The following is a 225,050-nucleotide window of genomic DNA, read 5'->3' on the forward strand; positions in this document are numbered from 1 at the left end:
TGAAAAACATGTGTTGACCGACTCAAAGGGTGTCCATATATGCCGCCTCACCGACGGGGACGACGCTTCAACGGCTCGCTTCTGACGGTCGCCAACATAGACGGACAGCAGCTCCTCCGAACGTTAAGATCGGGGCGGCTTAGTTGTCCGCCTTTAATTGTCTGGCGGTTCTTTGACATTGTAGGTTTTAGATGAAGGGACATGTGGGCGACGGCGCCCCGTCCGGGGAGCTTCAGGCTCCGTGTACGGGTTGATTAAGTCGATGCCACGTTCTGCCGGCCACCACGGCTGGTATGAATGATACATGTCCTTCGTATCCATTACGTTTGACAAGTGCAGGTATCGGCTCCTGAAGTTCGGTGCATTGGGCGGGTCAGCTTCGGCTGATGCTCATTGTGTCGTGACACAAACTTGAGAGTTTGATCCTGGCTCAGAACGAACGCTGGCGGCATGCCTAACACATGCAAGTCGAACGAAGGCTTCGGCCTTAGTGGCGCACGGGTGCGTAACGCGTGGGAATCTACCCTTAGGTTCGGAATAACTCAGAGAAATTTGAGCTAATACCGGATAATGTCTTCGGACCAAAGATTTATCGCCTTTGGATGAGCCCGCGTTAGATTAGGTAGTTGGTGAGGTAAGAGCTCACCAAGCCGACGATCTATAGCTGGTCTGAGAGGATGATCAGCCACACTGGGACTGAGACACGGCCCAGACTCCTACGGGAGGCAGCAGTGGGGAATATTGGACAATGGGCGCAAGCCTGATCCAGCAATGCCGCGTGAGTGATGAAGGCCTTCGGGTCGTAAAGCTCTTTTACCAGGGATGATAATGACAGTACCTGGAGAATAAGCTCCGGCTAACTCCGTGCCAGCAGCCGCGGTAATACGGAGGGAGCTAGCGTTGTTCGGAATTACTGGGCGTAAAGCGCGCGTAGGCGGCTTGCCAAGTCAGGGGTGAAATCCCGGGGCTCAACCCCGGAACTGCCCTTGAAACTAGCAGGCTAGAATCTTGGAGAGGTCAGTGGAATTCCGAGTGTAGAGGTGAAATTCGTAGATATTCGGAAGAACACCAGTGGCGAAGGCGACTGACTGGACAAGTATTGACGCTGAGGTGCGAAAGCGTGGGGAGCAAACAGGATTAGATACCCTGGTAGTCCACGCCGTAAACGATGATAACTAGCTGTTCGGGTTCACAGAACTTGGGTGGCGCAGCTAACGCATTAAGTTATCCGCCTGGGGAGTACGGTCGCAAGATTAAAACTCAAAGGAATTGACGGGGGCCTGCACAAGCGGTGGAGCATGTGGTTTAATTCGAAGCAACGCGCAGAACCTTACCAGCCTTTGACATCCTGGTCGCGGATTAGAGAGATCTTTTCCTTCAGTTCGGCTGGACCAGTGACAGGTGCTGCATGGCTGTCGTCAGCTCGTGTCGTGAGATGTTGGGTTAAGTCCCGCAACGAGCGCAACCCTCATCCTTAGTTGCCATCATTTAGTTGGGCACTTTAAGGAAACTGCCGGTGATAAGCCGGAGGAAGGTGGGGATGACGTCAAGTCCTCATGGCCCTTACAGGCTGGGCTACACACGTGCTACAATGGCGGTGACAGTGGGCAGCGAACTCGCAAGGGTGAGCTAATCTCCAAAAACCGTCTCAGTTCGGATTGTTCTCTGCAACTCGAGAGCATGAAGGCGGAATCGCTAGTAATCGCGGATCAGCATGCCGCGGTGAATACGTTCCCAGGCCTTGTACACACCGCCCGTCACACCATGGGAGTTGGGTTCACCCGAAGGCGTTGCGCTAACTCGCAAGAGAGGCAGGCGACCACGGTGGGCTTAGCGACTGGGGTGAAGTCGTAACAAGGTAGCCGTAGGGGAACCTGCGGCTGGATCACCTCCTTTCTAAGGATTGATGCGAAAGCGTCCGACGTCAGTTGGAAAGAGCTTCGCAGCTTCCAAAGAACATGCCGTCGTCCTCATGTCCCTTCATCACTGGAGATCAGCACCGCTGCTGCAAAGCGCGTGTGCTGTGTCGCCTGAGCTGGCCATTCTGGCTTCCACTGGCGCCCGCTGCGGCTGCCTTCTGCAAGGAAGGATTGAGCCGGCGGGCAAGTGGGCCTGTAGCTCAGTTGGTTAGAGCGCACCCCTGATAAGGGTGAGGTCGGAGGTTCGAATCCCCCCAGGCCCACCAATCGTTTTGCGTTTCTAAAGGGGCCTTAGCTCAGCTGGGAGAGCACCTGCTTTGCAAGCAGGGGGTCATCGGTTCGATCCCGATAGGCTCCACCAGAACGCAGATGGTGACGAACTACTCCAGGGATGAAGAGAAAGCTGATCCGGCTTATGCCGGTTAGGCGATCATATGGATCGCCGATCTTTGACATTGTGAATGGGTTTTTAAATCGATGCCGTGGCGGTATCGTGTGACGAGCAGGGAGACCTGCGCGTGCATGGTATCATCACAAGATCAATCAAAATTGATTATCTGGCTGAGATATCGTCCGCACCTAGTTAACAGCGCAGGCATTATGCAGGCCTGTCGTTGATGGTGTGGATTCTCAAGCGTGAGGTAAGAGCATTTGGTGGATGCCTTGGCATGTACAGGCGATGAAGGACGTGGCACGCTGCGATAAGCGTCGGGGAGTTGTGAGCAAACTTTGATCCGGCGATTTCCGAATGGGGAAACCCACCTTCACCATTTCTCTCGTTGTTCGAGCAATCGGGCAGTGAGTGAGGTGGATAAGGTATCCCGAGGTGAATAAAATAGCCTTGGTGAAGCGAACCCGGGGAACTGAAACATCTCAGTACCTGGAGGAAAAGACATCAACCGAGATTCCGTTAGTAGTGGCGAGCGAACGCGGACCAGGCCAGTGCCTGTATCTAAACTAGCAGAACACTTTGGAAAGAGTGGCCATAGCGGGTGACAGCCCCGTATGCGAAAATGAGGATACAGGACTTGAGTAGGGCGGGACACGTGAAATCCTGTCTGAACATGGGGGGACCACCCTCCAAGCCTAAATACTCGTACATGACCGATAGCGAACTAGTACCGTGAGGGAAAGGTGAAAAGCACCCCGATTAGGGGAGTGAAACAGTACCTGAAACCGAATGCTTACAAGCAGTTGGAGCCTCTTTAGGGGGTGACAGCGTACCTCTTGCATAATGGGTCAGTGACTTAATTTATCATGCGAGCTTAAGCCGTTAGGTGTAGGCGCAGCGAAAGCGAGTCTGAATAGGGCGACTGAGTATGATGAATTAGACCCGAAACCCGGCGATCTATGCATGACCAGGTTGAAGGTGCGGTAACACGCACTGGAGGACCGAACCGGTGAATGTTGAAAAATTCTCGGATGAGTTGTGTTTAGGGGTGAAAGGCCAATCAAGCCGGGAAATAGCTGGTTCTCCGCGAAATCTATTGAGGTAGAGCGTCAGATGTTTGCCGATGGGGGTAGAGCACTGGATGGGCTAGGGCGGCGCGAGCTGTACCAAACCTAACCAAACTCCGAATACCATCGAGTCTAGTCTGGCAGACAGACGGCGGGTGCTAAGGTCCGTCGTCAAAAGGGAAACAGCCCTAACCTACAGCTAAGGTCCCCAAGTCATCACTAAGTGGGAAAGCATGTGGGAATCCCAAAACAACCAGGAGGTTGGCTTAGAAGCAGCCATCCTTTAAAGAAAGCGTAACAGCTCACTGGTCTAAATAAGGGTTCCTGCGGCGAAGATGTAACGGGGCTAAAGTGATGCACCGAAGCTTAGGGTTCATAGTTTACTATGAGCGGTAGCGGAGCGTTCCGTAAGCGAGTGAAGCGATCTGGTAATGGGTCGTGGACGTATCGGAAGTGCGAATGCTGACATGAGTAGCGACAAACAGGGTGAGATGCCCTGTCGCCGAAAGACCAAGGGTTCCTACGCAATGCTAATCAGCGTAGGGTGAGCCGGCCCCTAAGACGAGCCCGAAGGGGGTAGTCGATGGGAACCACGTTAATATTCGTGGGCCTGGAGATGTGTGACGGATTGCGGAAGTTGTTCTCTCTTATCGGATTGAGAGGGCAGCCATGTTGTCCCAGGAAATAGCCTCTCCATATAGACCGTACCCGAAACCGACACAGGTGGTCAGGTAGAGTATACCAAGGCGCTTGAGAGAAGTATCCTGAAGGAACTCGGCAAATTGCCTCCGTACCTTCGGAAGAAGGAGGCCCTCTTTCTACGCAAGTAGTTGGAGGGGGCACAGGCCAGGGGGTAGCGACTGTTTAGCAAAAACACAGGACTCTGCTAAGTCGGCTTCAAGACGACGTATAGGGTCTGACGCCTGCCCGGTGCTGGAAGGTTAAGAGGAGGAGTGCAAGCTCCGAATTGAAGCCCCAGTAAACGGCGGCCGTAACTATAACGGTCCTAAGGTAGCGAAATTCCTTGTCGGGTAAGTTCCGACCTGCACGAATGGCGTAACGACTTCCCCACTGTCTCCAGGATATGCTCAGCGAAATTGAATTCTCCGTGAAGATGCGGAGTACCCGCGGTTAGACGGAAAGACCCCGTGCACCTTTACTGCAGCTTCAGAGTGGTATTAGGAAAGAGTTGTGTAGCATAGGTGGGAGGCTTTGAAACGTTGGCGCCAGCTGACGTGGAGCCATAGGTGAAATACCACCCTGCTGTTTTCTGATATCTAACCTCGCGCCGTTAGCCGGCGTAGGGACCCTCTGTGGCGGGTAGTTTGACTGGGGCGGTCGCCTCCTAAAGAGTAACGGAGGCGCGCGATGGTAGGCTCAGGCCGGTTGGAAACCGGCTGCAAGAGTGCAATGGCATAAGCCTGCCTGACTGCGAGACTGACGAGTCGAGCAGAGACGAAAGTCGGTCATAGTGATCCGGTGGTCCCTCGTGGAAGGGCCATCGCTCAACGGATAAAAGGTACGCCGGGGATAACAGGCTGATGATTCCCAAGAGCTCATATCGACGGAATCGTTTGGCACCTCGATGTCGGCTCATCACATCCTGGGGCTGGAGCAGGTCCCAAGGGTTTGGCTGTTCGCCAATTAAAGTGGTACGTGAGCTGGGTTCAGAACGTCGCGAGACAGTTTGGTCCCTATCTGCCGTGGGCGTCGATACTTGAAAGGAGTTGCCCCTAGTACGAGAGGACCGGGGTGAACATACCTCTGGTGTACCTGTCATCCTGCCAAGGGTGCCGCAGGGTAGCTATGTATGGACGGGATAACCGCTGAAAGCATCTAAGCGGGAAGCCTCCCTTAAGATTAGGTATCTTCGAACCGTCGTAGACCACGACGTTGATAGGCCGGGTGTGGAAGTGCGGTAACGCATGGAGCTAACCGGTCCTAATAGTTCTGTTCGCGCTTGAGAATTCCACATCATCAATGACAGTCCTGTCTTTGATGTGGACGATCCTCGACCAGATATTCACCCTCAAGGGTGCATCGATTTAAAAACGCTGCCACGCCTGCTTCATTGCTTGGTGACCATGGCGTCTGTGACCCACCCGATCCCATCTCGAACTCGGCCGTGAAACCAGACTGCGCCGATGGTACTAATGCTCAAGCATTGGAAGAGTAGGTCGTCGCCAGGCATTGAAGCCGGCGTGTCAGCGAAAAACCCATTCACATGACTTCCAAAAAGCCGCTGCCGGATATTACCGAGCGGCGGCTTTTTAGTCTCTACGCTGCCCAGCAGCACGGTGACGCGGGGTGGAGCAGTCCGGTAGCTCGTCAGGCTCATAACCTGAAGGTCGTTGGTTCAAATCCAACCCCCGCAACCACCGATATAGAACTCCTCATTGCACCTAGATCATGCGCCGGCGCCTTCGTGGCCGCCAGACCCACCACGTGTGCCGGGTCGAGTTCGACTTCCGCCTCGACATCATTGCTCTGCCACCTGAAACTTGGACCATTCAGCGTGTTGGTCTGAGCCCGAAGTTTCTACCAGTTACGAGTAGAGCCTTGGGCCGTTTTGATGCCCATCGCTGGGCGTGATGGCAACAACCGTATTGGGGGCATGCCCCCAATACGGTTTGCCGTTTGATCCGGCACCGATCTCGGCCGGAGTTCTGTTTCCGAGGCTCGAGTGGGGCCGGAAGTGGTTGTAGTCGTGTCGCCATGCCTCCAACTCCTGGCGGGCATGGGCGAGGCTGGTGAAGATCGTCTCGTTCAAGAACAGCCGCGCGTTGAAGCTCTCGATGAACCCATTCTGGTATGGCTTGCCCGGCGCAATGTAGTGCCATTCCACATTGCGCTCCTTGGACCAGCGCAGGATCGCCATGCTGGTGAGTTCTGTCCCATTGTCGCTGACAATCGTGTGGGGCCGCGCCATCCGATCAAAGACCGCTGCATCGAGCTCCCGCCCGACCCTGGCGCCGGAGATCGATGTGTCGGCGATCAGTCGGACGCACTCTCGGCTATAATCATCAACCACGGCGAAGATCCGGAACCTGCGCCCGCAGGCAAAGGCATCCGACACGAAGTCGAGGCTCCAGCGCTGATTGGGGTCGTGCGGGACCATCATCGGTGCCCGCGTGCCCAAGGCCCGCTTGCGACCACCGCGACGGCGCACCTGCAACCGTTCCTCGCGATAGAGCCGTCGGAACTTCTTGTGGTTCATCGCCCATCCTTCCCGGCACAACAGCCAGTGCAGTCGCCGATAGCCGAACCGACGGCGCTCGCAGGCCAGTTCCCTGATGCGGTCACGCGCCTTTGCATCGTCGGGGCGACGACTGACATAGCGCACCATTGTTCGGTCCACGCCCAGCACCGCGCAGGCACGACGCTGGCTCACCTCGAAGACCTCCTGGAGATGAGCCACCGCCCGCCGCCTGGCACCGGGCGCTAGAATTTTTTTGCGCTGATCTCCTTCAGCATGGCGTTATCAAGCATAGAGTCCGCCAGCAGCTTCTTCAGCCGCTCATTCTCCTGCTCCAATTGACGCAGCCGACGGGCATCGGACACTTCCAGCCCGCCATACTTCGACTTCCATTTGTAGAAGGTCGCTGAGCTGATCCCGTGACGACGGCATACGTCCGCCGTCGCCATCCCCGCTTCCTGCTCCTTCAACACAGCGATGATCTGCTCCTCGCTGAACCTGCTCCGCTTCATTCGTCCGTCTCCTTGTCAGGGCCGGACTCTACTTATCTTTGGAGGAAATCTAAGGGCTCAGACCAGTGTCATCGGCATTTCGGCCATCGACGAGCACATGCGGCAGCGCGGCGATCGGGATGGCGCAGACCGGATTTGTCGACGGGTACATGAAATGGTGCGGCCAGTGAGACCGACCGATCGGCGGGCCAGTGCCGCATTGACCCTGAGCGCATTATTGATATTCTACCTCTCATAGCGACAAGATTTCCATTGGGAGAGTTCACCAGCGCGCGCCGCACCCGGCGTGACGCAAGGAGACTCAGATGGATCGTATGCGCGTTTCAACCAGAAATTGTCTCGGGGCGTCAGCCTGTCAGGCGCAGCGGGTTTTTCGCTCCGCTTTTGCTGTCCTGGCGATATCGGCCGGTCTGGTTGCTTCTCCTGCCTTGGCAGCGGACAAGCATAAGACACGGCTCGTCGATTGCGGCATCGACAGCTGTCTGCAGGTGACTGGCTATCGTTCGGCCCCGGACACACGTGTCGTGATCAATGGGCGCAGGGTCGACGTCGAGGGTGAGACGAGCTGGAAATTGCGTCTGCCGCTGGACACGCTGCGAGCATGGGCGAAACCCAACGATCGTTCGATAGAGATAGTGCTCGAGGATCCCGTGACCAATCGCAGCAAGAGCGCGGAAGTCGCGCTTCCGATTGGATTGCTGGGCGACCAGACCATGCTGGATTCCATCGTCGTCACGGCACGATAAGAGGCAAATTGTGCTGGATTGCAGCACGCGCAGCATTACGCAACGATGCGACGGATGCGCGGCGAAGTAATAATCATTAACTGACAAGCATTTCCCGCAGTGCCGAAGGCGTAAAAATCGCCATTTTGTTGTCAGCCTGAAATCGCGACCCTATGTGTATGACCTACCGCCGAAGAGCGGTCTGGATAATACGCAGGAGAAGACGATGAAGAAGGGCCTGATGGTCACTGCCGCTTGCACCATGGCAAGCTCGGCATTTGCAGCTACACCCGAAACGACCGCAACCGATCCCTTTGTGCAGCAGAATGTCGTGCTGCACCTCGATGGGCTCGACCTCGCTACCGTCGATGGGCAAAAACGTCTTGCGATCCGCATGGACAATGCCGCTCGTGCCGTGTGTGGGGAAGGTCTCGACAAGGTGCATCTGGCCGCCGCCAGACAGGCGCGTGAGTGCGAAGTGGCGGTAAAGGCCGACATTCGCGACCAGATCGAACAGCGCATGGCCGCGAATGGCGGCTCGGCACGGCTAGCCTCGGCGCGATAGAACCGGCCGCACGGGCGGTGTGCACGATCGGCGGGGCAGATGTTCGGTTTGCCTCGCCGGACAGGTTTTCATATGCTGGCACCATGACTGATGTGCTGTGCCTACCGCTTGTTTCACCCTCGTTTACGTATCGCTTTGAGAGCCTGTACGGCGTGGGGCGCTGCTCTTGACGTCGTTCGGGGGGCAGGCCCGATCCGCGCTTGCGCGAGGGGATGTGCATGGCGCTACCGCTGCTGCGCGGACGCTCATCGATACAGAACCGAACAATCCCGAAGGTTATTTCCTGCTGGGCATAGCGGCTGCCGAGGCGGGGCAAGTCGCAAAGGCGCTGCCGCTTTTACAAGCAGCGATCGCGCGAGGCGAGACATCCGAACAATTCGCCCATCTGGCAAAATTGCTGATCATGATGCACCGCGACGGCGAAGCGGGCGATGCCGCGCGCAAGGCGTTGGCGTTGGGGCCGCCGGATGCGTTGACCAATGATACGATCGGCTGCGTGCTGGTGCGGCTGGGCGATCATCAGGGCGCGCAGCAGCCGTTCGAGGCTGCTGTGGCGGAGCGGCCCGACCGGCTCGATTATCGTTACAATCTGGCGGCGGCTTATGGCTTTACCGGCCGCGTCGACGATGCGCGCAGCCATTATGAGGCGATCCTTGCGGCCGACCCCGGCGATGCGCGGGTGCATTACGCGTTGGCGCTGCTGTCGCGGCAGACGCCGCAGGAAAACCATGTCGCCCGTCTCGAAACCGCATTGGGCGCGGCCCAGCGGCCCGGCGATGCGCTGCGCATCCGCTATGCGCTGGCCAAGGAACTGGAAGACCTGAGCGACCCGCGCGCCTTCGATCACCTGTCGCGGGCGAACGAAACGCACAAGCAGTCGCTGCGCTATGAATTCGCGCAGGATGAGGCGATCTTCGATGCGATCGAGGGGCTGTTTTCACATGGGCCCGCGCTGCAGGGAGAGGGCGTCAGCGGTAGTGCGCCGATATTCGTGGTGGGCATGCCGCGGACAGGCACGACATTGGTCGATCGCATCCTGTCGTCGCATCCCGATGTGATGTCGGCAGGCGAATTGCAGGCGATGCCGCTTGCCGTGAAGCGCCTTGCCGCAACGCGTTCGCGCACGATCATCGACCCCGAAACCATCGCGGCATCGCGTGACATCGACCCGGCGGCGCTGGGCGAAGCCTATCTGGCGCAGGCAAGCCATCACCGTCCAGCGGATGCGAAGCGCGTGATCGACAAGCTGCCGGCCAATTTCCTGTATGCAGGCCATATCGCGCGCGCCTTTCCCGATGCCGCCATCGTGTGCCTGAGGCGCGGGGCGATGGACACGATCTGGAGCAACTACAAGAACCTGTTTGCCAGCCAGTCGGCCTACTACGCCTATTCCTATGATCTGATGGACACGGCCCGCTATTACGCGCGGTTCGATCGCCTGATGCATTTCTGGGAGGAGCAGATTCCCGGCCGGGTGCTGCAGCTTTCCTATGAAGGTCTGGTCGCCGACCAGGAGGGGCAGACGCGCCGCCTGCTCGATCATTGCGGGCTGGAGTGGGATGAGGCCTGCTTGTCGTTCCACGAAAACAGCGCCGCCGTCGCAACGCCCAGCGCGGCGCAGGTGCGCAGGCCGATCAACGCCGATGGCGTGGGCAAATGGCGCACGCATGAAGCGAAGCTGGCGCCGGTGCGCGACTGGCTGGCGGGGCAGGGTTTCGACGTCACATAAGAAACGGGGCGCCTGCCGCATTGGCAGGCGCCCCGCTCATGTTCGGATCGGGTCCGATCAGTATTTGACGCGGGCTTCGATGCCGACAGTGCGCGGCGTCAGCACCACCTGACGATAGTAACGCAGCAGCGTGCCATCGTTCAGACCCGTACGCGAACGGTCGTTGGCGACCGAGACAACCGCGTATTTGTCGAAGATGTTGTCCGCAAACAGACCGACGCTGAACTTGTCGGTGTCATAGGACAGCGATGCGCGGTGCGTGACGAAGCTCGGCAGCTTGTCGCCATAGGCGCGATCATAGCCCAGACGCGTGACGACATTGCCGCGATAGACCGCAGTCCAGTTCGCAGTGATGTCCGCATCGGGGAGCTGATAGATATAGGTCGCACCCAGCGTGCCCGAATTCTTGGGCGAACCGGGCAGGCGGTCGCCCTTGAGCGCGTCCAGCTTGATCGGCGAGCTGGGATAGCTGCCGGCCGGATCGTTGACCGCGATGATGCCCGAAACGTCCTCGGTCAGCTTCGCGTCGGTGTACGAGTAGGTACCCTGGATCGAGAACTGCGGCACGGGGCGCAGCTGGAACGAACCTTCAAAGCCCTTCGATTCCGCAGCGCCTGCGTTAACGGTGATGCCGGTCACGCCATAGGTTGTGGCCGACGCGACCTGCAGGCCCTTCCAGTCGACCTTGAACACGTTGAAGTTCAGGGTCAGCTTGCGGTCGAACAGCTGGCTGCGAACGCCGATCTCGATGTTCTTGGTGGTGTCGGGGCCGTACTGGATCTCGCTCGGCAGCGCGCAGATGACCTGCGGGCCGTCGTACTGGGTCGGATCCTCGGGGATGTCGGCATCACACGGGGCAACGCGGTTTGGTCCGCCGATACGATAGCCCTTGGAGTAGGTGCCATAGACCATCAGATCATCGGTGAGGTCGATCGAGCTGTTGAACTTCCAGACCCAGCCGTCCTGGCCGCCCTTGCCGCCGCTGGCGGTGCGGTCATAGGGGCTGAGCGGCTGACCCAGAAGCGGCAGCGTCGCGGCACCGGCGATTTCCGAGGTGTAGTCGAAATAGCGGGCACCTGCGGTGACCTGCCAGAAATCGACAGGCTGCAGTGTTGCTTCGCCGAAGACGGCCTTTTCGATCACCTTGGAGGTGACGAAGCTGACATATTCCAGCGCTTCGGGGTTGCTCTCGGTATCGACCCAGGGGTGGTTGGGCGTGTGTTCGGCGTAATCGCTCTGGTACTTGTTGCGGTTGTAGAAACCGCCGAGCACCCAGCTGAACGGGCCGCCATGGGTCGAAACGAAGCGGACCTCGGCATTGACCTGCTTGCGCGAGGTTTCGGACTCGTTCCACGCGGCGAAGGCGGGATAGAGTTCGTAGCCATAGTCGAGGTCGAGCAGCAGGTCGGTGACGTCGCCTTCGGCCTCGGTCTTCACCTTGGTATAGGCGCCGGTGGCGACGATGTCGAAGATGCCGCCGACGCTGGCGTTCACTTCGGCGCTGGCAAGATGGGCCTGACGCGTGGCGGGTTCGACAAAGCGGCTGGCGTTTTCATACTTGCCGGTTTCCAGAACGCCCGCACTGTTCGACTGTGCGCCGCCAGTCTTGGTCCGCTGATAGGCGTAGGTCAGGATCAGCTGCAGGTCTTCGGTGGTCTGGAAGAGCAGCTGGTTGCGGCTGGTGAAGGTCTTCTCGTAGTTGAGATCCTTCGCGAAGGTGAGGTTGTCGGCGTAATCTTCCGCAGTGACGGTTTCGGTGCCGCTCGGCTGGGTCAGCGAGATGCCCGGTTCCTGCACCAGCAGCGGGTAATCCATGAAACCGGCTTCGGAATAATAGCCGGTCGCCGAGCGGAACGCGATGTGATCGCGCACGATCGGCAGGTTGATCATGCCATCGACCTGATAGCCGAAGTCATCCGAATGCGACATCGCATAGCCGCGCGCGTGGCCGGCCATCTCGATCGTGTCGGTGTTGGGACGGTTCGGGATATAGCGGATGGCGCCCGCCAGCGTGCCCAGACCATAGAGCGTGCCCTGGGGGCCGAGCAGCGTTTCGACGCGGTCGATGTCGATCAGCTTGAAGTCGTAATAGAGCGGCACTTCGCCCAGATACACGCCAAGCGAGTTATTGTAGTTCGAGCCGAAATCGCCCGTGTCGCTGGCGCTGAGGCCGCGCAGGATGATGTTGCCGGTCGAACCCGGGCCGGTGTCGAGCACGGTCATGCCCGGCGTGAAGTCGGCGATGTCGCGCACGTCCTCGATGCGCTGACTTGCCAGCTCTTCCGCGCCGATGGCCGAGATGTTGATCGGCGTGTCCTGGATCGTCGTGCTGCGGCGGGTGCCGGTCACGACGATGGTGCCGTCCAGCGACTGGGCCTCGGTGTCGGTGGTCGCGGCGTCCTGCGCCTGGGCCTGCGTTGCCAGCGTGCATCCTGCCAGCATCGTGGCCGAAAGCAGCCCCATCCTAAGTGTCGAGCATTTCGTCATTTACTACCCCCTATCTGGGTTCAAAACTTCCCCGTGCCGCGGCGCGCCATGCGCCGAAGCCCTTCGGTCCGATAATCTCTGGATCTTGCGCTGCACCTGCTGCCGGTTTCCGGCTTGTCGCATGTGCCCGCCTGCACTTGACGCTGTCCAAGACGCCGATCGTGCGATCCCGTGCTACTCCTGCGTTCCGCCCGTTCCCGATCCGGACAGGGTGGCAGCGCCTGTGCGCCGCGCCTTGATCGCATCGATTGCGGGTTGAAACGGAAACATGAATTGTTCGTAGATCGACAGCCGCTTGCGTTCGTCCTGTCCGACGACAGAGGATTCCCCTTCGCGATAGGTGCCGAAGATGCGGTCGATGAAGATCATCGAATTGGCATAATTACAGCGCGTATCTTCATAGCTGAGGGCCGTGTGATGCAGGCTGTGATGCCGGATGGTGGTGAAGAAGAACGAATAGAATTTCGGCGGATCCGACCGGACATTTGCATGCGCGAAGCCCGAAATCACGTTCAGCATGTTGAGCCCGCAGAAGATCGCCGGGACCGAGAAATCGAAAAGCGCGACGACGCTGAGGCTGATCAGGAACAGCTCGATCGGATTTCCGACCGCGCCCTTCAGCGCATTCAGCTGCGTCAGGTGATGATGCGGCGCGTGGGTCAGCCACAGCGGGTAGAAGTTATGCATCAGGCGATGCATCCAGTACTGCCCGAATTCGATGATGAAGAGGACCAGCACGGCCTGCACGATAAACGGCAGGTCCAGCATCCACGGCGTCGAGATACCGAGCATGCCCTTCAGCGAAAGCAGCGGTTCGTCTGCCAGCGTCACGACCGCCCAGGCGATCGCGGTGTAAAGCAGCACGACATAGAATACGTCGGTCGCCAGTTCGCGCAGGTTGATGCGCCAGGTCGCATGGCGCTCGAACAGAAGCTCCAGTCCCTGGATCCAGACCATGATCGCGATGCTGAAGATCAGCAGCGTTGTCGGATTTTCCGTGATGCTGGTCGGACCAAGGCCCCAGAACAGGCAGGTCGCCGCAAGCGTGACGGGTGCAAGCAGGTTTACAAGGGTGGCGGAGATCGCGCCGCGCCTGTCGTCGTGGACAGCGGCAGCAGTCGGGTTCGCCGGCATGTCCGCCGACATTGAGATATTCTCGCCCTGCGATTGCTCCATCGAAAACCTCCCTTTTGGGCCGTTCCCGACCCAATCGTGAAATTCCTTCTCAGCAATCCCCTCAAGCGCCGCTCTATGGCGACTGATCAATACGGTACAGATATTACCAAAAGCGTCAAGCGTATTAAACGCGCTTGCAGCGAATATCGTTAATTGCAGTCAACATACTGAAATATAATGATATTGTCTGGATTTTTCGGCAACCCAAAGAACCGCGAATTCGCCCTTGCGGCATCTTGAGCGTAGCAATCATGCAACAATTGTCGGCCAAGTGCGGCGTTTGCCCGATTCCATAATAGCGCCCGGCCGGAGGGTGGATTCGCCGACCGGGACGCGGTGCCCCGGCCGGCGCGCGCGCTTGGCGCTTATCCGTGGAGGCGCTTATTCCTCGGCCGCCGTCTCACGCGACCAGAAGGACAGGGTGTGATTGTCGTGCGCCGACGTCCAGATACCCGCAGGCGTATAGCGGATTGCGCCGCTGCCAGCCGCTTCGCCAAGCCGTTCGGACACTTCCATCGTTTCGGGATCGATGATCGCGAAGACCTGATCGTCGGTCGTGCGCAGCCAGACAGAGCCGCCGCCGGTGTCGATGTCGCCATATATCAGGTTTTCGCCAACCGGCACGCGGCCTGATACTTCCATCGTTTCGGGATCGACGCGCGCGACGGTCCCGTCGCCCTGTTCCTGCACCCAGACCGCGCCTTCGCCTGCTGTCAGGAAGCCCGGCTGCTTGCCAAGCGCTACCTTGCCGACGACGGCATTGCTCGCAGGGTCGATTTTTTGCAGCGACTGTTCGTCGCTGCTGACGGCCCAGAGCGCGCCAAGCCCATAGGACAGGTAGAAGGTGCCGGGATCGACCTCGACCGTGGTGATGACCTTGTCGGTGGCGGGATCGATGCGCGAAATCACGCCCTTGGCGTCGCTGGGCACCCAGATGGAGCCTGCGCCCGCGACCACATTGGTCTCGCCCTTGGGGTTGGCGATGCCGGTTTCGATGATCGTCTGGACCTTCGCGTCCTTGGTGCTGATGCGATACAGGTTCGCATCGGGGCAATTGGCGACCCACAGCGAATCCGCTGCCAGCGCCATGGTGCCGCACGGACGCGGCATCTCGGTCGCGGCGATCTTGCCGTCGACGCCCCATTGCTCGACCCGTCCATCATTGGTCGCCCACACCGTATCGCCATCCACCGTCAGGAAGTCGGCGAAACCGGGAACGTCCAGCACCTTTTCGACTAGCGGGGCAGGGGCCTGCTCGGGCTCTTCGGCAGGCTGGCTGCTGCATGCGGCCAGCGCCGCCGTGACCGCTGCCGATGCCAAAGCGATTGCCATTGTCTTCTTCATGCGACTTGCTCCTCTCAAAAGAACGTCAGCGATCAGCTGTAGCGGTAGGGATATTTGTCGATCGTGGTGGTGCTGCGCGTTTCGTTGCACAGGAACACGGTGCCGGTGAAATAGATGCCCGGCTCGGTCACGGTCTTGGCGAATTCAAACGTGTCGCGCAGCTGCTGGACTGTCATTTCCACCGGAGCCTCGTCCGGCTGGTAGGTAAGGCCATAGGGGTAATCGACATCGTCATTGCTGATCTCGACATGGCAGCCCATCACGTGGGTGACGGGGTGTGTGTCGACGAAATCGATCAGCCGCTTCATGCTGTCGAACCAGATGTCCCAGAAGCTGATGTAGCAGCGCCCGCGATAGAACATGTCGCCGGTGTAGAGGATCTGGGTGTAGCTGTCGTAATAGGCGAATTCCGAAACGACGTGTCCGGGTGATCCCCAGATCAGCACCTCGCGCCCGCCAAGATCGAGTGTGACGCGTTCTTCCGGGAAATTGGTCATGCCCCAGAAACCCACCATCTCTTCGTGGGTCAGCCCCATGTAGCGCGTGTTGGGCCGGTCGGCGAACTGGTTGACCGCGGCATAATGGTCGGCATGCAGATGGCTGAACGCGACCAGCAGCTCCATCGCAGCCGGGTTCTTGCCGTTGCGGGCGCACCACTCCTCGATCGTGGCGTCGACGATGCCGCGCAGGTCGCAATCATTGCGAAGCTGGACGAAGCCTTCGTCGAGGAGGAGGATGCGGTCATTGCCGAAATACAGCGGCGCGAACGGCGCCTCGTAGCTATACGCCTTGTTCTGGCGCAGGATCGCGGTGTGTTCGTTATACCAGTGGACCTGCCAGGGCGGGTCGGTGTTGTCCATGAGCGAGGAGGACCCGCAGATCCACTTGTCGGGAAAGCTGCCCTTGGCGGGCAAATTGCTCTTGAAATCGATGGTGGGTCCATTGCCCGCAGGGCCCGCTCCCAGCGTTTCGGCATAGGCGACGCCTGCGCCCGAAAGCGGAACGGCGGCAGCGGCGTTGTAGGCGAGGAAAGTACGACGATCCATGACTCTATCCTCTCAAGGTCAGAAGGGGCGGGGCGGGGCGATGTTGGGCACGCCCTCGGGCCACTCGCGCGTGCGCTGGTCGGGGCTGACCCCGTTCAGCAGCACGAAATCGGGGCGGATCAGGATCATGTCCTTGCCCTGCACCTCGCGCGCATAGGTGATGGCCTCGTCGATCAGGTAAGGCTCCATCTCCAGCAGCCGTTCGTATGGCTTGTAGGTGGCGAAGCGCGGGTAATATTTGCCCGGCACGAACATCATCTCGATATGGCCGCCCATGATCCACTTGACCGGATTGGCCGCGGCGAAAGCCTTCAGCCGTTCGAGTGATGTCACGAAGTCCCGGTCGTTCCCGATATTGATCTTGCCCGGGAACAGGATGTCGCCGGTGAACAGGAAATCGCAATAGGGATCGTAGAAGCTGACCCCGTCCTTATGCGCGCCGGGGGTGGGGATCACCGTGATCGCGCGGTCGCCCAGCTCGATCGTGGCCGTGCCATTGGGCCAGCTGCCCAGCAGGCCATAGAAATCCTTCATCGCGGCGAGCGGCGTGGGCACGATGGTCGTGTTGGGCCGCCCGGCGAACTGGGCAAGGCCCTGGTTCTGGGCAATGTCCTCGCCCGAAGTCATCGCCAGCGTCAGCGGCACACTCGTGCGGCCGCGCGCCTTGGCCCAGCGGGCAATGATCGCGTCGACCGTTTCGCGCAGCGGGTAATGCGCCGGATTGGCGGTGGCGCCATTGTCGATCAGCAGTGCGCCCTTGTTGCCGAACAATAGATAGGTGAACGGCGCTTCCCAATGGACGCACACGTTCTGGCGCAGAATGAAGGTGTCTTCGTTATACTGCATGACCTGCACGCGCGGATCATTGTTCTTGGCCGCCACGTTGGAGCCATAGGTCCAGCGGAAAGCTATGCGCCCCGGCGCCGGGCCGTCGCACGCATAATCATGCACCACGCGGGAGCGCGGCTGGGGCGGGACGGCGCTGTCGGTGTTCTTCACGCCCGGCGGGTTGAAGCCCGCGTCGGGATTGCCATTGGGGTAGGTGCGGCCGGCGGCCATCTGCGAATGGCCCACGACTTCGGTATTCGTGCTCTGGCTCTGAGGCATCGGTTTCCCTCGAGTGCGCCGCATAAGCGGCATGGAACGATCACCTGAAAAGCAAGCCTTCCCCCTCTTGGCGCCTTGCCGGCTGGCTTTGGTCCGGCGCGCCTGAGGGGGATCATATGGATATTACCAAACATATCAACAGTAATAATTTTGCATGGACAATGCGGCCGGAACCGGCGATGCTGCATCCGCGAAAGGAGTCGAATCATGCTCAACGGGTTCCGCACCGCCAAAAGAATTGCACTGATCGCTTGCGCCATGCTGGTCGCGTCCTGCTCATCCCCGAAGGAAGAAGCAGCGCAGCCGCGCAGCGAATTCGACATCGGCTGGTCGATCTACGCCGGCTGGATGCCATGGCCCTATGCCCAGCAGGCCGGCATCGTCGACAAATGGGCGAAGAAATACGACCTCAAGATCAATTTCGTTCAGGTCAACGACTATGTCGAATCCGTGAACCAGTACACCGCGGGCAAGCTGGATGGCGTGACCGTGGCGAACATGGACGCGCTCACCATCCCGGCCGCAGGCGGCAAGGATACCAGCGCGATCATCGTCGGCGATTATTCGAACGGCAATGACGGCATCCTCTTGAAAGGCACCGACCAGCTGTCGGCCATCAAGGGGCGGGACGTCTATCTGGTCGAGCTTTCGGTTTCCCATTACCTGCTCGCCCGCGGGCTGGAATCGGTGAACATGCCGCTTAGCGACGTGAACACCATCAACACCTCTGACGCTGATATCGCGGGCACTTTCTCCTCGCCCGACATCAGCGCCGTCGTGGCATGGAACCCCCAGCTTTCCACCATGGCGGAACAGCCCGATGCGAATCTGGTGTTCAGCTCGGCCGATATTCCCGGTGAGATCCTCGACCTGCTGGTCGTCGATACCGCAACGCTCGAAGCCAATCCGAACCTCGGCAAGGCGCTTGCGGGCATCTGGTACGAAACGATGGGCATCATCATGGAGGACAGCGAGCAGGGTCAGGAAGCGCGCGCTGCCATGGCCAAGCTTGCCGGCACCACGCCTGAACTGTTCGAGCAGCAGCTGAGCACGACCTATCTTTACGGCAAGCCTGCCGATGCGGTCGCGGCCACCACTTCGCCGGACCTGATCACGACCATGACCCGCGTGCGCGATTTCAGCTTTGCGCAGGGATTGTTCGGGCAGGGCGCGCGTTCGGCTGATGCCGTCGGCATGTCGTTCCCGGGCGGCAAGACGCTGGGTGATGAGCAGAACATCACGCTCCGCTTTGACGATACCTATATGCAGATGGCAGCCGATGGCGCCCTTTAAGGGCCCATCGGACCGAGGGGGAAAATTCCCATGCGCTGGGTAAATCGCAAGGTCGGGCGCACCAACGCTTTCATCATGGGCGCGATCCCCATCGTGCTCCTGATGATCGTCTATCTGGTGCTCGCGGGGGATCGCCATGCGATCAACCCGAACGACAAGATCCTGCCGCTTCCCTCCGGCATGGTCGCGGCGATGTCCGACCTTGTGACCCAGCCCGACCGCCTGTCGGGTGACTATCTCTTCTGGTCGGACACGCTGTCCAGCCTGACCCGACTATTCATCGGACTTGGCATCTCGACCCTCTCGGCATTGCTGGTGGGTCTGGTGCTGGGCGTTCTTCCCCCCGTCAGGGCCACCTTCGGACCGTTAGTCACAGGAATCGCGGTAATCCCCCCGATTGCACTGCTGCCGATCCTGTTCATCGCCTTCGGACTGGGCGAGACCGCGAAGGTGGCCCTGATTGTCATCGGCATTGCGCCATTCATGATGCGCGACATTGCCGCCCATATCGCGGCTTTGCCGCGCGAACAGATCATCAAGGCGCAGACATTGGGCGCGAGCAGCTGGCAGGTGATGATCCGCGTCGCCCTGCCGCAGGCGATGCCCCGGTTGATTCAGGCGCTGCGCCTGTCGCTCGGCCCGGCCTGGGTGTTCCTGATTTCGGCAGAGGCGATCGCGGCGGATAGCGGGCTTGGCTATCGCATCTTCCTCGTGCGGCGCTATCTGTCGATGGACATCATCATTCCCTATGTGGCGTGGATCGCACTGCTTGCCGTGGCGATCGACCTGCTGCTCACCTTCAGCAGCCGCCGCATGTTCCCCTGGGCGCATGGAGGCGATCGATGAGCGCGCTCCTTTCCCTTCGCAACATCTGGGTCGAGTATGGCGAGAAGGTCGTTCTCGAAAATGTCTCGCTCGATATCGAGGATCGGTCTTTCGTTTCGATCATCGGACCTTCGGGCGCGGGCAAGAGCAGCCTGCTGCGCGTCGTGTTGGGGCAGGAAGTCCCGACGCGCGGCAAGATCCTGCTCGACGACACGCCGCTGCCGCCCGAATGCGGGCCGGATCGCGGCGTGGTGTTCCAGCGCTATTCGGTGTTCTCGCATCTCTCGGTTCGAAAGAACGTGATGTTCGGTCTCGAATGCGCGCAGGCACCCTTTACCGCACGGCTTTTCGGCGCCCGCCGCAGGGCCGCGCAGGAAGAGGCCGAAGAGATGCTCCACGCCGTCGGGCTGGGCGATGCGATGGATTTGTATCCCTCGGAAATGTCGGGGGGCATGCAGCAGCGTCTCGCCATCGCGCAGGCATTGATAAAGCGCCCGCGCATCCTACTGCTCGACGAACCCTTCGGCGCGCTCGATCCCGGTATCCGGGCCGACATGCATGCCCTGATCACCCGGCTCTGGCATGACTATGCGCTGACTGTGATCATGGTCACGCACGACATCAACGAAGCGTTCTCTCTGGGCACGCGCGTCCTCACGCTCGACAAGCGGCGGCACGATCCGCACGCGCCGCACCGCTATGGCGCGACCGCGGTCTATGACCTGCCGCTCGACCGTAAGGAAAAGCCGGCGGACCTTGCCGCAGATGCGGCGCAAAGCCCCGGCGGAAATGTCGATGCTGCGACTGCGTCATCGCCATCCAGTATTACGATTGACAAAGATCATAATAATTGAGAAAGTCGTGACATGAGTTCCGAAGCCAACAGTCTTGCGCGTTTGAGCATGAGTTTGCCGGCCGAACTTTTCCGCCAGCTCGACGTCATGGTCGAGGAGCGGGGCCTGCCTTCGCGCTCGCAATTGATCGCGGAACTGATCCGCCATGCTCTTGCAGAGCACGAGGCGCATTTCCGCCCCGAGGACATGCTCGCGGGCACGATAACGCTGGTCTATCGCGGCAGCCGCGGGCGCGTGCGCCAGCAGCTTGCCGAGATGCAGGCGGATTATCTGAAGGAAGTCATCTCCTCGCAGCATGTCTTCCTCGAAGACGACCAGTCGCTCGAAGTCCTGTTGGTGCAGGGCCCTGCCATGCGGCTTGAGGAATTGTGCGATGCGCTTCGCGGCATTCGCGGCGTGCATCAACTTCAGCTTGTTACCACCACCGCCCTGCTTCCCCCGCTCCACGACGTGGAGGGCGAGCGCAATGCCGCCGCACGGGCGACGACGAAGAAGGAACCTGCCCAATGACGACGGCAAATCTCGCCGATCCGATGGCCGCGCGCGATCATGCGCGTTCGATGGCCGGGACCAAGGCCGACGCGATGCCGGTCTTGCCGCCCGTCGCCGACGACCTGCCCGATGGCGTGCCGGCTGACGATCTTGTCTGGGAAGAAACAATCGCACCGGGCGGCTATGCCACGCACCGGCTGGCACGCGGCACGCGCCTGCGCCTGATCGACCTTGAAGGCGACGCCTGCGCTTCGCTGCTGATCTATAACGCCGAAATGCCGACCGAGCGGCTCAACGTCGCTGACACGGTAAAGGTGCAGTGGAACGGCTATCTGGGCAAAGGCAAGCTGCTCCTGTCCGACATGGGCCGCGTGATGATGAGCATCGTCGAGGATGATGCGGGCACGCATGACGCGTTCTGCGGCACGTCGAATGCCGCCACCAATGCCGCGAAATATGGTGAAGGCCGCAACAGCGGCGCCTGCCCCAACGGGCGTGACCGCCTGCTGCTCGGTTCGGCCAAGCACGGATTGCAGCGCCGTGACGTGCACCCCTGCATCAACCTGTTCAAGGGCGCCAAGGTCGCAGCCGATGGCGCGATCACGGCCGAAGTCGGCCCGTACGAGGCTGGCCGCTCGCTGGTGCTGCGCGCCGAGATGGACGTGATCGTGGTGATCGCGAATTGCCCCCATGTTCTTGACCCGCGCGACGAATATGCCGTCACGCGTCTGCGCGCCACTGCATGGCGCGGCCCTGTCACGCCCGCCGATGATGCCGTGCGCAACGGCAGCCCCGAAGGGCTGCGCGCGTATGAGAACGTCGAAGATTATTACCGCCGGTAAGAAGGACGCAGTGCAGCTCATGAGCACCGACAAAGATCTCGCTGGCCTTTCCGGCCCGGTCATCCATGACGAGGTGGTGGCAGCGCGTGCGCCGTGGATCCACCATATCAAGGCGGGCCAGACCCTGCGCATCGTCGACATGGAAGGCAATCAGGCCGTCGACTTCCTGCTCTATAGCGAAGCCGACGATGTCGAACGCTATAGCGCGCAGGATACCGTGTCGGCGCAGGGCAATCTGTTCCTGCGCGAAGGGACCGTCCTGCGCTCGAACGAGGGCAATCCGATGATGACCATCGCGTCCACCTCGGTCGAGTATCACGACACCATCGGCGGCGCGTGTTCGTGCGAATCCAATACGCTGCGCTATGGGCACCACACGAAATCGCAGCACGCCTGCGTCGAGAATTTCCTTGAGGCGAACCTCACCGAAAAGCGCGGCAAGCGCGATATCGTGCCCAACATCAATTTCTTCATGAATGTGCCTGTTCTCGAAGATGGATCGCTGGGCATCGTCGATGGCATCTCCGCCCCCGGCCTTACCGTCGACCTGCATGCGGAGATGGACGTGATCGTGGTCGTGTCGAACTGCCCGCAGATCAATAATCCGTGCAACGCGTTCAACCCGACGCCCGTTCGCATGATTGTCGCCGCATGAGCTTCGACACCGTCCTGGTCGCGAACCGGGGAGCGATCGCGACCCGGATCATCCGCACCCTGCGCCGCATGGGTCTGCGCTCTGTCGCTGTCTATTCGGAAGCGGATGCGGGGTCGCTGCACGTGTCGCAGGCCGATGTCGCCATCTGCATCGGCGCCGCCCCTGCAGCGAAAAGCTATCTCAATATCGAGGCGATCCTTGCCGCAGCCAAGGAAACCGGCGCGGGCGCGATCCACCCCGGTTACGGCTTCCTTGCCGAGAATACCGAATTTGCCGAGGCCTGCGCGGCAGCCGGTATCGAATTCATCGGCCCCACCCCCGATAATATTCGCACTTTCGGTCTGAAGCACAGCGCCCGCGACCTTGCCGAAAGCCATGGCGTGCCGCTGGCACCGGGCACGGGCCTCCTCACCGACGCGGAAGAGGCGGCGAAGGCCGCCAACGAGATCGGCTTCCCGATCATCCTCAAGGCGACCGCCGGCGGCGGCGGCATCGGCATGCGCATTTGCGAAGACGAAGGCGCCGTGCGCGAAGGTTTTGCCGCGGTGAAGAGGCTGGGCGAGGGGAATTTCGGCGATGCCGGTGTCTTCCTCGAACGCTATATCGGCCGCGCCCGCCATATCGAGGTCCAGATCTTCGGCGATGGCAAGGGCCGTGTCATGCCCCTGGGCGAACGCGATTGTTCGCTCCAGCGCCGCAATCAGAAGGTCGTCGAGGAAGCTCCCGCCCCGCAGTTGAGCGACGCCAAGCGCGCCGAACTGATCGCGGCTGCCGTCCGTCTGGGCGAGGCGGCGAATTACCTGTCGGCCGGTACCGTCGAATTTCTGTTCGATGCCGACCGCGAGGAATTCTTTTTCCTTGAGATGAACACCCGGCTGCAGGTCGAGCACGGCGTTACCGAAGAGGTGATGGGTGTCGATCTCGTCGAATGGATGATCCGCGGCGCGGCGGGCGATTTCGCCTTCCTCGACATGGATGTGCCCAAGGCGAAGGGCCACTCGATCCAGGTACGCCTCTATGCCGAGGACCCTGCGCTCGATTACCGCCCGACCACCGGAACGCTGACCGCGGTCGATTTCCCCGAAGATATCCGTGCCGAGACATGGGTGATGGCGGGCAGCGAAGTCAGCGCCTTTTACGATCCCATGCTGGCCAAGCTGATCGTCCATGCCGATGACCGCGACGCTGCCATCGCGGCGATGCAGTCCGCGCTGGATGACAGCCGCATCGACGGGATCGAGACGAACCTGCGCTGGCTGCGCGACGTGGTGCGCGATGCGCGCTTCGGCGAAGGCAAGGTTTCGACCAAGCTGCTGGAGACGGTCGCCTACAACCCGCGCTGCATTCGCGTGGTCAGCGGCGGCACTGCGACTTCGGTGCAGGATTGGCCGGGCAGGCAGGGCCTGTGGGCGATCGGCGTTCCGCCTTCGGGTCCGATGGATGACCGTTCGTTCCGCATCGGCAATCTGATGCTGGGCAACCCGGAAGGCACTGCCGGTCTTGAAATGACCGCCAGCGGTCCGACCCTCAATTTCACCGCTGAGACGCAGATCTGCCTGACGGGCGCCGATTTCGGCGCGAAGCTGGATGGCGAACCCGTGGCGCGCAACATGGTGCTTTCGGTCAAGCCGGGGCAGACCCTGTCGACGGGCCGCGTCAGCGGCGGCGGCGTGCGCGGCTATATCCTGTTTGCGGGCGGGCTGGATATCGCGGCCTATCTGGGCAGCCGCTCCACCTTTGAACTGGGGCAGTTCGGCGGCCACGCCGCGCGCCGCCTGCTGGCGGGTGACACGCTGCATCTGTGCGCGCCGTCCGAAGCAGCAACCGCGTCGGCGGAGCAGGCCGTCCCCGAATTCGGCAAGAGCTGGACTTTGCGCGTGATGTACGGCCCGCATGGCGCGCCCGATTTCTTCACGCCCGGCGACATCGACCAGATTCTCGATGCCGATTGGCAGGTCCATTACAACTCCAACCGCACCGGCGTGCGGCTGGTCGGGCCCAAGCCCGAGTGGGCAAGAAAAGACGGCGGCGAAGCGGGGCTTCACCCCTCGAACATCCACGATAATCCCTATGCCGTGGGCGCTGTCGATTTCACCGGCGACATGCCGATCATCCTTGGCCCCGACGGCCCCTCGCTGGGCGGGTTCGTGTGCCCGTTCACGGTGATCGCCGCCGACCGGTGGAAGATCGGCCAGCTTGCGCCCGACGACAGGCTGAAGTTCATCCCCGTCAGCGCCGATGACGCAGCGGCGGCGCAAGGCTCCATGCTGGAACCGGCGCAGGCCGATCCGGTGGCGCGCGCAATCACCGATCTCTCGCCCGTGCTGGCCGAGACGCCCGCGCAGGGCAACCGCCCGCAGACGTTCTATCGCCAGCAGGGCGACCGCAACATCCTCGTCGAATACGGGCCCATCGTGCTCGACATCGAACTGCGCATCCGGGTCCATGCCCTGATGACGGAGCTTGAGCGGCTGGCGCTGCCCGGCGTGATCGACATCGTGCCCGGCATCCGCTCACTCCAACTGCATTTCGATGGCAGGACGCTGGACCAGCAGGGCGCGCTCGCTGCGCTGATGCAGGCGGAAGACGCGCTGGGCGATCTGGAGGACTTCACCGTCCCCTCGCGCATCGTGCACATGCCGCTTAGCTGGCGCGATCCGGCCACGATCGAAACGACCGAGAAATACATGGCCGCCGTTCGCGACGATGCGCCATGGTGCCCCGACAACATCGAATTCATCCGCCGCATCAACGGCCTGCCCGATGCCGACGCGGTGGAGCGGGTGATTTTCGACGCCAGCTATCTGGTGATGGGTCTGGGCGATGTTTACCTCGGCGCGCCGGTGGCCACCCCGGTTGATCCGCGGCACCGCCTGGTGACGACCAAATATAACCCGGCCCGCACCTGGACTCCGCCAAACGTGGTGGGCATCGGCGGCGCCTATATGTGCATCTATGGCATGGAAGGTCCGGGCGGTTACCAGCTGTTCGGGCGCACCATCCAGGTGTGGAACACGCACCGCCAGACCGACGCCTTCATCGAAGGCAAGCCATGGCTGCTGCGCTTCTTCGACCAGATCCGCTTTTTCGAAGTCAGCGCGGAAGAGCTGGCCGAATGGCGGCGCGATTTCCCCAATGGCCGCCGCTCGATCAAGGTCGAGGAATCCGAATTCCGCCTTGCCGATTACCGCGCCTTCCTGGCCGAACATGCGGAATCGATCTCAGCCTTTGAAGAAACGCGGCAGGCCGCCTTCGACGAAGAGCGGGCCGAGTGGGAGCGTTCCGGCGAATTCGACCGCGTCACCAATCTGATCGAGGAAGATCTTGGCCCGACCGAGGTCGCCACGGTCGAGGCGCCCGAGGGCACCGAGCTGATCGAGGCCCCCTTTGGCGGCAGCGTCTGGAAGCTGATGGTGAAGCCCGGCGATTTCATCAAGGCGGGTGACATCATCGCCGTGATCGAGGCCATGAAGATGGAAAGCCCCTTCGAAAGCCCCGCCAGCGGAACGGTCGAGGAACTCTATCTGCAGGAACGCCAGTCACTGCAACCGGGCACCCCCATGCTCGCGCTGAGGCCGGAGGCATGAGCGATATGAACATCCGCAGCGTCGCGGCCATCGCCGCCGCCGTCAATGCAGGCGACACCACTGCCGGACAGGTGATGGAAGCCACGCTTGCGCGCATTGCCGATTATGACGCGGTGCAGCCGCAGATCTGGATCAGCCGCGGCGATACCGCTGCCTTGATGACGGCTGCCGCCAAGGTGGATGCAAGGATCGCAGCGGGTGAGGCCCTTCCGCTCGCCGGTGTGCCCTTTGCGGTGAAGGACAATATCGACGTCGCCGGTTACGAGACGACCGCCGGCTGCCCGGCCTTCGCCTATGATCCCGATGGATCGTCGGGCGTGGTCGAACGGCTGGAAGCCGCCGGCGCGATCTGCGTTGGCAAGACCAATCTCGACCAGTTCGCCACGGGCCTTGTCGGCACGCGTTCGCCCTATGGCATTCCGCGCAACGCCTATAATCTCGATTATGTCAGCGGTGGGTCCAGCTCGGGATCTGCAGTCGCCGTGGCTGCCGGGCTGGTTCCTTTTTCGCTGGGCACCGATACTGCCGGATCGGGCCGCGTGCCCGCCGCGTTCAACCACCTCATCGGCTTCAAGCCGACGAAGGGCCGGTGGAGCACGCGCGGTCTGGTCCCTGCCTGCCGCAGCATCGATTGCATCACGACCTTTGCGCATGATGTTTCCGATGCGCGGCTGGTCGACAAGGTCGTCGCTGGCTTCGACGCGGGCGACCCGTGGTCGAAGCCGCTGGCGCAGCGCGCCATCACACCGCGCCGTATCGGCGTGCCGCGCCGCGATCAGCGCCAGTTCTTTGGCGATGCGCAATCCGAATATTTCTATGACCGCGCCTTGGACGTGCTGGCCCGCGATGCCGAGATCGTGGAGATCGACATCGCCCCGCTGCTCGAAGCCGCGCTGCTGCTGTATGGCGGTCCGTGGGTCGCCGAACGCACCGCTGCGATCGAAAACCTGCTGGACACCAACCCCGACGCGATCGACCCGACCGTGCGCGCAGTGGTCGAGCCGGGCAAGGACATCAGCGCGGTCACCCTGTGGAACGGCGTCTATCGTCTCGCTGAACTGAAGCGCCATGCCGATGGCATGTGGGACGATATCGACATGCTGGCGTTTCCCACCACGCCCACGACCTATCGCGTGGCGGAGCTTGCCGCAGCGCCGGTCGCGCTGAACAGCAACCTTGGCGTCTATACCAATTTCGTGAACCTGCTCGACATGGCTGCCGTCGCCGTGCCGGCGGGTGTGCGCGGCAATGGCACCGGTTTCGGCATCACGCTGATCGGCCCCGCCGATACCGACGGCGCGCTGCTGGATGCCTGCGAAACCTATCTGGCAGCTGCGGATCTGCCGCCTTTGCCGCAACTCGACATGGAGGGAAAAATGGAACGCGTGAAACTGGCCGTGGTCGGCGCTCATCTGAAAGACATGCCGCTGCACTGGCAGCTGACTTCGCGCGATGCGACGTTCGTCGGCGCATTCAACACCGCGCCCACCTATCGCCTCTACGCCATGGCCAACAGCACCCCGCCCAAGCCCGCGCTGACCTATAGCGAGGACGGCACCGGCATCCCGGTCGAGGTGTATGAGCTGGACGTCGCCGCGTTCGGCAGCTTCACCGCCGAGGTTCCCGCCCCGCTCGCCATCGGCACGGTTACGCTGGAAGACGGCAGCAGCGTCAAGGGCTTCGTCGCCGAGCCGCGAGCGCTGGATGGTGCGCGTGACATCACCGAGCTTGGCGGCTGGCGCAATTTCATCGCGCAGGGCTGATTGATGCAGGCCCCTGCCACCGAACCGGCGCAGGCCGTGTTCTCTCTGGTGACGGGGGCCGCTGTTCGTTCTGTCCGAAAGGATGGCGCGTGATGGCGGGGGCAGACGACCGCGCTGCGCTGCTGGAACGCATCGCCGCACTGGAAGGCGAGCGGGCCGGGCTGATCCGCGAACGCGACGCGGCGCAGGCCGCGAACGAGGCGAAAAGCCGCTTCCTCGCCAGTGTCAGCCACGAGATCCGCTCACCGCTCAATTCCATCTATGGCTATGCCCAGCTGCTGGAGCGCGGCGAGGGGCGCAATGCCCTGCGCGCCGCGCAGGTGATCCGCCGCAGCAGCGAACATCTCGCCAATCTGGTGGAGGGGCTGCTCGACCTCTCGCAGGTTGAAAGCGGGATGATGCGGCTGAGCCGCGATACGATCCGCTTGCCCGCCCTGCTGCAACAGATCGCCGACATGTTTGAGCCCGAGGCCCGCGCCAAGGGGCTTGAATTCCGGCTTGATCGGCCCGAACGCTTGCCCGAATTCGTGCGCGGCGACCTCAAACGCCTGCGGCAGGTGCTGATCAATCTGGTCGCCAATGCGGTGAAGTTCACCGATACGGGGCATGTCACGCTGAAACTGCGCTATCGCAGCGAGATGGCGATCTTCGAAATCGCGGACAGCGGTATCGGTATCGCGCCCGACCAGCTGGAGCATATCTTCGATCCTTTTGCGCGAACCGTCGAAGGCAAGGGGGGCGACCGCATAGGGGTGGGCCTCGGCCTTTCGATCACGCAGGCGCTGGTGCGCATCATGGGCGGTGAGATCGAGGTGTCGAGCGAGCCGGGCGAGGGGACTGTTTTCACGGTCCGCATGATGCTGTCACAGCCGATGACCCCGCCCGCCGATGCCACGCCTGCCGAAGTGGTGACAGGCTATACAGGGCCGCGGCGCACGATCCTTGTCGTCGATGACGATGCGGACCAGACGGCCATGGTCCGCAGCCTGCTCGAACCACTCGGCTTTGACGTGGCGACTGCCGCCAGCGGTGACGAAGCCATTGACGTGGCGGATGCAAACCGGCCCGATCTCGTTTTCCTCGACATTACCATGCCGGGCCGGTCGGGCTGGGAAACGGCGGTACTGCTGCGCGAACGGCACGGGGCGGATCTGCGCATCGTGATGCTTTCGGCAGATGCGCATGATTACACGAAGGGCGGCGACGGCGATGCCGCCAATGACATGTTCGTGATGAAGCCGTTCGAATTCACCAACCTGCTCGATGTGATTTCCACGCAGCTTCATCTCGAATGGATCGGCGCCTCACCGGCAGCCGCGACCAAGGCTGGCATGACCACGGATGCGGGTGCGACTGTCCACCCGCGCCTTGAAGAGATCGAGCCGCTGGCCCGGACCGGCAATGTGCGCGCGCTCGCGGCGCTGGTCGACGTGCTGGAGAGCGACGGTGTCGCCCCGCCGCTGATCGATGCCATGCGCGAGAAGCTGGATGCTTTCGATCTCAAGGGACTGGCCGCGCTGGCCCGGGGGGAGCGGTCCGGTGACTGATTCAGGCCTCGATGAAGCCGCCCAGCGGGACCGGATCCTTGTCGTCGACGACAAGCCGGATTCCCTGCGCTTCATCGTTGACACGCTGGAAGCGGAAGGAATGACCGCGCTGGTCGCGACCAGCGGCGAAGCCGCGCTCGAGCTGCTTGAGCACGCGACCCCGGACCTGATCCTGATGGACGCGGTGATGCCGGGCCTCGATGGGTTCGCGACGACGCGGCGGATCAAGGAGGACCCCGCTCTGGCGCATGTGCCGGTCATCTTCATGACCGGCCTGATCGGGCCGGAACACGCGGTCGAGGCGCTGAGGAGCGGGGGCGTCGATTACATCCGCAAGCCGATCATCATCGACGAACTTCTCGCACGTATCGGCGTCCACCTGACCAATGCGCGCCAGTCCTATCGATCACGCCTTGCACTGGACGTGGCCGGCGGCACCCTCGTCGCGTTGGACCGGGCGGGCCGCCTGCTGTGGTGCACGCCGCAGGCGGATACGATCCTCTCGCGCATAGATGCAGGCTGGAGCAAGGATTCCCGCCACCTACCGGCAGCTTTGCAAGACGCGGCGAAGAGCCTGCTGGCCGAAGATACCCGGCCGGGCCACAGCGTGCGCGAGACGCTGGACGATACCGAGATCGAACTCTCCGCCCTGCGCAGCGAGCGGCCCGGCGAAATGCTGATCCGCATCGCCGAAATCCGCGAAGGCGCCGACGTCGCCCTTTTGCAGAAGCACACCGGCCTGACCCAGCGCGAAGCAGAAGTGCTGCTGTGGGTAAGCTATGGCAAATCGAACCGCACGATCAGCGAAATCCTGGGCATCAGCCCGCGCACGGTGAACAAGCACCTGCAGCAGATCTTCACGAAACTGGGCGTCGAGACCCGTGCTGCGGCTACCGCGCTGGCTGTCAGAGTGATCGCGCAATGAGACAGGCTCGCAACATTGGCCTGACAGGGGCATATTTTGGGGGTATAAACCCGCCAAACTACGTCATTTGGACACTTACCGGAGGGCCGGTCGGCAGCCTAGTTTGTCAATCAGCCGTATTGGTCGCCAGGGATTGTGCGACCGATCGATTTTCACACATCACGTGAGTTGGGTGGGCAGTATGACCGGAACACTTGTTGGAAAGCGGATCATCGGTGCGGATGCACCAGTGACGATCGGCTGGGAAAACCTTCCGAAGGTGGAAGGCGGGCCGTTCAAGCGGGCCTTCTTCCGCTGGTTCCAGCCCGTCATGCTCGTCGCGCTGATCGCCTTCTGGTATTACGCGCCCAATGACTGGGCCGTCGCCTCGACCGCGATCACGCTGGGCATCGGGTTCAAGATCTTCCTGCTGGGCCTTGAATGGGTCAACCCGCGCTTCAAGAGCTGGCAGCTGACGTGGAAGGAGTTCGCCGTCGACCTGTTCTATGTCGGCATGGGCTACACGATCGTCCGCACCCTATCGAGCTATGTCGGCGACGACGTGATCATCGGGGCGGTGCAGAGCGCGTTCGCTTGGGAAAAATTCGCCTGGTTCATGACCATGCCGCTGCTGCTGCAGGCGTTCCTGATCTCGTTCATGTTCGATTTCGGGCAGTACTGGATGCACCGGGGCATGCATAACTGGTATCCCCTGTGGCTGACCCACGCGCCGCACCACTACATCACGCAGCTGAACATCAACAAGGGCGCGGTCGGCAATCCGATCGAGCTGTTCCTGATCGGCCTTGGCGTTGGCGGGTTCTTCGACTTCCTGCCGCGCGCCTTCCTGCTGGCCGGTTCGCTGGGTCTTGCGGTGTCGATCTATCAGCACATCAACGTGCGGTTCGATCCGCCGAACTGGTGGCGCACGATCTTCAACACGACTGAACATCATTCCGTGCACCACTCGCAGGACTATGAGGCCAGCCGCAGCAATTATTCCGCGACCTGGATCTTCATCGACCGCATGTTCGGCACGGCCGTCGACGGCGAAGCGGAAGCGCTGGGCATGGAAGGCGGTCGTTCGATGTCGATCAAGGAAACCATGCACTTCCCCTTCACCGAAGGGTGGAAGTCGATCAAGGAACGCTTCCAGCGCCGCAACCTGCCTGCCGTCCCGGCAGAATGATGCAGCGCCGCGTCGCGGAATGGCTCAAACTGAATTGATGGTGATCGTGTGAACACGCGTTTTTTCGACTGGATCTGGCATGTGCGCGACAGCATCGATCTGCCCGCGGGGCAATCGCATGACGAGGCGATGGCCCGGCTGGAGCCCCTGTTCCACGAACGCGGCACGACCTATGAACGTTTCGGCAATTCGCTGAGCTTCGGCAAGAAGGGGCAGCCCGCGCAGGACAAGATGTCGGTTTATGACCGCGGCGAACTGCTCGTGGAAACCCATGCCGGTGGATCGCGGCTTCGCTATCACCTAGTCAGCCGGGCGTTCCTCTATTGCTTCCTTGCGCCACTGCTGTTCCTGGCGCTGGCTCAGGTGAACAATGCGATCAGCCATTACGAACGCGCCAAGGCCGAGGCCGCCGGAGAGACCGAGACGGACAAGGACAAGGACGAAGCGATCGAGCTTCCGCAGAGTTCGATCGACAAGTTCCTGGGCGCGCCGACCCCGGAAATCCCGGGTGAGGACAAGGACGAGGACAAGCAGATCGGCCCTTCACCGACACCGGCCTATGTCTTTGCGGGCATTTTCGTCGTGCTGTTCATCGCCGGCCGCATTCTTGAGCCTTACCTGGTCAAGCGCCTGTTTCGCCGCCGCCTCTTCGGGCTGGATGAAGACGCGACGCCGGCATCCGCCACTCCGACCGCTGCCTGAGAGCGAGGCGGTCGGTCAGCCCGGCCGCACAGCCCTGCGATCCTGTAAGCGCATCGGCTTATCGCCGGTCAATCATCCTCGCCGATCCAGATCATGTGCGAATCGATCCTGAGCCGGGTCAGCGCGCGCATGGCTTCGGCGCGTGCTTCCGCTTCGCTGCGGATGGCATCATGGGCCTGTCTTTCGCCCAAAAGCTGATCCGACAGGTCGATCTCACCGGCGCGATAGCCGATCCGCAATTTCTCCAGCGCCGCGATTTGCGCATTGAGGCCGGTGCGCGCCGCCTGCCATGCGGCATAGGCATAGCGCGCGCGTTCGACATCCGTACTGGCCATTTCGGCGATGTCCCAGCGCACGGCGGCAAGCTCGGCGCTGGCGGCACTCGCTTCGGCGGCGGATTGTTCGGCCAGTGCCTTCCTGTGCCCGCCGCCAAGTGGGATCGAGAAAAGTACGCCAGCGCCGCGCTCATCGCCATCGCGTTCGGAAAACACCCTGAGCCCCACTGAAGGGTCGGCCATCCGGTCCTTGCGCGTGCGGGCCGCGAGCGCCCCCGCGCGCGAGGCATCGGCATCGGCTGCGGCAATCTCGTGACTGCGGCTGACGACCAGCCGGCCCAGTTGCTCAAGCCCTTCATCGGGGAGCACGGGCTCTGGTATGTCGGGCGCGCCCCCTGCTGGCAGCACGGCGGGGAAGCGGGTGCTGAGCCGACCGCGCGCCACGGCAGCTTCACCGGCAGAGCGTTCGGCCGCCAGCCTTGCCAGCGCCAGCGATGCCTCGGCCTGATCGACTTCCAGCCGCGATGCCTCGCGCAGCTCCTCCATGCGCCTGACGGCGGAACGGAGCTTTTCGTAATTCGCCACCGCATCCCGGTCGATTTGCGCCTGCCGCGCTGCCGAGAGCCAGTCCCACCAGCTTTCGGACAGGGCTATGGCCGACTGGTGGCGCATGTCTTCGGCCATGTTTTCGGCAGCGGTGATGCCATAGCTGCCGATTTCCCGGTCGAGCCGCGCCTTTCCGGGTAGGCGGATGGCGCGCGTCAGCTGCACGTCATATTCATTGAAAGTCTTTTCGCGCACCACATCGCGGCGGATATAGGTGCCGCTGGCCGTGATCTCATGCGGGCCGCGGGCAAGGGCGCGGGCTTGCGCCTCGGCCGCGTTCACCCGCGCCTGCGCCGCCAGCACCGTCGGCTGCGCGTCGAGGGCGAGGCCGACCTGCGCCGGATCGGGCATGCCGGGATCTTCCGGCCCGGTTTGCGCCTGTGCCGCGAAGGGGATGATGGCGCAGGCGGCGGCCATCGTCAGCATGAGATCACGCATGGGCTGCCTCCCCGTCCTCTACCACTGGATGCCCCTCGTCACCCGCCTCACGCTCGGCCCGGTTTTCGCCAAACCGTTCATACAGGATCGGCAGCAGCACCAGCGTAAGCAGGGTGGAGGAGAACAGCCCGCCGATGACCACGATGGCGAGCGGCTTCTGGATTTCCGATCCCGGCCCGCTGGCGAACAGCAGCGGGACAAGGCCGAAAGCGGCGATGGTCGCGGTCATCAGCACAGGGCGCAGGCGGCGTTCGGCGCCCATGCGCACGGCCTGCGACAGGGATACGCCTTCCTCTCGCAATTGCCGGAAATAGCTGACCATCACGAGGCCATTGAGGACCGCGATGCCAAGGAGGGCGATAAAGCCGACCGATGCCGGGACCGAGAGATATTCGCCCGAAAGGGCAAGCGAGATCATCCCGCCCACGACCGCAAAGGGGATCATGGCAAGGATCAAAAGGCTGGCCCGCATGGACCCCAGCGTCGCGAACAGCACCACGAATATCAGCGCAAGCGAGATCGGCAAAACCACCATCAGCCGCGCCGATGCGCGTTGCTGGTTTTCGAATTGCCCGCCCCAGACGATGCGATAGCCCTGCGGCAGGGTGACATTGGCGCCGATATCGGCCTTCGCTTCCCCGACATAGCCAACAAGGTCGCGGCCTGACACGAAGGCCTGCACCATGGCAAAGCGCGATCCGTTTTCATGCTCCAGCTTCACCGGCCCCTCGGTGCGCGAGACGCTGGCAACATCGCTGGCGCGGACCAGCTGTCCCGTTGGCGTGCGATAAAGCTGGTCGGCAAAGCCCTGCGGGGTAAGGTCGCTGCCCTGTCCGCGGATGACGATGGGCACGCGGCGGATGCCTTCGGCCACCACGCCTGCGTGCACGCCCTCGACGCTGGCGCGCATCGCGTCTTGCAGGTCCGCTACCGGCATGCCTGCGCGCCCCGCCGCCACCCGGTCGATGTCGAGCTGGAGGTAGTCGACATTGTCATTGGCGACAGTCATCGCCTCGCTGGTGCCGGGGATGGCTTCCAGCCTTGTCTGGATCTGCCCTGCGATGCTGGACAGCTGATCAAGGTCGGGGCCGAAGATCTTGATGGCGAGATCGCCGCGCGCGCCGGTCAGCATTTCGGAAATGCGCATCTCGATCGGCTGGGTGAAACTCGGCTCGATACCGGGTAGGGCAGAGAGCGCATCGCGCATCTTGTCGATCAACGCCTCCTTGGTCGGGACGCTCCATTCCTCGCGCGGTTTGAGACGCAGGAAACTGTCGGTCTCGTTCAGGCTCATGGGGTCGAGGCCAAGCTCGTCCGAGCCGACGCGGGCGATCACATCCTCCACTTCGGGCACCTTTCCGATCAGCGCCTTCTGCACTTTCATGTCGCCCTCGACGCTATGTTCGAGGGAGATCGAGGGCAGTTTCGTCAGCTGCACGATGACCGAGCCTTCATCCATGGTCGGAAGAAAGGTCTTGCCCGTCAGCGAATAGGCGATGGCCGCCAAAATCAGCGACAAGCCCGCCACGCCATAGACGAGCCCGCGCCGAGCGAACGCGCCGTTGAGCAGCGCGTGGTAGCGCGGGGCGATCTGGCGCATCAGCCACGGTTCGTGGTTGTGGCCTTCCTCGTCCGCCTGCACTTTCAGCACATAAAAGGCCAGCACCGGGATTAGCGTCAGCGACAGCACCAGCGCGGACAGCAGCGCCAGAACGATGGTCAGCGCGACCGGAGAGAACAGCTTGCCTTCCAGCCCCTCCAGCGTGAGCAGCGGCAGGAAGACGAGCGCGATGATCGCCATGCCCGATGCGACGGGTTTTGCCACTTCGGCGGCGGCGACAAAGACGGAATTGAGCTTCGACGATCTCGCGTGCTTCGGATCGGACAGGCGTTCCACCACGTTTTCGACCACCACGACCGCGCCATCGACCAATATGCCGACCGCGATGGCTATGCCGCCAAGGCTCATCAGATTTGCCGTCAGCCCGATTGATCGCATGAAGATGAAGGTGAGCAGCACCGCCATCGGCAGCGCCAGCGCGACGATCAGCGATGCACGCACATCGCCCAGGAACAACAGCAGCAGGATGACGACAAGGAATGTCGCTTCCAGCAGCGCCTTCTCAACCGTGCCGACGGCGCGAGTGATAAGGTCGGATCGGTCGTAGAAGACCGAGACTTCCATGCCTTCGGGCAGGCTCGGCTTCAGCTCCTCCAGCCGATCCTTCACCCCGGAAACGACCTGCGCGGCATCCGCGCCGCGCAGGCCGATGACAAGGCCTTCGACGGCCTCGCCCTCTCCATTCTTTGACACCGCGCCATAGCGGGTGAGGCTGCCGGTGCGCACCTGCGCCACGTCGGACACGCGCAGCACGCGCCCGTTTCCGGACCTGATGACGACCGCGCCCAGATCATCGAGCGTGCGGATCGCCCCGGTGGCGCGCACGATCAGCGCCTCCTCGCCCGTGGTCAGTCGGCCCGCGCCATCATTGCGGTTCGATGCCTCTATGGCGGCAGAAAGATCGCTGACCGCCAGCCCGGCGGCGGAAAGCGCCGCATTGTCGGGCACCACCTCGAACGTCTCGACATAGCCGCCCAGCGCGTTGACATCGGCCACGCCCGGCACGGTGCGCAGGGCCGGGCGAATGGTCCAGTCGAGGACCCGGCGTTTCTCCGCCAGCGATTGCGGCCCCTCCATCGTGAACATGTACATGTCGGAAAGCGGGGTGGAGATCGGCGCCATGCCGCCCGACACGCTGGCGGGCAGGTCGCCCATCACGCCGTTCAGCCGTTCGGCCACCTGCGTGCGCGCCCAATAGATGTCGGTCCCGTCGGCGAAATCGATCGTGATATCGGCGATGGCATATTTGGCGACCGAGCGCAGGACGCTCTGGTCAGGGATGCCCAGCATCTCCTGCTCGATGGGCGTGATGACGCGGCTTTCCACTTCTTCGGGCGTCATGCCGGGGGCTTTCAGGATGATCTTTACCTGCGTCGAGCTGATGTCGGGAAAGGCATCGATCGGCAGCTTGACGAAGGCATAGGCGCCAAGCCCGGCCAACGCGATGGCCAGCCCCAGCACGGCAAGGCGCATCGACAGCGCCCGTTCGACCAGTTTCCTGAGCATCGCCTATTCCCCGCCCAGCAGCGATTTAAGCTCGGCGACGCCGCTGATGGCGACAGGCTCTCCCGCCTTGAGCCCGCCGGAGATGATCGCGCGGCCCCCGGCATCGGCGGCGACGATGACCTTGCGCCGGGCGAAGGCGACGCCATCGCCCGATGCGCCGCGCACGAAGACATAATCCTGCCCGCCGATGCGGGTGACGGCGGCGCTCGGCACCGAAACGCCGGTCTGGTCGGATCCTGCGGGATCGGCGATCACCGCCATCACGCTTTGCCCCGGCACCAGTCCGGGCACGGCGGGAATGCTGGCGCGTGCCGGCACGGACCGGGTCTGCGGATCAAGCGATGCGCCGACCGAGAGGATGCGGCCCGCCACCTCGCTACTCCCCGGCAGGGTGAGCGTTACCGGCATGCCGGTCTTTACCTTGCCCGCCAGCCGTTCGGGGACCTGCAGGTCGAGCCGCAGGGCGGCGGTGTTCTCAATCACGAACGGCGCCATGTCGCCGCCGACCGCTTCGCCGGTTTCGATATTCACCTGCGCCACGCGCCCGCTGATCGGCGCGCGCAGGGTGGCGGTGCCGTCGCGCCCCGCGCCTGCCATGGCGAGCAGGCGGTTGTTTTCCGCAATGGTGGCGCGGGTGCGGCTGGCAGCGGCCTGCGCTTCGTCGGCGCGGACGCCAGCGACCACCCCTTCATCGGCCAGTTTTGCCAGCCGGTCGGCGCGGGCCTGTTCATAGGACAGGTCCGCCTGCGCGCGGGCAAGATCGCCGCTGAACTGCACCGGATCGGCAGAACGGACCTGCGCCAGCGCCTGACCGCGGCGCACGGCTTCACCCTCTATCGCAAGCACGCGCACCGCCACGCCAGGGAAGGGAGTGGTGACGGCGACGCGGGCCTGCGGGGGGAGGGATACAAGCGCGGGGACGGACCCCAGCGGCACCGCATCGGCGGCGACGGAATTCTCGACCGTAATGCCAAGCTGCGCGATCTGCTCGGCGCTCAGCGTCCCGTCGCCTTGCGGTTCGGCCTGCGCCACCTCTTCGGGGCCGGACGGGGTGAGCCACGCATAGCCGGCGGCGATGACGATCAGGGCGGCGGCTCCGCCAGCAAGGATTTTCCTGTCCATGCGGGCAAGGATTAACCGTGAAACTGACAGCAGCTTGTCAGTTTCGCCCCATATTGTCAGTTTCATGGGAACCGGACATCGGCCCATTGCCGCGCCATGGGGTGCTGGCGACAAAGGGATGGGGTTTAGCCAATTGCGACTTCTGCTTGTCGAAGACGACGAACAGCTGGCAACGCGCCTGTCCGACAGGTTGCGCACGGCGGGATTTGCCGTCGATGTCGCGCGCAGCCGCGAAGAAGGCGAGGCATGGCCCGACATGGACAAGATCGCTGCCGTCGTCCTCGATCTTGGCCTGCCCGATGGCAGCGGCATGGATCTGCTGGCCCATTGGCGCGACCGGCGCATCGCCAGCCCGATCCTGATCCTGACCGCGCGCGACAGCTGGCAGGACAAGGTGACGGGGCTCAACGCGGGCGCCGATGATTTCGTGGTGAAACCCGTCCGCTTCGAGGAACTGCTGGCCCGCCTCCACGCCCTGCTGCGCCGACCTGCCGACAATCGCGACCCGCGGCTGGTCGAAGGAGGCATCGCACTCGACCCGCTAACCCGCGAGGCGACGGTCGACGGGGAGCCGATCGCTCTGTCGAAACAGGAATTTCGCCTGCTGCACCTATTCATGCGCAAGCCCGGGCAGGTGCTCTCACAAGGCGATATCGTCGAGCATCTCTACGACCTTGAGAGCCAGCGGGACTTCAACGCGGTCGAAGTTCTGGTCTCGCGTCTGCGGCGCAAGGTCGGGAAGGGCAGGATCCGCACCTTGCGCGGGCAAGGTTACAGGTTCGAGCGATGACCCGCACCATCACGCCGCGCGGCGCTTTTCTGGGCTGGAACTCGCTGCGCCTGCGCATGCTGCTGGCCGCGCTGGCATGGACGGCGGTCGGTATCGCGGGGATCTGGTTCTCGGCCACCAGCCTATTCGCCAAGCATGTCGAGATGCAATATCACGAGGAGCTCGAAGTCCATATCGTCGAGCTTGCCGCGCTGGTCGAGATCGGGCCCGGCGGCGCGCTCACCATGGACAGGCCGCTGTCCGATCCGCGCTATCTCGTGCCGTTGTCGGGTTTCTATTGGGAGGTTGCGGTCCACGGCAGGCCGGGGCTGAAATCGCCGTCGATGACGCGCGGGTCGCTGGATCCCTCGACCGCGCATGACACCTCTATCCACCACCATGTCGAGGCGGGGCCGACCGGCCCGACCATCACCTATGGCACGATGCGGCAGGCCGGCGACGGAACCAATGTGCATTTCATGATCGCCACCGACGAGCGGCTCTTGAACGAGGCGATCGCGGAATTCACGCAGGAATTGACGCTCTGGCTTGCTGCGCTGGCCATGGCGCTCGCGCTGACGGGCATGGCGGTGGTCTCGTTCGGACTGCGCCCTCTCGATCGGCTGGCGCATGCCACGGCCCGGCTGCGTAGCGGCCACGCGACCAGCCTGGAAGGGAAGTACCCCAACGAGATCGCGCCGCTGGTCGATGATGTAAATGCCTATGTCGATCACAACAGCCGCATCGTCGAGCGCGCGCGGGTGGAGGCGGGCAATCTGGCCCATGCCCTGCGCACCCCGCTTGCCGTAATAACCGACGAGGCCGAGCGGCTGGCATCGCGTGAGGGCGCGAGCGATGCGGCCGAGGTGTTTCTGGGGCAGGGACAGGTGATGGTCCGGCAGATCGAATATCAGCTGGCGCGTGCCCGCTCGACCGTGGGCTTTCGGGGGCCGGGCATTACCAGCCGCGCTGCCGAGGTGCTGCCGCCGATCATCTCGGCCATGCGCCGCCTTCACCGCGAACGCGGTTTCGATGTCGATATCGAAGAAGATGCCGATACGCCCCTGCGCATCGACCCGGTCGATTTGTCGGAAGTCCTCTCGATCCTGATCGACAATGCGGCCAAATGGGCCAGCCGCGAGGTCGAGGTCATGGCCCGGCGCACAGGCGACAGGGTCGAATTCAGCATTGGCGACGATGGCCCGGGCCTTAGCGAAGAGCAGCTTCGTCATGCTTTTGAGGTCGGCACCCGGTTCGACCCCGAAAGTGCCGGTTCCGGTCTGGGGTTGGCGATCGCCCGCGACATCGCGGATGCCTATGATCTGGAGATAGACCTCAGGGCCAAGACGGGCGGGGCGGGGCTCTGCGCGACGGTGACGGTCCCGGTGGCGGGCTAGGGGGCTAAGGCTCGGGCGACCAGCCGGCTGGCCATTCGCCATATGCGGTGCGATGGGCAAGCGCCAATGCGCCGGTAAGGCCCGTCGACGCGCCCGCGGTGGGCGGGGCGAGATAGTCGCCCATGCTGAGAGCGGCGAGGCTGGCGTCATAGCCGCCAAGCTTTCGCAAGAGGCTCTCGCGCACGCGGCCCAGCATGGAGGGTGCCTCCATCACGCCCCCGCCCAGCACGATGCGTTCGGGCCGCACGACATAGCTTAGCGTGGCGCATAGCGCGGCGAGGTAATCGGCCTCGATCTCCCACGCGGGGTGATCATCGGGCAGGCTCTCGGCAGGCTGGCCCCAGCGTGCGCGCATGGCGGGGCCGGATGCCATCCCTTCGGCGCAGTCGCCGTGAAAAGGGCAGATGCCCGCAAAACCCTCGTCCCCTTGCGCGCGGGGGAGGGGGATGTGTCCGGCTTCGGGATGATTGGCCCCGCCATGGGGAGCGCCTGCGATAAAGACGCCGACCCCGATCCCGGTGCCCACGGTGACATAGCAAAAGCTGTCGAGGCCCCGTCCGCTGCCGAACAGATGTTCACCGATGGCGGCGCAGTTCACATCGGTGTCGAACGCGATCGGGGCATTGGTGACCTCCCGGAAATGGCCGATGAGATCCGCGTTCTGCCAGCCGGGCTTGGGCGTGGTGGTGATATGGCCATAATCGTCTGCCGCAGGGTTCAGCGACAAAGGCCCGAAACTACCGATACCCAGCGCCGCCAGGGAGCCGTGCGCGGCGATGGATTCGGCAAAGAACCGCCCTGCCGCGCCCAGCGTCTGTTCGGGCGTTTCGGTCGGTATGCGCAATTCGTCGATAATCCGGCCATCCGCCCCGGCGATCGCACACAGGAATTTCGTTCCGCCCGCTTCTATCGCGCCAAGGACTCCGGGGGTGTCGCTCATCGTCGCTCTCCTCTTCGCCGATCCATCACAGCATTGCGGGCAAAAGAAAAGGGCGGGAAAGCCAATGCCTTCCCGCCCTTTATCATTTTCGCTGTGCCGCGTATCAGCGTGCGCGAACGGCACCCTTGTGCGCGCCCACGCCATTCGCGCCCTTGGGGCGGAAACGGCGGCGCTTGTTGCCCATGTCGTCGCGCGGCTCGCCATCACCGCGATTTTCGGCGCGCTTGCGCTGCTGGCGCTGCTCGAAATTCTTCGAGCCGCCCTGACCGCCATCGCGTCCACCCTTGGGGCCGCCACGACCGCGGCCACGGCCACCACCACGGCCTCCCTTGGCATTGGGATCGCGTTCCGCGCCTGCGGGGGCACGGGTCGGCTTGGGCAGCTTTTCGGCATTGGCGACGAAATTGTCCGGGATCGGCAGGATCGCGGGCTTGTTCTTCGTCAGCCGCTCGATGTCGCGCATATAGGGCTTTTCGTCCGGCGCGACGAAGCTGATCGCCATGCCGTCAGCGCCCGCACGCGCGGTGCGACCGATGCGGTGGACATATTGTTCGGGCACGTTCGGGATTTCGAAGTTGAAGACGTGGGACACGCCCGAAACGTCGATGCCGCGCGCGGCGATGTCGGTCGCGACCAGTACCGGCACCTTGCCATCGCGGAAACCGTCGAGGGCACGAATGCGCTGGGCTTGCGTCTTGTTTCCATGGATCGCGGCGGCATTGATGCCGGCGGCGACCAGGTGGCGCACGACGCGGTCCGCGCCATGCTTGGTGCGGGTGAAGACCAGCGTACGGTCGATCTCGCCGCTCTCGATGCCCTTCAGCAGCGAAAGCGTCAGGAGCGACTGCTTTTCCTTCTGGTCGATGAAAATCGCAAACTGCTCGACGCGTTCCGCCGTGGTCGACTGCGGGGCGACCTCGACCTTCACCGGGTTGTTGATGAAGCGCTTGCCCAGCTTTGCGATCGCATCGGGCATGGTCGCGGAAAAGAACAGCGACTGGCGCCCTTCGGGCAGCAGTGCGGCGACACGGGTCAGCGGCTTGATGAAGCCGAGGTCCATCATCTGGTCGGCTTCGTCCAATACGAAGATCTCGACATGGCGCAGCGTCAGCGCGCGCTGGTCGATCAGGTCAAGCAGGCGGCCCGGCGTCGCGACAAGGATGTCGGTGCCCGCGACCAGCTTCTTTGCCTGCTTGCCAGCGGGAACGCCGCCAAAGATGCACTGGATGCCAAGACGCGTGTTCTTGGCATAGAACTTCATGTTGTCGGCGATCTGCGCGGCCAGTTCGCGTGTGGGCGAAAGCACCAGCATGCGGCAAGATGCCGGCTGCGGGCGCTTGTCTTCGCGGATAAGGCGGTCGATCGAGGGGAGCGAGAAGGCAGCGGTCTTGCCGGTGCCGGTCTGCGCGATGCCGAGGATATCGCGGCCTTCCATCAGCGCGGGAATTGCCTGGCGCTGAATCGGGGTCGGCTCTTCATAGCCTTTTGAGGCGAGAGCGCGGGTAATGGGCTCGGCCAGGCCAAGCTCGGAGAAATAGGACAAATCAAATACTCACATGGGTACGAACGCATCTGTGGCGCGCGTACGGGGTCGTACGGCGACCCTTAGCGTGATCGGGAAGCAGCGGCGTGGCGGCCCCGTTGGTCGGGGTTCGGATGCGCGGCCAGATCGCCATTTCTGTCGGCGGGGCTCACGCAGGCATCCGGGTGTCGCGCCGATCCGGCGCGCTGCCACAGGCGGTCACATAGGGATAGTTCGGCACCTGCGCAATCAAATTCGCAAGCGCAGCAAGGATCAGAGGTCCTGCACCGGCTGCGGATGATGCGGCACCAGCACCAGTGTTCCGTCCTCCACCCGCCAGCTTTCGAGGCGGGAGAGGAAATTCATGCCCAGCACGTTGATCCCGTTCATCGACGGCGCGACCACCACATCAAGATCGCGCGCGACGATATTGCCGGCGCGCAATTCGCCCATGGTCGCGACCTTGCCGGGCGCGGAACCGTTTGCGGTCTGCAGCGCGATGGTGCCGCGAAATGCGCTGGGCTCGATTCTACCGCGCGCGGCGGCATCTTCGCCCATCGCGGTCAGCGAAGCGCCGGTGTCGATCAGGAAACGTTCGGGATGGTCGTTGACGGTCGCCTCCAGCCAGTAATGGCCGTCGCGGGACAGGGGCACGCGGGTTTCATCGCCCTCCACCACCTGTTCGGGCATGCCCAGTTCGGCAACAGACAGGCTGCGCGCGAAATCGCTGCCGCCCGACAGTCGGGCAACGTCGATCACGGTCAGCACCAGCGCGATGGCGAGGCCGAAACTCCCAAGGCCCCGCAACAGCCCGCCCAGACGCGGCATGGAGCGGATCATCGCGCCGCCGATGATCGAAACACCCAGCGCGATCAGCGCAAACAGTAAAAGCGGGTTTTCGGCGAAAAGCTCGCCATAGGGGAGGGAGGAGAGACGGGAGAGATCCATTTGCCGCTCTTGTACCACTCCTTAGCTTTCTGTCCGCTGACCGGGCTATCCGGTTGCGCGGGCCACTTCTTCAACCATCATGGCGCGCACACGATCCTCGCCCGGGAAACCTTCTTCGATCCAGCGGGATTCCACGGCGCGCAGGGTCCTTGCGATCAGCGGGCCCTTGTCGATGCCTGCGGCGAGGATGTCGCCGCCCGAAATCGGAAGCCGCGGCACGTCCCAGCCGGTGACCGGCGCAATGCTTTCGCCCAGCAGCAGCAGGCGGTCGCATGCGCTTTCGGGCGATAGGCGATAGGCAAGGGCGCGCGGGTCCTCAGCATCACTCGCCTCGCGCGAGGCGGCGATACCGATGCGCTTGCGCTGCGCGTTGGAGAGGCGGAGGCGCGAGGCGACCTGCTCGGCAGTCACCTTGTCGGGCGGCAGCAGCGCGGCAAGGCGGCGGATCGGGTCGGCCTCGACCCCTTGGGCCTTTTCCTGCGCCACCAGATCGGCAAGCGCGGCAATGCCTTCGTCCTCCACTTCAGGCAGGATGACGGGGAGCACGCCCAGCTGCGCCATCAGTTCGCACACGGGCGCGGGATCGGGCAGTTTCAGGATGGAGAGCAATTCGCCCGCCACCCGCTCGCGCGACAGGCCCTTCAGCGTTGAGGCGAGATCGCGGCAGGCGGCGATTGCCTCGTCATCCGGCTCTGCACCGAAACGGGCCTGGAACCGGAAATAGCGCAAGATGCGCAAGTGATCCTCGCGAATGCGCTCGCGAGCGTCTCCGATAAAGCGCACGCGGCGCGCATCCAGATCGGAAAGACCGCCGAAATAATCGTCGATCTCCAATGTGTCGGGATGGGCGTACAGCGCATTGATCGTGAAATCGCGGCGTGCAGCATCGTCTTCCCACGCATTGGCAAAGGCGATGGTCGCGCGGCGGCCATCGGTTTCGACATCGCGGCGCAGGGTCGTGATCTCGACCGGGCCTTCGGGCAGGATCGCGGTCACGGTGCCATGGTCGATGCCGGTGGGGACAGAGCGTATGCCCGCCTCCTCCAGCCTGGCACACACGTCCTGCGGCAGATGGCGCGTGGCGATGTCGACATCATAGGCGGGCACGCCCAAGAGCCCATCGCGCACGCAGCCGCCGACATAGCGGCAATCCTGCGCACCCAATGCGGCGATTAGTGCGGGCAGGTCGGCGCGTGCGGCCCAGTCCGCCTTTGGCAGGGTGATGGTCATGATCGGCCTATAGCGGGGCGCCGCGCAGCAGGCGGCGGCGCAGATTGTCGAGAATGGCGGCGGTCACGCCCCAGATGCGATAGTCGCCGAACTGCATTTCCAGCACATGGCGCTGCCGTCCCATCAGCTTGGCCGTTGTCTTGTTCACGTTTTCCGGGGCGAGCAGGAAGGACAGCGGTGCCTCGAACCAGCTGTCGACCTCTGCCGGGCTGGCGACCAGAGGCAGGTCGGGCGGGACGGTTGCGATGACCGGCGTGATGTCGAAGCCGCTGCCGGTGCGATAACGATCGCTCTCTCCGATGACGCAGACGCGCGACGGGGGCAGCGCGATCTCCTCCTCCGCTTCGCGCAGAGCGGCCTGGACCGGGGTTTCGCCCGCATCGATCCCACCGCCGGGAAAGGCGACCTGCCCCGGATGACGGCGCATCTTGGTCGGGCGCTGGATGAACAATATGCCGGGACCGGGGGATGATGGATCCTCGGATGTCAGCGGGCGGTCGGTGATCGCGACCAGCACGGCGGCGCGGCGCGGCTGGCCTTCGGGCATCCAGTCGACATCGTCGCGCAGCCCGGTAACCTTTCGCCGGTGCCCTGCGCGATACAGCGCGACGAGGCGGTCATGCAGCGTGGTCATGCCGGGATCAGCGCAAACACCGCGCCCTTGCTGGCGACCGAAAGCGGATCGTCGCCGCGTGCGATGGCGATCTCGGCCAGCTGCGCATAGGTGGAGCGGTCCAGCCGCGCCTCCAGAGCGCCGCGCACGCGGACGTAGAGCGCGGGCGTATCGGCATCGCCGCGCGCGATAACCGGGTGATCGGCATCGGCTGTCACGAATTCATCGGTGTTGAGGCGGAAGGAAAGGACCGGCTGGCCGGCTTCCTCGTCCTCTTTCACATCCACGGCGATGAAGGGGGCGTCCTCAACCTCGATCGATTGCTTCTGATAGGGAAGAACCAGCCAGAACCCGTCATCGTCGCGCCGTAACAGCGAGGAAAAGGCGCGCACCATACCCGCGCGGGTGATCTTCGATCCGTCGTGATACCAGCTGCCGTCGGCGGCGATGGTCATGCCGCTGTCGGCGCTGGCCTCGGGGTGCCAATCGTCGACCGGCGGCAGGCCGCGCTTCGCCATGCTCTCGGCGATTTCGGCAAGGCTTAGGCCGGCAAGGTCGGGTGGAATCTCGTAAGGCATCGCGGGAAAAGGCGATGCCAGATAGCATCACCCGCGCCAAGGCCCCAGCATACCCAATTGCGGCAATATGCCGCTATTCTCCGCCCGGACCAGCAGGCGCGCGGGATCATAGGGGCCGGGCAGGGTCCAGCCCTGTGTCGGTTCGGCCACGAAACCGAAGAAGCGTCCATAGTAATCCGCATCGCCGATCAGCACCTGCGGCAGCCCCACGCCGCCGCCTGCCTGCACCGCCGCGATCATCGCCAGCATCAGCGCCTTGCCGTAACCGTCATTCTGCATTTCGGGCAGCACGGCGACGGGGCCGACCATGATCAGCGGATGCGGACGCCCTTCCGGATCGGTCAACGCCACCGGCCAGCACTGGATCGTGCCCGCCAGCATGTCGTTGTCGTCAAGCGCGGCAAAGGACAGCCCCGCGAGCGGCTCCACCCCGTCACGCACCTTATAGGCGGTTCGCTCATGCCGTCCCGGACCGAACGCACGGTCCAGCAGCGCTTCGACAAGCGCGGGATCGACCTGATCGAGAGGGATGATATTGGGCATGTTCAGCGGGTCTTTTCGGCGGCTTTCTGCCGTTTCTGGCAGGAAAGCGCGCCGATAGGGGCTGGCGTGCGCCCTGTCGAATCAATTTGGGGCCAATCGATTTCGGTCAGTCGGCGTTTGCGGGCACATCCACCGGCGTCAGTCGCCACAAATGCGCCTCCGGCCCGTCTTCCGCGGCCCAGATCGCTCCGTCGGGGGCCTGCGCGAGCGCGCGCATGCGTGCACCCATCGGATAGCGAGCCTGCTCCTTCGCGGCGGTGCCATTGATCCGCACCAGCACCAGCGCTTCGCTGGCTAGCCCGGCGATGACCGCATCGCCCTGCCAGTCGGGGAACAGCGCGCCCGAATAGAACATCATGTCGCCCGGAGCGATCACCGGGTCCCACCATTCGGCGGGCGGCAGGTAATCGTCGTCCGGCGAATGGTCGGGGATCGCGCCGCCGCCATAGTTCACGCCGTTCGACACGTTGGGCCAGCCGTAATTGCCGCCCTCGGTGACAAGGTTCAGCTCATCGCCGCCCTGCGGTCCGTGCTCAAGGTCCCAGAGCTGCCCATCCTTGTCGAAGCCGAGGCCGAGGATGTTGCGGTGGCCATAGGACCAGATCTGCCTTGAAACGCCGCCGCGTTCGGCAAACGGATTGCCGGAAGCGGGGGTGCCGTCGGGCAGCAGGCGCACGATGGTGCCCAGGTTGTTCGACAGGTCCTGCGCCGGGTCTTTCTTTTGCCGGTCGCCGCTGGCGATGAACAGATATTCGCCATCGGGCGAAAAGGCGATCCGGTGCGAATAATGGCCGCGCCCGGTCACCTTGGAGCTCTGACGCCAGATGACGCGCAGGTCGCGAAGCTCGCAGCTGGTCTGCGTTCCGCACAGCATCGTGGCGCGCGCGACCGCCGCGCCGCGGGTGTCGCCATCGCCTGCTTCGGCCCAGCTCAGATAGACGGCATGGCTGGATTCGTAGTCGGGGGCGAAGCGAAAATCGCCAAGCCCGCCCTGGCCTCCGTAATCCACCTCTGGCACGCCCGAAACCGTGCCCCGCGTACCGTCAGGGCGCAGGAAGGTGATCTCCCCCTTCTTCAGCGTGACGAAGAGATTATTGGTGCCCGGTTCGAATGCCATGGCCCAGGGTTCATCGAAAGTGCCCTTGTCCTCCCGGTCGAAGGGGGGAGAGCTGGAGGGAGCGGATTTATCCGCAACATCTCCACTATTAGCCTGGGACGGAAGGTCGCTGCAGCTTGCAACGACGACCGTGCCGAGCGAAACAAGCGCCATGCCGGCAAGACTGACGGATCTGGTGTTCATGCGCCTCTCAACGGACGATAGCGCCCGGCGGTTCCCCAACTGCGACGAGTGGAGCGGACGAAAGTGATCGTCGGCGTGGACGAGGCGGGGCGTGGCCCGCTGGCAGGCCCGGTCGTGGCCGCGGCCGTGCTGCTTTGCAAGCCGCGCCCTGCAGGCCTTGGCGATTCCAAGGTGCTGAGCGGAACGAAACGCACTGCGCTTGAAGAGGTGATCAAGCGCCGCTGCGCGTGGGGCGTGGGCGTGGTGGAGGTCGAGGATATCGACCGGCTCAACATCTTCGGCGCGACCATGCTGGCGATGACCCTAGCGGTGGAGGCGGTGTGCCAAAAGATCGGCTGTGATCCTCTGGAGGTGCTTGTCGATGGCAATCTCACCCCCGCAGGTCGCCGCCCCGAATGGCGCTGGCCCGCGCGCGCCATCGTCAAGGGCGATGCCAAGGAGCCTTGCATTTCGGCCGCGTCCATCATCGCCAAGGAGCACCGCGACCGTATCATGCGCGCAGCCGCGCTGGCGCATCCGCATTACGGCTGGGAACGCAATGCCGGATATGGAACGGCCGAGCACTTGGAGGCGTTGAGGCAGCACGGGCCCACCCCGCTGCACCGCCGCAGCTTTGCCCCTGTCGCCCAGCTGGAGATGAAGCTTTGAGTGATTTTACCGCGGCCCACATGGGCGACCAGTCCGGCAAGTGCTTCATTGTCACCGGTGCCAATGCCGGCATCGGGTTCGAGATTTCCCGCTTGCTTGCAGCAAGGCGCGCGCGCGTGGTCATGGCCTGCCGCGCCGAGGGCAGGGCGCTTTCGGCCATGCAGGAGATCCGCGCCAAGGTGCCTGATGCCGATCTCGCCTTCCTTCCCCTGGATCAGGCCGATCTGGCAAGCGTGCGCCGGGCGGCTGAACTGGCCGCGAAGGAATCGCGCATCGATGCGCTGGTCAACAATGCGGGCGTGATGGTGCCGCCCCTGACTTTCACGAAGGACGGGTTCGAGATGCAGTTCGGGGTCAACCATCTCGGCTGTTTCGCGTTCACCTCGCTGTTGCTGCCCGCCCTGCGCAAAAGCGCGCAGGCGCATGGCGAGGCGCGCGTAGTCGTCACCGCCAGCATCGCACATAAGGGCGGCGCTATCGAATTCGGCAATCTCGACGGATCGCAGGGCTATGACCGCATGCGCTTCTATCGCCAGTCGAAGCTTGCCAACCTGCTTTTCGCAACCGAACTCGACCGGCGCCTGAAGGCAGAAGGCAGCAAGGTGAAGGCGATCGCCTGCCACCCCGGCGTCGCGCAGAGCGAATTGACGCGCCACATCCCGCTACGCCGCCTGTTCACGCCATTGCTGGGCGTGGTGCTCAACACGGCGGAGAAGGGCGCTTGGCCTGCGCTTCAGGCCGCGACCGACCCGGCGCTGGAGGGCGGCGAATATCTGGGGTCGCGCGGCATTTTCGAAGCGCGCGGACCATCTGGTCCGGCATGGAAGAGCCCGACTGCCCGCGATCCGGAACTGGCGAAGCGCCTGTGGGATGTGTCAGAGCAGATGACGGGCGTTGTGCCGGGGCTCTCAGGCGCCTAGCCGCCGAACGCCTTTTCGCGCAGCGCATCAATATAGCCGCGTCCCCATTCCTCCATCACCACCGGATCGGCCGGCAGCCCGCCGGTCTCGTCCGATGCTTCGCCAAGCTCGTCGCGGCTGTTGACGCGGGGGAAGGGGCAATCGGGCACCGGCACGCCCAGGAATTCGCACAATGGCTCCCACCCCTGTTTCGGATGGAAGACCAGCAGGCGTTCGGGCGGCAGGGCGGCGATCACCTCGGCGTTTCGCTTCTCGTACCAGTCGGTCATGAATGCGCGGTCCTGCATCGAACCGGCGGCAAAGGCATCGTAGATCGCGCCTTTCATCATGCGCTCGACCGGGGTTCCGACAAGCGTCGCCTGCATGCGCGGGGCGAAGATCGTTTCCGACACTGAATCGAACCAGCTGTCCGCATCGCGCGTTGTCAGCACCAGTTTCGCCTGCGGGTAATGTTCGGCCAGTTCGCGCCAATAGCTGCAGGCGGGATAGTCCGTTGTCGAGCGGAAATCTGCGAAGATCCCGTCCCAGTCGGGCTTGCCATCCACGACATCCAGCCACAGCGGCAATTGCGCGCGGACATTGGCGAATAGCTCGCTCATGTGGAAGCAGGGATCGAAGCCCAACCTCTCCAGCGCGAATTTCAGCGAAAAGGTCGCGTTGCGGCCAAGCCCTGCACCGATCACTTCGAGCGCCATCATCATCCCCCCGGTTCGCGACCCGGCCCGCATGGATGCGCCCGCCCGCAAATCCCCGCAATGAATATTTCTTTCCCGCGAGTCCGGAAGGCCACAGTCGCAAGATCGTGAGTCCGGCAAAGACTCGCGGACTCAATATCTTGTGATCGGCTGTTGCGGAGAGGACTCACATGGCCCTGCAAACGATCAGCTGCTCGCCGCAACGCGCTTGACGGGGAGTCCCGGTGGATTCATCAAGGTGGTTATCCACAGGGGAAAGCAATGGCTACGATACTCAAGACCCGCGCTCCGGCGCGCCAGAAAAGGGCTGCGCCCGCCACGGAAACGGCGGCTGAGCTGCGGGCAAAACTGCCGCTGGGGCAGATATTGGACGGCGACTGCATCGAGGCGATGCGGTCCATCCCGTCGGCGTCGATCGACATGGTGTTCGCCGATCCGCCGTATAATCTCCAGCTGGGCGGCGACCTCGACCGCCCCGATGGCAGCCGCGTCGATGCGGTGGACGACGACTGGGACAAGTTTTCCAGCTTTGCCGTCTATGACCAGTTCACGCGGGAGTGGTTGGCGCAGGCGCGCCGGATCCTGAAGCCTACCGGTTCGCTCTGGGTGATCGGCAGCTATCACAATATCTTCCGCGTCGGCACGGCGATGCAGGATGCGGGCTTCTGGATTCTGAACGATGTCGTCTGGCGCAAATCGAACCCCATGCCCAATTTCAAGGGCACGCGTTTCACCAATGCGCATGAAACGCTGATCTGGGCGTCGATGGGCGAAAAATCGAAATATACCTTCAACTATCGCGCGATGAAGACGCTGAATGACGAGCTGCAGATGCGCTCGGACTGGGTGCTGCCGATCTGCGGCGGGCAGGAGCGTTTGAAGAAGGGCGGCACGAAAGTGCACCCGACGCAAAAGCCCGAGGCGCTGCTCTATCGCGTCATGCTGGCGACGACCAATCCGGGCGATGTCGTGCTGGACCCGTTCTTTGGCACAGGCACCACCGGCGCTGTCGCAAAACGCCTTGGCCGTGAGTGGATCGGCTGCGAGCGCGAGGGCAATTACCGCGAAGCCGCGGTCGAGCGTATCGAAAGCGCGCTGCCGCTGGATGAAAGCGCGCTGAAGGTCATGCAGTCCAAGCGCTCTGCCCCGCGCGTCGCATTCGGCGCCCTGGTCGAGGCTGGCTATGTCCCCGCAGGGGCCACGCTTACGGACAAGAAACGCCGCTATACCGCCACCGTGCGCGCCGATGGGTCGCTGGTCGCGGGCAAGGAATCCGGCTCGATCCATGGCCTTGGCGCTTCGCTGCAGGGCGCGCCTTCGTGCAATGGCTGGACCTTCTGGCACATGGAGAGCGAGAAGGGGCTGGAGCCGATCGACAGCGCGCGCCAGCTTTACCTGTTGGCCACCGAAGATTGACCCGCTACCCAGCGGCGCATGAGCAAGCTCTATCTCCAGCCGCTGGGTTTCGCGCCCTCTCCGCAAAGCTTTGATGACGGCGGTGACCCGCCTGACGTGATCCGGCTGGCGGGCACTATGTGCTATGTCAGCCATATCGCGCTGATCATCCGGTCGGGCGCACGCGTGACGAAGCGAGAGATTATCCGCCCGTCGCAAATCGCCAGCGTGTTGGCATCGCTGCCCGACGATCTCGCCGCCGATGGCGAGGAGCAATATTCCAATCTCCGCAAGGCGCATATTCCGCTGGATCTCGGGCAGAGGACGATCCGCCTCGACCAGCCGCAGGTGATGGGCATTCTGAATGTCACGCCCGACAGCTTTTCGGACGGCGGCAGTAATACGGATGTCGAAACCGCGGTCGGCCACGGCGTCGACATGCTGGAAGCTGGCGCGGCGATCATCGACGTGGGCGGCGAAAGCACGCGCCCCGGCGCGAAGCCCGTATGGGAAGGCGACGAAATCGCACGTGTCGTGCCCGTGGTCGAACGCCTCGCGCGCGGCGGTGCGGCGGTGTCGGTCGATACGCGCAATGGCACGACCATGTCCGAAGTGCTGGCGGCGGGCGCGACCATCATCAACGACGTGTCCGCCCTGCGGCACGATCCGCGCAGCGCCGAAATCGTCGCGAATGCGGGCGCGGCGGTGATTTTGATGCATGCGCCGGGGAAGGGCGAGGATCTCCACGCCGATGCGAGTTATGACAATGTGGTGTTCGACGTGTTCGACCATCTGCGCGAGCGTCGCGATGCGGCGCTGGCGGCAGGGATCGCGCGCGAAAAGATCATCCTCGATCCCGGCATTGGTTTCGGCAAGACCGTGGCCGAAAACCTCGCGCTGATCGAGAACCTGCCGCTGCTGCATGCGCTGGGTCAGCCAATATTGTTCGCCGCCAGCCGCAAGCGGTTCATCGGGGCGCTATCGAACGAGGCTCCGGCGGACAAGCGCATGGGCGGTTCGCTGGCGGTCGCGGTGAAGGCGATGGACGCGGGCGCGCAGATGATCCGCGCGCATGATGCTGCCGAAACGGTGCAGGCCATGCATGTGTGGCGCGGAATGCGCGATGCCGCGCTCACGGATTTCTCCCAGCTGGCGTCATGAACGCGGCGCTCGCCATAGAGCGCATTGCCAGGTGGGCCACCGCTGCCAAGCTGGATTTCCGGCATGACAGGGCCGGCGGCCATGGCGCGGTTTTCAGTCGCTGCGGGCGCTATCGCTATCTGCTGTGGCGCGACGCAGGGCCGGGGTGCGAATTGCTGGGCATCGCCATGCTCAATCCGTCAAAAGCGGATCACCTGCACAACGATCCCACCATCGCGCGCTGCCATTCGCGGGCGTTGGAAGAGGGTGCCTCGCTGCTGGTCTGGAACCTGTTTGCCCTGCGTGAGACGGATCCGCTGAAGCTGAAGAAACGTCGCGGCCCTGTCGGCGGACGCAATGACGAGGCGACCCGGCTGGCGCTGGAAATCGCCCCGCGCACGATTGCCGCATGGGGCGTGCATGGGGCGCATCGCGGGCGGGCCGATCAGGTGGCGCGGCTTGCACAAGAGAGCGGGTATGCGCTCATGTGCCTTGGTGTGACGAAGGAGGGGCATCCGCGCCATCCGCTCTATCTGAAAAAGGGCACGCCCATGCAGGGCTGGCCGCTTCAGCCGATCAGCGAGCCGCCGTCAGACACCAGCACCGTGCCGGTGGCATTGGCCGCCATGTCCGAAAGCAGGTAGAGGACCGATCCCGCGATCTCCTCCGCACTCGCTACTCGGTTCAGCGGAGTGCCCGCCGCAACGCCTGCCATCATCTCGGCGCGGGCGGCGTCATCGCCCCACATGGCGGTATCGACCGGGCCGGGGGCGATGGCATTGACGCGAATGCCCGCCTCCGCACCCTCTGCCGCCGCGATCTTCATCAACTGGATCAATGCCGCCTTGCTCGCGCCATAGGCTGCCGTGCCGGGATAGGGGCGCAATGCCGAGAGAGAGCTGGTGATGACCGCTACGCCGCCGCCTGTCATCGAACGCATGGCGAAGGACAGGGACAGGAACGCGCCATCGAGGTTCACGCCCATGATGCGCCGCCATTCGGCGAAATCGCCTGTCGCAATCGGGCTGGGGCCACCGGCCACGCCCGCATTGATCACGGCAAGGTCAATCGTGGCTGAGAGGTCGGACCAAAGTTCGGGGTCGGACACATCGCCCGATACAAGTGTCGTATCGCAAGCGAGGTCCATTGCCTCCAGCGCCGCCGCATCGCGGTCGACCAATAGCAGATGCGCCGCCCCGCGCGCCGCCAGCGCCCGCGCGCAGGCAGCACCGATGCCCGATGCCGCGCCGGTGACAAGCGCGCTTTTTCCGGTAAAGTCGAAATCCCCCATGACCGGGGTGTGCCCCGATCAGGCGGCGTTGTCGATGCCCAGATCCGCAAGCTTGCGGTAAAGCGTGGAACGTCCGATGCCCAGACGCCGCGCGACCTCGCTCATCCGTCCGCGATAATGGCCAATGGCAAGGCGGATGACGTCCGCCTCGATCTCCTCAAGCGAACGCAGATGTCCGTCGGGGCCATAAAGCGTCACGCCGCCCGCCACATCCGCCGCGCGCGGGCCGATTTCGCCCACGATATTGGCGAGCTGCGGAAAATCCTGTTCGGTCAGCGCGTCGCGGTCGCAGAAGACGACGGCGCGGAACAGCACCGCCTGAAGTTGGCGCAGATTGCCCGGCCAGGCATAGCCTTCCAGCAAGGCAAGCGCATCGTCGGTTACGCCCAGATGGCGAAGGCCCGGCTGTTCGCCGATCAGTTTCAGGAAATGGCGCGTCAGCGGGGCGATGTCGATCTGCCGCTCGCGCAGCGGCGGCAGGGTGATCGAATTGCCGTTGAACGCCTCTGCCAGGATCGGTTCGAGAATGCCCTGTTTCGACAGGGTCATGGCATCGGTTCCAGCCGTGGCAAGGATGCGCACGTCGACGCGGAAGCTGTGCGATGCGCCCAGCGGCTTTACGATGCCGGTCATGATCGTATCGGCCAGCCGGTGCTGAAGCGCAGGGGGCAGGCGTTCGAGATCGTCGATCAGCAGCGTGCCGCCATCGGCCTCCTGCAAGACGCCGGTGCGTTTTTCGAAAGCGCCGGGAAAGGCGCCGCGTTCATGGCCATAAAGCGCCGATTCGATCGCGGCGGGGGCCATGCCGGTGGTGTGAAAGATGATCAGCGGCCCACGCGAACGCGGGCTGGCCGAATGGATCGCGCGGGCGAGCAATTCCTTGCCCGTGCCCGGTTCGCCCGCCACCAGCAGCGGCGAATGGCCGCGCGCGCCCTTGGCCGCGCGGGCAAGGGCGGTGCGGAAGGTGGGCGCGGACCCGATCATCATGTCGAAATCGAGCTGCGTCTCGATCTTCTCGGTCAGCGGGGCCAGTTCGTCGGAAGCGAGCGCGTGTTCGACGCTGCTTTCCAAGGCATAGATCAGCCGTTCGGATGCGATCGGTTTGATCAGGTAATCGGTCGCGCCGGCGCGCATCGCCTCTACCGCCAGGAGCGGGGAGGCGCTGCCGGTGATGAACAGGATTGGCATTTCGGGCGCAGCGGCGCGCACACGCCCGATCAGGCGGCACGAATCATCGCCAGCCACCCAGCTGTCGAGCATGAGCGCCTGCGGCTTTTCCGCAGCGGTGTCGGCCAGCATCGCAAGCGCCGATTCGCCATCGGCGACAATGCGGGTGCGCCAGCCAGAACGGCCGGCCAAGGCGTTGATCTGCCTGATCTGGGTAGCGTCTTCTGCGACCAGCAGCATCAGGCGAGGTTCGTCTTCAACCATCGTTTGCCCCGTTTAGGGTGCGGCAGAACGCCGTCCCCCCTGAAGAGACACACATAACCCGATATCGTGAACAATGCATTTATCCTGTTTGCAATTGCGGCGAGAAAGGCCGGATTGAAGGGTAAATACGGAGTTTCACCTATTTATTTTTTTGCCGTGGCCGCGCTTTCACAGGCATCGACGATGGCATCCATGCCCGACCGATTGCGGCAAGCCGCTTGTCTGGGGCGATGGGTCGCACTAGAGAGCGGGTGACCAAAAGGACGCGAATGCCCGGGGGGCACGCATCAGGCTACAGGGACAAGGGCTGAGAGATGGAAAAGCCGGACACGATCAACAAAGCGCGCGAAACCTATTCGAGCTTCGTCAGCTGGTTCAAATGGGGCACGATCGGCGTGGCCATCCTGACCGCTATCGTGGTGTTGATCATCGCTTGATCGGCGCTGAAGAGAGCGCGGCAAGCTCTGCTGCGCCGCGGCGAGCTGCCGCGCCGTTCTCTTCATATTAACCCATTACGGGGAAAACTCGCAGGCGAGGGGCCATTCGGTCCGCTCGCCTCGTTGCGTTTCGCATCTGCAATGCGTTAGGCATCGGATGTTACGGACCGGGCCATCAGGGCTGTTGTGAGGGATTTCCTGGCATTGCGAAAACTCGGCCTTATCGGAGGCATGAGCTGGGTCTCGACCCGGGTCTACTACGAAGACATCAACACCATCGTGCAGCGGCGGGTGAACCCCACCGCCAGCGCGCCGCTGGTGATGGAGAGCATCGACTTTTCGACGCTGTACCGCACCATCGGCAAGCCGGAATGGGATCACGCCGCCGAAATCCTGATCGATTCGGCCAGGCGGCTGGAAGCGGCAGGCGCGGGCGCGCTGGTGATCGCGGCCAATTCGATGCACGCGGTCTATGACAAGGTGACGGCAGAGGTTTCGATCCCTGTCATCCACATCGCCGACTGCGTCGCGCGGCGCATGACCGCAAAGGGCGTGAAGCGCGCCGCGATCCTGGGCACGCGCAATGTCATGATGGAAGATTTCTATCGTGAGCGGCTGGTGACGCAGGATATCGAACTGCTGCCGCCGAACATGGAAGTGGTCGAGCAGCTCGACACCATCATCTATGACGAGCTGATGCACGGGAAGGTCCGCCGCGATAGCGAGCGGGCGTTGAAGACCATGATCACCAATCTGGAAAAGCAGGGTGCGGAGGCCGTGGTCATGGCCTGCACCGAGCTGGACCTGCTCATCGACACCGATGCCAACATCCTGCCTATCTTCGATTCAGGGCATATCCACGCCGCCGCGGCTGCCGAATGGATCATCGGCGACGACACGCCCGCGACCCCGATCACGCAGGATTGAGGCCGAGGCAACACCGCCCAAAGCCATATCGAACGCATTTCCCTGAGGATTGGCCGCAAGTTCGCGCTTTGATCCGGTTTTTCTCACGCGCGCGATCTGCCATCGGTGGCTGTAATGGAAGAAATTCTCGCAACGCCGTCAAATCCGCCGACGCAGGGCCGTGAAGGCCATGCATCCTATGCAGCCGATCCCGCCGTCACCCGTGGCCGCGAATTCGGTGAGGTCGAAGGAGGCGTGCGCGGTCCGCGCAGCGCCTATCAGCGTGATCGTGACCGGATCATCCACTCGATTGCCTTCCGCCGTTTGAAGCATAAGGCGCAGGTCTTTGTCGCACCATACGGCGATCATTACCGCACGCGCCTGACCCACAGCCTTGAGGTTGCGCAGGTCGGCCGGGTCATCGCCCGCGCATTGGGGCTGGACGAGGATCTGACCGAGGCTTTGTGCCTTGCCCATGACATCGGCCACGCACCCTTTGGCCATGCGGGCGAACGTGCCTTGAAGCGGGCGCTCAAGGATCATGGCGGTTTCGACCACAACGCCCATACGCTGCGCGTGCTGATGCGGCTGGAAAGCCCCTATTGCACGCATGAGGGGATGAACCTGTCGTGGGAAACGCTGGAGGGGCTGGCCAAGCATAATGGCCCGATTCCCGCAGGCAGGAAACTGCCATGGGCGCTGGAAGAGCTGGACAATGCCTTCCCGCTGGATCTGCAGGCGCATTCCAGCCTTGAAGCGCAGGTGGCCGGGCTGGCCGACGACATCGCCTATGACAATCACGATATCGAAGACGGGCTGCGCGCCGGTTTTCTCGAACTCGACCAGCTGCTTTCGATCGATTTCATCGACCGCCAGTGGCGCGCGATCGAGGCGAAGTTCCCCGGTGTCGCGCGGGAAAGGCTGCAGCGCGAACTGATCCGTTCGCAGATCGGCTGGATGGTCACCGACGTGATTGCTGAAACGAAAGGCCGCATCGCCGGTGCGGGGGTTGAGACCGCCGCCCATGTCCGCGAGGCCGGGCATCAGCTGGCCGGTTTTTCCATCGGCGTTGCCGAGGCGGAGCGGCGGCTGAAGAGCTTCATGTATGAAAAGCTCTATTACCATCCCGCGCAAAAGCGCACGGCGGAACTGGCCGATGTGCTGGTGGGCGGGCTGTACGAAGCCTATGCGGGTGACCCGACGCTGCTGCCCGGCGACTGGCAAAAGGCGCTGCCCGAAAGCCAGCCTGCGCGTGCGCGCCATATCGCCGATTTCATCGCCGGCATGACCGACCAATACGCCATCCGCGCCCATGCGAAGATCTATGGCGAGGCGCCCGAGGAATTGAGCCATGTCTGAGGTAAGGGTGCGCCGATGACGCAGACGGGAAACTATGGCGCAAGGCGCGGCAGCCTGCACATGGTGCTGGTCGGCGCTACCGGCCTGATCGGGACCGAGGTGATGAAACGCACCGCGGATCATCCCGAAATCCGCCTGACCGCCATTTCCCGTCGCGAAGTGCCGCTGCCCGATGGCGCGCGCATGGAGATGATCCTCGCCGATCCGGCCAGCTGGGGTGAGGTGATCGGCCAGCTTTCGCCCGATGTGCTGGTAAGCGCGCTCGGCACGACCTGGCGCAAGGCAGGCCAGAGCCAGGAGGCGTTTCACGCGGTCGATCACGATCTTGTCGTCGCCTGCGCGACGGCCGCCAGCGAAGCGCGCGTGCCGCAGTTCATTGGCGTGTCCTCCGCCGCGGCGGATCGGTTTTCGAAAAACTTCTATCTGCGGACCAAGGGCGAGATGGAGCAATCGGTGAAAAAACTCGCCTTTGCCCGCGTCGACATGCTTCGCCCCGGCCTGCTGCGCGGCAAGCGCGGGAATGACCGCCGGACAAAGGAAAGGCTGGCGATCATGGCCTCTCCGCTTACCGATCTGTTCATGGGCGGTTCCTTGAAGCAATATCGTTCCATACCCGCAGGCCTTGTCGCAGATGCCATCTACGCGCTGACCGAAGCGCGGGCCGATGGGCGCTATGTCCATGATAACGAAGCCATTCGCGGCGTGCTGCTGCGCGCCAATGCCAAGCGGCACCTGGCCAGCGGCAGGTTGGACGCGGGGGATTAATTTCACCAACCGGCATCAATTGTGCATTGCGGCAATTGACTTTGGGCGGGCCGTCGAACAGGCTTTTCGGCATATCGCTGACCCGTGCGGGAGAGCGTTGGTGATTCGCCACCCAGCGAATGAGCCAGCCGCCGAAGGAGCAACCGCCCCGGAAACTCTCAGGCACCAGGGACCGTGCCGGGTCGATAGCGATGCTCTGGAAAGAGCCGTGGCGGGTTTGTCCCGCAGGCCACCGAAGGGGTATCCTCGCACCGCGCCCTCACGCGGTTCTCGGGGGAAGCTCTCAGGTTTCCGCGACAGAGGGGGCTTGCGCGTGCCATCGGGCCCGCGCTGGCCTTTACTGTGACGGAGCCTGATTTTGAGTGAACCTGTAATCGAAGAAGAAGCCATCGACGAAGGCCCCCACAAGCTGCCGCTCGACGCCTGGCATCGCGCCGCAGGTGCCCGCATGGTGCCTTTTGCGGGCTATGAAATGCCGATCCAGTACGAAGGCATCATTGTCGAACACGAATGGACGCGCACCAATGCGGGCCTGTTCGACGTGTCGCACATGGGCCAGCTGATCGTTTCGGGCGAAGGCACAGCCGAGGCGCTGGAGGCCTTGCTGCCGGGCGACATCTCGGCGCTGAAGCCGGGGCGCATCCGCTATTCGCTGCTGCTGAACGACGATGGCGGCATCCTCGACGATCTGATGGTGACCAATGTCACGGTCGAAGGCGAGGAGCCGACCTATTACATCGTCGTCAATGGCGCGGTGAAGTGGGACGATATCGGTCATCTGCGCGAATTTCTACCCGATGCGATCACCCTGACCCATCTCGACGACCGCGCCCTGCTGGCGCTGCAGGGGCCGAAAGCTGCCGAGGCGCTGGAACAGGTGCTGCCGGGCGTGGCCGAGCAGCTGTCTTTCATGCAGGCGACCAGCACTAGCTGGAACGGCGTGGAGATCGGCATCGGCCGCTCAGGCTATACCGGCGAAGACGGTTTCGAACTCTCGGTACCGGAAGAAAGCGTCGAGGCGCTGGCCGAGGCGCTGTGCGCGCTCGATCAGGTAAAACCGATCGGGCTGGGCGCGCGCGATTCGCTCCGGCTGGAGGCGGGCTTGCCGCTTTATGGCCATGACCTCGATGAAAAGACCGATCCGGTCACCGCCGATCTCGGCTTCGCCATTTCCAAGCGTCGGCGCGAGGAAGGCGGATTTCCGGGGGCGGAAAAGATCCTCGCCCTGCGCGAACATGGTCCCAGCGCCAAGCGTGTGGGAATGTTGATCACGGGCCGCATGGCCGTGCGCGAAGGCGCGCCGATCTTTGCCGGGAACGCACAGGTCGGCACCGTGACCAGCGGCGGTTTCGCACCCAGCGTCGGCCAGCCCATTGCCATGGGCTATGTCGAGGCGGGGCATGCCCTTTCGGGCACGAAGCTTATCGTCGAAATGCGCGGTAAACAGATCGAGGCGACCGTCACCGACATGCCCTTCGTCCCGCACCGCTATTACCGCAAACCCAAAGCCTGAATTTTCTCACGGAGTTATTGCCGCAATGACCATTTATTACACCGAGGAGCACGAGTGGATTTCCGTTGAAGGAACGACCGGCACCGTTGGCATTACCGATCACGCGCAGGAACAGCTGGGCGACATCACCTTTGTCGAATTGCCCGATGCGGGCAGCACCGTGAAGAAAGGCGACAGCGTCTCGGTCGTCGATTCGGTCAAGGCCGCTTCCGACGTCTACACCCCCGTTTCGGGCGAAGTGACCGAAGTGAACCCCAAGCTGGAAGACGAACCGGAACTGGTGAACTCCAGCGCCGAAACCGATGGCTGGCTCTTCAAGATCGCCCTGTCGGACGCATCCGAACTGGAAAGCTTCATGGACGAGGCTGCCTACAAGGAATTCGTCGAGAGCCTTTGATCCGTGACCGAAGCTGCCACTCAGATCTGGGATGCGGAAAGCTATGGCCGCCACGCGGGCTTCGTGCCCGCGCTGGGCGAGCCGGTGCTTGAACTGCTGGGCCCGCAGGCGGGAGAGCGCGTGCTCGACCTTGGCTGCGGCGATGGCGTGCTGACTGAAAAACTGGTGGCAGCTGGCGCGAATGTAATGGGGCTGGACCCCGATGCGGGGCTGCTGGAACAGGCGAGCGCGCGCGGCCTGCACGTGGTGCGGGGCGATGCGCAGGCGCTGAACTTCGACAGCGAATTCGACGCGGTGTTTTCGAATGCCGCGCTGCACTGGATGGCGGATCATCCTGCGGTCTATGCAGGCGTTTACCGGGCCTTGAAACCCGGCGGGCGCTTTGCGCTGGAATGCGGCGGTTTCGGCAATATCGCCGCCATGCGCACCGCGATCCGCGCCGTGGCCCAGCGCCGCGGTCTGGATGCGCCCGACCGGCAGAACTATCCCACGGTGGCGCGCGCCAGCGCCGAGCTTGAGGCTGCCGGGTTCCGCATCGATTCCATCGCGCTGATCCCGCGCCCCACGCCCTTGCCCGATGGCATGGGTGCATGGCTGAAAACCTTCCGCCACGGCTTCTTCACCGGCCCCGACGCCGACACCATGATCGAGGAAGCGACCGAGCTTCTTCGTCCGCAACTCTGTGATCCGGCGGGAAACTGGACCGCCGATTACGTACGCCTGCGCTTCCTTGCCCATAAGGACATTTGAACACGATGCGCTATCTACCCCTTACCGAAACCGATCGCAGCGCCATGCTGGAAAAGATCGGCGCCAGCGACATCGATGCGCTGTTCGCCGATGTCCCGGCAGAGGCCTTGCAAAAGACCCCGATCGCCGGCCTGCCGCTGCACGCCAGCGAGATGGCGGTCGAACGCCACATGAAACGGCTGGCCGCGCAGAACCTGTCTGCCGCCGATGCGCCGTTCTTTCTGGGCGCGGGCGCCTATCGCCACCATGTCCCGGCGACGGTCGATCACATCATCCAGCGCGGCGAGTTCCTGACCGCCTATACGCCCTATCAGCCGGAAATCGCGCAGGGCACACTGCAGGTCTTGTTCGAGTTCCAGACGCAGGTTGCCCGCATGTTCGGGACCGACATCGCCAATGCCTCCATGTATGACGGTTCGACCGCGTGCTGGGAAGCGATCGCGATGGCGGGCCGCATCACCAAAAAGAGCCGTGCCGTCATTGGCGCGATCCATCCGCATTATCTCGCCACCTCGCAGACCATGGCGCGCTTTACCGGCGATACGCTGGTGCCGGTCACGCCGGTGCTGTCCGCCGATGCAGGTGAGGACGCGGTCATCGCCGAGATCGACGAGACGACCTCTGCCGTGGTGGTGCAATATCCCGATATTCTGGGCCGCATTCCCGACCTGCAGAAAATCGCCGACGCTGCGCATGAGAAGGGCGCGCTGCTGATCACCGTCGTGACCGAGCCGGTTGCGCTGGGTCTTCTTGAAAGCCCCGGATCGCTGGGCAGCGATGTCGTCGTGGGTGAGGGGCAGTCGCTGGGTGTCGGCCTGAATTTCGGCGGGCCTTATCTGGGCCTGTTCGGCGCGCGAGAGAAATATACCCGCCAGATGCCGGGCCGCCTGTGCGGTGAGACGGTCGATGCCGATGGCAAGCGCGGCTTCGTCCTGACGCTTTCCACCCGCGAACAGCATATCCGCCGCGAAAAGGCCACCAGCAACATCTGCACCAACTCGGGGCTTTGTGCGCTGGCGTTCTCGATCCACATGACGCTGCTGGGCGGTGAAGGGCTGGGCAAGCTTGCCGCGATCAACCACGCCCGCGCGGCCCATGCGGCCAAGCGGCTGGGCGCGATCAAGGGTGTCGAGCTGGTCAACACAGGCGGCTTCTTCAATGAGTTCACCCTGCGCCTGCCCGGCCATGATGCGCGAGAGATCGCTTTCCGCCTGACCAAACGCGGCATCCTGGGCGGCGTTTCGATGGGCCGCCTGTTCCCCGACCATGACGAAATGGGCGAAGGCCTGCTGGTCTGCGTGACCGAAACCGTAAGTGACGAGGATATCGGCCTCTTCGCCGATGCGCTTGAGGAGGAACTGGCATGAACGCCCCGAACAAGAGCGGCTGGAAGCCCGAAATGGGACCGGCATCGGATGGCGAAGCGCCTGCCACCGCAAGCGGCGATTACGCGCTGGCGCTGGAAGAGCCCCTGATCTTCGAACTTCGCGGCAAAGGAAAGTGCGGTGTCGATTTCGATTACGATCCCGGCGAACCTTCGCCCGAGATCGCGAAATTCGTCCGCAAGAAAGACGTGGAGCTGCCCGCGCTGGCGGAGCCGGAGACGGTGCGTCACTATACCCGCCTGTCGCGCCAGAACTATGCCATCGATCTCGGGCCCTTCCCGCTGGGTTCGTGCACGATGAAGCACAACCCGCGCCTCAACGAAGCGGTTGCGCGGCTGCCCGGTTTTGCCGACATCCATCCGCTGCAGCCGATGGACACGGTGCAGGGCGCCTTCGCGGTGATCGAGCAGCTTGCCGACTGGCTGATGAAGCTCACCAATATGAGCGCTGTCGCGATGAGCCCCAAGGCGGGCGCGCATGGCGAATTGTGCGGTATCCTTGCGATGCGCGCTGCGCTGGAAGCGCGCGGCGATGCGCGGGAAGTCGTCCTCGTCCCCGAAAGCGCGCATGGCACCAACCCTGCGACTGCCGCCTTTGCCGGTTACAAGGTGGAGAATATCCCCGCGACCAAGGACGGGCGCGTCGATCTTGCGAAGCTGAAAGAACGGCTCGGCCCCGATGTCGCGGGTGTGATGATCACCAATCCGAACACCTGCGGATTGTTCGAACGCGACATGAAGGCAATCTCCGACGCGGTGCATGCCGCGGGCGGGCTCGTCTATTGCGACGGCGCGAACTTCAACGCCATCGTGGGCAAGGTGCGTCCCGGCGACCTTGGCATCGATGCGATGCATATCAACCTGCACAAGACCTTCTCCACCCCGCATGGCGGCGGCGGTCCGGGTAGCGGGCCGGTGGTGCTGTCGGCGGCGCTTGCCCCGTTCGCCCCGATCCCCTTCCTGCGCCGCGACGACAAGGGCCGCCTGCGCATGGTCGAGGAGCGTTCGGCCAAGACCCATGCGCCCGAAAGCTTTGGCCGCATGGCCGCATTCCACGGGCAGATGGGCATGTTCACCCGCGCGCTTGCCTATATTCTCTCGCACGGTGCCGACGGCCTGCGGCAGGTGGCGGAAGATGCGGTGCTGAACGCGAACTATGTGCTGCGCAGCCTTGAGGACGTGCTGGACGCGCCCTACGCCGACGCTGGCCCGTGCATGCACGAAGCTTTGTTCAGCGACGACAACCTGCCCGATGGCATGACCACGCTGGACATCGCCAAGGGCCTGATCGACGAGGGTTTCCACCCGATGACGGTCTATTTCCCGCTGGTCGTCCATGGCGCGATGCTGATCGAACCGACCGAGACCGAGAGCAAGATCGGCCTCGACCGTTTCATCGGTTCGATGCGTTCGCTGGCCGAGCGGGCCAAGGCCGGAGACGAGACGCTGAAATCCGCCCCCCGCTATGCGCCGCGTCGCCGCATGGACGAGGCGCGCGCCGCGCGTAAGCCCGTGCTGACGTGGAAGGCAGCTCCGGGACAGCCGGGCGAACCTTCATTGAGCGAGATTGGCGGAAGCTGATCCCATGGCGGGGGAAGGCGACACCACGACTTCGGGCGTCCGCTTTCCCCCGCCGCTGATTTTTGCCGGAATGATGCTGATCGGGCGGGCGGTGGATGGCTGGTTTGGTCTCAACCCCGCCATGCCCGGCTTTGTTCAGGCCGTGGGCTGGGGCATTGCGGCGCTCGGCGTGGTGCTGATCGGCTGGGCGATTTTTCTGTTCCTGCGAGCAGGTACCAATCCTGAACCGTGGGCACCCGATGCGGCATTCGTCGCCACCGGCATCTATCGCCTAACTCGCAACCCGATGTATCTGGGCATGGCGCTGGCGCATCTGGGATTTGCGCTGGGCGCCGACAGCCTTGGCATGCTGCTGACCATGCCGGTCGCGGCGGGGCTGGTTGACCGGCTCGTCATCGCGCGCGAAGAGCGGCATCTCATCTGCCGCTTCGGTTCGAGTTACGAGGAATATCTGCGAAATGTCAGACGCTGGTTGTGATGGCGGCGATGCAGGCCATGATCCCGCCGACCGCTGGGAGGGGTTGAAACGCCACGCGCCGGCTACCCAGCGCAATCGCGAGCCGATTGCCGAATGTCTTGCGAAGCTCATGCCCGAAACCGGCACCGTTCTGGAAATCGCCAGCGGATCGGGTGAGCATGCCCTGTTTCTGGCCCGCCGCTTTCCCGCCCTGCGCTGGCAGCCGAGTGATCCCGATGCCGATGCGCTAAAGTCGATTGCGGCATGGAAAGCGAGCGAGGGTGCGGATCTGGCAAATCTTGCCAACCCGGTCGCACTGGATGCCGCTGCGGAAGAATGGCCGGTAGACAGGGCCGATGCGATCCTGTGCGTGAACATGGTGCATATCAGCCCATGGGCGGCGACCGAGGGGCTGTTCGCCGGTGCCGCGCGGCTGTTGCCTGCTGGCGGGATGCTGGCGATTTATGGGCCGTTTCTGGCCAATGACATCGCTATCGCACCATCGAATGCGGAATTCGACCGCTCGCTCAGGCAGCGGAACCCTGCGTGGGGCATTCGCGATCTGGCGGATATCGATACTCTGGCACGGTCGCATGGACTGGACCGGGTGGAGCGTATCCTGCTTCCGGCCAACAATATGCTGCTGGCGTATCGGCGGGGGTAGGGCACGCGGCCCACAACGCAAAACGCCCGCCGGGTAAGGGCGGGCGTTTCGTAATTCGGTATGAGCGATCTCAATTGATCGCGTCATCTCCGGCCTGACCGACGGACTCGATGTCTTCGCCGGCACCCTTGACGGTGTTGCAGGCGGCAGCGGAAAGGGCCAGCGAACCAAGCGCGGTGGCCATGAGAATACGACGGATCATTGATAGGCTCCTGAAAGTTGCTCTTGGGGCAAATAACGCCGGTCGGCCAAACCGGTTCCGGAGCGAAGTTTCAGGCAGGTGACATGGCGAGCCGGTTTACGGTTCCATATTGCGGATGCGGCGGCGGTGCAGGACCTGTTCGCGTACCACGATGATGACGCCTGCCACGATGATCAGCGGAGCGCCCAGCCACAGGCTGGCGGGCGGCACATTGCCGAACAGCCATACGCCATAGGCCGTCGCCGCGATGAGCGAGGCGTAATCCATCACGATCACTGTCGCGACCTGGCCAAAGCGCAGCGCTGCGGTCAGCAAGACCTGCGCCAGCGTACCGGCCACACCGATGGCGAGCAGAACGACATAATCCATGGGATCGCTACTCCAGCCATAGAAGCACGACCAGATGAACAGCCCCGGCACGGTGAACAGCGAGAAATACAGCACGATCACGATGCTGTTTTCCGTGCGCGCAAGGTCGCGGATCTGGATCGAGACGACCGCGACCATGAAGGCAGCGCCAATCGCGATGGCAGCGCCCAAAATTGGGATCGACTGCCCGCCGGTATCTGCCACGATCACCACCCCGCCAAAGCCCAGCAGCACCGCCATCCAGCGCCAGCGGCCCACTTTTTCATGCAGGAACAGTGCCGAGAGGATCACGGCAAACACGGGCGCGGTAAAGCTAAGGGTCGTCGACACGGCCAGCGGCAGCAATATCGGGGCGAGGAAATTCAGCACCATGCCGATGATGCCATAGGTTGAGCGCATGACATGCGCGCCCCAGCGATTTGTCCGCATCACGCCAAGCCCCGTGGTCATGGCAAGCCATGCCAGCAAGATCGGGATCGAGGCTGCCTGCCGCACGAGCATCAGATGCGAAAGCGGAATGTCGCGGTTGTAGCCCAGCTTCACCAGCGCGAACATGGTGGCAAGCGACATCGCCGCGCCCAGCCTGAGCGCGAGCGCCAGCATCGGGCGCTGCTGCGGTCCGCTGCTGGCCTGTGCCGGTTCGGCGTCTTCCGGGGTTGGGGCTTGGGGCATCAGTCCCTATGTGCGCGGCTGTGCCTGCTTATCAAGCAAGATATTTTTGCAGTGCAGCATTATCTGGTTCGCCTTCGACTGGCGAATATCACGCGAAGGGTCTGGCAGGCTTGAACTGGTTTCTCGTTTCCGATGCAGGGCACTGGACGCTTCTGGCGCTTGCCGCCCTGTGCGTCGTGGTAGTGGCGTTGGCAGGGGACTGGCGGCGCGCAAGGCGCAAGAGCCCCGACGCAGTGGGCTGCATGCCATGGACCAGCGTGTTCATGGCCGCCCTGCTGGTGGCGGTGGTCGCCGGCGCGCTGGCGGTCATGACCTGGCTCAAGCCTTGACCGCAAAGCAAAAGGGGCCGCGCACGGGCGGCCCCTCAAAGCTGTTGCCGACAGGGATTTCTTACAGGCAGGCCTGCAGGAAGGCCTGATCGAAACCGTATTGCCGCGCCTTTTCCAAGGTGTAAGGGCGCAGGCCCGAGGAGCGGTGCTCGCCGATGATCTTGCCGTCCTCGCCCTCGTCCAGATATTCGAACTTGAACAGATCCTGCGTGACGATGACGTCGCCTTCCATGCCGATCACTTCGGTGATCTGCGTCGTGCGGCGCGAACCGTCGCGAAGGCGCTTCACCTGCACGATAAGGTCGACCGAATCGGCGATCTGCTTCGAAATGGCGGCCTTGGGGATCTTGATGTCGCCCATCAGGATCATGTTCTCCATACGGCCAAGGCATTCGCGCGGGCTGTTGGAGTGGAGCGTACACATCGAACCGTCGTGGCCGGTGTTCATGGCGGCCAGAAGGTCGAAACATTCCGCGCCACGAATTTCGCCCAGGATGATACGGTCAGGACGCATACGCAGGGCGTTCTTCACAAGGTCGCCGATGGTGATGGCGCCTTCGCCTTCAAGGTTCGGCGGACGCGTTTCCAGTGGCAGCCAGTGGGGCTGCTGCAGGCGAAGCTCGGCCGCGTCCTCGATCGTCAGCACGCGTTCGCCCGGGTCGATCATTTTGGACAGGGCGTTGAGCATGGTCGTCTTGCCCGAACCCGTACCGCCGGAGATGACGATGTTCATCCGGCTCGCACCCGCGATTTTCAGCGCGGTCGCCATCTGTTCGGACATGGAACCCCAGCCGGCCAGATTGTCGATCGTGATCGGCTTTTCGGAAAACTTACGAATCGAGATCGCCGTGCCTTTAAGGCTGAGCGGCGGGACGATGACGTTCACACGTGAACCGTCCTTGAGACGGGCGTCGGCAAGCGGCGTGGTCTGGTCGACGCGGCGACCGACCTGGTTCACGATGCGCTGCGCGATCTGGAACAGGTGCTGTTCGTCGCGGAACTGGATCTTGGCGAGCTGCAGCTTGCCCTTTTTCTCGATGTAGGTCTGCATCGGGCCATTGACCATGATATCGGACACGTCCGGATCATTGAGCAGCTCTTCCAGCGGGCCGAAGCCGAGAAGTTCATCGACCAGCACCTTTTCCAGCGCGAACTGCTCGCGGCGGTTAAGGGTGATCTTGAGCTCCTGCAGCACCTCCGTGATGATGGGGCGGAACTCTTCGGAAAGCTCGTCCTTGGTCAGCGTGGCCGCAGCCTCTGGGTCGACGCGCTCAAGCAGGCGCGGCAGCACCTGTTCCTTGATCTTGTGGACGCTGGCCTCGAAACCCTCGAGCGGCTTGTCCTCGTGGATCGCATTGGTGCGCTCGGCAAGCCGGGCCATCGCCTCGTCGGCGGCATCGGGCTTGTGTTCGGGAAGAGGGGGGAACTGCTCGTCCATGCTGGGCGGTGGCGGCGGCTGCGTACTCAGTGGTTCCGCGCCACCTTTCATCGGCCTGGCGACCCCGAATGCGGGGCGCGATTGGGCACCCATTCCGCCCATTCCGTTTTTCCGACCGAAAGCGTTCATCAAGCCATTCCCTGTCCGCGAGCATGTGATCTGCGACTGGCGAAACTGGGCATTAACCCGTTCACCAATCGCTGACAGGGTTTGGTGAATAAAGTCGAAACCTTGATTTTGTTTTAAGGGATGGCCGCTAGGTGTCGCAATTGCAGCGGGGTATGGAAACCTAGGCATGTTGCCTCCTGCAAGTCGTCAGCCTACGGACAAGGCTTGGAGGGTGGGAATTGCTTTATCTGAGTACGTTTCGTGACCTGTGGCGTTTGCTGGACCGCCGCGGCAGGGCCATTGCAGTCCTGCTGGTGGCGATGTTGTCGATTTCCAGTGCGTTTGAAATTGTCTCGATGTTTTTCCTGTTCGGCTATCTCAACGCGCTGAGCGGCGATGCAGGCGATGGCAGGCTGTCGCTGTTCAGCGAAATCTATTTCCGCTCCGCCGGTTCGTTTGAAGGCGCCGCGTTCGCACTGGTCGCCGGTGTGCTGCTGATCGCCATTTTCTGCTTGAAGAATTTTCTCGGCCTGATCTCATCCTTTGCGATGCTCCGCTTCGCGATGAAGCGGTACGAGCGCGTCGCGCGCGAGCTATTCGACGGCTACCAGTCCATGCCGATCGATGCTTTGCGATCGCGCGGTACGCATGAGCCGATACAGATCCTCAATTCAGTGCTGGTGGTCTTTCGGGGAGCTTTTTTGCCGTTGCTGCAGGCCTGCGCGGAACTGAACGTGATCATCGCAATGCTTCTAACTCTCATGCTGATGGTCGATCCGCTCATCGTTATAGGCGGCGGTGTTCTTTTGGGTTTTGCTGCGGCTTTGTTCCTACGCTCGACCCAACGACTTTCTCTTGCCCTGGGCAAGCGGATGCGGGTCGCCCAGATGAACCTGATGTCGGTCATGAACGAGGCTTTGCGTGGGATCATCGACGTGCGGCTTTCGGGGAACCAGCGCATGATGAGCGACCGATTTGGCGGTGTGGCGGCGGATTTCGGACTTGCCGATCGGCGCGTCAGGGGGCTTGAAATGATACCGCGCGCCATGAACGAACTGGTGCTTGCAGGTGGAATCGGGGCTGCCGCAGTCTGGTTTTCCATGCGGGGGACCGGACTTGCCAGCAGCTTGCCCACGCTTGCCGTGCTTGGCTTTGCAGGCCTTAGGATCACGGCTGCCATGTCTCGGCTGACGCAAGAAGCGCAGAAGATGAGACAGAGCGTGGATGCGCGCGAACATCTGATGCATGCTATAGAGGAAGTCGCTCCCTCGTTGCTTGACCCGAGCAGGCGCAGCCCAACGGCGGGATACGATGACCGCGCTCCGTTGGAGAGGGATGGATCGTTCGACTTCCACGAGAAGATCACCCTTTCAGACGTGACTTTCCGCTATCCAGGCACGCCGAAGCCGGCGATCGAACGCATTTCCCTCACGATTCCGAATGGATCCTTTGTCGCCTTTTGCGGACCGTCGGGCGGCGGAAAGTCGACGCTGGCACTTCTTGTCATGGGAATGCTGCGCCCCGAATCGGGCCAAGTCCGCTGCGATGGCTGGGATGTTAATTCGCATGACCGCAAATGGCATTCGCAGATCGGTTACGTCGACCAGATGCCCTTTATCCCGCCGCGTAGCCTGCGGGAAAACGTTACTCTCGGCCTCGCGGCCGACAAAATCCATGACGATGAGGTCTGGCAGGCGCTGGACCTGGCTGCGATCGCGGATATCGCTAGGCGCCATCCCGACGGCCTTGACATGAAGATCGGCGAGGACGGCTTTACCTTGTCCGGCGGGCAGCGTCAGCGGATCGCTATTGCCAGGGCCCTTTATCGCAAGCCTTCGGTGCTGGTCTTCGACGAGGCCACCGCAGCCCTCGATGTTTCGACAGAGCGTGAAATCACACGGGCCATGGCGAACCTTCGCGGTGACAGGACTGTTATTGCCATCGCCCACCGGCTTAGCACGATCGAGGACGCCGACATGATCTTTATGATCGATGAAGGTCAGGTCGCTGCAAGTGGAACTTATGGCGAGCTGATGGCACAGGAGGAAGGTTTTCGCACGCTTGCGGGCGTAAAATGATGTGAAGGCTTTGGGCCACCAACTGTTCAGGCCGATCGGGGCAAGGCATAAGCAAGGCGATCACGTTGGGGTGGCGCCTTCGTTTTGCACCATCAACGGCCCTTCTCTCGGGCTAGGCCCCGCAATTTTGACGGTTGATTGAGATGCAACGGAACTTCCTGATAGCCGAAACCTGGAAGAAGGCGCTGAAGACACAGCCTCTTATTGCGCCTTGGGCCCGGGCGGGACTGGAAACCAGCCGCAGCATTCGTTCACTTGCCAAACTTTATGCCTCTGGCACTCAGTTTGACCGCAGGATCACCGGGGCCAACCTCGTATCGGTCTGTCACCCCAATTGGCAGGGCGTTCGCTCCGCTTCGGAAGGGCAGGGCGGGGACATGCTCTATCTGCCCGACATGACCGCCAGGGGGGTCGCCAAGGCTGCGGATCTGATCCTCGAGGCAGGTTACACACATGTCGCTTTCAACGGGTTCTGGATTGGCTACGACTGGCTGGCCCGCAGGCTGAAATCGCAGCGGCCATCCATCAGGCTCTTTGGTATCTGGCACGGCTCGTTCGCGCAGGTCACCGAAACCTTTGAGGGGGCGGATGACCTGAAGCGTGTTACCGATCTCGCGCGTGAAGGTGTGCTCGACAGGATCGGTTTCGTGAAGAACGGGATGGAGAAGGTCTTCCGCTATTTCGGAACGCCAGCCGACCTCGTGCTAAACCGGGTTCCGCTCCAGGAACACGCCGTCAAGGAATGGGACGAGAACGCGATCGCGCTAATTCCGTCCGGCCCCAATATCCGCAAGAATTGCCATACCCAGATCATCGCGGCGCTGATGTCGGAATGCTTTGCGGAAATTCATGTAATTGAAGATGAACTAGAGTACCTCTATCTTGACGAACGACAAAGGCAACGCCTGCATTATTGCAAGGGACTGTCGCGGGCCGAGATCTTCGAGCTGATGGCGCGTTCCACGCTGGCCTTTAACGTGACCCTATCCGAGTGCGCGCCTATGGTGGTGCTTGAAGGAATTGCCTTCGGAACGCCATGCCTTTCGGGTAATAACCACGGCATCTACGATAGCAACGAAACTCTGCGTTCAATGCTGCTGGTAAACCGCGAGGACGACGTCTGCGCCATTGTCGACGGGATCCTCGCGATCCGGGAGAACTATCCCGAACTTCTCGCCCAGTTGCATCGGTTCGCAATCGAATATGACCGGATGGCCTCGGACGGTTTCGAGGAATTCCTGAACACTTGATCGTGTTCGAAATCTGAATTGGAGATCGCAGGCCAGTGGCGGGAATTTTCATAGTCGGATGTCAGCGTTCGGGAACGTCGGCGCTATACGATGCGCTCAGTTCGCATCCAAACCTCATCCAGCAGTCCAGCCAGGACAAACGACCGAAGGGTACGCAGAAGGAACTCTGGTTCTTTCAGGAATTCTTTCGTGGCCGTGATGCTAGCCCCCATCGTCCGCATTTTCCGAGCGAAATCGACAGCGAATTCCAGCAGCGCTTTGCCCGCATGGTCGATGGCTTCTGCCAAGATCGTTATGCCGTGGGTAAAAACCGTTGGATCAGCGGGCATCCTCGCGACGCGCTCTACATCGATCAGATACTGCCCCTGTTTGCCGAGGGAGATATCCATGTCCTGTACCTGGTCAGGCATCCTCAGGAGGTTGCGTGGAGTTCGATCAATGCGCCTTGGGCGGGCAACCTCTCGTGGCTTGCCCGTCTGAAGGAGGCTCGCCGTGCCGCGCGGCATTGGGGGCAGTTCGGGGCGAACGCGATCGCTGCTCGCGATGGTCGGCTTGGCCCCAACGTCAAGCTCGTCTGGCACCGTGATCTGCTGATCAATCCCGAGGCGGCGATGAGAGGCATCCTCGAACACGTAGGCGAGGATTACGACGAACGCGTCGTGTCGGCCATCACGAAAACGACGAACAGCTCGTTCAAGGAAAAGACTGATAGCCAAGCAAAACTCTTACAAAGAGCCGACGAGATCGCCCGGCACAAGCTCTTCTGCGCCGCGGTTACAAGCGAAGTTGCAGACTATATGACGGAATTCGGCTTCGAGGATTACGGGAGCCGCAGCAAGATGGGCGGTCTGTATAATGCGTTGAGCCCAGTCTGGTCGAAGAAAAATGCCAGCTGACCAGGTCACGCTGATTGCTCCTTCCGCAAGTGTGACGAAGCGGTCTTACGTCTGCCTCGTCACGAATGAGCTTTACCCGATCACCCACGGGGGATGCGGCACTTTCCTGGCCAATTCGATCGTCGAACTGCTGGGGCGCGGCCAGCCGGTGCTGGTGCTTGCCGATCTGTCGGCTGCGGATCTTGCGAAGTTCAGGCGTGCGCTGGCCTTGCCTGCCGAACAGGACAGGCTGCTTGAACTGGTCTGCGTCGAGGAATGCCTCGTCCGGGGATGCGGGGATCAGTCATTTCCCGTGGCTGACACGCCCCTGCGACTGAGTTGGCGGTACTGGCAGGCGCTCCGCCTCGTACGCAGCAGTTTCGCAATCTCCCTCGTCGAATTTCCTGACTACAAGGGGTGGGCCTATTTTTCGATCCTAGATGCATTGGGTCCAAGTAGGGCGCAATCATCGCCTGTCGTCGTGCGCTATCACCTGCCCATCGAGGAGATCGAATCGATCACGCCGACAGGAGTGATGGACCAGTCGCGCTTCGCTATGTTCCAGCAGGAACGGCAATGCCTGTCGCTCGCCGATGCAGTCCTGTTCTCGTCCGAGGCGATAAGGCGGGAGGCACTCGAATTCTACCGAGGGACCCTCTCGCAGGAGACCACGGTCATCTCGCGCCCTAGCTTCGCCGCATGGGGGCTTGCCCAACGCAGGCCCAAGGCTGACGGTCAACGGCAAAAGGTTCTGTTCTTCAGCCGACTGGCGCCGCAAAAGGGAGCGGATCTATTCGTCGAGGCTGCCATCCGCCTGCTTTCGTCGGGAAAGGGCGAAGGCATCGAATTCGTCGTTGCGGGACCGGACATGATGCAAGCACCGACAGGCGGTTCGATGATCGATTACCTTTCATCGATCATCCCAGCCCGGTTCCGCAAGCAGTTCACTTTTACTGGAAATCTTGACCGCGAAGCCCTGCAGGATCTGCTCCCGGCCGCGCTATTTGCCGTCGTTCCCAGCCGCAGCGAGACCTATTGCTATGCTGTAAGGGAATTGATGATGGCAGGCGTGCCGACAATCATTTCTTCGATCCCGGCATTCGAGGATCTCAAGGCGGCTGATGCCGCGCTAAGCGTCGACCTCAATGCCGAAGCGATCGCAGAGGGCATGCAGGCGTTGCTTGAAGACACAACGCTTCGCAAAAAGTACGAGATTTCGTGGCAGCCACCTGAACCGCTGGGACACATTTACGCGGAGGGAAGGCCTGCAGGCCCCGCACCTGTCGATCATTGCCTAGGGCTTGACGTCCTGATTCTTGCCTCGTCAAGGGATGCTGTGCAGCCCGATTGCCCGTCCGTACTGGCCGCGCGGGCTGCTTCTGCACGTGTCATCGCTGCCTTTCCATCGCGGACCGGGCGGTTCATGCTGTTCGGTCGGCTTTGCGAGCTTATGGACTTGGACACAAGGGCCTATCTGCATGACTTTGAAACAGCAGAAGTCCTTTGCGTTTTGATGGCAGGCGATGAAGTGCCTGCGGACTACCTGTCCAGTGCGATGGAAATGCTCCAGAGCAATGCCAGGCTGGCAGCGGTGGGTGCCGATCCGGTTCCTGTCGGAGAGGGGGGGGACATATGGGATCGACTACCGTGGGACGCCGTGCCCGAATTCATGCCCTTTCTGAAATCCGCGATGCTTTTTCGCTGCGTGACGAAGGGGGATCGAATTCCGCTTACCAAACGCCTGCCGGCACAACTTTTCGATCTTCAGGAGATACACGCGATCTGGAGCGCGCGCGCAAGGGGCGGCGCGCTTGCGCGAATGCCGGGTGTGGCGATCAACATTTCCCTCTCGGAAGAAGAGCAATGGAGCGGGGGCATTGATCCCACTCTAAGGATGATCGGTTTAAGGACTCTGATTGATCGCTTCATAGAGATGCCGGGCCGACTGCGTGTCGCCAAGGGGGTGCAGGCACTTGCCAGCTATGAGCTGCAAGGGGCGCAAGGCGGTGCATTCAACCGAGACGTGCTCAGTGCTGTGAGCCAAGGATACATCCCCGAGGTGCTCGGCTTGCGTTTAAACATGCAGAACCTCGCGTTGATCATGCGCGCCCGGCTGGCCTATCTTCGATCGATCCGGCCAAGAACGGTCCCGGGCTATGTGCACACGTTGAAGGCCATCTTCCAACGGATTAAATTTGGCTAGCCCCTTGCCCATGCATATCTGGATGCCGCTGGTCGTAACGGGCACCGGCTCTGAGGTCTATACGCGCTCTCTTGCCGAGCTGTTGCGTCGGCGCGGGCACACTGTCACGCTCGACATCGTGGCGCATCGTTATCAGTACATGCCCTGGCTGACACCGATTTCCCCGCCTGAATCGACCGATGTCATATTGGCGAACAGTTGGAATGCGGCTGCATTCCAGCGCCGATCCCTGCCGCTTGTATCGGTGTGCCACCTTGTCGTGCATGATCCGCGACTGGTACGGTTCAAGGGCAAGCTGCAAAAGATCTTCCATCGGTATTTCGTGTTGCCGATGGAAAAGGCATCGATCAAGGCAGCGCATGTCAACGTGGCGGTCAGCGCGCTGGTGGCTCGGCAGATGTGCATGATCCTTGGCGCGAAAGATCCCATCGTCATCCTCAATGGGGTCGACACGGACTTCTTCTCTCCCTTGTTCGAACACGCAGGGCCGAGGGAAGAGGTGGCGAAGGGGGACGGTCCCTTGCGCGTGCTCTTTGTCGGCAAGCCCAGCATGAGGAAGGGGATCGACGTCGTTGCCGAAATTGCGCGTCGGTTGGGGAAGAGGATTGACTTGACCTTTGTCGGCAGGCCGCCTGGCGCAACCCTGTTGCATCCGCCGGGAACCTATCTTGGGCCGCTTGACCGCGAAGGGGTCCGCGATGCCTATCGGAACAGCGACTTGTTACTTATCCCTTCCCGCATGGAGGGGCTGCCGCTCGTAGCGCTGGAGGCGATGTCATGCGGTGTCCCGATTGCGACATTTGCAAATAATGGCGCATCGGAAATCGTGACCGATGAAACGGGCATCGTCTGCGGCCAAGAGGACATCGATTGCCTTGTCGCGAGTATCGATGCCTACCGTCGCAATCCGCAAATGCGAATGCACGTTGCACGGTCAGCGCGACGCTATATCCTTGAGCACGCGCGACAGGAATTATGGGTAGACCAGACCGAGGCCGCCTTGCGCCAAGCTATTGCTCTTGCCCGAAAGAACTGAGGCTCGATCGCCTTAGCATTGCCGATTAGCCTTTTCGGTTGTCCGAGCAATCAGTGGATAGGCATTGATAGTGTCTCCAGCTACTCGGTCCCAGCTGTAGATCGCCTTTGCCTGCGCTTGGGAGCGGGCCAGCTGCGCGCATCGCTCGGTTTCGGGCAATGTATCGAGAGCGCGAATGGCATTTGCCCATGCCATGGGATCGGCGGGTGCCAAAAGCGTGCCGGTCACGCCGTTCTGCACGGCATCGCGCAGGCCATCGCAGTCGGAGGCCAGCACCAATCCCCCCGCCGCTGCGGCTTCTGCACCGACAAGGCCAAATCCTTCATATTCGCCATTCGCCATAGGGATATTCGGCACGACCACCGCGAGTGCGGTGTGATAGGCAGCGGTCAGTGCCTCCTTGTCGAGAGGGCCGAGGAAATGAACCCGCCTATCGTTGAGCGCGGCGATTTCCTGATCGCTCCAACCTGTGCCAGCGATATCGAGTTCGATTTCGTCGGGGACGAGTGGGAGCACTTCACGAATGAACCAGCCGCAACCCTTGCGCTCGATGAGGCGGCCCGCAAACAATAGTCTGCGATTATGCGTGCCATTGGCCGGGGGCGCCTCGATATCGGTTGCAAGGGGGACGACCACGCTATGCCAGCCGGTTTCACGCAAAACGTCCGCTGTTGCGTGGGAATTGGCGATCACGGCGGCATTGCGAAGCAGCGATGCACCAAGCCGCAGATAGGCTCCGTAGAGCCTGCCCCTGATCCCGCCGCGCCGATGATAAGCGACATCGGTACCATGAGCGGATATTGCGATGGTGGGCCGTCCGCAGAGCACGGCCAATGCGGCCAGCGGCCAGATTGCCAAATCTGCCAGATGCAGGACCTGCGGTCGATAGCGTGCCGCGACGACGTCCAGTGCTGCGGAGAAGGGGAATGCCAGAAGGCGCCAAGGCGAAGGAGGCATGCCGTCAGAACATCCCGGAAGAGCGATCACAGCAGTGGGGTAAGCCTTTGCCAGGGCCTCGCTCAGCCGCATCGAATAGGTTTCCATGCCACCCATGGCAGGTGCCCATTTGCGCGTGATGAAGAGGATCCGGCAATCCGTCATGACCAGACGATCAATAACCGATCCATAGCCGGCCATCGGGGGCAATGCCGTCCGGCTCGTCAGCGATTTCATTCCAAATCAGCCGTGCTGTAGCCGAGCCTTGATTGGCCAGCTCGTGAGCTCCGCGACTGATTTGAACGATTTCACCTACCTTCAGGGTTTTGTCGTCCAGAGTGAGAGCAGCACCCTCGACCCGATATTCACCCGGGACAAGAAATTCGTGCGCGCCCACTGTCTTTGGCGCGATGGTCTTGCCTGCAAGCAGTACCGGACCCCAGAACCGGACGTAATTGTCCCTGAGCGCAGCCGCATCGCGGGAAAGCAGGATCTTTTCCTCTGGGTTTTCAAGGACGGCGTGAATCATGTAGTCGTTGTCGATCAGCAAGGGGACCGGCCCTGCATTCATGGCCCTGCGATAGGTCTCGACCCCTTCGGCGCGATAACGCTCCAGCCCCCATGGGGTCATGAAGCCGTTAGCCTTGGGAAACGTGCTGATCATGCCGCTATGGTCGAAATAGGAGACTGGGCTGGGAAACATGCGTTCTACACCGGTCACGACTGCGCGCTGGTTGCCCAGAACCTCGCGATCGTCTTTCAGCCATACCGGGAAAGCGGTTACCAGCAGCACCAGGATGATCAGCCATGAACCGAAACGTCGGCTGAGCCATGCGATGGCGGGAACGCAGGCCACACAAACAGGGGCCAGCATGAAGGCATAATAATACCCAGCGGTGTTGCGATAAAAGGCCAAGGTCAGGACAGGTAGCCAAAGTCCGACGAGTGCCAGCCTTGCCGCAGAGGCCAGCCTAGAACGCGCGATCACGAACGGGGCGATGATGATCAATCCGGTCAGGAGCGGTGCGAGGCTGGCTGCCTTCACGATCATCGCCAAGTAGGGCGGCACACCGAGAAAGAACATGTCATGCGTGGAGCGAGTCATGATCTTGCGCGCTTCATGCGATGTGTCTGCAGGATTGCCTGCGGCCGATCTGGCCACCGCGGTGTTATTCGTGGCCGATTCATCCACGTGGAAGCTTCCGGTCGTGAGCGAATGATTGTGCCAAAGGTAGAGTAGTGCGAACACGGCCACCGCACCCAGCCCGGCGAGGATCATCTGAACGGTCATGGTCCGGTCGCGGCCATCGTCGTTCCAGCGCATCCAGCCCACGCCCAGAAAGGCGGGGGTGAATAGGACCGCCTTGATCGTGATCATTCCGGCAAGGCCGATCAGTGCGGCAAGGGCTGCGATGACCCACCAGCTCCAACGCGCGCGGGCGAGGATTACAAGCGCAGCCATGAGGCACGAGGTTACTAGAGGATCGACGCGAAATGACATTCCATGCTGAAGCACGAAGCCCATTGAGAGGTAGCAGAGCGCGCAGATGAGCGCGTTCGTCAGGTGCGTGAAGCGCCGTGCCAGCATTGTGATGCACGCGATGGTGACGATTTCACATGCGAACATCGGGATCCGGGCGACGATGATGCGATCGATGTAATTACCGGGGATCGATGTTAGCCATGCGAAAGCATGGACATGAATAGTCTGCAAGGGGCTATGGAGCTGGCCAAGTGAAAACTGGATCACCTGCCCGTAGAAGTGGAATTCGTCCCAGTTGATAGCACGGGTAAAGATCAGGCTGAACTGCATGCCCAGTAATAATACCATCGCGATCTTGCAGGCCCAGAGGTTGCCGGTCTCCTTGTCGAGAGACGGGGTGAGTTTGGTCGCTGTGGGCTTCCAATTCGTGGTCGAGGTCATGATCTTGGCCAGATAAGAAGGGGGAGGCTGCCGGCTTCGGGGAGATCGGGATTTCGGCCCCAGACAAGCCGGGCGTCTTTATTTCCGATTGCCGAGAAGACGTGTTTGCCTCTCGAGATTTCAAAGACCTCACCCGGCGCTCTTTGAATGCCATCGAACAGAACGGGGGCACCGAGGACTGTATAAGGACCGGGAACCAGAAATTCGCTTGTTAACGGTGGATTGCCGGCCTTGGCATTTCGTCCTGCAACCCAAATTGCGCCCGCAATCTTGATATAGTTTTCTCGCAAGGCATCCGCATCCTCCTTGAGGAAAGTGCTGTCATCCGGATCGTCGAGAAAGGAAAACAGCCACCAGTTCAAAAGAAGCAGCGGAACGGCTTTGCTTTCCATGGCTCGTCGATAGATTGGGACTTTATCGGCGCGGTATTTCTTCATGCCCCAAGGGGTCATGAAATTGTTCATCTTGTCGAAGCCTCCAATCATCCCGGCATGATCAAAATAAGCGACCCTCTCAGGAAAAAGGCGGTGTGCTGTATCAACCAGTTGGTGCTGGTTTCGAATGATCGCGGGGTTCTGCGTGGCGATCGAAGGAATCAAAAGCGCAACAAGTCCGATAGTGACAAACGCTAGGGGCACTCTTCGAGAAATGTCATCGAGAGAAATGGCGCAAGCGCAGCAGACAGGCGCCAGCATGAAAACAAAAAAATATGGAGCGGTGTTTTCATAGAAAATCAGTGTCGTTACCGGGAGCCAGAGCCCCAGTAGAGCTAGTCTTTCGCCATTCTGGAAGGTTCTCCGTGTAGCCAGCGCCCATCCGGTCATCGGCACAAGGGCTATCAATGCCGGCGATGTCAGAAATCCAGTGATAATGAGTGCGAGATTATGAGGCTTGCCTATGAAAAACATGCGCGACGCGGCATCGCGAAGCGTTGAAAATGAAGTGCGGTTAGCGTGGCTTATGCCGGCACTCGAGGCAGCGATTTCGGAAGACGATCTGGCTTCCGGAAGCTGGGGCACTCCTTGGGCATGCCAAATATAGAGTAAAATGAAGCAGGCAATCGCAAAAAAACCTGAGGCGAACATTATCTGGAGATCGCGGACTGGCCTTTCGGCAGTTCGCCAACGCCAGTAAGCAATACCTGCAAAAGCCGTCGCATATAGGACGGACTTGATCGTGATGATCGCGGCAAAACCTGTCAGCCCGCCAGCAATCGCCGCCATCACCCATAGGCGGATCTTCAGGCATTCAGGGCGTGACAGGAGGTAAAGCGCCGACATCAATGCCGCCGTTGCGATTGGGTCTGTTCTGAAACTGAAGCCGTTTAAAAAGACATAACTGGCAGAGATATAGAGCAATACTGCTAGGAGCGCCGCTCCTCTTGATGCAAAGCGCCTTGCTATTCCATGGATTGCAAGGAGCGTTACAAATTCGCAAACGAGCATGAAAATACGACCGACGACTATCGCATCGACGTTGTTCTCGAAAAGTGTCGGCAACCAAGCGAATAGCCTGACATGGAAGGTCTGGAGAGCCCGGTGTAAATGGCCGCGCGCAAACCTGTCTACTTCGAGGTAATAGAAAAACTCGTCCCAATGCAGCGGTTTGTTGAAAACTAGCCAGCCTTGTACGAGTAGGAGCAAGCTCAATCCGGCCCAGCCCCAATTCGCGTCGTTGACGCCCCAAAGCTGGCGCAATTGCCTGAGTTTCAGAGGCCTGAAGCTATTCGCCAATGTCATTTGCTCTAGCGGACGGCCTTGCGCTCTACCGGTGTAAGCGGGACTGTTCCAGGTTCGGCACTTACCGAAGGCAAGTCGAGGGCGACACTGTCTTTTTCATGTCGGGCCAATTGCTCCTCAAGCTTGCGCACCTTGTGCAGGGTCGTTTCCATCAGCTTGCGATTGGTGGTGATGAGGTCCGCGAGCATGCCCATAACGGCGACAAGCGCACCAAGGATCATCAGCACTCCGCCGACGATCAGGGACTGGATATGGCCCTGACCATCACCGTTCATGAAGAACCAGAGGAAACGCAGGATGGGAGCTAAACCCGCGAATGCTAAGAAAAGGCCGGTCCCCACGAAGACCCGTAGCGCGTTGTATGTCGTATAGGCACGCGCGATGGTGACGCCTGTCTGCATGATAAAACGGGGAATGGAACGGAACAGGCGCGATGGCCGCAGGGTGGGATGGGTGCGAACCGGAACGCTGGTGATGGCCATTCGCTTACGTCCGGCCTGGATCAGCATGTCGGTGGTATAGCTGAATTCGGTCGTGATGGTAATGCGTTGGGCAGCTTCGCGGCTGATGGCGCGAAAGCCCGATACGGCATCGGTGATATCGGTGCCCGAAAGCTTGCGCACGACCGCGCTACCCAGTGTCTGCAAACGGCGCTTGATCGGCCCGAAATGTGCGTTCTTGCCGACCCCGCGGTCGCCAATGACAATATCGGCTTCGTTTCTCAGGATTGGTTGAACGAGGTCCGCAATGTCAGCGCCCTCATATTGTCCGTCCGCATCGGTGTTGACGATGATGTCCGCCCCGGCCGAAAGGCATGCGTCAAGGCCCGACTGAAAGGCATGGGCAAGACCGCGATTGCGGCGGTGACGGACGATGTGGTGCACACCCCACCTGGCGGCGACTTCGGATGTATTGTCATCGGACCCGTCGTCGATGATCAGTACTTCGATTTCGTCAATGCCGGGTATTTCGCGCGGCAATGCCGCAAGTGCGGCCGGAAGGTCGTCCGCCTCGTTCAGGCACGGTATCTGGATAATGAGCCGCGTCACGAAAATTCCCCCTGCCGCGCATGCTAGTCGATCAGGAGGCTATCGGCAATTTCGCTTGAGAAAACGTTAACCATGGGCAGCCGCTTGCGAGCTAGGCGAACAAATGCCTATCCCGACCGGGATGGACGACGAACCGATTATGATTTGCTGGCTCTGCGAAAGGCCGATGGGGCAGCGGGTGGAAAAACATCACCCGGTCCCGAAAAGCCGTGGTGGCAGGGTCACGCAGCCGGTTCACCCTATCTGCCACCGCACGCTGCATGCGCGCTTTACGAATGCGGAACTGGCGCGGATCGGTGATGATGTCGCATTGCTGCGAGGTGATGCGGATATTGCAAAATTCCTGAAGTGGATCGCGAAGAAGCCCCCCGACTTCCATGCTCCCACGCGCGGAGGCGCTAAGAGCCAGCGATAGCGGCGGCGCAAGGCACCGCCGACCGGGCCATCAGGCGCGGCGCAGCAGGCGGTCGAAGAAGCTCGGGCCTTCCATCGGCTGGATGCGGCCATAACGCTGGCGGCGCGTGCTTGCGTCGGCGAAAGGCCGCGGACTGCTCCAGTTATCGGTGCCGGACTGGCGAATGGTATATCTCGACATGGCAGGTGCCCCCTTGTTCATGGTCGATGGTCTGAATGAAACGCATCAGCGAACATCTGTTTCCGGGCAACTAGGGTGGGGGAGCCCCATTTTCCGCCTTGCGTTTTGGCTTATCCACAAGGGTGCGACGGTTTGCCAGCGTCAAAACGTGGCAGGCCAAGGACGAAACGAGGGCCGGGCAGGGCTAAACCCACGGAATTCCATGGCGCAAAGGGGGAGTGTGTCGATCCTGCAACGCTTCGGGCCGCACTTCGCAAAATCGAAGCGCGGCCCGATGGCTTTGTCAGATTTTCGGCGCTTCGCGCGATGCGGGCGCTGTCGGCAGTGCTTATTCGCCGACGTGCTCGGCCAGCACGGTCAGGCCCGCGTCGCCAACCTCGGCAAAGCCGCCCGAGACGGTGATGACTTCGGGCGCAGCGCCGGCCGTCTTGTAGATGCGCATCTCGCCATCGGCGATGGTCGACATGAAGGGCGCGTGGCCTTCAAGAACGCCGAAAGCGCCCTCGGTGCCGGGAACCTCGACCATGTGGACGTCTTCCGAGCGGACCAGCTTGGCCGGGGTGACGAGTTCGAAATGCAGCGACATGGGCGTTCAGCTTTCAAAATTATCGTGAAGGGAAGCGCGGGGGCATGGGCCCCCGCCGACCCATCAATCAGATCAGGCGTCTTCGGCCAGCTTCTTGGCCTTTTCGACCGCCTCGTCGATGCCGCCGACCATGTAGAAGGCTGCTTCGGGAAGATGGTCGTATTCACCTTCGACGACGGCCTTGAACGACTTCACCGTGTCTTCGAGCTGCACGAACTTGCCGGGGATGCCGGTGAAGACCTCTGCAACGTGGAACGGCTGCGAGAGGAACTTCTGGATCTTGCGGGCGCGCTGGACGGTGAGCTTATCTTCTTCCGAAAGCTCGTCCATGCCGAGAATGGCGATGATGTCCTGCAGCGACTTGTACTTCTGCAGCGTCTCCTGAACGGCACGAGCGGTCTCGTAGTGCTCGGTGCCGACTACGCGCGGTTCGAGAACGCGCGAGGTGGAATCGAGCGGGTCGACCGCCGGGTAGATGCCGAGTTCCGAAATCGCGCGGTTCAGCGTGGTCGTCGCGTCAAGGTGAGCGAAGGACGTTGCCGGGGCAGGGTCGGTAAGGTCGTCGGCGGGGACGTAAATGGCCTGCACCGAGGTGATCGAACCCTTGGTGGTCGAGGTGATGCGTTCCTGCAGCGCGCCCATGTCGGTCGACAGGGTCGGCTGATAGCCCACGGCCGAAGGAATACGGCCAAGCAGGGCCGACACTTCCGAACCCGCCTGCGTGAAGCGGAAGATGTTGTCGACGAAGAACAGGACGTCCTGGCCTTCCTGGTCGCGGAAATATTCGGCCATGGTCAGGCCCGACAGGGCGACGCGGGCACGCGCGCCCGGGGGCTCGTTCATCTGGCCGAAGACGAGGGCCACCTTCGAACCTTCGGAGGTCGCGTTGCCGTTCTCGTCCTTGGCGATGACGCCTGCGTCGAGGAATTCGTGATAGAGGTCGTTGCCCTCGCGGGTACGCTCACCAACGCCGGCGAACACGGACACGCCGCCGTGGCCCTTTGCAATATTGTTGATCAGCTCCTGGATGAGCACGGTCTTGCCCACGCCTGCGCCGCCGAACAGGCCGATCTTGCCGCCCTTTGCGTAGGGAGCGAGAAGGTCGATGACCTTGATGCCGGTGACCAGGATGGCCGCTTCGGTCGACTGGTCGACGAACTCGGGAGCCTTGGCGTGGATCGGGGCGTACATGTCGCTGCCGACGGGGCCCATCTCATCGATGGATTCGCCGACGACGTTCATGATGCGGCCCAGCGTCTTGGGGCCGACCGGAACCGAGATCTGCGCGCCGGTGTTGGCGACGGGCTGGCCGCGGGTCAGACCGTCGGTCGCATCCATCGCGATGGTGCGCACGGTGTTCTCGCCAAGGTGCTGCGCCACTTCCAGCACCAGCTTCTGACCGTTGTTCTCGGTCTCCAGAGCGGTGAGGATGGCGGGCAGTTCGCCTTCGAAGACGACGTCGACGACGGCGCCGATGATCTGGCTGATCTTGCCCTGGGCGGGGACATTGCTGGTGCCCGAGAAGTCGAGCGTGGGTGCACTGGCCATGGGTGTTTCCTTGCCTATAGCTTAGAGCGCTTCCGCGCCCGCGATGATTTCGATGAGTTCGGTGGTGATCGCAGCCTGACGGGTGCGGTTGTACTGAATGGTGAGCTTGCCGATCAGGTCGCCGGCATTGCGCGTCGCATTGTCCATGGCGGTCATCGACGCGCCCTGTTCCGATGCGTTGTTCTCAAGCAATGCCTTGAAGATCTGGGTCTTCAGGTAACGCGGCAGCAGCGCCTCGAGGATTTCCTCCTCGCCCGGTTCGTATTCCACGACGGCGTCGCTTTCGACTGCGCCTTCGGGAGCCTTGACCGGGATGATCTGCTGTTCGGTCGGGATCTGCGCGAGCGCCGACTTGAACTGCGAGAAGAACAGATGCGCCACGTCGAAGCGGCCGTCTTCATACATGCCAACGAGCTCGTCTGCGATCTGCTCGGCTTCGTTGAAGCCGGGTTCGCGCACGCTGGTGGTGTCGAAGTTGACGCCGATCTTGTCGGGGTAGGTGCGGCGGATCACCGGACGGCCCTTGCGACCGATCAGATAGAATTCCACCTCCTTGCCCTCGGCAAGCAGTGCCTTCGCCTTGACCAGCGCGGCCTTGACGATGTTCGAGTTGAATGCGCCGGCCAGACCCTTGTCGGAGTTGGCGACCACCAGCAGGTGGCGCTGGTCCGACCCGGTGCCCGAAAGCAGCTTGGGCGCATTGTCGTCCTTGCCCACCTTGCTGGCAAGGCTCGCCATCACGCCCGACAGGCGCTCGGCATAGGGGCGCGCAGCTTCCGCCGCCGCCTGCGCCTTGCGGAGCTTTGCGGCGGCGACCATCTGCTTGGCCTTGGTGATCTTCTGGGTCGACTTGACCGAGTTGATCCGGCCCTTGAGTTCCTTCAGCGAGGCCATGACGGCTCCCTAGCTAGAATGGCTCAGGCGAACGTAACGATTACGCTGCGAACTGCTTGGCGAATGCGTCGAGCGCGGCGACCGTCTTGTCCTTCGACTGGTCGAAGGCCTTGGTCTCGCGGATCTCGGCGAGCACGTCGGCGTGCTGCGAACGCATGAACGAAAGCATCTCGGATTCATATTCGGTCACGGCCGAAACCGGGATCGAGTCGAGATAGCCGTTGGTGCCGGCGAAGATCGACACGGTCTGCTCTTCGAACGGAAGCGGCGAGAACTGCGGCTGCTTCAAGAGCTCCGTCAGGCGCGCACCGCGGTTGAGGAGCTTCTGCGTCGAAGCGTCGAGGTCCGAACCGAACTGCGCGAAGGCCGCCATTTCGCGGTACTGCGCCAGCTCCAGCTTGATCGAGCCCGAGACCTTCTTCATCGCCTTCGTCTGGGCGGCACCGCCGACGCGCGACACCGAGAGGCCGACGTTGATGGCGGGGCGGATGCCCTGGAAGAACAGGCCGGTCTCAAGGAAGATCTGGCCGTCGGTGATCGAGATCACGTTGGTCGGGATGTAGGCCGACACGTCGCCCGCCTGCGTTTCGATGATCGGCAGCGCGGTGAGCGAGCCCGAACCCATCGAATCGTTCATCTTCGCGGCGCGCTCAAGCAGGCGGCTGTGCAGATAGAACACGTCGCCCGGATATGCTTCGCGGCCCGGAGGACGACGCAGCAGCAGCGACATCTGGCGATAGGCGACGGCCTGCTTCGAAAGGTCGTCATACACGATCACGGCGTGCATGCCGTTGTCGCGGAAGAATTCGCCCATCGCGCAGCCGGTATAGGGCGCGAGGAACTGCAGCGGAGCAGGCTCCGACGCGGTGGCGGCGACGACGATCGAATATTCCATCGCGCCGTTCTCTTCGAGCTGACGCACGATCTGGGCGACGGTCGAACGCTTCTGGCCGACGGCGACATAGATGCAGTAGAGCTTCTTGCTCTCGTCGTCGCCTGCGTTGACGCCCTTCTGGTTGATGAAGGTGTCGATGGCGACGGCGGTCTTGCCGGTCTGGCGGTCGCCGATGATCAGCTCACGCTGGCCGCGGCCGACGGGGACGAGGGCGTCGACGGCCTTGAGGCCGGTCTGGACGGGTTCGTGCACCGACTTGCGCGGGATGATGCCAGGTGCCTTCACCTCGACGCGCGAACGCTTCTCGGCGACGATCGGGCCCTTGCCGTCGATCGGGTTGCCCAGCGCGTCGACGACGCGGCCAAGGAGGCCCTTGCCGACGGGGACGTCCACGATGGTGCCGGTCCGCTTGACCTGGTCGCCTTCCTTGATGGTGCTGTCCGAACCGAAGATCACGACACCGACATTGTCGGCCTCGAGGTTCAGGGCCATGCCCTGGATGCCCCCGGCGAATTCGACCATCTCGCCAGCCTGGACCTTGTCGAGGCCGTGGATGCGGGCGATGCCGTCACCGACCGACAGCACGGTGCCGACTTCGGAGACCTGGGCCTCGGTGCCGAATCCGGCGATCTGGTCCTTGATGACCTTCGAAATTTCTGCGGCGCGGATTTCCATGTTCTAAGTGCCTTTTTCTAAGGACCTGAAAAGGTCAGCCCTTCATGGCCTGGGCGAGAGAGTTGAGACGGGTGCGGATCGAGCTGTCGATCTGGCGGCTGCCGATCTTCACGATCAGACCGCCAAGGATCGAGGGATCGACCTCGGTACGAACTTTGACGTCGCGACCTTCGCGCGCGGTCAGCTTCTGGGTGAGAAGCGACAGCTGCGTGTCGTCGAGAGGATGCGCGCTGGTGACGTCTGCCGTCACCTCGCCGCGCTGGGCGGCGGCGATCGCGTTGAAGGCGCGGATCATGTCGGGAAGGCTGGACAGGCGGCGATTGGTCGCCAGCACGCCCAGGAAATTCTTCGTCAGCGGCGCAAGGTTCAGATGGGTCGCGACCGCGCCGATGGCCGAAGCCGCCTGCTTGCGCGAAAGCTCCGGGTCCTTGATCAGCGCACGCATGTCTTCGCTCTCGGAAAGCGCGACGCGCAATTTCTCGAGATCGCCCTCGACCGCGGTGACCTGATTCTCGTCAACCGCCAGCTCGAACAGAGCCGAGGCGTAGCGCCCCGCAAGACTGGCTGTGATGCCGCCCGTATTTTCCACCCTTGAACTGTCCTCTTGCCTGCCGTGATACGGCGAATTCGCGAACGCTGCCCCCCTGGCCGGATCCTCGCGGTAGCGCAGCGGGCGTATTTTAAAAGACACGCATGCAACGCGACCGGTCCGCGAGAGTGCGTCCGTTACGGCGGCGCGCCTAGCAATGAAACCGGCTTATGACAACCGGCACAAGGCCGCTTTTGCGCGACCCTCATACCAAAGGATGCCGCTTGTGGGTTTTGTAGCACCGATAGGGGAGGATTCAGCCCTTTTCGTCGTCCTCCGACATCGGCTGTGCGGTTTTCACGGGGGCAGGTTCGCAGGTGTAGACCAGCCGCTCGTTCGGGGTTTGAGGCAAAATCTCGCGAATCGCCTGTTGCTGGTCGCCCAGCTCGCGCGCGGCCTCTTCGCCCGCGCCGCAGGCAGGGGCCTGATATTCGCCCCGCAACTGGCGCGCATCGTTCATCTGCTGGAGATCGAGGAAGAACCGGTCGGTCGAAAGCACGCGCGTCTTGGGATCATAGTGCGATACCGAGACGGTCTGCTCGCCTTCGGGTACCATAACGCGGTCCCAGCCATCGGATGACAGCCCGTATTGGGTGCGCCCGTTGACGCAGCCATCCTCGTTCCACTGCAACTCAACATCGGAGCTGTCGGAAACGGTGATGCGACTGCGCGCCGGGATCAGGCGGCAGATGAAGCGTCCGCGATTCGTTTCGGGCGATGGATCCTTCGCATTGGCGACAGGTGCGGCCAGCGCCTCGCGCTGCGCTTCGTCGCCGCGGCGTTCGATGTCGCTGACAGAGGGGCGCGATACCCAAGACACCAGCGCCGCCAGCAGGGCAAAGGCGGCAACGCTGCCCGCGCCCAGCGCCGGTTCGCGGCGTTCGTGATCAAGGAAATAGACCGTGGTCAGCCCTGCGATCAGCGCGATCACGACCATCAGCCCGGCAAGACCCATCAGCGTCTCGCGCTCGTCGATGGCCTCGAGTTCGGCCCGGCGCGCGGCCTTTTCGGCCGCGATGCGCCGTTCGGCCGTGGCAGCGGCGAGGCGGGCGCGATTCTCTGCATCCTCACGCAGGGAGCGGGCCATTTCCTCGGCATCGTAATCGGCGATGGAGCGGCACTCGGACGCGCTGGTGCGCGGGGTAACGCCGGCAGAGCGCAGGAAGGGGGCAAGCTCGCTCATCGAAACGGCGAAGTAGAATTCCGAATCGCTGCCATTGTCGCTGATCGTGCCAAAGGCGTTGACCCCCACGACGCGCCCGCACGGATCGAGCAGCGGACCGCCCGAATTGCCGACGCCAATGGCTGCGGTGTGAAGGATAGTGTCATATTCAGAAGAACGCCGCCCGCCCGAAACCTGCCCGCGCGATTTTACCGGCGGCTGCGGGGAAACAAGGCCGTTGAGCCCCAGACCCTGCGCCTGGTCGACATTGGCGGGATAGCCCACGGCATAGACATCCTGCCCGTCCTCCACCCGGCCCGTATAAAGCGTGGCGACGGGCAGGGTGGCATCCTCGGTCAGTTCGACGAGGGCGAGGTCGACATCGCCTGCCACCCGCACGATGCGCGCGAAATAGCCGGTGCGCCCCTGCGCGGGCACGATGCCAAGGCGGAGGCGATCATCCTCCAGCAGCGGGGCGAGCACATGGGCATTGGTGACGATCAGCTTTGGCGAAACGGCGAAACCGGTGCCGTGCCCGATCACGTCATAGCCAGACGAATCTTTTAGCACGATGACCACGCGCACCACCGACCGGGCGGCGGCATTGATGTCTGCCGTGTCGGCACGCGCGGCCTGCGGCGATGCGCCCAGCATCGCGCAAGCGAGAAGGAACACCGCGACAATGGCGCGAATGGTCACTTTGGCCGAAGAAATCAGACCCATGGTTTTCCGAATATCGATCCGCATTTGGCGGGGCATTAGCGACTTTCACCTCTGATTGTCAGCCGGTTTCACCATAAGATGCACCAATTTCGTTTTGATCGCGGCTTTCAGGATGCAGCGCGCAACCGCACAGGCTAGACAGATCGGCATGACGCAGGACATTGCCATATCCATTGACCGTGAAGAGGCCATGGACGCCTTTGCCCGGCGTGACCGGCGCTATGACGGGCGTTTTGTCGTGGGTGTGACAACGACCGGCATCTATTGCCGCCCCAGCTGTCCGGCGCGCCGGCCCAAGCCCGAAAACATGGTGCTGCTGCCCGATATCGCCGCCGCCCGCGAACTGGGGCTGCGCGCGTGCAAGCGCTGCCTGCCTGACGATACAATGCGCGATGGCAACGCGGTGCGCTCCGCGATCGCGGCGATCCGCGCTGCGCAGGCCCCGGTGCCGATGGCCGATCTGGCGGCGCTGACCGGTTATTCGCCCGATCATCTGCAACGTATCTTCCGGCGCTCCACGGGGATGAGCCCCGCCGAATTCGGCCGGGCCCTGCGGCTGGAGCATGCCCGCGCAGCCATGGACGCGCAGGACAGCGTGACCGAGGCCATATTCAAGGCAGGCTATGAAGCGCCATCGCGCTTCTATGCCGAAGCGAATGGGAGACTGGGCATGAGCCCTTCCGCATGGGTCAGGGGCGGGGCGGGGGTGACGATCCGCTGGGCCGTGGTCGACACCTATCTTGGCCCGATGCTGGTCGCCGCGACCGACAAGGGTGTGTGCCGCCTGTCGTTTGCCGAGGGGCGGGAGGATCTGCAAGCGCGCTTCCCCCATGCCGAGCTGTTGGAAGGCGGCTTCGAGTTCACGCAGCTGCTCGCCCGCGTGGTCGCAGAGGTGGAGGCGCCCGGCAGCGATCCCGATATCCCGCTCGACGTAAAGGGCACTGCGTTCCAGGAACGCATCTGGGCCGAACTGCGCCGCATCCCCGTGGGAGAGACGCGAAGCTATGCCGATCTGGCGGCAGCGGTGGGCAGGCCAGCCGCCGTGCGCGCGGCGGGCGGCGCCAATGGCGCGAATAATGTCGCCGTGCTGATCCCGTGCCACCGCGTCATCCGCGCGGACGGTTCGATCGGCGGTTATGCTTATGGCCTCGACATAAAGCGCGCGCTGCTGGAAAAGGAGCGCGATGGAAGAGACGACACCGACCGCCCCTGATGCGCCCGCGCCCGAGCTGACGACCCGCAAGCCGGGCATCATCCGCCGCATCATCGATTTCCCGCTGGTGCTGATCGTGATCGCCTCGGTGATCATCATCACCATCGTCACCGGCCTTTCGGTCGTCTTTACGCAGGTGCTGGGCTGGGTGACGGGGCCGGGCAGCCTGCTGGGCGGTTTCCTCATCGCAGTTGCCATGGTGCTGTTCTGGAAAGGCTATAAACGCTGGCTTGAGCGTGAGCCGGACCGCGAAATGGCTTTTGCCGGAGCGGCGAAGGAATTGGGCGCGGGTCTTGCCTGCGGCTTCCTGCTGTTCTCTGTCATGACCGGCATCGTCGCGCTGCTCGGCGGGTTTGAGGTGCTGGGCGTGCGCAATCCCGTAGATACCGCGATCTGGTACGTGGGCGGGCTGGCCTTCATCTCCGGCACCTTCGAGGAGGTGTTGTTCCGCGGCGTGCTATTCCGCCAGATCGAGCGGCTGGGCGGCAGCTGGACCGCGCTTCTCGTCACCTCGGTCATCTTTGGGGCGGCGCATATCCAGAACCCGGATGCGAGCTGGTTTGCCGCCATCGCGATCATGGTGGAGGCAGGCATATTGCTGGGCGCGGCCTATATGCTGACGCGGCGGCTGTGGCTGGCGATCGGCATCCATGCGGCTTGGAATTTCACGCAAGGCTGGCTTTATTCGATCCCTGTGTCAGGTGGCGACGCCCCCATCGGCCTGCTGATTACGCGGCGTGTCGGGCCCGACTGGCTGACCGGCGGCGATTTCGGGCTTGAGGCTTCGGTCGTCGCCATGGTTTGCGCGACCTGCGCGGGGTTGACGCTGCTGACGCTGGCGATCCGGCGGGAGGAACTGCGCGGCGCGTGGTATTGGCGTAAGGGCCAATAGGCGGGGCGGTTTGGGAAGGCGCGCCCCGATATGTTAGGCAGGTGCCGGGTCGCACACTGCCGGAGACTTCGCCGATGAAGCACCGTCTGATTGCGCTTGCCCTTACCGCTTCCCTCGCCGCCTGTGGCGGATCCTCGCCGCAAAGCGATGGCCCTGCGGTCAATGTCCTCGAACTCGGCATCGACGGCATGTCATTCGTCGGCCCGAACGAGATCAAGTCCGGCTGGACTACGGTGAGGGTAACAAACGATTCCGGGCTTACCCATTTCGGCCTTGTCTATCGCCTGCCCGATGGCGTGACGGCGCAGATGCTGTCGGACGAGGTGGTCAAGCCGATCCAGCACAGCCTTACCGCCAATATAGAGGGGCGGACGGAGGATGCGGCCAGGATCGCCGCGACCATCCCGGTGTGGATCGGCGACATCACCTATATGGGCGGCCCCGGCATGATGTCCGACGGCGTGACCGGAGAGGCGACCATGTTCCTCACGCCCGGAAACTATATCGTCGAATGCTATGTAAAGACGAACGGGGTCCAGCATAATTATCACCCCGAGCCCGGCATGCACGGCATGGTGTTGCCGCTGACCGTGCTGGAGGAAGAGGGCGGCATGGCCGAACCGGAGGCCAATGTGACGCTCGACATTTCGAATGGCGGCTACAGGATTGCCGATGGCGCTTTCCAGCCCGGCGAAAACTCGGTGCGGGTCAATTTCGTGGAGCAGCGGCTCTATAATAATTTTGTCGGGCACGACGCGCATCTCTTTCGCATCGACGGGGATACGGATGTGGACCGCGCGGCCACATGGGTCGATTTCTTCCCCAATGACGGCCAGCAGACCCCCGCGCCTGCCCATTATGTGGGGGGCATTCACGACATGCCGGAAGGTTCGACCGGCTATTTCAAGGTCGATCTGGCGCCGGGCGAATATGGCATCGTGGCCGAAGTGCCCGATGCGCAGGAAACCGGATTGTTCACAACGATCGAGGTTCCGGGCGGCGAAACCGATAGCTAGTCCCGCGCCCATCCTTTCCGAGCAGGCTCCAATCCATCGAGCACCCCCTTGGCGCTTTCGAGATATTCGCGCTGCCGGTCATCATCCATCCGGTCCCATGTCGCATAGACGCGCGCGACGCGGTTGTTGCTTTCAAGCAGCTTGCGATTGCGCACCATGAAATCCCAATATAGCGGGTTGAACGGGCAGGCCCCTTCGCCCGTCTTCTTCGATACGGAGTAGCTGCACTTGCCGCAGTAATCCGACATCTTGTTGATGTAATTCCCGCTCGCCGCATAGGGTTTCGTCGCCAGCCGCCCCTTGTCGGCCCAAAGCGCCATGGCCGCGACATTGGGCAGTTCGACCCATTCATAGGCATCGGCGTAAACGACGAGGAACCAGTCCTCTACATCTTGTGGTCTGACCCCTGCGATCAACGCGAAATTGCCCAGCACCATCAGCCGCTGGATGTGATGGGCATGCGCATTGTCGCGCGTGGACCTGACAGCCTCGGCCATGCACAGCATGTCGGTTTCGCCGGTCCAGTAGAATTCGGGCAGCGGGCGGCTGGCATCCAGCGCATTGGCCTCGGCCAGTTCGGGCATCTCCAGCCAGTACATGCCGCGGATATATTCGCGCCAGCCGATGATCTGCCGGATGAAACCCTCGACCGCGTTGATCGGGGCCTTGCCGTCCTTCCACGCCTTTTCCGCGCGGCGGCAGCATTCAAGCGGATCGAGCAGGCCAAGGTTGATCGAGGTGGACAGCAGCGAGTGATAGAGATCGTCCTCCCCGGTCACCATCGCGTCCTGATAGGTGCCGAAATCAGGCAGGCGTTCGGTGATGAAGGCGTCCAGCGCCTTTTCGGCCTGCTTTGCCGTTACCGGCCAGCCGAAACGGTCAAGGCTGCCGAAGTGGCTGTCGAACCGGCGTGCGACCATGTCGATCACGTCTCGGGTCGTGTCGTCGGGCGCGAATTTCGGCGCAGGCGGCGGGTCGATGCCGTCATCGGGGGAGGCGCGATTGTCGTGGTCGAAGTTCCACTTTCCTTCGACCGGTTCGTCGCCGTCCATCAACAGGCCGGTCTTGGCGCGCATCTCGCGGTAGAAATTCTCCATGCGCAGCGTGCGCCGTCCCTGCGCCCAGCCGATGAATTCGGGGATCGAGCACAGGAACCGATCGTCGGGCAGGATTTCCAGCGGTACATCCAGTGGCCCTTTCAATCCCTGCAGCGCCTTCTGCACGCGCCATTCGCCCGGCTCGACGATACGGACTTTGCTGGCATCGTGGCGGTCCACGGCGCGGGCGATCTCGCCGGTGAAGCTGCCGGTGTTGCCTTCATCCTCCAGCGCGATGTATTCGACGGTCCAGCCCTTGTCGCGCAGTTCGCCCGCAAAGTGCCGCATGGCCGACAGGATCAGCGCGATCTTCGCCTTGTGGTGTTTGACATAGGTCGTCTCGTCCCAGACCTCCATCATCAGCACGACCGCATTATCCTTGTCCGCGCCTTCAAGGCTGGCAAGCGAGTGTGTCAGCTGGTCGCCGAGGACGGGGATGAGGACAGGCCGGGTCATGATGAGCCAACGCCTCGCCGCCTGTTCGGTTCACACGAAGCTATAGGGATCAATGTCCACGCCCACGCGCACGCCGGGAGGATGGTCGATGGGGCCAAGCCATTCGCGGATCGTCTGCTGTAGCGCCGCGCTGCGGCGGGCATTGATTAGCAGGCGATATCGATAGCGCCCGCGCAATAGCGATAGCGGAGCCGGGGCGGGGCCGAAAACGGCGATGTCATCCAGCCGCGGGGCGCTGCCGCCGATCTTGCGGGCGGCCTCGGCGGCTTCGGCTTCGTCCTCGCTCGATACGATGATAGCGGCCCAGCGGCCGAATGGCGGGGCACCCGCGTGGCGGCGGGCATCGCTTTCGGCTTCGTAGAACGCGTCGCGGTCATAGGCGGCAAGCGCGGCGATGACGGGCGCTTCGGGGTGGCGGGTCTGGATCAGCACTTCGCCCGATTTCGCGGCGCGGCCTGCGCGCCCTGCGACCTGCGCGATCTGCTGATAGCTGCGTTCGGCGGCGCGCAAATCGCCGCCCTCCAGCCCAAGGTCCGCGTCGATCACGCCGACCAATGTGAGCTCGGGAAAGTGATAGCCCTTGGTCACCAGCTGCGTGCCGACGATCACGTCGATCTCTCCCGCCTGCGCCGCATCGACGAATTCGCCGATCTTGTCGGGGCTGGACAGCGTATCGCTGGTCACGACCGCCGTGCGCGCATCGGGGAAGATCTCGCCCACCTCGTCCGCGATGCGTTCGACGCCCGGGCCGCAGGCGGCAAGGCAGTCTTTTTCGCCGCATTCGGGGCAGGCCTCGGGGCTGGATACTTCATGGCCGCAATGGTGGCAGGCAAGGCGGCGCGTCAAACGATGTTCGACCAGCCATGCCGAGCAATTGGGGCACTGGAAGCGATAACCGCATTGGCGGCATAAGGTGAGCGGCGCGTAACCCCTGCGGTTCAGGAACAGGAGCGATTGCTCGCCCTTTTCCAGCCGCTCCTGCATCGCCTTCACCAGTGATGGCGCGATCCAGCGACCGCGCGGGGGGATTTCCTCACGCAGATCGACGATCTTGATGTCGGGCAGCACGGCCCCGCCGAAACGGGCTGGGAGGTCGATCTTATCGTAAACCCCGGCTTCCGCCATTTGCAGGCTTTCCAAGGCGGGCGTCGCGCTTGCAAGGATGGCGGGAATCTTTTCGAACCGGGCGCGCATCACTGCGACATCGCGGGCGTTATAGCGAACGCCATCGTCCTGCTTGAAGCTGATCTCATGCGCTTCGTCGACGACGATGAGGCCGAGATCGGCAAAGGGCAGGAACAGCGCCGAGCGCGCGCCGACGACCACCGACGCGCCGCCTTCCGACACTTGCCGCCATGCGCGGCGGCGGCCGGATTGTTTCTGCGCGCTGTGCCATACGGTGGGGGTGACGCCAAAGCGCGCCTCGAACCGTTTCAGGAAATTCTGCGTCAGCGCGATTTCGGGGAGCAGCACCAGCACCTGCCGCCCCAGCCGCAGGGCTTCGGCTACCCCTTCGAAATAGGTTTCGGTCTTGCCCGATCCGGTGACGCCATCCAGCAGCATGGGCGCGAATTTCCGGGCGCGCACGGCCTCGATAAAGCGGTCGGCGGCGGCCTGCTGCCCGTCGGACAGATCAGGCGGCGCATGGTCGGGGCGGGGCAAGGCGAAGGGGCGGTCGACCGCGACCTCGATCGGCTCCAGCGAACCGCCGTTGACCAGTCCGCGCAGCACCGCTTCCGATACGCCCGCCAGATCGGCGAGTTCGCGGATCGTGCCCTGTTCGCCCTCGAGCGCCGACAATGCCGCATCGCGCTGCGGCGTGAGGCGCGACGGCACCACGCCGGTCAGGCGATATTCCGTGATCGTGCCGCCGCCGCGCAATGCCGCGCTCGACGATAAGGCCATGCGCGCGACGCTTGCCATGGCGGCGATGTAATAGTCTGCCGTCCACTCGATCAGCCGCCGCAGCGGGGCGCGCAGCGGTTCCACCGGCAATACATCCAGAATGGGGCGCAGGCGCGCATCCGGAACCTCGGTGCCGGGAAGCCGTTCGCTTTCCCACACGATGCCGATCACCTGCCGCGGGCCCAATGGGGCGACGACCACGCTTCCCGGCCCCACGTGCATGCCGTCGGGCACGCGGTAATCCAGCGGCCCTAATGCGGCATTCATCATGAGGAGACGGACGCGGTTCATGTTCGCCCCCATATGGCGAGCGAGCGGGCCCATGGACAGGGCCGAAAGAGGATTTGACGATGGAAAACACGATTTTGTCGCGCGCGCCCAGCCGCGATTTCACCGCCAGCCCCCCTTCCAGCCGCCGGGGTTTCCTTGGCCTGTCGCTGGGCGGCGTGGCCACTTTGGCGCTGGCAGGCTGCGCGTCATACCAGGGCTATTCCTTTACCGAGGCGATCCGCCGTCTGCTCACCATCGCATCGCAGGACGCGTTCGAGCAGCTGCTGGCGCCCGGCGGATTTTATGATGACCAGCTGGCGCGGCTTTCTGTCGATGAAGTGCTGGGCAATCGCGGCGGCGTCCTCGCGCGCATCCTTGGCTCCACCATCGTGCGCGAACGCATGATGCGCGAATTTAACCGCATCGCGGCAGAGGGTGCCTATCGCGCCGCGCCGGTGGTGGCTGATACGATCCGCATCGTCGGCTTCGAAAACGCGGTGGCGCTGGTCAGCGGCGAACCGACAGCGGCGACCGGCTATCTGCGCACCAACATGGGCAGCCGCCTGATCGACGTGATGCTGCCCGAGGTTTCCGATGCCCTGCGCGTGATCGACGATCCGGTGCTGGGTCCGGCTTTGTCCGAACTGTCGGGCGTAAACCTGTCGGGCGTTGCCGATTCGCTCACCCGCCGGACCGAGGATGCGATCTGGTCGGCCATCGGGCGTGAGGAAGCTGCGATCCGCGCCGATCCCTATGCGACCAATGATCCGGTGCTGATCGGCGTGTTCGGCGCAAGGAACGCGGTCCGCTGATGCGCAAGGGATTGATCGCGGCCAGTGCGCTGATCGCGCTGGCCGCATGCAATGACAGCGCGCCCGAACCGGACGAAACCGGCGAAGAGCAGGCCGCGCCTGCCGCGCCGGTGGAGCCTGCCCCAATCGAAACCGATGCGCTGGCCTCCGTGCCCAATGACGGCGCTTTCGCCGAAGCGCCCGATTGCGCCGAGCTTCCAGCGGAGGCAGCGGCGATTTGCCTGCGCCCCGTGCTATCCGCGAAGCCGCAGGAGCAGCTGGAGGTCGATTTGACCAGGCTCGACATTGACGGCGACGGCGCTCTCGACATGGTGCTTCGCCGCCGGAGCGCGGTCGATTGCGGGACGCAAGGCTGCGCTACCTTCGTGTTCTTCGCCCGCGACGGCGATTATGTGCTGGCCGATCCGCCGATTACCGCCAGCGGACCGGTAGAGGCCTGCCGCAACGATGGCGAGCCGGGGGTGCGTTTCCCGCAATCGGGCGATCGCCCGGTCTGCATCGATGTCACCCCGCAGGCCTGAACTGTCAGAACCGGCGCGAAATCGTGATTTGCGGGATGTGGGATATCCTGTCGGGCTCTCCATGGCGCGGCCGGTACATCACCATATAGCCGGCCGCACCCTCGAACCCGTTCCACAGGGGTTTGCTCACGCTGGTCGACACGCGCCAATATGCAGGATCGCTGTCATCGCCGCGCTGATGCGACTGGATGCGATAGGTCCATTCGGCGGACGAAACGACATAGAGCCGGGCGACCCGGGTGCCATATTGGATGCGGGGGCGGATGCGCAATTCGGCGCGGTCGGCGCCCTCGATCAGCCGCTCCTCCATCTGCGTGCGCAACACCACGCCATGCCAGCGCACGGCGAATTGCTGCCATGGCCGCGCTTCATAGCTGCCGCTGGTCCGGTTGTAAGACAGCAGCAGGCCGGTCGAAACATTGCGGGTAAGCACGCGCTGCGTGCTGGCCCGCAGCAGGGTCTGATCCTTCCCGCTCGACGCCTCGCGAAAGCGGGTGGTCAGCGCGACCGAAACCGGGGTCTGCGGATCAAGCAGGAAGCCGCCCGCCATGCTGGTCCAGAACTGGGTCTCCGCTTCTTCGGCCCGCGCGCTCGCCGGTTGCAAAACGCAGGCTGTGGCGGCAAGGCGGAGCGCAAGTATGGCGAATGTGCGATTCACCGCATGATTCTAGCCAGGCCCACAGAAATCACGAGCCAGCAAAACGGACCGAGCGCAGCATGAAATTCTTTGCAGACACCGCAGACACCGCAGAAATCGCCGATCTCGCATCGACGGGCCTGCTGGATGGCGTGACCACCAATCCCAGCCTGATCGCCAAATCGGGCCGCGATTTCATGGAAGTCACCAAGGAAATTTGCGGTCTGACCGATGGACCCGTCAGCGCCGAGGTCGTCGCTCTCGACCATGAGACGATGATGAAGGAAGCCGAAGTCCTGCGCAAAATCGCGGACAATGTCTGCATCAAGGTTCCGCTGACCATCGACGGGCTCAAGACCTGCAAGGCGCTGACCAAGGACGGCACCATGGTCAATGTCACGCTCTGCTTCTCCGCCAATCAGGCGCTGCTCGCGGCCAAGGCTGGCGCGACCTTTGTTTCGCCCTTCATCGGTCGGCATGACGATAATGGCGTCAATGGCCTCGAACTGATCGAGGACATTCGGATCATCTATGACAATTACGCGTTCGAGACGCAGATCCTTGCCGCATCCGTGCGCCATGCCACCCATGTGCTGGAATGCGCGAAGATCGGTGCCGACGTGGCGACCATGCCGCCCAAGGTAATCAAGGCGCTCGCCAATCATGTCCTCACCGACAAGGGGATCGAGGGCTTCATGAAGGACTGGGCCGCGACCGGCCAGTCGATCCTGTAAGGAGCCGTTTTGGCCGAGGAATCGCGTCTCGACAGGTTTCGTCATGCATTGACCGGCACGGCCCGCGCCGTGGCCGAGGATGCCGAGATCGAGATCAACTGGACCTCCGACGTGCCCGCGCAGGTCGGCAACACGGTGCGCGTCCCCATGCCGGGCCGCAAGCTGGAGGAAGGCCCCGTCGCCATCGCGCGCGGCGTCGCCGACAGCTTTGCGCTGAAACAGCGCCATCACGATGTGCGGCTGCATGGGCGCAATCGTCCGTCCGACCCGCTGGCGCGGCAGGCCTATGACATGGTGGAGCAGGTCCGATGGGAAGCCATTGGCGCCAATGCGATGCTGGGGACCAAGGCGAATTTGTCGGCGGCGCTGGACAAGCGGCTGGCCACCGATCCGATCACGCGCGCCGAACGGGCCGAGGACGTGCCCATTGCCACCGCGCTTTCGCTGATGCTGCGCGAACAGCTGACCGGCCAGCCGATCCCGCCAGCCGCCGAGCCGGGGGTGGCCCTGCGCCGCGAGGCAATCCGCGCGGCCATCGGTGACGATCTCGAAAGCCTTGCCGAAAAGCTGGCCGACCAGACCGCGTTCCAGAAGATGACGCTGGATATGCTGCGCCATCTGGAGCTGGTGGAGACCGAAATCGACCCCCAGATGCCTGAGGAAGAGGGCGACGAGGACGAGGAAAGCACCGGCGAGGACGATGAGGAATCGCCCGAGGAGCAGCCTTCGGAAAACAAGCAGCAGCCGATGGATGCCGCGACCCAGCCCGAGGAAGGCGAGGGCGACGACAGCGACGATTCGGGCGAATTCGACGCCGATGGCGATTTCGATCCGGGCGAGGGCGACGAAGAGGGCATGATGCCCGTGCGCCCCAATCGCCCGTGGACCGAACTACCCGACGATTTCGACTACAAGGCTTTCACTGACGATTTTGACGAGATCATCGCCGCGCACGACCTGTGCGACGAGGAAGAGCTGACGCGGTTGCGCACCTATCTCGACGCGCAATTGAAAGGCCTGCAGGGCGTGGTGACAAAGCTGGCCAATCGCCTGCAGCGCCGGTTGATGGCGCAGCAGAACCGCAGCTGGGATTTCGATCAGGAAGAAGGGCTGCTGGATGCGGCGCGTCTGGCCCGCGTGGTCATCTCGCCCGGCTCTTCGCTCAGCTACAAGATCGAGCGGGACCAGGAGTTCAAGGACACCGTAGTCACCCTGCTGATCGACAATTCCGGCTCTATGCGCGGTCGCCCGATCTCTATCGCCGCAATCAGCGCCGACGTGCTGGCGCGCACGCTGGAACGCTGCGGCGTGAAGACCGAGATCCTTGGGTTCACCACCCGCGCTTGGAAGGGCGGGCAGAGCCGGGAGCAATGGCTGTCGAAAGGCAAGCCTGAAAACCCCGGTCGCCTCAACGATCTGCGGCACATCGTCTATAAACAGGCGGACGAGCCTTGGCGCCGCGCGCGCCGCAATCTCGGCCTGATGATGCGCGAAGGGCTGCTGAAGGAAAATATCGACGGCGAGGCGCTGATGTGGGCGCATTCGCGCCTGCTCGCGCGGCCGGAGGATCGCCGTATCCTGATGGTGATTTCCGATGGCGCGCCGGTCGACGATTCCACCCTGTCGGTGAATTCCGCCGGCTATCTGGAAGCGCATTTGCGCAAGGTGATCGAGTGGATCGAGAAGAAGTCGCCGGTGGAGCTATGCGCCATCGGCATCGGCCATGACGTCACCCGCTATTACAAGCGCGCCGTGACCATCATGGATGCCGAGCAGTTGGGCGGCACGATGATCGAACAGCTTGCCGGGCTTTTCGAAAACGACTGACCCCATAAAAATGACGCCCCGGAAATGTCCGGGGCGCCGAGGGATTACTTCAGCAAAGGCCCGCCCCGGTCTGATGACGGGGGGTGTTTGAACGGGGCGGGTCCTTGCCTTTCCGCGCGCCGGTCAGCCGGCAGGCGAAGCCATGTTGAGTGCGATCACCGCATGCTCTGCCGGATCGCCCGATGCCATGCGCGCCCTTTCGGACAAGGCAAGCTCTTCAGAAAGCCGGTCAAAGCTCTGCACATCGCGCGCGACGATAATATTGGCAAGGACAGGCTGGCGCTCGTCCGACCCGGTGATCTTTGGCAGGTCCTTCAGCCTTTTCACGGAAAGCCGCGCAAGGCTGTCGAGATAAGGCCTGTCGCTTGAGCGAACCATGCGAATATTGGTCGCGTCGCCTCCCACGACATCGAAACGGATCTGGATGATGCCGTCGGACATCTCAGCGCTGGACAGGCTGCCCATGACGCGCAGATTCCGGTCGAGCCGCGTGGTCACGCCTTTGGACCATTGTTCCGCCGTGATCGAGCGTTCGACCACGATGGGCTGTGCCTGATCGTCCTTTGCCAGCAATTGGCCGGGTACCACAAGAAGCGATGCCGCTATTGTTACAGATAGAAGCTTTTTCATTGGACTATCCCTCTCTCCACGAAGATAGTCGGCCAAGAAAAGCCATCGCCGCTTTTGCAGTCCAATCAAATTGACGGTAGCAGTTGATGGTCGGCTTTATTTAAAGGGGATATGACTCATTCCTTACCCCCGTAAGCTTGATAGTGAAGGTAAATTTAATAATGTCAAATGTTACGTTTGATACTTTGGGATTCTACTTCGTTTAGAAAATGACATTCCCGCGTTCGGTAAGTTTCGTACCGGGGGGGACGGTCGCCGTCACTTCGCTCTCGCAGAAAATTGCCGAGCGGTTTCGCCCGTCACGTGACGACTCGCTCCAGCTGCATGCATGGCAGGGGGAGGCAGCATCCGGCTTGACCCAGCCGCGTCGGGGCGTAAGGCAGCGCGCCATGACCGATGCGCCGCTGACCCTTTTCAATTCGCTCACCCGCCAGCCGGAAGCGTTCGTGCCCGTTCATTCAGGAGAGGCGCGTGTCTATAGCTGCGGGCCGACGGTCTATAACTACCCGCATATCGGCAACATGCGCGCCTATGTCTTTGCAGACCTCTTGGGCCGGGTGCTGACGTGGAAGGGGTACAAGCTCACCCATGTCATCAACATCACCGATGTCGGCCACCTGACCGACGATGCCGATCAGGGCGAAGACAAGATGGAGAAGATGGCGGCTGCCCGCTCGCAATCCATCTGGGACATCGCCGAGCATTACACGCAGGCCTATTGGGCGGACATCAAGGCGCTCAATATTCGCCAGCCGGCCGAATGGACGATCGCGACCGACTATGTCGAGAAGATGATCGCCTTTGCCGAACGCATTGCGCCGAAGCATTGCTATGAACTCGACAGCGGCCTGTATTTCGACGTGTCGACCGTGGCTGATTACGGGCGACTGGCGCGCGCGGTGACGGAGGATGGTGAGGGCCGCATCGAGGCGGTCGACGGCAAGCGCAACCCGCAGGACTTTGCGATCTGGCGCAAGACGCCTGAGGGCGAGACGCGGCAGATGGAATGGGATTCCCCCTGGGGCAAGGGCGCGCCGGGCTGGCATCTCGAATGCTCCGTCATGAGCGGCGAGGTGCTGGGCTTTCCCTTCGACATCCACACCGGAGGCATCGACCACCGCGAAATCCACCATCCAAATGAGATCGCGCAGAACCAGGCCTTTTGCGAATGCGGAGGGTCCGGCTCGATGAGTTTGGCCGAAGCGGCCAATTCTGGCGCGCGCATCTGGATGCACAATAATTTCCTGGTCGAACGCAGCGGCAAGATGTCGAAATCTTCAGGCGAATTCCTCCGCCTGCAGCTGCTGATCGACAAGGGCTATCACCCGCTCGCTTACCGCTTGCTGTGCCTGCAGGCGCATTACAGGAGCGAGCTGGAGTTCAGCTGGGACGGTCTTGGCGCTGCGCTGGTGCGGTTGAAGCGCCTGCTGACAGCGGCGCGCAATGTCGTCGATGCCGCGCCCGACGGTGCCGTGCTGGCCGACACGCAGACCATCGTGACCCATCAGAAGCTGGCGCCGCTGCTTGAGAAATTCGATGCCGCTGTGTCAGACGATCTCAACACCGCGGTCGCGCTGACCGTGCTGGAAGAGGCGGTCGCGGTGAAGAAGGTGGATCAGGCGCAGAAGGGCGCTCTGGTTGCGGCGATGATGTCGGCGCTGGGCCTGCCGCTGATCGCGCGAGAGGACCTGCGTATCCGTCCGAAGGATGCAACCGTGACCGAGGGCGAGATCGCCGAGGCCATGGAGCAGCGCAAGGCGGCCCGTGCCGAGAAGGACTTCGCCGCTTCCGACCGCCTGCGTGACGAACTTGCCGCCAAGGGCGTGGAGGTCATGGATGGCGACCCGCTTGGCTGGGAATGGAAATTGCCCGCTGCCTGACCCGCTTTTGTGGGGGAGTAGGGCCCTGCAGCGGGCAGGTGCTGGAGAGGGGGATCAGTCCTCCAGCAGCAGCAGTTCCAGCTCGACCCGCAGCTTGGCATCGGGGATCAGCTCGTGGCCGACGCGGACCACCTGTGCGTCGGCGACCAGCTGGCCGGGGATCCGGAACTCGTGCTCTTCGACTTCGGCCAGCATGAACTCGCCGGCCTCGACCTCGCTTTCACCCGTGTAGCAAAGCGTGACGCGGTGCCGCGTGCCGGAAAAGGTCACGCTGGCCCAGGGCATTTCGCGGTGGATCGTGACCTTGCCCAAGCCGCCCGACAGGGTGATCAGCGCTTCTTCGAGCCTCTCACCTGTCGACCGGCGGGATCGCGGGCGGGCAGGGCTGCGCGGGGCGGTGGCGGAAGGGCTGCGCATGGTGCCCGTGGCATCGAAATCAGCGTGCATCGAGCATCTCCATCTCGTATTTGTTCATGAAATGTTCCACCCGTAGAACCATGCGGCGGCGCGGTTCACGCCCATTGCGCAGGTCCATGACAAGGCGCGGGTCACGTACGGCCAGGCGGCCGAACTGGCTGGCGGGCATATTGGTCCGCCTCAGAAATTTCTCGATTCTGCGGATGAGCACGTCGCTTCCCTCTTTCGCTTTCTGGCGCTTCCGATTCGCCTAGGAACAATCCTGTGGTCGCAGGGGAAATCCAACTTGTCTAGGAAAAATCTTTCATGTAGGAAGTCGGGCATGGTTAATGATCTCAAGCATGATCCGACGCGCATCCGCCTCCTCGAACTGGCGGAGGGGAGGGGGGTGTCCCTCTCGGCGCTTTCTCGCCTATTGGGAAAGAATGTCAGCTATTTGCAGCAGTTTATTCGTAAGGGTAGCCCGCGCAAGCTGGAGGAGACGGATCGTGCGACGCTCGCCCGGTTCTTCGGTGTGGAGGAGGCGGAGCTGGGTGCTCCTGATTCGCAGGACAATTCCTATGATCCGCCAAAGCGTGAAGGAAATATCCCTAATATCCCCTTGCGCGTTGCAAATTGGGTCGATGTGCCGCGGCTCGCGCTGGGCGCATCTGCAGGGCCGGGCGCGCTGGCAGAGGATGATGCGCCGGCAGGGCATCTGCGCTTCGCGGCGGGCTGGCTACGTGAATTGGGGCTGACCCCCGGTGCCTTGTCGGCGCTGACGGTGGCGGGCGATTCGATGGAGCCGACCCTGCGCGATGGTGACGAGATCCTGGTCGCGCGTGCCGATTCCGATCCGGGCGGTCGGCTGCGCGACGGTATCCACGTCATCCGCCGCGACGGCGTGCTTCAGGTCAAGCGACTGCAATTCGGCCCCGGTCAGGCTTCAGTGATCTCTGACAATCGTGCCTATCCTTCGGACATGGGCGTGCCGCTGGAGGAGGTGGAGGTGCTGGGCCGCGTCGTCTGGAAGGGCGGGCGGATCTAGCTCGCCCTGATGGGGCTGGCCCCCGATCAGCGCGCTCAGGCGTCGGCGCGCGCAGCCTCTCGCCGGGCCAGCATGGCGGGGCGCATGCCGCCATCGAACAGCAGGGCCAGCAGGCGGCTCCTTTCGATCACGATCCATGCGCCATAGGAAATTGCCAGCGTCAGCCCCATCACCGCGATTGCCTTCACCAACGGGGGCAGGGCCACATATTGCCCTGCGAACACCAGCCCGCAGATCAGCGGCAGGTGGAAGAGGTAGATCACAAAGCTGGCCGAGGTGAAGCGCTGCACCACCGGGATGGGACGGTCGAACAGATGCGCCGCCGCGCTGATCAGCAATTGTGTGATCAGCACCGCCGAGAACGTATCGATGAATCGCGCCATGGCCGGATGCACCTGCTCGCGCAGCGTCACTGACAGCATCACCGCGATCACGGCCAGCACCAGCACCGTGTGCGAATAGCGGGTCAGCCGATGGGTGGCGTCATGGCTCCGTTGCAGGAAAGCGCCCATCGCGAACCATGGCGCATAGATGATCAGCTGATCGACGCGCAGGATTTCCTGGATCAGATTGGTGTTGAGGCCCCAGATGTAGAAATATTCGACCGCGCCCGCTTCCCACGCGCCCACGACAGTCGCGATCAGCAGCAGCGCCGGCACCATGTGCCGGGCGATCAGCCGATCGGCCCATGCGGGCATGCGGCTTTGCCCGAAATCTGCGTGGCGATGCGCGATCCACGCGATGAAACAGCAGAAATACAATAGCACCACGATAAACCAGAGATGCCGCATCCAATACCCGCCCGATTTCGAGCTGTTGTCGATCCAGCTCGCCACCGCCTGATTATAGGGCAGGTTCGAAATCTCGCAGAACCAGTTGAGGATCGGCACCAGCACGATGATCGAAGTAACGAATGGAATGGCAAGCCGCTTGAACCGCCCCTTCAGCCATGTGCCCGGCGCGCGCCGCGCCAGCAGCATGGCCGCGAAATAGCCTGCGATCAGGTAGAACGCCGGCATGCGGAACAGGCTGATGGTGCGGGCAAGCTCGATAAAGCCGGGGACGCCTTCACCCGATTTCACGATCCATTGCCGGTCGACCATGTAAGACAGCGCCACGTGATAGGGGATGCCCAGCAGCATCAGCACCGCGCGCAGCGTGTCCCAGAAATGTTCGCGCGCGGGGCTTTGCATGGCTGGCGCGCTGGCCGCTGCGGGTGATGTCGATGTCCTCTCCATCGGATCTAGATGGCGGATTTCGGGCCGGGCGCAATGTTAAAGGTTAATGCGCCGCTCGCCTCGGCGCGTCACAGCTTCAGCTTGTAGCCTCTGTGCGTGGGATGAAAGCCCAGCCTTTCGTAAAAGCGATGCGCATCGGGCCGATTGGTGGCGCTGGTCAATTGCACCGTATGGCAGCCTTTGGCGCGGCAGGCGTCGATCGCCCACAGCATCATCAGCCGCCCGATGCCGCGCCCCTGCATCGTGGGCGTCACGCGCACCGATTCGATCATGCCGCGCCATGTCCCGCGCCGTGCGATGCCGGGGATGAAGCTTAGCTGGAAGGATCCGATCACCGTGCCTGCGATCTCGGCCACAAGCAGTCTTTCGCCCGGATCCGCCTCGATCAGCGCAAATGCCGCCTCGTGCTCGCTGACAGGCACGGCCACCGGGTCGCGCGCCACGGCGACGGGGTCATCCTCACCCAGTGCGATGATCGCGGGCAGGTCGGCCAGGGTCGCATCGCGGATCAGGAGTCTTGTCATGCGATGATGGCTAGCACCGGCTCCGCGATCGGCCAATGCGGCTTGCAATCGGGGCGGTGCGCGGTCACATCCATGGCATGACCGAAACGAACACACAGGCCCCCCAATCGCAGCCACCTATGCGCGCCGCGATCCTGCCGGTGACGCCGCTTCAGCAGAACTGTTCGCTGATCTGGTGCACAAAGACGAACAAGGCCGCGCTGGTCGATCCGGGCGGCGATCTCGACAAGCTGAAGGCCGGGATCGAGAAGGCGGGTGTGGAGCTTGAGAAGATCCTCATCACCCATGGACATCTCGACCATTGCGGCATGGCGGGCGAACTGGCGAAGGAGATGGACGTGCCCATCGAGGGGCCGCAGGAGGCCGACCGCTTCTGGATCGCGCGGCTGGACGATGATGCGGGCCGCTGGGGCGTGCCTGCGCATAGTTTCGAGCCTACCCGCTGGCTGCATGATGGCGACAAGGTCACCGTGGGCGAGCTTGAACTGGATGTCGGGCATTGCCCGGGGCACACGCCCGGCCACGTCGTATTCGTCCACCAGCCGAGCCGTTTCGCATTCGTCGGCGATGTCTTGTTCAAGGGCTCGATCGGCCGCACCGATTTTCCCATGAGCGATCACCAGAGCTTGATCGACGCGATCACGCAAAAGCTTTGGCCGCTGGGCGATGACATCACCTTTGTGCCGGGGCACGGGCCGGTGTCGACCTTTGGGGATGAGCGTCGGACCAATCCTTTTGTCGCCGACATGGCGTTGAAGCAGTAGTGGACGAGGTGACCCACGGGTCATCCCGCCCTTGCTTTTCGTCACAGAATCGCTAAAGGGCGCGCCTTCGCCGCAAACTTGCGTCTTGCATGCCGGTGGGCCTTGTCGTCCGCCGCCGCTTGGCCTAGGGCGACCCCGAACATTTTGATCGATCATTTAAGCAGGTGCCGAAATGGCTGTTCCGAAAAGAAAAGTATCCCCGCATCGCCGTGGCAACCGCCGTTCGCATGATGCACTGAAGCCCGCAGCGTTCCACGAATGCTCGAACTGCGGCGAATTGAAGCGCCCGCACAATCTGTGCGACGCATGCGGCCACTATAATGGCCGTGAGATTGTTGCGGTCGGTCTCTAAGCAACCGACCGATCGGAGGGAAGGATGAGCCTGCCGCGTATCGCCATTGATGCGATGGGCGGGGACGAAGGCGTGCGCGTGATGATCGAAGGCGCGGCGCTTGCCCGTCGCCGTCACGACCGCTTCAAGTTCCTGCTGGTGGGCGATGAGGAGCGGATCAAGTCCGCCCTCGATTCTCATCCCAACATGCGTGGTGCGTCGGAGATTCTCCACGCACCCGAAACCGTCTCCGGTGACGAAAAGCCCACTCAGGCGCTGCGCCGTGCCCGTCGTACGTCGATGGGCATGGCGATCGATGCCGTGAAGAAGGGTGAGGCGGGGGCCGCGGTGTCGTCGGGCAATACCGGTGCGCTGATGGCGATGGCCAAGCTCAGTCTGCGCACCATGCCCGGCATTGACCGGCCCGCGCTGGCGGCGCTGCTGCCGACGATGGGCGACACCGATCTCGTCATGCTCGACCTTGGCGCCAATACCGAATGCGATGCCCGCAACCTGGTGCAGTTCGCGATCATGGGCGCGGCCTATTCGCGCATCGCGACCAGCCTGCCCGAACCGACGGTGCGGCTGCTCAATATCGGCACCGAAGAGATCAAGGGCACCGAATCGATCCGCGACGCGGCCGAACAGTTGCGCGCCGCGCAGGAACAGCTGGCCTTCAGCTTCGGCGGCTTCATCGAGGCCGACAAATTGTCGCGCGGCAGTGCCGACGTCGTCGTAACCGACGGTTTTTCGGGTAATATCGCGCTGAAAGCGGTCGAGGGTGCGGCGCGTTTCGTGACCGACCTTTTGAAAGACGCGTTCCAGTCGTCGCTCCGCTCGAAGATCGGCTTCCTCGTCTCGCGCCCCGCGACCGAATTGCTGAAGCATCATCTCGACCCCAACAACCATAATGGCGCGGTATTCCTTGGCCTTAACGGCGTGGTGGTGAAAAGCCACGGCAGCGCCAATGCCAAGGGCGTTGCCAATGCGGTTGCCGTTACGGCGCGCATGCTGGAAGAAGACCTGATCGAACGAATCAAGGCGGACCTCGCGGAAAGCGGCTATGGTGGACCTGTGAAGAATTCGACGAATACGACTGCGGGCAAAACACCCGCATCTGCCGAAGGTGCCGGAGCAGAGGGCGCGTGACAGGGGCCGCGACCATCCGCCGCAGCTGCCTGATCGGCACCGGATCCGCCCTTCCGGCTCGCCGCGTTTCCAACGCGGAACTGGCCGAGACCATCGACACCAGCGACGAATGGATCCAGGAACGCACCGGCATAGGCGCGCGCCATCTCGCGGGTGAGGGGGAGACCACCGCAACCCTTGCCGCCGACGCCGCGAAAAAGGCGATCGAGGCGGCTGGCATCACCGCTGCCGATATCTCGGTCATCGTGCTCGCCACTGCGACGCCGGACCAGACTTTCCCTTCCAGCGCCAGCAAGGTGCAGGACCTGATCGGTGCGAAAAACGCCTTTGCGTTCGACGTGGCCGCGGTCTGCTCGGGCTTTCTTTACGCGATGGCCACTGCCGATGCGTTATTGAAGACGCCTGCTGGCGCGCCGGCCAATGGCCGTCAGTGCGCGCTCGTCATCGGGTCCGAAACCTTCAGCCGCATTCTCGACTGGGAGGATCGCGGAACCTGTGTCTTGTTCGGCGATGGCGCGGGTGCCGTTATTCTGGAAGCGCGCGATTTCCCGGCAGGCGAGATGGCTGCGGCCCCCGGCGTGATCGCCAGCCGCCTGCACACCGATGGCGCGCATAACGAACTGCTCTATGTCGATGGCGGTCCATCCACCACCGGCACCGTCGGCAAGCTCAGGATGAAGGGACGCGAGGTATTCCGCCACGCCGTGACCAACCTTGCCGATGTGCTGAGGGAAGTGATGGAAGAGGCTGGCATCGCCGCCGATCAGCTCGACTGGGTCGTGCCGCATCAGGCCAATGCCCGCATCCTCGACGCCACAGCGAAAAAGCTGGGCCTGCCGGCAGAGAAGGTGGTGAAGACCGTGGGCGAGCATGCCAACACGTCAGCTGCCAGCGTACCGCTTGCATTGGATGTAGCGGTCAGGGACGGGCGAATCCAGCCGGGCCAGCTCGTGATGCTGGAAGCGATGGGCGGCGGCTTTACCTGGGGTGCATGCCTTCTGAGGCTGTGAATGCCGTAATATCAACGCGGTGTTTATTGAATTGTTACGGCGTTTAGCTTGATTCCAAATGTGAATCGCCGGACCGGATTCGGGAAAGCGGTTTTAGCTGAAACTGAATTGCCGTTCATTTCTTTTGATAGGTTCTGCAGTACGGCATTTTCCTGCCGAAATACCCCGAAAAACCCCTGTTAAGTGGCTCACCAGTCCCGTTTTCGGTTGGATCGCTGCGGTCGCTGTGTGATACTTCGTCCCACGCAACTCGGGTCGCCTTAGTCTGCCGAGGGGGAATAGGGGAATGTTGGACATGCGATCAGTGGGTACGCTGACGAGGGCAGATCTTGCCGAAACGATCCATCGCAAGGTGGGGCTGAGCCGTGCTGAATCGCTCAATATCGTGGAAAGCATTCTCGGTCACATGTGCGAAGCGATGACCGATGGCGAGAATGTGAAGATTTCAGGCTTTGGCACTTTCCTGCTGCGCGACAAGGGCGAGCGCGTGGGCCGCAATCCCAAGACCGGGGTCGAGGTTCCGATCACGCCGCGCCGCGTGATGACCTTCCGCGCCAGCAAGATGCTCAAGGACAAGGTCAGCGGTATCTGACCTGCGCTGCGCTGCGTCATTGCGGGCTGGTCAGCCACCCTTAAGACCTTGTACGCCATGCTTCGCTTGAATAGCGGAAATGGACTCGCATGGGAGAGCTTGAGGTGACGGCCACGACAGGTCTTTTCAACGACGGCAAGGACGAGAACGCCTTTCGCACCATTGGCGAGGTGGCTGGTGCGCTTGCCATAAAGCCGCACGTGCTGCGCTATTGGGAAGAGCAGTTCCCGATGCTGAAGCCGGTCAAGCGCAGCGGACAGCGCCGCTATTACCGCCCCGAAGACATTTCGCTGCTCCAGACGATCGACCGCCTGCTCAACCGCGAAGGCTATACGATCAAGGGTGCCGTGCGCGCCATCAGGACCGGGCAGGCCGACGAGGAGCAAGCCGTTGCCGCGCCCAGCCATGCGCCCGCGCCTGCGATTACGCGTGGCCCAGAGGGCGATCTGGTCGAACAGTTGAAGGCTCTGCGCGAAACGCTGGCCGAGGTCTTGGTCTGAGGCGAGGCCTGTGCCCGATCCTGCCAAGCGGCTGGTGCGAGACCTGACACGGCCTGTCCGCGAACCCGAATATCCCGATGGGATCAGGGTCGTTCCTTTCGATAAGAGCCACGCCCGCGCCGCCCATGCCGTGCTGGTCGACGCCTATTGCCATGGCGGCGGCGAGGTGGCCGATTTCGCCCGATGGTGGAGCGGGCTGACCGGCGACAGCGAATATGATCCGACCGCCATGCTCGTCGCGATTGATGATAAAGGCACGGTCGTGGCCATCGCGCATTGCTGGTCGAGCGGTTTTCTGAAGGACATCGCCGTCGCCAGAGCCTGGCGTAGCAAAGGCATCGGTCGCGCCATGGTGCTACGCGCCATGCGGCTATTCCGGCTGAGAGGCATGAAGGAATTCTCGCTCAAGGTCCGGCATGACAATATGCGTGCCGAAAGCCTCTATCGCGAACTGGGCATGATCGACTGCGTCGACAGTTGATTGTACCGGCAGATCCGCAAAGCTGCATGAACCGCCGCCCATGGCCTGCCATGTCAGATCAGAGCCGCATGCCCAGCCAGATCACCGTCTCGGTCGACAGCGACACGATACGCAGCATAAGGCGGTCAAGCCGCCTCGCGGTTCCCAGCGCCTGTTCCGAACGGTGCAGATGCTCCTGCTCTTCCGCGATGATGTCGCGGATGGCGGCGGTTGCCTCTCTGTCGGTCGAACCGATAGCGGTCAGCTGCGCCTCCAGATGCGCGGTGACCACGCTTTCGATGGCGACGGTCGTGGCAGCGATGGCTCTTGCGCCCATCAGCCCGGTCATAAGGCCCAGCATCGTTCCGCCAAGTCCGCACAGGTGGTAGCTGCGGCAGCGAGCTTTGCCGCGTATCGCCAGCTGGCGCGCGAAAAGCGCGCGGTGGCGTGTTTCATGGGCGCTAAATTCCTCGATCTCGTCCAGCATGGCCGGAGCCCGCCAGCGTGCCACCAGTCGCTGCGCGCGATAGATTGAAACGGCCTCATGCTCGCCGGCATGGTCGATTTTCATGATCCTGTCGCCAGGGGTTTCGCCGGACTTAAGCCGTGCGACGATCCGCACATCGTCCGCCGTGCTCAGCGCACCATCTCCGGCCCCAGAGCGGGATCGAGATCGCGAGGCAGAGTTAGCGTGACGAGTCGGCCCTTGGCGTTCGAAAGCTGCGACCAGTCGTCGATATCGAGTTCGATCAGGGCGAAAGCCCCGGTCGGAAGCTTTTCATCGACGATGGCGCGCAGGCGATCTTCGGGATCAAACGGCACGAGGTCGAGGATCAACTCCTCAAGCCCCGGATTATGCGCGACTAGCAGCAATGTCTGTGCGTCCCCGCCATATTTTTCCGCCGCCTCAATCAGCGTTTCGGGATCGGCGAGATAGAGGTTCTTGTCATCGACCCGGTCCACAGGCGCGCTGCGGCCCATGGTATCAAGCACGATGTCGAGCGTTTCCTGCGCGCGGGCGGCGGCAGAGGCGACGACCTTGTCGAAACCGGGCTGCACGCGTGTCATCGTCCGCCCGACGGCGGCAGCTGCGCGGCGGCCCTTGGCATTCAGCCCGCGATCGAAATCACGGCCCGAAGGCTGGTGCTCTTCCGACTTGGCGTGGCGCAGCAGGCCAAGGCGCTTTACGCCTTTATGCTGCGACCGGGCCGACTGGCCGGTATCGCTCAACCTTTCTGCTCCTCTGTATTCTGGCCCGTACTCTCGCAAAAAACACGGGAGCCCAGCCTTTGTAAAGCTTCATCAAGCGTAAGGCGATGAATGGGGGTTCCGGCAGGAAAGGCCGACAGCAGCCGCGAGGGGAACGCAGCGGAGAGGACAACGAAATGCCCACGGTCGCCGCGGCTACGGATCAGGCGGCCAAACGCCTGCGCCAGGCGTGCGCGCACGATGGCATCGTCGAATTGCTGCCTGGGCGCTTCGAATTGCGCGGCATGGGCGGCGCGGCGGGCGCGGTGAAGGATGGATGGTTTGGGCCATGGCACCTGTTCCATGACGACAAGGCGCAGGGATTCGCCCGGCACGTCGACCCCGTCGCGCAGCGCATCCGTGCCAAGCAATGACGCGCGTGGATCGTCGCGAAAGATGTCCACCAACGTGCCGGTGTCGATCGGATCGACATGCTGCGCGTAGAGGGGCAGGCCGCCACGGGCCAATCGGTCGGCAATGCGCGCATGCACGGCGCGCAGCCGCCGGATCGCGGTAAAAAGGCCCAGCACGCCGCCGCCCGATTGTTCGATCAACCGGCCATAGGCTGCGGCCAGCGCGCCGATATTGCCGCGCGGAATATCGGTGACGATCAGCACTTCGGCCTGTGCCGCGTAATCGAAAGGGCTTGCCGCTTCGGCCAGTTTGGGATGCAGGTCGAGATGTCCCGCGCCCGAACGCGCCACCGCGCGCGCCCAGTCCGGTTCGCGTCCCTCGTCGCCAATCGCGTCTTTCGGCACCGGCGAACGGTCGCATAATGTCGCGCTGGTCTGCATGACCCCATGCGCCGGTTCCAGCACGGTGACGGCAAAGGGCTTCATCGGGTCGAGCCAGCGGCGGTGAATGGCGATGTCGAATTCGCGCGCCTCGGCCCGTTCCACCGCCAGCCAGTCGACGAAATCGGGATCGGCGGGGCCGCCCATGCGAGCAAGCAGTGCTTCCCAGCCGGTCAGCGTGTCGGTGCGCCATGACAGCGCGTGACGCGCGCCCTCGATCCGCTGGCGGGTCTGCCCGTCCAGCCAGTCGGGCGCGTCCTCCTTGTCCGAAGCGATCAGCGCATCCAGCCGCGCCCCCAGGCGCATCAGCGGCTGGCGCAGGCGGGCAAGCGCGTCCCGGCCCGTCGCGGCCGCTTCCAGGAACGGTCCGTCGAGTTCCACCGCCTCGGTCTCGATGCCATAGCCCGCCTCGTTCGAGGCGCTTTCGTCGCGCGAATGGGTGACGCGGCGGACATGGGCGAGGAGATCCTCCAGCGGGCCCAGCGGCTGCCCTTCGTTGATGCGGCCCAGCCAGCCATCGGCAGGCAGCAGCGCGGCCGCGTCGCGCGCGTCCGCGATGGCCTTGCTCGCCGCCTCGTCATAGCTGGCCACATCGGCGAGGCGGGCGGAGAGACCCCGGCGGCGACCGCTTTTCGCCTTGCCCGATCCGGTCTCGGGGCCCAGCACCCAGCGCCGCATTTCGATCGCCTCGCTGCCGGACAATTGCGCGGCGAAGGTTGAATCGGCGGCATCGAACAAATGATGCCCCTCGTCAAAGACGATGCGGGCGGGGCGGGTGGCGGCGCCTTCTTCGCGGTGCCCATTTCCGCTTTGGGCGCGGGCGGCGTGGACCATGACCAGCGCGTGATTGGCAATGACCAGATCGGCATGGGCGGAATGGCGGGCGGCGCGCTCGATGAAGCATTTCCTGAAATGCGGGCACCCGGCATAGACGCATTCGCCGCGCCGGTCGGTCAATGCGGCAAGACCCCGGCGGCGAAACAGGGTGGGCAGCCAGCCAGGCAGATCCCCGCCGACCATGTCGCCATCCTCGCTGAATGCGGCCCAGCGCGCGACCAGCTGCGCGAACACGGCCGGACGGCCTGAAAACCCGCCTTGCAGCGCGTCCTCCAGGTTCAGCAGGCACAGATAATTGTCGCGTCCCTTGCGAACGACGACGGCGGGGGTTTCGCGTGTCGGGTCTTCATGCCACGCCCTGCGGCTTTCGCGCCTCAATTGGCGTTGCAGCGCCTTGGTGAAGGTGGAGACCCAAACCGTGCCGCCCGCCTGCTGCGACCATAGCGATGCGGGGGCGAGATAACCCAGCGTCTTGCCAACGCCCGTGCCTGCCTCGGCCAGCAGCATGTTGGGCTGGCCCCGTTCCCGGCGCGGGCCGAAGACATGGGCGGCGGCGCGGGCATAATCGCGCTGCCCTTCGCGCCGTTCCGCGCCTTCGCCGGTCAGTTCCTCCAGCCGGTCGGCCACCGCATCGGGATCGAGCACCATTTGCGCGGGCTGGGGGCGCGGGGCGCGTTCTTCCCATTCGGGCAATTTCGCAAAGACCCAGCGTTCGGCTTTTTCGGGGCGCTTCACATGCGGCGCGAGCAGGCCCGCCCATGGCCAGCCATGGCGTGCCAGCGATTGCAGCACGCTCCACGCGCCCTCGCGCTCGGCCCAGTCATCCGCTTCGCAATGGGCGAACAGGGCAGCCGCGGCGCGTGACAGCAAGAGCGGCACATCGGCTTCGCCATCGGGTTCGGGCAGGTTCAGCGCGTGGGCCAGCCCCTTGGGCGTCGGCACCATGAAACGTGCGGGATGGATAAAGGCGAAAAGTTCGAGGAGGTCGAGCCCCGAGAGTTCGGGATAGCCGAGGCGGCTGGCCACCAGCGGCGCATTCAGCATCAGCAGCGGGGTTTCGGCAGACGCCATGATCGCCTCTCCGCGCGACAGGCCGCGGGTGCTGCCATCTGGTGCGGCAAGCCAGCAGCCGGAATGGCTGGCATGCAGCGCAGGCAGGCGCAGGGAGGGGATTTCGGGCATGACGTCGGCCATCACCCGCAAGATAGGAAAGCGCGAACGGAAAGGAAACGCCGCAGCGCGTGGTTTACCCGCAAATCATCTGCGGATCGCCCGTCGGTTCACGCTGCGCGGGATGCTTCGCCCAAAGTGACGCTGGCATCTTCCCTGCAGCAATCGCAGCCGTCTTCGTTCAGGGTGAGGAGCGCGGTGATGTCGGCCTGGATGTGATCGCCATGCTCGACCTCCAGCGTGCGGCGCACGAGGCGGGCGACGACGCTGGGCGCGTCCTTGCCTTCACCGTCCCTGCGATGGACGAAGCCCGAGACATGCATCCACTGGTGCATGATATGCGCGGCATAGTTCACCAGATCACCGCGATCCATGCAGCGCTGCAGGAACCAGCGCGCACTGCGGATGGGCAGCGTGCCAAGGCGGGTTGATCCGATCAGCGCGTTGCCACTGTCGGGACCGGGCAGGTCGGCCACCTCGATCGCGAGATCGAGCGTATGGTCGGCGCACTGGCCGCACTCGCGCCCCTGCGCGATGCGTTCCCAGATCGCGTCGCCATCCAGCTCGCGCAGGCCGCCGTGCTTGCCCTGCCAGCTGGCGCTGGAATATTCGGCCTGCCTGACCGAACTGCCAAAGCCGGGCGTCTGCACTGCTGTGCGCAGCATGCCGACGGCCTTGCGGATGAATTCCTGCTCGGCGTCCGATGCGCCGGTGATCTCGTGAAGGATGACAGATACGCTCATGCCGACTCCAACGCGCCCTCTGGCGCTTTGTTTCCCGCTCGAAAGTATGAGGCGGTAGAATCGATGAATATCACCGGCCCAGCCAACGCCGGGTTAATGGCGAATTAGGGGCAGGTTCATAATTACGGCAGGAAGGGCTGGCGGGCTTTACTTCAGCACCAGTCGCCCTTGTAGCCCTTCCATTCCTCGGCAAGCCCCTCTGTCACCAGCACTTGCCCAAGGCTTTGGCCCCCGCGCGTCACGCGGCGCAGCAGGCGGCCATAGCGGTCGGTGTCGCGGCCATCGGTTTCAAGACTGAAGGGCCCTTTGTTCAGCAATTGGGTCAGGCGCTGTGTCGCCTGCATGCCCAGCCGGTATTCGCGGTCGCATTGGGGCGAGGAGATTTCCGGCGTGTTGATGTCGAGGATGCGGATCTTGTCGCCGGCGAACCAGAACGTATCGCCATCCACCACGCAATTGACCCGCTGCGGCCCGTCGCAATTGCCAAAGCTGGCAGACAGCGTGTCACTGGCTGAAGCGCCGATCGTGGCGGTGGGTGCCGCGCTGGCGTTTCCTTCACCTAGGATCGCTCCGCCATAACGCAGGGTGACGCCAAATCCGACGAGGACGACCGACAGCAGGAGAACGAGAAAACCGGAAATGCGCATGGCGCGCGCCTTAGACCAGCGGTTCCTGACGAGCCATTAACGCGCGGTTCCGCGATGCCCGCTCACGCAAGTCCGCCATGGTCCAGCGGCGCTTTGCGGCCTGCGCCTCGCACTCGGCGCCCGGCTTCGACAAGGTTGCGATGCCCGACTGGATCAGCCAGCCCAGCTTTTCGAGCTTCGTCGTATGGGCGCGGTGGTCCCATGCGTGATCGGCCGCAGCCTCCACCTTGCGCGCGATGCCGCCATAGATTCCGGTCGCGGCCAGCACGGCCCAGCGGTGGCGTGGGCGCAGGCGCGCAGCGCCGATGCGGGCCGATGCCTCATGCGCGCGGGCGATCGTGCAGGCATCGCCCACCAGCTTGACCAGCCCTTCGCGGTAGATCGGCTTCATGTGCTGGCCCGGCGCGATGTCTTCCTCCACCAGCCATTCGATGGGGAGATAGCAGCGGCCCGCTGCGTCATCTTCCCACAGGTCGCGCACGATATTGGCAAGCTGGAAGGCAAGGCCAAGGTCGCAGGCTCGCTCCAGCGTATCCTCGTCCGTGGGCGCAACGCCCATGACCAGCGCCATCATCACGCCCACAGCGCCCGCGACATGATAGCAATATTCCATCATGTCGCCCTCGCTGCGGGGCCGCCAGTCGGCAGCGTCGAGGACGAAGCCAGCGATCACATCGTCGCAGTGATCCTGCGTGATCCTGCATTCGCGCGCCACCACGCCAAGCCCGTCGAAAGCGGGATCGCCAGTGGGTTCGCCCGCCAGCGCCTGCGCGGTTTTCTCGCGGATGATGGCGACGCGTTCGGGCGCGCCTGCCTGAGAGCCGAGTTCGCCGACCCCCAAAGGCCCACCAAAGTCCTGAGCATCGGCCAGATCGTCGCAGGCGCGGCACCATGCATAAAGCAGCCACACGCGCTCCCGCGTTTCGCGGTCGAACAGGCGGCTGGCGGCGGAAAAGCTCTTCGAGCCGCGTCCGATCGCCTGCTGCGCATGGGTGACAAGTTCCGCCCGGGACGGAATTTCGGCGGTCATCGGGTCAGCGCCTCGCGAGGTCGGAGATCATCAGCTTCGCCGTGGCGCGCGCGCTGCCGACGACGCCGGGGATGCCTGCGCCCGGATGGGTGCCCGCACCGGTGAAATAGAGATTGTTGATCTCGTCATCGCGGTTGTGAACCCGGAAATAGGCGCTTTGCGTCAGGATCGGTTCAAGGCTGAAGGCGCTGCCCAGATGCGCGTTCAGATCGTGGGTGAAATCGAAGGGCGTGTAATGGAACTTGGTCACGATCCGATCGTGCAGATCGGGCATCAACCGCTTTGCCACCTCGTCCAGAATGCGCTTCTCCAGCGCCGGCCCTGCCGTGTTCCAATCCACCGGCAGCTTACCGCGATGGGCGACCGGGACGAGAGCGTAGAAGGTCGAATGCCCCTCTGGCGCCATGGACGCATCGCTGGCGCTGGGGTGGTGGAGATAGACCGAGAAATCGCGCGGCAGCACGCCATGGTTGTAGATGTCGTCGAGCAGCCCCTTATAGCGCGGGCCGAACAGGATCATGTGGTGCGGGATGTCGGGGAAGGTGCCCTTCACCCCGAAATGCACGACGAAAAGGCTGGGCGAATAGCGCTTCTTCGCCAGCTTCGCCGCCACTGCCGGACCGCGGCGATTGCCGGTAAGGAGGTCGCGGTAGGAATGCATGACATCGGCATTGCTGGCGATTGCGTCGAAACTGTCATGCCAGCCCGATGCGCAGGTGATGCCCGTTGCCCGGTTGCCCGCCGTTTCGATCTTCACGACAGGATCGCCAATGCGCGTGATGCCGCCGAGCCTTTCGAACAGCTTGACCATGCCTGCGATCAGCCGGTTGGTCCCGCCCTTGGCCCACCACACGCCGCCATCCTTTTCCAGCTTGTGGATCAGCGCATAGATCGAGCTGGTCGTCATCGGATTGCCGCCGACGAGCAGTGTGTGGAAGCTCAATGCCTCGCGCAGCTTCTCGTCTTCGACGAAGCTTGAGACGATGGAATAGACCGAACGCCACGCCTGGTATTTCATCAGCGCGGGCGCAGCCTTGATCATCGTCTTGAAGTCGAGGAAGGGGACATGCCCCAGCTTTACATAGCCTTCGCGCCACACGCCTTCGGAATATTTCTGGAACTCTTCATACCCCGCCAGATCGTCGGGATTGAGCTTTGCGATTTCGCGGGCGAGGGCGGTGACATCGTTCGAATAATCGAAATTGGTGCCGTCTTCCCAGTTCAGCCGATAGAAGGGCATGACAGGGACGATGTCGACGTCCTGCTCCATCTCCTGATCGGTGAGGCGCCACAGCGCGCGCAGGCAATCGGGATCGGTGATGACGGTGGGACCGGCGTCGAAGGTAAAGCCGTCCTGTTCCCAGTAATAGGCGCGGCCGCCCGGCTTGTCCCGCGCTTCGATCAGCGTGGTCTGGATGCCTGCCGACTGCAGCCGGATCGCCAGCGCCAGACCGCCGAAGCCCGCGCCGATGACGGCGGCGCTGCGCTTTTTCGGCGGGCTGCCGTCTGTGGGGCGGAGGTTAGTCTGGCTGCTCATCATCTATCCCTGTTCTCGCGCGCCCAGATGCCCGGGCGCGCCGATGCCGGCCAGCACCTTTATCGCCCGCGATAGGGGAACCGGCGGCTTTCCCGCAAGCACCCGCGCCATGTCAAAAGGCGTACTCTTCCCGGCGTAGAAACGTTCCACCAGACCTTCGTCCAGCCGGTAAAACCGCTGCAGCACCTTGTAACGCTCATCGGGTCGCGCCGCGCCAAACAGCATGGCGGCGAGCATGCGATAGAACCGTCCCGCCTTCCAATGCGCCTGCGCATGCGCCTTGGCCGCAGCCGCAATCGCAGGGCCGGACAGGTCGGGCAGGTCCGCGATCATGCTGGCAAAGCGCACCGCGTCGGGCAGCGAATAGCTGGTCAGCGGCTGGAATAGCCCGGCCCGCGTTCCGGCCAGCGCCACGCCATCTGGCACATCGCGCCACAAGGCCGCGAAATCGCCGCCGGTCACCACTGGCAAAACCCCCGTTTCGGTGCGCGAGAGGGCGGCGATCTGCCATCCGCGCGCAGCGGCGTAATCGGCGACGCGGCTCTTCAAGAGGTCCGGGTCAAGCGCTGGGCCATCGGAATAATAAGTGTCTTCGACGAAGACCGAGGTTTCGGAAAAAGGCAGGCAATAGACGAAGCGATAGCCATCGTGCTGGGTCACGCTGGCATCCATCACGACCGGGCGGGCGAGGCCGTGCGGGCCGCTCGTCTCCACCATCTGGCCGGTGAATTTCTGCCAGCCACCACGAAGGTGCGAAAGATGTTCGCGCGCCAGACCGCGCGCGTCGATTACAGCACCAGCCTCGATGCGCGTGCCATCGGCAAGTGTCAGCCCGCCCGCGTCGAGAGCGGTGACAGGGCATCGCGTGAATACCGCGTCTTCCGGCAAGGCAGCGCTGACCGCCATGGCCAGCCGTTCTGATGTGATCGAGCGATAGGAGGTGCCAAGCGTCCGCGAATAGGTGGGAAAGGCGATGTCATAGCCATCGTCCCAGCGCGCCGCGACCAGCGGATCGACCCGCGCCCTGTCACCAGCCGCCACGTCGGTGCCGAAAAAAGACCATACGTGATTGCCGCCGATCGTCCCTGCATCGACCAGCGCGACGCGAATTTCGGGCCGGCGTGCCGCCAGTGCCAGCGTAATCAGCGAGCCTGAAAGCCCGCCGCCCGCTATCGCGATATCAAAGCTTTGCGCGCCCATCATGGCCTGCTTAGCGAGGGGCGCCCGATCCAGCCAGAGGCAAAGCGAAAACAGTGCATTCCAGATTGCGATGTCCACAGGGCAGGGCCCCTTCATCAGGCGTACGGGCAATACGGGTTCTGGACCTTGGGGCCATGATCCCCTAAACCGTCCCACATAACCCCGGGGAGCCAGCTATGGCTGAGAGGGGCGGGTAGCGCCGTCCGACCCGTTGAACCTGAACCCGTTAGCACGGGCGGAGGGAGGGACCGGCGCACCATAAAAGAGGCGCCCGATCTCTCTTTCCGGTCCAATGCGGGCGATGGGAAAGGAGAGCCGCCATGCCAAATATCGATGCCACGGGCTGGACCGCGATGTTGCTGGGCCTGTTCGCCGCTTTCGCCGCGGTCGGCGCCTTGCGCCAGCCGGGTGCGTGGCAAAGGCTGGTGGCAGAGGTCGACAAGTCGCCTGCGCTGCAGATGATTTCCGGCGTTGCCGAGATCGCGGCGGGCGCGGCGATCTATCTCGTCAATCCGTGGCTGCCCGAAGATATTCTGGCCTGCATCATGAAAGCGATCGGCGGGCTGATGATCATTGAGGCTCTCGTCGTCGTCGGCTTTTCCGACATTTATTTCCATTTCTGGCTCAAGAACCTGGCCTTCATGCATCGCGGCTGGGCCGCGACCAGCCTTGTCGTCGGCGCGTTGCTGACTGTGGCGGGCGGGCTGCACATGGCCAGCCAGATCTGATCTCATCCCAAGTTCTCTCGAATACCCTCCCCAGAAAGGTTTTTTGCTTTATGGCAGATATCAATTCCAAGCTTGAGATCGGCGTGACCACCGGACCCATTCGCGGGTCGAAAAAGGTGCATGTCGCGGCGAAATCGGGCAGCGGCATCCGTGTCGCCATGCGCGAAATCGCGCTGGAAGGCGATGAGGCCCCGGTCCGCGTCTATGACACCTCCGGCCCCTATACCGATACCAATGCCACGATCGACATCCAGGCGGGCCTTCCGCAGCTGCGCCGCGACTGGATCATGGGCCGCGGCGATGTCGAGGAATATGACGCGCGCAGCGTAAAGCCCGAAGACAACGGCCAGCTTGGCCCGGATCGCAGCGGCGGCGTGCCTGCGTTTCCCAATGTCGTAAAGCGTCCTCTGCGTGCAAAGCCCGGCATGAATGTCAGCCAGATGCATTACGCCAAGAAGGGCATCATCACCCCCGAAATGGAATATGTGGCCGAGCGCGAGAACCTTGGCCGCGAATATATCCGCCGCGAGATCGAGGGCAATTCGTGGGGCGCAGCGATCCCCGAATATGTGACGCCGGAATTCGTGCGTGACGAAGTTGCCCGCGGCCGCGCCATCATCCCGTCGAACATCAACCACCCCGAAACCGAGCCGATGGCGATCGGGCGCAATTTCCTGGTGAAGATCAACGCCAATATCGGCAATAGCGCCGTGGCGTCGGACGTGGCATCCGAAGTCGACAAGATGGTCTGGTCGATCCGCTGGGGCGCGGACACGGTGATGGACCTGTCGACGGGCCGCAACATCCACGACACGCGTGAATGGATCATCCGCAACTCGCCCGTGCCGATCGGTACCGTGCCGATCTATCAGGCGCTTGAGAAGGTGGGCGGCATTGCCGAGGAGCTGACGTGGGAAGTCTTCCGCGACACGCTGATTGAGCAGGCCGAGCAGGGCGTCGACTATTTCACCATCCACGCGGGCGTGCGCCTGCCCTATGTGCCGCTCGCCGCCAAGCGCGTCACCGGCATCGTGTCGCGCGGCGGTTCGATCATGGCGAAATGGTGCCTCGCGCACCACAAGGAGAGCTTCCTCTACGAGAATTTCGACGAGATCACCGAAATCTGCAAAGCCTATGACATTGCCTATTCGCTGGGCGACGGCCTGCGCCCCGGCTCCATCGCCGACGCCAATGACGAAGCGCAGTTCGCCGAACTCTACACGCTGGGCGAGCTGACCAAGCGCGCGTGGGAGCAGGACGTTCAGGTCATGATCGAGGGCCCCGGCCATGTGCCGATGCACAAGATCAAGGAGAACATGGACAAGCAGCTCGAAGCCTGCGGCGAGGCGCCGTTCTACACGCTCGGGCCCCTCGTCACCGATATCGCGCCGGGCTATGACCACATCACCAGCGGCATCGGCGCGGCGCAGATCGGCTGGTACGGCACGGCGATGCTTTGCTATGTCACGCCCAAGGAACACCTTGGCCTGCCTGACCGCGACGACGTGAAGGTCGGCGTGGTCACCTACAAGCTGGCCGCCCACGCGGCGGATCTGGCCAAGGGCCACCCGGCGGCACAGGTGCGCGACGATGCATTGTCAAAGGCGCGCTTCGAATTCCGCTGGCGCGACCAGTTCAACCTCTCGCTCGATCCCGATACGGCGGAGCAGTATCATGACCAGACGCTGCCTGCCGAAGGCGCGAAATCGGCGCATTTCTGCTCGATGTGCGGGCCGAAGTTCTGCTCGATGAAGATCAGCCAGGAGGTGCGTGAATTCGCCCGCCTGCAGAATCAGGACAGCGATGAGTTCATCGCCGCCGATGAGGTCGAGGCCGGCATGGCCGAGATGAGCAAGGTCTATGACGAAACCGGCCGCGAGCTTTACATGGGGCAGGGCGACCGCGAGCACGACTAAATCGTAATGGGCGATCCGTCCGGCCATAAGCGGCTGGACGGATCGACCGCCTCGTTGCAGTCTTGCCTGATCACAGGGGGAGACTGACAATGATGCGATTGATTTCGGGCGCAGCGGCCATTGGCCTGCTTGCCGCCAGTCCTGCCAGCGCGCAGGATGCACCTTTCGAAACGGTGATGCCGACCGATCCCGAAGCGCTCGCCTTTCAGGAAGCGGTTGGTTATTCCGACGCGGTCATCGTTGGGGACATGGTCTATCTATCAGGCGTGGTGGCCGGACCTGCAGAAGGCGAGACCGACATGGCCCCCGGCTTCGCCCGCGCTTTCGATCATATCGGCACCATTCTCACCCGCGCAGGCGTCAGCTGGGACGATGTCATCGCGATCGAGACATTCCACACCGACCTTCCCGGCCAGATCGAGACATTCGCCGAGGTCAAGAACCGTTATATCAAGGCGCCATTTCCGACATGGACAGCGTTGGGGATCAGCGCGCTTTACGAACCGACCGCTCTGGTGGAAATCAAGATTACGGCCCATCGCAGCGATGCCGAATAATGCCGACGCAAACCGTGCCGCGATCACGCACGCTTTCGAAGGGCTGAGGACCGGCGATCCCGATCGCTTCATCGCCTTGTTCCATGAAAACATGGCGTGGGATGTTCGCGGCTCGTCCGGCTGGTCACGTAGCGCCGTAGGTCGCGAGGCGGTGATGGAGCAGATCGCAGGCCCGCTGTTTTCGCGGCTGGACGGTCCCTATCTCAACATCCCCGAATGGATCATCGCCGATGGCGACAAGGTCGTCGTGACCGCAAGGGGCGATGCCACGACGGTCGAAGGCCGCAGCTACGTAAATGACTATTGCTTCATTTTCACCATGGCCGAAGGAAAGATCGTCGCCGTGCGCGAATATATGGATGGGACGATCGCGGATGATGTCCTGGGGCGCCATCCACTCGGCTAGCTGGTTCTATCGGCTCAGTTTCACCATCTCGCGGTCCAGTGCCTGCAGGAAGCGTGACCTGTCCGCCTTGCTGAACGGGGGCGGGCCGCCGCCGGGGCCATCCATGCCCGACCGCAGATCCGCCATGATTGCGCGCACGGCAATGGCGCTGCCGATGCTGGCCTTGTCAAACGGCTTGCCGTTGTGGGCAAGGACTCGTGCACCGGACTTGAGGCAGCGGTCGGCCAGCAGGATATCGGCGGTGATGACCACGGTTTTCGGACCGGCGTTTTCGGCGATCCAGTCGTCGGCGGCATCGAAGCCGTCATCGACCACTATGCGCTGCACGCGCGGATCGTCGGGGATGCGGAACGGGGAATTGCTGACGATGCGCACCTGCGCCCGATAGCGGGCGGCAACGCGGTAGATCTCGTCCTTTACAGGGCAAGCATCGGCATCGACGAGTATGGTGACGGGGGTCGCGGTAGTCATGATGTCATCGCCTACACCCCTGCGCCGGTGCAGGCCATCCCGGCCCCATTGAAAGGGCCGGGACAGATGCACGGTTCAGCCTTCGAACTCGGTCTCCAGCGTGATCTCGCAATCGAGCAGCTTCGAAATCGGGCAGCCTTCCTTGGCGCCGGCGGCCAGTTCCTCGAACTTCGCCTTGTCGAGGCCGGGGACCTTGCCCTTCAGCGTCAGTGCGCTTTTCGACACCTTGAAGCCGTCGCCGTCCTTTTCCAGCGTGACATCGCAGCTCGTTTCCAGCGTGCCGTCCTCGTGCCCGGCCTTGGCCAGCGCAAAGCTGGTGGCCATGGTGAAGCAGCTGGCGTGAGCGGCAGCGATCATTTCCTCGGGGTTGGTGCCGGGCGCGTCTTCGAAACGCGTCATGAAGCCATAGGGTGCGTCCAATGCGCCCGACTTGGTGGCGACATGCCCTTTGCCTTCCTTGCCAAGGCCTTCGTAGCGGGCGGTTGCGGTGTTAACGGTCATGGTCTGGTCCTTCGTGGCCAATTGTTGTTCTCGATCAACCAGCGCACGAAGGGCAGGGGAAGTTCCGCGCGTCTCAGCGTTTCTTGACGAATTCCGCGCGCAGGACGAGGCCCTTGATGCCCGGATACTTGCAGTCGATTTCCTGAGCGTCGCCGGTCAGGCGGATACTCTTGATCAAGGTGCCCTGCTTGAGGGTCTGGCCCGCGCCTTTGACCGTCAAATCCTTGATCAGCGTGACCTGATCGCCATCGGCCAGCAGATTGCCCACCGCGTCGCGCACCTCGACGCTACCTTCGGCGGCCTGTTTTGCTGCCAGTTCGGAAGCAGGCATCCATTCGCCTCTTTCCTCGTCATACACGTAATGTTCGTCGTCATTCGCCATGGCCCGCACCTCCAGCCGTTTAATCAGTGATGCGGGCCATGGCCGGGATGGCGGCGATGATCAATCGACAGGATCAATTATTCGCTTCGGGAAACCAGCGCGGCTGGCTCGCTTCGCTTTTCACGCCTGCGGGCAGGGTGATCAGTTCGAGCCATGTGCCCCAGGGAAAGCGGCCGAACCAGACCTGGTTGCCTTCGCCTTCTTCCGGGCCGAAGCCGTCGACCGGGCCATGGGTCATCACGCCGCCCGCTGCGGTGAACGCATCCTTCGCCGCCTCTATATCGTCGACATACATGCTGAAGTGATGCAGGCCGCGATCATTGACCCCGGCGGCTTCCTTGCGGCCTTCGCCATTATCGGTGATTTCGAACAATTCGACATTGGGGCCATTGGCAAGCCGCATCATGCGCATCGATATGACCTGGGTGCCGGGCAGGAGCCCGTTGACCTGCATAAGGTTGGACGCGCGCTGCGGCGTGTCGTTCTTCGTCACCAGCGAATAAAGCGTTTCTGCGCCGAACGCCTCGACGAAGAAACGCTCCGCCTGTTCGATGTCGGGAACGGTCAGGCCGATATGCTCGATGCCGCGAAAAATGCTCATGGGTTTCCTTCTGGACATGTTTGTGACCGCTTTCGTGACCCAGCGGCCATGCCGGAAGCGATCTGGGGGAGAGTGCTGCAAAAGCGAATGGGAGACGGTCCGGTTCCACGATGAGAGGGGGATGAGGTCCAAGTGCGACATCTGCTTTATCCTTGCCTTGCCACCATTTGCCGCAGCGCAGCCACGAATTGCTGCGCTGTGCATAGTATTGCCTTGAACTAGTGCCTATATTTCCAGTCCGATCGGTATTTTGCCGATCGCGTCACGCCTGCGCACACGAATGCGGGGCGGACATGCAGGAGAGTAAAATGCCAAACCCCCTCTCGGCCCGCATGGTGGGTCGCCTTGCGCTAACCGGCGCATTCATGTTCGCGGTCGGTGCTACCAGCGCGGTCGCTGGCGAAGTCGTCGTGTCGCAGGGCGCGCGCGACGTCCGCACGATCGAGGTCAAGGTCGCGGACCTCGACCTGACCCGTGCCTATGACCGCGATACGCTGGAAATCCGCGTCAACAAGGCCGCGCGCCGCGTGTGCGATGTCCATGGCGGGTCAAAGCTCGACCGGATGGCGGATGCGCGCAGCTGCGTTGCTGAAGCGAAAAACGGTGCGATGGCGCAGCTTGCCGCTGGCGCGCATTCGGGCAAGATCGCGGTTTCCGCCCGCACATAAGGCTGAACCGGCCAGCATGTCGAACCGGAACGGGCAGGGCGGCGGTTTCGTCGTTCTGCCCATCCGCTCGGCTCATGGCCCGTTAAATGGCTCGTTACACGGCTGCGTGATGGGAATGCGGCAATAGTGCGGCAAGGCGCAGTTCCCCGCGCCATGCGCGTTCGTGGAAGAAGAACACCACCGCATTCACGCATGGTTCGACCAGCGCGATCCCGCCTGCGAGCGCCAGACTGCCCGTAAATAAATATGCGACCGAAAACCCCACCATCAGGTGCAGGGCAAGGAAGCTGGCGGTCTTGGCAAGGTCATGGGGCATGGTACGGGTCCTGTATTCTCAGGAACCCCAGTTATTGCGAACCTGTCGCAATTGCCAATGGGCAATGTCGCTTTCAGTAATCGGGAAGCATGATGAAACCCTGCGCGCCTAGCGCAGCAATTCGTCCGCGATGATTCCCAGCGCCTGCTGCATCTCGTGCAGGGCCATTTCCCCTGCGCTGTGCTTCGCCAGCGGTGTGCCGACCAGCGCGGGAAGATGCAGGAACAGCGCACGGGTCGGAAGGCTGCGCGTCTCGACCATCTCAAGCGCGTTGTAATAGAGATGGTTGCAGACATAGGCCCCCGCATCGTCGGATAGTTCGGCGCGCAGCCCTGCACGCATAAGCCGCTTCTCCAGCGCTTGCGCGTCGCAGGGGGCAGGGCGGTGATGCAGCGCATCGTCTGGCGAGGTAGGCAAGTCGCCCGCGGCATCGACCAGCGCCGCGCACCGGTTGCTGGCCCGTGTCTCGATCACGGGGCCGGTCGCCTGACGGCTGTAACCTGTCATGATCAAGACGCGCGGTGCAGGTTCCAGCGCCTGCGCCAGCCTTGCCGGCGCATGTCCATAGCGTGTAGGCAGAACCAGCGTCCGCGCGCCGCGAAGCGTGGCATCCCCGGCCTCGGCAAGCGAGTGGACCAGCCGCATCGTCGGGTTGTCGGGAACGCCGGGGAAGGGCTCAAACCCGGTGATGAGAAGTTCGGACGCTGTCATACGTCCAATATGTGGCGCATCGCCCGGAATGCCAGATTTCCGAAGAAATGCGGCGGAAAAGTGAACGCCGGATTAAACCCTGTTTCACGTTTCTATTATTTCAGTAGTTTTCGGAAAGCGGCTCGAACCTGCGGGTTTCGGCTTGCCGCTCGCTCTGCTCCGATCGCCGAATTTGGCGCACCATGTTGGAACGAGGTTCAGAATGTGGCCGTTTTATGGCAACTATGAACCCGAAGCTGAAACAGTCCGCCCCGGCCACTGCCGCGATTGCCGCTGCACTGGCCCTGTCCTCCTCGCCAGTGTCCTCCTCGACAGTGCTCGCGCAGAGCGTGCCGACCGGCACCGTGCAGGATCAGCCTGCGGATTCGCCATCACTGGCCGATATCCAGCAGACCGATCCCGCAGGTGCATCCCCGCCTGAGGCGAACGCCAGTATGGACGCGATCTCTCAGCCCGCGCCGCAGATCGTGGTGCCCGAAGCGGTGCCGCAGCAGGGAACCACACCGGATGCAGCCGCGGCCGAGCCAATTGTGGTTCCGCAGATCGCGCAGACTGCCGATGCTGAACAGCCGGGCGCGAGCGAAGCTACCGGCGAGCCTGTGTCCCAGCCGGCGGTTTCTGCGCCCGCTCCAGCACCTGCAGCCGCGCCTGCATCGGCACCCGTACCGGCTTCGACGGGCGGTAGCGCGACGAGATCGGCTTCAACTGCGTCCGCGGGCGAAGCGGTTGCTGCCGACACGGCTCTATCCGTCAACGATAATGCCGTGTCCGTTGCGGATCCGCTGCTCGCGGGCACTGCCCCGATGGCGGAACCCGTCGCACCCGCGCTTCAGAATGCGGAGGATCGCGATGGCGGTGTTGATCCGATGGTCGTGGCCGGGGCTGGCGCGGCGGGCATTGCCTTGATCGCATTGCTGCTGCTGCTTGCCTCGCGCCGCCGCAAGACCGTATCGCCGCGCGTGTCCGAGACACGCGAAATGCCGCTGCGCCGTACCCGGCCCGAACCCGATCCGAGCGCGCCAGCCCGCAACCCCGAACCCGCCCCGCCTGCCGTGGCTGCCGCGATCAGCTCGGCCAGCGATGCCGTCGCCCGCCGCGGCAAGCCGGACGGACTTGTCAGCGTGCGCGATCCGCGCAGCCCGCGCGGCCCGGTCGTCAAGCGTTCGGTCAGCTTCGGCGACATGCGCCAAAGCGATTCCGCCGCCAAGGCGATGAACCGGCCCGCCACGGGGACGGTGGCGAAGCCGGAACCTGAACCCGAGTTGGAGCCAGCGGTTCACGCGCAAGACGCCGCGTCGGCTCCGGTCGAAGCGACCCCCGCGCCGGTATCGGACAATGCCATCGCGCAGGCCAAAACGCCCGAGGGGCGCAGCAATCTCATTGATCGCCTGACCTCGGCGCGGCCCGATGCGGCCAATCCGTTTCACTCGTTAAAGGCCCGCAGGCGCCGTGCGCGACTGATTCTCCAGACGCTGATGCAGCGCATGAAGGAGAATCCGAACCTGGATTTCGCCCGTTTCTATCGCGGTTTCGCGATCAATCACGGCGGCGCGAGCCCGGCAATGGCCTGATTTTCGGGCATTTGGCGCAAAACCCCTCGCTCAACTGGGGATAGCGGGCGGCGGCCCCCTTCCATGGGGCTGCCGCTTCGTGCTTCGCCTAGTGTCTGGAACCTCACGCGGTTGCCCTCTGTTCAAGGAGGGAGAGATAGCCGCGCGAAAGGAATGAGATGCTTGAACACGTACCCGAATGGCTGGGCGAAGCGCTGCACAATGTGCGCGCGGGCCACAGCAAGCTGGCTGCCGTAAAGCTCGGCACCGAGGGTGTCGTGGCAGCCGGCGGCATGGAGCTTACCTCTGCCGCGTTTGAAAACGGCGAGGAACTGGACCCGAGTTTCACCGCCGACGAGGAGGATGCGGTCGCGCCTCCGGTCGAGTGGAACCATATCCCGGCAGAGGCTGCGGAACTGGTCCTGATCGTCGAAGACCCGGATGCCCCGTCACCCGAACCGTTCTGCCACTGGCTGGTCTGGGGCCTTGCCCCGCAGCGCGGCAAGCTGATGGAGGGCGAAGTGCCGCCCAAGGTCGGCAAGAACTCCTATCAGAATTCCGAATGGCTGTTGCCCGATCCGCCCACGGGCCATGGGCCGCATGATTATGTCTTCCAGCTTTTCGCCGTCGATACGCCGATCGACCTTGCGCCCGGCGCAGGGCGCGGTGCGTTGTTGAAGGCGATGGAGGGGCATGTCGTATCGCTTGCCATCCTCACCGCCACCTATGAACGCGGCGGCAGCGATGACGAATGGGACGATCTGGCCGGTGACGATATCGCCGACGATGACGACGATGATGATCTCGATTGAGTTTTGAAGGTTTCGACGCCCAATCGGAAAAAGGGGCGTCGGTGTTTTCCGATGAAAGGAATGTAAAATGGCTGCCAAGAACAATGCGATCAACAAGCCCGTGCCCGTTTCGGCCGATCTGGAAGAGATCGTCGGCAAGGGCCCGATGCCCCGCGGCGAAGTGACCGCGAAGGTCTGGGAATACATCAAGAAGCACGACCTGCAGGCCGCTGACGACAAGCGCATGATCGAGCCCGACGCCAAGCTGGGCAAGGTCATCGGCACCGAGAAAATCTCGATGTTCAAGATGACCGCTGCGGTGTCGAAGCACCTCGGCTGATCGACTGATCATTCGGAAACGGCGGGGCGGTGCGATCAGCATCGTCCCGCCGTTTTCGCTGGTTCAGCCGCGCTTTCGCATGGGCAGGGCGCCGCTGCTCCACAGCGCGAGCCAGATCAGCAAGGGCTGCAACGCCATTCGCGGGAGGTGATAGGCAAGGCCCCAGCCATGATCGGGGCGCGCCATGTCCATGGCGAAATGATGGATGTTCGCCGGAAATACGCAAAGCGCGTAAAGCGCGAGTGCCGCGCCCGCCAGCCGGCGCAGACCTTGCGACCATGGCTGCGCCAGCGCCAGTGCGCCTGCCAGTTCGGCCATACCGGTCGCAAGGATCACCTGCTGCGGCCATGGCACCCAGCCGGGCGTGATTTTCACGAAAATATCCGGGCTGACGAGGTGCATGACCCCGGCGATCACATAGAGCAGCGCCAGGGCCGCACGGGCGACGCGCTTTGCGCCGCTGTCGGAGCGCGATGCCAGGATCAGGTTTCGTCCACGCTGCGGCTGCGACGGCGGCCAAAACGGACGCGCTTATAGTCGATATGGCCCAGTATGCGCACGAAATAAGCCGTCGACCAGCCAAGCATGATCACGCCCGAGATGCTCTCCAGCGCGCCGACATTGCGCCACATCGGATCGATCAGCGCATCGTTATAGCCGACGGTGGAATAGCTGATGATCGAGAAATATAGTGCTGACGACAGATCAGGCAGGGCGTCGACGAAGAGGTAGAACAGGGCGAACAGCCAGATTTCCACCCCGTGGATGACAAAGAGCGTCAGCACCAGCATGATGGTGATCAATATGCCATGAATGCTCACGGGCGGCAGGTGGGTAACGCGGTTGGGATCATCCGACGGACGGATCAGCTTGGTGATGAAGGCGAGGCCGAGGCCATGAATGACGATGCACACCGTGGCCAGTAACGTGGCGGCCAGCAACTCCTTGCCCAATTGGTAGTAGGCCGCATCGGCCAGTTGATCCACCATCGCTCGGCTCCCCCCCCTTGCTGATGCCGATGGCGCACGCCGAAAACGCGCGCAGCCTTATCGTCAGGCTTTGCGCGAAAGGGCGCGCATCGGCAAGCTTTCGCGCCTATTTGTGCTCGGGCAGGTCCTCGCGGCTGGTGGAGGCGTAGTCCTCAAGCTCGTCCTCGCTCATGCTGTCGTACATTTCTTTCGATGCACCCTGCAGGTCCGAAACCTTCGTATCGCCGCGCTTGGCCGAGAGCGCAGCACCGGCGGCACGCTGCTGCGCTTTCGATTGGGCGGGCATCAGCTGGCCGCCTCGATCTCGGAGCCAAGCTTCAGCACCTCGTCGCCGTCCTCCTGCTCGATCAGATAGGCAGGATTGTCCTCGCTACCCTTCTTCTTGATCTTCGAGCCTTGAAGCGTGCGCTCGACTTCTTCCTCGAAACGCTCTTTCACCTGCCCCTTGGCGGTGCCATTGCCCCAGCTCCACTGAACATGCTGGCGCGTCTGGAAGCTCTTGTCCTTGGCGGCCATGGACTTACTCCGCGCCAGTGGTGCGCACGGGTTCCTCGGTCAGACCTTCCAGGCCGGGCGTGTCGGGGGCGGTTTCGGCGTCATAGGTGAACTCGCCCGAAACATCCGAGCCGCCCGCCTGCTGCTCGCCCACGGCAGAGCCGTCGACAGCGGGAACGGACTGGTTGGATACAACGGTATCTTCGCTCGGCTCGTCGGAGCTCAGCGCCCCGGTGACCCATGCGATGGTCATGGCCAGAGCGGCCAGAAACAGGCTGATGAACAGGATATAGCGGACGATATGCGGGGTCGATCCGCCGCGTGCCTCATCGGTGGTGAGGTCTACTTCTTCTCCGTGGCGTTGCATGGCAGTTCCTTTACGAATTCGCGTATTTCACGACCCCAGGTTCCGCCCGTTCGCAACAATCGCGAACAGGCGGGTGATTCCTTGGGAAAACGCGGAATGACGCGAATTCGTTCCAGTTGCTGCCAGGCAGCTACCGCCCGTGGGCCCAATTCAGGGGCGCAGCAGTTCGTTGATGCCGGTCTTCGAACGCGTCTGCGCGTCGACGGTCTTGACGATCACCGCGCAATAGAGCGAGGGGCCGGGCGTGCCGTCGGGCAGTGGCTTGCCGGGCATGGAACCGGGCACGACGACGGCATAGGGCGGCACGCGGCCCATGTGGACTTCGCCGGTGTTGCGGTCGATGATCTTGGTCGATGCGCCGAGATAGACACCCATCGACAGCACCGCGCCTTCGCCCACGAACACGCCTTCGGCAACTTCCGAACGGGCACCGATGAAGGCACCGTCCTCAATGATGACGGGGCCTGCCTGCAGCGGTTCGAGAACGCCGCCAATCCCTGCGCCGCCCGAAATATGGACGTTCTTGCCGATCTGCGCGCACGAACCGACGGTGGCCCAGGTGTCGACCATCGTGCCTTCATCGACGAATGCGCCGATGTTGACGAAGCTGGGCATCAGCACCACGCCCTTGCCGATGAAGCTGCCGCGGCGCGCGACAGCGCCCGGCACCACGCGAAAGCCGTTTTCCATGAAGCGACCATCGCTCCACCCTGCAAACTTCGAGGGGACCTTGTCATAGGCGCTTTCACCAGCCGAGCCGTAAGGCACGATTTCGTTATCATTCAGGCGGAAAGAGAGCAGCACGGCCTTCTTGAGCCACTGGTTCACGACCCATTCGCCGTCCTTCTTCTCGGCGACGCGTTCCTCACCCGAATCAAGCAGGGCGAGCGCGGCCTCGACATCGGTGCGCACGTCGCTGCTTTCCGGGGTGACATTGGCGCGGTCTTCGAACGCGGCGTCGATGCGGGCGATAAGATCGGTACGGGTGGTCATGACAGGCCTTCCTGGGGCTGGTGAAGTGCAGGCAAGGCGGCAGAATCCGCCAAGTCCCGCCAAAGGATCGCGCCCGCCTATCGCCTTGCCGCCCCTACGGCAAGTTTGCTGCGCGCGGTGCAAGACTGTGCCATTTCGGGCACGGGCCGCGGCATTAATGCTAACGCCATGGATTTTCCCGAAATGATCGGGAACTTAGCGCGTGTAGGCGGCTTGAAATTGCTGCGCCCACGGCTTTGAAACCGGATACGCGCTTTGGAAACGGATGCGCGCTGCCGGGCAGGGACCCGCCGGAAAATGGCGGAACCGCAGGGGAGGGGGCGCGAAATGGGGACTGACATGAATTCCACCCTTGGCGGCAGTGTTGGCGACTGGGCGCATCGGCGGCCCGGCCACGCTCAGCGCCGGTTGCTGCGCCACGCTTTTTTTGCGCGCTGCGCGATTGCGGCGATCGGCGCATCGGCGCTGGCGGCATGCGGTGGCGGCGGGTCGGGCGGCACGGTGGTATCGACGCCTGCGCCCGCGCCCGCTCCTTCACCCAGCCCGACGCCGACTCCGGCCCCGACGCCGACGATCATCCCGGCAGCCGAATTCGACACGGCGGAATATCGCGATTCCGACGGGCCGGACCTGCATAATGCGATCGCCGCATGGCAGGAAGGCGCGACCGGGGAAGGCGTTGCCATCGCCATAATCGATACCGGGATCGACAGCGACAATCCGGAATTCGCTGGCCGCATCTCGACGGCGTCTGCCGATGTCGCGGGATCGCGCAGCATAGAATCCATCGATGGCCATGGTACGCAGGTGGCGCTGGTCGCAGCCGCCGCGCGCAATGGCGAAGGCGTGATGGGCATCGCCTATGACGCGACTATCATCGCCTATCGCACCGATACGCCCGGCACCTGCGACGGATATGATCCTGCCAATCCCGATACGGGCTGCTCTTTCGACGATCATGACATTGCGACAGGGGTGAACCTTGCCGTCGCCAATGGCGCGCGGGTGATCAATATCTCACTGGGCGGATCGCTCCCGACGCAGGAGCTTAGCAATGCGCTGGCCGCCGCGGCGCAGGCAGGCGCGGTCATCGTGGTGTCCGCGGGCAATGATGGAGAGAGCACGGACCTGACGCTCGACCCATCGAACCCTGATCCCTTTGCGATCGGCGCTTTTCAGGCTGCTGCCGGCAATCTGATCATCGCCGGATCCGTGGACGAAAATGCCGTGATATCGGGTTTCAGCAACAAGGCGGGCGATTATGGCAGCGCCTTCCTTGCCGCGCAGGGAGAGGACGTGTGCTGCGTCTATGAAGACGGCGAGATTTATACCGAGACGATCGGCGGCACGGATTACGTCTATGTCGTCAACGGCACCAGCTTTGCAGCGCCCCAGATTTCCGGCGCGGCTGCCCTGCTGGCACAGGCGTTTCCCAATCTGACCGGGACCGAGATCGTGGAATTGCTGCTGACCACCGCCGTCGACAAGGGGGCGAGCGGGACGGACGAGGTCTACGGTTCGGGCGTGCTCGATATCGCGGCGGCATTCGCGCCGCAGGGGACGACTTCGCTGGCAGGCAGCACAACGGTGCTTTCGCTGGCGTCCGCCACGGGTTCGGTAAGTCCGGCCATGGGCGATGCCGGGGCGCAAGGGGCGCTGGGGGCCATCGTGCTCGACGGCTATGACAGGGCTTATACGCTCAACCTTGCGACCAGCCTGCGCGCCGCGGCCCGGCGCCGCGATTTCGCGCATGGGCTGATGGCGTCAAGCCACGCCCGCCATGTCGAGACGGGTCCGATTGCCATGTCCTTCTCTGTCGCCGACACGGATGCAGGGATGGGCGCAGGGACGGGCTCGCCCATGAATTTGAGTGAGGCCGATGCCGACAGCGCCCGCGTGCTGGCGGCACGCATCACGGCAAGGCTATCGCCCGAAACCGCCATCGCTTTCGGCTTCCGGCAAGGCAGCGCTGGGCTTGAGGCCGGATTGCAGGGCCGCGAAGGGGCCGCCTTCATGGTGGCGAGCGAGGCAGGCAGCGACATGGGCTTTGCCGCCATGCGTGACGGATCGATGGCACTGCGGCAGGACATGGGCGGCTGGGGCCTGACCGTCTCGGGCGAAAGCGGACGGGTTTGGACACCGCTATTCGATCAGGACTTGCTCGGCGTATCCCCGCGTGAAGATTACCTGTCCCGCTTCGGCGTCACGGCCGATATGAAGCGCGGCAGTTTCTCCGGCCGACTGGGCATTTCGTGGCTGAGTGAGGACGGCACCATGCTGGGCGCGCGTTTCGCCGAGGCATTGGCTGGTGACGGGGGAGCGGACAGCCTCTTTCTTGACGCCTCTGCCGCATGGCGACCGGCGGCGGGCTGGCGCATCGGCGCTTCATGGCGGCAGGGTTTCACCCGCGCTGCCCGCGGCGGGTTGGTCGCATCCGAATCGATGATGGCCAGCAATGCGTGGAGTGTGGATGCGGTGCGCGGCAATGTGTTGACGCCGGGCGACCGGCTGGCGTTCCGCGTCTCGCAGCCCCTGCGGGTGAGCGGGGGCGGTCTTACCATGAACCTGCCAGTCAGCTATGATTACGCGAGCGAGAGCGCGGGCTTTGCGCGCCGAACCCTCTCACTCTCCCCCAGCGGGAGAGAGATCGCGAGCGAGGTTTCATGGCAGGGCCCGTTGTGGGGTGGGAGCATGGCGGCCAGCCTGTTCCACCGCCGCGAACCGGGCCATGTTGCCAGCCTGCCCGACGATTACGGGGCAGGGCTGCGCTGGGGCATGAACTTCTAGACAGCGTCCGGCGCGGTCATCTTGCGCACGAAATTGACAAGGCCGGTCTGACGTTCGCGGCGCAGGCGTTCGGCTTCCAGAATGCGGCGCACCTGTTCGTAGCAGCGATCGACATCGTCGTTGACGACGACATAGTCATAGTCGGACCAGTGGCTGATCTCGGCACGGGCGCGTTCCATGCGCGCTTCGATCACATTCTTGTCATCGGTGCCGCGCGCGATCAGGCGGCGGCGCAGCTCGTCAATGCTGGGCGGCAGGATGAATACCGGCACGACGTCTTCACGCGCGCGCTGCGAAAGCTGCTGCGTGCCTTGCCAGTCGATATCGAACAGGAAATCGGTGCCCGCCTTCAGCCCGGCCCAGATCTGCGCCTTGGGCGTGCCATAGCTGTTGCCGAACACATGCGCCCATTCGAGGAATGCGTGATCTTCCACCATGGCATCGAATTCGCCGCGTTCGACGAAATGATAGTCCTTGCCGTCGGTTTCGCCGGGGCGGATCGGGCGGGTGGTGGCGGAAACCGAAAGCGCGATCCCCGCATCTGATTGCAGCAGACGGCGCGCAATGGTCGTCTTCCCCGCGCCCGAAGGCGAGGAGAGGATGAACATCAGCCCGCGGCGAGCCAGCGGGGTCGGGTTTTCGGTGGTCACGGGATCGGCCATGCGGGCTGATGGCCGCTGATGCGGATTCGGGTCAAGCGCGCTGTACCGCGACTCATGTGGGAAACTGCGCCGGTGTGGCGATTATTCCTCGGCGTTGGCCATGCGCTTGCGCACTTCCTCACGCCCTTCGACACGGGCGCGGCGGCCCTGACGGCGGTCATAAAGCGCTTTTGCCAGCATGCCGCCGCCAACGACGACCATGCCGGGCACCGACCGTGTCGCGACGCGGGCGACCGCGGTAGCCATCAGGGTCGAGGCGAGCGAGCGGCCATCGACGACCTTCTTTGCCTCTTCCTTGGTGTATCGGGTGCTGAGCAGCTTTTGCTCGGTCAGGCGGCGCGCGACCCGGCTGACGCCGCGAAGCGCGATGTCGGCAAGGATGATATTGGTCATCGGGTTCGGGCTGATGCCCGCCATATTGTCGCCCGACTTCTTTTTGACACTGCGCCGCTTGGCCATTGGAGGTCCTCTTTTTAGTCCGCTTCAGCGGGAAGGACCCGCCGGGGTTATTTCTTCTTGCCGAAATCAACGGTCACGACGTTTGAGCCGTCATCGCCATCTTCCGAACCAACGCCGTTTCCTGCGCCCTGTTCCGAATCGTTCTCCGGCTCGGCATGGGGCTCGGCCTCCTCGACCTCGCTCACCGCCTGGAACTGCAGGCCGAATTCCACTGCCGGATCGACGAAGGCCGTGATCGCGGAGAAGGGAATGACCAGCTTTGCCGGGATCTGGTTGAACGACAGCCCAACCGAGAAATGGTCGTCGGCCACCGACAGGTCCCAGAACTTGTTCTGCAGCACGATCGTCATCTCGTCCGGAAAACGAGCGCGCAGTTCGGCAGGGATGTCGACGCCCGCGGCGCCGGTCTTGAAGGTAATGTAGAAATGGTGGCTGCCCGGCGGCATGCCGCCTGCCGCTTCCACTTCGCCAAGTACACGGCCAACGACGGCGCGCAGGGCTTCCTGCACGATCTCGTCATAGGGGATCAGGCTGTCTGGTGCCCCGTCGCTCATGATATGCTTCCGGTCATGTGGAGTGGCTTGTCAGCAGCTTACCCCCCGGTCAAGGCCGAATGGACCTGCACTGGTGTCAGCAAGGCGGCAATCCGTGGATAGGCCCATGCTTTTTTGCACAGCTTAGGAGGCAGGGTCGGGCGCCGTCGCCCGAAATTGGCGCTTTTGACCCTCTTGCACGCTGTGCGGACGGGTTTATAGCGCCCGGCATGGCCAAAGCAGGATTTTCGCGCACCGGCACGGTGCAGCGCAAGACGCACGAGACCGAGATCGACGTCAGTGTCGACCTCGACGGCAGTGGCGCGTATGAGATTTCGACCGGGATCGGCTTCCTCGATCACATGGTCGAACAGTTCTCGCGCCATTCGCTGATCGACGTGAAGCTCAAGGTCGTGGGCGACCTGCATGTCGATCAGCACCACACGGTCGAAGACAGCGCCATCGCTTTGGGCGAGGCGATTTCGAAGGCATTGGGCGAAAAGCGCGGCATCGCCCGCTATGGTCTGGCGTTTTCGCCGATGGACGAGACCTTGGCCCGCGTGGCTCTCGATATTTCAGGCAGGCCCTATCTGGTCTGGAAAGCCGGTTTCTCGCAGCCGCGTCTGGGCGAGATGGATACCGAATTGTTCGAGCACTGGTTCCATTCGATCGCGCAGGCCGCCGGCATCACGCTTCATATCGAGCTGCTGTACGGCCAGAACAACCACCACATCATCGAGGCGATCTACAAGGGGTTTGCCCGTTCGATGCGTCAGGCGACCGAGATCGACCCGAGGAAGGGCGATGCGATCCCCTCTACCAAGGGCATGCTGGGCAGCGGCACGGTCGAGGTCTGAAGAAGCAGGCGGACATGCTGATCATTTCCCTAACCTATGTCGCGCCGGTGGAAGGTGTCGATGCCCTGCTGGACGAGCATGTCCGCTGGTTGAAGCGCGGGCATGAGGCAGGGCATTTCATCGCATGGGGCCGCAAGGTGCCGCGAACAGGCGGCGTGATCTTCGCGCACGGCGACCGCGCGGCGGTCGAGGCGCTTGCCAGCACCGATCCCTTTGTCGCCAATGGGGTGGCTGAGGTCGAGGTGATCGAATTCGTGCCGACCTTTGCCGCAGAAGGTCTTGAGCGCCTGACACAATGATGACGGTGTCGCAATGATGGTGACAGCTGGTATGCCGGGCTTTGGAGAAGGCTTTCAATGAAAGACGGATTGGCCCTCATCGATTTCGGAGCGGGTAACCTCCATTCGGTCGAGAACGCGCTGAAAAAGGCGGGTGCGGAACGGATCATGGTGACATCCGATCCCGAGGTCGTGCGGCAGGCGGAACGCGTGGTGCTGCCGGGCGTGGGCGCCTTCGGCTCCTGCGCGAAGGCCCTGCGCGGCATTCCCGGCATGATCGATGCGATGGAGGAGGCGGTGCTGGAAGGCGGGGTACCGTTCCTTGGCATCTGCGTCGGCATGCAGCTTCTGGCGACGCGCGGCATCGAATTCGGCGTGCACAAGGGGCTCGACTGGATCCCCGGCGAGGTTCGCGAAATCGAGATCACCGATCCCGCGATCAAGGTGCCGCACATGGGCTGGAACGATGTGTGCCACCTGCCGCATCACGATGGCGCCAGCCTGATCGACGAGGGGGAGGCCTATTTCCTCCACTCCTTCCATTATGTTGCCGACAACGGGCGCGACATCGCCGCGATCACCGACCATGGCGGGGCCATCACCGCCGCGGTCGCGCGCGACAATCTGCTTGGCGTGCAGTTCCACCCGGAAAAGAGCCAGGCCTACGGCATCGATCTTTTGTCACGTTTTCTGGACTGGAAGCCATGATCGTATTTCCTGCCATCGACCTCAAGGGCGGTCAGGTCGTCCGCCTTGCCGAAGGGGACATGGACCGCGCCACCGTTTACGGTGACGATCCCGCCGCGCAGGCCGCCATATTTGCCGAGGCGGGCGCGATGCACCTGCATGTCGTCGATCTGGACGGCAGCTTTGCGGGCAAGGCGGAAAACCGCGACGCGGTCGAGGGCATCCTCAAAAGCTTTCCCGGCCATGTTCAGCTCGGCGGCGGTATCCGCACGCGCGAAGCAGTGGAGGGCTGGTTCGATCTGGGCGTTTCCCGCATCGTCATGGGCACCGCCGCGTTGAAGGACCCGCAGTTCGTCAAGGACATGGCCAAGGAATTTCCGGGCGGCATCGTCGTCGCGGTCGACGCGCGCGACGGCATGGTCGCGACCGAGGGCTGGGCGGAACTGTCCGATGTGCCCGTCGTCGACCTCGCCCGCCGGTTCGAGGATGCGGGCGTCGCCAGCCTGCTCTTCACCGATATCGGGCGCGACGGCATGCTCAAGGGCTGCAATATTGACGCCACGGTCGATCTGGCGCGCGCCACCGACATGCCGGTGATTGCCAGCGGCGGGGTTAAGGGGCTCGATGACATCCACATCCTCTCGCTCCACGCGCCCGACGGGATCGAGGGCGTGATCACGGGCCGCGCGATCTATGACGGGCGGCTGGATCTGGCCGCCGCGCTGGCCATGGCGGCGCGGGCGTGATCGAGGTCCTGCTCTTTACCGCGCTTGCGGCCGTGTTCGGGTCGCTGCTGCTGTCGGATTTGCGGCGGCAGCATGTCGCGCTGGCGCATGTCAGCCTTGGCCGGATGGAAACGCCGCTGCGTTATTGGTCCCTTCTTGCGTTCGAAGGCGCGGCGATGCTCGCTTTGGCGATGTTCGCCGTGGCGCTGACCGCGCATGCACCTGCCCAGACGCGTGAGAGGGAATTCCAGATCATTATCGAGGCGCCCCAGCCATGACCGTCCGCATCCGCGTCATCCCCTGTCTCGACGTGGCCGAGGGCCGCGTGGTCAAGGGCGTGAATTTCGTCGATCTGATCGATGCGGGCGACCCGGTAGAACAGGCCCGCGCCTATGATGCGGCAGGCGCGGACGAGCTTTGCTTCCTCGACATTTCCGCCACCCATGAAGGGCGCGGCACGCTGGTCGATATCGTGCGGCGAACGGCTCAGGTCTGCTTCATGCCGCTGACCGTGGGCGGGGGCGTGCGTTCCGTCGATGATGCGCGCGCATTGCTGCTGGCAGGCGCGGACAAGGTGGCGGTCAATTCCGCCGCCGTCGCCCGGCCCGAACTGGTGGGCGAGATCGCGGACCGTTTCGGCGCGCAATGCGTGGTCGCCTCGGTCGATGCGCGGCGGGTAGCGGGCGAGGACCGCTGGGAAATCTTCACCCACGGCGGGCGCAAGCCGACCGGGATCGACGCGCTGGAACATGCAAAGAAACTCGCCGATCTGGGCGCGGGCGAACTGCTCGTGACCTCTATGGATGGCGACGGGACGAAGGCGGGCTATGACCTTGCCCTGACCCGCACCATTGCCGATGCAGTATCGGTGCCGGTGATCGCCAGCGGCGGGGTCGGCAATCTCGACCATCTGGTCGAAGGCGTGACCAAGGGCCATGCCAGCGCCGTGCTTGCCGCATCGATCTTTCACTTTGGCACGCATTCCATTGCCGAGGCGCATGCCGCCTTACGGGATGCAGGCCTTCCCGCCCGCGCATAGGATCAAAGATATTGGAAGAAACAGGCGGTAGCGCCGGGATGCTGGTCGAGGGCTTCGTGCTCCTTGGCTTTGCATTGGGTTTCGTTCTCCTGTTCCGCAGGCTGGGGCTGGGGGCGACGCTGGGCTATCTGCTGGCGGGCGTGGTCGTCGGGCCGCAGGTTCTGGGTCTGGCGGGCGATGCCGAGGACAAGCTCCATTTTGCAGAGCTTGGCATTACTTTCCTGCTGTTCGTCGTCGGGCTGGAACTGGCGCCGCAGCGTTTGTGGCGCATGCGCAAGGAAATCTTCGGATTGGGCTTTGCGCAGGTGGGGCTGTGCGCCGTAGCGATCGTGGCGATCGCCGCACTGACGACGCGCTTCACCTTTGCCGCCGTGCTGGCGCTGGGTCTGCCGCTGGCGCTGTCTTCCACCGCGCAGGTGCTGCCGATGCTGCAATCGGCGGGCCGCATGAAAACGCCGTTCGGTGAACGCGCCTTCGCGATCCTGCTGTTTCAGGATCTCTCGATCATTCCGCTCATCACCATCGTCGCCGCGCTAAGCCGCAATCCGGCGGAGCAAGCGGGACCTCCGGGTTGGCAGCTGGGCCTGATGACGGTGGCTGCTGTCGCCGGGCTGGTGCTGGCAGGCGCGTTCCTGCTGCGCCCCCTGCTCAAGCTGATCGGCAATCTGGGGGAGCGCGAGATGTTCGTGGTCGCCGGATTGTTCGCGGTGATCGGATCGGCGGCGCTGATGGCATGGCTGGGCCTGTCGACCGCATTGGGCGCATTCGTGGCGGGCGTGATGCTGGCCAGCTCGCCATTCCGGCACGAGCTGGAAGCCGATGTGGAGCCCTTCCGCTCCATCCTGCTTGGTCTGTTCTTCCTGGCCGTGGGCATGGTGCTCGACCTGCAGGCCATTGCGGAGCGCCCTTTCTTCGTGCTGATCGGCGCAGTGCTGCTGATTACGGCCAAGACCGGCGTGATCTTCCTCATCGGCCTGATCGCGAAGATGCAGTGGAGGAGCGCGCTGGCGCTGGGCCTGCTGCTGAGCCAGGGCGGCGAATTCGGCTTCGTCCTGTTCTCCGCCGCTGAACAGGGCCTGTTGATCAGTTCCGAAGCGTCGAGCCTGTTCACCGCCATTGTCACCCTGTCGATGGCGACCACGCCGTTCCTGATGAAATTCACCGCCAACATCCGCAAGGCGCCCGCAAAAGACGGCGAAGAGCGCGAAGGCCCGGTGAACGAAGGGGCCAGCGCGCTGGTCGTCGGCTATGGCCGCTTTGGCCAGACCGTCGCGCAGACGCTTGCCGCCGCCAAGATCGGCCTGACCGTCATCGACAGCGATATCGAACAGATCGACGTCGCCGCCGAATTCGGGGCGAAGGTCTATTTCGGCAATGGCACGCGCATGGACCTGCTGCGGCAGGCAGGCGCGGGGGAGGCCGAGGCGATCCTGTTCTGCATTGATGGCGACCAGATCGATCACGCATTGTTGACCGAAGTGCACGGCGCATTCCCCAAGGCCGAAATATTCGTGCGCGCCTATGACCGGCGCAGCGTCATCAAGATGAAGCCCGGCGAAAATGACACCGTCGTGCGCGAGGTTTACGAATCCGCGCTGAAAATGGCGCGGCTGGCGCTGCGCGAACTGGGCGGCAGTGAAAGCAATGTGGAGGAAGCCGAGGCCGCCTATCGCAAGGCCGACATGGAACGGCTGAAGATGCAGATCGAATCAGGCGATGTCCGGTCGGGCATGGATCATATGTATGTCCCCGGTTCACACAGTTGAGATGTGGAACGCTGATGCTGTCCGTTGCTATTTCCCCGTCAACTGTCCAGATCCGGTAAGGTGATGACGAAGACCAGCGAAATCCTGGCGAGCCTTGCCGCCACCATCGAAAGCCGCAAGGGCGGCGACCCGGAAACGAGCTATGTGGCGAAGCTCTTCGACCGCGGCCCCGACTATATCGCCCGCAAGCTGGGCGAAGAGGCGGTGGAGACCGTCGTCGCCGCTCTCGCCGGAAGTGACGAGGAACTGGTGGGCGAAGCCGCCGATGTGATCTTCCACTTGTGCGTGCTGCTGTCTGCGCGGGACCTGACGATCGCCGATGCGCTGAACGAACTCGCCCGCCGCGAAGGCATGTCGGGTATCGAGGAAAAGCTGTCGAGGGAGCCGAAATGAGCCTGACCCCTGTCGATCCGACCAAGCCTTACGATCCCGAAAACATCTTCGCCAAGATCCTGCGCGGCGAGATCCCCTCGACCAAGGTGTACGAGGACGAGTGGGCTTATGCCTTCAATGACATCGCGCCGGTCGCGCCGATCCACGTGCTGGTGATCCCGAAGAACGGCTATGTCAGCTGGGACGATTTTTCCGAAAAGGCCCCGGCAGAGGAAATCGCCGGCTTCATCCGCGCCGTCGGCAAGGTCGCGCGTCAGCTGGGACTGGTGGAGGAAGGCTATCGCCTCATAAATAATATCGGCCCCAATGGTGGGCAGATCGTGCCGCATATCCATGTCCATCTGATGGGCGGAAGGGTGATGGGGCCGATGTTGACGCCGGAATAACCGGCTAAACTTTTGCGTCCCTTTTCGGGAACCGCGTTCCAGGCTGGGGACAATATCGCTTATTCACCGTCAATCCGTGCTGCGGGCGCGATATTCGGTGGTTTTCCGCGGGAACCCGGCTTGTGCGACGAATCGCGGCTCGTCTATGACGCCCGCACCCATGAGCCCGGACGAACCCTCGCCTCTCGCCCCGACAGACGACTTGCCCCGGCCTGCCGGAGGATCAATCCTGCGCGGCGTGCATTATTACGCGGTGCGAGCCTATTTCGAAGATACCGACCTGTCGGGCGTCGTCTATCACGCCAATTACCTGCGCTGGTTCGAACGCGCGCGGTCGGATCTGCTGCGCCTGCTCGATATCGATCAGCGCGCCGCGCATGAGGCGGGCGAGGGCGCCTATGCCGTCACCGACCTCAATATCCGCTATGCCGCCCCGGCGAAGCTGGATGACGAGGTGCTGATCGAAACCCGCAGCGTGCAGATAGGTAAGGCATCCTGCCGCCTCAACCAGCGGGCGTTTCGCGATGGCGGTCTGCTGGCCGAAATGGATGTGCGCGTCGGTTTCGTATCGCCCGATGGCCGCCCGCGCCGCCAGCCCGCCGCATGGGTGGATGCATTCAACACACTTTCATCTGCCGCAGGGCATGACGCCCCGGCAACCGCAATTGGAAAAGCCTGAGACACGATGACCGCCACCGCCACAATCTCGCTTCTCGCGGCCGCCATACCGCCTTCGACCGCCACGGCAGCGCCGACGCATCTCGATCCGCTGCAGCTGTTCCTCGATGCCGATATCGTCGTGCAGATCGTGATGCTGGGCCTGATCCTCGCCTCGGTCTGGGTGTGGGCGATCATCGTCTCGTTCTCGATGAAGGTGGGCAAGCTGGATTCGAAGAACCGCCATTTCGAAAAGAATTTCTGGCGCAGCGACAATCCCGATGCGCTGATCGCCAGCATCGACGGTGAACTTCCCTCACGCAACGTGGCAGAGGCGGGGCTGGCCGAATGGCGCGCATCGACTGAAAAGGGCGTGGCCGATCGCGACGGCGCGCGCAGCCGCATCAGCCAGGCGATGGACGCCGCGGTCACGCTGGAAAGCGACCGTCTGGCAGCGCGGCTCAACTTTCTTGCCACGGTCGGTTCGGTCGCACCCTTCGTCGGCCTGTTCGGCACGGTGTGGGGGATCATGAACAGCTTTTTCCAGATCGGCGCGCAGTCGAACACTTCGCTCGCCGTGGTGGCACCGGGCATTTCGGAGGCCTTGTTCGCCACCGCCATCGGCCTGTTCGCCGCGATCCCGGCGGTCATCGCGTACAACCGTTTTTCCTTCCGCGTGAACAGTTTCGAGACGAAGCTCTATCGCTTCGCCGACAAGCTCAACGCATCGCTCAGCCGCGAACTGGAGCGGATGTAAGGGATGGGCGCGAAGCTTTCCTCTGCAGGCGGCGGGCGTGGGCGGCGGGGCCGTGGCGGCCGTTCGCCCATGGCCGAAATCAATGTCACGCCGATGGTCGACGTGATGCTGGTACTGCTGATCATCTTCATGGTCGCCGCACCGCTGATGGTCGCTGGCGTTCCCGTAGACCTGCCTGACAGCCAGGCCGATTCGCTTGAGAACGAGGACCGCCAGATCAGCGTCTCGCTCGACGAACAGGGCCTGATCTATATTGGTGAGGAACGCGTGCCCGCAGGGGCCTTCATCGAGCGGCTGGGCGCGATTTCGCCCCCCGGTTCGGTCAATGCCCCGCCGGTCGTGCTGCGCGCGGACAGGGCGCTGGATTATGGCCGCGTCGTCGCTGTTATGGGCGCGCTTAATGCTGCGGGCTTCCGCCAGATTTCGCTGGTCACCCACGGTTCATCGGAAAGCCCATAGCCCATGGCATCCATGCGCGCAGTCGCCACGCCTTATCCCGACACCGCCGACACGTCCGCTTTCGGGCGTGAAGAGCGCTGGGGGCTGGGCGTTGCGATCGCGGCCCATGTCGTGCTGGTGGCGGGGCTGCTGATCTTTGACGGGCAGTCGACCCCGATCAAGCCGCCCGAGCGGATCGCGGTCACGGTCTCCGACAATATCGCGCTTGAATCGGTGTCGCCCAACCCGATGGCCGACCCTGCGCCGTCCGTGGGCGCGGAGATCGGGGAAGTCACGCCGCCTGCCGAACAGGTGACCGCGCCGCAAGCGACGCCAAGCCCGCTGGCGCAGCCTGCGCCCGCACCCACGCCCCGCCCGTCGCCGACCCCTGCGCCCAAGGCCGCGCCGAAACCGACCCCGCCCAAGCCGACGCCCGCGAAGCCTGCCGACCGCGAGCCGGCGAAATCGCAGGGCAGCCGTCTTGGTTCGGACTTCCTTGCGGGCACTGGCGGGACGGGGTCCGATAACGATCAGCCTGCCGAAAAGGCGGGGCCGGAGGTCGCATCGAGCCTGGTGAGCGCGATCAGCCGCCAGCTTCGCCCGCATTGGACCGCGCCGCAAGGCGTCGATACGGACAAGCTGGTCACGATCGTCGAATGGCAGATGAACCGCGACGGTTCGCTTCGGGGCAGGCCGGTCATCGTGTCCCAGTCCGGTGTGACCGACGCGAACGCAGCCCAGAAGGGGCGGCATGCCGAATTGGCCATCCGGGCGATTCAGCTCGCCGCGCCGTTCGATTTGCCAGATCAATATTATGACAGCTGGAAGCGCGCACGTTTCAGCTTTGACCGGAGACTTTGAGGATGTTGAAAACGCTATCCAAAGCCACGATGACTATCGTGCTCGTCGCCTTGGCGAGCCCCGCTTTGGCACAGGACGATGGCGTGCTGGTCGGTACTGTCACCGACGAAAGCGAGTGGCAGGACCTAGGCATCGCGATCCCCGCGTTCCCGACCGATGTCGAACAGCCGACCCCCGCATCGCCGCAGACGACGACGAAGCTTGGCGTCGAACTCGCCCGCGTGATCACCGCCGATCTCAAGAACAACGGCTTGTTCCGCCCCGTCGGCCCGGATGCCCTGCCCAAGATCACTTTCCCCGAAGCGACCAACCCGCAATTCGCGCGCTGGAGCCCGCTTGGCACCGACATGCTGGTGCACGGTTTCGTGAAGGCGGCAGCCAACAACCAGCTGACGGTGGGCTGCTATCTCTATGACGTACAGCTGGGCAGCGAACTGGTGCGCGAAGGCTATGTTGTCTCGCCTGCCGACTGGCGCCGCGCCGCGCATAAATGCGCCGACATGATCTATTCGCGCCTGTCGGGCGAAGACCCGTTCTTCGACAGCCGCATCGCCTATATCGCCGAGACGGGGCCCAAGGGTAACCGCCGCAAGCGTCTGGCCATCATGGATTCGGATGGCGCGAACCATCGCTTCATCACCAGCGGCTCGTCCTCGGCGCTGACGCCGCGCTATTCGCCCGATTATTCGAAGATCGCCTATCTGTCCTACAGCGACGGCAATCCGCGCATCTATGTCTATGACATCGCATCGGGCCGCCAGCATCTCGTGACCGAAAGCAAGAGTCCGACCTTTGCCCCGCGCTGGTCGCCTGATGGCCGCTACATCCTCTATTCCATGGCGGTTTCGGGCAATACGGATATCTATCGCGTGTCTTCGGCAGGTGGCGGCACGCCGGTCAAGCTGACCAGCAGTCCGGGCATCGACATCGGCGGATCGTACTCGCCCGATGGCAGGCGGATCACGTTTGAATCCGACCGTTCGGGCAGTCAGCAGATCTATGTGATGAACGCCGACGGTTCCGACCAGCACCGCATCAGCTTTTTCGGCGGCCGCGCGGCGACGCCCGAATGGAGCCCGCGCGGCGACCAGATCGCCTTTACCCATATTGCCGGCGACCTGCGTGTCGCGGTGATGAGCCCGAATGGCCGCAATATGCGCCATTTGACCAATAGCTGGCAGGACGAGGCTCCGACCTGGAGCCCGAATGGCCGCATCGTCCAGTTCTTCCGCACGGAACGGAATACTGGCAAAACCAGCCTGTGGCAGGTCGACCTGACCGGAAGCCATTTGCGCAAGCTGGAAACCCCCGAGGACGCATCCGACCCCGCTTGGGGACCGGTTCTGCCCTAACTGCGTTGTCCTGTTAATGCCGCGTGCCAATCGGGTCGCACACGCGGTGAAATCGTAACCCGAAACCGGCGGGCGTCCTGCCCGTCGGCGTCTTTGAAGGAGCCGTTGTAATGCCCCTTATGAACCGCCAGTCCGTTGTCCTCCTCATGGCCGCCAGCACGCTCGCGCTGGGTGCCTGTAAGTCGACCCCCGACGAACTTCCCCCCGAACCGACCAGCACGCCGACCCCGGCGCCGACGCCCGCGCCCTCCGGCCCGGTTCCCGGCAGCCAGGAAGACTTCATCGCTTCGGTTTCGTCGGACCGCGTCTATTTCGACACCGATGAATACAGCATCGACAGCGCCGACATGGCGATCCTGCAGAGCCAGGCGCAGTGGCTGATGCAGTATCCGAACAAGCAGGTTACCATCGAGGGTCATGCCGACGAACGCGGCACCCGCGAATATAACCTCGCGCTGGGCGAACGCCGCGCCAATGCCGCCAAGAACTACCTGGTCGGGCTTGGCATTCCGGCTGGCCGCATCTCGGTCGTGAGCTATGGCAAGGAACGCCCGGTCGCGCTTGGCTCGAACGAAGCTGCATGGGCGCAGAACCGCCGTGCGGTGACCGTGACGATCCAGTAATCGAACTGTCCACGTGTGAAAGGGGCGGCCCGTCGCGGTCGCCCCGATCACCCCTCGACCCTGTCGTCATATACCTGTATCGCCCGTTAGCTGATGGCCCGTTCCAAGAGATCCGTTGACTGGGGTTTTCCCCGCTGGCGCGGCTATGAAGCCGGACGCGAAGCGCAGACCGTGCGCCTGTGCGATCGTCACGGGTGCGAGGAGCCGGGCGATTGCCCCGCACCGAAATCGCCCAACAGCCCGGAACGCTGGTATTTCTGCCAGGCCCATGCCGCCGAATATAACAAGGGCTGGGACTATTTCGCAGGTCTGGACAAGGAAGAGGCGGCGGCCCGCGCGGCATCCGAAAATTCGACCAATGCCGGGTATCAGCAGTCCGCCCATTACGGCTGGACGGGATCGGGCGATGGTTCGCGGTCGAAGGACGAGATCAACGCTCTGGACGTGCTCGATCTTGAATATGACGTCGATTTCGCGACCATCAAGAAAGCATGGCGCAACAAGGCCAAGGTCGTGCACCCCGATGTGAAACCGGGCGACGAAGAGGCAGCCAAGGAGTTCCACAAGCTCCAGCTCGCCTATGAAGTGCTGCGCGCGGCGGAGGAACGCCGCACATGGCAAGGTTACCCTGAAGGCTGAGCTTCAGGCCAGTCTTCAGGCCGGTCTTCAGGCCTCTGGGGCAGGTCCCAGATTATCCTCATCCCACATTCCCGCGATCACCAGCAGCCGGTCATGGACCGGGCTGGGCGGGCGCGGCGCGGCGCCAAGGCAGGGCAGGCCGGGCGCGTTATCATCGGCCACCGACAATTCGAGAGCTTCCCGTGCGCATGCGGCAGCGCGGTCGCGTTCGCCCTGCTGCCAGCAGATAAAAGCACGCGCGGCACTGGCGGCAAAGCCCACGAAGGGATGGCCTAGCTGCGCCATCGCGCGTTCGTCCAGATGGTCGAGCCATGCAAGGGCGCGCGCATACCGGCTTTCATCGCGCAGCAGCCCCACGGCTGAACAGTAATCGGTGATCGCGGCAATGGCGGTGAATTCGCCCCCCACCTCGATTGCGCGTTCGAAGCAGGCGAACATCGCCGGGAAATCGCCCGCGCGGAAATGAATCATCGCCTGCGCGTGCAGGGCAGGGACGATCTCGTCCTCATAGGCGGCCGCGGCGATCTGCTCGTCATAAAGCTTTATCGCGTCTTCCGGGAAATGTTCGGCAATGGCCCCGGCTTTCTGGCCAAGGTAAAAGGCGCGATCGTCGCGGGCGCGCGAAAGCCGCAGCCGGAAATCGGCCTGCGCGCGTGCGTCCCACTCGCGATTATTGAACCAGTCACAATGCATCGCGCCCGGTTTATAGGGCGCGATGCTTTACATTCCGTGACCATGACGCTCAGCCAAGCGTCAGAATGGGAAGTTATTTGGGGGCCAGCACCATCAGCATCTGGCGGCCTTCCATACGGGGATAGGCCTCGACCTTGGCGATTTCCTCGACGTCTTCCTGGACGCGCTTGAGGAGATTCATGCCAAGTTCCTGATGCGAAAGCTCACGACCGCGGAAACGCAGGGTCAGCTTCACCTTGTCGCCATTCTCGATGAACTTGTTCACGTTACGCATCTTAACGTCGTAGTCGTGGTCATCGATGTTGGGACGCATCTTGATCTCTTTGAGTTCCTGCGTCTTTTGCGTCTTGCGCGCGGCATTGGCCTTTTTCTGGGCCTCATACCGGTACTTGCCGACGTCGAGGAACTTGCAGACTGGCGGATCGGCGCTGGGCGAGACTTCTACAAGGTCAAGTCCGACTTCCGCTGCGCGATCGATGGCCTCACGCGTGTACATCACCCCGAGGTTTTCGCCCTCATCATCGATGACGCGAACCTTATCGACCTGGATCATATTATTGTATCGCGGCCCGCTCTTGACCGGCGGTTGCAAACTGCGACGGGGGGGACGTGCTATGGGGCCTTCTCCTAAAATAGCCTGAAAGAATAAACGTGTTGCCGGGACGAATATCGTACCGATCTGAAAGATGTGGGAATGGTGTCCCCTCTCAAGGACTCCGCACCCGGTGCGCGCTCTTATCGCCAATCGCGGCGGATATAAAGGGGCAACGCACGGGTAATGGGGCGCGTTCCGCGCTGCCTCACTGCCAAGATGGCTCTTAATCTCGCGAAATCAAGCCGCTGCGCTCCACAGCGGAAAACGCAGCAAACGTCCGGCGGCCGGGACCACCGCCTCGATCTCCCGCGCGGGCTGCATGGCCGACACGATTGCCGGGTCGCCGGCGTTCATGCCCGCGGTCAGTGCGCCGCAGGCGGGAAGCACCATGCGGCCACCTGTATTGCCGCCGCCCGCGATCACCGCGCAGGGCCGCACGATTCGCCGCCCGCGCATCGACAATTGCAGGCGCGGGTGGAAATGGCCGGACAGTTCGGGCCGCACTTCGCCGGGGCGGGCCATGTGGCGCAGGATCATGCCGCCCACTTCCAGTTCGGCGAGCTGCGTGCCGCCCGGTGCGTCCGCCTCGCCATCCTTTTCATCGTGATTGCCGGTGACCCAGACCCAGTCCAGCGAGCGCGTCAGCGCATCGAGCATGCCGCGCGCATGCGGCTCCAGCCTTGCTGGTCCATCCGCATCATGGAAATTGTCACCCAGCGTGAACACGCGCCGCGCCCCGGTCGCCCTGACGGCGGCGGCAACCCGTTCCAGCGTTTCGCGGCTGTCATAGGGGGGCAGCATCTGACCGGCCTTGGCGTAAAAGCTCGCCTTTTCCAGATGGAGATCGGCCACCACCAGCGCGTTCTCCCGCTCCCAGTAAAGGGCGCGGCCTGCGCCGCCGTCGGCGATCATGCGCCATTCCTGTCCGGCGAATTCCAGTGGGGTGAACGAAACGGGAACCATGCGAATGCTATTGCCGCCGCGCCCACGGTTTGGCAAGCGCTGCTGCCATGAACGAGTGGACAAAAGAGACGAGCGAAGCGCGCAACTGGTTTGAAACCCTGCGCGACCGCATCTGCGCCGAATTCGAGGCGATCGAACGCGAGGCCGGCAGCGATGCGAGCTTTGAATATACGCCCTGGAGCCGCGAGGAGGAAGGAAACGACAACCCCGGCGGCGGCACCCGCGGCCTGATGAAGGGCAAGGTCTTCGAAAAGGTCGGCGTCAATGTCTCGACGGTGCATGGCCGGTTCGCTCCGCAATTCGCTGCCAGCATCAACGGCGCAAGCGAAGAGCATCCCGAGTTCACAGCCACCGGCATCAGCCTTGTTGCCCACATGGCGAACCCGCATGTGCCTGCCGTCCATATGAACACGCGCTTCCTCACCACGCAGAAGAGCTGGTTCGGCGGCGGCGCCGATCTCAATCCGCCGATTCCCTATGACGAGGACACGGCCGAATTCCATGCCGCGATGAAGGCGGCCTGCGATCCGCACGGCGCCGATTACTATGAGCGCTACAAGGAATGGGCGGATGATTATTTCTTCATCCCGCACCGGAGCGTGCATCGCGGCGTGGGGGGCATTTTCTACGACCATCTCGAATGCGGCGACCGTGCGGGCTTCGATGCCAATTTCGCCTTCACCCGCGCCGTGGGTGAGGCGTTCCTGTCGTCCTTCCCGCGCATCGTGCGTCGCCGCATGAACAGCGAATGGAGCGCCGAGGACCGCCAGCGCATGCTGGAATGGCGCGGGCGCTATGCCGAATTCAACCTCGTTTATGATCGCGGCACGCTTTTCGGCCTGAAGACCGGCGGCAATATCGATGCGATCCTGATGAGCCTTCCGCCCGAAGCCGCGTGGAGCTGATCCATAAAGCGCCCCTTCCTGTTCAGATCAATTTAATCCCCGATTGGCAGATAGTTGCCCGGCGCAAGCTTGGGACTTGCGGCCGGTTCTGCTAATCCTTCGGCGGGACGGAATTTGGGGACGCAGATTACATGACATTGTTTGGCAATGCGCGGCTGGCCGCGAACCTGACCGGCGCGATCGCGATGACGCTGGTGGCAAGCGGCTGCGGCGGTGGCGGCGGATCGGGGGGCAGCGGCAGTCCGGTCACGGTGACGCCCAGCCCGTCGCCCACGCCCAGCCCGACGCCGACTGCCAGCTGCTCGCTATCGGCACGGCAGGCCTGGGTGCGCGATCAGCTGGAGGAGTGGTATCTGTTTCCGGACCTTCTCGACACATCGGTAAACGCTGCCAATTACAACACGGTGCAGGGCTATATCGATGCGCTGACCAAACCGGCGCAGCAGCAGGGCAAGGATCGCTGGACCTATCTCACCTCGATCGAGGATGAAGAGGCCTATTACGAAAGCGGCCTGACCGCCGGTTTCGGCATCCTCGTCACGCTGACTGCGACCAATCGCCTTTATTTGCGCGAAGCCTATGAGACCGCGCCCGGATACAAGGCCGGGATGGACCGCGGCACAGAGATCCTCGCCATCGGCGATAGCGCCTCTTCGCTGGTCAATGTCGCGGACATGAGCATTGACGAGCTGGTCGACATCCTCGGTCCCTCCAATGCTGGCTATTCAAAGGTTTTCCAGTTCCGCACGCGGGAAGGGACGGTACGGACCGAGACCGTGACCAAGGCGGAATATGCGATAGAGCCGCTTTCGCCGCGCTATGGCGCGGTGACGCTGGACACCGCATCGGGCAAGATCGGTTATATCAACCTGCGCACCTTTATCGAACCGGCAGAGCCTGCGCTGCGCGACGCCTTTGCCCAGTTCAAGAGCGATGGCGTTGCCGATGTGATCGTCGATGTTCGCTATAATGGCGGCGGATTGATCCAGACTGCGGGCGTGCTCAGCTCCCTGCTCAACAAGGATCACGTGGGCGAGGAATTCACCACGCTCGAACTGCGTGAAAGCAAGTCCTCCCTCAACGACACCTATCTGTTCATGCAGCAATCCTCGGCGATCAGCGCCAGCCGCATCGCTTTTATCGGTACGAGTGCCAGCGCATCGGCGTCGGAGCTGATCATGAACGCCCAGATCCCCTATTCGGGAACCGACACGGCGCTGGTCGGGCGCAACACCTATGGCAAGCCGGTGGGGCAATTCGCGTTCGACCTGACCGAATGCGACGATCGCCTGCGCGCGGTAACCTTCCGCACGGTGAACGCCGATGGCAGCGCGGATTATTATGACGGGATGGCAAGCGTCATGCCTGCCACCTGCCGCGCCGACGATGATTTCTATGACCCTCTCGGTTCGACCGAAGAGGGCATGATTGCTGCCGCATCCGGCTGGATCGCGGGCGCATCGTGCACGGCCATCGCCACGGGCGGGCAGGGCGCATTGTCGGTGGGCGCACGACCCCTGCGCGCTGCCAATCCCAATATCGCGCAGATCGAGATTCCCGGCCTGTTCTAGGCTTTGGCCGGTCTGCGGACGGCGGGCAGCACGAAATCGCTGCCCGCCGCCACGAAATGCGCTGAAAACGGCGCGATAGGCGGTTGCGGCCAGCGCAATTAGCGCCCAAATTCATGCGTGAAATGCTGCGCCAATACGAACTTGTCGAAAGAGTGAAAGCCTACGATCCGGATGCGGACGAGGCGATGCTGAACCGTGCCTATGTGTACACCGTGCAAAAGCACGGCACGCAAAAGCGCGCGAGCGGCGATCCGTATTTCAGCCATCCGGTCGAGGTGGCGGGCCTGATGACCGACCTGAAGCTCGATCAGGAAACGATCGTCACCGCGCTGCTCCACGACACGGTCGAGGATACGCTGGCCACGATCGACGATATCCAGCGCAATTTCGGCCCCGATGTCGCGCGGCTGGTCGATGGCGTGACCAAGCTATCGAAGATCGAGCAGATGCCCGAGAACGAGCGGGCGGCGGAGAACCTTCGCAAGTTCCTGCTGGCCATGAGCGAGGATCTGCGCGTCCTGCTCGTGAAACTAGCCGACAGGCTCCACAACATGCGCACGCTGCATTTCATTTCAAAGCCCGAAAAGCGCCAGCGCATCGCGCGGGAGACGATGGATATCTACGCCCCGCTGGCAGAGCGGGTGGGCATGTATGAATATATGCGCGAGATGCAGCTCCTCGCCTTCGAACAGCTGGAGCCGCTCGCCTATGCCACCATTACCGGGCGGCTGGCGCAGATCCGGTCGGAAGAGGGTGGGCAGGTCGACGAGATCGCCTATCGCATGAAGCAGGTTCTGGCCGACGCCGGGTTGCAGGTGGAGGTGTCGGGACGCGAAAAGCACCCCTATTCGATCTGGCGCAAGATGGCCGAGCGCCACGTCAATTTCGAGCAGATCACCGACATCATGGCCTTCCGCATCCTGACCGATAGCGAGGAGGACTGCTATCGCGCGCTTGGCGTCCTCCATCGCAACTGGCCGATGATCCCGGGGCGATTCAAGGATTATATCTCGACGCCGAAATCGAACGGCTATCGCTCGCTTCACACTGCGCTGGTTTATCGCAATTCCATGCGGGCAGAGGTGCAGATCCGCACGCATGAGATGCACCGCACCAACGAATTCGGCCTTGCCGCGCATTGGGCGTACAAGCAGGGCGGCACCACGCCCGACGGGCAGGTCGGCTGGCTGCGCGACCTGATCGAGGTGCTGGATCAGGCGCAGGACGCCGAAGAGCTGCTGGAGAACGCGAAGCTCGCCATTTACCAGGACCGCATCTTCGCCTTCACGCCCAAGGGCGCGCTGTATCAGCTGCCCAAGGGGGCGACGCCTGTGGATTTCGCCTTTGCCGTCCACACCGATCTGGGCGCGCAGGCAGTGGGGGCGAAGATCAACGGGCGGCACATGCCCCTGCGTACGCCGCTGGCTAATGGCGACGTGGTCGAGATCATCAAGGGCAACGATTCAGAGCCGCAATTGTCATGGCTGTCCTTCGTCGCCACGGCCAAGGCGCGCGCCTCGATCCGTCGCTTCGTGCGCCTGCGCGAACGCGAGGAAGCGATCGAAACGGGCGAGGACCTTTACGAATCGATCATCGCCCGCATGCCCGGAAAGGTCGGGAAAAAGGCGCTGAACGCGGCGCTGAAGCGCCTCGACATGGCCGATGCCGACACGCTGATGCATGCCATCGGCGAAGCGCGCATTTCCGAGCGCGAGGTGATGGAAGCGCTCGTCCCCGGCAGCGCGGCGGAATTGCCCGATGACAGTTTCTGGCAGGCCCCCGAACGCCGCGTGCGCATTCGCGGCCTGACCCGCGGCAGCGAATTCGAACTGGCCGAATGCTGCCACCCGGTGCCGGGCGACCGCATCGTCGGGATCAGGGACGGCAAGATCGTAAATGTCCACACGATCGATTGTCTGACGCTGGCAAAGGAAAGCGGTGAGGACTGGATCGACCTGTCATGGGACCCGCGTACCGATGGCGCGACCGGCAGGCTGAAGGTCATCCTCTATAACCGCCCCGGCACGCTGGCGGAGATGACCGGAATCTTCGCGGCCAATCACGTCAACATCTCGCATCTCGCCCTGCAGTCGCGGGACGAGCGGTTCGGCCATTACATCGTCGACATAGAGGTGCGCGACCTTGCGCATCTCACCCGCAACATCAGCGCGCTGCGCGCCAGCGATGCGGTGGCACAGGCCGAACGGATCTAGGGCAGGCCGGCGGGCTTAGTCCTCGATCTCGCGCAACGGCACGCGGACATTGCAGACATCCGCGCCGCCAGCGGGCACGCGGTAGAACGGATCGTAGCGATTGGCCGTGCGATCCGCATAGGCGGCAAAGCTCTCGCTCTCGGTATCGAGAAAGCGGAAGCGCGGGCGCTCGGTGTCAGGCAGCTCGCTGGCGAGGCGGACGGAGATGATAGGCGTGTGCTCGGCCTCGGTCTCATAAACGCCGAAGGCAGCGGTGCCGCGCGGCAGGATCGACATATGCTCGATCCCGTCGATGACCTTGCCGACGACCGCGATGTTCCGATCGAGCGCGCGCGGCGCGTGGCCGATCACGGCGTAGAGTTCCGCCCCGGTGCCCGCATCGGGCGACAGATCACGCGCCACGCCGACCGATGCATAGCAATGGACGGGCCAGACCTTCGCGGGCCGGTTGGACATGCCAGTGCCATCCGTGACGACATGGTTCTGAAGCTCGGCCGCAATGGGTAGGCCCCGCAGATAGCCGAACGCTTCTGCATAAGGGTCCGAGAAATCGGGTCCTTTTGCCGCCATCTTGTCCTGACGCGGGTTCACGGCGGCCTCTGCCGCCCGGCGGCCATCCGCGCCCCACAGCGTGCCGGTCAGCCCCGGTTGCCACGCAATCGTGTAATCCTCCTCGGCTGTCGGCACGATGCCATCGGGAAGGGGGCGGGCAGGGCGGGTACGATCTCCCTCGTCCTCTTCGCCATCGCCCCATTGCACGACCCAGTTGTCGACCGAGCGATAGATCGAAAGCCCGTCCCACCAATGCGCGCGCGCCATGGTGCGGATATTGGCGACCCATTTTTCGGAAATCGGGGCGTCGATCAGCTGGATCACGACCCGGCGTGGATTGCCTGAGGAATCGGGGGCCAGCGTCATGACCAGCAGGTCTTCGGCCGGGATTTCCTGCCACGCGGAATCGGGCGCGGCCTTTACGATAGCTGCCGAAGTGGGCGGAAATTCGCTTTCTTCCTGCGCCAATGCCAAAGGGGCCGGAGCAAGAGCGAGAGCGGCGATGCAGGCGGCGCGGGAGAGGAGCTTTGCGGTCGTGTTCATGGCCGCGATGATGGCAAGCGCACAAGCGATCGAAAAGGGGCTTGGCAGCGAATCACCAACTATGTTGATTCGGGGCAATCCTACCCGAATTTGCCAAATTCACTTACCCGAACGGCTGATACAAAATTTTTTTGCCGCCCTCTCCGAAGCTCATTTTCGCGGTTGCGAAAAGGATAAGGCGCAGAAGCTGCGGCCTGAGATCGGAGTCTGCAAAAAGGAAGGGCCATGGTGGGCGGTGAGGGGCTCGAACCCCCGACCCTCTCGGTGTAAACGAGATGCTCTACCAACTGAGCTAACCGCCCGGCGCCAAATCGCGCTGGCCATGGCGGCCATTTAGACGCTTTTGCCGGTTCGTCAATCCTTGGCATTTTTCGCAAGTGCAACAGGCACCTGCGGGTTCGCCACCCGAATTCCTTTACTTGTCGTTAAACCTTTTGGGTGATTATGACGCTCGAACAGATTTTCGACACCCCCTGCTGGAGGAATGCAATGGACGAAGCGTCCCGTCTTGCACGCAAATGTGCCTACACGTTCATGATGATGCGTGTTCTGCCGGTTATGGTGATTGCTGGTTCGGTCAGCATGCTTCTGGTACGTTAACGCCATAAATCAGGGGCGGCCCCGATCGGGTTCTCTCTGGCTTCGAAAAAACGGCCTTCGCGGGTTTTTCGCGAGGGCCGTTTTTCTTTGCCTGCGCGATAGGTCAGCTCTCGGTCAGGATCTCGTCGACGCTGTCGCCTGCCCAGTCATATTCGCCGATCATGCGCCAGATTTCCTTGCCGTCGGCGCCGTAATAGACCGTCATCGGCAGCACGCCGCCTTGATAGGCGAACATCAGGTCGTTGTTCTTGTCCATCCACGGTTCGAGATGGGCGAAACCCTGTTCCTTGAAGAAAGGTGCGACCGCTTCCGCACCATTGAGATCCTGTGACACGGTCAGCACCTTCAGGCTGTCGGTCCGCTCACCTGCAAGCTGGTCCAGCGCGGGCATCTCGACCTTGCACGGTCCGCACCATGTCGCCCACAGGTTCACCAGCAGCGGCTTTCCGGCAAAGCTGTCCAGCGGCTTTTCCGTCCCGTCGGGCAGGGAAATCGTGAGGTCGGGCATGGCTTCACCGGCGTGGCTGCGGTCGATCGTGCCCGCGCTCGGGGCAGATTCGCCCGTTTCTGCCGTTTCGACCGCTTGCTCCTCGCCGGTGCTTTGCCTATCGCACGCGCCAAGCGAGAGCGCGGCGATGATGGCGAGCGTGCTCGGCAGCAAGGAAGGTGTGCGAATAATCATGGGCAATACCGGCTCCGGTTCGGGTGATGGCGTCGATGCGATGGATGGGGCAAAAGCTGCCAACCAGATGTGGGGAGGGCGCTTTGCAGAAGGCCCGTCCGCGATCATGCGCGAGATAAACGCCTCCATCCCCTTCGACAAGGCGCTGTGGCGACAGGACATCCGCGCATCCAAGGCGCATGTCGCCATGCTGGGCGCGCAGGGCATCGTTTCTGCGGCTGATGTCGAGACCATCACCGATGGGCTGGACAAGGTCGCTGCCGAATATGAAGTCAGCGGGGTTCCTGAAAACTGGGATCTCGAAGACATCCACATGGTGACCGAGGACCGGCTGACCCAGTTGATCGGCGCCGCCGCAGGCCGCCTCCATACCGCGCGCAGCCGCAATGACCAGGTCGCGACCGATTTCAAGCTCTGGGTCCGCGATGCGCTGGACCAGACGGATGCTGGCCTTGCCCTGCTGCAAAAGGCGCTGGTGACGCGCGCGGGTGAGCATGCCGACAGCATCATGCCCGGCTTCACCCATCTCCAGACCGCGCAGCCTGTGACATTGGGCCATCACCTCATGGCCTATTACGAGATGTTCCGCCGGGACCGTTCGCGCCTGATGGACGCGCGCGCCCGCATGAACGAATGCCCGCTGGGCAGCGCGGCGCTGGCAGGCACGGGTTTCCCGATCGACCGTAACGCCACCTGCGATGCGCTCGATTTCGCCAAGCCGACCGACAACAGCCTCGACGCCGTGTCGGATCGCGACTTTGCGCTCGACTATCTGCAGGCCGCCAGCCAGTGCGCGCTGCACCTGTCGCGGCTGGCGGAGGAGCTGGTGCTCTGGGCCAGCCAGCCCTTCGGCTTCGTGCGCCTGCCCGATACGCTCTCGACCGGCAGCTCGATCATGCCGCAAAAGAAGAACCCCGATGCCGCCGAACTGGTGCGCGGGCATGCGGGGCGTGTGACCGGCTGCCTGATGAGCCTGATGATGACCATGAAGGGCCTGCCGCTCGCCTATTCGAAGGACATGCAGGACGACAAGCCGCCGGTGTTCGAGGCACATGGCCTGCTGGCCCTGTCGATCGCCGCGACCGAGGGCATGATCGCGGGCGCAACCTTCCGCACCGACCGCATGCGCAGCGCCGCCGAGCAGGGCTATGCCACCGCGACCGATCTGGCCGACTGGCTGGTGCGCGAAGGCGATATTCCTTTCCGCGAGGCGCATCACATCACCGGCGCCGCCGTGAAGCTGGCCGAAAGCCGGGGTATCGCTCTCGACGCTCTCACCATCGAGGATCTGAAAGCCATCGACGCGCGTATAGACGAGCGTGTGTACAAGGCGCTGTCGGTCGATTCTTCGGTCGCCGCGCGCGCCAGCCACGGCGGCACCGCGCCTGCGCAGGTTCGTATGCGCGTCGCCGATGCGCGCCGCGTGCTGGGTATGGAGGAAGCGTGATGATCCGCACATTCGCCGCCGTTTCGCTTGTCGCGCTGGCGCTGGCCGGATGTGCGCGCACGACCCCGCTCAAACCCAAGGCCGGTGACGAACTGCCACCCGCCGCCTATGGCGAGAAACAGCAACCCACCGCGGCCGAGCTGCTGGAACGCCCGGTTCAGGCCGCCCCCGAACGCAATGTGGAGCTGCGCACCCGCAGCGAGGAACGCGTGGAAGATCCCTTCGATCTTCCCCCTGAAGGCTGAATTCCCTTGGACCATTTCGATTACAGAAACGGCGAGCTTTACGCCGAGGAACTGCCCATCGCCCGCATCGCGGAAGAGGTCGGCACCCCCGTCTATATCTACTCGCGCGCCACGCTGGAGCGTCACGCCCGCGTCTTTCGCGACGGGCTGAAGGACCTGCCCAGCGTCCATTGCGCCTTCGCGGTGAAGTCGAACCCGAATGTCGCCGTGCTGAAAGTGCTGAAGGAACAGGGCTTTGGCGCCGATGTCGTGTCCGAAGGCGAGATGCGCCGCGCCCTTGCCGCCGGTATCCCGGCGGAGGACATCGTGTTTTCGGGCGTGGGCAAGACGCGGCACGAACTGACCCACGCACTGGAAGCGGGCGTGGGGCAGTTCAATCTGGAGTCCGAAGAAGAGGGCGTCGAACTGGCCGGGATCGCAGCGCGCAAGGGGCTGACCGCCAATTGCGCCCTGCGCGTAAACCCCGATGTCGAGGCCGGGACGCATGAGAAGATCTCCACCGGCAAGGCGGAGAACAAGTTCGGCGTGCCCTATGACCGCGCGGCCGAGATTTTCGACCGGCTGGCGCGCCTGCCGGGCATGAACCTGCGCGGGCTGGCGGTGCATATCGGCAGCCAGCTGCAAAGCCTCGATCCGCTGGAGGCCGCCTTTGGCCGCATGGGCGCGCTGATGGAGGCGATCCGCGCCGAGGGTCACCACATCACCCACATGGATCTGGGCGGCGGCGTCGGCGTGCCCTACAAGCAGGGCGAAGTCTTCCCCTCACTGGAGGATTACGGCGCGATGGTCGCGCGGGTCTGCAAGGATTGGGGCGTGACGCTGATGTTCGAACCGGGCCGTGTGATCACCGGCAATTCGGGCGTGCTCGTCACCGAAGTCATCCGCGTGAAGCAGGGCGTGCATTCGCCCTTTGTCGTGGTCGATGCGGCGATGAACGATCTGGCGCGCCCGGCCATGTATGACGCATGGCACGATTTTCAGGCGGTGCATCCGCGCGGCGATCATTTCATCGCCAGCGTCGTCGGCCCGATCTGCGAATCGAGCGATACTTTCGCGAAAAACCGCGAGATCGACCGGGTGGAAGCAGGCGATCTTGCCGTGTTTCGCACGGCAGGCGCCTATGGCGCGACCATGGCGAACACCTATAATTCGCGCCCGCTGGTGCCCGAGGTGCTGGTCAGCGGCGAGAAGTTCGCGGTGGTGGCCGACCGGATAGAGCCGGAGACCATCCTCGCCGCCGAGCGCGTGCCGGACTGGCTGTGAACTCGCTACCCCTCTTTCACCGCATCGACGGCAAGAGGGTCGTCGTTCTGGGCGTAGGTGAGGCTGCGGAGGCCAAGCGCCGCATCATCCGCCGTGCAGGCGGCATCTGCGTCAGCGAGCACGAGGCGCATCACGCGTCGCTGGGTTTCGTAGTGATCGACGATGACCGGGAGGCCGAGGCCGCGGCGATGCGGCTGCGGATGAAGGGGTTGATCGTCAATGTGACGGACAAGCCTGCACTGTGCGATTTCACAGTGCCTTCGCTGATCGACCGCGATCCGGTGCTGATCGCGGTGGGCACGGGCGGTGCGTCCGCCGGCCTTGCCAAAATGCTGCGATTGCGGCTGGAGCGCATGCTGCCGCAGGGCCTGGGCAGGCTTGCCAGTGCATTGGGCGCGGCGCGGGCCGCGATCCGCAGCCGCTATCCCACCGCCGCCGACCGCCGCCGCGCACTGGACAATGCGCTGGGTGAGGGCGGAGCGCTCGATCCGCTGGTCGAGCATGGCGAAGGCGCGGTCGATCGCTGGCTGGCGGGCAAAGTGGAGCGTCCCGACAGCGGTGTGCACGAATTCACCCTGCAATCCGGCGATCCCGATGACCTGACCCTGCGGCAGGCACGCCTGCTGGGCAGTGCCGATTATGTCGTGCATGATCCTGCCGTGCCCGAAGCAGTGCTGGTCCGCGCCCGCGCCGATGCGCAGCGCATCGGCGGAAACGAGATGCCGGAAATCGGCGAAGAGGAAATCGCCATAGTCCTGCGCCTGCCGAAATAATCAGGCCCCTATATCAGATGACATTGCGCCGCCGCGCAGTTGCGGCAAGGGGCGCAGGGATGAACCGACAGTTCGAACGCGCCGATATGCTGCATGCCGCCAATAATTGCCGGCAGATCCTCGACGTGTTCGCACGCCGGCTGGAACGGGCGCGCAAGCGGTTGGACGATGGCGATGCGCAGGGCTGCGCGCAGCTTTTGGACCAGCTTCAGGACATGCTGCCCGAAGCCGCGCGCACCATCAGTTTCGACGATTAATCAAGGAAGTTCGCGGACAGCCCGTCGATCGCCGCCTGCAATATGACGGCGGCGGCATGGCTGTCGATGCGCTGGGCCCGCTTGGCGCGGCTCATGTCCTGCTCGATCATGGCGCGTTCGGCCCCGGCGGTCGAAAGCCGCTCGTCCCATAGCAGGATCGGCAGGCCGAACGCGGTATCGAGATTGCGCGCCAGCGCCCGCGCCGCCTGCGCGCGCGGGCCTTCGCTGCCGTCCATGTTCTTGGCAAGACCGATGACGATGCCCGCCGCCTTGCGCTCCGTCACGATCCTGGACAGCGCCTCTTTCAATGGTCCGAACTTGCCGCGCGGCAGGGTCTTGCCCGCCGTGGCGAAGCGCCAGCCTGCGTCGCACAGCGCGACGCCCACGGTCTTCGTGCCGGGGTCGAGGCCAATCAGCACCCCGCCATCGGGCAGGGCTTCGGAAAAATCGCGGGCAGCTTCGGCGATCATGAAGCAGTCGTCTCCGGCTCGACCTTGGCCGCAGGCGCGGCGCGGTCATGTGCGGCCAGCCATGCGGCTTCGCGCCGGGCGTAATCTTCGCGCAGGTTCATCCAGAACAGCGGAATGTCATAGACGTGGTAATTGTTGCCGGGCAGCACGGCATTGCCCATCTCTGGTGGATCGCCGATCAGCAGGATACCGCGCGGATCGCATTTGGCGGGCACGGCGTCGGCAACCAGTTCACCGCCCGACATGTCGCCGTTGGGCACCAATGTACCGTCATTCGCGCTCGCGGGTGCCTCTCCGCCGATGCCGCCGGTCAGCGGGTTCGAACACAGCACGTTTTCCGGCAGCTTCACCACGCCGTCGAGATCGGGGCCCTTGGCATAGGCGGCCAGCAGCGATTCGGGGTCGGCCGGTTCGGCAAAGCTCTGCCAGCTCATCACGCAGCCCGGCTGATCCGCCGTGGCGCAGGCAGGCAGGCCCATGGCGGGCAAATCGTTTTTGGTCGATACCGGCCAGCCTACGGGATAGGCTGCGACGATCCGGTCGGCGATCGGCGTTCCCGCGATCTTCTCCTTCATCAGCCGGATGAGGTGCAGCGACCCTTGGCTGTGGCCAGCCAGCACGATCGGCGCATCGGCAGGAATAGTCGCGACAAAGAAATCGAATGCCTGCGCCACATCGGCATAAGCGGCGTCGACGGCGCGCTTGGCCTCTGGCTTGTCGGTCAGGAACGCGCCGACGGTTGCCTGCCTGTAACGCGGGGCCCAGATCTGGATCGATCGGTTGAAGGGGCTGGCCATGCCCTGCACGAAAAGCTTCGCGCCGCCATTCGCCTTGGCATCGTCAATCGGCGCGTTCCAGCGCCCACGTTCGACATAGCTGGTGGGGTGCACGAAAAAGACCGCGCTGGGGGCGGCGATATCTTCCTCGGCAAATCCGGCGGGGCGCCAGCGGGCAGGATCGCCATCCCCCATGCCGGGCCGCGCGATCCACATGGCCGGGTCCTCATAGGCGTTGTCTTCCAGCGCGGCCTGTTCCTCGAATTCGGCGCTGGGCACAAAGGCGAGGCGGGTAAGATCCTCGGCCCAGATGGTCATGGCGATCCCGCCGCCGATCACCAGCACCACGAGAAACGCGATGAGATAGAGAAACTTGCGAGCCATTCCTGTCGTCCCCCCGAAGAGCGGTCAGCCGCCCTGTGGCGCGGTATTGGCCGCGCCCGATTTTCCATTCCGCTCCGCGCGGTGTTCCAGCATGACCTTGATCATCGCGATCAGCGGATCGGCCAGCGCCAGCCCGATGATGCCGAACAATATGCCCAGTATCAGCTGCCCCGCCAGTACCAGCGCCGGGGCGAGATCCACGGTCTTTTTCGCGATCATCGGCACGACGACATAGCCGTCGAAGGTCTGCACCACGACATAGACGCCCGCGCAATAGATCGCCATGTCCGTGCCGCCAGAAAAACCGACCAGCACCATCAGCAGCCCGGAAATGACAGCGCCCACATTGGGAATGAAGGCTAGCAGGCCGGTGATGAGCCCCAGCAAGGTCGCCAGCGGCACGCCATAGACGGCAAGCGCGATGCCGGTGAGTATCCCTTCGACCGTCATGCCGACAAGCCGGCCGAACATCAGGCGGCGCATCGAAAACGCCATCTTGTCGACCATGTCGAGAAAGCTCTCGCGCTCTCCTTCGGGCAGCATCCAGGCGACGCCGCGTTCATACAGATTGGGTTCGAGCGCGATATAGATGCCAAGGATCAGGATCAGGAAGCCGGTGGTGAACCCGCCGATGATGCCGCCGACCGCGCGGGTCAGCTGGCCGACGCCGCCCATCGCCTGCTGCGCCATTTTCTCGACCGAATCGGCGTTGATGTTGATCCCCATGCTCTCGATCCAGTCGAGCGCGCGATTGCCCTGCTGTTCGATCAGCGCGGGAAACTGCGCCGCTTCGGTCGCGAGCGAGGTTCCGGCGTAGAAGATCACCCAGCCGATGAAGAGGAAGCCCGCGACCAGCACGATCGCCACGCGCCAGCTGCGCCCGATGGGCAATACCTTGCCCAGGAGGCGCGCGCCGCCATCGATGATCGCGGCGAATACCAGTCCGCCGAACACCACCAGCAGCGCCTGCGACATGTAGACGGCAACGCCGATGAGCACGACGACACCCACCCAGACAAACGCCCTGCGCGCTTCGAAGCGCAATTTCGGATCGGTGATTGTCGTCGGGCTGGAGGTGTGGGGATTCGGGTCGCGGTCGTCCATTATATCTTAATGCCCCTCGGTGTCAGGCGCGACTGCATTTTCCGGCAGTGGCCGGATCGCCGGACGCAGGCTGCGCCAAGCGCGGTTCGAACGCAGTCCGCTCCACCAAGAAAGCGGGTTCCACGATTCGGTTCCGTCGAGCGAGAAGGTAATGAACTCTGCCCGGCCGCCGACATCGGACAAAGGCACCGGCCCGCCAAGCCCGCGCCCCGGCGCCATTTCGCGGCTGTCGGCCGAATGATCGCGGTTGTCGCCCATCAGGAAGACATGGCCCGCTGGCACCCTGAGTTCCGGCATTTCGTCCAGCGGCTGGTTCACGTGATCGATGGTCAGATAGGTCGCGCCATTGGGCAGCGTCTCGCGCCATGTCGGCGGTTCATAGACCGCACTGCCATCGGGCAGGCGCACGCGATATTGCGAGAATACGTCGAGGCAGTTGATGCCATCGCACATCTGCGCATCGCTGGCGTCCAGCTGAACCGGCGGTTCGACTTCTCGGCGGATGGGCTGGCCATTTAATATGATATGCCCGCGATGCACCGCGATCGTGTCGCCGGGCAGGGCGACGACCCGCTTGATCCAGTCTTCCTTTGCATAGGGTGGGGAAACGATGACGATGTCGCCATATTCGGGCGTGCGCGGCAGGGCGCGCGCGCCCGACCGCGGCAGTATGTGGAAAGAGGCTGAAACCCAGCTCCACCCATAAGGATATTTCGACACGATCAGCCGGTCGCCGACCAAGAGGTTCGGCATCATCGAACCCGACGGAATATAGAACGGCTTTGCCACCAGCGAATGAAACGCCAGCACGGCGAGCAGCATGCCAAGCAGGCCCAAGGCCTCTCGCACCCAGTTGACCCGGCCGCTGTCCCTTCCATCCATCGGTTCGATAGGGGCAGGGCTGGCAGGCACCGAGCCTGCGCGCGAACGCGGACGGATCATGCGAAATCGCCCGCCATCACAGGCCGCGCCTCGATCACCACAAAGGCCTGCGCCCACGGGTGATCGTCGGTAAGCGTGAGATGCACGACCGCCTCATGTCCGACAGGGGTCAGTTCAGCCAGCCGCGCCGCCGCGCCGCCTTCCAGCGCCAGCGTGGGCGCGCCGCTGGGTGCATTGACGACGCCGATGTCCTTCATGAACACGCCGCGCTTGAATCCGGTGCCGACGGCTTTGGAAAACGCCTCCTTGGCGGCGAAGCGCTTGGCGTAGGTGCCCGCGCGGGTGAACGGGCGGCGCTCCGCCTTCATGCGTTCGACTTCGGTGAATACGCGCAGCTCGAACCGCTCGCCAAAGCGGGCGAGCGATGCCTCGATCCGCTCGATATTGCAGAGGTCGGAGCCCATGCCGATGATCAACGCGCTTCATCCATCAATTCGCGCATCCGGCGCACGGCGTTTTCCAGTCCCACGAAAACCGCTTCTCCGATCAGGTAGTGCCCGATGTTCAGCTCGGCCAGTTGCGGGATGGCGGCAATGGGCTGCACGTTGTCATAGGTCAGGCCGTGGCCTGCATGCGGTTCGATCCCGTTTTTCGCAGCAAGCGCGGCCATATCGGCAATACGCTTGAGCTCGCGAGCGCGTTCCTCGCCGGTGGCATTGGCGTATTCACCGGTGTGGAATTCAACGACCGGCGCGCCCAGCTTCATCGCCGCCTCGATCTGGCGCTCCTCCGCCTCGATAAAGAGCGAGACGCGGATGCCGGCGTCGGTCAGCCGCGTGACGATGGGGGCGAGGCGATTGTGCATGCCCGCTGCGTCCAGCCCGCCCTCGGTCGTCCGCTCCTCGCGTTTTTCCGGAACGATGCAGGCAGCGTGCGGGGCATGGGCAAGGGCGATTTCCAGCATCTCGTCCGTGGCGGCCATTTCCAGATTGAGCGGAAGGCCCGTCGCCGTCTGGATACGCGACAGGTCACCGTCACGGATATGGCGGCGGTCTTCACGCAAATGCGCGGTGATGCCGTCGCCGCCCACGCTTGCCACGATCTCGGCCGCGCGGACCGGATCGGGATGGTCGCCGCCGCGCGCATTGCGGATGGTGGCGACGTGATCAATGTTAACGCCGAGGCGCAGCCGTTCGGGCCACAGACGCGATGCGTTCACCGTGCTTGCTCCTTTAAGCGGGACGGATTCAGGCGGGTTTCCGGCTGCCGGGCTTGATCGCCGGGGTCTTGGCCAGTTCTTCGGGCACTTCGTCCGGCGCATAGGTCGGGAAGGAAAGCGAGACGAGCGCGTGATAGGGGATCTCGAACTCGACCTCTCCGCCCGAACGGTCGACGAGCGAGCAGATGCCGATGACCTTGCCGCCTGCGTCTTCCACGGCCTTGATCGCTTCGCGGCTGGAAAGGCCGGTGGTGACGACATCCTCGACCATCAGCACTTTTTCGCCCGGCTCGATGTCGAATCCGCGGCGCAATTCGAACGTGCCGGTGGGGCGTTCGACGAAGATCGCATCGACCTGCAGCGCGCGGCCCATCTCATGGCCGATGATGATCCCGCCCATTGCGGGGGAAACGACCTTGTCGATCTTCGAACGCAGGTCGCGCGGCAACTGCGCGGCCAGCGCGACGGCAAGGCGGCCAGCGCGGTCCGGGTTCATCAGGACGCGCGCGCATTGCAGGTAATGGGCGCTGTGGCGGCCCGAGGAGAGCAGGAAATGCCCTTCCAAGAGTGCGCCCGCGGCGCGGAATTCCGAAAGGACCTCGTCTTCGTTCATTATCGTCTTTCTTTCCAACTGTCGGACGCGGCGGGCGTCCCGTCGCTGCCGCTTGGCTACCCGGTCTTGCAGGCTGGGCAAAACGGACCAGATGGCCCGGCAAATCGCGGCCGCCTGCCCCGTGGATATGGGGCGGGACGACCTGACCTGTGAAAAATATCCCCTAGAGACGCTTGAGGCAGCCCGCAAGCGCGCGTATAGGCCCCGAAGTCGTGCCCCCGATGGCACGGCCAAAAGGTGCGTTCGCGCGCCTTGTGCATGGCCAATTCGCAGCCATGCGCGAGTGTAAGGGTAGATGCCGAGAATGGCGCTTTTTCGCGCCGGACGAAGCAGACGGGGATCAGGGAAAGCGATCTTGAAACTGATGGGAATCCGCCGCGCAGCCGAATACATGACCGGAGCCGCCATTGCGCTCTCGGTTACCGCCGGGACCGCGCTTGCCGCGGCCGCAACCGAGGCCGCGCCCGCGGTCGAGGCAGCGACTGGCGGCTATGTTCCGATGAAGCCCACCCCCGGAATCGGCATGCCGACCGAGGGTGCGATCGGGTTCCAGCAACAGTTTTCCGAGGTCGGCCATGACGGCCAGTTCATGCACAACTGGGTGCTGATGCCGATCATCACGCTCATCACCGTGCTCGTGCTGGGCCTGCTGCTGTTCGTGATGATCCGCTATCGCGCAGGCGCCAATCCGAACCCCTCGCGCACCAGCCACAACACGCTGATCGAGGTTATCTGGACGCTCGTCCCGGTCCTCGTGCTGGTCGTGATCGCGGTTCCCTCGATGAAGCTGCTCGCCAAGCAGTACGAGACCGCCCCGAAAGAGGCGCTGACCGTCAAGGTGACCGGCTACCAGTGGTATTGGGGTTACACCTATCCCGACAATGGCGGTTTCGAGGTCATTTCGAACATGCTCCCCGATGACGAGGCGATCGCCAATGGCGAGCCGGCGCAGCTGGCCGTCGACAAGCGCATGGTCGTTCCCGCCGGTGAAAAGATTCGCATCCAGACCATCGGTGCCGACGTGATCCACTCCTTCGCGATCCCCTCGCTGTGGTACAAGCTCGACGCCGTGCCGGGCCGCATCAACGAAAAGGTTCTCGAGATCGAGAAGCCGGGCGTCTATTACGGCCAGTGCATGGAGCTTTGCGGCGTGCGCCACGGCTACATGCCCATCGCGATCGAGGCTCTGCCGCGCGACAAGTTCGAGCAGTGGGTGCTGGAACAGCCGGGCGGTTCGATCGGTGACCCCGAAGAAAACGCCGACGAAACCGCTGCTGCCGATGCCGAGGCAGAAGACGCAGCAGAAGCCACGGACGCAGCCGAGCCCGCCGAAACCGGCGAAGCCGCTGCGACCGCCGCATAAGAATTACGGATAGGGACGAGACCATGGCCACTACCGCCCCCGAATCATTTCCGGTCCACGAGGACGCGCATCACGACGCGCACGCGGATCATAAGCCCGCCTTTTTCCAGCGCTGGTTCATGTCGACGAACCACAAGGACATCGGCACGCTCTACCTGATCTTCTCGATCTTCGCTGCCATCATCGGCGGCGGCATCTCGGGCATCATGCGGTTTGAGCTGCAGGAGCCGGGTATTCAGTACCTGACCTGGTGGGCCGAATTCCTCGGCAATCCGGCGGGCGACTTCGATTCGGCGCTCCACCTGTGGAACGTGCTGATCACCGCGCACGGCCTGATCATGGTCTTCTTCGTGGTCATGCCCGCCATGATCGGCGGCTTTGCCAACTGGTTCGTTCCCATCATGATCGGCGCGCCCGACATGGCGTTCCCGCGCATGAACAACATCAGCTTCTGGCTGACCTTCATGGGCTTCTGCTCCCTGATGATGAGCGCGTTCATGCCCGGTGGCACCGGCATGGGTGCCGGCACCGGCTGGACGGTCTATGCGCCGCTTTCCACCACCGGTTCGCCCGGACCTGCGGTCGATTTCGGCATTTTCGCGCTGCACCTTGCGGGCGCTGGCTCGATCATGGGCGCGATCAACTTCATCACCACCATCTTCAACATGCGCGCACCGGGCATGACCCTGCACAAGATGCCGCTGTTCGTGTGGTCGGTGCTGGTCACCGCATTCCTGCTGCTGCTGGCGCTGCCGGTCCTGGCCGCCGCCATCACCATGCTGCTGACCGACCGTAACTTCCAGACCACCTTCTTCACCCCCGAAGGCGGTGGCGACCCGGTCCTTTACCAGCACCTGTTCTGGTTCTTTGGTCACCCGGAAGTGTACATCATGATCCTGCCGGGCTTCGGCATCATCTCGCAGATCATCTCGACCTTCAGCCGCAAGCCGGTGTTCGGCTATCTTGGCATGGCCTACGCCATGGTCGCGATTGGCGTCGTCGGCTTCATCGTGTGGGCGCATCACATGTACACCGTCGGCCTTTCGGTGAACGAAAAGATGTATTTCACCGCCGCCACCATGGTCATCGCGGTGCCGACGGGTGTGAAGATCTTCAGCTGGATCGCAACGATGTGGGGCGGCTCGCTTCGCTTCACCTCGCCGATGATCTGGGCGCTGGGCTTCATCTTCCTGTTCACCGTGGGCGGCGTCACCGGCGTGGTGCTGGCCAACGGTTCGATCGACGACAACCTGCACGACAGCTATTACGTGGTGGCGCACTTCCACTACGTGCTTTCGCTGGGTGCTGTGACCGCGATGTTCGCCGGCTGGTATTACTGGTTCCCGAAGATGTTCGGCGTCTGGCACTCCGAATTCCTCTCGAAGCTGCAGTTCGCGATCTTCTTCGTCGGCGTGAACCTCGTGTTCTTCCCGATGCACTTCCTGGGCATGAACGGCATGTCGCGCCGCTATCCCGACTACAACCCGGCTTTCGAGCTGTGGAACTGGGTCGCGACGCGTGGCTATGAGATCATGGCTATTTCGATCGCGGTGTTCTTCGCGAACATCATCTACGCGATCGTCGTCCGCAAGAAGGCGGAAGGCAACTACTGGGGCGAAGGCGCTACAACGCTTGAGTGGACGCTTAGCTCGCCCCCGCCGTTCCACCAGTTCGAGACCCTGCCGGTCATCGACGACAAGGCGGGCGCACACTGATCGTAACGGCCCGCCCCGGCCTTTCGGGGTGAGGCGGGCTGACGGGGGAGCGCACGGTGCCTTTCAGGCACTGTCGCTCCCCTGATCGTTTAAGGAGAGAGCCGGGCCGTGAAAGCGGTGCGGACATAGAGACCAATGAGCACGGGTGCACCGACCCTTGATGAAAGCATGACGCAGCCGCAGGCCCTTCCGGCCGACTGGCGCGATTTCGTGGCGCTGACAAAGCCCCGGGTGATGACGCTGGTCGTCTTTACCGGGCTGTGCGGGCTGCTGGCCGCACCGGGCACGATCCATCCCATCATCGGTTTCACCGCCATCCTTTGCATCGCGCTGGGCGCAGGTGGCGCGGCAGCCATCAACCAGTGGTACGAGGCGGGCATTGATGCGCAGATGAAGCGCACCGCCAACCGCCCCATCCCCGCGGGCCGCATGGATCGTGAGAATGCGCGCGATTTCGCCATTGCGCTGTCGGGCGGTTCGGTCGTGGTGATGGGGCTGGGCGTGGGCTGGCTTGCCGCCGTGCTGCTGGCGGTTTCGATTTTCTATTACGCCGTGGTTTATACCATGTGGCTCAAACCCCGCACGCCGCAGAACATCGTGGTGGGCGGCGGCGCGGGCGCGTTTCCGCCGCTGATCGGCTGGGTCGCAGTGACCGGCGATGTGACGCTGATGCCGGTCGTGCTTTTCGCGATCATCTTCATGTGGACCCCGCCGCATTTCTGGGCGCTCGCGCTGTTCGTGAAGACCGATTACGCGCGCGTCGGCATCCCGATGATGCCTGTGGTGAAGGGTGAGGCATCGACCCGCCGCCAGATCCTGATCTATGCGCTTCTGCTCGCACCGGTCGCTTTGGCGCCATGGTTCGTGGGCGGGGCAGGCGCCGTCTATGCTGTCGCGGCCGCCGCGCTTTCGGCTGCGTTCATCGCGCTTGCCGTTCCCGTCGGCCTGCGCCGCGCGGGTGAGGGCGATGCGATGCGCCCTGAAAAGCGCCTGTTCGGTTTCTCGGTATTATATCTCTTCGCGCTGTTCGGCGCGCTGGTGGCCGATCGGCTGCTCGCCAATGCAGGCGTGATCTGATGGCCCGCCGCGATGACAGCGATCTCGACCCGGTGACAAAGCAGATCCGCGCCCGTCAGAAAGCGCGCAATATCGCGCTCGGCCTGTTTCTTGGCGGGCTAGTCGTGCTGTTCTTCCTTCTCACCATCGTCCGTTTCCCCACGCACTGAGCCGAAAGCCACGAGCCCATGGAACAGAGCATCGCCCCTGACCGCCGGATCGATAATATCGACGAGGCCCGCCGCAGGAACAACCGCACCGGGTTCATTTTCCTGATCGTGGCGATCGGGATGCTGGGCATGGGCTATGCGGCGGTGCCGCTTTATCGCATTTTCTGCCAGGTAACCGGTATCGACGGCACGACGCAGCGCGCCAGCGAAGAGCAGGCGGCGGCGGTTGTCGCCGCGACCGGCCAGCACATTTCGGTGCGTTTCGATGGCAATGTATCGGGTGGCCTGCCGTGGAAGTTCAAGCCGAACCAGGTGAAGCAGGACGTGGTGATCGGTGAAAAATCGCTCGCCAGCTATCACGCCGTCAACAATTCCGCGCGGCCGATCACGGGCACGGCGGTGTTCAATGTCAGCCCGACGCAGGCCGGCAAGTATTTCAACAAGATCGAGTGTTTCTGCTTTACCGAACAGACGCTGAAGCCGGGGCAGGAAGTCGAAATGCCGGTGATCTATTACGTGGATCCCGCGATTCTCGACGACCCTGATGCCCGCGATGTGGAGCAGATAACGCTGAGTTACAGCTTCTATGAAAGCCCGAAGGGCTGATACGGGGCTGAGAGTATAGCCATATTGCCCGCAAAGGCTCTGGACCAGATGGCCGGGGCTGGTTAAAGCGCGGCAGGGATTTTTGTCTGCAGGGGGTGGCGTTCGTGGCCCTCCCGGCACGAAAAGAGGGAAGACACGCAAAGATGGCCGGCACCAAGAACCACGATTACCACATCCTGCCGACCGACCCGTGGCCGTTCATCACGTCGTTTTCGGCGCTGGTGTCCACGACCGGTCTCGCGCTGTCGTTCCACGACTATCCGTTCGGCACCTATCTCGCGATCGCGGGCTTTATCGGCCTGATCATCTCGATGTTCAGCTGGTTCGGCAACATCATCAAGGAAGCGCGCGCGGGCGATCACACCCCGGTGGTGCAGTTGCACCAGCGTTACGGCATGATCCTGTTCATCGCTTCCGAAGTGATGTTCTTCGTCGGCTGGTTCTGGGCGTTCTTCGATTTCGCCCTGTTCCCCAGCGAACTGACCGAAGTCGTCGGCGGTGTATGGCCTCCGGAAGACATCCATGCCGTCATGGACCCGTTCGACCTGCCGCTGCTCAACACGCTGATCCTGCTGTGTTCGGGCACCACGGTCACCTGGGCGCACCACTCGCTGATCCATGGCGACCGTCAGGGGCTCAAGCAGGGCCTGTGGCTCACCGTCATTCTTGGCGTGCTGTTCAGCTTCATCCAGGCGTATGAATACATGCATGCGCCGTTCCCCTTTGGCCAGAACACCTATGGCTCGGTCTTCTACATGGCGACCGGCTTCCACGGCTTCCACGTCATCGTCGGCACCATCATGCTGATCGTGTGCCTCGTGCGCGCCTACAAGGGTGACTTCACCCCGCGTCAGCACTTCGGCTTCGAAGCGGCTGCATGGTACTGGCACTTCGTCGACGTCGTGTGGCTGTTTCTCTTTGTCGCCGTCTATGTCTGGGGCGGTTGGGGCGCGACGATCCATTGATCGACACCCCGCCCAAAGGGCCCGCCAAGCCGGACCCGACAGGTGGCAGTGATTTCGTCGGCGCCGCACGCGGGCAATGTCCACGCTGCGGCGCCGCTTCCATGTTCGACGGCTTTGTCCGCTTTGCGCCGCGATGCGACGATTGCGGGCTGGACTACTCGGCCTTCAACGTGGGCGACGGGCCTGCCGCTTTCCTGACCCTCATCATTGGCACCATCATCGTCGTGCTGGCCGTTTGGCTGGAGCTGGCGGCTGAACCGCCGTTCTGGCTGCATATTGTGCTGTGGGTGCCGCTGACTACGCTGCTGGTGTTTGGTGGCCTGCGCATCGCGAAAGGCTGGCTGCTGATCGCGGAATATAAACGCGGCGCGCGTGAGCATGGCGGCCGCGATCCCGGCGCAAGGCCGAGTGACAGTGACAGGGTGGACGGCTCCAAGTGATTCGCCGCATTCCTGTTTTCGCGACGCTGCTGGTGCTGGCGGCGGTCGGCGTGATGATCGGGCTGGGCATCTGGCAGCTTGGCCGCGCGCAATGGAAGCACACGCTGATCGCGCAATACGAAGCGGCGCTCAGCGATGACGCGATCATCCCTTGGCCGACCGACCCCGCTGATTTTGAAGATGCCTATTTTCGTCGCTCCTCCGTCACCTGTGCCTCGGTCATGGGGCGGACGGCGATTTCGGGCCGCAACGCGGATGACCGGGCGGGCATGGTGCAGATCGTCGATTGCCTGACGCCACAGGGCAATGCCGCCTCCATCCAGCTGGGGTGGAGCCGCGATCCGGCATCGGTGGACTTTGATGGAGGCAGCGCGACGGGCCGTATTACGCGCTATGGCGATGGCCTCAGGCTGATTGCCGATCCGCCGCTGGCGGGCCTTGAACCCAGCGCGAAGCCCGATCCGCATAACCTGCCCGACAACCATACCGCCTATGCCTTCCAATGGTTTTTCTTCGCGATAACGGCGCTGGTGATCTATGTGCTGGCGGTGCGGAAGCGGCTTTCCCAAAAGGACGGCGAACAGGGCTGATAGCGGCTCTATCTTGCGCGATGCGCCCTGTGGGGCTAACCGCGCGGCCCATGGACTATGTAAGCACCCGGGGTAGCGCGCAGCGCCAAGATTTCCGTTCGGTCACGCTGGCAGGCCTTGCCAGCGATGGCGGGCTGTATGTGCCGCGCGAATGGCCGCAGTTCTCGGCGGACGAAATCGCCGCCATGGCGGGCCTTCCCTATGCGGAGCTGGCGGCCAAGGTCATGCAGCCTTTCGTCGGCGATTGCCTGACGCCCGAACGCCTGCTTGAGCTGACGACCAAGGCCTATGGCCGCTTTGCGCACAAGGCGGTGACCCCGCTGACGCAGTTCGATGAAAAGCAGTGGCTGCTGGAACTCTTCCACGGGCCCACGCTGGCGTTCAAGGACGTGGCGCTGCAACTCCTCGGCCTGTTGTTCGAGGAATTCCTGACCGGCAGCGACCAGCACCTCACCATCGTCGGCGCGACCAGCGGCGATACCGGCAGCGCCGCGATCGACGCTGTGGCAGGGCGTGAGAAGATCGACATCTTCATGCTGCATCCCAAGGGCCGCGTGTCCGAAGTGCAGCGCCGCCAGATGACCAGCGTGATCGCGCCCAACGTGCATAATATCGCGCTGACCGATGCCAGCTTCGACGATGCGCAGGCCATGGTGAAGCGCATGTTCGCCGATACCGACATGACCGGGCGTTTCCGCATCACCGCGGTGAACTCGATCAACTGGGCGCGGCTGATGGCGCAGGTGGTCTATTACTTCGCCGCCGCGATCCAGCTGGGCGCGCCGAATCGCAAGGTCGCTTTCAGCGTGCCGACCGGCAATTTCGGCGATGTCTTCGCCGGCTATGTCGCGGCCAAGATGGGCCTGCCGGTCGAGAAGCTGATCGTTGCCACCAACGTCAACGACATCCTCCACCGCGCTCTGTCCACCGGCGATTACTCCGCCCATGGCGTGACCCCGACCGAAGCGCCTTCGATGGACATCCAGGTCAGCTCGAACTTCGAACGCCTGTTGTTCGATGCCGGTGGCCGCGATGGTGCCGCTCTGGCCGAGCAGATGAAGGGCTTCGAGGCCAGCAAGGCGATGCAGCTGACCAATGCGCAGCGCGAAGGCGCGGCAGCGCTCTTCACCAGCATGCGCGCCGATGCGGACGAGATGCATGCCGCGATGCGCTGGGCCTATGAAAACTGCGGCAAGGTCATCGATCCGCATACCGCCATCGGCCTGCATGCCGCATTGAGCGCCGATCTGCCTGCCGATGTGCCGGTGGTGACACTGGCCACTGCGGATGCCGCGAAATTCGCGCCTGCGGTCGAATCCGCAATTGGCGTGTCGCCCACGCTGCCCCCGCGCATCGCAGATCTGATGGACCGGGAGGAAGCCTGCACCGATCTTCCCGGCACCTATGAAGCTGTCGCCAGCTTCGTGGCCGACAACGCGACCGAAAGCCCGGCTGCGGCGTAATAAGATGGCGACGCTTACCGAACTGCCGCAGATGCTGATCGGCGAGGGCTGGGCGGATTACGCGCTCCTCGACAGCGGGCATGGGCGCAAGTTCGAGAGCTATGGCCCCTTCCGCTTCATCCGTCCCGAGCCGCAGGCGATGTGGTCGCCGCGGCTTGCAAACTGGGATGCGCATGGCGAATTCGTCCCCGGTTCGGACGAGGATGGCGGCGGGCGCTGGCAATTCGTAAAGCCCGTTCCGGAAGATGGCTGGCCGCTTGGCTGGCGCGAGGTGAAATTCACCGCCCAGTGCACGCCCTTCCGCCATCTCGGCTTCTTTCCCGATATGGCCCCGGTGTGGGACTGGATGGATGGCATGCTGGAGGGGAAAGACGAACCCCAGACGCTGAACCTGTTCGGCTATACCGGCGTGGGTTCGCTGTCGCTGGCAAGGCGCGGCGCAGTTGCGCACGTCGATGCCAGCAAGAAATCCGTGGCGCAGGCGCGAGAGAATGCGGCAGCGAGCGGCATGGACGATGCGCCGATCCGCTGGCTGATCGACGACGCCGCCAAATTCGCCGCGCGAGAGGTGAGGCGGCAGCGCCGCTATGACGGCATCATCCTCGATCCCCCGAAATTCGGGCGCGGACCGAAAAACGAAACCTGGCGGATCGAGGAGAGCCTTGCGCCGCTGATCGCCGATTGCCGCCAGCTGCTGGATGCGGATTCGCGCTTCCTGTTCCTGACCGCCTATGCCGTCAGGATGAGCTCGCTGGCACTGGGCGGCCTGCTGACCGAAACATTTGCCGCGCTGCCCGGACGGATCGAGCATGGCGAATTGTCGGTGCGTGAGGCGCCGGCCCCGGGCACCGATGTCCGCCGCCTTCTGCCCACCGCCATTTTCGCCCGCTGGGCCAACGATTGAGGACAAGCCCCATGCGCGACACCCTGACCCTTGAGGTCGACGATCTCGTTGTCGATGTCCTCACCGGCATCTATTCGGAAGAAACCGGCAAGCCCCAACCGCTGCGCATTTCCATGGCGGTGGAGATGGAGACGCCGGGCCGCTTCGATCCCGACACGGCGCTGACGGCCAGCAAGAATTACATGGACATCAAGTTCGCGGCGACCGACGCGCTGCCGCCGGGTGTGCATTTCAAGCTGATCGAGGCGGTGGCCGAACACATCTGCGACACGCTCTTCGCGCAGGATGAGCGCGTGATCAGCGTGAAGGTGAAGATCGTCAAGCTGGCCATCGCCGAGAAGGATGAGAAGATCGGCATGACACTGGTGCGGCATCGCCCGTGAACGGCACCGGATTTCTTGAGGTTGCGTCAGGGCCAACCGACCCACTGGATGCGGCTGCGGCTTTTCATGAAGACACCTTGCCGCAGGTTCGCGCCATGTTGGCAAACGGGCTCGATTCGCTCGTGCTGCAATTTCCTCATGCCGAGGACAAGCCCCACCGCTGGCGGCGTGAGGCCGTGGCCGCGTTGGCCCGCGAGGCCGCGCCGACGCGCGTAAATGCAGTTGCGCCCGCATCGGGCGAAGCCGACGAGGGCTCAATGGCCGCAACGGTTGCCTTCCTCCACACCAATGGCGGGGTGACGGGACAATTGCTTTTGGCGGGAACGCTTGGCGGGGGCTGATCGCTCTGTCACTATGGACTCCATGGACGCTCGCACCACGCCCGAACCGACGAATTCACCGGCGAACCCGCTGGTGGATGGCTTTGGCCGTCACATCACCTATCTGCGCTTGTCGCTGACGGACCGATGTGACCTCAGATGCACCTATTGCATGCCCGAACGCATGCAGTTCCTGCCCCGCGCCGAAGTGCTTTCATTGGAAGAGGCGCACCAGATCGCGCTCGCCTTTATCGAGCGGGGCGTGAGGAAGATCCGTCTGACCGGCGGCGAACCGCTGGTCAGGCGCGACATGATCGATCTTGTCCGCGCCTTGGGCCGTAAGATCGGCGACGGGCTGGACGAGCTGACGCTGACGACCAATGGCACCCGCCTTGCCGAATTCGCGGGCGATCTGGCCGACGCGGGGGTAAGGCGCGTCAATGTCTCGCTCGACACGCTGGACCTGGACCAGTTCCAGCAACTTTCTCGCCGCGACCGGCTGGACGATGTGCTCAGCGGTATTGCGGCGGCGCGCACGGCTGGGCTGAAGGTGAAGCTCAACACCGTGGCGCTGAAGGGCATCAACGAGCAGCAGATCCCCGAAATGATCGACTGGGCCCACGCGCTGGGCATGGACATGACCCTGATCGAGGTCATGCCGCTGGGTGAAGTCGACGGCGAACGTATCGACCATTACCTGCCGCTCGACGCTGTAAGGCAGGATCTGGAAAGCCGCTGGACCCTTACGCCCAGCGGTTATCGCACCGGCGGGCCTTCGCGCTATGTCACGGTAGAAGAGACAGGCGGCAGACTCGGTTTCATCACCCCGCTGACCGGCAATTTCTGCGAAGGGTGCAATCGCGTGCGCCTGACCGCGACGGGCCAGCTTTATGCCTGCCTTGGCGGGCGCGAACAGGTGGATTTGCGCGCCGCGGTGCGTTCGGATGATCCTGATGCTCAGATCGCGCAGGCGCTCGACACCGCGATGGCGATCAAGCCCGAGCGCCATCATTTCGCGATTTCGCAGGCGGGCGAGGCTCCGGCGCTGGAACGCCACATGTCCGTCACCGGCGGCTGACGCGCAATGTCGTTGAAGCTCGTGTTTCTTGGCCGGTTGGAAGACGTCGCCGGCCATGGCGAGATCGCTCTCGACATTGCCGGGCCGCTGACCCTGTCGGAAATTGCCGAGCGGCTGGAGCCGCAACTGGCCGTCGCCATTTCTGCGGCGAATGTGCGCATAGCCCTCAATGGCTCGCTGGTATCGCCCGGTGGCTGGACAGCGGGCAATGGCGATGAACTTGCCTTCCTTCCCCCCGTCAGCGGCGGATAGCGCGATGATCCGTGACGTTCGCCTCGCGCATGCCGATTTCGATCCCGCGCATGAGATGGCGCATTTCACGGCGCGGCAGGATGCCGGCGGCGTGACCAGCTTTCTGGGCAAGGTGCGCAGCGAGGCGAGCGACAATCCGGTTCTGGCGCTGGAACTGCGGCATTACGCGCCGCTCACCCTGCCGGGCATGGAAGAGCTGGCCATGCGGGCCGAGCGTAACTGGAAGCTGACGGGTCTGCTCATCATCCACCGCGAAGGGGTGATGGAGCCGGGCGATCCCATCGTCCTCGTCGCGTGCGGCGCGCGCCATCGCCGCGATGCGTTCGAGGCCAGCGACTTCCTGATGGATCATCTGAAAAGCGAAAGCTGGTTCTGGAAGCGCGAGAAGACTGCCAATGGCTGGCGCTGGATCGAACCGCGCGCGCAAGATGCGGACGACCTTGCCCGCTGGGCGCATATTCGCTGAGCGCATTATTCCATAAGGAATATTACCTATTCACGTAATATTTTGATACGCGTCAAGGCGTGCTATCCCGGCCAGGTCTATTCGAACCATCGAAAGACAGGAGGCCTTCCCATGAGTTCGCATGCAGCCGACGATCCCGACCCATTGGTAACGGGGCATGGCGTGCAGGCGCAGATCTGGCCGGTCGTGGCGGTGATGTGGGGGCTTGCGGCCATCGCGATGATCGCTGCTGCCTGACCGGATCGTAAAGAGCTCTCTCCCCTGGCGCGGGTTTCCGGTTGCGGGACCCGCGCTTTTTTTGCGGCGAGAAGGCTCCGGGGTGCTTTAGGGGGCGATCGGAGCGGCGAGTTCATCCAGCACGGCGTCTTCCTGCGCGACAAGTTCGGCAACCTCGGCGCGGGTGGCGACGATGCTCAGCAGTCCCTGTTCCTCACCGCTGTCAGCCTGCGTGACCGCGCCGTTTGCCAACATCGAATCCAGTTCGGCCAAGGCGAACATCGTATCGCTGCGCGCCGATTCGACATCGGAAAAGGCGACGATCGCCTCGGCCCAGCGGTCGCTGGCCTTTGGCGCGCCGGCTGCCGCGCTGGTGGCGCTGCGCGCGCGGGCTGCGCGCGACAGGAACGTGGCATGCGATTCGCGCGCCTGTTCCCCCAAAGCTGCCAGCCTGTCGGTCAGGCCGGTGGGCAGGACCGGATCGGTTTCGGCAGGCTCCTGCGGCTCGACCGGCTGGGCCGTGCCGCTGACTCGCTCCGCATCGCGAATGGCGAGCGAGGGGAAGCGCGATCCGTCTTGTGCGCAGCCGCCCAGCAGCGCGAGGGCAGGGGCGATGAGGGCTAGATTCCGCATGGATCGTTTCGCAGGCTTCATGCACCGCCTGATAGCAGCTTGTTTCATGGCTGCCAGTCCCCAGATAGGCGCCAGCCAGGCAATGGCCACCGGGATGTGCGGCAAAAGGGCGGTTTTGTCCCGTTTCGCGTTGACAGCATGGCGCTTGTCGACTAACGGGCACCGCTCAAACCGGCATCATTCGCGTGTCTTACTGCATTTGCAGGGCACCGGAACGGGGTCCGGTACAATCGTCCGCAGATCGGCACGGATACAACATCGGCGCTTTGACGTCGGGTCGTGGCATCGCGGCAGAACAGACAGGTAGAACAATGTTCGCAATCGTGCGCACGGGCGGCAAGCAGTATCGCGTCGCCGAAGGAGACAAGATCGCGGTCGAGAAGCTGGCAGGCGAAGCCGGCGACAAGATCGAACTGGGCGACATCCTGCTCGCAGGTGACGGCTCGGACCTCAAGGACGCCTCGAAGGTCAAGGTTTCGGCCGAGATCATCGCGCAGGCAAAGTCGGAAAAGGTGATCGTCTTCAAGAAGCGTCGCCGTCACAACTATCGCCGCAAGAACGGTCACCGCCAGCAGATGACCCTGCTGCGCATCACCTCGGTCGGTTAAGTCCAAGCAAGGAGCAATTCACCATGGCACATAAAAAAGCAGGCGGCTCCTCGCGCAACGGTCGCGATTCGGTCGGCCGTCGCCTTGGCGTCAAGAAGTTCGGCGGCCAGGAAGTCGTCGGTGGCAACATCATCGTGCGCCAGCGCGGTACGAAGGTATATCCGGGCGTGAACGTCGGCATGGGCCGCGACCACACCCTGTTTGCCCTTACCGAAGGCAAGGTACGCTTCCATGATGGCAAGCTCGGCCGCAAGTTCGTGTCGGTCGACCAGCTGGCGGAAGCCGCCGAATAAGCGACGGTCTCATGCGAGATAGGCCGTCCCTTATCGGACGGCCCAGCCGGCACTGACCGGCCCGAAGGGAGAAGGGCACAGTCCATCTCCCTTTTTCGCGTCTGGCCGGAACACATCGGCGTGCCGCTGGTTAATCGGGGCAAGCTTAGGAAAGCAAACAATAAAAACACTATCACGAGTTTGAAACGCACCGCGATTATTGTCGCACCCGTGCGTTACCGGGAAGCAGACATGTTCTTCAGAAGCGAAAATACCTTCCTTCGGCCCGCATGGCCGGAAGACCGTCCGGCACTGGACCGGGCGGGCGTCCCTGCCGCCAGCGATCCGCTGCGCCAGGCGGAGCTGACGCATGCGCTGATGGTGACTTTGCCGACCATCGCTCCGGGCCGTGTTGCCGGAACCGCCGGTCTTGTCGCGCGCAATGGGCGCTGGCTGCCGCGCATCTGGCTCGCGTCGGCCTTCCGCCACCTTGGTCTCTTTGAAGAGATCGAGGACGCGCTGATGGCGATCTCGGACCAGTTGCCCGACCCGTCGGGTTCGTCCGTGCGCAATCCCGTGCCGCAGCTCGCCGCCGCCTGAGATCAGGCCGCGGCGTCGGCCTCGCCATTTTCGATCAGATAGCGATCGTCCAGCTTCCACGGATGAAATCCGGGTCGGAAATAGCCGATCCAATGCGGCAGGATCCGCCGCGCGATTCCCGGACGCACCAGCAATTCGCGCAGCAGTCCCGCATGGGCGCGCCAACCCGTGATCCCGTCCTGCGCCAGCAGCAGCAGCGCCCCGCGATAGCGGAAATGGACGAAGCGCTGGGTCGCGACCAGCATCATGATCGCGCGCAATTTCCAGCGCTTCCACGCGCCGAAATCGCGTGTGGCGTGAAGGAAGGTGTCATAGGCGACCGCCTTGTGCTCGATCTCCTCCACCGCATGCCAGCGCCATAGGGCCGCCTGTTCGGGATCGGCGCCTTTCAGGAAGGCCGGGTCCTTCAAAAGCTGGTGGGCGAACATGGCGGTAAAATGTTCAAGCGCGATGGTCGCCGCCAGATTGACGATGGGCGGACGCCCGCGCGTCACCGCCAGCGCATCCTCGACATCCTTGTCGAGCGGCGCGACATCGTAGCCAGCATCCCCGACCATGCGGTTGAACGCCACGTGCTCACGCGAATGGTTGACCTCCTGCGCGATAAAGGCGCGGATATCTCCGGAAAGTCCATCGGGCGCGCCCTCGCGAAAACTTCGTACCGAATCAATGAAGAACGCCTCGCCGCGGGGGAAGCTGATCGAAAGCGAGTTGAAAATCGCCGTGGCCCAGGGGTTGCCATCCATCCACCACCGCGCCATGGGGCGATCACGCCCGAACCGACGATCGCGCACGATAATTGCGTCTTGGCTCATATTATGAGCGGTAGTGGCGTGTTCGTTTGGCGACATGCGAAAACTTGTGTATCCGCTTTTGAATAATGGGAATTTAGGTTAGCTTACAGCGGTGTCAACAAGGAAGCGCCTCTCTCAATCCGACAGCCAGCGCGTTGCGCTGGAGGCTGCGCGTGCAATCCTGATCGAATCGGGGCCGCAGGCCGTGACCTTGAAGGCCGTGGCGGCGCGCATCGGGCGGACCCATTCCAATCTCTTGCACCATTTCGGCAGCGCGGCGGGTTTGCAACGCGCATTGGCCGGCCATCTGGGGCAGGCGGTGTGCGAAGTGATCGCCAGCGCGGTGGCGGCGCGTCGCGCGGGGCAGGGCAGCGCCCGTGAGGTCGTGGACCTGATATTCGATGCGTTCGATCGCGAAGGTGCAGGCGCGCTTGCCAGCTGGATGACATCGACCGGTCACCGCGACGCGCTCGACCCAATCTTCGATGCGATACACGCGCTGGTCGAGGAGATCACGACCGGTGGGGAAGACTGGCGCACGGTGCGTGAGGTGACGATGACATTGGTCTTGCAGGCGCTGGGCGATGCGATGATCGGCCCATCGCTGGCGCAATCGCTCGACCTGCCGCGTGAAGCTTCGCGCGAACTGGCGACGAAGCAGCTGATCGCGGCATTGCCGCGCGGCGAATCGCCGTAACGCCTTAACTCGCTGGATTGGGTTCCAGCGCGAGCCAGCCTGGCCACAAGGCGTGATCGGTATCGGCGATCCGCGCATGATCGACGGCAAGGCCAAGCTCTTCATCCGCCATGCGGCGGCGTTTCTCGTCCGATTTCTCGATCGGCAGGACCAGCAGGCGGCGATTGATCTTTTGCCGCCAGTTCATGCGGGCGGTGTTTTCCTGCCCGATATAGCAGCCCTTGCCGAAGCTGACGCCATGGAGCTCGGCGGCATTGCATTCGAGCCAGAGCGTCTGGTCGAAGCCTAGCTCCTCGCGCCCCTCCGTTACGCCAAGGGCGAGACGATGGGCGCGGTAGGCGTCGTCGGCGCATTTCTCGACCGGATCGCCCGCGGTGGGGCGCAGCCAGCGTTGCCCGACGGCTGACAGGCGCGGGTCGGCCGCGCCGCCATCGCCGCGATGCGCATTCCAATGCACCTCGACCGAAGGGTCGGTCGCAATGGTGATGGGCCGTCGCAGGCGATACATCGAAAGCTTCTTTACCAACTCGTCGGCATGCGCGGCCTCTACATCCAGCAACAGGTCGTCGCCGCCCGGCCAGACGAAGAAGTCGAACAGCACCTTGCCCTGCGGTGAGAGCAGCGCAGTCCAGATCGGCAGGTTCGCGGTCACGTCATTGGTCACGAGACCTTGGAGAAAGGATACTACCTCGTCCGGCTGCTCGCTCGATACCCGGATGATCGCGCGTTCGCACAGTCGGGTCGCGTCATGGCAGCCGGGGTTCGCCGTGTCAGTCATCGTGTCGCTTTCGCTCCGCAAATCGAGCCGGGCGTGGGCCGCATGGCCGGTCCGGCGTGTCAGTCCGGCCTTGCCTGATCGACAGGGCCGTAAAGGCTCATACGCATCAGCACCGCCAAAGGTCCTGATTGCCTTTCAACCGATGTGGGGACGGCAGGCGGCATGATAAGCCCCATATGCCTTTTCAGGCCGGGACCGGCCGTTTTTTCACGCGATTGCGGTGGAGGAGATCGGCACAGAATATCGCGATCGCCACCCAGATGAAGATAAAACTGACCAGCCGCAGCATGTCGAGCGGTTCATCCAGCACCGTCAGCCCCAGTATGAAGACGATGGTTGGCGCAAGGAACTGCACGAAACCCAACCTCGAATAGCTCATCCGCCTGGCGGCGGTGGCGAAAAGCAGTAGCGGGATCGCCGTCCAGATACCCGCCCCGAACAGCAGCGCCTGGATGTGCCAGTCCCCGCTGAGGCCCGATTCGCCCGTGGTGGTGAGGCCGATGGTGATGGCCGCGGGCACGGCCAGAACCAGCGCCTCGATGGTGAGGCCGGGAAGGGCACCGACAGGAACGCGCTTACGCACGAGGCCGTAAAAAGCGAAACTGAAGGCGAGGATCAGGCTGATATACAGCGTGTCGCCAGCCTCGAACGCAAGGATGGCGATGCCGATCGCCGCCACGCCGACGGCGAGCCATTGAAAGCGGCTAAGCCGTTCGTGCAGAAAAACGGTGCCCAAGAGCACATTGACCAGCGGGTTTATATAATAGCCAAGGCTGGCGGCGTAGAATGCGCCCCGCTGTACCGCGATGATATAGGTGACCCAGTTCACCGTGATCAACACGCCCGAGATGACGAGCCAGCCCAGAGTACGACGGTGAAGCAGCGCCGCCTTCACATCCGGCCATTGCCCGCGCAGCACGATGATCAGCGCGCAGATCGGAATGGTCCACAATATGCGCCAGCCGACCAGAGCAAAGGGCGGGACCGCGTTCAGCAACACGAGATACAGCGGGATGAACCCCCACAGCGTATAGGCCCCGATGGCAAAGGGAAGTCCGCCGCCCTGTTGCGGCTGGGGGGAGTTTGTCGCGCTCATAAAATCGCCGGTAGGCTTTTCATTCGGCGATGCAAGTGCGGAAAATTGGCGGTCTTCGCCATGAGCCGTTCGCGATCTGCGATAGTCAGAAAAACCTGTCCGAAAATAAACAACTCATTCCTCAGGCGTTCAGGTTCGCATCTCTAAACATGAATTCAAGCCGGCGGGGTGAGAGAGGCTCCCCGTCGGACCCTAATTCGGAAGGAGTTTATATTATGGTCCAGTTCCCCAAGTTCCGCACGCTGGCTCTTGCTGCCACGATCCCCGCGATGGCGATGACCGCGCCGATGGCACAGGCTGCAGAAATGCCGACCGTTGCCGCCCATCAGGCGAGCATCATCACGCAGGCCGATGCCGAAGCGAACCTTGACCGCCGCCGCGATCGCGACCGTTATTCGCGCTATGGCTATGGCCGTGACAATTATCGCGATTATCGCGACAGCCGTTACGAGCGCGTGAACCGCAATACCCGCGTGTGGCGCGGCGATAACGGCCGCTATTACTGCCAGAAGGAAAACGGCACGACCGGCCTTCTGATCGGTGGCGCCGTGGGCGGTCTGGCCGGTCATGAGATCGCCAAGGACAAGACGCTGGGTGCGATCCTTGGTGCGGCGGGCGGCGCCCTGCTGGGCCGCGCGATCGACAAGAGCGACGCAGCCTGCCGTTAAGCAGCTGATCTCCAGTTGAGAGAGGGCCCCGCCACGGAGAAATCCGGGGCGGGGCTTTTTCGTGTCTGATGGCTTATTGCTGGATGCCCACGCCGATCATGGCGCGCGGCTGGTCCATCTCTGCCGACGCAACAGGGTAGGAGCAGTAATCCGCCGCGTAATAGGCGCCAGGGCGGTGATTGCCCGAAAGCCCCACGCCGCCAAAGGGCGCGTTCGACGATGCGCCATTGGTCGGCCGGTTCCAGTTGACGATGCCGGCGCGAATCTCGCGCCAGAACCGGCCATAAAGTTCGGGCGTGCCGCCCACCAGCGAGGCCGAGAGGCCATAGGCGGTATTGTTCGCCTCGGTCAGCGCGGCCTTGAAGTTGGAAACGCGAATTACCTGCAGCAGCGGGCCGAACAGTTCTTCGTCGCGGCGTTCCATGTCGGTGGTGTCGACGATGCCGGGGCTAAGGAAGGGCAGGCCTTCCTTCATTCGCTCCAGCGGGCGGATCACCTTGCCGCCGCGGTTCACGATGCCTTCGTATCCGCGCAGCATGGTTTCCGCCGCTTGATTGTCAATGACAGGGCCCATGAAGGGGGCGGGCTGGTCGAACGGGCCGCCCACGATCATCTTGTCGACCAGCTTCGTCAGCGCGGCCATCACGTCGTCATACATGGTGTCGCGCACGATCAGCCGGCGCGCCGCGGTGCAGCGTTGACCCGCGGTGGTATAGGCCGACTGCACGATGGTCGCCGCCGTGTCCTGGATCAGCGGCGTGTCCCACACGATCAGCGGGTTGTTGCCGCCCATCTCGAGCGCGGTGATGACGCCGGGGCGTTCGACCAGCTGTTTCCTGATGGCGATGCCGGTGTTCGACGATCCGGTGAACAGCACGCCGTCGATGCGCGGATCGGTCGTCAGCGCGCGGCCTTCGTCGGGGCCGCCCAGCAGCAGCTGAATGACATTCTTAGGGAAACCCGCCGCCTCGAAATAGGAGACGAGGCGTTCGCCCACCGCCGGGGTCTTTTCCGACGGCTTGAACACGACCGTATTGCCCGCCAGCAGGGCAGGGACGATGTGGCCGTTGGGCAGATGCGCCGGGAAATTATAGGGGCCCAATACCGCCATCACGCCATGCGGCTTATGGCGCAGTCCGTTCCTTGCGCCCATCGCGCCTTCGGTCACGCGATTGCCCGCGCGCTCGGCATGGGCGGCAAGCGAGATGTCGACCTTGCCGATCACCGCCTGCACTTCGGTTTCGGCTTCCCAATGCGGCTTGCCGGTTTCGCGCGCGATCAGTTTCGCAAGCCCGCCCGCATCGGCACGGACCTGATTGGCGAAACGCTTGAGGAGTTCGGCCCGGCGCGCCAGCGGCTCTGCCGACCATGAAGAGAACGCGGTGCGCGAGGCGTCGAGGATTTCGTGCCGGTCGCCGGGTGTGCCGCGCCAGAAGATCTCTCCGGTCGCGGGCTCTGCTGAAGTCAGTTCGGTAGTCAAGTTGGCTCCGTCTTGGGCGTGCCTGGTAGGAATATGTGCGCAGGACTAGCCGATCCCGCACGCGCTTACCAGTGGGGCGGAAGGGTGATTGCCTTCGCCGTTTCGCTCGCTAGAACGGGCGCGATGTCGCAGACCAGTTTGATCGCCCGCATGGCGCTTGCCGCCACCCCTGTTCTTGCCCTTGCCGCAACGCCTGCCAGCGCCCAGCAGGCCCAGCCGGCGGCAGGCACGAATGTCCCACCTGTCGCTGCAGCTCCCGTGCCGGGCGAAATGGAACTGGCGCAGCTGATCTGGTCGACGATGGTGGCGATCGAGCATGCCAATGCCAGCGGTAATTACACCGTGCTGCGCGATACCGCGGCGACCGGATTCCAGATCAACAATGACCCTGCCAAGCTGGCTCAGATCTTTGCGGGCCTGCGGTCCACCCGGATCGACCTATCGACGACGCTGGTCACTGCGCCGCGCTATACCGCGCCCCCGCGCCAGCTGCGCCCCGACGTGTTTCAGGTGCAGGGTTATTTCCCGCTGCGCCCGCGCACGGTGGTCTTCGATCTTGCCTTCCAATGGCAGAACGGACGCTGGCGCCTGTTCGGCGTCAGCGTTGAACCGCGCGTGATGCTGGACCAGGCAGAGGGCGCGAAACCCGCTGCCAAATGATCAATGGCCCGCAGGTGCCGGGGCGGGGCCATGCGCCGCGCCCATGGCGCGCAGGGCGGTGACCTTGTCGGTCAGCATCTGCCAGTCGTCGCGTTGATCGATGGCGGACCAGATTGCCTCGACCTCTTCGATCACCATGGATTGCGCGGCGCCGCCTGACCAATAGGGGTCTGTGTCGGCAACGCGCTCGGCCTCGTCGTAAAGCTTGCGGAACGCTGCGAAGGCTTCGCTGTCCGGCAAGGTGCCGCTGCGCGCGCCAAAGAAGAACGCGTCGGGCTGCACCCCGCTTTCGCGCATGGCGCGTTCGGCGGCTTCGATGATATTGCCGGTTTCGCCGGGATGCGCCCCGGCCCAATCGGGCGCGATGCCCAGCCGCCAGCCGAAACGCCGCCGGATCGCTTCGATATAAAGCTCGGGAAAACGTTCGAGCGCTGCGATCAGCGGCGGTGCTTCCACCAGCTGGCGCAAGGCGATGGCAAGCTGCGCGCAGTTCCAGTGGATCGCCTCGGCCTGCCTGCCAAAGGCATAGAGCCCTGAATGATCGAAATAGGCCGCAGTAAACGCCGGGTCCCAGCGCGGCAGCCAGCGCCATGGGCCATAATCGAAGCTTTCGCCTGAAATATTCATGTTATCGGTGTTGAGCACGCCATGCACGAAGCCCGCCGCCGCATAGCTTGCCGCCATGTCGGCAAGCCTTTCAACGACGAGATGCAGCAGCCGCACCGCCGGTTCGTCGCGGCCCGGTGCATCGGCGGGTGGAGGCGGGCCGGGAAAATGCGTCAGCGCATAATCGACCAGCACCGACAGATGTTCCGTCTCCTCCAGCGCGGCGAGGCGCTGGAAGCTGCCGATGCGGATATGCCCATGACTGAGCCGAACCAGAACGGCGGAGCGGGTGGGCGAGGGTTCATCGCTGCGCTGCAGCGCCTCGCCCGTCTCGATCACGGAGAAGGTCTTGCTGGTGTTCGCGCCCAATGCCTCCAGCATTTCCGTGGCGAGGATCTCGCGCACCGCGCCCTTCAACGTCAGGCGTCCGTCGCCGAACCGGCTGTATGGGGTCTGGCCCGAACCTTTCGTGCCGAGGTCCATCAACCTGCCTGCCCCATCGCGCATCTGCGCGAACAGGAAGCCGCGACCGTCGCCGATGTCGGGATTGTAATTGCGGAACTGGTGCCCGTGATAGCGCAGCGCCAAAGGCTGCGGCAGATTATCCTCCAGCGCCTCGAACCGGCCGAAATGCCGGACCCATGCCTCGTCGCTCAGCGTGTTCAGCCCGACGGTCGCGGCCTGGCGATCATTGCGAAAGCGCAGGATCGCCTTCGGGAAATCGGCAGGCGGCACCGGGTCGGCCAGCCATGTTGCGATTTCCTCGATTGCGGGATCGGGTTGGTAGGGCGCTGCGGAATATTGCGGTTCGCCGGTCATCTGGCGATAGTGGGCAGTGGCGCACCATCTTACAAGGGCGGCCATCCTTGGGTGGCATCCTGGGCCTGCATGGCCTAGGGCACCCGATAAACGCTGATGCAAAGGGCATGATGACTACGCAAGAGCAAGCTGGCGCGCAGCCGGGCGACCCGTGGGTTGATGGCTGGTGGGAAAGCGCCGATGGCCTGAAGCTGCATTTCCGCGACTATCGCGCCGGGCCCGATGCCGCCCCGGATGCACTGCCCGCGATCTGCATTCCCGGGTTAACGCGAAACGCCCGCGATTTCGAAAAACTGGCCGAGGCGATGCAGCCCATGCGCCGCGTTATCTGCATCGAGCTGAGAGGCCGCGGCGAAAGCGAATATGCGCGTGAAGCCGCCAGCTACAACCCGCTGCAATATGTCGAGGATCTCGACCGCTTTTTCGATGAGACCGGCATCCCGCGCGCCGTCTTCATCGGCACGTCGCTGGGCGGGATCGTCACCATGCTCTCGGCGCTTTCGCATCCCGAGCGCATTGCGGGCGCATTGCTGAATGACGTGGGGCCGGTGCTCGATAAAAAGGGCCTGTCGCGCATTACCGAATATGTCGGGCAGGGTCGCAATTTCCCCACGTGGATGCATGCCGCCCGCGCGCTTCAGGAAGTGCATGGCGATGTTTACCCCGACTGGGGCATTCAAGAATGGATCGGTTTTGCCAAACAGCTGATGGAACTGGGCGGCAATGGCCGTATCGCGTTCGATTACGACATGCACATCGCCGATGCCTTCGTCCCTGCCAGCGGCGGCGGCGAAGTCGGCGTGCCGGGCGGCGATGCCATGTGGCCGGCTTTCGATGCGCTTTCGGGTAAGCCCGTGCTGGTCGTGCATGGTGAGACTTCGGACCTTTTGACCGGAACGGTCGCGCGCGAAATGGTGGGGCGCATTCCCGGTGTCGAGTTGGTGACGGTGCCGCGCACCGGCCATACGCCCACATTGAACGAGCCGGCGGTGCGCGAGGCGATCGACCGCCTGATCGAGCGGAGCCGCTGAGCCCATGGCCAAGAAGGTTGCCGTCTTCCGCAAGACGCGAATCCTGCATCTGGGCTTTGATCCGGTGGCAAAGCCGTGGAGCGGCGCGCTGGTGCGCATGATGTCGGGTCACCACAAGTTTGGCCATGTCGAACATCACGCCCCCGATCCGGGTGATGAGATCGCCGCGCGCTACCAATTCTATCGCCCTGAATTCCCCGATCTGGATGGCAGCACGGGGCCGGGCAAGCTGAACCGCATGGCCCGCGCCATGCGCAAATACGAGCTGGTGATCGTGCACGGAGAGGCAGGTTTCCCCGCGACCATGGCGCATTCCCTGTTCGGAGAAGCGCTGAAGCTTCCGCCGCTGGTGCATTACCATGACAGCCTGTCGGGCTTTGCTGGCGGGCCGATGAAGCGGTTTCGCCACAAGCTGGGTTTTGCCCGCACTTCCGCCGTGATCGCGCCTGCGCCCGCAGCCGCGAATGAAATGGCGAGCCGCTGGGCACTGGGCGGCGGGCGACTGCGCATCGCGGTGCCGCCGTTCCCGGCAAAGCCGCCCGCGCAAAAGCCCGATGCGATCCCCCAGATGATGAAGCGCAAGGGAGAAAGCTGGATCGGCGTGCGCGCCGCGCTCCTCTTGCGCGATCCGCAGCCCCTGTTGCGCGCGATGCTCAGGGTCGATGAACATTGGCGGCTGGTCGTATTCGGCACGAAGGAGGAATGCCTTGCCGTGTCCTCTGCCGCCGATGTTGAACAGGTGGCGGACCGGGTCATGACCAGCACGCGCCTTTCAGGCCCGGAAGACCGCGCCGGATTGTTCGACATCATCGCGATTGCCGGCCCAGCGCCGGGCGCGCTGATCCCGCCTGCATTATTCCATGCCGCCGCCGCAGGCGTCCCGCTGCTGGTTGAGGGCCGCGAGCTGAACCCGCTTTTGCCTGCAAAGGCATCGGATCTGGCCGTGGCAAGCGGTGGTCGCAAGGATCTGGCCGATGCGATGGTCGACCTTGCCACCAGCGAAGTGAAGCGCAAGGGCGTGGCCAGGGCGATGGAGGAATTTGCCGCCACCCATGCAAAGGGGGCAGAACACCTTGCCCTGTTCAGCGAATTGACCGGCGATGAAAGGATCGTTTGCTGATCAATATGTGGACGATTTAAGCCCGCGTTCAGGCGCAGGGGGCTTTGCCGTTGAAAAGCCTCCGTCCGGTCCTTAAGACCCCCGCATTTGCGGCAGGCCGCGTTCCTGCCGATCCATGGATTTTTTGAAAGGCGTTTCCCTTGGCGCTTGGCCCCAGCAATAACCAGAGCGTTGCCGTACAATCGGCCAATCGCGAACGCGCGCAGCAGGACGTGTTCCGCCGCGAGGTCGACGAGGCTGTCCGGCAGGACACCATCTCGACCTTCTTCCGTCGTTTCGGCAAGCTGCTGATCGCAGGCTTCGTGATTGTCGCGGCAGCGTTGGGCGCATGGGCGTGGTGGCACCACGAGGTGACTACCTCTGCCGAAGAGGACGCGGTCGAGCTGACCATGGCGATCGACCAGCTGCAGGCGGGCAATACCGCCGCAGCGTCCGAAAGGGCCGCGCCGCTGCTGTCCGATGCGCCTGCCGGTTACAGCGTGCCTGCCGCCTTCATCGCCGCAGCCGCCGCGCTGGAAGAAGGTGACAGCGCCAAGGCCGCCAAGCTGTTCGACGAGATCGCCGCCGACGCGGGCAATCCGCAGCCGATGCGCGACCTTGCCACGATCCGTTCGGTGAGCGCGCAATATGACACGATGGAGCCGCAGGCGGTCATCGACCGGCTGAAGCCGCTGGCGGTTCCGGGCAATGCCTTTTTCCCCAGCGCGGGCGAGATGGTCGCCATGGCTTATGTCGAGCAGGGCAAGAAGGATCTTGCCGGCCCGATGTTCGCCGAGATCGCTCGCGATGAAGACGCACCCCAGTCGCTGCGCGCGCGTGCGCGTCAGCTGGCGGGCATGATGGGTACCGACGCCGTCGACGATGCCGAGGAGGTGGCCGATCTGGTCGCATCCGGCGGCGCGGCTGGCCAGTGATTTGAGATTTTACGGAAGAGGAATGGAAATGATCCGTTCGAAGGGTTCTGATTGGCAGCGCGGCATTGCACGCCTTGCCGTGGTTGGTGTTCTGGCGGCATCGCTGGGCGCATGTGGCGCTATTGGTGGTGGCGACGGGCCGGAAACCACCCCGACCGTCGGGCAGCGCACGCCCATCCTCTCGCAGATCGAGACGACGACCGAGGTCGATCCCTCGCTGGCCAGCGTGCCGGTCGTGCTGCCAACGCCGGTCGCCAATGCCGACTGGGCGCAGGCGGGCGGCAGCGCGGCCAAGGTCTATGGCAATCTTGCGCTCTCGACCACGCCGTCGCTGGCATGGACGCGCCGGATCGCCGGGGCCGACAAGGCAGAGCGTCTGGCCGCGGCCCCGGTCGTGGGCGATGGCAAGCTGTTCGCTTATGGCACCGATGGCACGGTTTCGGCATTTGATGCCAACACCGGCGCGCCGCTATGGACGAAATCGATGGGCGTGAAGGGCGATGGCTCCAGCTCTGTTTTCGGTGGCGGCGTCAGCTATGAAAGTGGCCGGGTCTATGTGACCACGGGCGTGGGCGAAGTCGCGGCCCTCAATGCCGCGGACGGCAGCCAGATCTGGACGATCCAGCCCGCAGGCCCGCTGCGCGGCGCGCCGACGCTGGCGTTCGGCAATGTGTTCGTGATGACGCAGGACAATCAGATCTTCGCACTGGACGCAGGCGATGGCTCGATCGTGTGGAACCGCGCCGGTTCCAGCGGCCTTTCGGGCGTGTTCGGCGTGGCTGCCCCGGCAGCGGGTGCGGGCACGGTGATCGCGGGCTATTCCAGCGGCGAGCTGATCGCCTATCGCTATGAAAACGGCACCGAATTGTGGGGCGATGCGCTGGCACGCACCAACCTGTCGACCAGCGTGGGTTCGCTGACCGATGTCGATGCCGATCCGATCATTGATGGCGGGCGCGTCTATGCGCTGGGTCAGGGTGGCCGCATGGCCGCCTATGAGCTGCTTTCGGGCCGCCGCATCTGGGACCTGTCGCTGGCCGGTATCTCGACCCCTGCGGTGGCGGGCGACTGGATCTTCGTGCTGACCGACGATGCGCGCCTGCTGGCCATTGCCCGCAGCACGGGCAAGGTGCGCTGGATCAGCCAGATGCGCCGCTATCGTGACCAGAAGGACGAGAAGGGCGAGATCTTCTGGTCGGGCCCCGTGCTCGCCAGCGGCAAGCTCTATCTCGCCAGCACGCGCGGCCAGCTGATGCAGGTGGATGCGCAGGACGGGTCGCAGACCCCTGTGGCAGAGCTGAAGGATGGCGTGTCGCTTGGCCCCATCGTGGCGGGGGGTACGCTCTACGTCCTCGACAACAGCGGCACGATCAGCGCCTTTCGCTGATTGGCGCGAAGCCAATAGAAAAAGGGCGGCGGGTCTTCGCGACCCGCCGCCCTTTTTCGTTACAGGCTGTATTTGTAGATTGGGTCCGTCGATCCGCCCCATTCGCCGTGATAACGGTCCAGCAGGTCCTGCGCGGGCACCTTGCGGCGCTGCGCGATCTCCATAAGCGGGGACAGGAAGCCGGTTTCGTTATCGCCAGAGCCATTGAGCTGCCCGCGCGCGGCAAGGCCGTTGTGGGCGATCTTCAACACTTCCGGCGCGATATCGCCCAAGGTGCCGCCGCCCGGAATCGGCGCATCCAGTGCCAGCTTCGGCACGGCATTGCGCAGCGCCTCACGCTCTTCCATCGACCAGTCCTTGACGAGGTCCCATGCCGCATCCAGCGCGGTCTGATCGTAAAGCAGGCCGACCCAGAATGCGGGCAGGGCGCAGATCCGGCTCCACGGGCCGCCATCGGCGCCGCGCATTTCGAGGAAGCTTTTCAAACGCACTTCGGGGAAGGCGGTCGACATGTGGTCGGTCCAGTCCGACATGGTCGGCTTTTCGCCCGGCAGCACGGACAGCTCGCCCTTCATGAAGTCGCGGAAGCTGTGCCCGGCGGCGTTGATGTATTTCCCGTCGCGGAAGACGAAATACATCGGCACGTCGAGCATGTAGTCGGCCCAGCGTTCATAGCCGAAGCCATCCTCGAACACGAAGGGCAGCATGCCGGTGCGCGCCGGATCGGTGTCCGACCAGATATGGCTGCGATAGGAAAGGAAGCCATTGGGCTTGCCTTCGGTAAAGGGCGAATTGGCGAAAAGCGCGGTGGCGAGCGGCTGGAGCGCGAGGCCCACGCGGAACTTCTTCACCATGTCGGCTTCGGACGAATAGTCGAGGTTCACCTGGATCGTGCAGGTGCGAAGCATCATGTCGAGGCCGAGATCGCCGACCTTGGGCATATGCTCGGTCATGATCTTGTAGCGGCCCTTGGGCATGATCGGCAGGTCGCTACGCGCCTTGTCGGGCCACATGCCAAGGCCGAGGAAACCGATGCCAAGCTTCTCGCCAATCGCCTTCACCTGCGTGAGGTGGCGGCCGGTTTCCGCGCAGGTCTGGTGCAGGCTGACCAGCGGCGCGCCCGATAGTTCCAGCTGACCCGCCGGTTCGAGGCTGACGGTGCCGTCCTCGCCCGCCATGGCGATGATATTGTCGCCCTCGAACACCGGCTCCCAGCCATATTCCTTCAGCGCGAGAAGGATGTCGCGGATGCCGCCCGGCTCGTCATAGCTGGGAGCGCGATGGTCTTCGCGGCGGAAGACGAATTTCTCGTGCTCGGTCCCGATGCGCCATTCAAGGCGCGGCTTTTCGCCGCGCTGCATGGGTTCCAGCAGCTGGTCGCGGCTTTCGATGACGGGTTCGTCGGCGGTGTTTTCGGTGCGGGTGCTCATTTCGCGGGTGCGTTAATCCCATGGCGTGCGATGCGAAAGGGCAAAATGATCCGGCAAATCAGTATTTCCAATCGCCCGCGATCCCCATCCAGAGCGAAATCGCCGCGATCGCCGCCGTCTCGCCGCGCAGGATACGGGGGCCCAGAGAGACAGGCCGCGCAGCCTCGGCCCCGCGAATGGCGGCGCGCTCGGCATCGTCGAAACCGCCTTCGGGGCCGATCAGGATCGCGGCGGGCGCGGCCTCGGCGGCAAAGGCGGAGGTGGCGGGCGGCGCGTCGCGGGTTTCGTCGGCGAAGAACAGCGGCTGCCCATGCCAAATACTCGCCCATTCGCGCAGCATCGCATCCAGCGTCACCGGCTCAGCAATGTGGGGAAGGGCAGTGCGGGCGCATTGTTCCGCCGCTTCGGTCACGATGGTGCGCGCCCTGTCCATGTTCAGCGCATCGGCCACGCAGCGGCGCGTGATGACTGGCTGGATCCGCGCCACGCCCAGCTCGGTCGCCTTTTCCAGCACGAGGTCGAAACGCGGTTTTTTAAGGAGCGCCGCGCACAGGGTCAGCTGCGGCACGCTCTCACGCTCACGCAGCAGTTCGGCCATCTCTACCGTCACGCTGCGTTTGCCCGCATCGGTGACGCGGGCCGCCCATTCGCCGGTTTCATCGTCGCACAGGATCACCGCATCGCCTGCCTTCACCCGCATCACGCGGGACAAATAATGCGCCTGCGGCCCATCGATCACCCGCGTTTCGCCCGCGGAAAGGGCGGGGCTGGTGAACAGGCGCGGGGCGCTTTTGGGCGGCCATGCGGGGGTAGCGGTCATCTCGGTCTCAATTCGGCGCGGGTGGCGATGTAGCAATCGATCAGCTGGCCGATAGCATCGCGCTCCTCGAAGTCATCCTCGAACATGTCGGTCAGCATGAAACCGGCGGCAAGCTGTCCGCCGATCTGGTCCTGCAACGTATGGGCGAAGACGACCACCGGGTCTTCGGCAAGGATCGCATTGCGCTCCTCTTCGGGCAGGTCGAAATCGCTGTATGGGATCTTGTGGCGGGCCAGCGGCTGGCCCGCCTCCACGCTGGCTTCGTCGAACAGATAGCGCAGCGGATTGGTAAAGCCTGACAGCAGCACGCCGCCCGGTCGCAGCACGCGTGCGCATTCGCGCCATACCGGCAGGATCTCGGGCGCAAAGCAGTTCGAACACGGGTGGAAGATGATATCGAAACTATCATCCGCGAACACGGAAAGATCATGCATCAGCCCGCGCACGGTGCGGATGGTCAGGCCCTCGCGTGTCGCAACTTCGGTATCGCGGGCAAGCTGGCCGTCGCTGGCATCGAAGCTGGTCACATTCGCCCCGGCGGCGGCAAAGATAGGGCATTGCTGCCCGCCGCCCGATGCGAGGCCCAGCAAGTCCTTGCCCGCGATGTCGCCGAACCATTCGCGCGGCACCGGGCGCGATGGGGTCAGTACCACTTCCCACTCGCCGCGCCGGGCGGCGGCGATCGTTTCGGCGTTGACGGGAATCGACCAGCGGTCGCCGCCCTCGGCCTTGGCGTTCCAGCCCTGACGGTTGAATTCGGCGATGTCTTCGATGTCGGCCATCTGTGTACCCCTTTCCCTCGCTGTCCTGCCTCTCTAAAGCATGGCGCGATGAATGAAACCGCATCCCTTACGCCCGACAGCCAGCACAAGGGGCTGGTGGCGCTGCTTCCCGCTTCGGCACGGCCCTATGCTCTGCTGGGGCGTTTCGACCGGCCCATCGGCTGGTGGCTGCTGTTCTGGCCCTGCGTGGCGGGGCTGTGGGCCGGCGGCGCGCTGGAACGCTGGGGCATGGCGCTATTGCTGTTGGTCGGCGCCATCGCGATGCGGGCGGCGGGCTGTGTCTATAACGACATCCTCGACCGTGACCTTGATCGAAAGGTTGCGCGCACGGCGTCGCGGCCACTGGCCAGCGGTCAGGTGTCGCTGAAGAAAGCGTGGATCTGGCTGCTTTCGCTATGTCTCGTCGGGCTGGTGGTGCTGCTGCAATTGCGATGGGAAGCGCAGCTGGTGGCGCTGGGCTCGATCCTGCCGGTCGCGCTTTATCCGCTGATGAAGCGCATCACATGGTGGCCGCAGGCGTGGCTGGGGCTGGTGTTCAGCTGGGGCGCGCTGGTCGGCTGGGTCGAGGCGACGGGCGAATTCTCGCCCGTGCTGGCGGCGATGTATGGCGGCTGCATCTTCTGGGTCATCGGTTATGACACGATCTATGCGGTGCAGGACATGGAGGACGACGCGCTGGTCGGCGTGCGTTCCAGTGCGCTGGCCATGGGTAGTCATGTAAAGGCGGGTGTGGCGCTATGTTATGCGCTGGCGTTGACTGGCTGGGGGCTGGGCATCTGGTGGCTGCGGCCCGACTGGATCGCGCTTCTGACGCTGGTGCCGGTGGGGTTGCATCTTGCCTGGCAGGTCGCGACGCTCGACCGGGCCGATGGCGCGGGCGCATTGGCGCGTTTTCGCTCGAACCGGCTTGCCGGGCTGCTGATGGCGCTCGCATGGCTGGTCGTCGGCAATGCTGGCTGATGGGCCAGTCGGCTAGCGGGCGCTTCTACCCCTTTCGAATAGGATTTGCGCCCGTGATGCAGGGTGTAATGGCAATGGTGAACGGCGATGTGGAAATCTGCATAAACCCTTTGCCGTGCCGATTCGATTTGTGTCACAATCGAGCCTGACAAACTGATTTGCACGAAGCGGCGTTTTTTCGAGTCCGTTTCGGGGCGGTCGCCCGGGTAAGGGGCCCTGACGAACCCGTCCGACAGCGTTTTTGCGGAGACCTTAATGAGCATCAATATCGGTCCGCCGGCGGTCGAGGAACTGCGTCCGCGCATTACCGTGATCGGGGTGGGCGGCGCAGGCGGCAACGCCATCGCCAACATGATCCAGGCAGAGATCGAGGGTGTCGACTTCGTCGTCGCCAATACCGACGCGCAGGCGCTGAACAGCGCATTGTGCGAGGATCGCGTCCAGCTTGGCCCCGAAATCACGCAGGGCCTTGGCGCCGGTTCGCGCCCGGAAGTCGGCCGTGCCGCGGCAGAGGAAACCCTGCACGAGCTCGACCGCATGCTTGATGGCGTGCACATGTGCTTCATCGCGGCCGGCATGGGCGGCGGCACCGGCACCGGCGCAGCTCCCGTCATCGCGAAGGCTGCGCGCGAGAAGGGCGTGCTGACCGTGGGCGTGGTGACAAAGCCCTTCATGTTCGAAGGTTCGCGCCGCATGCGCAGCGCCGAATCCGGCATCGAAGAGCTGCAGAAGCACGTCGACACGCTGATCGTCATTCCGAACCAGAACCTGTTCCTGGTCGCCAAGCCCGACACCACTTTCAAGGAAGCTTTCGGGCTGGCCGATGAAGTGCTGCAGCAGGGCGTGCGCTCGATCACCGACCTGATGGTCATGCCCGGCCTCATCAATCTCGACTTTGCCGACGTGCGTTCGGTCATGGGCGAGATGGGCAAGGCGATGATGGGCACCGGCGAAGCGGACGGCGAAAACCGTGCGCTGGAAGCAGCGGAAAAGGCGATCGCCAACCCGCTGCTCGACGGTGTGTCGATGGCTGGCGCCAAGGGCGTCATCATCTCGATCATCGGCGGCGAAGACATGAAGCTGATGGAAGTGGACGAGGCGGCGAACCATATCCGCGACCTCGTCGACCCGGATGCGAACATCATCTGGGGTTCGGCTTTCAATCCCGACCTCGACGGCAAGATCCGCGTTTCGGTCGTCGCGACCGGCATCGACCAGTCGGCAGAGCAGCCCGCCGCGCAGGCGCGTCCGTTCTCGCTGGGTTCGGGCCGCGCGCCGATGCGCCCGGCGGCCGCTGCTCCGGCTGCACCGGCGGTCGCTCCGGAACCGGCGCCCGCGCCGGAGCCGAAGATGGCCGACCCGGCAGATGATGCCGATCATCTCAATGTCGGTGAAGAGCGCGGCTATGCCTCGCCCGCGCCGACGGAAGAGCCGCTCGACCTCGGTCTCGAAATGGCGGAGCCCGAAGCCGAGGAGGAAGAGCTTTTGCTTGGCGACGGTTTCGAAGAACCCGCCAAGGAAGAGCCGCGGGCCGAAACCCCGCGTGGGTCGGGCCCGGTCGATGCCTCGGCCCGCACCGAAAGCCCGCGTGGCTGGCGTCCGGCTTCGGGTCAGGCTGCGGTGAATGTCGGTGGCAGCACGCTGTTCGAACGCATGGCCAGCCTGTCGCGCAACCGCGATGAGGCTCCCGAAGATGACCGTGAGGACGACGATGCGTCGGATCTCAACATCCCGCGCTTCCTTGGCCGCAACAACAACCGCCGCTGATCACGCGCGAGCGGTGGTGAAAGACATGGGGGCGGCGAGGGTTCTCGCCGCCCCTGTTTTTGCGTGTGCGCTGCTGGTCGCTTTTGCTGGCGGCGTGGCATCCGCGCCGGTCGCCCATGCGCAGGGGCGCAGCATCCAGGTCTACAACCCTGACGCGCAGCGCCGTCAGCTCGACGACGCGACCGCGCGCGTCCTCAAAAACCCGTCGGACATGGATGCCCTGCGCGACGGGGCCGAGGCGGCGGCACGTCTGGGCGAATTCGAGCAGGCGCTGGGTTTCCTGAACCGGGCCGAGGTGCTGGCACCCAGCGATCCGCAGATCCGGGCGGCGCGCGCCTCCATCCTCGTCAATCTCGGCAAGCCGCGCCTTGCGCTGCCGCTGTTTGAAGAAGCGGAGCGCATGGGCGGCGATCCGGAGGATTTCGCGATCGACCGGGGGCTGGCGCACGATCTTCTTGGCGATCAGCCCAGCGCGCAATATTTCTATGCCATCGCCAATCGCATCGACCCGTCTGACGAGGTCACGCGCCGCTATGCCTTCAGCCTTGCCGTCGCAGGCGAAAGGGAAGCGGCGGAGGCGATGCTGAAGCCGCTGCTGCTCGAAGACGATCCTGCGGCATGGCGGATGAAGGCGTTCATGCTGGCGGTTGCAGGGCGGCCTTCGGAAGCGGTGGCGATGCTATATGCCGTTCTGCCGCGCGGGCTGGCGGGCAATCTGGCGCCCTATATCCGCATGGTGCCGCGCCTCACGCCCGGGCAGCAAATCGCGGCGGCGCATCTTGGCATATTCCCGGCAGAGGGCGGCGACGACCCGTCGAGCGGGCTGGTGCCGGGCGGCGCGCCGTTCGGAACGGCATCTGCGGGGCAATAGGGCTGGGCAATCGGGCAGGACGGGTAGGTGGGCCGGGCCCGCCCGTGTTGCAGTCATGCCGCACCTTTGGGGGTGCAACATTTCCTTATCCACATGGTCTGAACAACCCATATCGCGTTATCCGCCACGGCGATAGATTAACCCATTGTAAAGCCGCTGGCGAAAGTTGCACCAAGGCCATGGACAAGCCGCGGTGCCTGATCATGGGGGTCTGCCGCGGTCGGTAAAGGACGGATATGACGAGCGAAACCCACGCCGAATCCCGCCACGACGACGCGGCACCGGTCGATATGCTGATCGCGCTCTTCGAAGCGCGTGGCTGGCCTTATGAAGTCATCGGCGAAGACGAGATCGGCGGCGAAGTGCAGGGTGCCTGGGCAAAGTACCAGCTGCGCGCGATCTGGCGGCGCGAGGATAACGTGCTCCAGCTCCTCTGCCTGCCCGAAGTCAAGGTGGCCGACGACAAGCGCGTCGCCATGTTCGAATTGATGAGCCTTGTGAACGAGCAGCTGTGGCTTGGCCATTTCGACCTGTGGTCGGCGGGTTCGGTCCTGCTCTATCGCCATGGGTTGATGCTGGGCGATGACGGGCTGCTGTCGATCAGCCAGGCGCAGATGGCGGTGGAACATGCGGTCGAGGAATGCGACCGGTTTTATCCCGCCTTCCAGTTCGTGCTGTGGGGCGGAAGAACGCCTGCCGAAGCACTGGCGGGCGCGCTCGTCGATGCGGCGGGTGAGGCCTGAAACGGCTCCTGTTTTGCCGGCAGGCATCCAATAGTTTCACGATTGGTACATCAGCGCGGTGTTAAGGGTCTGAATTATCGGGCCGGACGGTCTTTGTAACAAACCGTTGCTCATACCGGTTTTGCTTGAAATCGGGCCTTCAGGCTCCGATATTGTACCCAACGCCCCCGATTGGAGGGGCGCCTAGAGGAGTTTTACAAAGCTATGGCAAACTGGAACGATCCCCAGCCAACGCGGCGGGACCCGCGCGCCGGCTTCGGTGCGTCCATGGGCCAGGGCGCAAGCGTGCCGCGCACCGGCTATGACGCCGGGCTGCGCAAATACATGCTTTCGATCTATAACTACATGGCATCGGCCGTGCTGCTGTCGGGCGTTGTCGCGCTGGTCATGGCCAGCACCGGCATGACGGTCGCGATGATGGGCTCGCCGCTGGTGTGGCTGGTCATGCTCTCGCCGATCGTTGTCGTTATCGCGATGAGCTTCGGTGCGAACCGTTTCTCCACCGGCACTCTCCAGATGCTGTTCTGGGGCTTTGCGGTGCTGATGGGGATGAGCCTGTCGACGATCTTCCTTGTCTACACCGGCGGGTCGATCGCGGCGACCTTCTTCGCCACCGCAGGCGCTTTCGCCGGCCTGTCGCTTTTCGGCTACACGACCAAGAAGGACCTGTCGGGTTTCGGCAGCTTCCTGATCATGGGCGTCATCGGCCTGCTCATCGCGTCGGTCATCAACATCTTCGTGCAGTCGACGGCCCTGATGTGGGCGGTCAGCTTCCTGGGCGTGCTGATCTTCGCCGGTCTCACTGCCTATGACACGCAGCGCCTGAAGATGCAGTACTACCAGCTGGCCGGAACCGAGTTCATGGGCAAGGCCGTGGTGCTGGGCGCGCTGTCGCTCTATCTCGACTTCATCAACATGTTCCAGTTCCTGCTCATGTTCATGGGCCAGAGGGACTGAGGTCAGGATTGATCTGAAGTCTGAAAACGTTCCGCGGCAAACACTGCGGTCGTCGTAAAAACGGAACGCCCGGTCGAAGCACTGCTTCGGCCGGGCTTTTCCTTGTGGACCATTCACATGCCCCGGATGCGAAGGGCGGGACGAGGCGGCATGATGCTCTTCAGCAAGGGGTAAGGCCGATATGCTATAAGGCACATATCGGCCCATGGCCCAACGATACGAAAGAACAGGACAAGCCCCCGTGTCACAGATCATCGCGTCTCGACGTAAGACCATCACCACCGCGCTGACCGTGGCGACTGCCGCGACGCTCGCATCCTGCGCGCCGCCGCCGCCGCCCGCGCCTCCTCCGCCGCCGCCGCCGGTTGAGCAGGAAGCGTTCCGCGCGCGGCCGATCGCGCCGGGCTATGCGCAGGATACGCTGGTCGTGCCGGGCAAGAACGAGCTGGGCATCCGCCAGACGGTCAACGCTGATCTGACCCCCTCGCAGATGGTGTGGAACCTGCGCTCTGCCTATAATGTCGCGGCGCTGAACTGCCATGGCCCTGAAAACGCGGTGCTGGCCGAACGTTACGGCGATTTCCTCAAGACCCATGCCAAGGAGCTGGCGACCGCCAATCGCAAGGTCGACAGCGAATTCCGCGAGGAATACGGACGCGGCGAGTACAAGAGCGTGCGCGATGCCTATGTGACGCAGGTCTACAACTACTTCGCCCTGCCGCCCGCGCTGTCGCGGTTCTGCCCCGCTGCGCGAGAGGTCAGCCTTGAACTTGCCGCCGTGCCCAAGGGTGAGCTTGGCACGGCCGCGATGACTGAATTGCCCAAGCTGGAGAACGTGTTCCTCGGCTATTTCGACGATTACGAAGCCTATCGGCAGGAAGCGGCGATCTGGGATGCGGATTACCTTGCCACCTATGGCAAGCCCTATCAGCATCGTTACATGATCCCGAAACCGATCGACCCCAATGCGCCGCTGGCCCCTGCTGCCGATGCATCGGGCGTGACGGCAGAGGCGGACGCTTCCGGCCCCGGCGTTTCGCAGGCGGTGGTGCAGCCGCTGAACAGCACGCAATAAGCGCCCTTAGCGGCGGATTACGGGCAATCGCGGCGAATGGCGCGCGCAAATAGGCTTTGACCATGCGCGCGCCATTCGCTAATCGCCCGCTCGCACCGGCGTCGGGCATCGTGCCGATCCGGTCGGAATGGAACGGGGCCGTAGCTCAGTTGGGAGAGCGCGTCGTTCGCAATGACGAGGTCAGGGGTTCGATTCCCCTCGGCTCCACCATCCATTCGTTTTCCGCCAGATCCAACGGCACAGCGGGCAGCGGCGCATTCGGCGCCTTGCTTGAGCGTTTCGCCATTATCGGATAGCGCGGGCCCATTGTTGTGGCGCCATCGGCTGCCACCCAGCCAAGCGAGCGCTTTTCGATGCATTTTCTGGACCAGGCCAAGATCTATATCCGCTCCGGCGCGGGCGGGCCGGGCGCTGTCAGCTTCCGGCGTGAGAAATATATTCAGTATGGCGGCCCCGACGGCGGCAATGGCGGCGCTGGCGGCGATGTCATTTTCGAGGCGGTGGAGGGGCTCAATACCCTGATCGACTTCCGCTACACGCAGCACTTCAAGGCGCCGCGTGGCGGCCATGGCATGGGCAAGGATCGCACCGGCGCATCCGCCTCGCCGCTGGTGATCGAGGTGCCTGTCGGCACGCAGATCCTGTCGGAAGACAAGGAAGAGGTGATCGCCGATTTCACCGAGGTCGGCCAGCGCATCACACTTTTGGAAGGCGGGATGGGCGGTCGCGGCAACGCCAGCTACAAGACCAGCACCAATCGCGCCCCGCGTCAGCACCAGGCGGGCGAACCTGCGCAGGAGATGTGGGTCTGGCTGCGGTTGAAGCTGCTGGCCGATGTCGGTCTGGTGGGGCTTCCCAATGCGGGCAAGTCGACCTTCATCAACCAGGTATCCAATACGCGCGCCAAGGTCGGCGAATATGCATTTACCACGCTGGTCCCGAAACTGGGCGTCGTGCGTCACAAGGGCCGCGAATTCGTGCTGGCCGATATTCCCGGCCTGATCGAGGGCGCGGCAGAAGGCGCCGGCATCGGCGATCGCTTCCTCGGCCATATCGAACGTTGCCGCGTGCTGATCCATCTGATCGACATTTCGGGCACGGGTCCGGGGCAGGACCCGGCAGAGGCGCTGCGGATCGTCGAGGAAGAGCTTGTCGCCTATGGCGCAGAGCTTGAGGACAAACCCCGCCTTGTCGTGCTGAACAAGCTCGACCTTGCCGATGAGGAACTGGCCGAAGGCTTTGCCGAAGAGCTGCGCGCAGCAGGTGCGGAAAAAGTGTTCAAGGTGTCGGGCGCGACCGGGCAGGGGGTCGAGGAACTGCTCGATGCCGTCCTTGCCTATCTGCCCGCCGCGACCAGCACCGAAACCAAGGGCGTGGAGCGCGAGGACGAAGACACGCAGGAAGGCGAGGAAAGTCGCTGGTCGCCGATCTGATTTATGCCCGACTGGGGGCTCGTATCCCAAAATCCCCCCTTTCAAAGCGCGCGATCACTTCCTAACTCCTTGGCCATGAACACGCCGGACCACATGATCGCCCATCTGACCGACCTGCAATCGCCCGAGGCCTGCAAGCGCCTCGTGATCAAGGTCGGCTCCGCCCTGCTTGTCGGGAAGGACGGACAGCCCAACCGCAAATGGCTGACGGGCCTTGCCAATGAAATCGCGCAGGCCAAGGCGCGCGGGCAGGACGTGATCATCGTGTCATCGGGCGCGATCGCGCTGGGCGCGGCGATCCTGGGCTTTGAAAAGGGCGGGCGCGGCAGCCTTGCCGACGCGCAGGCCAGCGCCGCCGTCGGGCAGATCGCATTGTCGAGCCTGTGGGCCGAACTTCTCGGCAATCACGAGCTGACTGCCGCGCAGGTGCTGATTACGCTGGAGGATCTGGAAGGTCGCCGCCGCTATCTCAACGCATCGGCCACCCTGAACCGCCTGCTGGAAGCGGGCGCGATCCCGGTGGTGAATGAAAACGATACCGTCGCCACCCACGAAATCCGTTTCGGCGACAATGACCGGCTGGCCTCGCGCGTGGCGCAGGCGTCAAAGGCGCAGGCCGTCATCCTGCTGTCCGATATCGACGGTCTTTATGACAAGCATCCGTCGGAGCCGGGCGCATCGCGCATTCCCATGGTCTGGGGCGTGGATGACGAGGTGCGCGCCATGGCCACCGGCGACAGCGATTCCGGTATCGGTTCGGGCGGCATGCGTACCAAGGTGAACGCAGTCGAGATCGCCGAACGCGCAGGCATCGCCCTGGTGATCGCCAACGGCAAATATGATGCCCCCATCGCGCGGGCCATCGGCCTCCATGGTGATGACGGCATCGGCACGCTTTTCCTGCCGCGCCGCCACGATACGGGCCGCAAGGCATGGATCGGCGGACGCCTGCGGATGAAGGGCACCATCGTCATCGACGAGGGCGCAGTCGCCGCGCTGCGCGATGGCAATAGCCTGCTGGCCAAGGGCGTCACCCGCGTCGAGGGCCGCTTTACCCGCGGCGATCCGGTGCGGATCGAGGGGCCTGATGGCGAATGGCTGGCCAAGGGGCTGATCGAATATGACGCGCCCGAATGCGTGGCGCTGGTAGGCCTGCACACCGATGAGCAGGAAGAAGTGCTGGGCTATGCCCCGCGCAGCGCGGTCGTGCACCGTGACAGCCTGGTCATGCTGCGGTGAGGTTCGCCCCATGAGGTTGGCCCTGACCGGGGCAACCGGCTTCGTCGGCTCGACGCTGATGGATCTGGCGCTTGCCGAGGGGCATGAGTTGAAGGCCCTGACCCGGCGCGATCAGCCGTCACGCGCTAATGTCGAATGGGTACGCGGCGATCTGTCCGCGCATGACGCGCTGGCTGAATTGGCCAGTGGCTGCGATGCCGTCGTCCATGTCGCGGGCGTGGTCAACGCGCCCGACCGCGCCGGGTTCGAGGCGGGCAATATCGCGGGCACGCAGGCGATGGTCGCTGCCGCCCGAAAGACGAATGTGCCGCGTTTCGTCCATGTCTCCTCGCTTGCCGCGCGTGAACCGCAACTGTCCGATTACGGCTGGTCCAAGGCTGGCGCCGAAGAGGCCGCCAGAGAGGCCGAGGGCTGGGTAGCTGTGCGACCGCCAGCGATCTATGGCCCCCGCGATACCGAGATGTTCGAGATTTTCCGCGCCGCAAAGGCCGGCATCGTGCCGCTGCCGCCAAGGGGGCGGGCATCGCTTATCCACGCGCAGGATCTGGCGCGCCTGCTGCTGACCTTGGCGGTCGCCGCCGATGCGCCGCGGGGCGTGGTCTATGAGGCGGACGACAATCGCCTCAACGGCTGGAGCCATGCCGAAATGGCGCGGCTGATCGGCGATGCGGTGGGGCGGAAAGTCTATCCGCTGCATATGCCCAAATCGGTTCTGGAGCTGGCTGCGAAGGGCGACCGGCTCATTCGTGGGGGCAAGGCCAAGCTGACGCCAGACCGCGTTAGTTACATGACGCATCCTGACTGGGTGTCACGCGCCGAAATGCGCCCGCCCGCCAGCCTGTGGCAGCCGCAGATCCCATCGCCCGAAGGCATGAAACAGACCGCCGACTGGTATCGCGCCGAAGGCTGGCTCTAGGCCTTAGAATACCGGTTCGTAATCCGGCGGCAGATCGCCATCGTCGCCAAGCCCCGGCACATTGTGAATGCCGCATTCGGTCTTGTCCCAACCGCGCCAGCGGCCCGAACGCGGGTCTTCGCCCTTTGCCACCTTGCTGGTGCAGGGCATGCAGCCGATCGAGGGATAGCCTTCGGCAACCAGCGGGTGGCGCGGCAGGTCATGCGCGTCCAGATGGTCCTGAAGCTCCTGCGCGCTCCAGCCGATCAACGGGTTCACTTTCAGCCGTCCGGCCGCATCGCTGTCGTCGATCTCGAAGATCGGCAGATCGGCGCGGGTCGAGGACTGGAACGCCTTGCGCCCGGTGATCGAGGCATCGAAATCGACCATGGCCTTTGCCAGCGGCGCGACCTTGCGGATTTCGCAGCAGCCGTCCGGGTCATAAGACCAGCGCAGGCCGCTCTCATCCTTGGCCGCCAATAAGTCGGCGTCGGGGCGGAGATTGACCAGGTTGGTCAGCCCCATCCGTTCGACCAGCGTATCGCGATAGGCCAGTGTTTCGGGAAAATGCTTGCCCGTTTCAAGAAAGAGCACCGGCACATCCGCATCAACCCCAGAGGCGAGGTGCAGCAGAACAGCGCTTTCCGCGCCAAAGCTGGAAACAAGCGCGATCCGGCTGTCCGAACCCAGCACGCCATCAACCAGAACGGCGCGCAGGATCTCTTCCGCGCTTGCATCCGCAAAGCGCGCATTAAGGGCTGCGGCATCCTCGTGCGTGAAACGCACGGAGGTGTCGATACGGTCGATGGCGCGCTTCGGTTCAGCCATCCGCTTCACCATGACGCAGGGCCCAGATCGGCACGCGGCCATCGCTGGTCTTCTGATAGACATTTTCCCAGCGCGTGAAGGCGGCCTCCACATCGGCCTCGTTCATTGGCACTTCGGGTTGGAAAGCGTCGAAACCGCAGCGGCGCATATAGCCGAGCTGGTCCACTGCCACATCGCCCACTGCTCGGACTTCGCCGGTATAGCCAGCCTCGCGCAGGATCTGCGCTGCGGAATAGCCGCGCCCGTCGGTAAAGCTGGGGAAGTTCACCTCCACCCGCGTCACATGATCCAGATGGGGCAGCAGCAGGCGCGCATCGTCGCCCGGCTCGATCCTGACCGCGCCCGCATTGGACTGGTCGGCAAAGCTGTCGACGGTCACGGCAGGGGCGTCCGAAGCCTCGTCATCACGCAGGCGAACGAGTTCGGTGAAACTTGCGTCAGTCATAAAGAGCCTCCTTGAACGGGGCCATGCCGATACGGCGATAGGTGTCGAGGAAGCGTTCCCCGTCGGTGCGCTGGGCGAGATAGACATCGGTCACGGTCTCGACCGCGCCGACGATGCCATCCTCGTCGAAACCGGGGCCGGTGATCTTGGCGAGCGAGGTGTCCTCCGCCTCCGATCCGCCGAGCAGCAGCTGATAGTTTTCGGTGCCCTTGCGGTCGACGCCCAGGATGCCGATGTGGCCCGCGTGGTGATGACCGCAGGCGTTAATGCAGCCGGAGATTTTCAGCTTCAGCTGGCCCAGTTCCGCACCCTTGCCATTGGCGGCAAAGCGCTCCGAAATCTTCTGCGCGACCGGGATCGAACGGGCGTTTGCAAGGCTGCAATAATCGAGGCCGGGGCACGCGATGATATCGTCGATCTGGTCGAGGTTCGGGGTCGACAGGCCAGCCGCATCGAGCTTTGCGAACAGCGCCGGCAGATCGGCGATCTTCACATGCGGCAGCACGATATTCTGCGTGTGCATCACGCGCAGTTCGTCAAAGCTGTATTCGGTGGCGAGATCGGCCATCAAATGGATCTGCTCGTCACTGGCATCGCCGGGGATACCGCCAACGGGCTTCAGCGAGATGACCGCGCTGACATAGCCGTCCGCCTTGTGCGGGTGCGTGTTGCGATCGACCCAGAGAGCGAAATCGGGATCGCTGCGATCCACTTCGGTCGAAAGCCCCGTCTCGAACGCGGGGTCGGCGAAATAGGTCTTGATCCGCTCAAGCTCGGCGAAGGGCGGCTCGACGCCCTGTTCCAGCATGTGGGCGTATTCGTCCTCGACCTGGCGCGTGTATTCGTCCTTGCCCAGCTCGTGGACGAGGATCTTGATGCGCGCCTTGTACTTGTTGTCGCGGCGGCCATAGCGGTTGTAAACGCGCAGGCACGCCTCGGCATAGGTGATCAGGCGGTCGAGGGGCACGAATTCATTGATGCAGGGCGCGATCATCGGGGTGCGGCCCATGCCGCCGCCGACATAGAAGGCAGCGCCGATTTCGCCTTCCGCATTCTTCACGATCTGGATGCCGATATCGTGCAGGCGCATGGCGGCACGGTCAGTGTCGCTGGCGATCACGGCGATCTTGAATTTGCGCGGCAGATAGCTGAATTCCGGGTGGAAGCTCGACCACTGGCGCATCAGCTCGGCATAGGGGCGCGGGTCGATCAGCTCGTCACGGGCGGCACCGGCGAAATGGTCCGAACTGATGTTGCGGATGCAATTGCCGCTGGTCTGGATGGCATGCATTTCGACCTTCGCCAGATCGGCGAGGAGGTCGGGTGCATCCTCCAGCTTGATCCAGTTGTACTGGATGTTCTGGCGCGTGGTGAAATGGCCATAGCCGCGGTCATATTTCGTCGCGATATCGGCCAGCGCATGCATCTGCGCACCGTTCAGCGTGCCATAGGGCACGGCGACGCGCAGCATATAAGCGTGCAGCTGCAAATAGAGGCCGTTCATCAGCCGCAGCGGACGGAACTTCTCCTCCGGCAGCTCGCCCGAAAGGCGGCGGCGGGTCTGGTCGCGGAATTCCTCGACGCGGGTGTCGACCATCTGCTGGTCCCAGGAATCATACTTGTACATATCAGATCACCCAGTTGCCGGCGGCGGGGTCGGCGGGTTTCAAAGTCAGGTCGGGTCGCACCGTGGGGCCAAGCGCGCGGACGCGCTCCTTGATATGGGCGGGGCGCACGCCGTTCTCGTCCTGCGTGGCGTCGATGGCATAGGGCACGTTGACGTTGCGCAGTGCTTCCTCGCGCTTCGCGATTTCGTCGGCCTTGTCGCCCACGTCGATGGCGTCATTGACGTGGAGCGACCAGTATTCGCCGGTCCACCACACGACCTGTCCGGTCTTGAGGTCGTTGCCTGTCAGGATCTTCATGAGTTTGCTTCCATGGCAATGCGGGCGAGCGCTGCATCTGGCTCGCGGGTGACTTCGCCGATCACGATCAGCGCCGGAGAGCGCACTGCGTTTTCGGCCACGATATCGGGAAGACCGGCGAGTACGCCGCGCAATACGCGCATGCCGGGGAGCGAGGCGCGCTCGATCACCGCGACGGCGGCGTCGGGGGCAAGCCCGTCTTCCATGAGTTTTTCCGAGATCTGCGCGGCGGTGGCGACGCCCATGTAGATGACCAGCGTCCGGCCCACGCCTGCAAGGCCGGACCAGTCCTGTTCGGACAGTCCCTTGCACTGGCCCGCGACGAAGCTGACGATGCTGGCATGGTCGCGGTGAGTCAGCGGGATCTGGCTGAGCGAGGCGGCGGCCTGCGCCGCGGAAATGCCGGGCACGAATTCGACCGGTACGCCAGCGGCATGGCAGGCATCGGCCTCTTCGCCGCCGCGCCCGAAGATCAGCGGATCGCCGCCCTTCAGCCGCACGACATCGTTTCCGGCCAGCGCTTCGGCCACCAGCAGGGCGCAGATGTCCTCCTGCCGCATGGTGTGGCGCGAACGGCTTTTCGCCACGCTGATCAGCCGCGCATCGGGACGGGCCATCGCCATGATTTCCGGGCCGACCAGACCGTCATGCACGATCACGCCAGCGCCTTCGATCAGGCGGGCTGCGCGCAGGGTAAGAAGGTCCGGATCGCCCGGACCTGCGCCGACGAGGAACACTCGTCCGATAGGGGATTCGCCTTTGGCCATGGGTGGCAGATGCGCGCATGGACCGGGCGATGCCAGCCAGAATGGTTTACAGGGGGGCTAGATCAGCTTTCAACGCCATGATGGGCTGTTGTTATCATCTTGATTTGAAAAGATTACTCGTTACCCATGCCACTGGCGGGCGCAGGCCCTATTCGCCTGACTTGTTTTCCACCCGCTGGGCAATCGCTGCGACAAGCTGGTCGAATTTTTCATTCCCGCGCAGGTTGATGTCGCGCTGCGGGAAGGGGATTTCGATCCCGCGTTCCTGAAACAGGTCCCAAAGTTTCTTCAACACTTCAGATTTCACATTGCCGACACCGTTTTCCGGATCGCGGATCCAGCAATGGATCGTGAAATTGACCGAGCTGTCGCCATATTCATTGAGCCATACGGTCGGCGGCGGCAGTTCCAGCACGCGCTTGCAGCTCTTGGCAGCTTCCAGCATCAACTCCTCGGCCAGCTTGATGTCGCAGTTGTATGACACGCCGACCGTCACCTGCATGCGCACGTTGCGGCTGGAGTATGACCAGTTCTCGACCTGATTGGTCATCAGGTTCTCGTTCGGGATCAGATATTCCTTTTCATCGCGGGTCACGATGGACACCGCGCGAATGCCGATCCGGCGGATCTGGCCGAATGTCTGGTTGCCAGCGGCATCGGCAACCGCGATCACGTCGCCCGGCTTGATCGAGCGATCCATCAGCAGGATGATGCCGGAAATCAGATTGCCGAAGGTCTTTTGCAGGCCGAAACCGATGGCAAGGCCGAACGCGCCCGAAAACACGGCCAGCGCGGTCAGGTCGATCCCCAATATGTCGATCCCGACAAGGATCGCGATGGCCCAAACCGACAGCGTCAGCAGCTTTTCGGCCAGCAGGCTCTGCGTCGGTGACAGGCGGGTGAAACGTTTCAGCAGCGCATGGGCCAGCCGCACGCCAAGCCGACCAAACACATAGATGCCCACCAGCACCATCACGACCAGCAGCGCGGTCCACAGGGAGAACCGCGTATCGCCGACATTCAGGCCGATGGAATCGAGCTGGCTGATGATCTCGGCCAGCGTCAGGCTCTTTTGCCCGATTGCCTCGCTGATCTTCTCCACCCCTTCCAGCGGGGCGGCGTCGGTTGCGGCGGAGGCGACCGGGTCTGCGGCCTGCGTCACGCTTTCGGCAGCCTGCGAGACGCTATCGGCGGCTTGCGAGGCGCTATCGGCGGCGGCGGCTGTCTGCTGCGAGGCCGTTTCCTGCACCTCTGTCGTTGCTGCTGCCAATGCCGACCAGAAACCCATCGTCAAATTGCCCCCATCGCGGCCAAACCCTGCTTGAGATCGGCAATCAGATCGCCTGCATCCTCAAGCCCGATCGACAGACGTATCGCAAAACGATCGCTTTCGTCCAATCCGTCCCACGCGCCGCCTTCGCCATGGCTGGGCGGCCAGCTGCGGACAGAGCGGCAGGTGCCGGGATCGACAGGCAGCGCAAGGCTTTCGAAACCGCCCCAGCTATAGCCGATGCCGAACAATTGCAGCGCATCGATCAGCCGCGCGCGCGCATCGGCATCGCGGCCCTTCAGCACAAAGGAAAACAGACCGCACCCGCCGGTGAAATCGCGATTCCACATATCATGTCCCGGCGCGCCTTCCAGCATCGGGCAAAGCACGGCGGCGACTTCTTCGCGCGTGGACAGGAACTGCGCGATGGCAAGCGCGCTTTCGCTTTCCTGTTTCAGCCTGACGCGAAGGGTGCGCAGTCCGCGCAGCGCCAGCGCTGCATCGTCTGGCGATACGACTTGGCCCAATTGCTGCGCGGTGCGGCGAAGACGGCGATAGAGGCGTTCATTCGCGGTGACCGCGCCCATCATCAGGTCCGAATGTCCGCCGACATGTTTGGTCAGCGCGTTGATCGAACCGTCGCAGCCATGGGCCAAAGGCTGGAATCCGGTCGGCCCCGCCCATGTATTGTCGCACAGCACAAAGGCCCCGGCCTCCCTGGCGATGGCGGCAAGGGCGGGAACGTCGCAAACCTCGAATGTCAGGCTGCCCGGCGCTTCCAGCAGGACGGCTCCGATCTTGCCTTCCTGCGCGCACAGGGCGCGAAACCCATCGATATCCATGGGATCGAAGAATTCCGGCACCACGCCGAAATTCTTCATCAGCCCCGTGCCGATATTGCGCGAAGGGTCATAGGCATTGTCGGTGATCAGCAGCCTTTGCCCCGGTCGCATCACCGCCAGATAGGACCCGGTGATCGCCGCCACGCCAGAGGGGTAGAGCATGGCGCCGAAGGCCCCGTCCTCAAGGCTGGTCAGCGCCTCTGCCAGCGCCCATTGCGTCGGCGCGCCGCGGCGGCCGTAATAGAACCGGCCCTCGGCGTTATTGCCGACCTCCGCCTTCAGATCGGCGCAATTGTCATAGAGATGGGTGCTGGCCCGCCATACCGGCGGATTGACCGTGCCGCCGGGCAGGCCGGGCGCGCTGGTCCATTGCCGGCGGCGCCCTGCCGTGGCGAGGCGGGTGGCGATCTGCTTGTCGCTGGTATCCTCAGCCAAGGGATGCCGCTCCCGCAGGGCCGCTTTGCTTGGGCGTGTCGGGATCGCTGCCCCAATCCGACCAGCTGCCGTCGTAAAGCGACACATCGCGCTTCCCCAGCATCGCAAGGCCGAGCGAGAGCACGGCAGCAGTCACGCCCGATCCGCAGGAGGTGATGACCGGGCGGTGCAGGTCGACACCTGCGCCAATGAATTCGGCCTCGATCCCGGCGGCGTCCTTCATGGTGCCATCCGCTTCATATAGCAGCCCGATCGGCAGATTGCGCGCGCCGGGGATATGGCCCGATGCCATGCCGGGGCGCGGTTCCGGATCGGTGCCGCTGAACCGGCCCGCGCCGCGCGCATCGACCACCTGTTCATCGCTGCCGAGCGAGGCAAGCACCGCGCTCTTGTCGCGCAGCAGGCCGGGGTTCGGCGCCGCGATGAAATCGCCCGTCGTGGGCAAGGGGACGTCGCCGGTTTCGGGCCTGCTTTCCGCTTTCCATTTGGCAAGCCCGCCATCGAGGATGCGCACGTCCGTTGCGCCGAACAGGGTGAAGAGGAACCAGCCGCGCGCCGCGCTGTGCAGCGGGGAATCGTCATAAAGAACGACGCGGCTGTCATTGGAAACGCCCAAGGCGCGAACCCTTGCCTCGAATTGCTGCGCCGTCGGCACCGTATTGTCGAGCGCGCTGGCATCGTCGCAAAGCGTACCGAGATCGAGGAATGCGGCGCCGGGAATATGCCCTGCCTCATATTCCGCCCTTGCATCCCGGCCCGTGCCCGAGAGGTGATAGCTCGCGTCGAGGAGTATGACGTTGCCTGCTTCAAGGGAATCGGCAAGCTCTGCGGTCGAAATCAGCAATTTGTCCATGGTGTGAGTGCTAGCGCAGGCGCGGCCCCCGCGTCGAGAGGCGCAAGACATCTTGAGCGGATCGCGGCGTCGTGCCAATGGCGGGCCATGGCCGACGATCTCAATCCATTGCACCTCGGGCAATCCAGCGCCCTGCCTGCCTCGCCCGAAGAGGCCGTGCTCGACTATGTACCGAACCCGCGCGAGGGGTCGCTTTATCTCGTGCGCTTTGCAGCGCCCGAATTCACCTCGCTTTGTCCGGTGACCGGGCAGCCCGATTTCGCGCATATCGTCATCGATTACGCGCCGGGCGCATCCATCGTGGAATCGAAATCGCTGAAGCTGTTCCTCGGCGCGTTCCGCAATCACTGCGGTTTTCACGAGGATGTGACCGTGGGCATCGGCCAGCGGCTGATGGACGAGATGAAGCCGGTGTGGCTGCGCATCGGCGGGTACTGGTATCCGCGCGGCGGCATTCCCATCGATGTGTTCTGGCAATCGGGCGAAGCGCCCAAGGGGCTGTGGGTGCCCGATCAGGGCGTCGCTTCCTATCGCGGGCGCGGCTGACTCCCATCCATCGCCGATGTGTCTGAAATGGCACGTTTCCATGCTTTGCCACGGTTAATGCGGCGTGGAACCTGCGCTCAGTATTGACTTTAACCCCGTTTTCATCTGCCAAACGCCAAGTTGCGCCTGAATTCGGGGGCGATACGCGCAACAGGCCCATGGGATCGGGCCAGACCTTTCGGAAACAAGGTCACGCCTCCGCACAAGGGGTCGGACATGCGAAATCGGATGGTGAATTGCGCGCGGCTTGCGGCTGGTGGCGGCATGCTGGCGCTGGCCATGGGGCTGATGGCTCCGCAAAGCGCATGGGCCGACGAATGCCTGATCGACACCAATAATGACGGCAGCGCCACCGCCAATAGCGACGACACGGCAGGGGCGTGGTCGGCCAATCAGCCCGACCGGCTTGCCTGCGGCCTGTATGCGCAATCGGGCGGCAGCGGCGCGGTGGCGATCGGTATCTCGGTCAATGCTGCATCACCTTTTTCGGTGGCGCTGGGCTATCTGGCCAGCGCCTATCAGCAGGACGGCATCGCTATCGGCAATAGCGCGGATTCGACCGCGAAGCAGGGCATTGCGATCGGCGCATCGTCGCAGGTCGACAATAGCGGCGCGCTTGCGACCGGAACCGGCGGCGTTGCCATCGGCACGGGCGCCTATGCCGATAACGCAGGCGTCGCGATGGGCCGCAATGCGAGCGGCAATGGGGGTGTCGCAGTCGGCAATGCCAGTTCGGTAACCTCCACGACGGGCCTTGCACTGGGCGCGTCATCCTCGGCGACAAGCAATTCCACGGCGGCGGGCTATGGTGCGGTCGCGACCAGCCGGGCCGTCGCGGTCGGCACCGATGCACGGGCCAGCGCATCGGGTTCGGTCGCCATGGGCAGCTATGCCGCCAATGGCGCGACACAAGTCGCAGAGGCGAGCGCCACCAATGCCACCGCGATTGGCGCCAGCGCGCTTGCCACGGGCAATGGCTCGGTCGCACTGGGCGCCAATTCCGAAGCTGACGAGGCCGATATCGTCTCGGTCGGCAGCGACAGCCAGCAGCGGCGCATCGTGCAGGTCGCCGATGGCACGGGCGATCATGACGCGGTGAACCTTGGCCAGATGAACAGTGCGATCAGCACGGCGGTCGCGGGTATCGATACCGGCGCGCAGCCGTTCCTCGTGGTGAATTCGGCGCTTTCCGATTCGGTTGCCACAGGCAGTGAGGCAATCGCCATCGGCGGCAATGCCGAGGCCGCGGGCGATGGTTCCGTCGCGATCGGTTCCGCCGGGACCGAAGGGGTGGATGCGATCGCCATGGGCACCGATGCTTTTGCCGGTAACGCGAATGCCGTCGCCATCGGCGGCGATGCCAATGCCGAGGCGGATGGCGCGTTGGCGCTGGGCGCCGGGGCTGGCGTGAGCGCGACGAATGCCGTTGCGCTGGGGGCGGGGTCCAGCGCGACACGCGCCGATAGCGTATCGGTCGGCACGGCAGAGGCGATGCGCCAGATCGTCAATGTCGCGGCCGGGACCGAAGCGGGTGACGCAGTGAACCTTGGCCAGATGAACAGCGCGATCAGCACGGCGGTCGCGGGTATCGATACCCGCGCGCAGCCGTTCCTTTCCATCAGTTCGGGCGGCAGCGACGCCAGCGTCACCGGCAGCGAGGCCATCGCGCTCGGCGGGAACGCTTCGGCCTCTGCCGACAGGGCGGTCGCGCTGGGCAGCGGATCTGCGGCAACGCGGGCCGATACGGTCTCGATCGGGACGGCAGAGGCGATGCGCCAGCTCGTCAACCTTGCCGCGGGGAGCGAGGACAGCGATGCGGTGAACCTCGGCCAGATGAACGCGGCGATCGCGACGGCAGTGGCTGGGCTCGACACCGGCGGCGGGGCGGGCAGCTATCTTGCGGTCAACAGTGTCGGGACATTGCCCGACGCAGCCGGAGTGGAAGCCATCGCCGCCGGGGCGCAAAGCGCGGCGAGCGGTGAAGCTGCCATCGCGCTCGGGCTGCAGGCCGATGCACAGGGAAATCGCTCAATCGCCATCGGCGAACAGGCCGCAGTCGCGGCATCTTCGGATGGGGCGCTGGCGTTCGGCAATCTTTCGTCCAGTGCGGGGACTGGCTCTTCCGCCATCGGTTACAGCGCACAGGCGACAGGGCCGCGCAGCACCGCGATCGGGCTGCTTGCCCGCGCCAACGGATATGAGGGTGCCGCCGTCGGCGGGCTGGCAAAGGCAGCCGGTCGCAGTTCTGCCGCTGTGGGCATCCGCGCCAGTTCCAGTGGAACCTATGCCACCGCCGTCGGCGCCAGCTCGGTGGCAAGCGGGGGACGCTCCACCGCCGTGGGCGTGGCGGCTCAGTCGGCGGGCGAGGCATCGGCGGCGCTCGGCGCCTATGCCGATGCGAGTTATGCAAGCTCGACCGCCGTCGGCTATCGCGCCGCGACCAGCCGGGCAAACGAGGTCGCGCTGGGCGGTAGCGGTTCGTCGGTGCGCATCGGCGACATCGATGCATCCACGCAGGCGCAAAGCGGTCAGCTTTACGCCGTGACCGTGGATGACAGCGGCACGCTGGGCCGCGGAAGCGCGCTTGCCACCAGCCAGCAGGTCGCATCGCTGGGCGCATCGATGCAGGCGATCGCAGCGGTAGGGGATGAGCAGTTCGCCATGCTGGAGGGGCAGGTGGACGAGCTGTTCGATCTTGCCGCCATCGACCGGCGCGACATGCGACAGGCGATCGCTGCCAGCACCGCCATGGCCGATCCGCATTTCCCCAGCACGCCGGGGCGCACCAGCTATGCCAGTAATGTCGCTTATTTCCGGGGGCAGGTCGGCGTGTCGGCAGGCTTCATGCACCGCATCGCCAGCGACACGCCCTTCGCCATCACGGCGGGCGCAACCTATGGCGGCGGCAAGAACACGGCAGTCAAGGCGGGCGTCGCCGGCGAATTCTAGGGCGTTTCCACTAGCGTTTTCGATTGCACCGGGGGATGCGGACCTTCCGCCACTGGCAGCAGGCGGCGGGCGGCCCAGTGACCCGGCATCGTCCCGCAGGCCCCGATGCCGCCGTGATCGCGAAGATGGCGGCGAGCGGGCTCGACAGTCCGGAATGTTCGTCGGCAGGCCGCCTTTTCGACGCCGTGGCAGCGGCTATCCATGCGCGATCATCGGTGCGAATGCCCCGCGGCTCGCCTTCGCGCCGCTGCGGCTGGCGATGGGGCGGGACATGGCGGCGGGCGTCGATGCCGGGATCGTCGCGGCTCGCCTTCGCGCCGGGTTCGGCGATGCGCTGATGACTCTGCTCGATGCCTGCGATGCGCTGGCCGCGCACCGTCTCATACTATCGGGCGGGGTGATGCAGAACCGTATCCTGCGCCATGGACTACGCGAACGGCTTTGGGCGAAGTGTATCGAGCCGGCGCGGCTGATCTGACGGCGCAGCATGAGGGGACGGACCATGTTGAAGGAACACGAGCTGCGACAGACCATCGTGGCTGAAATGCATCTCAGGCGCTGGCCGGTGCTGGAGGGCGAATGCGCGATCTTCCAGATCCTGCGCCAGCTGGCAGATGATGAGCGCGATGCTGAACAGGCGGCGCTTCGCGACCTGCCTGCTGGCGGCGCGATCGAAGAGAGCCCCAATCCGCGCCATCTGCAGGGCACTTTGGCCGAAGGCGTCACTTTCAACTGGGAACGGCATAGCGAGGCCAGCGTCACCACCATCTATGTCTGGGGCAGGGCGCAGCCGGCGCTCGACCCGACGGTGGCGCCGCAGGTAAGGGCGGCGCTCGACTGGGCACTGGGACTGCCGGGCAGCGTGGTGCGCGCCACCCGCATCGCCATCGTGCCTGACGAGGAGCGAGCGCTGGCGCTGGTGCCGCATTATCACTTCGAACCGCTCGACCTCGTGTCCTGCCATATCGGACCGGAAGCGACGGATAATAATGGCCGCCAGCGCGGCCCTGCGCGAATCTGGTCGGATTTCCTCCTGCGCGAGGATGGCTTTGGCGCGCTGCTGATCGCGGCGAACTGGATGCATGGCGCCGATCTGTCACGCACGATCCAGCGGCTGCAGGAACTGGGCAATTACCGGAACATGGCGCTGCTGGGCTTTCCGGTGGCGCAGGCGGGATGGAAGGTGCTCGACCGTATCGAGACCGAACTTTCCCAGCTTGGCGAACGGGTTTCTCATCCCGAGCTGACCGATGACCGCCTGCTGGAGGAGGTGACCAGCCTGTCGATGCAGCTGATGACCGAGACGGCGGCGTCCGACTATCGCATGAGCGCAACCGAGGCCTATGCCACGCTGGTCGAAGAAAGGCTGGAGGATCTGTGTATCCGCCCGTGCGCCGGTTTCCAGTCGCTGGAGGATTTCACCCAGCGCCGGTTCCAGCCCGCGATCCGCACCTGCGCCGCGCATCGCCGTCGCTCGGCCCTGCTTGCTGACAGGACATCGCAGTTCATCTCGCTCTTTCGGTCGCGCGTCGAAACCCGGATCGAGAACCAGAACGGGCGGTTGTTGCATTCAATGGAACGCTCGATCGCGACCCAGCTGCGCATGCAGGAGCTGGTCGAAGGATTGTCGGTCGTGGCGTTGAGCTATTACGCGATCGGGCTTCTTGGCTATGTGCTGAAAGGCATTGAGAAATATGTCGAGGGCGTGCCCCACGCCCTCGTGCTGGCTGCGCTGGTGCCGGTGTGCGTCATCGCAATCTGGTATGCGATTCACGCGATGAAGCGGCGGGTGCTGGGGCATTAGCCTGCCCGGAGAGAGGTGATTAGGGGGATGCTAACAGCCACTTGCTAATAATCGCGGCGATGGACGGGGAAACGCATCTGCAAACGCCGGTTATGGGCACGGGCACGGGCACGGGCACGGGCAGGACGGCGGCGGCATGAAAAAGGCGCTTGGCTGCGGCTGTGCCGCGCTGGTGCTGGTCGTGCTGGGGGCGGCCGCTTTGATCTTTGCCTTGGCGCAGTCGGACGCGGGCCAATGGATGATGGGGCTGATCCTCGTCTATGGCGGCGCGATGCTGGCGGGTGCGTTGGCGCATGACGTGGTCACGGGAGAGGTTACCGATATCTATCGGTCCGACGTGCCAGGCTCTATCAATGCAGGCGCGATCGAATTCGCCTATGAAGACACGGACGGCATCCGGCACGTGGAAAAGCGGCGGGTGATGTATGACGCTTCCAAATTCCAGACGCTGAGGCCCGGCGACCCGATCGAAGTCTGGGTCTGCAAGAATGAGCGAGGTAAGGTCAAGCTGGTCGGCTATGGCACTTACGAGCCGGAGACTTGCGGTGCGCTGCCCGGCGGCCGAGGACAGAGCCAGGGTGCAGCGGATCAGGCGATGGACAATCCGCCGTAAATCATGGCGGAGCCGGAAGCCGTCAGCGACAAGCCCATCAGCACGCAGGTGAGGACGGCCAGCGGATTATGCGTATTGCCGCGTCCAGGCATTGCGGAAAAGAGGAAAGCGCCGCCCATGACCATCAGGAACACGCCGCCGCCCGCAAATGCCATGCCAGAGGTGATGCACTGCCCCGGCCTTACAAAGATATTCGCACAGCGATCGAATGCGAGCGCCTGATCCCACGCCATATAGGCGATAAACGGCAAGGCGCTGCCGAACACTGCCAGAAAGGCGAGCAGTGAGGCATTTCCGCTTTTCCCTTCGTCCATCGCCGCGCCTCCCTGCCTTTACGATCGCGTCGTGCCGCCGCGCCACCATTGCCATATCAAAGCAAGGTTAAGGCGCGGTTCTTCAGGCCTGTTCGAGGGAATGGTTCGCGAAAGGTTCCGCATTCGACCAAAGGTACAATAGCGGCGCCAACGCGCGCGGAGCATCCTCCCCTTCGAGTCAAAACATCCCGGCGAGAGGAGATCCTTAGGATGCTGGAACAGGCCATGAGCAAGTTCAGCGGGCAGTCGATGATCCGCGAAAAGTTCGACAACTTCATTGGGGGCAAGTGGGTCGCGCCTGTGCGCGGCGAATATTTCGATAATATCTCGCCCGTCACCGGCCAGCCGGTGTGCAAGGTCGCGCGCGGCACTGCGGAGGATATCGAACTGGCGCTTGATGCAGCCCATGCGGCGAAGGATGCGTGGGGGAAGACCAGCTCGACCGAACGGGCGAACATCCTCAACAAGATCGCCGACCGCATGGAAGCGAACCTCGACATGCTGGCGATGGTGGAGACCATCGACAACGGCAAGCCGATCCGCGAAACCACCGCGGCCGATCTGCCGCTGGGCGTCGATCACTTCCGCTATTTCGCTGGCTGCCTGCGCGCGCAGGAGGGCGGCATTTCCGAAATCGACCACGATACCGTGGCCTATCACTTCCACGAGCCGCTGGGCGTGGTGGGGCAGATCATTCCGTGGAACTTCCCGCTGCTGATGGCGGTGTGGAAGCTCGCTCCCGCTCTGGCGGCTGGCAACTGCGTCGTGCTGAAACCTGCCGAGCAGACCCCGATGTCGATCATGGTGCTGATGGAAGTCATCGGCGACCTGCTGCCCGAAGGCGTGCTGAACGTCGTCAACGGCTTTGGCGTCGAGGCTGGCAAGCCGCTCGCATCAAACCCGCGCATCGCCAAGATCGCCTTCACCGGGGAGACGACGACCGGCCGCCTCATCATGCAGTATGCTTCGGAAAACCTCATTCCCTGCACGCTGGAACTGGGCGGAAAGAGCCCGAACATCTTCTTTGCCGACGTGATGCGCGAAGAAGATGATTTCTTCGACAAGGCGCTCGAAGGCTTCGCCATGTTCGCGCTCAATCAGGGTGAGGTCTGCACCTGCCCGAGCCGCGCGCTGGTGCACGAATCGATCTATGACGCTTTCATGGAAAAGGCGATCAAGCGCGTCGAGGCGATCAAGCTGGGCAGCCCGCTCGATCCTGAAACCATGATCGGTGCGCAGGCTTCGAACGACCAGCTCGAAAAGATCCTGTCCTATATCGACATCGGCAAGAACGAAGGCGCCAAGGTGCTGACCGGCGGTTCGCGCCACATGCAGGACGGCGAGCTTTCGGAAGGCTATTACGTCAAGCCGACCGTTCTGGAAGGCCACAACAAGATGCGCGTGTTCCAGGAAGAAATCTTCGGCCCGGTCCTGTCGGTCACGAAGTTCTCCTCGGACGAGGAAGCGCTCTCGATCGCCAATGACACGCTTTATGGCCTTGGTGCCGGCGTGTGGAGCCGCGATGCCAACACCTGCTACCGCTTTGGCCGTGCCATCCAGGCGGGCCGCGTGTGGACCAACTGCTATCACGCCTATCCGGCCCATGCCGCGTTCGGCGGTTACAAGCAGTCGGGCATCGGCCGCGAAAACCATAAGATGATGCTGGAGCATTACCAGCAGACCAAGAACATGCTGGTCAGCTACAGCCCGAAAAAGCTGGGCTTCTTCTGATGCCACGGGGGGATCCGGCTGATCCCCGCCGTCCGTTCGATACTTTCCCCCACTCCGCTTGAGTATCGTGCGGACCTCTCCAGGCGGTGGACGATCCCAAGGATCGTCCACCGCTTCGGCGTTGAGGGAGAAGGAGCGGAAATACCCGCCCGCGAAATCCGTAATGGCGGGAACGACATTGGAGGGCTGATGCCATGACGACCGAAACAGCTGAAATGGCGGGTACGAATCTGCCGCCGCGCATTCTTGCCACTCCGGCCGCCGAAGAATGGATCGAAAAGCTGATCGAGAGGCACGGGCCGTTGATGTTCCACCAGTCCGGCGGCTGCTGCGATGGCAGCGCGCCCATGTGCTTTCCGCGCGGCGAATTCCGCGTCAGCGCACAGGATATCCTGCTGGGTCGGCTGATCGGCGACACGCCGGTATGGATCGGCAAGGCGCAATTCGAATATTGGCGGCACACGCAGGTTACCATCGACGTGGTGCCGGGCCGCGGGTCGGGAATGAGCCTTGAAGCGCCCGAAGGCATCCGCTTCATCGTCCGCAGCCGCGTGTTTACCGACGAGGAGAATGACGCGCTGGAAGCGGCGGGCGAACCGCCGCGCGGCGATACCGTCCAGGAATGAGGCGGGACAGGCAAATGTGCATGGCACTTTGGTCTCACAGGCGCTAGGATCGCAAGCCACGGATGAAGAGCGCCGCAAGAGCGCCGGTAACGTCCGGACAAATGGGAGAGAGACGCTGGGCCAGAACGTCACGATGGAAGATCTGCGCAGCACGGCCGGGGCCGGTGCAGGGCTTGTCGCCGTATCCACGCATGTCGGTGATCCCGCCGAAGCGGTGGCCGAAGTGCTCGATGCATGCGATGGGCGCGAGCTCGCGGGCGGTGTGCTGTTCTGTTCGGGTAAATATGATCGCAACGCGCTGGCCGACGCCTTCAGGCAGACCTTTGGCGACATGCCGCTGATCGGATGCACCAGCGCAGGTGAATTGACCAGCCGCGGCTACGACAGCGACAGCCTCGTCTTCATCGGTTTCCCGGCAGGGGATTTCGAGATGGCGACGCTGCGCTTTACCGATCTCGACAATTTCAATGCCCGCGATGCGCAGCAGACGATCCGCCAGCTGGTGGCGGAAACGCGCCGCGGGCATGAAAGCGAAGACATGCATCAGGTCGCGCTGTTCTTCGTCGACGGGCTTTCTCATCGTGAGGAACTGCTGACCATGACCGCGCAAGAGGCGCTGGGCGATGTGAAGCTGATCGGCGGGTCGAGCGGCGATGAAATGGCCTTCCACCAGACCGGCGTGCTGCATGAAGGCGCCTTTTACGAGGATGCCGCCGTGATCGCGGTATTGACCAGCAAGCGGCCCATGCATGTTTTCTGCGCCAGCCATTACCGGCCCGGAGAGGCGCGTATGGTCGTCACCGAGGCGGACCCCGAAACCCGTACCGTGTTCGAGATCAATGCCGCCCCGGCGGCCGAGGAATATTTGCGCCTGACGGGCATTCCCGCGACCACGATGGACGAGCATTTCTTTGCCGCTCATCCGCCGATGGTGCGCATCGGCGGCAATTACCACGTCCGCTCGATCCAGTCGGTGAACCCCGATGGCAGTCTTACCTTTTATTGCGCGATCGACACCGGGATCGTGCTGGCCATCGGCGACCCGGTGGACCGCATCGCCGGGATCAAGGAATTGTTGAACAAGGTGCGCGCCGAGGTGGGCGAGATCGATCACATCATCGGTTTCGACTGCGTGCTGAACCGGCTGGATGCCGAGGATCGCCAGCTCGCCCGCGAGGTGTCGCGCCTTTATGCCGATAATAAGGTGCTGGGCTTCAACACCTATGGCGAGCAGTTTCTTGCTGGCCACATGAACCAGACGTTTTCGGGGCTGGTGATCGGGCGCTGATGGCAAATAGGGCTGAATTGGGCGGGTTGGAGCTGGGCAGGCTCGAAGTCGAGGGCGAGGGAAAGGACCGCGACGAGGAACTGGCCGCGCTGCGCGAAAAAGTGCGCCGCCTCGAAAAGATCAATGCCGCGCTGATCGACCGGGTTGAAAGGTCGAGCGATATACAGGGCGGCGCCTATTCGATGTTCGAGACCGCGATATCACTCGAAGCCATGGTGCGCGACCGGACGCAGGCACTGGAAGAGGCGCTCTCACGTCTCAATGTCGTCAATTCTGAACTGCAGGCCGCGCACGCGGATGCCAATGCCGCCCGTTCGCGCCTGCGCGATGCGATCGAGTCCCTGTCTGACGGTTTCGCCCTGTTCGACGGTTCGGATCGCATGATCATGTGTAACAAGGCCTTCCTCGAAATCTGGCCCGATTTCGAACCCATGGCGCACAATGGCCCCGAATTCAGCGAGCTGGTATCCGCAGCCGCCGACAAGGGCCGCACTATGGGATCGCTGCTGGAGCGGGAACGCTGGGTGAGCGAGCGGGTCGACCGCCACCGCCGCGCCGATGGCGCGCATGTGCAGGCGTTGTCAGACGGACGCTGGATCCAGATCAACGAGATGCGCACGAGTGAGGGCGGGATCGTGGGCATCTATACCGACATTACCTCGGTCAAGGCCGAGGACGCGCGCGAACGGGCCCGCGAACTGGCCGAACGCAATCTTTCGCTTCAGGCGACGCTGGATACGCTTTCCGAAGGGGTGTGCCTGTTTGATGCGGGGCACCGGCTGCAGGCATGGAATGGCGTTCTGTTGCGCATGCTGGGGATCGGCCAGCAAGACGTGTCGCGCATCGCCACTCATGCCGCCCTTCGCGCATGGTGCGTCGAAAGCCGCAAGCTGGAGTGCGAGGCCGGGCTGACATGGCGCGACAGGGAAGGCAGCCGTGCCAGCAGCGAATGCATGATGGGCGGACGCCATTTCGTGATCCGCTCTGTCCCGCTGTCGAGTGGGGGCATGGTTTTCACCTTCGACGATGTGACGGACCGCGTGCGTTTCCAAAGGTCGCTGACGGAAACTGCCGAAACGCTGGAGCGCCGCGTTGCCGAACGCACGGCGGAACTGGTCCGCGTCAACCGCGAACTGATCGACGCCAAGAACGAGGCGGAGCAGGCGAACCGGTCGAAGACCAGCTTCATCGCAGCGGCCAGCCACGATCTGCTTCAGCCG

Annotated in this window: 227 protein-coding genes, 5 tRNA genes, 3 rRNA genes, 1 pseudogene and 3 riboswitches (1 of these 239 running past the window's edge); of the genes and pseudogenes, 140 read left to right on the forward strand and 96 right to left on the reverse strand. The window is 63.3% G+C overall.

All coding sequences use genetic code 11. The annotated features are described in order from the left end of the window. Positions 1-407: 407 nt before the first annotated feature. The 6 genes from A9D13_RS05105 (at position 408) to A9D13_RS05130 (ending at position 5,755) form a co-directional block, all read left to right on the forward strand. Positions 408-1,896, forward strand: a 16S ribosomal RNA gene (locus A9D13_RS05105). A 212-nt stretch (positions 1,897-2,108) separates the two neighbouring features. Next, positions 2,109-2,185, forward strand: a tRNA-Ile gene (locus A9D13_RS05110). A gap of 19 nt (positions 2,186-2,204) precedes the next feature. Beyond that, positions 2,205-2,280 (forward strand) — tRNA-Ala (locus tag A9D13_RS05115). A gap of 270 nt (positions 2,281-2,550) precedes the next feature. Next, positions 2,551-5,342, forward strand: a 23S ribosomal RNA gene (locus A9D13_RS05120). A gap of 109 nt (positions 5,343-5,451) precedes the next feature. Beyond that, positions 5,452-5,566, forward strand: a 5S ribosomal RNA gene (rrf, locus tag A9D13_RS05125). The 16S, 23S and 5S rRNA genes sit together here with 3 tRNA genes alongside, the layout of an rRNA operon. A 112-nt stretch (positions 5,567-5,678) precedes the next feature. Then, a tRNA-Met gene (locus tag A9D13_RS05130) sits at positions 5,679-5,755 on the forward strand. A 167-nt stretch (positions 5,756-5,922) separates the two neighbouring features. Here the strand turns inward: A9D13_RS05130 and A9D13_RS05135 are convergent. Next, positions 5,923-7,085 (reverse strand): IS3 family transposase gene (locus A9D13_RS05135; protein WP_425304738.1). Its coding sequence is split into 2 segments (ribosomal slippage): positions 5,923-6,833 and positions 6,833-7,085, totalling 1,164 coding nucleotides; the frame shifts between segments, so codons are not numbered across the junction. A 305-nt stretch (positions 7,086-7,390) separates the two neighbouring features. Here A9D13_RS05135 and A9D13_RS05145 point away from each other — a divergent pair. The 3 genes from A9D13_RS05145 to A9D13_RS05155 all read left to right on the forward strand — a co-directional run bounded on the left by A9D13_RS05145 (position 7,391) and on the right by A9D13_RS05155 (position 10,104). Beyond that, positions 7,391-7,831, forward strand: a complete 441-nt coding sequence (locus tag A9D13_RS05145) for a hypothetical protein (protein ID WP_156521930.1) — start codon at positions 7,391-7,393, stop codon at positions 7,829-7,831. Between the two features lie 205 nt (positions 7,832-8,036). Next, entirely contained in the window at positions 8,037-8,375 is a 339-nt protein-coding gene (locus tag A9D13_RS05150) for a UrcA family protein (protein ID WP_066771798.1), read from the forward strand. A 166-nt stretch (positions 8,376-8,541) separates the two neighbouring features. Beyond that, the gene (locus A9D13_RS05155; protein ID WP_172808108.1) at positions 8,542-10,104 is read left to right on the forward strand and encodes a tetratricopeptide repeat-containing sulfotransferase family protein; all 1,563 of its coding nucleotides are present in this window, start codon (positions 8,542-8,544) and stop codon (positions 10,102-10,104) included. 57 nt (positions 10,105-10,161) lie between these two features. Here A9D13_RS05155 and A9D13_RS05160 read toward each other — a convergent pair whose 3' ends face one another. The 5 genes from A9D13_RS05160 to A9D13_RS05180 form a co-directional block, all read right to left on the reverse strand. Continuing rightward, a complete protein-coding gene (locus tag A9D13_RS05160; RefSeq protein WP_066771047.1) occupies positions 10,162-12,591 on the reverse strand; it encodes a TonB-dependent receptor in 2,430 nt (809 codons plus the stop codon). Between the two features lie 174 nt (positions 12,592-12,765). After that, positions 12,766-13,767, reverse strand: coding sequence for a sterol desaturase family protein (locus A9D13_RS05165; protein ID WP_229665373.1), 1,002 nt, complete (start codon positions 13,765-13,767; stop codon positions 12,766-12,768). Between the two features lie 381 nt (positions 13,768-14,148). Continuing rightward, positions 14,149-15,111 (reverse strand): Vgb family protein, encoded by a 963-nt coding sequence (locus tag A9D13_RS05170; RefSeq protein ID WP_066771051.1) that lies wholly within the window; start codon positions 15,109-15,111, stop codon positions 14,149-14,151. Between the two features lie 32 nt (positions 15,112-15,143). After that, positions 15,144-16,157, reverse strand: coding sequence for an MBL fold metallo-hydrolase (locus A9D13_RS05175; RefSeq protein ID WP_066771061.1), 1,014 nt, complete (start codon positions 16,155-16,157; stop codon positions 15,144-15,146). A gap of 18 nt (positions 16,158-16,175) precedes the next feature. Beyond that, the gene (locus tag A9D13_RS05180) at positions 16,176-17,264 is read right to left on the reverse strand and encodes an MBL fold metallo-hydrolase (protein WP_066771064.1); all 1,089 of its coding nucleotides are present in this window, start codon (positions 17,262-17,264) and stop codon (positions 16,176-16,178) included. A 207-nt stretch (positions 17,265-17,471) separates the two neighbouring features. On the opposite strand from A9D13_RS05180, the gene A9D13_RS05185 reads away from it, so the two are divergent. The 12 genes from A9D13_RS05185 (at position 17,472) to A9D13_RS05240 (ending at position 31,917) form a co-directional block, all read left to right on the forward strand. Beyond that, complete coding sequence (locus A9D13_RS05185; RefSeq protein ID WP_066771067.1) at positions 17,472-18,557, forward strand: putative urea ABC transporter substrate-binding protein; 1,086 nt, start codon at positions 17,472-17,474, stop codon at positions 18,555-18,557. A 30-nt stretch (positions 18,558-18,587) separates the two neighbouring features. Next, positions 18,588-19,403, forward strand: coding sequence for an ABC transporter permease (locus A9D13_RS05190; RefSeq protein WP_066771070.1), 816 nt, complete (start codon positions 18,588-18,590; stop codon positions 19,401-19,403). Further along, on the forward strand, positions 19,400-20,236 hold the full coding sequence (locus A9D13_RS05195) for an ABC transporter ATP-binding protein (protein WP_082922130.1): 837 nt from the start codon (positions 19,400-19,402) through the stop codon (positions 20,234-20,236). The genes A9D13_RS05190 and A9D13_RS05195 overlap by 4 nt, the downstream gene beginning before the upstream one ends. A gap of 12 nt (positions 20,237-20,248) precedes the next feature. After that, positions 20,249-20,746 carry a CopG family ribbon-helix-helix protein gene (locus A9D13_RS05200; protein ID WP_066771072.1) on the forward strand — a complete coding sequence of 166 codons (498 nt, stop codon included), beginning with the start codon at positions 20,249-20,251 and terminating at the stop codon, positions 20,744-20,746. Beyond that, on the forward strand, positions 20,743-21,570 hold the full coding sequence (locus A9D13_RS05205) for an urea amidolyase associated protein UAAP1 (RefSeq protein WP_066771074.1): 828 nt from the start codon (positions 20,743-20,745) through the stop codon (positions 21,568-21,570). Before A9D13_RS05200 ends, A9D13_RS05205 begins: the two co-directional genes overlap by 4 nt. Before the next feature lie 19 nt (positions 21,571-21,589). Beyond that, positions 21,590-22,225, forward strand: coding sequence for an urea amidolyase associated protein UAAP2 (locus A9D13_RS05210; RefSeq protein WP_066771075.1), 636 nt, complete (start codon positions 21,590-21,592; stop codon positions 22,223-22,225). Next, entirely contained in the window at positions 22,222-25,812 is a 3,591-nt protein-coding gene (uca, locus tag A9D13_RS05215) for an urea carboxylase (protein ID WP_066771077.1), read from the forward strand. Before A9D13_RS05210 ends, uca begins: the two co-directional genes overlap by 4 nt. A gap of 5 nt (positions 25,813-25,817) precedes the next feature. Then, on the forward strand, positions 25,818-27,575 hold the full coding sequence (atzF, locus tag A9D13_RS05220; RefSeq protein ID WP_373288753.1) for an allophanate hydrolase: 1,758 nt from the start codon (positions 25,818-25,820) through the stop codon (positions 27,573-27,575). Between the two features lie 92 nt (positions 27,576-27,667). Then, entirely contained in the window at positions 27,668-29,122 is a 1,455-nt protein-coding gene (locus A9D13_RS05225) for an ATP-binding response regulator (protein ID WP_066771081.1), read from the forward strand. Next, positions 29,115-30,047, forward strand: coding sequence for a response regulator transcription factor (locus A9D13_RS05230; protein WP_066771084.1), 933 nt, complete (start codon positions 29,115-29,117; stop codon positions 30,045-30,047). Before A9D13_RS05225 ends, A9D13_RS05230 begins: the two co-directional genes overlap by 8 nt. A 181-nt stretch (positions 30,048-30,228) precedes the next feature. Next, on the forward strand, positions 30,229-31,215 hold the full coding sequence (locus A9D13_RS05235; RefSeq protein WP_066771085.1) for a sterol desaturase family protein: 987 nt from the start codon (positions 30,229-30,231) through the stop codon (positions 31,213-31,215). Between the two features lie 48 nt (positions 31,216-31,263). Continuing rightward, the gene (locus tag A9D13_RS05240) at positions 31,264-31,917 is read left to right on the forward strand and encodes a hypothetical protein (protein WP_066771086.1); all 654 of its coding nucleotides are present in this window, start codon (positions 31,264-31,266) and stop codon (positions 31,915-31,917) included. A gap of 68 nt (positions 31,918-31,985) precedes the next feature. Here the strand turns inward: A9D13_RS05240 and A9D13_RS05245 are convergent, their stop codons facing one another. The 3 genes from A9D13_RS05245 to A9D13_RS05255 are packed head-to-tail and all read right to left on the reverse strand — an operon-like array spanning position 31,986 to position 37,485. Further along, positions 31,986-33,236 carry a TolC family protein gene (locus A9D13_RS05245; protein ID WP_066771093.1) on the reverse strand — a complete coding sequence of 417 codons (1,251 nt, stop codon included), beginning with the start codon at positions 33,234-33,236 and terminating at the stop codon, positions 31,986-31,988. Next, the gene (locus A9D13_RS05250) at positions 33,229-36,363 is read right to left on the reverse strand and encodes an efflux RND transporter permease subunit (RefSeq protein ID WP_066771096.1); all 3,135 of its coding nucleotides are present in this window, start codon (positions 36,361-36,363) and stop codon (positions 33,229-33,231) included. The genes A9D13_RS05245 and A9D13_RS05250 overlap by 8 nt, the downstream gene beginning before the upstream one ends. 3 nt (positions 36,364-36,366) lie before the next feature. Beyond that, positions 36,367-37,485: an efflux RND transporter periplasmic adaptor subunit gene (locus A9D13_RS05255; RefSeq protein ID WP_066771801.1), complete on the reverse strand. Its 1,119-nt coding sequence runs from the start codon at positions 37,483-37,485 to the stop codon at positions 36,367-36,369. A 133-nt stretch (positions 37,486-37,618) separates the two neighbouring features. Between A9D13_RS05255 and A9D13_RS05260 the strand changes: the two genes are divergently transcribed. Beyond that, on the forward strand, positions 37,619-38,275 hold the full coding sequence (locus A9D13_RS05260; RefSeq protein WP_066771803.1) for a response regulator transcription factor: 657 nt from the start codon (positions 37,619-37,621) through the stop codon (positions 38,273-38,275). Next, complete coding sequence (locus A9D13_RS05265; protein ID WP_066771099.1) at positions 38,272-39,651, forward strand: sensor histidine kinase; 1,380 nt, start codon at positions 38,272-38,274, stop codon at positions 39,649-39,651. The genes A9D13_RS05260 and A9D13_RS05265 overlap by 4 nt, the downstream gene beginning before the upstream one ends. A 4-nt stretch (positions 39,652-39,655) precedes the next feature. Here the strand turns inward: A9D13_RS05265 and A9D13_RS05270 are convergent, their stop codons facing one another. From A9D13_RS05270 to A9D13_RS05305, 8 genes are all read right to left on the reverse strand, one after another. Beyond that, positions 39,656-40,591 (reverse strand): ROK family protein, encoded by a 936-nt coding sequence (locus A9D13_RS05270; protein WP_066771101.1) that lies wholly within the window; start codon positions 40,589-40,591, stop codon positions 39,656-39,658. Between the two features lie 103 nt (positions 40,592-40,694). Then, entirely contained in the window at positions 40,695-42,134 is a 1,440-nt protein-coding gene (locus tag A9D13_RS05275) for a DEAD/DEAH box helicase (RefSeq protein WP_066771104.1), read from the reverse strand. 252 nt (positions 42,135-42,386) lie between these two features. Then, positions 42,387-43,061 (reverse strand): retropepsin-like aspartic protease family protein, encoded by a 675-nt coding sequence (locus tag A9D13_RS05280; protein ID WP_066771106.1) that lies wholly within the window; start codon positions 43,059-43,061, stop codon positions 42,387-42,389. 45 nt (positions 43,062-43,106) lie between these two features. Further along, a complete protein-coding gene (locus A9D13_RS05285; RefSeq protein WP_066771107.1) occupies positions 43,107-44,291 on the reverse strand; it encodes a CCA tRNA nucleotidyltransferase in 1,185 nt (394 codons plus the stop codon). 7 nt (positions 44,292-44,298) lie between these two features. Then, a complete protein-coding gene (locus A9D13_RS05290) occupies positions 44,299-44,925 on the reverse strand; it encodes an NUDIX hydrolase (RefSeq protein WP_066771109.1) in 627 nt (208 codons plus the stop codon). Next, a complete protein-coding gene (locus A9D13_RS05295; protein WP_066771115.1) occupies positions 44,922-45,482 on the reverse strand; it encodes a DUF1285 domain-containing protein in 561 nt (186 codons plus the stop codon). Before A9D13_RS05295 ends, A9D13_RS05290 begins: the two co-directional genes overlap by 4 nt. A gap of 27 nt (positions 45,483-45,509) precedes the next feature. Continuing rightward, positions 45,510-46,025, reverse strand: coding sequence for a GNAT family N-acetyltransferase (locus A9D13_RS05300; protein WP_066771116.1), 516 nt, complete (start codon positions 46,023-46,025; stop codon positions 45,510-45,512). A gap of 106 nt (positions 46,026-46,131) precedes the next feature. Continuing rightward, positions 46,132-47,325 carry a PQQ-dependent sugar dehydrogenase gene (locus A9D13_RS05305; RefSeq protein ID WP_066771122.1) on the reverse strand — a complete coding sequence of 398 codons (1,194 nt, stop codon included), beginning with the start codon at positions 47,323-47,325 and terminating at the stop codon, positions 46,132-46,134. A gap of 48 nt (positions 47,326-47,373) precedes the next feature. Between A9D13_RS05305 and A9D13_RS20945 the strand changes: the two genes are divergently transcribed. Continuing rightward, positions 47,374-47,973, forward strand: a complete 600-nt coding sequence (locus A9D13_RS20945; protein ID WP_066771123.1) for a ribonuclease HII — start codon at positions 47,374-47,376, stop codon at positions 47,971-47,973. Continuing rightward, on the forward strand, positions 47,970-48,893 hold the full coding sequence (locus A9D13_RS05315; RefSeq protein WP_216635491.1) for an oxidoreductase: 924 nt from the start codon (positions 47,970-47,972) through the stop codon (positions 48,891-48,893). Before A9D13_RS20945 ends, A9D13_RS05315 begins: the two co-directional genes overlap by 4 nt. On the opposite strand, the gene A9D13_RS05320 is transcribed toward A9D13_RS05315, so the two are convergent. Further along, on the reverse strand, positions 48,890-49,588 hold the full coding sequence (locus tag A9D13_RS05320; RefSeq protein WP_066771805.1) for a sulfotransferase family protein: 699 nt from the start codon (positions 49,586-49,588) through the stop codon (positions 48,890-48,892). The two genes, A9D13_RS05315 and A9D13_RS05320, sit on opposite strands and share 4 nt — an antisense overlap. Positions 49,589-49,849: 261 nt before the next feature. On the opposite strand from A9D13_RS05320, the gene A9D13_RS05325 reads away from it, so the two are divergent. Genes A9D13_RS05325 through A9D13_RS05335 form a run of 3 tightly spaced genes read left to right on the forward strand, consistent with a single transcriptional unit; the run spans position 49,850 to position 52,767 of the window. Continuing rightward, a complete protein-coding gene (locus A9D13_RS05325) occupies positions 49,850-51,004 on the forward strand; it encodes a site-specific DNA-methyltransferase (protein ID WP_066771130.1) in 1,155 nt (384 codons plus the stop codon). 18 nt (positions 51,005-51,022) lie between these two features. Continuing rightward, positions 51,023-52,144 carry a dihydropteroate synthase gene (gene folP / locus A9D13_RS05330; protein WP_066771132.1) on the forward strand — a complete coding sequence of 374 codons (1,122 nt, stop codon included), beginning with the start codon at positions 51,023-51,025 and terminating at the stop codon, positions 52,142-52,144. Continuing rightward, the gene (locus tag A9D13_RS05335; RefSeq protein ID WP_066771134.1) at positions 52,141-52,767 is read left to right on the forward strand and encodes a DUF1643 domain-containing protein; all 627 of its coding nucleotides are present in this window, start codon (positions 52,141-52,143) and stop codon (positions 52,765-52,767) included. Before folP ends, A9D13_RS05335 begins: the two co-directional genes overlap by 4 nt. Here the strand turns inward: A9D13_RS05335 and A9D13_RS05340 are convergent. Next, entirely contained in the window at positions 52,692-53,414 is a 723-nt protein-coding gene (locus A9D13_RS05340; RefSeq protein WP_066771136.1) for an SDR family NAD(P)-dependent oxidoreductase, read from the reverse strand. The two genes, A9D13_RS05335 and A9D13_RS05340, sit on opposite strands and share 76 nt — an antisense overlap. 18 nt (positions 53,415-53,432) lie before the next feature. Next, a complete protein-coding gene (locus tag A9D13_RS05345) occupies positions 53,433-54,845 on the reverse strand; it encodes a sigma-54-dependent transcriptional regulator (RefSeq protein WP_066771138.1) in 1,413 nt (470 codons plus the stop codon). Between the two features lie 314 nt (positions 54,846-55,159). Between A9D13_RS05345 and A9D13_RS21240 the strand changes: the two genes are divergently transcribed. From A9D13_RS21240 to A9D13_RS05395, 11 genes are all read left to right on the forward strand, one after another. Beyond that, positions 55,160-55,282, forward strand: coding sequence for a hypothetical protein (locus A9D13_RS21240; protein ID WP_268235813.1), 123 nt, complete (start codon positions 55,160-55,162; stop codon positions 55,280-55,282). 204 nt (positions 55,283-55,486) lie between these two features. Next, a complete protein-coding gene (locus A9D13_RS05350; RefSeq protein WP_066771141.1) occupies positions 55,487-56,209 on the forward strand; it encodes an aspartate/glutamate racemase family protein in 723 nt (240 codons plus the stop codon). Positions 56,210-56,323: 114 nt separating this feature from the next. Then, positions 56,324-57,547, forward strand: coding sequence for a deoxyguanosinetriphosphate triphosphohydrolase (locus A9D13_RS05355; RefSeq protein ID WP_066771144.1), 1,224 nt, complete (start codon positions 56,324-56,326; stop codon positions 57,545-57,547). Positions 57,548-57,562: 15 nt separating this feature from the next. After that, positions 57,563-58,312 carry an NAD(P)H-binding protein gene (locus A9D13_RS05360; protein WP_066771147.1) on the forward strand — a complete coding sequence of 250 codons (750 nt, stop codon included), beginning with the start codon at positions 57,563-57,565 and terminating at the stop codon, positions 58,310-58,312. A 77-nt stretch (positions 58,313-58,389) separates the two neighbouring features. Continuing rightward, a riboswitch (glycine riboswitch) is annotated at positions 58,390-58,497 on the forward strand. Position 58,498: 1 nt separating this feature from the next. After that, positions 58,499-58,622: riboswitch (glycine riboswitch) on the forward strand. 48 nt (positions 58,623-58,670) lie between these two features. Next, positions 58,671-59,825: a glycine cleavage system aminomethyltransferase GcvT gene (gcvT, locus tag A9D13_RS05365; protein WP_082922134.1), complete on the forward strand. Its 1,155-nt coding sequence runs from the start codon at positions 58,671-58,673 to the stop codon at positions 59,823-59,825. A gap of 25 nt (positions 59,826-59,850) precedes the next feature. Then, positions 59,851-60,222: a glycine cleavage system protein GcvH gene (gene gcvH / locus A9D13_RS05370; protein WP_066771150.1), complete on the forward strand. Its 372-nt coding sequence runs from the start codon at positions 59,851-59,853 to the stop codon at positions 60,220-60,222. 3 nt (positions 60,223-60,225) lie between these two features. Beyond that, positions 60,226-60,972 carry a class I SAM-dependent methyltransferase gene (locus A9D13_RS05375; RefSeq protein WP_066771153.1) on the forward strand — a complete coding sequence of 249 codons (747 nt, stop codon included), beginning with the start codon at positions 60,226-60,228 and terminating at the stop codon, positions 60,970-60,972. A gap of 5 nt (positions 60,973-60,977) precedes the next feature. Continuing rightward, positions 60,978-62,339 (forward strand): aminomethyl-transferring glycine dehydrogenase subunit GcvPA, encoded by a 1,362-nt coding sequence (gene gcvPA / locus A9D13_RS05380; protein WP_066771156.1) that lies wholly within the window; start codon positions 60,978-60,980, stop codon positions 62,337-62,339. Next, positions 62,336-63,937, forward strand: coding sequence for an aminomethyl-transferring glycine dehydrogenase subunit GcvPB (gcvPB, locus tag A9D13_RS05385; RefSeq protein WP_066771159.1), 1,602 nt, complete (start codon positions 62,336-62,338; stop codon positions 63,935-63,937). Before gcvPA ends, gcvPB begins: the two co-directional genes overlap by 4 nt. Before the next feature lie 4 nt (positions 63,938-63,941). Continuing rightward, a complete protein-coding gene (locus tag A9D13_RS05390; protein WP_066771162.1) occupies positions 63,942-64,415 on the forward strand; it encodes a methyltransferase family protein in 474 nt (157 codons plus the stop codon). Then, on the forward strand, positions 64,396-65,058 hold the full coding sequence (locus tag A9D13_RS05395; protein ID WP_066771163.1) for a DUF938 domain-containing protein: 663 nt from the start codon (positions 64,396-64,398) through the stop codon (positions 65,056-65,058). Before A9D13_RS05390 ends, A9D13_RS05395 begins: the two co-directional genes overlap by 20 nt. 70 nt (positions 65,059-65,128) lie before the next feature. On the opposite strand, the gene A9D13_RS05400 is transcribed toward A9D13_RS05395, so the two are convergent. Both A9D13_RS05400 and A9D13_RS05405 read right to left on the reverse strand, forming a co-directional pair. Continuing rightward, positions 65,129-65,242, reverse strand: coding sequence for an entericidin A/B family lipoprotein (locus A9D13_RS05400; RefSeq protein WP_373288754.1), 114 nt, complete (start codon positions 65,240-65,242; stop codon positions 65,129-65,131). Between the two features lie 114 nt (positions 65,243-65,356). After that, entirely contained in the window at positions 65,357-66,301 is a 945-nt protein-coding gene (locus A9D13_RS05405) for a DMT family transporter (protein WP_229665375.1), read from the reverse strand. A gap of 110 nt (positions 66,302-66,411) precedes the next feature. Here A9D13_RS05405 and A9D13_RS05410 point away from each other — a divergent pair, with 110 nt between their 5' ends. Further along, positions 66,412-66,630, forward strand: a complete 219-nt coding sequence (locus A9D13_RS05410) for a hypothetical protein (protein ID WP_066771167.1) — start codon at positions 66,412-66,414, stop codon at positions 66,628-66,630. 61 nt (positions 66,631-66,691) lie between these two features. Here A9D13_RS05410 and A9D13_RS05415 read toward each other — a convergent pair whose 3' ends face one another. After that, the gene (locus A9D13_RS05415) at positions 66,692-68,197 is read right to left on the reverse strand and encodes a TadA family conjugal transfer-associated ATPase (protein WP_066771168.1); all 1,506 of its coding nucleotides are present in this window, start codon (positions 68,195-68,197) and stop codon (positions 66,692-66,694) included. Positions 68,198-68,415: 218 nt separating this feature from the next. Here A9D13_RS05415 and A9D13_RS05420 point away from each other — a divergent pair, with 218 nt between their 5' ends. The 5 genes from A9D13_RS05420 (at position 68,416) to A9D13_RS05440 (ending at position 75,618) form a co-directional block, all read left to right on the forward strand. Next, a complete protein-coding gene (locus tag A9D13_RS05420) occupies positions 68,416-70,254 on the forward strand; it encodes an ABC transporter ATP-binding protein (protein WP_156521932.1) in 1,839 nt (612 codons plus the stop codon). Positions 70,255-70,397: 143 nt separating this feature from the next. Next, positions 70,398-71,504, forward strand: a complete 1,107-nt coding sequence (locus A9D13_RS05425) for a glycosyltransferase (protein ID WP_066771180.1) — start codon at positions 70,398-70,400, stop codon at positions 71,502-71,504. A 35-nt stretch (positions 71,505-71,539) separates the two neighbouring features. Then, complete coding sequence (locus tag A9D13_RS05430; protein ID WP_066771182.1) at positions 71,540-72,400, forward strand: sulfotransferase family protein; 861 nt, start codon at positions 71,540-71,542, stop codon at positions 72,398-72,400. Beyond that, positions 72,390-74,582: a glycosyltransferase family 4 protein gene (locus tag A9D13_RS05435; protein WP_066771189.1), complete on the forward strand. Its 2,193-nt coding sequence runs from the start codon at positions 72,390-72,392 to the stop codon at positions 74,580-74,582. The genes A9D13_RS05430 and A9D13_RS05435 overlap by 11 nt, the downstream gene beginning before the upstream one ends. Before the next feature lie 10 nt (positions 74,583-74,592). Beyond that, positions 74,593-75,618, forward strand: coding sequence for a glycosyltransferase family 4 protein (locus A9D13_RS05440; protein WP_066771191.1), 1,026 nt, complete (start codon positions 74,593-74,595; stop codon positions 75,616-75,618). A gap of 12 nt (positions 75,619-75,630) precedes the next feature. On the opposite strand, the gene A9D13_RS05445 is transcribed toward A9D13_RS05440, so the two are convergent. From A9D13_RS05445 to A9D13_RS05460, 4 genes are read right to left on the reverse strand one after another with little or no spacing between them, the layout of a single operon-like run. Beyond that, entirely contained in the window at positions 75,631-76,791 is a 1,161-nt protein-coding gene (locus A9D13_RS05445) for a glycosyltransferase family 4 protein (protein WP_082922136.1), read from the reverse strand. Further along, entirely contained in the window at positions 76,730-78,478 is a 1,749-nt protein-coding gene (locus A9D13_RS05450; protein WP_066771195.1) for a glycosyltransferase family 39 protein, read from the reverse strand. The genes A9D13_RS05445 and A9D13_RS05450 overlap by 62 nt, the downstream gene beginning before the upstream one ends. Beyond that, on the reverse strand, positions 78,475-80,211 hold the full coding sequence (locus A9D13_RS05455; RefSeq protein WP_172808109.1) for an ArnT family glycosyltransferase: 1,737 nt from the start codon (positions 80,209-80,211) through the stop codon (positions 78,475-78,477). Before A9D13_RS05455 ends, A9D13_RS05450 begins: the two co-directional genes overlap by 4 nt. 11 nt (positions 80,212-80,222) lie before the next feature. Then, positions 80,223-81,266 carry a glycosyltransferase gene (locus tag A9D13_RS05460; protein WP_082922137.1) on the reverse strand — a complete coding sequence of 348 codons (1,044 nt, stop codon included), beginning with the start codon at positions 81,264-81,266 and terminating at the stop codon, positions 80,223-80,225. 103 nt (positions 81,267-81,369) lie between these two features. Here A9D13_RS05460 and A9D13_RS20050 point away from each other — a divergent pair, with 103 nt between their 5' ends. Further along, positions 81,370-81,681, forward strand: coding sequence for an HNH endonuclease (locus A9D13_RS20050; RefSeq protein ID WP_229665377.1), 312 nt, complete (start codon positions 81,370-81,372; stop codon positions 81,679-81,681). A 30-nt stretch (positions 81,682-81,711) separates the two neighbouring features. On the opposite strand, the gene A9D13_RS20785 is transcribed toward A9D13_RS20050, so the two are convergent. The 7 genes from A9D13_RS20785 to A9D13_RS05495 form a co-directional block, all read right to left on the reverse strand. Next, positions 81,712-81,861 carry a hypothetical protein gene (locus tag A9D13_RS20785; RefSeq protein ID WP_172808110.1) on the reverse strand — a complete coding sequence of 50 codons (150 nt, stop codon included), beginning with the start codon at positions 81,859-81,861 and terminating at the stop codon, positions 81,712-81,714. A 328-nt stretch (positions 81,862-82,189) separates the two neighbouring features. Then, positions 82,190-82,447: an ATP synthase F1 subunit epsilon gene (locus A9D13_RS05470; protein ID WP_066771204.1), complete on the reverse strand. Its 258-nt coding sequence runs from the start codon at positions 82,445-82,447 to the stop codon at positions 82,190-82,192. A gap of 72 nt (positions 82,448-82,519) precedes the next feature. After that, positions 82,520-83,995, reverse strand: a complete 1,476-nt coding sequence (gene atpD / locus A9D13_RS05475) for a F0F1 ATP synthase subunit beta (RefSeq protein WP_066771207.1) — start codon at positions 83,993-83,995, stop codon at positions 82,520-82,522. A gap of 21 nt (positions 83,996-84,016) precedes the next feature. Beyond that, positions 84,017-84,889 carry a F0F1 ATP synthase subunit gamma gene (locus tag A9D13_RS05480; protein ID WP_066771210.1) on the reverse strand — a complete coding sequence of 291 codons (873 nt, stop codon included), beginning with the start codon at positions 84,887-84,889 and terminating at the stop codon, positions 84,017-84,019. A 40-nt stretch (positions 84,890-84,929) separates the two neighbouring features. Continuing rightward, complete coding sequence (gene atpA / locus A9D13_RS05485) at positions 84,930-86,459, reverse strand: F0F1 ATP synthase subunit alpha (RefSeq protein ID WP_066771213.1); 1,530 nt, start codon at positions 86,457-86,459, stop codon at positions 84,930-84,932. A gap of 34 nt (positions 86,460-86,493) precedes the next feature. Further along, positions 86,494-87,048 carry a F0F1 ATP synthase subunit delta gene (locus A9D13_RS05490; protein ID WP_066771217.1) on the reverse strand — a complete coding sequence of 185 codons (555 nt, stop codon included), beginning with the start codon at positions 87,046-87,048 and terminating at the stop codon, positions 86,494-86,496. 256 nt (positions 87,049-87,304) lie between these two features. Further along, entirely contained in the window at positions 87,305-88,933 is a 1,629-nt protein-coding gene (locus A9D13_RS05495) for a S1 family peptidase (RefSeq protein ID WP_156521933.1), read from the reverse strand. A gap of 148 nt (positions 88,934-89,081) precedes the next feature. Here A9D13_RS05495 and A9D13_RS05500 point away from each other — a divergent pair, with 148 nt between their 5' ends. From A9D13_RS05500 to A9D13_RS05510, 3 genes are all read left to right on the forward strand, one after another. Further along, positions 89,082-90,146 carry a bifunctional transcriptional activator/DNA repair enzyme AdaA gene (locus A9D13_RS05500; protein ID WP_066771811.1) on the forward strand — a complete coding sequence of 355 codons (1,065 nt, stop codon included), beginning with the start codon at positions 89,082-89,084 and terminating at the stop codon, positions 90,144-90,146. After that, a complete protein-coding gene (locus A9D13_RS05505) occupies positions 90,118-91,038 on the forward strand; it encodes a CPBP family intramembrane glutamic endopeptidase (RefSeq protein ID WP_082922139.1) in 921 nt (306 codons plus the stop codon). The genes A9D13_RS05500 and A9D13_RS05505 overlap by 29 nt, the downstream gene beginning before the upstream one ends. A 74-nt stretch (positions 91,039-91,112) precedes the next feature. Continuing rightward, positions 91,113-92,054, forward strand: a complete 942-nt coding sequence (locus A9D13_RS05510; RefSeq protein ID WP_066771220.1) for a hypothetical protein — start codon at positions 91,113-91,115, stop codon at positions 92,052-92,054. Here the strand turns inward: A9D13_RS05510 and A9D13_RS05515 are convergent. Then, on the reverse strand, positions 92,051-93,607 hold the full coding sequence (locus A9D13_RS05515) for a cryptochrome/photolyase family protein (protein ID WP_066771223.1): 1,557 nt from the start codon (positions 93,605-93,607) through the stop codon (positions 92,051-92,053). The genes A9D13_RS05510 and A9D13_RS05515 overlap by 4 nt on opposite strands. Positions 93,608-93,637: 30 nt before the next feature. Then, complete coding sequence (locus A9D13_RS05520; protein WP_066771814.1) at positions 93,638-95,803, reverse strand: primosomal protein N'; 2,166 nt, start codon at positions 95,801-95,803, stop codon at positions 93,638-93,640. Positions 95,804-95,862: 59 nt separating this feature from the next. On the opposite strand from A9D13_RS05520, the gene A9D13_RS05525 reads away from it, so the two are divergent. Then, positions 95,863-96,594 (forward strand): DUF4197 domain-containing protein, encoded by a 732-nt coding sequence (locus tag A9D13_RS05525; RefSeq protein ID WP_066771225.1) that lies wholly within the window; start codon positions 95,863-95,865, stop codon positions 96,592-96,594. After that, the gene (locus tag A9D13_RS05530; RefSeq protein ID WP_066771227.1) at positions 96,594-97,115 is read left to right on the forward strand and encodes a hypothetical protein; all 522 of its coding nucleotides are present in this window, start codon (positions 96,594-96,596) and stop codon (positions 97,113-97,115) included. Before A9D13_RS05525 ends, A9D13_RS05530 begins: the two co-directional genes overlap by 1 nt. A gap of 4 nt (positions 97,116-97,119) precedes the next feature. Here the strand turns inward: A9D13_RS05530 and A9D13_RS05535 are convergent, their stop codons facing one another. After that, complete coding sequence (locus A9D13_RS05535) at positions 97,120-97,773, reverse strand: DUF2490 domain-containing protein (protein ID WP_066771230.1); 654 nt, start codon at positions 97,771-97,773, stop codon at positions 97,120-97,122. 59 nt (positions 97,774-97,832) lie between these two features. Between A9D13_RS05535 and fsa the strand changes: the two genes are divergently transcribed. Further along, positions 97,833-98,486 (forward strand): fructose-6-phosphate aldolase, encoded by a 654-nt coding sequence (gene fsa, locus A9D13_RS05540; protein ID WP_066771232.1) that lies wholly within the window; start codon positions 97,833-97,835, stop codon positions 98,484-98,486. A 9-nt stretch (positions 98,487-98,495) separates the two neighbouring features. Continuing rightward, the gene (cobT, locus tag A9D13_RS05545; RefSeq protein ID WP_066771234.1) at positions 98,496-100,313 is read left to right on the forward strand and encodes a cobaltochelatase subunit CobT; all 1,818 of its coding nucleotides are present in this window, start codon (positions 98,496-98,498) and stop codon (positions 100,311-100,313) included. A gap of 123 nt (positions 100,314-100,436) precedes the next feature. Here cobT and A9D13_RS05550 read toward each other — a convergent pair whose 3' ends face one another. Next, a complete protein-coding gene (locus tag A9D13_RS05550) occupies positions 100,437-100,943 on the reverse strand; it encodes a hypothetical protein (RefSeq protein WP_156521934.1) in 507 nt (168 codons plus the stop codon). A gap of 389 nt (positions 100,944-101,332) precedes the next feature. Here A9D13_RS05550 and cysS point away from each other — a divergent pair, with 389 nt between their 5' ends. Continuing rightward, positions 101,333-102,823 (forward strand): cysteine--tRNA ligase, encoded by a 1,491-nt coding sequence (cysS, locus tag A9D13_RS05555; RefSeq protein ID WP_066771242.1) that lies wholly within the window; start codon positions 101,333-101,335, stop codon positions 102,821-102,823. Positions 102,824-102,877: 54 nt separating this feature from the next. Here cysS and A9D13_RS05560 read toward each other — a convergent pair whose 3' ends face one another. Next, positions 102,878-103,270: a hypothetical protein gene (locus A9D13_RS05560; protein ID WP_229665379.1), complete on the reverse strand. Its 393-nt coding sequence runs from the start codon at positions 103,268-103,270 to the stop codon at positions 102,878-102,880. After that, positions 103,260-103,451, reverse strand: a complete 192-nt coding sequence (locus A9D13_RS05565) for a hypothetical protein (RefSeq protein WP_066771245.1) — start codon at positions 103,449-103,451, stop codon at positions 103,260-103,262. The genes A9D13_RS05560 and A9D13_RS05565 overlap by 11 nt, the downstream gene beginning before the upstream one ends. A 111-nt stretch (positions 103,452-103,562) precedes the next feature. On the opposite strand from A9D13_RS05565, the gene A9D13_RS05570 reads away from it, so the two are divergent. Further along, positions 103,563-104,267 carry a S24 family peptidase gene (locus A9D13_RS05570; RefSeq protein ID WP_066771248.1) on the forward strand — a complete coding sequence of 235 codons (705 nt, stop codon included), beginning with the start codon at positions 103,563-103,565 and terminating at the stop codon, positions 104,265-104,267. A 35-nt stretch (positions 104,268-104,302) separates the two neighbouring features. Here the strand turns inward: A9D13_RS05570 and A9D13_RS05575 are convergent, their stop codons facing one another. Together A9D13_RS05575 and A9D13_RS05580 are read right to left on the reverse strand one after the other, a co-directional pair. Next, positions 104,303-105,460 (reverse strand): acyltransferase family protein, encoded by a 1,158-nt coding sequence (locus A9D13_RS05575; protein ID WP_066771250.1) that lies wholly within the window; start codon positions 105,458-105,460, stop codon positions 104,303-104,305. 113 nt (positions 105,461-105,573) lie between these two features. After that, positions 105,574-106,029: a GNAT family N-acetyltransferase gene (locus A9D13_RS05580; RefSeq protein ID WP_066771251.1), complete on the reverse strand. Its 456-nt coding sequence runs from the start codon at positions 106,027-106,029 to the stop codon at positions 105,574-105,576. 119 nt (positions 106,030-106,148) lie between these two features. Here A9D13_RS05580 and A9D13_RS05585 point away from each other — a divergent pair, with 119 nt between their 5' ends. The 7 genes from A9D13_RS05585 (at position 106,149) to A9D13_RS05615 (ending at position 110,856) form a co-directional block, all read left to right on the forward strand. Continuing rightward, a complete protein-coding gene (locus A9D13_RS05585; protein WP_066771818.1) occupies positions 106,149-106,793 on the forward strand; it encodes an MBL fold metallo-hydrolase in 645 nt (214 codons plus the stop codon). 172 nt (positions 106,794-106,965) lie between these two features. Further along, positions 106,966-107,145 (forward strand): 50S ribosomal protein L32, encoded by a 180-nt coding sequence (gene rpmF, locus A9D13_RS05590; RefSeq protein ID WP_066771253.1) that lies wholly within the window; start codon positions 106,966-106,968, stop codon positions 107,143-107,145. A gap of 24 nt (positions 107,146-107,169) precedes the next feature. After that, positions 107,170-108,273: a phosphate acyltransferase PlsX gene (gene plsX / locus A9D13_RS05595; RefSeq protein ID WP_066771256.1), complete on the forward strand. Its 1,104-nt coding sequence runs from the start codon at positions 107,170-107,172 to the stop codon at positions 108,271-108,273. A 14-nt stretch (positions 108,274-108,287) separates the two neighbouring features. Next, positions 108,288-109,283, forward strand: a complete 996-nt coding sequence (locus A9D13_RS05600; RefSeq protein WP_066771820.1) for a beta-ketoacyl-ACP synthase III — start codon at positions 108,288-108,290, stop codon at positions 109,281-109,283. A gap of 295 nt (positions 109,284-109,578) precedes the next feature. Beyond that, the gene (locus A9D13_RS05605) at positions 109,579-109,875 is read left to right on the forward strand and encodes an integration host factor subunit alpha (protein ID WP_066771258.1); all 297 of its coding nucleotides are present in this window, start codon (positions 109,579-109,581) and stop codon (positions 109,873-109,875) included. A gap of 89 nt (positions 109,876-109,964) precedes the next feature. Then, entirely contained in the window at positions 109,965-110,375 is a 411-nt protein-coding gene (locus A9D13_RS05610) for a MerR family transcriptional regulator (protein ID WP_066771260.1), read from the forward strand. 10 nt (positions 110,376-110,385) lie between these two features. Beyond that, positions 110,386-110,856 (forward strand): GNAT family N-acetyltransferase, encoded by a 471-nt coding sequence (locus A9D13_RS05615; RefSeq protein WP_066771263.1) that lies wholly within the window; start codon positions 110,386-110,388, stop codon positions 110,854-110,856. A 58-nt stretch (positions 110,857-110,914) separates the two neighbouring features. Here A9D13_RS05615 and A9D13_RS05620 read toward each other — a convergent pair whose 3' ends face one another. From A9D13_RS05620 to crtY, 8 genes are all read right to left on the reverse strand, one after another. Then, entirely contained in the window at positions 110,915-111,406 is a 492-nt protein-coding gene (locus tag A9D13_RS05620) for a demethoxyubiquinone hydroxylase family protein (RefSeq protein ID WP_082922181.1), read from the reverse strand. A 65-nt stretch (positions 111,407-111,471) separates the two neighbouring features. Then, a complete protein-coding gene (locus A9D13_RS05625; RefSeq protein ID WP_066771269.1) occupies positions 111,472-112,065 on the reverse strand; it encodes a SixA phosphatase family protein in 594 nt (197 codons plus the stop codon). Continuing rightward, a complete protein-coding gene (locus tag A9D13_RS05630) occupies positions 112,062-114,908 on the reverse strand; it encodes an ATP-dependent DNA helicase (RefSeq protein WP_244884882.1) in 2,847 nt (948 codons plus the stop codon). Before A9D13_RS05630 ends, A9D13_RS05625 begins: the two co-directional genes overlap by 4 nt. Positions 114,909-114,994: 86 nt before the next feature. After that, positions 114,995-115,627 carry a hypothetical protein gene (locus A9D13_RS05635; RefSeq protein WP_066771271.1) on the reverse strand — a complete coding sequence of 211 codons (633 nt, stop codon included), beginning with the start codon at positions 115,625-115,627 and terminating at the stop codon, positions 114,995-114,997. Between the two features lie 152 nt (positions 115,628-115,779). Further along, positions 115,780-116,274: a thermonuclease family protein gene (locus A9D13_RS05640; RefSeq protein ID WP_082922142.1), complete on the reverse strand. Its 495-nt coding sequence runs from the start codon at positions 116,272-116,274 to the stop codon at positions 115,780-115,782. Positions 116,275-116,284: 10 nt separating this feature from the next. After that, complete coding sequence (locus A9D13_RS05645; RefSeq protein WP_082922143.1) at positions 116,285-117,304, reverse strand: phytoene/squalene synthase family protein; 1,020 nt, start codon at positions 117,302-117,304, stop codon at positions 116,285-116,287. Between the two features lie 4 nt (positions 117,305-117,308). Further along, positions 117,309-118,841 (reverse strand): phytoene desaturase, encoded by a 1,533-nt coding sequence (locus A9D13_RS05650; RefSeq protein WP_066771827.1) that lies wholly within the window; start codon positions 118,839-118,841, stop codon positions 117,309-117,311. Between the two features lie 3 nt (positions 118,842-118,844). Beyond that, the gene (gene crtY / locus A9D13_RS05655) at positions 118,845-120,119 is read right to left on the reverse strand and encodes a lycopene beta-cyclase CrtY (RefSeq protein WP_373288750.1); all 1,275 of its coding nucleotides are present in this window, start codon (positions 120,117-120,119) and stop codon (positions 118,845-118,847) included. A gap of 75 nt (positions 120,120-120,194) precedes the next feature. After that, a riboswitch (TPP riboswitch) is annotated at positions 120,195-120,302 on the forward strand. A 59-nt stretch (positions 120,303-120,361) separates the two neighbouring features. On the opposite strand from crtY, the gene A9D13_RS05660 reads away from it, so the two are divergent. The 4 genes from A9D13_RS05660 to A9D13_RS05675 all read left to right on the forward strand — a co-directional run bounded on the left by A9D13_RS05660 (position 120,362) and on the right by A9D13_RS05675 (position 123,648). Continuing rightward, on the forward strand, positions 120,362-120,769 hold the full coding sequence (locus tag A9D13_RS05660) for a hypothetical protein (protein WP_066771272.1): 408 nt from the start codon (positions 120,362-120,364) through the stop codon (positions 120,767-120,769). Between the two features lie 50 nt (positions 120,770-120,819). Continuing rightward, a complete protein-coding gene (gene thiC / locus A9D13_RS05665; protein ID WP_066771273.1) occupies positions 120,820-122,685 on the forward strand; it encodes a phosphomethylpyrimidine synthase ThiC in 1,866 nt (621 codons plus the stop codon). An 89-nt stretch (positions 122,686-122,774) separates the two neighbouring features. Then, on the forward strand, positions 122,775-123,242 hold the full coding sequence (locus tag A9D13_RS05670; RefSeq protein WP_066771274.1) for a RidA family protein: 468 nt from the start codon (positions 122,775-122,777) through the stop codon (positions 123,240-123,242). Beyond that, entirely contained in the window at positions 123,232-123,648 is a 417-nt protein-coding gene (locus A9D13_RS05675; RefSeq protein WP_082922144.1) for a nuclear transport factor 2 family protein, read from the forward strand. Before A9D13_RS05670 ends, A9D13_RS05675 begins: the two co-directional genes overlap by 11 nt. A 6-nt stretch (positions 123,649-123,654) precedes the next feature. Here the strand turns inward: A9D13_RS05675 and A9D13_RS05680 are convergent, their stop codons facing one another. The 4 genes from A9D13_RS05680 to A9D13_RS05695 all read right to left on the reverse strand — a co-directional run bounded on the left by A9D13_RS05680 (position 123,655) and on the right by A9D13_RS05695 (position 125,603). Further along, on the reverse strand, positions 123,655-124,119 hold the full coding sequence (locus tag A9D13_RS05680) for a YaiI/YqxD family protein (RefSeq protein WP_066771276.1): 465 nt from the start codon (positions 124,117-124,119) through the stop codon (positions 123,655-123,657). Between the two features lie 75 nt (positions 124,120-124,194). Then, positions 124,195-124,620, reverse strand: a complete 426-nt coding sequence (locus A9D13_RS05685; RefSeq protein WP_066771277.1) for an OsmC family protein — start codon at positions 124,618-124,620, stop codon at positions 124,195-124,197. Between the two features lie 73 nt (positions 124,621-124,693). Further along, entirely contained in the window at positions 124,694-125,002 is a 309-nt protein-coding gene (locus A9D13_RS05690; protein ID WP_066771280.1) for an alkylphosphonate utilization protein, read from the reverse strand. A 73-nt stretch (positions 125,003-125,075) separates the two neighbouring features. After that, complete coding sequence (locus tag A9D13_RS05695) at positions 125,076-125,603, reverse strand: VOC family protein (protein WP_172808111.1); 528 nt, start codon at positions 125,601-125,603, stop codon at positions 125,076-125,078. A gap of 308 nt (positions 125,604-125,911) precedes the next feature. Between A9D13_RS05695 and A9D13_RS05700 the strand changes: the two genes are divergently transcribed. Further along, positions 125,912-126,271: a UrcA family protein gene (locus tag A9D13_RS05700; RefSeq protein WP_172808112.1), complete on the forward strand. Its 360-nt coding sequence runs from the start codon at positions 125,912-125,914 to the stop codon at positions 126,269-126,271. Positions 126,272-126,365: 94 nt separating this feature from the next. On the opposite strand, the gene A9D13_RS05705 is transcribed toward A9D13_RS05700, so the two are convergent. Continuing rightward, positions 126,366-126,587: a DUF2061 domain-containing protein gene (locus tag A9D13_RS05705; RefSeq protein ID WP_066771288.1), complete on the reverse strand. Its 222-nt coding sequence runs from the start codon at positions 126,585-126,587 to the stop codon at positions 126,366-126,368. 108 nt (positions 126,588-126,695) lie between these two features. Continuing rightward, on the reverse strand, positions 126,696-127,298 hold the full coding sequence (locus A9D13_RS05710; protein WP_066771289.1) for a pyroglutamyl-peptidase I: 603 nt from the start codon (positions 127,296-127,298) through the stop codon (positions 126,696-126,698). A gap of 215 nt (positions 127,299-127,513) precedes the next feature. Here A9D13_RS05710 and A9D13_RS05715 point away from each other — a divergent pair, with 215 nt between their 5' ends. From A9D13_RS05715 to A9D13_RS05725, 3 genes are all read left to right on the forward strand, one after another. Then, entirely contained in the window at positions 127,514-128,869 is a 1,356-nt protein-coding gene (locus tag A9D13_RS05715) for a hypothetical protein (RefSeq protein WP_156521935.1), read from the forward strand. Positions 128,870-129,027: 158 nt separating this feature from the next. Next, positions 129,028-129,660 (forward strand): YbhB/YbcL family Raf kinase inhibitor-like protein, encoded by a 633-nt coding sequence (locus A9D13_RS05720; protein WP_066771292.1) that lies wholly within the window; start codon positions 129,028-129,030, stop codon positions 129,658-129,660. A gap of 67 nt (positions 129,661-129,727) precedes the next feature. Beyond that, entirely contained in the window at positions 129,728-129,979 is a 252-nt protein-coding gene (locus A9D13_RS05725) for an SWIB/MDM2 domain-containing protein (RefSeq protein WP_066771295.1), read from the forward strand. 63 nt (positions 129,980-130,042) lie between these two features. On the opposite strand, the gene A9D13_RS05730 is transcribed toward A9D13_RS05725, so the two are convergent. The 6 genes from A9D13_RS05730 to dapD form a co-directional block, all read right to left on the reverse strand. Continuing rightward, positions 130,043-130,465, reverse strand: coding sequence for a DoxX family protein (locus A9D13_RS05730; RefSeq protein ID WP_308420388.1), 423 nt, complete (start codon positions 130,463-130,465; stop codon positions 130,043-130,045). After that, on the reverse strand, positions 130,462-130,968 hold the full coding sequence (locus A9D13_RS05735) for an ion channel (RefSeq protein WP_066771297.1): 507 nt from the start codon (positions 130,966-130,968) through the stop codon (positions 130,462-130,464). The genes A9D13_RS05730 and A9D13_RS05735 overlap by 4 nt, the downstream gene beginning before the upstream one ends. A gap of 106 nt (positions 130,969-131,074) precedes the next feature. Next, complete coding sequence (locus A9D13_RS05740; RefSeq protein WP_066771299.1) at positions 131,075-131,254, reverse strand: DUF3008 family protein; 180 nt, start codon at positions 131,252-131,254, stop codon at positions 131,075-131,077. Next, positions 131,254-131,484 carry a hypervirulence associated TUDOR domain-containing protein gene (locus tag A9D13_RS05745; protein WP_066771301.1) on the reverse strand — a complete coding sequence of 77 codons (231 nt, stop codon included), beginning with the start codon at positions 131,482-131,484 and terminating at the stop codon, positions 131,254-131,256. Before A9D13_RS05745 ends, A9D13_RS05740 begins: the two co-directional genes overlap by 1 nt. A gap of 4 nt (positions 131,485-131,488) precedes the next feature. Beyond that, positions 131,489-131,830 (reverse strand): hypothetical protein, encoded by a 342-nt coding sequence (locus A9D13_RS05750; RefSeq protein WP_066771304.1) that lies wholly within the window; start codon positions 131,828-131,830, stop codon positions 131,489-131,491. A 150-nt stretch (positions 131,831-131,980) separates the two neighbouring features. Next, complete coding sequence (gene dapD / locus A9D13_RS05755) at positions 131,981-132,823, reverse strand: 2,3,4,5-tetrahydropyridine-2,6-dicarboxylate N-succinyltransferase (RefSeq protein ID WP_066771306.1); 843 nt, start codon at positions 132,821-132,823, stop codon at positions 131,981-131,983. Positions 132,824-133,162: 339 nt separating this feature from the next. Here dapD and A9D13_RS05760 point away from each other — a divergent pair, with 339 nt between their 5' ends. Then, positions 133,163-135,610 (forward strand): S8 family peptidase, encoded by a 2,448-nt coding sequence (locus tag A9D13_RS05760; protein ID WP_156521936.1) that lies wholly within the window; start codon positions 133,163-133,165, stop codon positions 135,608-135,610. On the opposite strand, the gene gmk is transcribed toward A9D13_RS05760, so the two are convergent. From gmk to A9D13_RS05775, 3 genes are all read right to left on the reverse strand, one after another. After that, positions 135,607-136,272: a guanylate kinase gene (gene gmk / locus A9D13_RS05765; protein WP_066771308.1), complete on the reverse strand. Its 666-nt coding sequence runs from the start codon at positions 136,270-136,272 to the stop codon at positions 135,607-135,609. The two genes, A9D13_RS05760 and gmk, sit on opposite strands and share 4 nt — an antisense overlap. 81 nt (positions 136,273-136,353) lie before the next feature. After that, positions 136,354-136,731 carry a hypothetical protein gene (locus tag A9D13_RS05770; RefSeq protein WP_066771310.1) on the reverse strand — a complete coding sequence of 126 codons (378 nt, stop codon included), beginning with the start codon at positions 136,729-136,731 and terminating at the stop codon, positions 136,354-136,356. 47 nt (positions 136,732-136,778) lie between these two features. Next, complete coding sequence (locus tag A9D13_RS05775; protein WP_066771313.1) at positions 136,779-137,285, reverse strand: SspB family protein; 507 nt, start codon at positions 137,283-137,285, stop codon at positions 136,779-136,781. Positions 137,286-137,494: 209 nt separating this feature from the next. Between A9D13_RS05775 and hisB the strand changes: the two genes are divergently transcribed. From hisB to A9D13_RS05855, 16 genes are all read left to right on the forward strand, one after another. Next, a complete protein-coding gene (hisB, locus tag A9D13_RS05780; RefSeq protein WP_066771319.1) occupies positions 137,495-138,121 on the forward strand; it encodes an imidazoleglycerol-phosphate dehydratase HisB in 627 nt (208 codons plus the stop codon). Positions 138,122-138,135: 14 nt separating this feature from the next. Continuing rightward, positions 138,136-138,420 carry a YciI family protein gene (locus A9D13_RS05785; RefSeq protein WP_066771322.1) on the forward strand — a complete coding sequence of 95 codons (285 nt, stop codon included), beginning with the start codon at positions 138,136-138,138 and terminating at the stop codon, positions 138,418-138,420. A gap of 57 nt (positions 138,421-138,477) precedes the next feature. Next, positions 138,478-139,107, forward strand: coding sequence for an imidazole glycerol phosphate synthase subunit HisH (gene hisH, locus A9D13_RS05790; RefSeq protein WP_066771325.1), 630 nt, complete (start codon positions 138,478-138,480; stop codon positions 139,105-139,107). Further along, complete coding sequence (gene hisA, locus A9D13_RS05795; RefSeq protein WP_066771330.1) at positions 139,104-139,832, forward strand: 1-(5-phosphoribosyl)-5-[(5-phosphoribosylamino)methylideneamino]imidazole-4-carboxamide isomerase; 729 nt, start codon at positions 139,104-139,106, stop codon at positions 139,830-139,832. The genes hisH and hisA overlap by 4 nt, the downstream gene beginning before the upstream one ends. Beyond that, a complete protein-coding gene (locus tag A9D13_RS05800; protein WP_066771339.1) occupies positions 139,829-140,089 on the forward strand; it encodes a hypothetical protein in 261 nt (86 codons plus the stop codon). The genes hisA and A9D13_RS05800 overlap by 4 nt, the downstream gene beginning before the upstream one ends. Next, positions 140,086-140,850, forward strand: coding sequence for an imidazole glycerol phosphate synthase subunit HisF (gene hisF / locus A9D13_RS05805; RefSeq protein WP_066771342.1), 765 nt, complete (start codon positions 140,086-140,088; stop codon positions 140,848-140,850). Before A9D13_RS05800 ends, hisF begins: the two co-directional genes overlap by 4 nt. Before the next feature lie 38 nt (positions 140,851-140,888). After that, complete coding sequence (locus tag A9D13_RS05810; RefSeq protein WP_066771344.1) at positions 140,889-142,616, forward strand: cation:proton antiporter domain-containing protein; 1,728 nt, start codon at positions 140,889-140,891, stop codon at positions 142,614-142,616. Positions 142,617-142,679: 63 nt separating this feature from the next. Then, positions 142,680-143,009 (forward strand): phosphoribosyl-ATP diphosphatase, encoded by a 330-nt coding sequence (locus A9D13_RS05815; RefSeq protein WP_066771345.1) that lies wholly within the window; start codon positions 142,680-142,682, stop codon positions 143,007-143,009. After that, entirely contained in the window at positions 143,006-143,395 is a 390-nt protein-coding gene (locus tag A9D13_RS05820; RefSeq protein WP_066771348.1) for a histidine triad nucleotide-binding protein, read from the forward strand. Before A9D13_RS05815 ends, A9D13_RS05820 begins: the two co-directional genes overlap by 4 nt. 160 nt (positions 143,396-143,555) lie before the next feature. Next, complete coding sequence (locus A9D13_RS05825) at positions 143,556-144,074, forward strand: YbgC/FadM family acyl-CoA thioesterase (RefSeq protein WP_082922148.1); 519 nt, start codon at positions 143,556-143,558, stop codon at positions 144,072-144,074. 6 nt (positions 144,075-144,080) lie between these two features. Then, on the forward strand, positions 144,081-144,809 hold the full coding sequence (gene tolQ / locus A9D13_RS05830) for a protein TolQ (protein WP_066771349.1): 729 nt from the start codon (positions 144,081-144,083) through the stop codon (positions 144,807-144,809). A 3-nt stretch (positions 144,810-144,812) separates the two neighbouring features. Further along, complete coding sequence (locus A9D13_RS05835; RefSeq protein ID WP_066771351.1) at positions 144,813-145,268, forward strand: ExbD/TolR family protein; 456 nt, start codon at positions 144,813-144,815, stop codon at positions 145,266-145,268. Positions 145,269-145,271: 3 nt separating this feature from the next. Then, positions 145,272-146,108: a hypothetical protein gene (locus A9D13_RS05840; protein WP_229665385.1), complete on the forward strand. Its 837-nt coding sequence runs from the start codon at positions 145,272-145,274 to the stop codon at positions 146,106-146,108. 29 nt (positions 146,109-146,137) lie between these two features. After that, positions 146,138-147,460 carry a Tol-Pal system beta propeller repeat protein TolB gene (gene tolB / locus A9D13_RS05845; protein WP_229665387.1) on the forward strand — a complete coding sequence of 441 codons (1,323 nt, stop codon included), beginning with the start codon at positions 146,138-146,140 and terminating at the stop codon, positions 147,458-147,460. A 119-nt stretch (positions 147,461-147,579) separates the two neighbouring features. Next, complete coding sequence (gene pal, locus A9D13_RS05850) at positions 147,580-148,083, forward strand: peptidoglycan-associated lipoprotein Pal (protein ID WP_082922149.1); 504 nt, start codon at positions 147,580-147,582, stop codon at positions 148,081-148,083. Between the two features lie 93 nt (positions 148,084-148,176). Further along, positions 148,177-148,722 carry a J domain-containing protein gene (locus tag A9D13_RS05855; RefSeq protein ID WP_066771357.1) on the forward strand — a complete coding sequence of 182 codons (546 nt, stop codon included), beginning with the start codon at positions 148,177-148,179 and terminating at the stop codon, positions 148,720-148,722. Positions 148,723-148,749: 27 nt separating this feature from the next. Here the strand turns inward: A9D13_RS05855 and A9D13_RS05860 are convergent, their stop codons facing one another. From A9D13_RS05860 to pdeM, 3 genes are all read right to left on the reverse strand, one after another. After that, complete coding sequence (locus A9D13_RS05860; protein ID WP_066771358.1) at positions 148,750-149,415, reverse strand: tetratricopeptide repeat protein; 666 nt, start codon at positions 149,413-149,415, stop codon at positions 148,750-148,752. A gap of 73 nt (positions 149,416-149,488) precedes the next feature. Continuing rightward, a complete protein-coding gene (gene infC / locus A9D13_RS05865) occupies positions 149,489-150,007 on the reverse strand; it encodes a translation initiation factor IF-3 (protein WP_082922150.1) in 519 nt (172 codons plus the stop codon). Between the two features lie 240 nt (positions 150,008-150,247). Further along, positions 150,248-150,973: a ligase-associated DNA damage response endonuclease PdeM gene (gene pdeM, locus A9D13_RS05870; protein WP_066771361.1), complete on the reverse strand. Its 726-nt coding sequence runs from the start codon at positions 150,971-150,973 to the stop codon at positions 150,248-150,250. 47 nt (positions 150,974-151,020) lie between these two features. On the opposite strand from pdeM, the gene hemF reads away from it, so the two are divergent. The 3 genes from hemF to A9D13_RS05885 all read left to right on the forward strand — a co-directional run bounded on the left by hemF (position 151,021) and on the right by A9D13_RS05885 (position 155,662). Further along, positions 151,021-151,878, forward strand: coding sequence for an oxygen-dependent coproporphyrinogen oxidase (hemF, locus tag A9D13_RS05875; RefSeq protein ID WP_066771364.1), 858 nt, complete (start codon positions 151,021-151,023; stop codon positions 151,876-151,878). Between the two features lie 131 nt (positions 151,879-152,009). Next, complete coding sequence (locus tag A9D13_RS05880) at positions 152,010-153,449, forward strand: S41 family peptidase (protein WP_066771367.1); 1,440 nt, start codon at positions 152,010-152,012, stop codon at positions 153,447-153,449. A 122-nt stretch (positions 153,450-153,571) separates the two neighbouring features. Next, positions 153,572-155,662: a RelA/SpoT family protein gene (locus tag A9D13_RS05885; protein WP_066771838.1), complete on the forward strand. Its 2,091-nt coding sequence runs from the start codon at positions 153,572-153,574 to the stop codon at positions 155,660-155,662. 15 nt (positions 155,663-155,677) lie between these two features. Here the strand turns inward: A9D13_RS05885 and A9D13_RS05890 are convergent, their stop codons facing one another. The 3 genes from A9D13_RS05890 to A9D13_RS05900 all read right to left on the reverse strand — a co-directional run bounded on the left by A9D13_RS05890 (position 155,678) and on the right by A9D13_RS05900 (position 158,039). Further along, positions 155,678-156,757, reverse strand: coding sequence for a peptidylprolyl isomerase (locus tag A9D13_RS05890; protein ID WP_066771840.1), 1,080 nt, complete (start codon positions 156,755-156,757; stop codon positions 155,678-155,680). A 226-nt stretch (positions 156,758-156,983) separates the two neighbouring features. Next, positions 156,984-157,059: transfer RNA gene (locus tag A9D13_RS05895), tRNA-Val, on the reverse strand. Positions 157,060-157,460: 401 nt separating this feature from the next. Then, a complete protein-coding gene (locus A9D13_RS05900; protein WP_066771369.1) occupies positions 157,461-158,039 on the reverse strand; it encodes a TlpA family protein disulfide reductase in 579 nt (192 codons plus the stop codon). A gap of 67 nt (positions 158,040-158,106) precedes the next feature. On the opposite strand from A9D13_RS05900, the gene argH reads away from it, so the two are divergent. From argH to A9D13_RS05925, 5 genes are read left to right on the forward strand one after another with little or no spacing between them, the layout of a single operon-like run. Next, positions 158,107-159,486: an argininosuccinate lyase gene (gene argH / locus A9D13_RS05905; protein WP_066771842.1), complete on the forward strand. Its 1,380-nt coding sequence runs from the start codon at positions 158,107-158,109 to the stop codon at positions 159,484-159,486. Further along, positions 159,486-159,731 carry a hypothetical protein gene (locus A9D13_RS05910; protein ID WP_066771379.1) on the forward strand — a complete coding sequence of 82 codons (246 nt, stop codon included), beginning with the start codon at positions 159,486-159,488 and terminating at the stop codon, positions 159,729-159,731. Before argH ends, A9D13_RS05910 begins: the two co-directional genes overlap by 1 nt. Before the next feature lie 6 nt (positions 159,732-159,737). Then, entirely contained in the window at positions 159,738-160,994 is a 1,257-nt protein-coding gene (gene lysA, locus A9D13_RS05915; RefSeq protein ID WP_066771381.1) for a diaminopimelate decarboxylase, read from the forward strand. Then, a complete protein-coding gene (locus tag A9D13_RS05920; RefSeq protein WP_172808113.1) occupies positions 160,991-161,767 on the forward strand; it encodes a precorrin-2 dehydrogenase/sirohydrochlorin ferrochelatase family protein in 777 nt (258 codons plus the stop codon). The genes lysA and A9D13_RS05920 overlap by 4 nt, the downstream gene beginning before the upstream one ends. A gap of 59 nt (positions 161,768-161,826) precedes the next feature. Continuing rightward, positions 161,827-162,024 (forward strand): hypothetical protein, encoded by a 198-nt coding sequence (locus A9D13_RS05925; RefSeq protein WP_066771385.1) that lies wholly within the window; start codon positions 161,827-161,829, stop codon positions 162,022-162,024. On the opposite strand, the gene ruvX is transcribed toward A9D13_RS05925, so the two are convergent. Genes ruvX through pyrE form a run of 7 tightly spaced genes read right to left on the reverse strand, consistent with a single transcriptional unit; the run spans position 162,021 to position 167,472 of the window. Then, positions 162,021-162,494, reverse strand: coding sequence for a Holliday junction resolvase RuvX (ruvX, locus tag A9D13_RS05930; RefSeq protein WP_066771394.1), 474 nt, complete (start codon positions 162,492-162,494; stop codon positions 162,021-162,023). The two genes, A9D13_RS05925 and ruvX, sit on opposite strands and share 4 nt — an antisense overlap. Beyond that, entirely contained in the window at positions 162,491-163,654 is a 1,164-nt protein-coding gene (locus A9D13_RS05935) for a DUF3089 domain-containing protein (protein ID WP_066771396.1), read from the reverse strand. Before A9D13_RS05935 ends, ruvX begins: the two co-directional genes overlap by 4 nt. A 24-nt stretch (positions 163,655-163,678) precedes the next feature. Then, positions 163,679-164,758: an AI-2E family transporter gene (locus tag A9D13_RS05940; RefSeq protein WP_066771398.1), complete on the reverse strand. Its 1,080-nt coding sequence runs from the start codon at positions 164,756-164,758 to the stop codon at positions 163,679-163,681. A 6-nt stretch (positions 164,759-164,764) separates the two neighbouring features. Continuing rightward, positions 164,765-165,640, reverse strand: a complete 876-nt coding sequence (gene lepB / locus A9D13_RS05945; RefSeq protein WP_172808118.1) for a signal peptidase I — start codon at positions 165,638-165,640, stop codon at positions 164,765-164,767. Positions 165,641-165,696: 56 nt separating this feature from the next. Beyond that, complete coding sequence (gene acpS, locus A9D13_RS05950; protein ID WP_066771404.1) at positions 165,697-166,116, reverse strand: holo-ACP synthase; 420 nt, start codon at positions 166,114-166,116, stop codon at positions 165,697-165,699. After that, a complete protein-coding gene (locus tag A9D13_RS05955; RefSeq protein WP_066771407.1) occupies positions 166,113-166,859 on the reverse strand; it encodes a pyridoxine 5'-phosphate synthase in 747 nt (248 codons plus the stop codon). Before A9D13_RS05955 ends, acpS begins: the two co-directional genes overlap by 4 nt. 28 nt (positions 166,860-166,887) lie before the next feature. Then, positions 166,888-167,472, reverse strand: coding sequence for an orotate phosphoribosyltransferase (pyrE, locus tag A9D13_RS05960; RefSeq protein ID WP_066771409.1), 585 nt, complete (start codon positions 167,470-167,472; stop codon positions 166,888-166,890). A 364-nt stretch (positions 167,473-167,836) separates the two neighbouring features. Between pyrE and coxB the strand changes: the two genes are divergently transcribed. The 16 genes from coxB (at position 167,837) to A9D13_RS21245 (ending at position 179,480) form a co-directional block, all read left to right on the forward strand. Next, entirely contained in the window at positions 167,837-168,835 is a 999-nt protein-coding gene (gene coxB, locus A9D13_RS05965) for a cytochrome c oxidase subunit II (protein WP_229665408.1), read from the forward strand. 23 nt (positions 168,836-168,858) lie between these two features. Continuing rightward, positions 168,859-170,550 carry a cytochrome c oxidase subunit I gene (gene ctaD, locus A9D13_RS05970; RefSeq protein WP_066771415.1) on the forward strand — a complete coding sequence of 564 codons (1,692 nt, stop codon included), beginning with the start codon at positions 168,859-168,861 and terminating at the stop codon, positions 170,548-170,550. A gap of 135 nt (positions 170,551-170,685) precedes the next feature. Then, the gene (locus A9D13_RS05975) at positions 170,686-171,627 is read left to right on the forward strand and encodes a heme o synthase (protein WP_066771422.1); all 942 of its coding nucleotides are present in this window, start codon (positions 170,686-170,688) and stop codon (positions 171,625-171,627) included. Beyond that, positions 171,627-171,776 carry a hypothetical protein gene (locus tag A9D13_RS20790; protein ID WP_172808114.1) on the forward strand — a complete coding sequence of 50 codons (150 nt, stop codon included), beginning with the start codon at positions 171,627-171,629 and terminating at the stop codon, positions 171,774-171,776. The genes A9D13_RS05975 and A9D13_RS20790 overlap by 1 nt, the downstream gene beginning before the upstream one ends. A gap of 18 nt (positions 171,777-171,794) precedes the next feature. Next, positions 171,795-172,382 (forward strand): cytochrome c oxidase assembly protein, encoded by a 588-nt coding sequence (locus A9D13_RS05980; protein ID WP_066771425.1) that lies wholly within the window; start codon positions 171,795-171,797, stop codon positions 172,380-172,382. 143 nt (positions 172,383-172,525) lie between these two features. Continuing rightward, complete coding sequence (locus A9D13_RS05985) at positions 172,526-173,347, forward strand: cytochrome c oxidase subunit 3 (protein WP_066771427.1); 822 nt, start codon at positions 172,526-172,528, stop codon at positions 173,345-173,347. Next, complete coding sequence (locus A9D13_RS21070; protein WP_373288751.1) at positions 173,344-173,787, forward strand: DUF983 domain-containing protein; 444 nt, start codon at positions 173,344-173,346, stop codon at positions 173,785-173,787. The genes A9D13_RS05985 and A9D13_RS21070 overlap by 4 nt, the downstream gene beginning before the upstream one ends. Continuing rightward, on the forward strand, positions 173,784-174,377 hold the full coding sequence (locus tag A9D13_RS05995; RefSeq protein WP_082922155.1) for an SURF1 family protein: 594 nt from the start codon (positions 173,784-173,786) through the stop codon (positions 174,375-174,377). The genes A9D13_RS21070 and A9D13_RS05995 overlap by 4 nt, the downstream gene beginning before the upstream one ends. A gap of 50 nt (positions 174,378-174,427) precedes the next feature. Continuing rightward, the gene (gene thrC, locus A9D13_RS06000; protein WP_066771430.1) at positions 174,428-175,840 is read left to right on the forward strand and encodes a threonine synthase; all 1,413 of its coding nucleotides are present in this window, start codon (positions 174,428-174,430) and stop codon (positions 175,838-175,840) included. A gap of 4 nt (positions 175,841-175,844) precedes the next feature. Continuing rightward, positions 175,845-176,744, forward strand: a complete 900-nt coding sequence (locus tag A9D13_RS06005) for a class I SAM-dependent rRNA methyltransferase (RefSeq protein ID WP_066771432.1) — start codon at positions 175,845-175,847, stop codon at positions 176,742-176,744. A gap of 11 nt (positions 176,745-176,755) precedes the next feature. Beyond that, complete coding sequence (locus tag A9D13_RS06010) at positions 176,756-177,127, forward strand: dihydroneopterin aldolase (protein WP_066771434.1); 372 nt, start codon at positions 176,756-176,758, stop codon at positions 177,125-177,127. Then, the gene (locus tag A9D13_RS06015; RefSeq protein WP_066771436.1) at positions 177,124-177,468 is read left to right on the forward strand and encodes a Rossmann fold domain-containing protein; all 345 of its coding nucleotides are present in this window, start codon (positions 177,124-177,126) and stop codon (positions 177,466-177,468) included. The genes A9D13_RS06010 and A9D13_RS06015 overlap by 4 nt, the downstream gene beginning before the upstream one ends. Positions 177,469-177,490: 22 nt before the next feature. Beyond that, the gene (moaA, locus tag A9D13_RS06020; RefSeq protein WP_066771439.1) at positions 177,491-178,525 is read left to right on the forward strand and encodes a GTP 3',8-cyclase MoaA; all 1,035 of its coding nucleotides are present in this window, start codon (positions 177,491-177,493) and stop codon (positions 178,523-178,525) included. A gap of 6 nt (positions 178,526-178,531) precedes the next feature. Next, complete coding sequence (locus A9D13_RS06025; protein ID WP_066771441.1) at positions 178,532-178,777, forward strand: MoaD/ThiS family protein; 246 nt, start codon at positions 178,532-178,534, stop codon at positions 178,775-178,777. A gap of 7 nt (positions 178,778-178,784) precedes the next feature. Next, entirely contained in the window at positions 178,785-179,243 is a 459-nt protein-coding gene (locus A9D13_RS06030; protein ID WP_066771845.1) for a molybdenum cofactor biosynthesis protein MoaE, read from the forward strand. Between the two features lie 111 nt (positions 179,244-179,354). After that, positions 179,355-179,480, forward strand: a complete 126-nt coding sequence (locus A9D13_RS21245; RefSeq protein ID WP_268235817.1) for a hypothetical protein — start codon at positions 179,355-179,357, stop codon at positions 179,478-179,480. An 87-nt stretch (positions 179,481-179,567) separates the two neighbouring features. Here A9D13_RS21245 and A9D13_RS06040 read toward each other — a convergent pair whose 3' ends face one another. Further along, on the reverse strand, positions 179,568-180,092 hold the full coding sequence (locus tag A9D13_RS06040) for a hypothetical protein (RefSeq protein WP_066771448.1): 525 nt from the start codon (positions 180,090-180,092) through the stop codon (positions 179,568-179,570). Between the two features lie 311 nt (positions 180,093-180,403). Between A9D13_RS06040 and rplU the strand changes: the two genes are divergently transcribed. The 3 genes from rplU to A9D13_RS06055 all read left to right on the forward strand — a co-directional run bounded on the left by rplU (position 180,404) and on the right by A9D13_RS06055 (position 181,572). Beyond that, positions 180,404-180,700: a 50S ribosomal protein L21 gene (gene rplU / locus A9D13_RS06045; protein WP_066771458.1), complete on the forward strand. Its 297-nt coding sequence runs from the start codon at positions 180,404-180,406 to the stop codon at positions 180,698-180,700. 23 nt (positions 180,701-180,723) lie between these two features. Further along, the gene (gene rpmA / locus A9D13_RS06050; RefSeq protein WP_066771460.1) at positions 180,724-180,993 is read left to right on the forward strand and encodes a 50S ribosomal protein L27; all 270 of its coding nucleotides are present in this window, start codon (positions 180,724-180,726) and stop codon (positions 180,991-180,993) included. 231 nt (positions 180,994-181,224) lie between these two features. Then, positions 181,225-181,572 (forward strand): hypothetical protein, encoded by a 348-nt coding sequence (locus A9D13_RS06055; protein WP_066771462.1) that lies wholly within the window; start codon positions 181,225-181,227, stop codon positions 181,570-181,572. Between the two features lie 2 nt (positions 181,573-181,574). Here A9D13_RS06055 and A9D13_RS06060 read toward each other — a convergent pair whose 3' ends face one another. Beyond that, on the reverse strand, positions 181,575-182,387 hold the full coding sequence (locus tag A9D13_RS06060) for a metal-dependent hydrolase (RefSeq protein ID WP_066771464.1): 813 nt from the start codon (positions 182,385-182,387) through the stop codon (positions 181,575-181,577). A 91-nt stretch (positions 182,388-182,478) separates the two neighbouring features. Here A9D13_RS06060 and A9D13_RS06065 point away from each other — a divergent pair, with 91 nt between their 5' ends. Then, complete coding sequence (locus A9D13_RS06065) at positions 182,479-183,063, forward strand: TetR/AcrR family transcriptional regulator (RefSeq protein ID WP_066771468.1); 585 nt, start codon at positions 182,479-182,481, stop codon at positions 183,061-183,063. Between the two features lie 4 nt (positions 183,064-183,067). Here the strand turns inward: A9D13_RS06065 and ygfZ are convergent, their stop codons facing one another. After that, entirely contained in the window at positions 183,068-183,841 is a 774-nt protein-coding gene (ygfZ, locus tag A9D13_RS06070) for a CAF17-like 4Fe-4S cluster assembly/insertion protein YgfZ (protein WP_066771471.1), read from the reverse strand. Between the two features lie 184 nt (positions 183,842-184,025). After that, positions 184,026-184,937, reverse strand: a complete 912-nt coding sequence (gene rarD, locus A9D13_RS06075; RefSeq protein WP_066771474.1) for an EamA family transporter RarD — start codon at positions 184,935-184,937, stop codon at positions 184,026-184,028. Between the two features lie 215 nt (positions 184,938-185,152). Here rarD and A9D13_RS06080 point away from each other — a divergent pair, with 215 nt between their 5' ends. Continuing rightward, entirely contained in the window at positions 185,153-185,605 is a 453-nt protein-coding gene (locus tag A9D13_RS06080) for a glycine zipper 2TM domain-containing protein (RefSeq protein ID WP_082922159.1), read from the forward strand. 73 nt (positions 185,606-185,678) lie between these two features. Here the strand turns inward: A9D13_RS06080 and astD are convergent, their stop codons facing one another. Then, positions 185,679-187,085 (reverse strand): succinylglutamate-semialdehyde dehydrogenase, encoded by a 1,407-nt coding sequence (gene astD, locus A9D13_RS06085; protein ID WP_066771481.1) that lies wholly within the window; start codon positions 187,083-187,085, stop codon positions 185,679-185,681. A gap of 123 nt (positions 187,086-187,208) precedes the next feature. Here astD and A9D13_RS06090 point away from each other — a divergent pair, with 123 nt between their 5' ends. Beyond that, a complete protein-coding gene (locus tag A9D13_RS06090) occupies positions 187,209-187,745 on the forward strand; it encodes a hypothetical protein (protein WP_066771484.1) in 537 nt (178 codons plus the stop codon). Here A9D13_RS06090 and A9D13_RS06095 read toward each other — a convergent pair whose 3' ends face one another. Then, on the reverse strand, positions 187,746-189,170 hold the full coding sequence (locus A9D13_RS06095; protein ID WP_066771493.1) for a protein adenylyltransferase SelO family protein: 1,425 nt from the start codon (positions 189,168-189,170) through the stop codon (positions 187,746-187,748). Between the two features lie 107 nt (positions 189,171-189,277). On the opposite strand from A9D13_RS06095, the gene A9D13_RS06100 reads away from it, so the two are divergent. From A9D13_RS06100 to A9D13_RS06115, 4 genes are all read left to right on the forward strand, one after another. Next, entirely contained in the window at positions 189,278-190,201 is a 924-nt protein-coding gene (locus A9D13_RS06100) for an alpha/beta fold hydrolase (protein WP_229665391.1), read from the forward strand. Positions 190,202-190,205: 4 nt separating this feature from the next. Beyond that, entirely contained in the window at positions 190,206-191,321 is a 1,116-nt protein-coding gene (locus tag A9D13_RS06105) for a glycosyltransferase family protein (protein WP_066771502.1), read from the forward strand. A gap of 140 nt (positions 191,322-191,461) precedes the next feature. After that, positions 191,462-192,235 (forward strand): tetratricopeptide repeat protein, encoded by a 774-nt coding sequence (locus A9D13_RS06110; protein WP_066771505.1) that lies wholly within the window; start codon positions 191,462-191,464, stop codon positions 192,233-192,235. Between the two features lie 22 nt (positions 192,236-192,257). Continuing rightward, on the forward strand, positions 192,258-193,622 hold the full coding sequence (locus tag A9D13_RS06115; protein WP_066771508.1) for an outer membrane protein assembly factor BamB family protein: 1,365 nt from the start codon (positions 192,258-192,260) through the stop codon (positions 193,620-193,622). A 59-nt stretch (positions 193,623-193,681) separates the two neighbouring features. Here A9D13_RS06115 and A9D13_RS06120 read toward each other — a convergent pair whose 3' ends face one another. From A9D13_RS06120 to A9D13_RS06130, 3 genes are read right to left on the reverse strand one after another with little or no spacing between them, the layout of a single operon-like run. Continuing rightward, the gene (locus A9D13_RS06120) at positions 193,682-195,052 is read right to left on the reverse strand and encodes a glutamate--cysteine ligase (protein ID WP_066771510.1); all 1,371 of its coding nucleotides are present in this window, start codon (positions 195,050-195,052) and stop codon (positions 193,682-193,684) included. Between the two features lie 58 nt (positions 195,053-195,110). Beyond that, positions 195,111-195,872, reverse strand: coding sequence for a 16S rRNA (uracil(1498)-N(3))-methyltransferase (locus A9D13_RS06125; RefSeq protein WP_066771515.1), 762 nt, complete (start codon positions 195,870-195,872; stop codon positions 195,111-195,113). Beyond that, positions 195,869-196,654 carry a class I SAM-dependent methyltransferase gene (locus A9D13_RS06130; RefSeq protein ID WP_066771518.1) on the reverse strand — a complete coding sequence of 262 codons (786 nt, stop codon included), beginning with the start codon at positions 196,652-196,654 and terminating at the stop codon, positions 195,869-195,871. The genes A9D13_RS06125 and A9D13_RS06130 overlap by 4 nt, the downstream gene beginning before the upstream one ends. Positions 196,655-196,702: 48 nt before the next feature. Here A9D13_RS06130 and ubiA point away from each other — a divergent pair, with 48 nt between their 5' ends. From ubiA to A9D13_RS06180, 10 genes are all read left to right on the forward strand, one after another. Continuing rightward, positions 196,703-197,614, forward strand: coding sequence for a 4-hydroxybenzoate octaprenyltransferase (gene ubiA, locus A9D13_RS06135; RefSeq protein ID WP_066771520.1), 912 nt, complete (start codon positions 196,703-196,705; stop codon positions 197,612-197,614). A 255-nt stretch (positions 197,615-197,869) separates the two neighbouring features. Beyond that, positions 197,870-199,381, forward strand: a complete 1,512-nt coding sequence (gene ftsZ, locus A9D13_RS06140; RefSeq protein WP_066771522.1) for a cell division protein FtsZ — start codon at positions 197,870-197,872, stop codon at positions 199,379-199,381. Positions 199,382-199,406: 25 nt separating this feature from the next. Further along, a complete protein-coding gene (locus A9D13_RS06145) occupies positions 199,407-200,252 on the forward strand; it encodes a tetratricopeptide repeat protein (RefSeq protein WP_066771525.1) in 846 nt (281 codons plus the stop codon). 236 nt (positions 200,253-200,488) lie between these two features. Next, positions 200,489-200,995 carry a type III secretion system chaperone family protein gene (locus tag A9D13_RS06150; RefSeq protein WP_066771527.1) on the forward strand — a complete coding sequence of 169 codons (507 nt, stop codon included), beginning with the start codon at positions 200,489-200,491 and terminating at the stop codon, positions 200,993-200,995. A 204-nt stretch (positions 200,996-201,199) separates the two neighbouring features. Then, positions 201,200-201,952, forward strand: a complete 753-nt coding sequence (locus A9D13_RS06155; protein WP_066771530.1) for a Bax inhibitor-1/YccA family protein — start codon at positions 201,200-201,202, stop codon at positions 201,950-201,952. Between the two features lie 241 nt (positions 201,953-202,193). Continuing rightward, entirely contained in the window at positions 202,194-203,027 is an 834-nt protein-coding gene (locus A9D13_RS06160) for a hypothetical protein (RefSeq protein ID WP_066771535.1), read from the forward strand. A gap of 134 nt (positions 203,028-203,161) precedes the next feature. Next, a tRNA-Ala gene (locus A9D13_RS06165) sits at positions 203,162-203,237 on the forward strand. 143 nt (positions 203,238-203,380) lie between these two features. After that, complete coding sequence (gene obgE, locus A9D13_RS06170) at positions 203,381-204,460, forward strand: GTPase ObgE (RefSeq protein ID WP_066771540.1); 1,080 nt, start codon at positions 203,381-203,383, stop codon at positions 204,458-204,460. 75 nt (positions 204,461-204,535) lie between these two features. Continuing rightward, a complete protein-coding gene (proB, locus tag A9D13_RS06175) occupies positions 204,536-205,699 on the forward strand; it encodes a glutamate 5-kinase (protein ID WP_373288752.1) in 1,164 nt (387 codons plus the stop codon). 10 nt (positions 205,700-205,709) lie between these two features. Beyond that, positions 205,710-206,615 carry an NAD-dependent epimerase/dehydratase family protein gene (locus A9D13_RS06180; protein ID WP_066771543.1) on the forward strand — a complete coding sequence of 302 codons (906 nt, stop codon included), beginning with the start codon at positions 205,710-205,712 and terminating at the stop codon, positions 206,613-206,615. Between the two features lie 3 nt (positions 206,616-206,618). Here the strand turns inward: A9D13_RS06180 and A9D13_RS06185 are convergent, their stop codons facing one another. From A9D13_RS06185 to A9D13_RS06220, 8 genes are all read right to left on the reverse strand, one after another. Further along, positions 206,619-207,422, reverse strand: a complete 804-nt coding sequence (locus tag A9D13_RS06185; RefSeq protein WP_066771854.1) for a phosphoadenylyl-sulfate reductase — start codon at positions 207,420-207,422, stop codon at positions 206,619-206,621. After that, positions 207,415-207,867 (reverse strand): DUF934 domain-containing protein, encoded by a 453-nt coding sequence (locus A9D13_RS06190; protein WP_066771546.1) that lies wholly within the window; start codon positions 207,865-207,867, stop codon positions 207,415-207,417. The genes A9D13_RS06185 and A9D13_RS06190 overlap by 8 nt, the downstream gene beginning before the upstream one ends. Continuing rightward, complete coding sequence (locus tag A9D13_RS06195) at positions 207,860-209,494, reverse strand: nitrite/sulfite reductase (RefSeq protein ID WP_066771548.1); 1,635 nt, start codon at positions 209,492-209,494, stop codon at positions 207,860-207,862. The genes A9D13_RS06190 and A9D13_RS06195 overlap by 8 nt, the downstream gene beginning before the upstream one ends. A 1-nt stretch (position 209,495) precedes the next feature. After that, complete coding sequence (locus tag A9D13_RS06200; RefSeq protein WP_066771551.1) at positions 209,496-209,792, reverse strand: DUF2849 domain-containing protein; 297 nt, start codon at positions 209,790-209,792, stop codon at positions 209,496-209,498. Beyond that, positions 209,789-210,559 carry a uroporphyrinogen-III C-methyltransferase gene (cobA, locus tag A9D13_RS06205; RefSeq protein WP_066771554.1) on the reverse strand — a complete coding sequence of 257 codons (771 nt, stop codon included), beginning with the start codon at positions 210,557-210,559 and terminating at the stop codon, positions 209,789-209,791. Before cobA ends, A9D13_RS06200 begins: the two co-directional genes overlap by 4 nt. Before the next feature lie 148 nt (positions 210,560-210,707). Then, the gene (locus A9D13_RS06210) at positions 210,708-211,847 is read right to left on the reverse strand and encodes a mechanosensitive ion channel family protein (RefSeq protein ID WP_082922161.1); all 1,140 of its coding nucleotides are present in this window, start codon (positions 211,845-211,847) and stop codon (positions 210,708-210,710) included. Between the two features lie 2 nt (positions 211,848-211,849). After that, entirely contained in the window at positions 211,850-213,106 is a 1,257-nt protein-coding gene (gene metC / locus A9D13_RS06215) for a cystathionine beta-lyase (RefSeq protein ID WP_066771556.1), read from the reverse strand. Next, positions 213,099-213,959: a sulfurtransferase gene (locus A9D13_RS06220; RefSeq protein WP_066771559.1), complete on the reverse strand. Its 861-nt coding sequence runs from the start codon at positions 213,957-213,959 to the stop codon at positions 213,099-213,101. Before A9D13_RS06220 ends, metC begins: the two co-directional genes overlap by 8 nt. Before the next feature lie 87 nt (positions 213,960-214,046). On the opposite strand from A9D13_RS06220, the gene queF reads away from it, so the two are divergent. The 5 genes and pseudogenes from queF (at position 214,047) to A9D13_RS06245 (ending at position 219,871) form a co-directional block, all read left to right on the forward strand. Beyond that, positions 214,047-214,505, forward strand: a complete 459-nt coding sequence (gene queF, locus A9D13_RS06225; protein WP_066771563.1) for a preQ(1) synthase — start codon at positions 214,047-214,049, stop codon at positions 214,503-214,505. Between the two features lie 216 nt (positions 214,506-214,721). Continuing rightward, positions 214,722-217,454 carry a hypothetical protein gene (locus A9D13_RS06230; protein WP_082922163.1) on the forward strand — a complete coding sequence of 911 codons (2,733 nt, stop codon included), beginning with the start codon at positions 214,722-214,724 and terminating at the stop codon, positions 217,452-217,454. Between the two features lie 125 nt (positions 217,455-217,579). Then, a pseudogene (locus A9D13_RS06235) lies at positions 217,580-217,932 on the forward strand (Kae1-like domain-containing protein). A 24-nt stretch (positions 217,933-217,956) separates the two neighbouring features. Next, entirely contained in the window at positions 217,957-219,258 is a 1,302-nt protein-coding gene (locus tag A9D13_RS06240) for a DUF3422 domain-containing protein (protein ID WP_082922164.1), read from the forward strand. 136 nt (positions 219,259-219,394) lie between these two features. Next, on the forward strand, positions 219,395-219,871 hold the full coding sequence (locus A9D13_RS06245) for a hypothetical protein (RefSeq protein WP_066771587.1): 477 nt from the start codon (positions 219,395-219,397) through the stop codon (positions 219,869-219,871). Here the strand turns inward: A9D13_RS06245 and A9D13_RS06250 are convergent. Continuing rightward, positions 219,847-220,185, reverse strand: a complete 339-nt coding sequence (locus A9D13_RS06250) for a hypothetical protein (protein ID WP_066771590.1) — start codon at positions 220,183-220,185, stop codon at positions 219,847-219,849. The genes A9D13_RS06245 and A9D13_RS06250 overlap by 25 nt on opposite strands. A gap of 210 nt (positions 220,186-220,395) precedes the next feature. Between A9D13_RS06250 and adh the strand changes: the two genes are divergently transcribed. The 4 genes from adh to A9D13_RS06270 all read left to right on the forward strand — a co-directional run. After that, entirely contained in the window at positions 220,396-221,916 is a 1,521-nt protein-coding gene (gene adh / locus A9D13_RS06255) for an aldehyde dehydrogenase (protein ID WP_066771593.1), read from the forward strand. A 194-nt stretch (positions 221,917-222,110) separates the two neighbouring features. Beyond that, positions 222,111-222,542, forward strand: coding sequence for a DUF779 domain-containing protein (locus tag A9D13_RS06260; protein ID WP_229665393.1), 432 nt, complete (start codon positions 222,111-222,113; stop codon positions 222,540-222,542). A 133-nt stretch (positions 222,543-222,675) separates the two neighbouring features. Next, on the forward strand, positions 222,676-223,830 hold the full coding sequence (locus A9D13_RS06265; RefSeq protein WP_066771596.1) for an FIST N-terminal domain-containing protein: 1,155 nt from the start codon (positions 222,676-222,678) through the stop codon (positions 223,828-223,830). After that, on the forward strand, positions 223,830-225,050 hold the 5' portion of the coding sequence (locus A9D13_RS06270) for a hybrid sensor histidine kinase/response regulator (protein ID WP_082922165.1). The gene runs 1,032 nt beyond the window's last position; only the first 1,221 of its 2,253 coding nucleotides appear in the window; its start codon is at positions 223,830-223,832; its stop codon lies beyond the right edge, outside the window. Before A9D13_RS06265 ends, A9D13_RS06270 begins: the two co-directional genes overlap by 1 nt.

It is taken from the genome of Croceicoccus mobilis (genome assembly GCF_001661965.1).
Lineage (GTDB): Bacteria > Pseudomonadota > Alphaproteobacteria > Sphingomonadales > Sphingomonadaceae > Croceicoccus > Croceicoccus mobilis.

Coding starts and splice junctions, on each gene's coding strand:
- A9D13_RS05145 (WP_156521930.1), top strand. CDS start 7,391: ATGGATCGTATGCGCGTTTCAACCAGAAATTGTCTCGGGGCGTCAGCC.
- A9D13_RS05150 (WP_066771798.1), top strand. CDS start 8,037: ATGAAGAAGGGCCTGATGGTCACTGCCGCTTGCACCATGGCAAGCTCG.
- A9D13_RS05160 (WP_066771047.1), bottom strand. CDS start 12,591: ATGACGAAATGCTCGACACTTAGGATGGGGCTGCTTTCGGCCACGATG.
- A9D13_RS05165 (WP_229665373.1), bottom strand. CDS start 13,767: ATGGAGCAATCGCAGGGCGAGAATATCTCAATGTCGGCGGACATGCCG.
- A9D13_RS05170 (WP_066771051.1), bottom strand. CDS start 15,111: ATGAAGAAGACAATGGCAATCGCTTTGGCATCGGCAGCGGTCACGGCG.
- A9D13_RS05175 (WP_066771061.1), bottom strand. CDS start 16,157: ATGGATCGTCGTACTTTCCTCGCCTACAACGCCGCTGCCGCCGTTCCG.
- A9D13_RS05180 (WP_066771064.1), bottom strand. CDS start 17,264: ATGCCTCAGAGCCAGAGCACGAATACCGAAGTCGTGGGCCATTCGCAG.
- A9D13_RS05185 (WP_066771067.1), top strand. CDS start 17,472: ATGCTCAACGGGTTCCGCACCGCCAAAAGAATTGCACTGATCGCTTGC.
- A9D13_RS05190 (WP_066771070.1), top strand. CDS start 18,588: ATGCGCTGGGTAAATCGCAAGGTCGGGCGCACCAACGCTTTCATCATG.
- A9D13_RS05195 (WP_082922130.1), top strand. CDS start 19,400: ATGAGCGCGCTCCTTTCCCTTCGCAACATCTGGGTCGAGTATGGCGAG.
- A9D13_RS05200 (WP_066771072.1), top strand. CDS start 20,249: ATGAGTTCCGAAGCCAACAGTCTTGCGCGTTTGAGCATGAGTTTGCCG.
- A9D13_RS05205 (WP_066771074.1), top strand. CDS start 20,743: ATGACGACGGCAAATCTCGCCGATCCGATGGCCGCGCGCGATCATGCG.
- A9D13_RS05210 (WP_066771075.1), top strand. CDS start 21,590: ATGAGCACCGACAAAGATCTCGCTGGCCTTTCCGGCCCGGTCATCCAT.
- uca (WP_066771077.1), top strand. CDS start 22,222: ATGAGCTTCGACACCGTCCTGGTCGCGAACCGGGGAGCGATCGCGACC.
- atzF (WP_373288753.1), top strand. CDS start 25,818: ATGAACATCCGCAGCGTCGCGGCCATCGCCGCCGCCGTCAATGCAGGC.
- A9D13_RS05225 (WP_066771081.1), top strand. CDS start 27,668: ATGGCGGGGGCAGACGACCGCGCTGCGCTGCTGGAACGCATCGCCGCA.
- A9D13_RS05235 (WP_066771085.1), top strand. CDS start 30,229: ATGACCGGAACACTTGTTGGAAAGCGGATCATCGGTGCGGATGCACCA.
- A9D13_RS05245 (WP_066771093.1), bottom strand. CDS start 33,236: ATGCGTGATCTCATGCTGACGATGGCCGCCGCCTGCGCCATCATCCCC.
- A9D13_RS05250 (WP_066771096.1), bottom strand. CDS start 36,363: ATGCTCAGGAAACTGGTCGAACGGGCGCTGTCGATGCGCCTTGCCGTG.
- A9D13_RS05255 (WP_066771801.1), bottom strand. CDS start 37,485: ATGGACAGGAAAATCCTTGCTGGCGGAGCCGCCGCCCTGATCGTCATC.
- A9D13_RS05265 (WP_066771099.1), top strand. CDS start 38,272: ATGACCCGCACCATCACGCCGCGCGGCGCTTTTCTGGGCTGGAACTCG.
- A9D13_RS05270 (WP_066771101.1), bottom strand. CDS start 40,591: ATGAGCGACACCCCCGGAGTCCTTGGCGCGATAGAAGCGGGCGGAACG.
- A9D13_RS05280 (WP_066771106.1), bottom strand. CDS start 43,061: ATGGATCTCTCCCGTCTCTCCTCCCTCCCCTATGGCGAGCTTTTCGCC.
- A9D13_RS05285 (WP_066771107.1), bottom strand. CDS start 44,291: ATGACCATCACCCTGCCAAAGGCGGACTGGGCCGCACGCGCCGACCTG.
- A9D13_RS05290 (WP_066771109.1), bottom strand. CDS start 44,925: ATGACCACGCTGCATGACCGCCTCGTCGCGCTGTATCGCGCAGGGCAC.
- A9D13_RS05295 (WP_066771115.1), bottom strand. CDS start 45,482: ATGCCTTACGAGATTCCACCCGACCTTGCCGGCCTAAGCCTTGCCGAA.
- A9D13_RS05300 (WP_066771116.1), bottom strand. CDS start 46,025: ATGCCCAATATCATCCCTCTCGATCAGGTCGATCCCGCGCTTGTCGAA.
- A9D13_RS05305 (WP_066771122.1), bottom strand. CDS start 47,325: ATGAACACCAGATCCGTCAGTCTTGCCGGCATGGCGCTTGTTTCGCTC.
- A9D13_RS05320 (WP_066771805.1), bottom strand. CDS start 49,588: ATGGCGCTCGAAGTGATCGGTGCAGGGCTTGGCCGCAACGCGACCTTT.
- A9D13_RS05325 (WP_066771130.1), top strand. CDS start 49,850: ATGGCTACGATACTCAAGACCCGCGCTCCGGCGCGCCAGAAAAGGGCT.
- folP (WP_066771132.1), top strand. CDS start 51,023: ATGAGCAAGCTCTATCTCCAGCCGCTGGGTTTCGCGCCCTCTCCGCAA.
- A9D13_RS05335 (WP_066771134.1), top strand. CDS start 52,141: ATGAACGCGGCGCTCGCCATAGAGCGCATTGCCAGGTGGGCCACCGCT.
- A9D13_RS05340 (WP_066771136.1), bottom strand. CDS start 53,414: ATGGGGGATTTCGACTTTACCGGAAAAAGCGCGCTTGTCACCGGCGCG.
- A9D13_RS05345 (WP_066771138.1), bottom strand. CDS start 54,845: ATGGTTGAAGACGAACCTCGCCTGATGCTGCTGGTCGCAGAAGACGCT.
- A9D13_RS21240 (WP_268235813.1), top strand. CDS start 55,160: ATGGAAAAGCCGGACACGATCAACAAAGCGCGCGAAACCTATTCGAGC.
- A9D13_RS05355 (WP_066771144.1), top strand. CDS start 56,324: ATGGAAGAAATTCTCGCAACGCCGTCAAATCCGCCGACGCAGGGCCGT.
- A9D13_RS05360 (WP_066771147.1), top strand. CDS start 57,563: ATGACGCAGACGGGAAACTATGGCGCAAGGCGCGGCAGCCTGCACATG.
- gcvH (WP_066771150.1), top strand. CDS start 59,851: ATGACCATTTATTACACCGAGGAGCACGAGTGGATTTCCGTTGAAGGA.
- gcvPA (WP_066771156.1), top strand. CDS start 60,978: ATGCGCTATCTACCCCTTACCGAAACCGATCGCAGCGCCATGCTGGAA.
- gcvPB (WP_066771159.1), top strand. CDS start 62,336: ATGAACGCCCCGAACAAGAGCGGCTGGAAGCCCGAAATGGGACCGGCA.
- A9D13_RS05390 (WP_066771162.1), top strand. CDS start 63,942: ATGGCGGGGGAAGGCGACACCACGACTTCGGGCGTCCGCTTTCCCCCG.
- A9D13_RS05395 (WP_066771163.1), top strand. CDS start 64,396: ATGTCAGACGCTGGTTGTGATGGCGGCGATGCAGGCCATGATCCCGCC.
- A9D13_RS05400 (WP_373288754.1), bottom strand. CDS start 65,242: ATGGCCACCGCGCTTGGTTCGCTGGCCCTTTCCGCTGCCGCCTGCAAC.
- A9D13_RS05405 (WP_229665375.1), bottom strand. CDS start 66,301: ATGCCCCAAGCCCCAACCCCGGAAGACGCCGAACCGGCACAGGCCAGC.
- A9D13_RS05415 (WP_066771168.1), bottom strand. CDS start 68,197: ATGAACGCTTTCGGTCGGAAAAACGGAATGGGCGGAATGGGTGCCCAA.
- A9D13_RS05425 (WP_066771180.1), top strand. CDS start 70,398: ATGCAACGGAACTTCCTGATAGCCGAAACCTGGAAGAAGGCGCTGAAG.
- A9D13_RS05435 (WP_066771189.1), top strand. CDS start 72,390: ATGCCAGCTGACCAGGTCACGCTGATTGCTCCTTCCGCAAGTGTGACG.
- A9D13_RS05440 (WP_066771191.1), top strand. CDS start 74,593: ATGCATATCTGGATGCCGCTGGTCGTAACGGGCACCGGCTCTGAGGTC.
- A9D13_RS05445 (WP_082922136.1), bottom strand. CDS start 76,791: ATGAAATCGCTGACGAGCCGGACGGCATTGCCCCCGATGGCCGGCTAT.
- A9D13_RS05450 (WP_066771195.1), bottom strand. CDS start 78,478: ATGACCTCGACCACGAATTGGAAGCCCACAGCGACCAAACTCACCCCG.
- A9D13_RS20050 (WP_229665377.1), top strand. CDS start 81,370: ATGCCTATCCCGACCGGGATGGACGACGAACCGATTATGATTTGCTGG.
- A9D13_RS20785 (WP_172808110.1), bottom strand. CDS start 81,861: ATGTCGAGATATACCATTCGCCAGTCCGGCACCGATAACTGGAGCAGT.
- A9D13_RS05470 (WP_066771204.1), bottom strand. CDS start 82,447: ATGTCGCTGCATTTCGAACTCGTCACCCCGGCCAAGCTGGTCCGCTCG.
- atpD (WP_066771207.1), bottom strand. CDS start 83,995: ATGGCCAGTGCACCCACGCTCGACTTCTCGGGCACCAGCAATGTCCCC.
- A9D13_RS05480 (WP_066771210.1), bottom strand. CDS start 84,889: ATGGCCTCGCTGAAGGAACTCAAGGGCCGGATCAACTCGGTCAAGTCG.
- atpA (WP_066771213.1), bottom strand. CDS start 86,459: ATGGAAATCCGCGCCGCAGAAATTTCGAAGGTCATCAAGGACCAGATC.
- A9D13_RS05495 (WP_156521933.1), bottom strand. CDS start 88,933: ATGGGTCTGATTTCTTCGGCCAAAGTGACCATTCGCGCCATTGTCGCG.
- A9D13_RS05500 (WP_066771811.1), top strand. CDS start 89,082: ATGACGCAGGACATTGCCATATCCATTGACCGTGAAGAGGCCATGGAC.
- A9D13_RS05505 (WP_082922139.1), top strand. CDS start 90,118: ATGGAAGAGACGACACCGACCGCCCCTGATGCGCCCGCGCCCGAGCTG.
- A9D13_RS05510 (WP_066771220.1), top strand. CDS start 91,113: ATGAAGCACCGTCTGATTGCGCTTGCCCTTACCGCTTCCCTCGCCGCC.
- A9D13_RS05515 (WP_066771223.1), bottom strand. CDS start 93,607: ATGACCCGGCCTGTCCTCATCCCCGTCCTCGGCGACCAGCTGACACAC.
- A9D13_RS05520 (WP_066771814.1), bottom strand. CDS start 95,803: ATGAACCGCGTCCGTCTCCTCATGATGAATGCCGCATTAGGGCCGCTG.
- A9D13_RS05525 (WP_066771225.1), top strand. CDS start 95,863: ATGGAAAACACGATTTTGTCGCGCGCGCCCAGCCGCGATTTCACCGCC.
- A9D13_RS05530 (WP_066771227.1), top strand. CDS start 96,594: ATGCGCAAGGGATTGATCGCGGCCAGTGCGCTGATCGCGCTGGCCGCA.
- fsa (WP_066771232.1), top strand. CDS start 97,833: ATGAAATTCTTTGCAGACACCGCAGACACCGCAGAAATCGCCGATCTC.
- A9D13_RS05550 (WP_156521934.1), bottom strand. CDS start 100,943: ATGAAAAAGCTTCTATCTGTAACAATAGCGGCATCGCTTCTTGTGGTA.
- cysS (WP_066771242.1), top strand. CDS start 101,333: ATGACCGATGCGCCGCTGACCCTTTTCAATTCGCTCACCCGCCAGCCG.
- A9D13_RS05560 (WP_229665379.1), bottom strand. CDS start 103,270: ATGCACGCTGATTTCGATGCCACGGGCACCATGCGCAGCCCTTCCGCC.
- A9D13_RS05570 (WP_066771248.1), top strand. CDS start 103,563: ATGGTTAATGATCTCAAGCATGATCCGACGCGCATCCGCCTCCTCGAA.
- A9D13_RS05575 (WP_066771250.1), bottom strand. CDS start 105,460: ATGCAAAGCCCCGCGCGCGAACATTTCTGGGACACGCTGCGCGCGGTG.
- A9D13_RS05580 (WP_066771251.1), bottom strand. CDS start 106,029: ATGACAAGACTCCTGATCCGCGATGCGACCCTGGCCGACCTGCCCGCG.
- A9D13_RS05585 (WP_066771818.1), top strand. CDS start 106,149: ATGCGCGCCGCGATCCTGCCGGTGACGCCGCTTCAGCAGAACTGTTCG.
- rpmF (WP_066771253.1), top strand. CDS start 106,966: ATGGCTGTTCCGAAAAGAAAAGTATCCCCGCATCGCCGTGGCAACCGC.
- plsX (WP_066771256.1), top strand. CDS start 107,170: ATGAGCCTGCCGCGTATCGCCATTGATGCGATGGGCGGGGACGAAGGC.
- A9D13_RS05605 (WP_066771258.1), top strand. CDS start 109,579: ATGCGATCAGTGGGTACGCTGACGAGGGCAGATCTTGCCGAAACGATC.
- A9D13_RS05610 (WP_066771260.1), top strand. CDS start 109,965: ATGGGAGAGCTTGAGGTGACGGCCACGACAGGTCTTTTCAACGACGGC.
- A9D13_RS05620 (WP_082922181.1), bottom strand. CDS start 111,406: ATGAAAATCGACCATGCCGGCGAGCATGAGGCCGTTTCAATCTATCGC.
- A9D13_RS05630 (WP_244884882.1), bottom strand. CDS start 114,908: ATGGCCGACGTCATGCCCGAAATCCCCTCCCTGCGCCTGCCTGCGCTG.
- A9D13_RS05635 (WP_066771271.1), bottom strand. CDS start 115,627: ATGAGCGTATCTGTCATCCTTCACGAGATCACCGGCGCATCGGACGCC.
- A9D13_RS05640 (WP_082922142.1), bottom strand. CDS start 116,274: ATGCGCATTTCCGGTTTTCTCGTTCTCCTGCTGTCGGTCGTCCTCGTC.
- A9D13_RS05645 (WP_082922143.1), bottom strand. CDS start 117,304: ATGACCGCCGAAATTCCGTCCCGGGCGGAACTTGTCACCCATGCGCAG.
- A9D13_RS05650 (WP_066771827.1), bottom strand. CDS start 118,841: ATGAGCAGCCAGACTAACCTCCGCCCCACAGACGGCAGCCCGCCGAAA.
- A9D13_RS05660 (WP_066771272.1), top strand. CDS start 120,362: ATGCCAAATATCGATGCCACGGGCTGGACCGCGATGTTGCTGGGCCTG.
- thiC (WP_066771273.1), top strand. CDS start 120,820: ATGGCAGATATCAATTCCAAGCTTGAGATCGGCGTGACCACCGGACCC.
- A9D13_RS05670 (WP_066771274.1), top strand. CDS start 122,775: ATGATGCGATTGATTTCGGGCGCAGCGGCCATTGGCCTGCTTGCCGCC.
- A9D13_RS05675 (WP_082922144.1), top strand. CDS start 123,232: ATGCCGAATAATGCCGACGCAAACCGTGCCGCGATCACGCACGCTTTC.
- A9D13_RS05680 (WP_066771276.1), bottom strand. CDS start 124,119: ATGACTACCGCGACCCCCGTCACCATACTCGTCGATGCCGATGCTTGC.
- A9D13_RS05685 (WP_066771277.1), bottom strand. CDS start 124,620: ATGACCGTTAACACCGCAACCGCCCGCTACGAAGGCCTTGGCAAGGAA.
- A9D13_RS05690 (WP_066771280.1), bottom strand. CDS start 125,002: ATGGCGAATGACGACGAACATTACGTGTATGACGAGGAAAGAGGCGAA.
- A9D13_RS05695 (WP_172808111.1), bottom strand. CDS start 125,603: ATGAGCATTTTTCGCGGCATCGAGCATATCGGCCTGACCGTTCCCGAC.
- A9D13_RS05700 (WP_172808112.1), top strand. CDS start 125,912: ATGCCAAACCCCCTCTCGGCCCGCATGGTGGGTCGCCTTGCGCTAACC.
- A9D13_RS05705 (WP_066771288.1), bottom strand. CDS start 126,587: ATGCCCCATGACCTTGCCAAGACCGCCAGCTTCCTTGCCCTGCACCTG.
- A9D13_RS05710 (WP_066771289.1), bottom strand. CDS start 127,298: ATGACAGCGTCCGAACTTCTCATCACCGGGTTTGAGCCCTTCCCCGGC.
- A9D13_RS05715 (WP_156521935.1), top strand. CDS start 127,514: ATGGCAACTATGAACCCGAAGCTGAAACAGTCCGCCCCGGCCACTGCC.
- A9D13_RS05720 (WP_066771292.1), top strand. CDS start 129,028: ATGCTTGAACACGTACCCGAATGGCTGGGCGAAGCGCTGCACAATGTG.
- A9D13_RS05725 (WP_066771295.1), top strand. CDS start 129,728: ATGGCTGCCAAGAACAATGCGATCAACAAGCCCGTGCCCGTTTCGGCC.
- A9D13_RS05735 (WP_066771297.1), bottom strand. CDS start 130,968: ATGGTGGATCAACTGGCCGATGCGGCCTACTACCAATTGGGCAAGGAG.
- A9D13_RS05740 (WP_066771299.1), bottom strand. CDS start 131,254: ATGCCCGCCCAATCGAAAGCGCAGCAGCGTGCCGCCGGTGCTGCGCTC.
- A9D13_RS05745 (WP_066771301.1), bottom strand. CDS start 131,484: ATGGCCGCCAAGGACAAGAGCTTCCAGACGCGCCAGCATGTTCAGTGG.
- A9D13_RS05750 (WP_066771304.1), bottom strand. CDS start 131,830: ATGCAACGCCACGGAGAAGAAGTAGACCTCACCACCGATGAGGCACGC.
- dapD (WP_066771306.1), bottom strand. CDS start 132,823: ATGACCACCCGTACCGATCTTATCGCCCGCATCGACGCCGCGTTCGAA.
- A9D13_RS05760 (WP_156521936.1), top strand. CDS start 133,163: ATGAATTCCACCCTTGGCGGCAGTGTTGGCGACTGGGCGCATCGGCGG.
- gmk (WP_066771308.1), bottom strand. CDS start 136,272: ATGGCCGATCCCGTGACCACCGAAAACCCGACCCCGCTGGCTCGCCGC.
- A9D13_RS05770 (WP_066771310.1), bottom strand. CDS start 136,731: ATGGCCAAGCGGCGCAGTGTCAAAAAGAAGTCGGGCGACAATATGGCG.
- A9D13_RS05775 (WP_066771313.1), bottom strand. CDS start 137,285: ATGAGCGACGGGGCACCAGACAGCCTGATCCCCTATGACGAGATCGTG.
- hisB (WP_066771319.1), top strand. CDS start 137,495: ATGGCCAAAGCAGGATTTTCGCGCACCGGCACGGTGCAGCGCAAGACG.
- A9D13_RS05785 (WP_066771322.1), top strand. CDS start 138,136: ATGCTGATCATTTCCCTAACCTATGTCGCGCCGGTGGAAGGTGTCGAT.
- hisH (WP_066771325.1), top strand. CDS start 138,478: ATGAAAGACGGATTGGCCCTCATCGATTTCGGAGCGGGTAACCTCCAT.
- hisA (WP_066771330.1), top strand. CDS start 139,104: ATGATCGTATTTCCTGCCATCGACCTCAAGGGCGGTCAGGTCGTCCGC.
- hisF (WP_066771342.1), top strand. CDS start 140,086: ATGACCGTCCGCATCCGCGTCATCCCCTGTCTCGACGTGGCCGAGGGC.
- A9D13_RS05810 (WP_066771344.1), top strand. CDS start 140,889: ATGCTGGTCGAGGGCTTCGTGCTCCTTGGCTTTGCATTGGGTTTCGTT.
- A9D13_RS05815 (WP_066771345.1), top strand. CDS start 142,680: ATGACGAAGACCAGCGAAATCCTGGCGAGCCTTGCCGCCACCATCGAA.
- A9D13_RS05820 (WP_066771348.1), top strand. CDS start 143,006: ATGAGCCTGACCCCTGTCGATCCGACCAAGCCTTACGATCCCGAAAAC.
- A9D13_RS05825 (WP_082922148.1), top strand. CDS start 143,556: ATGAGCCCGGACGAACCCTCGCCTCTCGCCCCGACAGACGACTTGCCC.
- tolQ (WP_066771349.1), top strand. CDS start 144,081: ATGACCGCCACCGCCACAATCTCGCTTCTCGCGGCCGCCATACCGCCT.
- A9D13_RS05835 (WP_066771351.1), top strand. CDS start 144,813: ATGGGCGCGAAGCTTTCCTCTGCAGGCGGCGGGCGTGGGCGGCGGGGC.
- A9D13_RS05840 (WP_229665385.1), top strand. CDS start 145,272: ATGGCATCCATGCGCGCAGTCGCCACGCCTTATCCCGACACCGCCGAC.
- tolB (WP_229665387.1), top strand. CDS start 146,138: ATGACTATCGTGCTCGTCGCCTTGGCGAGCCCCGCTTTGGCACAGGAC.
- pal (WP_082922149.1), top strand. CDS start 147,580: ATGAACCGCCAGTCCGTTGTCCTCCTCATGGCCGCCAGCACGCTCGCG.
- A9D13_RS05855 (WP_066771357.1), top strand. CDS start 148,177: ATGGCCCGTTCCAAGAGATCCGTTGACTGGGGTTTTCCCCGCTGGCGC.
- A9D13_RS05860 (WP_066771358.1), bottom strand. CDS start 149,415: ATGCATTGTGACTGGTTCAATAATCGCGAGTGGGACGCACGCGCGCAG.
- pdeM (WP_066771361.1), bottom strand. CDS start 150,973: ATGGTTCCCGTTTCGTTCACCCCACTGGAATTCGCCGGACAGGAATGG.
- hemF (WP_066771364.1), top strand. CDS start 151,021: ATGAACGAGTGGACAAAAGAGACGAGCGAAGCGCGCAACTGGTTTGAA.
- A9D13_RS05880 (WP_066771367.1), top strand. CDS start 152,010: ATGACATTGTTTGGCAATGCGCGGCTGGCCGCGAACCTGACCGGCGCG.
- A9D13_RS05885 (WP_066771838.1), top strand. CDS start 153,572: ATGCTGCGCCAATACGAACTTGTCGAAAGAGTGAAAGCCTACGATCCG.
- A9D13_RS05890 (WP_066771840.1), bottom strand. CDS start 156,757: ATGAACACGACCGCAAAGCTCCTCTCCCGCGCCGCCTGCATCGCCGCT.
- A9D13_RS05900 (WP_066771369.1), bottom strand. CDS start 158,039: ATGATTATTCGCACACCTTCCTTGCTGCCGAGCACGCTCGCCATCATC.
- argH (WP_066771842.1), top strand. CDS start 158,107: ATGTGGGGAGGGCGCTTTGCAGAAGGCCCGTCCGCGATCATGCGCGAG.
- A9D13_RS05910 (WP_066771379.1), top strand. CDS start 159,486: ATGATCCGCACATTCGCCGCCGTTTCGCTTGTCGCGCTGGCGCTGGCC.
- A9D13_RS05925 (WP_066771385.1), top strand. CDS start 161,827: ATGAACCGACAGTTCGAACGCGCCGATATGCTGCATGCCGCCAATAAT.
- ruvX (WP_066771394.1), bottom strand. CDS start 162,494: ATGATCGCCGAAGCTGCCCGCGATTTTTCCGAAGCCCTGCCCGATGGC.
- A9D13_RS05935 (WP_066771396.1), bottom strand. CDS start 163,654: ATGGCTCGCAAGTTTCTCTATCTCATCGCGTTTCTCGTGGTGCTGGTG.
- A9D13_RS05940 (WP_066771398.1), bottom strand. CDS start 164,758: ATGGACGACCGCGACCCGAATCCCCACACCTCCAGCCCGACGACAATC.
- lepB (WP_172808118.1), bottom strand. CDS start 165,640: ATGGATGGAAGGGACAGCGGCCGGGTCAACTGGGTGCGAGAGGCCTTG.
- pyrE (WP_066771409.1), bottom strand. CDS start 167,472: ATGAACGAAGACGAGGTCCTTTCGGAATTCCGCGCCGCGGGCGCACTC.
- coxB (WP_229665408.1), top strand. CDS start 167,837: ATGGGAATCCGCCGCGCAGCCGAATACATGACCGGAGCCGCCATTGCG.
- ctaD (WP_066771415.1), top strand. CDS start 168,859: ATGGCCACTACCGCCCCCGAATCATTTCCGGTCCACGAGGACGCGCAT.
- A9D13_RS05975 (WP_066771422.1), top strand. CDS start 170,686: ATGAGCACGGGTGCACCGACCCTTGATGAAAGCATGACGCAGCCGCAG.
- A9D13_RS20790 (WP_172808114.1), top strand. CDS start 171,627: ATGGCCCGCCGCGATGACAGCGATCTCGACCCGGTGACAAAGCAGATC.
- A9D13_RS05980 (WP_066771425.1), top strand. CDS start 171,795: ATGGAACAGAGCATCGCCCCTGACCGCCGGATCGATAATATCGACGAG.
- A9D13_RS05985 (WP_066771427.1), top strand. CDS start 172,526: ATGGCCGGCACCAAGAACCACGATTACCACATCCTGCCGACCGACCCG.
- thrC (WP_066771430.1), top strand. CDS start 174,428: ATGGACTATGTAAGCACCCGGGGTAGCGCGCAGCGCCAAGATTTCCGT.
- A9D13_RS06005 (WP_066771432.1), top strand. CDS start 175,845: ATGGCGACGCTTACCGAACTGCCGCAGATGCTGATCGGCGAGGGCTGG.
- A9D13_RS06010 (WP_066771434.1), top strand. CDS start 176,756: ATGCGCGACACCCTGACCCTTGAGGTCGACGATCTCGTTGTCGATGTC.
- moaA (WP_066771439.1), top strand. CDS start 177,491: ATGGACGCTCGCACCACGCCCGAACCGACGAATTCACCGGCGAACCCG.
- A9D13_RS06025 (WP_066771441.1), top strand. CDS start 178,532: ATGTCGTTGAAGCTCGTGTTTCTTGGCCGGTTGGAAGACGTCGCCGGC.
- A9D13_RS21245 (WP_268235817.1), top strand. CDS start 179,355: ATGAGTTCGCATGCAGCCGACGATCCCGACCCATTGGTAACGGGGCAT.
- A9D13_RS06040 (WP_066771448.1), bottom strand. CDS start 180,092: ATGCGGAATCTAGCCCTCATCGCCCCTGCCCTCGCGCTGCTGGGCGGC.
- rplU (WP_066771458.1), top strand. CDS start 180,404: ATGTTCGCAATCGTGCGCACGGGCGGCAAGCAGTATCGCGTCGCCGAA.
- rpmA (WP_066771460.1), top strand. CDS start 180,724: ATGGCACATAAAAAAGCAGGCGGCTCCTCGCGCAACGGTCGCGATTCG.
- A9D13_RS06055 (WP_066771462.1), top strand. CDS start 181,225: ATGTTCTTCAGAAGCGAAAATACCTTCCTTCGGCCCGCATGGCCGGAA.
- A9D13_RS06060 (WP_066771464.1), bottom strand. CDS start 182,387: ATGAGCCAAGACGCAATTATCGTGCGCGATCGTCGGTTCGGGCGTGAT.
- ygfZ (WP_066771471.1), bottom strand. CDS start 183,841: ATGACTGACACGGCGAACCCCGGCTGCCATGACGCGACCCGACTGTGC.
- rarD (WP_066771474.1), bottom strand. CDS start 184,937: ATGAGCGCGACAAACTCCCCCCAGCCGCAACAGGGCGGCGGACTTCCC.
- A9D13_RS06080 (WP_082922159.1), top strand. CDS start 185,153: ATGGTCCAGTTCCCCAAGTTCCGCACGCTGGCTCTTGCTGCCACGATC.
- A9D13_RS06090 (WP_066771484.1), top strand. CDS start 187,209: ATGTCGCAGACCAGTTTGATCGCCCGCATGGCGCTTGCCGCCACCCCT.
- A9D13_RS06095 (WP_066771493.1), bottom strand. CDS start 189,170: ATGACCGGCGAACCGCAATATTCCGCAGCGCCCTACCAACCCGATCCC.
- A9D13_RS06100 (WP_229665391.1), top strand. CDS start 189,278: ATGATGACTACGCAAGAGCAAGCTGGCGCGCAGCCGGGCGACCCGTGG.
- A9D13_RS06105 (WP_066771502.1), top strand. CDS start 190,206: ATGGCCAAGAAGGTTGCCGTCTTCCGCAAGACGCGAATCCTGCATCTG.
- A9D13_RS06115 (WP_066771508.1), top strand. CDS start 192,258: ATGGAAATGATCCGTTCGAAGGGTTCTGATTGGCAGCGCGGCATTGCA.
- A9D13_RS06120 (WP_066771510.1), bottom strand. CDS start 195,052: ATGAGCACCCGCACCGAAAACACCGCCGACGAACCCGTCATCGAAAGC.
- A9D13_RS06125 (WP_066771515.1), bottom strand. CDS start 195,872: ATGACCGCTACCCCCGCATGGCCGCCCAAAAGCGCCCCGCGCCTGTTC.
- A9D13_RS06130 (WP_066771518.1), bottom strand. CDS start 196,654: ATGGCCGACATCGAAGACATCGCCGAATTCAACCGTCAGGGCTGGAAC.
- ubiA (WP_066771520.1), top strand. CDS start 196,703: ATGAATGAAACCGCATCCCTTACGCCCGACAGCCAGCACAAGGGGCTG.
- ftsZ (WP_066771522.1), top strand. CDS start 197,870: ATGAGCATCAATATCGGTCCGCCGGCGGTCGAGGAACTGCGTCCGCGC.
- A9D13_RS06145 (WP_066771525.1), top strand. CDS start 199,407: ATGGGGGCGGCGAGGGTTCTCGCCGCCCCTGTTTTTGCGTGTGCGCTG.
- A9D13_RS06150 (WP_066771527.1), top strand. CDS start 200,489: ATGACGAGCGAAACCCACGCCGAATCCCGCCACGACGACGCGGCACCG.
- A9D13_RS06155 (WP_066771530.1), top strand. CDS start 201,200: ATGGCAAACTGGAACGATCCCCAGCCAACGCGGCGGGACCCGCGCGCC.
- obgE (WP_066771540.1), top strand. CDS start 203,381: ATGCATTTTCTGGACCAGGCCAAGATCTATATCCGCTCCGGCGCGGGC.
- proB (WP_373288752.1), top strand. CDS start 204,536: ATGAACACGCCGGACCACATGATCGCCCATCTGACCGACCTGCAATCG.
- A9D13_RS06180 (WP_066771543.1), top strand. CDS start 205,710: ATGAGGTTGGCCCTGACCGGGGCAACCGGCTTCGTCGGCTCGACGCTG.
- A9D13_RS06185 (WP_066771854.1), bottom strand. CDS start 207,422: ATGGCTGAACCGAAGCGCGCCATCGACCGTATCGACACCTCCGTGCGT.
- A9D13_RS06190 (WP_066771546.1), bottom strand. CDS start 207,867: ATGACTGACGCAAGTTTCACCGAACTCGTTCGCCTGCGTGATGACGAG.
- A9D13_RS06195 (WP_066771548.1), bottom strand. CDS start 209,494: ATGTACAAGTATGATTCCTGGGACCAGCAGATGGTCGACACCCGCGTC.
- A9D13_RS06200 (WP_066771551.1), bottom strand. CDS start 209,792: ATGAAGATCCTGACAGGCAACGACCTCAAGACCGGACAGGTCGTGTGG.
- cobA (WP_066771554.1), bottom strand. CDS start 210,559: ATGGCCAAAGGCGAATCCCCTATCGGACGAGTGTTCCTCGTCGGCGCA.
- A9D13_RS06210 (WP_082922161.1), bottom strand. CDS start 211,847: ATGGGTTTCTGGTCGGCATTGGCAGCAGCAACGACAGAGGTGCAGGAA.
- A9D13_RS06220 (WP_066771559.1), bottom strand. CDS start 213,959: ATGGACAAATTGCTGATTTCGACCGCAGAGCTTGCCGATTCCCTTGAA.
- queF (WP_066771563.1), top strand. CDS start 214,047: ATGGCCGACGATCTCAATCCATTGCACCTCGGGCAATCCAGCGCCCTG.
- A9D13_RS06230 (WP_082922163.1), top strand. CDS start 214,722: ATGCGAAATCGGATGGTGAATTGCGCGCGGCTTGCGGCTGGTGGCGGC.
- A9D13_RS06240 (WP_082922164.1), top strand. CDS start 217,957: ATGTTGAAGGAACACGAGCTGCGACAGACCATCGTGGCTGAAATGCAT.
- A9D13_RS06245 (WP_066771587.1), top strand. CDS start 219,395: ATGAAAAAGGCGCTTGGCTGCGGCTGTGCCGCGCTGGTGCTGGTCGTG.
- A9D13_RS06250 (WP_066771590.1), bottom strand. CDS start 220,185: ATGGACGAAGGGAAAAGCGGAAATGCCTCACTGCTCGCCTTTCTGGCA.
- adh (WP_066771593.1), top strand. CDS start 220,396: ATGCTGGAACAGGCCATGAGCAAGTTCAGCGGGCAGTCGATGATCCGC.
- A9D13_RS06260 (WP_229665393.1), top strand. CDS start 222,111: ATGACGACCGAAACAGCTGAAATGGCGGGTACGAATCTGCCGCCGCGC.
- A9D13_RS06265 (WP_066771596.1), top strand. CDS start 222,676: ATGGAAGATCTGCGCAGCACGGCCGGGGCCGGTGCAGGGCTTGTCGCC.